Consider the following 228900-nt stretch of genomic DNA (forward strand, 5'->3'; position numbering starts at 1 on the left):
ACGCGCCTTCGATTGCGGGCGCTGCGGGTGGCTGTTAGGTGTAGCCACCATTTGGGACAGACCATGAATGCGGTGCGCCCGCGCGCCGGTTAAAGGAACGAGATGCGAAATCGACTGACGGCGTTCATCCTGACGGGAATGGTTCTGGGGGTGATCGTGGGCTTTGCCACCAATATCTGGGTGGGTGGCGACAAGGCGCTGGCCAAGGATGTGGCGGGCTATTACCATCTGCTGGCGGACATCTTCCTGCACCTGATCAAGATGATCATCGCGCCGCTGGTCTTCTCCACGCTGGTGGCGGGCATCGCGCATATGGGCGACAGCGCGGCGCTGGGCCGGATCGGCGGGCGCGCCCTCGCCTGGTTCATCATCGCCAGCCTGATCTCGCTGACGCTCGGCCTCATCTTCGTCAATTTCTTCGCGCCGGGCGAAGGGCTGAACCTGGTCCGCTCGGGCGCGGATTCGGGGGTGAATACCGAAGCGCTCAATTTCCGCGACTTCATCCTGCACGTCTTCCCCACCTCCATGGTCGGGGCAATGGCGGAAAATTCGATCCTCCAGATCGTCGTCTTCTCCCTGTTCGTGGGCATCGCGCTGACCGCCATCGGCGAAAGGGGCAAGCCCATCGTCACCGTGATCGAGGCGATGGTCGAACTGATGCTGCAAGTGACGGGCTATGTCATGCGCGTCGCGCCCTTCGCCGTCTTCGGCGCGCTGGCGTCGGTCGTGACGACCGAAGGGCTGGGCGTGCTCAAGACCTTCGGCGAGTTGGTGGGCGAATTCTATCTGTCGCTGATCGCGCTCTGGGTGCTGCTGTTCGCGGCGGGATCGATCTTCCTGGGCAGGCGGATGGTGAAGCTGATCCGCTATGTGCGCGAGCCGATATTGATCGCCTTCTCGACCGCGTCGTCGGAGGCCGCCTATCCCAAGATGCTGGAGCAACTCGACCGTTTCGGCGTGCCGCGGCGCATCTACAGCTTCGTGCTGCCCCTGGGCTACAGCTTCAATCTGGACGGGTCGATGATGTATTCGACCTTCGCCACCATCTTCATCGCCCAGGCCTATGGCATCGACCTGCCGATCGCGACGCAGATCACCATATTGCTGGTGTTGATGGTGACCAGCAAGGGCATCGCCGCCGTGCCCCGCGCATCGCTGGTGGTGGTGGCCGCGACGCTGGGCCAGTTCGACCTGCCGGTGGAGGGCGTGGCCTTCATCCTGGCGGTCGACCATTTCATGGACATGGGCCGCACCGCGACCAACGTGCTGGGCAACGCCATCGCCACATCCGTCATCACCAAATGGGAAGGCATGCTGGAGGTCGAGGAGCCGGAATATGTGCCCCATCCCAAGGCGCCCGCACATACCCCCTCCCACGGCCGCGCCGGGCTGGAACTGGCGTCGGACATGGTGGAGGAAGAGAAGCGGGGTTGAGGCGGGTGGGACGTCGTGGTGCCGTTATGCTGAACATGGGCGTGAGCCGGCATTAGATCCTCCCTGCGCGAAGCGTGGGGAGGGGACCATGCGAAGCGAATGGTGGAAGGGGAAATTCGGAGGTCGTGCCCCATTCCCCTCCACCAGCCTGCGGCTGGTCCCCCTCCCCATCTCTCGATGGGGAGGATTTGGATGGGTCGGCTTGTTACCCCCTCGCTAAACCTTCTTCACCGCCTCGCCCCAATAGACCAGGCTCCGCGCGAAGCTGGCGAAGCCGCGTTCCAGCGCCGCGCCGCTTTCTCCGTGAGGACGGGCTTCGGCATCCAGCGTGTCGCCGATCTGGCCGACGCTCAGGCGCTCCGGCATCACCGTCATGCCCATGGCATTCAGCGTCACCGTCCAGGCGGCATGGCTGTTCACCCCGGCATAACGGCCCATGGAATAGCTGGCGATGCCCGCCGGGCGGCGGTCGAATTCCTTGAGATAGTGATCGACGAGATTCTTGAGGCCCGGCTGCATGCCCCGATTATATTCGCCCGCGACGAAGACGAAGGCGTCGGCGGCGGTCAGGCGTTCGGATAGAGCCGTCATGGCGGCGGGGGCTTCGCCCGCGGGATAGTCGCTGTAGCGCAGATCCAGCATGGGCAGCCCTATGGCCTGGGCATCTATGAGTTCGGCTTTGTGGCCCAGGGCCTGGAAACCCTTGATCAGATATTCCGCCAGACGGATGCCGAGGCGGCCCCGGCGATAGGAACCGTAAAGAACGAGGATGTCGAGCGACATGGGAGACTCCCTTCAGGGGTTGAGGGGAGTGTCGCACCGGCGATCGATGGCGTCCAGCGTCTTGCGGTATGTCAGTTTATCGAACTGGCGGCGTGGGCAAATTCAAGACCCACAGGGCTGAGGGACTTGGGTGGGGAGCGGCCATTTAGCCCCTCCCCTTCAGGGGAGGGGTTGGGGTGGGGGTGTGCCTTTACAGGCATGGCTTTCCTTTGGGGCGCGCCCCCACGCCTCAGTCCCCTCCCCTGAAGGGGAGGGGAAGCATTGACGTCCGCTATTGGCCGCTCCCCAACATTCCAAATTGTCCACGCGGCCTAAAATCAGCGCAACTTCGCGATGTTCAGCCCGTCCTGCTTGGCGCGGGCCTTCACCGATTCCTCGCTGCGGGTCAGCGCCTTGGCGATCGCTTTCAGCGCCATGCCCTTCTTCGCCAGCGTGTGGAGCTTCTGCAACTCGTCCGCCGTCCAGGGCTGCTTGTGCCGCTCGAAACGATCGCCCGCCATGCCGGTCAATCCGCGAAAGGATCACGCACGAGGATGGTGTCCTCGCGCTCAGGGCTGGTGGAAACGAGCGTGACCGGGCAGCCGATCAGTTCCTCGATCCGGCGGATATATTTGATCGCCTGCGCCGGGAGTTCCGCCCAACTGCGGGCGCCCGCCGTCGTGTCCTGCCAGCCTTCGATGCTTTCATAGACCGGCTCCGCCTTCGCCTGGTCCTGCGCATGGGCGGGGAGATAGTCGAAGTGCCGGTCGCCGATCCTGTAGCCGACGCAGATCTTCAACTCGTCGAACCCGTCCAGCACGTCCAGCTTGGTGAGGGCGATGCCGGTGACGCCCGACACCGCGACCGACTGGCGCACCAGCACGGCGTCGAACCAGCCGCAGCGGCGCTTGCGGCCGGTGACGGTGCCGAATTCATGGCCCCGCTCGCCCAGCCGCTGGCCGACGTCATTCTCCTGCTCGGTCGGGAAGGGGCCGGAGCCGACGCGGGTGGTGTAGGCCTTGACGATGCCGAGCACGAAGCCCGCGCCATTGGGGCCGAGGCCGGTGCCGCTCGCCGCCGTGCCCGCCACCGTGTTGGAGGAGGTGACGAAGGGATAGGTGCCGTGGTCGATGTCGAGCAATGTGCCCTGCGCGCCCTCGAACAGGATGCGCTTGCCCTCCGCCTTCGCCTTGTTGAGCGTCAGCCAGACTGGCTTGACGAAGGGCAGGATGAAGCCGGCGATGTCGCGCAGTTCGGCCATCAGCGCGTCGCGATCGATGGGCGCTTCGTTGAACCCGGCGCGCAGCGCGTCATGATGCGCGGTCAGCCGGTCTAGCTGCGGGCCGAGGTCGTCCAGATGGGCCAGGTCGCAGACGCGGATGGCGCGGCGGCCGACCTTGTCCTCATAGGCCGGGCCGATGCCGCGGCGAGTGGTGCCGATCTTGCCCGCGCCCGAAGCGTCTTCGCGCAAGCCGTCGAGGTCGCGGTGGAAGGGCAGGATCAGCGGGCAGGTTTCCGCGATCTGGAGGTTGTCGGGCGTGATCTCCACCCCCTGCCCCTTCAGCTTCGCCACCTCGTCGCGGAAGTGCCAGGGGTCCAGCACCACGCCGTTGCCGATCACCGACAGCGTGCCGCGCACGATGCCGGAGGGGAGCAGCGAGAGCTTGTAGACCTTCTCCCCCACGACCAGCGTGTGACCGGCATTATGGCCGCCCTGGAAGCGGGCGACGACGTCGGCGCGCTCCGACAGCCAGTCGACGATCTTGCCCTTGCCCTCGTCGCCCCATTGGGCGCCGATCACGGTCACATTTGCCACAGATACAGTCCTCCGCCCGCCGCGCGGACCGGCCATGCCCTTCGACGGGACTCGGCATGCCGGTGGGATAAGCGGGCGCGTCGCCCAGTTGCGGGGGCGCGTTAGCCGGGCATGGCGGGCGCGTCAAGGCGGACGAGGCGGTCGCGGCCTTTCCCGCCGCCTGTTCCGACGCTACAGGAAAGCCATGGCGAAAGCGGATCAGATCGAAGTCGGATTGCGGATCATCATCGAGCAGCCGGTCATCGGCGTGCTGCACAGCCTTCAGGCCAAGGATGACCGGCCGCTCGATCCGAAAGCGTCCGGCACCGGCGAGCCATTGTCGTTCGACCTGCCGATCCGCATCGCGCCGGGGCCCAGATTTTTCGGCGATCAGGTCCGCCGCGAAGGGCCGGTGCGGCGCTTCATCTATATTCGGATCGGCCAGTTGGCCGGCGATCCGCCGTCGCCATGGTCGCGCCGGATGAAGATCGACATTCACGATCTGGACGAAGACCTGCTGACGCGGGCCATCGAAGGACGGGGTATCATCGAAATCGTCGTGAACGGCACGGGCAAGGACGGAACGCCCGCCTGCGCCACCGTGCCGCCGGTCTGCCGCCGCCTCAGCGAAAGTTGAGACCCGGTCAGTAAGGGCGCGGTTCCGTGCCATCCAGCCAGTGCGAGCAGCGCAGCGCCTCGCCATTTTCCTGCGGGGTCAGCGCGGCGACCGTCTGCCAGCCTTCCGCCCGCAACTGGGCGGCGCGGGCGGCGTCATGGTGCAGGGGCAGGAACAGCCGCCTGGGCGCCTCGCCGCCGAAGCCCGCGTCGATCAGCGGATCGGGATAGAGGGAGAAGCCCATGGCCGGTTCCTCCGACCCGTCGGCGCGGATGATCGCATAGCTGCCGCCCCGGCCGATCTCCCCGGTGAAGCCTTCCGCGAAGATCGAGAAGCCGAACCAGTTTTGATATTCGAAGCCGTGCCGCTCGGTCGGATCGAGCGTCAGGCTGATGTCCCAGCCGATCGGCTTGGCGATGGCGCGCAGGCCCGCGATCCGGCTGTCGATGGCGCCGCCGAGATCGGCGTTCAGCGCCTCCAGCCTTTCCATCGCCGCGTGGAAGGGGCCGGTGCCCTCGATCAGCGGCAGATAGGCGGCGGCCGCCGGGCTGATCGCGGCGAGCGCGCCCGCATCCTTGGCGTCGAGTTCAGCGCGGACGGCCTCTATCTCTTCCGGCGCGAGCGGCAGCGGCCCGGCGGCGAGCGCGTCGATCAGGTCCGGCAGGGTGAAGTCGATGGTGATGCCGGTGACGCCCGCCGCCTGCAACGCCTCTATGGCGACGTTCACGATCTCCACGGCGGCGGCGACGCTGTCGCTGCCGATGAGTTCAGCGCCGATCTGGAACCGCTCCCGCTCCGGACGGAGCTGATTGGCGCGCAGGCGGATGACGGGACCGGCATAGGACAGGCGCAGCGGGCGGGGCGCGGCGGCCAGGCGGGTGGCGGCGATGCGGCCGACCTGCGCAGTCATGTCCGGGCGCAGGGCCAGGCTGCGCTGCGACACCGGGTCGATGGCGCGGACGAGATCCTGCGCCTTCATCGATTTGAGGCGGCTGACCAGCGTGTCCTCGAACTCCGCGATGGGCGGCATGACGCGTTCATAGCCGTGGCTCGCCACGGTATCGAGCACGCGGCGCGCAAGCCAGGCGGAAGCCTCCGCCAGCGGCGGCAGACGGTCGGAAAGTCCTTCAGGCAGGAGGCCGGATGGAATCGTGGTCATGGGCTGGCCTTTAGCGGATTATGCGCGCAAGGCCAGCCCGAACCATATCAGGCCCGAACCATCAGGCGAAGCGGAGGAGCTTCACGGTCTTCACGCCTGCGAGCTTGCAGATGTCGCTGAGGACCGCTTCGTTCACCGCGCCGTCGAGCGAGAGGAGCAGCACCGCTTCCCCGCCCTGGTTGCGGCGGCCGAGGTGGAAGGTGCCGATATTGACCTGCGCCTCGCCCAGCGTCGAACCCAGGCGGCCGATGAAGCCCGGCGCGTCCTGGTTGACGATGTACAGCATGTCCCCGGCCAGATCGGCCTCCACCTTGATGCCGAACAGTTCGACCAGGCGCGGCTGGGCATTGCCGAACAGCGTGCCCGCGACCGACTTGTCGCCGCTTTCGGTCTTCACGGTCACGCGGACGAGGGTCTGATAGTCGCCCTCGCGGTCATGGCGGACCTCGCGGACATCAAGGCCCCGTTCCTTCGCCAGGAAGGGCGCATTGACCATGTTCACCGTGTCGGAATAGACGCGCATCAGGCCCGCCAGCACCGCCGCCGTGATCGGCTTCTGGTTGAGTTCGGCGGCATGGCCCTCCACCTCGACCGAAACGCTCTGGATGCGGTCGCCCTCAAGCTGGCCGACCAGGCTGCCCAGTTCCTCCGCCAGCGCCATATAGGGCTTGAGCTTCGGCGCTTCCTCGGCGGACAGCGACGGCACGTTGAGGGCATTGGTGATGCCGCCATCGAGCAGATAGTCGCTAAGCTGTTCCGCGACCTGGAGCGCGACATTGACCTGCGCTTCGTCGGTCGATGCGCCCAGATGCGGGGTGCAGATGAAGTTGGGGGTGCCGAACAGCGGCGATTCCTTCGCCGGTTCCTGCACGAACACGTCGAGCGCGGCGCCCGCCACATGGCCCGAATCCAGCGCTTCCTTGAGCGCGGCTTCGTCGATCAGGCCGCCGCGGGCGCAGTTGATGATGCGCACGCCCTTCTTCGTCTTGGCGAGATTTTCCTTGGAGAGGATGTTGCGGGTCTGGTCGGTCAGCGGCGTGTGCAGCGTGATGAAGTCCGCCTTCGCCAGCAGCGTGTCCAGATCGGCCTTCTCCACGCCCATTTCGACGGCGCGTTCCGGGGTCAGGAAGGGATCGAAGGCGACCACCTTCATCTTGAGGCCGAGCGCGCGGCTGGCGACGATGGAGCCGATATTGCCCGCGCCGATCAGGCCCAGCGTCTTGCCGGTGACTTCCACGCCCATGAAGCCGTTTTTGGGCCACAGGCCCTGCTGCGTCTGGGCGTTGGCTTCGGGCAACTGGCGGGCCAGCGCGAACATCAGCGCGATGGCATGTTCGGCGGTGGTGATCGAGTTGCCGAAGGGGGTGTTCATCACGATCACGCCCTTGGCCGAGGCCGCCGGGATGTCGACATTGTCGACGCCGATGCCGGCGCGGCCGATGACCTTCAAATTGGTGGCGTGGTCGAGAATGTCCTTCGTCACCTTGGTCGAGCTGCGGATGGCGAGGCCGTCATACTGGCCGATGATCGCCTTGAGTTCTTCCGGAGTCTTGCCGGTGATTTCGTCGACTTCGACGCCGCGTTCGCGAAAGATCGCGGCGGCGCGGGGGTCCATTTTGTCGGAAATAAGGACTTTGGGCATGGGATGAATTCCTTATGTCAGTACTCCTGCGAAGGCAGGAGCCCAGGGTTCGAGGGCGGGACTTAGCCGCCCTGGGCTCCTGCTTTCGCAGGAGCACGGCGTGGGATGAGGTTAAGCGGCAGCCTTGGTCTGGGCATAGGCCCAGTCGAGCCAAGGCCCCAGCGCTTCGATGTCGGCGGTCTCAACCGTCGCGCCGCACCAGATGCGCAGGCCCGCCGGGGCGTCGCGATAGCCCGCGACGTCATAGGCGGCGCCTTCCTTCTCCAGCAGGGCGGCGAAGCTCTTGATGAAGGCTTCGTCCGCGCCCTCGACCTTCAGGCAGACGCTGGTGGTCGAGCGGCTCGCGGGATCGGCGGCGAGATGGCCCAGCCAGTCCCGTTCCTCGACAATCTTGTTCAGCGCCGCCGCATTGGCGTTGCTGCGCGCGATCAGGCCGGAGAGGCCGCCCAGCGACTTGCCCCATTCCAGCGCGAAGATCGCGTCCTCGACCGCCAGCATGGAGGGGGTGTTGATCGTCTCGCCCTTGAACACGCCCTCGGCCAGCTTGCCCTTCGCCATCAGGCGGAAGACCTTGGGCAGCGGCCAGGCGGGGGTGTGGGTTTCCAGGCGTTCCACGGCGCGGGGGCCGAGGATCAGCACGCCATGGCCGCCTTCGCCGCCCAGCACCTTCTGCCAGGAGAAGGTGGCGACATCGATCTTGGTCCAGTCGATCTCATAGGCGAACACCGCGCTGGTGGCGTCGGCGAAGGTCAGCCCTTCGCGTGTCGAGGGAATCCAGTCGGCATTGGGCACGCGCACGCCCGACGTGGTGCCGTTCCAGGTGAACAGCACGTCATGGGCGAAGTTCACACCGTTCAGGTCGGGCAACTGGCCATAGTCGGCGCGGATGATCGTGGGGTCGAGCTTCAACTGCTTGGCGGCGTCCGTCACCCAGCCTTCGCCGAAGCTTTCCCAGGCCAGGGTCGTCACCGGGCGGGCGCCCAGCATGGTCCACATCGCCATTTCGAAGGCGCCGGTGTCGGAACCGGGGACGATGCCGATGCGATGGGTGTCGGGCAGGTTCAGCAGTTCGCGCATCAGGTCGATGCAATAGGCGAGGCGGGTCTTGCCGATCTTGGCGCGGTGCGAGCGGCCGAGGGATTCAGCGCTCAGCTTGTCGGCGCTCCAGCCCGGAGGCTTGGCGCAGGGACCGGAAGAGAAATAGGGGCGAGCCGGCTTGGTTGCGGGCTTGGCGGCAGGCGCAATGGTGGCGTCTGCGGCGGTCGTATCAGTCATGTTATGCTTCTCCTTGCAGAGAGCACGCGCGGCGTTGGGACCGCGTGGCCCGTCGGCCGCCCTAAAGTTTCCGGCCAAAGAGTCAAGCCGAATGTCTGCATGCGATGAAACGAGTCGGCCGTTAACCCTTGGGCCAGCCGGACGTGGTAAATCATGCCGTCATGATCGAGCGGGTTTGGGGGAATGCGATCCTTCGCGGCACGGGTCTTGCGGCCCTGACGGCGGCCGTGCTGGCGGGCTGCGGCGGCGACCTGGTGCCGCGCGGGCGCGTGGAGCGACCCGCCAAGCCGGTCCGGACCGCCCGCCCCGCCGCGCCGCCGCCGATGGAACTTCGCCAGTGCATGGCGAAGCTGACGTCCCAGTCGGTCCTCTTCACCCCCCTGCCCGACCAGAATTTCGGCGGCGGATGCAGCGCGACGGGCAGCGTCAAGCTGATCGACATCGGCGTGCCCGCGACCAATCTGGGCGCGATGACATGCGGCCTGGCCGCCAATTTCGCGGCCTGGGCGCGCTATGGCGTGCAGCCCGCCGCCCGGCTGATCCTGGGGGCAGAGGTCGAGCGGATCGAAACCTTCGGCACCTATAATTGCCGGCCCATCGCGGGCAGCGGCAAATTGTCCGAACATGCGCACAGCAATGCGGTCGACGTGTCCGCCTTCGTGCTGAGCGACGGGCGGCGCATCAGCATCCAGAACGACTGGAACGGCGACCGGCGGGTCCGGCAGTTTCTGGAGATCATCCACGCCAGCGCCTGCAAGCGGTTCCGCACCGTGCTCAGCCCCGATTACAACGCCGCGCATCACGACCATTTCCATTTCGACATGGGCGGCCGCGGCGGCTTTTGCCGCTGAGCGCCAACAAATACTTTGGGGGATTTTGCCGCTAGACGCCTTGGCTTTGTCACGCGGGCGTCCTACCTTTCCGGAAATGACTAGAAAAGAAATCGAAGAACGCAAATTCCGCCCCGCCAGCCAGGAAGCAGCCGACGCCCGGCTGAGGACGGAAACCCCCCAGACCAGCAGCGCCGCCTACCGACTGGCCTTCCAGGACACGGAATTCCTGCTGCGGGAGGATCTGCGGCCGGTGCGGTTCCAGTTGGAACTGCTGAAACCCCAATTGCTGATGGACGAGGCGAAGATCGAGTCCACCTTCGTCTTCTACGGTTCGGCGCGGATTCCCGAACCGGAGCAGGTGCAGGCGCGGATCGACGCCGCGACCACGCCGGAACAGAAGCGCATCGCCGAAAATCTGGGCAGGAAGGCGCGCTATTATGAGGAAGCGCGCAAGCTGGCGCGGATTTCAGCGCAATATCCGGTGAATGAGGCGGGATGCCGCCATTTCGTCGTCTGTTCGGGCGGCGGCCCATCGATCATGGAGGCGGCCAATCGCGGCGCGGCGGATGTCGGCCAGACCACCATCGGCATGAACATCGTCCTGCCGCATGAACAATCGCCCAACCGCTTCGTCACGCCGGAACTGAGCTTCCAGTTCCACTATTTCGCGCTGCGCAAGATGCATTTCCTGCTGCGCGCGCGGGCGCTGGCGGTGTTTCCGGGCGGGTTCGGCACGTTCGACGAGATGTTCGAACTGCTGACGCTGATCCAGACCGGCAAGATGAAGCCGATCCCGGTGCTGCTGTTCGGGCGGGAATTCTGGACGCGGGTGGTGGATTTCGAGGCGCTGGCGGACGAAGGCGTAATCTCTCCGTCCGACCTCAACCTGCTGACCTGGGTGGAGACCGCCGAGGATGCGTGGGAGGCGGTGCAGAGATTCTATGAGGATTCGGAAGCGCCGGGGTGCGGGTAATTTATCCTCGCCCCTTTAGCGCCAAGCTTGCCCCCCTCTTTCGCCTGACTGATCGATTTGGGTGGGGAGCGGACCTACCCCATTCCTCCCCATCGAAAGATGGGGAGGGGGACCGCGCGAAGCGTGGTGGAGGGGAATGGGGCACGACCTGCGTATTTCCCCCTCCACCACTCGCTTCGCGAGCGGTCCCCCTCCCCACGCTTCGCGTAGGGAGGAATTAACGTCGGCTATTGGCCATCCCAAGACATTCCCCTCCCGTAAACGGGAGGGGTTAGGGGTGGGCGCGACCCCGGACTTGATCCGGGGGAGCTTCTGGCTTGGCCCGTTGCAAAACAACGCGGATGTTGCGCCAGCCCACCCCCTAACCCCCTCCCGCTTGCGGGAGGGGGAACGTCCGCTTCCCACCCACGCCGTCCGCCGTCTCTCGACTTCGCTCGAAACAAGCCGAGGTCAGGTGACTTTCGCCACCACACACGGCATGTCCTGATAATGCCCTCAGAATTTCCAGACCGCCTAACCCTCATCGCCCAGGCCCGCGAGAACATCGCCCGCGGCTCCAAATCCTTCGCGCTTGCGTCCAAACTTTTCGACCGCCCAACCCGCGAACGCGCATGGCTGCTCTACGCCTGGTGCCGCAAATGCGACGACATAGCGGACGGCCAGGACCATGGCGGCACGATGCGCGGCGTCGCGGACGGCCAGGCGCGGCTTTCCACCATCCGCGTCCTCACCGATGCAGCGCTCCAGGGCGAACCCACCGGCGACCCGGCCTTCGACGGCTTCGGCCTCGTCATGCGGGAATGCGCGATTCCGGAGCGCTACGCCCATGACCTGATCGAAGGCTTCGCCCTCGACGCCCGCGAATGGCGGCCCCGCAGCGAGGCGGACATGCTGCGCTATTGCTATCATGTCGCGGGCGCGGTCGGCTGCATGATGGCGATCCTGATGGGCGTCGACCCCGGCGATGAAGCCACGCTCGACCGCGCCTGCGACCTCGGCCTCGCCTTCCAGCTCGCCAATATCGCCCGCGACATCAGCGAGGATGAGGCCGCCGGCCGCTGCTACCTGCCGGAGGAATGGCTGGTCGAAATGGACGTGCCCCCCGGCGAGCATATGAAGCCCTGGGTCCGCCCGCGCCTCGCCATCCTCGCCCGCCGCCTGGCCGACAGGGCCGCCGGCTATGAGGAAAGCGCCCGCCACGGCACCGGCGCCCTGCCGCCCCGATCCGCCTGGGCGGTGCTGGCGGCGGCGGGCATCTATGGCGGCATCGCCCGCGAAGTCGCCCGCCGGGGCGAGCACGCCTGGGACCGCCGCGTCGTCACGCCGAAGGGCGACAAGCTGGGCTGGGTTCTCCGCGCCGGCCTCCAGGTGCCGGGCCGCGCCCGCCGCTGGCCCGCCGCGCAGGCGCGTCCGGCCTCCCTGTGGACCCGCCCCCTAAGCTGACAGGCAAAAAAAGGGACCGATACTTGCGTATCGGTCCCGAGGCATGTTCGCAGGAGGAACAAGGTGAGGCGGGCGGGCCGTTGATCGGCCCGCCCTGCCAATCTCAGTAGTTGTAGGCGCGCTCGCCGTGGCTGGAGAGGTCGAGACCTTCCATTTCGGCTTCCTTGCTCGGACGCAGACCCATCGTCTTGTCGATGATGAAGTAGAGGATCGCGCTGCCGATGCCGGAGAAGAGCAGGGTGAAGACCACCGCCTTGACCTGGATCCAGACCTGGCCCGGGATGCTGTAGGCTTCCGGATGGAAAGCCGCCGGGAAGACGGTGTAGTCGAACACGCCCTGGCCGCCCAGCGAGGGAGCCGCGACGATGCCGGTGCTGATGGCGCCGACGATGCCGCCGATGCAGTGCACGCCGAACACGTCCAGGCTGTCGTCATAGCCGACCTTGCCCTTCACGAACGCCACGAAGATGTAGCAGATCGGCGAGACGATGAAGCCGAGCGCGATGGAGGTCATCGGCGCCGCGAAGCCCGCGGCCGGGGTGATCGCGACCAGCCCCGCCACCGCGCCGGTGACGGCGCCCAGCAGCGAAGCCTTGCCATGGTGGACCTGCTCGACCAGCGACCAGCTCACCGCCGCCGCGCAGGTGGCGACCATGGTGTTGATGAAGGCGACGCCGGTGACGGCATTGGCTTCCAGGTTGGACCCGGCGTTGAAGCCGAACCAGCCGACCCACAGCAGGCTGGCGCCGATCATGGTCATGGTCAGCGAGTGCGGCGGCATGGGTTCCTTGGGGAAGCCGACGCGCTTGCCGACCATGATCGCGCCCACCAGACCGGCGATACCGGCGTTGATGTGCACCACGGTGCCGCCCGCGAAGTCGAGCGCGCCCCAGCCCCAGAGCAGGCCGTAGTCGGTCGGAGCGTCAACCAGGAAGTCCGGGCCGGCCCAATACCAGACCATGTGCGCCATCGGGAAGTAGATGAAGGTCAGCCACAGCACGACGAACACGATCAGCGAAGAGAATTTCACGCGCTCCGCGAAGGCGCCGACGATCAGCGCCGGGGTGATCATGGCGAAGGTCATCTGGAAGACCACGAACACGAATTCGGGCAGATAGACGTTGTTGCTGAACGTCGCGCCATAGGTCGTGCCGTCGACCCCCATCAGGAAGGCCTTGGAAAGCCCGCCGAAGAAGTGGTTGTCGCCGCCGCTGGTGAAGGCGATCGAATAGCCCCAGCAGCACCAGACCAGGCCCGCGACGGAAACGATCATGAACACCTGCATCAGGATGCTCAGCATGTTCTTGGTGCGGACCAGGCCGCCGTAGAACAGGGCCAGGCCCGGAACCGACATCATCAGCACCAATGCGGCGGAAACCAGCATCCAGGCGACGTCGCCCTTGTTGACCATGCCGGCCATGGCGGCGGCGTCTGGCGCCTTGATCGGCGCGGCCAGCGCCGGTGCGGCTGCGAGCAGGGACAGGCCGACCGCCCCCATCACGCCGCAAAGCTTCTTGGAAAAGGACATTAATTCCCCCTTCTTACAGTGCGGTTTCGCCGGTTTCGCCGGTACGGATGCGCACCGCCTGCTCGACATCGAGAACGAAGATCTTGCCATCGCCGATGGCGCCCGAATTCGCGGCCGCCTGAACGGCCTCGATCACGCGGGGCGCGAGATCGTCGTCGCAGACCACCTCGATCTTGATCTTCGGAACCATGTTCGTCGAATATTCAGCGCCGCGATAGATTTCGGTCTGCCCCTTCTGGCGGCCAAAGCCCTTCACTTCGCTCACCGTCATGCCGGCGATGCCGAGCGAGGAAAGTGCCTCGCGGACATCGTCAAGCTTGAACGGCTTGATGATAGCCATGACAAGTTTCATGTCGCCCCCTGTTACTGGTGTGCGGCGACATACTCAGCAAAAGCCGTGCCAATTCGTAAAAGGCCGGTTAATGCGGGGTTTTCCCATGACGCGCTGAAGCGGGGCGCTGAAAAAATGGGCAGCGCCGGGGCAATGCTCAAAAATTAGGCACGGCCGCTACGGAAAGAACGACCCTCCCTCAGCCGCCACCGAGACTCCGCATGGTAACGAAGCCATCTCCCCAGCCGTCATGCTGAACTTGTTTCAGCATCCATTTCTCCGGATTGAGCCTTGGCTTGTGGGGCACGATGGATGCTGAAACAAGTTCAGCATGACGGAAGCGGATGGGGCAAGCCTCACCAACCCCCACCTTCCTCCGCCGCCTCTTCTTCTCCCGGCGCATTTGCGCGGCCCAGCGCGGCGTTGCGATGAGGAAAGCGGCCGAACCGCTCTATCACCGCATAATGCTCCCGAGCGAACGCCAGGGACTTCGCGTCGCCCGCGCCTTCGAACAGGCTGACCGACAATTTCTGATCGTCCAGCGCCTCGCTATGCTGGAAGGGCATGTAGAAGAACAGCCGCCCGGCGCCACCGATCTGGATGTCATAGCCATGGGCCACTGCCCCTCGCGCGACGTCGCGGGCCAGCGCATCGGTGGAGAAAGCCGCGGCCGATCCCCGAAACATGTTGCGCGGCAACTGGTCGAACAGCAGGACCGCCGCCAGCGCGTCGTCGGCCCGCTCCAGAAATTCCTCGGCGGGCAGATGGCGCTTTTCTTCCCACAGGGCGCGGAATCGCGCCTGGCACGTCCGGTCGAGCGCCGGATCGTGGCTCCACCATCCCTGCTCGCCGACCTGGTTGAACCAGAAATCCAGCAGGGCCGCCGCCCAGTCGGCGGTCACGGCGTCATGGCTGTCGGTCAGCATGTTCATCATGGAAATAAAGACGGAGGGCGCTTGGGGTTCCTCCGTCCATGGCGCCTGCGCCTCAGGTCGCCGTGCCGCCGACCGTAAGGCCCTCCATCAGCAGCGTCGGCTGGCCCACGCCAGCGGGCACGCTCTGCCCGCCCTTGCCGCACATGCCGATGCCTTCGTCCAGCGCCCAGTCATGGCCGATGCCGACCACCTTGGTCAGCGCCGTCGGCCCGTCGCCGATCAGCGTCGCGCCCTTGATCGGCTCGCCCAGCTTGCCGTTCTCGACCTTGTAGGCCTCAGTGCAGGAAAAGACGAACTTGCCCGACACGATGTCCACCTGCCCGCCGCCGAAGCTCTTGGCGAAAATGCCCGACTTCATCCGGCTCAGCAATTCTTCGGGATCGTCCTGCCCGCCCTTGATGAAGGTATTGGTCATGCGCGGCATCGGCGCATGGGCATAGCTTTCGCGGCGGCCGTTGCCGGTCGGCTCCACGCCCATCAGCCGGGCGTTCAGCCGGTCCTGCATATAGCCCTTGAGGATGCCGTCCTCGATCAGCACATTTTCCTTCGTCGGCGTGCCCTCGTCATCGATGGAGAGCGAGCCGCGCCGGCTCATGATCGAACCGTCGTCCACCACGGTGACGCCCGGCGCCGCGACCCGCTGGCCGACGCGCCCGGAAAAGGCGCTGGTGCCCTTGCGGTTGAAGTCGCCCTCCAGCCCATGCCCGATGGCTTCATGCACCAGCACGCCCGGCCAGCCCGGCCCCAGCAGCGCAGTCATCTCGCCCGCAGGCGCGGCCACGGAGCGCAGATTGACCCGCGCCTGCGCCAGCGCCTCGTCAATCGCCCGGTTCCATACGCCCGAGTCCATCACCTCGTCATAGAGATAGCGACCGCCGATCCCGAACACGCCCGTCTCGCGGCGGCCATTCTCCTCCAATATGACGGAGACGTTGAGCCGCACCAGCGGCCGGATGTCGGTCGCGGTGAAGCCGTCGGCGCGCACGATCTCCACCACCGACCAGCTTCCCGCCAGGCTCACCGACACCTGCGCGACGCGGGGATCGCGGGCGCGGGCGGCGGCGTCGATGGCGGCGCAGAGTGTCACCTTCTCGGCAAAGGGCACGATCTCCAGCGGATTGACGTCGGTATAGAGATGGCGGTTGGTGCGCTGCGGCGGCGGCGCGGGCTGGCCCTTCGCCGGATCGAGCAAGGTCAGCGTCTCGGCGGCGCGGCGGATCGCGGCTTCGCTGATGTCGTTTGCGTGGGCGAAGCCGGTCATCTCTCCCGACACGCCGCGCAGGCCGAAGCCCGCATCGGTCGAATAATCGGCGGTCTTCAGCCGCCCGTCATCGAAGCCGAAACTCTCGCTCGCCCGATATTGCAGGTAAAGCTCGCCATCGTCGCAGCCTTTCAGCGCCTCGGCGGTCAGGCGGCGCGCGCCGTCGGGATCGAGCAGTTCGGGCCGATAGAGCAGGCCGCGGGCATCGGTGAACTGGGGAGCAGCTTCGGTCATGCCGTCCGATATAGGAGCGGCGGGCGGCAAGCCCAACCGATTTGTTGGCGCTCGCGACAGAGGTCGAAGTGCGACGTGCTCCTGCGAAGGCAGGAGCCCAGCTCCAGCGGCGGGACTGGACTCCTGCCTTCGCAGGAGCACGTCACTTCAGGATTAAAGGCTGGCGCCCGAGGGAATATCCGGCAGGCCCGCGATTTCCGGCGTGTCCGCAACGCTGCCGGCCAGCACGAAGCGGCGGTCGCAATAGCCGCAGTCGACATAGCCATGCTCATCGATCTCAAGGAAGACGCGCGGATGGCCTAGCGCGGCGGGAATCTCCCCCGAACCGTCGCAGGAAACGCGGGGCTTGGTGACTCGGATGATTTCAGGCGGTTGGATCATGGCGTCATGGATTAGCAGCGCCGGCGTTGCGCTGCAATATCCGTGGAGAAGGGGCCTTACATCAGCAGCAGCGGCGGCTTCTTTTTCGGACAGGGCTTCTCCACGCCCAGGTCGACCGCCTTGGCCGGCGCCTCCCAATCCAGGCAATCGCGGGCCGTCGCCAGCGAAACCGGCGAAAACATCAGCAGAAAGGGCGCCACCGTCCCGGCAAGAAGAAGCGTGAGAGCCATGATGCGAGTGCCTCACAAAAGCGTTCCGTTGCCGGAACCTTACGCCATTCGCGCCGCCGCGGGAACAGATTTCTCCAGGGGCAGGACATGGTGGGCGATGACGGGCTCGAACCGCCGACATTCTCGGTGTAAACGAGACGCTCTACCAACTGAGCTAATCGCCCGATGCCTGTCCCGATGTCCAGGCGTCCGGTGGGCGCCTATCTACGGCAATCGGGCTGCCGGTCAAGCGGCGATGCGCGCAGGGTCGTCAGGCGCACAGGAAACGGCGGCTCGCGATGAACCAGCGGGTCAGCGCCTCCGCCGCGTGATCGGCCAGCGCAATGAAGACGCGGCGCCCGTCATGCGGGTCGGCCTGCCGGTCGACGAAACCCTTTTCGGTCAGCGTTCTGATCCAGCGCAGCGCGGTGGTCGGCGGCACGGCGGATGCGATGCACAGGCTGGAGACGGACACGCGCTCATGCTCCAGCCGGGCGGCCAGCAGGTCCAGCAGCATGTCCCAGGCGGGGTCCGCGAACAGGTCGGCGGGCAGGAAATCGTCGCGCAGCCGCCGCGCCCGCAGCAGGTCGCGCACCTGCGCCGACTCCAGGGTCGCGGCGTCGGCAGGCTTGTCCGCGCTGCCGATGGGTTCCAGCGCGGGCATGCCGATATAATCGCTCGGCTCGTCCGATATGCGCGGGCCGAGGTCGAAGGAGGGGGTGGCGTGGCGGGGACGCAGCGTCAGCGCCTCCAGCGTGCGGGCAAGGCGGCTCACCTCGTCGCTCAATTGCTGGAGCCTCAGTCCCTCATTGTCGCGGTTCGCTTCATGCAGCGATCGGGACGGCGTCTGCCGCGCGGCGGCCAGAAGGGCGGCCGCAAGGTCGGTATGCCCCGGCCGGCAAAGCAATTGCGTCCGCTCGCTGCGCAGGCAGGCATAGGCAAGGTCGACGGTCTCCAGGTCGGCCACCAATATCACCGGCATGTCGTTCTGCAGCGCCAATGTCTCGATCTGCACCAGCAACCGCTCGATCATCGGACCGGGCGTCGGGCAGAAGCACAGGATGATGTCGCAGCCGATCTGCACGTCCAGCCGGGTCGACGCCTGGTCCAGCGGCACCGTGCCCAGCAGGCGAAGGTCCGCCGCCCGGCTCAGCAGCGCGGCGTCGTCCAGATAGACGTCGTCCGCCAGGATCAGCAGCCCCGGCCGGTCGTCCCGCGCGCCGAAGGGCTGATCCAGGGATGCACCGAAACCGATCTCATCATGATCCGAACCCACGCCGAAATCTCCCTTCCCGTTTGCCGCAGCTTATCGCAACGCCGTCGTTACGCAGCCAGGCTATTCTCCGATATGGAGGTTTATGCAGGGCATCCCGCCCGTCGCGCCTGTTGCGAAGGGCGCTCTTGCCGACATCCCCATAACGGACACCGAAATGGAGCCTCGATCTCTGCCGAAATGGCGGGAATGGCGAGGATTCCGCTTTTCATCCGATATGGATCAGCTTTTGCGCGTCTTTTGCTCAAACCGCCGTGCGGCGGGCAAAGTCGATATAGAGGGCGCGCAGCCGCATGGCGACCGGGCCGGGCTTGCCGTCGCCGATGGCCTGGCCGTCGATCCTCACCACCGACTGGCAGAGGGTGGAGGCGCTGGCGATGAAGGCTTCCCTGGCCGCCAATGCTTCCGCGACGGCGAAGGGACGGCGGATGACGGCGATGCCGCTTTCCTCCGCCAGCGCGTTCAGCGCCGCGCCGGTGCAGCCCGCCAGCACCGCCTGGCTGTAGGGCCGGGTGACGATCCCCTCGTCCGTCACGATGAAGGCGGTGGACGACGCGCCTTCGGTGACGAAGCCGTCCTCCACCATCCACGCCTCCTGCGCGCCCGCTTCGGCGGCGGCGCGCTTGGCCATGGCCTGGGCGAGCAGGCCGACGCTCTTGATGTCGCGCCGCGCCCAGCGCAGGTCGGGCATGGTCGCGACTGCGATCCCGTTGCGCGCGGCGGGCACGTCCAGGAAAGGCTTGGCCTGCACGAACATCACCAGGGTCGGCGCGATGCCGGGCGAGGGCAGGAAATCCCGCGTCGCGTCGGCCCCCCGCGTGATCTGAAGATAGACCAGCCCCTCGGTCAGCCCGTTGCGCGCCACCAGTTCCTTCTGCGCCGCCTCGACCTCCGCGAGGGAGAGGGGCAGGGCGATGCCGATGGCCCCTGTCGACCGCTCCAGCCGGGCGAGATGGGACGCGCTGTCGACCAGCCTGCCGTCGATCACCGCCGCGACCTCATAAATGCCGTCCGCGAACAGGAAACCCCGATCCAGCACGGAGACCTGGGCTTGTTCCAGCGGGACGAAGCGGCCGTTCAGATAGGCGATGGACATGGGGCGGGAATGAAATCCTTGGGGGAGAAGAGATGCCCGATGTCGCCGCTCATCCCTGCGGCGTCAAGCATATGAACGGATTTCCGTCCCCTCCCCACCACCCGTCATGCTGAACTTGTTTCAGCATCCATTCCTCGCCACGCGACCAAGGCGCATGGAGGCACAATGGATGCTGAAACAAGTTCAGCATGACGAAGGAGAAAACAGCACCCCCCCGCTAAGCCGCCTGCCCCCGCAAGGCCTTCTGCCGCCGCCGCTGCACCGACGATCCGATCCCCATCGCCTCGCGATATTTGGCGACGGTGCGGCGGGCGATGTCCATGCCCTTGGCGCGCAGCAGGTCGACCAGCGTGTCGTCCGACAATATGGCGTCGGCCGTCTCCGCCGCGATCAGCGCCTTGATGTGGCTCTTGACCGCCTCGGCCGACACCGCGCCCTCGCCGCCCGCCGCCGCCACGCCGCTGGTGAAGAAATATTTGAGTTCATACAGCCCACGCGGGCAGGACAGATATTTGTTCGACGTCACCCGGCTTACGGTCGATTCATGCATCTGGATCGCGTCGGCCACGGCCTTCAGCGTCAGCGGCTTCAGATGCTCCACCCCCTTGCGGAAGAAATCCTCCTGCTGGCGGACGATCTCGCTCGCGACCTTGACGATGGTCTTCTGCCGCTGGTCCAGCGCCTTCACCAGCCAGTTGGCGCTCGCCAGGCAATCGGCCAGCCACGCCTTGGACGTCCTGTCCTGCGGCCCGGAGGCGAGTTCGACATAATAGGTCCGGTTGATCAGCACGCGGGGCAGGGTGGCGCTGTTGACCTCGATCGCCCAACCCTCCCGCGTCGGCCGCACGAACAGGTCGGGCGTCACCGGCGCGGCGCTCTCGGAGGAAAAGCGCAGGCCGGGCTTGGGATCGTAACCGCGCAATTCGCGGATCATGTCCGCCATATCCTCCTCGTCCACGCCGCAGATCCGGCGCAACTGCGGCAGCGCCCCCCTGGCGAGCAGGTCCAGATTGGCCAGCAGCTTCGCCATGCAGGGGTCGTAACGATCCGCCTCCTTCGCCTGCAAGGCTAGGCATTCCGACAGCGACCGCGCCCCCACCCCGGTCGGGTCGAAACCGTGGATCACGCCCAACACCTGCTCGATCCTGTAAAGCGGCACGCCCATGCCATGGGCGGTCTCCAGCAGATTGGCCTCCAGATAACCGGCCTCGTCGATCTGCCCGATCAGTTGCGCGGCGATCATCAGGTCCATGCCCGACAGCGCGCTGCGCGCCTGATCCATCAGATGTTCCTGAAGCCCCTGTTCCGGATTGGCGAAGCTGTCGAAGTCCGGCGCCTCGCCGCTGCCGCCCGACAGCATGTCCATCCCGCCGCCGGAGCCGATGGCGCCCGCCATCCGGTCGCCCGGCCCATCGTCGATGAAGGTCTCCGCGCCATAATCGACGTCCAGCGGGGAATCGGCAGCGCCCAGTCCCTGGCCGATCAACTGGTCCGCATCGCCCGTTTCGGCGCGCAGGTCATGCTGCTCCGCCGCCCGGTCCACCCCGTCGGCGGGCGGCGCGAAATCATCCGTCCCGCCCGCCTCCAGCAGCGGATTCTTTTCCAGTTCGCCCGCGACGAACGCCTCGATCTCCAGATTGGACAGCGCCAGCAGCTTGATCGCCTGCTGCAACTGCGGCGTCATCACCAGCGACTGGCTCTGCCGCAGGTCGAGACGGGGCGCGAGCGTCATCAGTCCTTCCCGCCGCCGCCGTCAGGAAAGGCCCGCCCGCCGCCCATGTCAGAGCGAGAAATTCTCGCCCAGATAGAGCCGCCGCACGTCGGCATTGGCGACCAGCTCCGTCGGGCTGCCCGCGAACAGCACCTTGCCGTCATAGATGATGCAGGCGCGGTCCACGATCTCCAGCGTCTCGCGGACATTATGGTCGGTGATGAGGACGCCGATGCCCCGCGTCTTCAACTGCTTCACCAGATCGCGAATATCCGCGATGGACAGCGGATCGATGCCCGCGAACGGCTCGTCCAGCAGCACGATCGACGGATTGGCCGCCAGGGCGCGGGCGATCTCGCACCGCCGCCGCTCGCCGCCCGACAGCGCCATGGCGGAGGAATCGCGCAGCCGGGTCAGGCCGAATTCCTCCAGCAACTGCTCCAGCCGCGCTTGCCGCGCCGCCTTGTCCGGTTCCGCCAGTTCCAGCACCGCGCCGATATTCTGCGCCACGGTCAGGCCCCGGAAGATGGAGGTTTCCTGCGGCAGATAGCCCAACCCCAATATCGACCGCCGGTACATGGGCAGGCCGGTAATGTCCTGCCCGTCCAGCACGATGCGGCCATGGTCGGGCCGCACCAGCCCCATCACCGAATAGAAACAGGTCGTCTTGCCCGCGCCGTTGGGGCCGAGCAGGCCGACCACCTCGCCCTTGCCGACGGTCAGCGACACGTCGGCCAGAACGACCCGCTTGTCATAGCTTTTGGCGATGGAGATGACGGACAGGCCTTCTCCCACTTCCTGCGGGGGAAGGGGCGATGCCGGCGCTGTCCGGTCCTGCATCATCACGTCGTCCATCACGTCATCCTTGCTGCCGAATGCTTGTCGCGGGTCCAACCCATGACCCCGCGCGGCAATTGGCAAGCTTTGTGCATGGGAACGCCGCCGGGGCAAGGGGAAAATGGTGTTTCGGACCTTTTTGGGGCCATGATCCGCGACAAGATTGGTGTTGGCGCAGGTGCTTTCAATGCACGTCCGACAGGGAACAAAGAGGGAAATGCCGGGGCGCCCAACGGCGAAGGCCTGTTCCGGTCGGAAGAAATGGTGCGGTCGAGAGGCACGAATTCGGTGTTCCAACATGTATCAAGGAAATGCCGGCACTAAACACCTAACAGGAAGCGTGCGTCACGAGAGACGGATACCGCTACTTCTTGCCTATTGCTCAGGGGAAGCGGATTCCGGCGGCCTTGATGTTGCGGCACCTGATCCACGCTTTTTCAGCGCGACCGCCTGAGCGGACACATAGCCCCGGATTTCCTCTGCCTCCGCCTCGTCGAGATGCTGCTTCCAGCCCACCATGCCGTTGCCCTCCAGCGCGCCGTCGATCACCACAGCGCGCCAGGATTGCCGGTCGGAGAGGAAAGCTGAGCGGCGCAGATCGGGAATGACGTTCGAGGATATCGCTGCCGGGCCGTGGCAGCGCGAACAGTACCTGCCGTAATTCGTTCCGCCTTGGGCGATCTGCTTGTCGGTGAATGGGTCCGCGGTTGGATTGGGCGGCGGCGGCGCGCCGGGTTCGGCGGGAAGCTTGGCCGTGCCGTTCAGGCGGAAGGCGACCATCCGGCCCGGCTGGCGTTCGCGTTCGTCGGCGTCGCCGGCCGCGGGGCTGGCGCCGTTACCAGTAGCTATCGCGACATATTGCACGCCGCGGACGCTGTAGGCGATGGGCCCCGCCTGGACGCCGTTGGGCATCTTGTAGTTCCAGACCTCCCGTCCATTATCGGCGCGGAAAGCGGTGAAGCGGCCGGTCACGGCGCCCTGGCCCTGGAACACCAATCCGCCCGCCGTCGCCAGCACGCCCGCGCGGTCCGCCGGCACGCGCCACGCCTCGGTCTGGGTCACCGGATTCCAGGCGAGCAGATGGGTCGGGCCGCCCTTGAGCTTGCTCAGCAGGCCGGTGTTGAAGGGGCCGCGCGTATAGGTCTTGAAATTGGGATCGTCACGTACCTCCGCGCTGTTTTCAAAAGCGTTGAGATAGACGAGGCCGGTCTTTGGGCTGTAGGCCATGGCATGCCAGTTATGCGCGCCGGAGCTGTTGGGCCGCAGGTGGAACGGTCCATCGGTATAGCGGGAATTGGGTGTCTCGATCGGGCGGCCGGTCACCGTGTCGATGCCCGATGCCCAAGTCACCGGGACATAGGGCTTGGCCGAGATCACCTTCCCGTTGGTGCGGTCCAGCACATAGAAAAACCCGTTCTTCGGCGCATGCATCAACACCTTGCGGATCTTGCCGTCGATGGTCAGGTTTCCCAGGATCATCGGCTGGGAGGAATTATAATCCCAGGCCTCCTGCGGATTCTCCTGATAGTGCCAGATATATTTGCCGGTGTCGGGGTCGAGCGCGATCACCGAGCAGAGGAACAGATTGTCGCCCTTGCCGGCGGTGCGGTATTTCGGATTCCAGGGCGAGCCGTTGCCGGTGCCGATGTAGAGCTGGTTCAGTTCCGGATCGTACGAGATCGCGTGCCAGGCCGTGCCGCCGCCGCCATATTTGGCATAGTCGCCGGACCAGGTCGGGCGCACCAGCTTCTCCATGATCTCGTCCGATGCGGCGTGGTCCGGCCCCTTCGCGGGATCGCCGGGCACGGTGTAGAAGCGCCACACCAACTTGCCCGTGGCCGCGTCATAGGCCGAGACATAGCCCCGCACCCCGAAATCGGCGCCGGCGTTGCCGATGATGACCTTGTCATGGATCACGCGCGGCGCGCCGGTGATCGTGAGCGCGCTCTTCGGATCGACCGTCCGGGTGCTCCAAAGCTGGGTGCCGGTGCGCGCGCTGATCGCGATCAGCCGCCCGTCGAGCGTGCCGACATAAACCTTGCCCTTGTAGACTGCGACGCCGCGATTGACCGTGTCGCAGCAGACCTTCACCCCCGTGTCGCCCGGCACCATCGGATCGAAGAACCATATCTGTCGCCCGGTGGCCGCGTCGAGCGCGTAGACCTTGCTCCACGACGTGGAGACATACATCACCCCGTCGACCACCAGCGGCTCGGATTGCTGCCCCCGGACCGTGTCGAAGTCGAAGCTCCAGGCGGGCTTCAGGTCCTTGACCGTGTTGACGTTGATCTGATCGAGCTTCGAATAATGGTCGCCGTTGAAGGTGCCGCCATTGACCAGCCAATTCGCCGGTTCGGAGGCGGCGGCGATCATCCGGGCATCGTCGACGGCGCCGGGGTGGACACCTGCCACCGTCGCGGCAAGCAGGGGCGCACCGGCGCCGGTTAAGATAATGATCCGAATTATGCGATTCATTATATTCCCCGCTTTCCTGCTTTTCGTGCAGGATAATCAAGGGGATTAGCGTGTCAATCTATAAACCTATAAGCCATAATATTGATTGTTACAGCGAGGCGGGCGTGAAGAGGAAGCTGTGATAGCCGCGGGTGAAGCGCTTGATCCGCGCCGTCCAGGGTGTTCGGGCGGCGGTGCGCCAAGCCTCGCCGGCCGGAATGTCGGATCCGGCGAGCGTGAATAGCGCCAGATAGCGCGGCGACGCGTCGGACCGATAGCGCGCGATCCCGCTCACGCCCGGCAGCGCGCCCAGGCGCGGCAGATGCTCGGTGTCGTACCAGGCGTTGAATTCCTCCTCCGCCTCGTCCGCGACTTCGAGGAAGTTGCAGAGGAGCGCCGTGGCGTTCGCAATCTCGACAAGGCCGACACGGGCGACGCGCGCGCCACTCCACCGTATCTCGCCTTCGACGGGGGGCGCGGCGATCGGATGGGGGGAGAGCAGCATGCGCGTGACTGGCGCGCCCTCGCCTCTCCCGCCGCCGACCCGCGCCCGGCCTGTCAACGCCGTCTCGCCAGCGGCGGGCGGGGGCGTCTCCGCCGCGATCAGCAGATGAATCGCCTCGGCGCTCAATCCGCCAGTGCCTGCCGCGTCAGGCGCGCGAGCGTGCGGATCGCGCGCTCCGGCGACCGGCGGAAGGGGATGCCCGCCGCCAGCATCTCCTCGGCCAGTTCGGCGGCGAGCGGGCTGCTCCCGCCCATCAGCGTATAGACCACCGGCTTGGCCGTGCCCGCGAGCGCGGGAAGGGTGGCGCGCGCGTTGCGAAGGCCGATATCCGGCGGCCCGGGCATGATCGCGATCAGCAGGCTGCCCACCGCCGGATCGTCGAGCAGCACGCTTGCGGCGCGGCCATAGACCTGCCAGTCGGTGAGGCCCGCGCCCGACAGATCGACCGGATTGCCCTCCGGGACCGCGTGGCGCGCGGCTTCGCGCAGGCCCTGCGTCGTCTCCGGCGACAGGGAAGCGAGCGGCAACGCCTCGCTCTCGCAGATATCGGCGAGGATGCCCTTGACGCCGCCATCGGTGAGCAGGACGGCCCCGCCGCGCGGCAGGTCGCCGAAGCGCAGCAGCAACTCGCCCGCGTCCCAGAATTCTTCCAGCGTTTCGGTCACGACGCAGCCCGCGTCCAGCGCTGCCGCTATGGTCGCGGCGTGGTCGCCGGTCTCGGCGCCGCTGTTGAAGGCGGCCGCCTGACGCGCGCGAGGCGAGCGGCCCGGATGCAGCAGGACGACATGCTTGCCTTTGCCACGCGCGCGGCGGATCGCGGCGAAGAAGGTCTCCGGCTTCCGGACTTGCTCGGCGAAGACGAGGATCACGTCCGTCGCCGCGTCATCGATCATGAAATCGAGGAAGTCCGCGGCGCAGAGCACCGCCTCGTTGCCCGTGCAGATCGAATAGGAGACCGGCGTGCCCAGCGCTTCCAGCGCGAGCCGCGTCTGTCCGCTGACGCCGCCGGTCTGGGTGATCAGCCCCACCGCGCGCCGTCCTTCCAGCGGCACCGGCTTATGGTTGCCGAACGACAGGGAGAGGCCGTCGGCGAAGTTGCTCAGCCCCACGGTGCCTGGCCCCAGCACCGCCACGCCGGCGCGGGCGGCGGCGTCGGCGAGGTCGCGCTGGCGCTGCTTGCCGGCCTCGCCTTCCTCCGCGAAGCCCGAGGCGTAGACGATCGCGGCGCGGATGCCGCGCGCGCCGCATTCGCTGATCGCCGCCGGAACCATGGCCGCATCCATCGTGAGGAGGGCGATGTCGATCCCCTCCGGCAGGTCGAGGATCGTCGCATGGGCGGGGTGGCCGTCGATGGACTGGGAGCGGCTGACGAAATGGAGCGCGGCCGGATCGAAGCCGAAGCGCCGCAGATTGGCGAGCACGCGCATTCCCATGATTTCCCAATGGGTCTGGGGCGTGCCGGCGTCGGGCGGCGCGAGGCCGATGATCGCGATGGAGCGGGGGCGCAGGAAGCGCGCGATGCTGTCGGCGTGATCGGACATGTCAGCGGGCGCCGCTCAACTGCCGGGCCACGCGGTCATCCGCGGTCTCCTGCCCCCGCGCGCGGGCCAGCAGGATCGCGCCCGCGCCGATCAGGGCGGCCACCGCGTAGAGGGGATAATAAGCGGACTTGTCGAGGCCAAGGCCGATCAGGACGCCGCCGGCATAAGGGCCTGCGATCGCGCCGACCCGGCCCATGCCCACCGCGAGGCCGACGCCGGTGCTGCGCGCATGGTCCGGGTAGAGCCGGTTGCTGGTGATGAGCATGCCGGTGAAGGCGGCCTCGATCGAGAACATGCTGAGCATCGCGAACAGGATGAGCGTCACCGGCGAGCTGACCCAGGCGAACCCCATCAGCCCAACAGCGCAGAGCAGCAGCGCGCCCGCCGTGGCGCGGCGCGAGCCCAGCCGCGCCGCCAGGGTGCCGATGGCGAGCACGCCAAGGATCGCGGCGAAGCTGGTCGCCATGCCGACCGCCACCGCCGCCTGTCCCTTGAAGCCGGCGAGCACCAGCACCTGCGGCTTCCAACTGGTCAGGAAATAGCTGACGAAATAGCGCATGAACGACGCCAGCCAGAGGAACAGCGTTGCCGAGCGCAGCGGTCCGGACAGGATCGCGCCGATGGCGAGCGGCGAGCGGCTCGGCCGCTCCGGCACCGGCGGCAGCGCGGCGAGCTCCGGCTGCTTCAGGCGTCGCAGGATGGCGTTGGCGCGGGCGAGGGCGTTGGCCGGCTGGCGGTTCAGCAGGAAATGCAGCGATTCCGGCAGCAGGACGAAGGCAGCGACCGCGACCGCGCCGGTGATCAGGCCGGCGACGAGATAGATGCTGCGCCAGCCATGGGCGCCGAGCAGCGCCGCGCCGATCGCCGCGCCGATCATCGCCCCGATTGCGAATCCGATATGGACGCAGGCGAGGAAGAAATTGCCGCGCGTCTCGTTGGAAAATTCGACGACGATCACGCTCAGCGACGGCACCAGCGCGCCGATCGCCAGCCCCGCCAGGAAGCGGAACAGGAGCAGTGTCTCCCAGTTGGTGCTGGCCGAGATGGCGATCATCGCCACCGCGCTGGTGGTGGCCGCCGCGAGCACGATCGGGCGCCGGCCGAAGCGGTCTGCGAGTGGCGCGATCAGGATCGCGCCGAGCATCAGCCCCGCCGCCCCGGCGCTCAGGATCAGGCCCATGGTTTGGGGCGCGAGACGCCAGTCCTTCAGGATCGCGGGCGCCGCATAGGCGGTGGCCGTGGTGTCGAGGCCATCGCAGATGTTGATCAGCACGCACAGCGCGACCACCGCGATCTGGAAGGCCGAAAGCGGCGCGTCGGCCAGGAGCGGCCTTACCTTGACGGACGAATTCGCCATGACATCCTTCTTCCTGTTTGTTCCCGCTTTCGGTCCGCCCGCAGGCATACGCGATCTGGACAGAGGCGCCGAATCTGTTTAAACCAAATGACTAGTTGAATGGAACTATCGATAATGGAATACGCATATGGCCAGTGCGCGACAAGCGGAATGTTCGGCGTGGGAACCCGGGGGCTTGGGCGATGAAGCTTTTCTGGTCGTCGCGCTCTCCGTTCGTGCGCAAGGTTGTGATGGTGGCGCATGAAACCGGCCTGCATGATCGTGTCGCGCTCATCCCGTTGCCGATCCCGAGTCCCGTTCCGTGCGTCGAGCTGCATCGGGCCAATCCGATCGCCAAGCTGCCGACGTTGATCGCCGACGATGGCACGGCGATCGCTGATTCCCCGGTGATCTGCGAATATCTCGATCATCTCGGCGGCGGAAGTCTCTTCCCCGTGCCCGGCCCCGCGCGGTGGCGGGCCTTGGGGCGTCAGGCGCTGGCCGATGGTCTGATGGACCAGTTGCTGCTGTGGCGTGCCGAGTTGCGGCGCGCGGAGGCGTGCCGCTCGGCAACTCTGCTCGCGACTTTCGCGGGCCGGCTCGATGCCTCGCTTGATCGGCTTGAGGAACAGGCGGCCGGGGGAGCCTGTGGCGCCGGCTTCGATATTGGCGATCTCACCGTGGGGGTGATGCTCGCCTATCTCGATTTCCGGTTCGCCGAGCGCGGCTGGCGCGACGGCAGACCGGCCCTCGCCAAATTCCAGGACAGCTTCGCCGCGCGCCCCTCGGCGATCGCGACCGCTTTCGCGGAGAATTAGATGACGGATTCCCGGTCGCTGTCAATCACGCCGCCGCGCAAAGCCTTGCCGGCGGGCGCGTGCGACACTCACGCCCATGTTTTCGGCCCGTTCGACCTCTTCCCGCTGCCGGAGGGACGCACCTATACGCCCCCGCTGGCGACCGCCGACATGCACGCAGCGGCGCTCGCCCGGCTGGGCTTCGACCGCGCCGTGATCATTCAGGCCTCGGCCTATGGCTCCGACAATCGCTGCACGCTGGAGGCCGTCGCCCGTGATCCCGTGGCGCGGCGCGGCGTCGGCGTCGCGGACGAGAGCTTCGACGAAGCGCGGCTTGCGGCGCTTCGGGCGGGCGGCATCCGCGGGCTGCGCTTCACCGAGATCATCGGCAAGGATAGCGGCAAGCGCCTCGCCGGCGCCAGCGGCTTCGACACGCTGCGCGCCATCGCCCCCCGGATGCGCGCCGTGGGCCTGCACGCGCAGTTGTTCGCGCCGTTCGACCTGCTGATGGATTGGATCGACGACCTGCTGGCGTTGGACGTGCCGCTGGTGCTGGATCATCTGGCGCGGGTCGGGCCGTCGGACCGGACGGTCGACGATCCCCGGTTCCAGCGCCTGCTGGCGCTGCTGCGCGAGGGGCGGGTCTGGGTGAAGCTGATGGTCTTCCGCAACAGTCGCGCGCCAGAGACCGGCTATGCAGATGTCCGGCCCTTCCACGAGGCGATGACGCACGCCAACCCGGGCCGGCTCGTCTGGGGCACCGACTGGCCGCTGCTCAACGTGGCGCCGCCGCCGGATCCAGGCGCGCTGCTCGATCTGCTCGACGCGTGGCTCGAAGGCGACGCGGTGCTGCGGCGGCGCATCCTGGTCGACAATCCGGAGCGACTCTACGGCTTTCCGGCCCAGGCCTGAAATGTTGCAGAAACAATAGGGTGGATGTGATGGCGAAGCGTAGTGGGCGGTTCCATTGGGCGCGGAAAGGGGCAGTCGCGGCAATCCTGTTCCTCGGCACGGCCGCCCTTGCGTTCCAGGGCGAGGGGCGACCTGTCGACGACGCGCGATTGCGCGCGGTGGATCGCGGATCGGGCGAGTGGCTCGTCCCCGCCGCCGGTTACAGCGAGCAGCGTTTCAGCCCGCACGCGCAGATCAATGTGGATACCGTCAAGCGGCTGGGCCTCGCCTGGTACGCCGATCTCGGCACCGACCGTGGCGTGGAGGCGACGCCGATCGTCGTCGACCGCATACTCTACAACATCACGCCTTGGAACGTGACCACCGCCTATGACGCGGTCACCGGCAGGGAGCTCTGGCGCTATGATCCCCTGGTGCCGCGCCGCTTTGGCGGCTTCGCTTGCTGCGATATCGTTTCCCGGGGCGTCGCGGCGTGGAAGGGTAAGATCTTCATCGCCACCCTCGACGGCCGGCTGATCGCGCTCGACGCCAGGACCGGCAAGCCCATGTGGAGCCAGCAGACGCTCGATCCGGGTTGGGCCTATACGATCACGGGCGCGCCCCGCGTCTATGACGGCAAGGTCATCATCGGCAACGCCGGCGCCGAGGCCGCCGCGCCCGGTTATGTCTCCGCTTATGACGCCGAGACCGGCAGGAAGCTCTGGCGCTTCAACATCGTCCCCGGCGATCCCGCCAAGGGCTACAAAAGCAAGGCCGAGGCGAGGGCCGCCAAGACCTGGAAGGGCGAATGGTGGAAGCAGGGTGGCGGCGGCACCGCATGGGACAGCTTCGCCTACGATCCTGAAGCGCGGCTGGTCTATATCGGCACCGGCAATGGCGGCCCCTGGGCGCAAGCGGTGCGTAGCCCGGGCGGCGGCGACAATCTCTTCCTGTCCTCGATCGTCGCGGTGAACGTCGATACCGGCGCCTATGTCTGGCACTATCAGGAAACGCCGGGTGACGAATGGGACTATACCGCGACCCAGTCGATCATCCTTGCGGACATGAAGTTCGGCGGGCGGAACCGCAAGGTGCTGCTGCATGCGCCGAAGAACGGCTTCTTCTACGTGCTCGACCGCCGCACCGGAAAACTGCTTTCGGCCGAACCCTATGTGCCCGGCATCACCTGGGCCAAGGGCATCGACAGGAAAACCGGCCGCCCGATCGTGAATCCGGAGGCGCGCTACGGCGAGACGCCGGTGCTGGTATCGCCGAGCGCGGGCGGCGGGCATAACTGGAACCCGATGGCCTATAGTCCGAAGACGGGCCTCGCCTATTTCCCGGTGCTCCAGAGCGCGATGACATATGCGTTCGATCCGAAGTTCAAGGTTCAGCCCGGTGAGATGCACCAGCTTGGCATCACCTCCACGGGTCATGAGGAACTGCGCAAGCGCCACGCCGCCGAGATCGCGGCGATGACGAAGGTCTGGCTCACCGCCTGGGATCCGGTGAAGCAGAAGGAAGTCTGGCGCGTGCCGTACACGCGCCGCGGCAGCGGCGGCGCGCTGGTGACAGGCGGAAACCTGGTCTTCCAGGGGACGATCGACACCCATTTCGCTGCCTATCGGGCAGACACCGGCGCGAAGCTTTGGGAGATGCCGGTCCGGCAGGTGCCGATTGCCGGCGCGATGAGCTATGTCATCGATGACGTGCAATATGTCGCTGTCAACGCCGGCTGGGGCGGCGGCCTCGCCCATGGCCCGAACAGCAACGACTCAGGGATGCGGCTGTCGACCGCCCGGCTGCTGGTGTTCCGACTGGACGGCAAGGCGACGCTGCCGCCGCTCCCGGCCGCGACCGCCGCCGCGGTCGCGCCGCCGCCGCCCGACAGCGCGCCGGCGGCGCAGGTCGATCGCGGCCGCGGACTCTACGCCACCAATTGCTCCGGCTGCCATGGCGACGAGGCGCGGGGCGGCATCAAGGATCTGCGCAAGCTGACGCCAGAGACGCGCGCGCAATTCTACGACATCGTGCTGGGCGGCATCCGCGCCGATAACGGCATGGTGAGCTTCGCCGATAAGCTTTCCCGGCCCGACGCCGAGGCGATCCATGCCTATCTCGTCCATCGCGCCAATCAGGATTGGGACGGCCATGAGGTGAAATGACATCCGGGCAGAAGAATCGGCATGCGGAGGGTTGATATAGTACATTAAACTGTACTAATGATCCAAATATGCTGACTTGGAAGGACGTTCGCCCATGACTGATTCCACACCGCTCTCGGAATTCCGCCCGGTGCGGAGCGGCCTGATGACTGGAGCGCTGGACGACCTCGCCTCGGTCGGCTTGGCCGGAAGCCGCTGCCGGGCCTGTGGAGAGACGACCCTCGGCGCCAACACGCTCTGTCCGAATTGCGGCAGCGACGATGTCTTCCCGATCGCGCTCTCCGACGAGGGCAAGGTGTGGACCTATACCGTGGTGCGCTATCGCCCGCCGGGCGATTACAAGGGCGCGGAACCGTTCCAGCCCTTCGCGATCGGGCTGGTCGAACTGCCCGAAGGGCTGCGCGTCGTGGCGCCCGTGGGCGGCGATCCGGATGCTGTGCGCATCGGCATGACGGTGCGGTTCACGGCCCGCGCGCGCGCCGATGGCGTCGTCGATTTCGTCTACAATCCTGCCGCCTAAGGAGTTCCCATGAAGGATGTGGTTATCATCGGCGCGGGCATTCATGCGTTCGGCCGTTTCGACAAGACGGCCGAGGAGATCGGCTCCCACGCGGCGCGCATGGCGCTGGCGGACGCAGGGCTGGCCTGGTCGGACATCCAGGCTTCCTATCTTTCGCGCATGTACCTGCCTGCGACATCCGGCGCGCGCATTCTGCGCAAGCTGGGTGGCACGGACATGCCGATTGTCGATATCGAGGCGGCCTGCGCCAGCGGCGGCGCGGCGCTTCGCCAGGGCGTGCTGGCGATCCGGTCCGGCGAGTGCGACGTGGTGATGGTGCTGGGCGCGGAGAAGATGCCGCGCGGCTTCATGGATCCGCGCATGATCTACGCCGACTGGCAGATCGAGATGGGGCTATCGCTGAATCCGTCTTACTGGTCGATGCGCGCGATGCGCCACATGCACGAATATGGCACCACCGACCTGCAGATCGCCAAGATCGCCTACAAGAACCACCGGAACAGCGTCCACAATCCCAACGCGATGTATCGCAAGGAATTCAGCCTGGAGGAAATCCTTGGCTCGCCGCTCGTATGCGATCCGATCCGCCGGCTGGAAATCTGCGCGCCGGACGATGGCGCCGCGGCGGTCGTGATCGCGTCCGCGGATTATGCCCGCAAAATCGGCGCGCGCGCGCCGATCACCATCGCCAGCAGCGTCCACACCATCGCGCGCTATTCGGCCGATTTCCGCTGCCCCGCCGACAGCATGAGCGCCACCGCCAATAATGAGGGTCCGACCGAGGTGACCGCCCGCAAGGCCTATGAGCAGGCCGGGCTCGGCGCGGAGGACATCGATTGCTTCGAGGTGCAGGATACCGACGCCTTTTGCGAGCTGGAGATATATGAGGAACTGCAGATTTGCCCGGTCGGCGAGGGCGGGCGCCTGATCGACGAGGGCGTCACCGAGATCACCGGCAAGCATCCGGTGAACATGAGCGGCGGCCTCATCAGCAAGGGCGAGCCGGTCGGCGCATCGCATCTCGGCCAGGTGGTGGAGATCGTTTCCCAACTGCGCGGCGAATCAGGTGCGCGGCAGGTGGAGGGCGCCAGGGTCGGCCTCGCCCATGTGCTGGGCGCGGGCGGCAATTGCGCCATCACCATCCTGCGGAAGTGACCATGGCCGAGGCGGCCTCCCCTATCCCGTTCGAGCGCAGGGGGCCGGTCGGCTGGCTTACGCTCGACCGTCCGGCCCGGCGCAACGCGATCGACGCGGCGACCCACCTTGCGTGGCGCGAGGCGCTGACGGCGGTCGAGGCGGACCGGGCTATCCGCGCACTGGTGATCACCGGCGCGGGCGGGGCGTTCTGCAGCGGTCAGGATCTGGCCGAACGTCGCGACATGCTCGCCGAGGGAGAGGTGGATCTCCAGGCCTCGCTGGTCGAGAATTACAGTCCGTTGATCCGCCGGCTGATCGCGCTGCCGATGCCGGTGATAGCCGCGGTCGGCGGCGTGGCGGCGGGGGCGGGCATGGGGCTGGTGCTTGCGGCGGATATCGTGCTCGCCGGCGCTTCGGCGCGCTTCCAGCTGCCATTCGTCAAGGTCGGTCTCGGCCCCGATTGCGGGCTGAGCTGGACATTGGCGCGGCAGGTCGGGCTCAATCGGGCACTGGCGCTGCTGCTCACCGGCGACGCCTTCGACGCGGACGAGGCGTTCGCCTGGGGACTGGTGTCCCGCGTCTGCCCGGACGAGGCGCTCGTCGCCGAGGCGGAGGCGCTGGCGGCGCGGCTGGCCAGGGGTCCGCGCGCCGCGATAGCCGCGATCAAGCGCCGCGTGCGCGAGGCGGCTGACCAGACGCTCGACGAGGCGCTCGCCGCCGAAGCGATCATGCAGGGCGAGCTGGGTCTCGATCCCGATTATCGGGAGGCGGTCACCGCCTTCACATCGAAACGCGAACCCCGGTTCCGCTGATAACCGCTCCGGAGAACGACATGGCCTTCGCCAGCGAGGTTGCCTCCTTTTCCATTCGCGAAGGCATCGGCGAGTGTGTGGTCGATGCGCCGCCGGTCAACGCGCTCGGACGCGACGTGCGACAGGCGCTGCTGGACGCCGTCGCCGAGGCGGCCGCCGATCCCGTCGTGGAGGCGCTGGTGATCCGCTGCGCCGGCCGCACCTTTTTCGCGGGCGCCGATATCCGTGAGTTCGGCAAGCCGCCGCTTCCGCCCAGCCTGCCGGAGGTGGTCGCCGCAATCGAGGAGAGCGCCAAGCCCGTTATCGCCGCGATCCACGGTACGGCGCTTGGCGGCGGGCTGGAGGTGGCGCTCGGCGCACATCGGCGGATTGCGGTTTCCTCCGCCCGATTTGGGCTGCCCGAAGTCAAGCTTGGGCTGTTGCCGGGGGCGGGTGGCACACAGCGCCTGTCGCGTCTGGTCGGCGTGGGGAAAGCGCTGGCGATGATCGTCGGCGGCGATCCGATCAGTGCCGAAGAAGCGTTGGAAGCGGGTCTGCTCGACCGCAAGGTCGCCGACGGAACGCTGATCGAGGCGGCGCGGCAGTTCGCGCGCGAGGCCGCTGGCGAAGGCGCGCCGGTCCGCACGCGGGATCTTCCAGTGGCCGATCCCGACCGCGTCGACACCGTCTTAGACGAATATGGGAACGCCAATCCTCGGCGCTTCGGCGGTCAGGACGCGCCCGCCGCTTGCGTCGAGGTGATCCGAAAGGGCCTGCACGTGCCTTTCGACGAGGCGCTGGCGCTGGAACGCGCGGCCTTCACGCGGCTGCGCGACGGCGCGCAGTCCGCCGCGCTCCGCCATGTCTTCTTCGCCGAGCGGGAGGTATCCAAGGTCGCGGGAATCGATGCCGACACGCCGCGCCTTCCGATCGATCGGGTCGGCGTGATCGGCGCGGGGACGATGGGCAGGGGCATCGCCATGGCCCTGCTCACCGCCGGTCTGCCGGTGGTGCTGGTGGAGCAGCGGCGGGAAGCGCTCGACGCCGGGCTGGCGGGGGTGCGCGACCTGATCGCGCGCGCGGTGAAGGGCGGCCGCATGGACCGGGCGTCGGCGGACGCGGCCAGCGCCCGGCTGACCGGATCGCTCTCCTACGATGATCTCGCCGAGGTCGATCTGGTGATCGAGGCCGCGTTCGAAACGATGGAGGTCAAGCAGGTGATCTTCCGCGCGCTCGGCGGCGTCGCGAAGCCGACGGCGATCCTCGCGACGAACACCTCCTATCTCGATGTTGACGCGATCGCCGCTTGCACATCCCGGCCAGAGCAGGTGCTCGGTCTGCATTTCTTCTCGCCCGCCAACATCATGAAGCTGCTGGAGATCGTTCGCGGCGCGCGGACCTCGCCGCAGGTGCTCGCGACCGCGCTTGATCTGGCCAAGCGGCTCGGCAAGATCGCGGTCGTCGCCGGCAATGCCCATGGCTTCATCGGCAACCGCATGCTGATGGCGCGCCGCCTCGCTGCCGAGGCGATGGCGCTGGAGGGGGCGAGTCCCTACGCGATCGATCGTGTGTTGGTGGCGTTTGGCATGCCGATGGGGCCGTTTCGGATCGGTGACCTTGCCGGCCTCGACCTCGGCTGGACGCCCGAGACCTCCACCGGCTCGACCATCCGCGAACGGCTGAACGAACGCGGCCGGCGCGGGCAGAAGGTTGGCGCCGGTTTCTACGATTATGACGACGAGGGCCGGGCCACGCCCTCGCCCGAAGTGGAGCGGATCATCGCCGAACTCGCCGCCGACAAAGCTATCCCGCAGCGCGACTGGAGCGATGAGGCGATACTCGCCGGCCTGCTCGATCCGATGATCGAGGAAGGCCGCCGGATCGTGGCCGAGGGCATCGCCCAGCGCGCCTCCGACGTCGATATGGTGTGGGTGCATGGCTATGGCTGGCCGCGCTGGCGTGGCGGGCCGCTCTATTACGCCGACCATCGGGGAGAGGCCGGATGACGCACGCTATATCTGTGATGCGATCCGGCCTCTCCCTGATGGCCGGCTGAACGGTGCCGGCGTCGGTCAGGGCATCGCCTTGCTGCTCAGAACGGGTCTGACGGATCGTCAGCCGAAGCGGCCTTGGAGCGCCAGCGCGACGAACTCGTCGACATAATAAAGCTGGTGCGCATGGAAGAAGTGGAGCCGCGCGCCTACCGTGGCGTGGATCGCCCGGCTGGCCGCCTCGAACGCTGGCCAGTCGGTCCACCACAATTGGGCATAGCCGTCCCAGGGCAGATCGGGCAGGCGAGGCCCCGCACGCATGTTCAGCACATAGCCGGCGAGTCCCGGCTGATTGGCCGCTTCCTTGGCGTGGACGGTCCGCCACTCCCGGAAGAACTGGTCCTCGGTCGTGCCGGGATTCCGTCCGACCAGCCCGATGCGCTTGGCGTTGCCCGGTTTGGAGTTGGGAATCCGGATGGACACTTCCCGCGTGAACAACCCCATCGGATCGCCCGCCGCAAAGTGCGGCAGGTCGTCCGCCAGCGCGCCGATCAGCTGCTCGTCCGCAGCGCCAAAGGCATGGGTGTACGCCGCCTCGTCCGCGAACCACATTTCGATGATGCCGTCATGCGGGGCGTCCGGCGATCGTTCGCGGATCACCCTGTTGAAAATGAGGCCGCGCAAACCCTTCAGTCCGAGCAGAAGCGGCGCGCGTTCCTTCTCCCAATGGGCGAGGAAGGCGTCCGGCGTCATTCCGGGCGCGCGCCGGAGGAATTCCGTGCATTTGAACAGACGGCCATCGGGCGCGGCGGCCAGGAGGCGGCCGGGCAAGGCGCCCGCCAGTCCCGTCGCCAGCGCGCCGCCGATCAGCGTCCGACGCTCCATCCCATGCCGCATGTTGTTCACGCCCACTCCTCAGCCGCCCATTTCCCGACGTTTACACTAATGACCTAATTTATTAGCTTATCAAAAGCATCCTGGCTAGATGCCCTCTGATCCTTGGGCAGCGTGGACAAATTCGAGTATCGCCCGGCTAAGTGATTTAAACGGAGAGCGGACCTCTTTAATCCTCCCCATCGGGAGATGGGGAGGGGGCCGGCCGAAGGCTGGTGGAGGGGAAGGGGCACGACCTTCCGATTTTCCCCTCCACCACCGCTTTCAGCGGCGGTCCCCCTCCCCACGCTGCGCGCAGGGAGGAATTGACGCTCGCCATTGGCCATTCGCCGATATTCCGAATTTGTCCATGCGGCTCAGGAGTGTTCCAGGGATTGGAAGCTTGTGCGGGCGAGATGTTCTTGCGCTTGGCGCCTGCGCCGCCATCCCGACTTCGATGCTCTCCGCCGCCGCTGCGGCACCCACCTATATGAGCGGCATTATATGTTCGTGACGCAAGCATGTCTTCGTGCCGCCCAGGCGCCGCAGGCTGAAGATCATGACGCTGATCTCGCGCCGCCCGGCGTGACGCGTGAGGATTTCGTGTAGCTGCGCTATGGTCCATCATGTTTTCGTCCCTCTGCCCATCTGACTGGTGGGTCGACTCGCTGGAGAATGATTGACCAGCTCATAAAGTATGATAGACTGACCTATAGAAAATAAAAACGGAAACACAGAGAGGGCTCTTAATGCGGTATCGCCTTTTGACTGCGTCGGTGTCCGCCATCGGCATCGCGTCCTTCCTCGCTGCCGCGGCGGGCGCGCAGACCGCGCCTGCGACCGCTGCAGCGCAGGATGCCGCCCCTGACAACCCGCAGGACATCAACGCGCAGGACATCGTGGTCACTGGCTCGCGCGTTGCGTTGAGCGGGTTCCAGGCCCCGTCGCCGACCGCCGTGGTCGGCTCCGAAGTGATCGATCGCCGCGCGGCCACCACGGTGATGTCCGTGCTGAACCTCAACCCGGCCTTCAAGCCGACGCGCAGCCCCGGCGCCAACGCGACCAACACCGGCAGCCCGGCCCAGGCGACGGCTGACCTGCGCTCCCTGGGCGGACAGCGCACGCTGGTGTTGGTGAATGGCAGTCGCATGGTGCCGTCATCGCCCGCCAGCAAGCTCGGCGTGCCCGTCACGGTGGACCTCAACCTGATCCCCACGCTGATGGTCGATCGGGTGGAGACGGTGACGGGCGGCGCATCCGCCCAATATGGTTCGGACGCCGTGTCCGGCGTTGTGAACGTCATCCTGAAGAAACATTTTACCGGGCTCGAGGCGCGCGCCCAGGCGGGCATATCCGAGGAAGGCGACTATGCGACGCAGCGTCTGGGTTTCATCGCGGGCACCAGCTTCGCGCAGGATCGCGGCCATGTCGTCGTGAGCGCGGACTATGAGCGCAACAGCGGCGTCGGCGACATGTACACGCGCGACTGGGGCCGCAAGGAATATCAAATCTATAGCAACTCCGCCTACAGGACGAACGGTCAGCCGGCGCTGATCCTGACGCAGGGGGTGCACAATAATCTGGGCGCGGGCGGCAGGATCACCGGCCCGGCCGGCTTCTCGCTGAACAAATATACCTTCAATTCCGATGGCAGCGTGCGACCGTTCGATTCCGGCACCCTGTCAAACGGGACGACGCAGATCGGCGGTGAAGGACAGTCGATCGCGCGCGGCACCAGTCTTGTGCCCGCGCTGCGCCGTTTCACCACTTACGCGCACGCCGAATATGAGTTCGGACCCGCCCTTACCGCCTATGTGGAGGGCGGCTATTCGCGGTCGAAGGGCATATTGAGCGGGCTGCCGCCGCGCTACACCTCCGTGACCATCAAGGACGACAATGCGTATCTGTCGCCAGCCGTGAAGGCGGCGATGGCGAAGGATGGGATCACCAGCTTCACCATGTCGCGGATCGGCTATGATTTCGGCAATGTGAAGACCGAGGCGGTGAACGCGACGCGGCACGTGGAGGTTGGAGGCAAGGGCGAGCTTGGCGGTTCCTGGCACTGGGACGCCCATTATTCCTACGGCCGGAACAATTATGACGGCTATAGCTTCAACAACACCATCAGCGCCAACGTGCCCCTGGCTGCGGACGCGGTCTTCAACAGCGCGGGCAAGATCGTCTGCCGTTCGACGCGCGACGTGAATCCCAACAATGGCTGCGTGCCGCTGAACCTGTTTGGTGCAGGTTCTCCATCCGCCGCCGCCATCAACTATGTCAACGGCACCGGCCATACGACGGTGAAGTATATCCAGCACAGCGCGGCGGCGAACCTGCGGGGCAATCTGTTCTCGACCTGGGCGGGGCCAGTCTCGGCCGCGGTCGGCATCGAATATCGGCGCGAAAGCGAGAATGTCGGCGCCGATCCGATCGCGGCGGCGAACGGCTTTTCGTCCACGGGCAACGCCGTCCCTTATCGCGGCAGCTTCGACGTCAAGGAAGCCTATGTCGAGGCGATCGTGCCGCTGGCGAAGGACAAGCCCTTCCTGCGTTCGCTGAACATCAACGGCGCGGCTCGCTTCGCCCATTACAGCACGGTGGGCGATCAGGTGACCTGGAAGGTCGGCGGCGTGTGGGAGCCGGTGGACGGCCTGCGCCTGCGCGTCACGCGGTCGCGCGACATTCGCGCGCCGGCCATCTGGGAACTCGCCAGCCCCGGCAACTTCGTGACCAACACGATCACCGTGAACGGCATAACCAAGATCATTCCGCAGAATGTTTCGGCCGGGAACCCCGACCTAAAGGCCGAGAAGGCCGATACCTTCACTGCTGGCGTGGTCGTCGAGCCGGGCGGATTCCTGCGCGGGCTGCGCGCGTCGGTCGACTATTACGACATCAATCTGAAGGGTGCGATCACCAATTTGTCCGGCCTCAACGTCGCGTCGCTCTGCACGCTCGGCCAGCAGGAATTCTGCAGCCTGTTCACGTTCGATGCAGCCGGCAATCCCACCAGTCTCACGGCGCCGGCCCTCAACGTGGGCTCGTTCCGGAACAAGGGCCTGGATATGACGCTGAGCTATGGTTTTCCGCTGGGGGAAGGCCGGGTGAGCATCGCGGCGAGCGGCACCTATGTCTTCAACGCGCTGGTCGATCCGGGCACCGGCGCCGGCGCGATCGAGCGCGTGGGCGAGATGGGCCAGGCCAATCTCGGCGCGATGCCGCGCTTCCGCGGCAACCTGGCCGTCACCTATACGCGCGGGCCGTTCTCGATCACGCCGCAGTTAAACTTCATCTCGGCAGGCAAGCAGGACAATATCTACAACACCACGCCCGCGCTGACGATCAACGACAACCATGTGCCGGCGTTCGCCTATCTCGACCTGGCCGGCTCGATCGACGCGACGCAGCAGTTCCGGTTCTTCTGGTCGATTGAGAACCTGCTGGACAAGGATCCGGCGCCGACGCCCTACGCGGTGCTGAACGTGCCGACCAACGGCATCTGGTACGACAAGGTCGGGCGGCGCTTCATGGCGGGCGTGCGCGTGCGGCTGTGAGCATACAGGCAGGAGGAACGGCGATGTCGGAGCAACCCGCGAACACGCGTCCCGGTGCCGTGATCGGGCGGCGCGAACTGCTTGCGGCGGGGGTCGCGGCACTGACCGTGCCGGCGATGGCGCGCGCGCAATATACGCGCATGCCGCCCGGCATCGCCAAGTCCCTGACCCTGCTCATCCGTAAGCCGGGCGCCACGCATGAGGAGTTCATGCGCTATTGGCTGGGAGTGCACGCGCCGATGGCGCTCAAGATTCCGGGCATGCGGGGCATGGTCTGCAACGAGGTGCTGGGCCCCAGCCGGGGGCGGAACGACATACCCGGCGGCACGCCGATCCTGATCGACGGGGTCGCGGAATCCTGGAAGCTGGAGAGCAACTCGCCCAGCAATCCCGACGCCCCGCCGGAGGCGCGCGCCTGGTATAGCGACGGGCCGTTGTTCGTCGGCGAGATCCAGGGCTATCGCGTCACCGAGAATGTGATGGTGCCGGTGAAGCGGGGCGGCAAGGGGCTGTTCTCGCTGCTCCAGCGCAAGCCGGGCACGACCCACGCGGCTTTTGTCGACCACTGGCTCCGCGTGCATGGCGCGATGGCGAGCAAGGTGCCGGAAGTCGCTGGCCTGATCCTGAACGAGGTCGTGGCGCCGGCCAGGCGGAGCGACATCCCGCCCTTCAGCCACGCGCTCGGCGAGGTGGATGGCATCGCCCAGTCCTGGCACAAGGATCAGAGCTACCGGGGCGTAACGTCGCCCGAGGCCAAGGCCTGGTACGCCGACGGCGCGGCGAGCATCGGGTTCGCGCGCGGCTATTACACCCAGGAGCATGTGGTCATCGATCCACATCCGTAATCGATAGACTAGCTCAATAACCATTTGCGGTGGCCGAGCGGCCAGGTCTCCGGGGAAGGCGACGAAATGACCGAACAGCCGATATTCGACGCGGAAATGCTGACGCGCGCGCGCGCGCTGGGCGCCGCCACACTGCATGAGGCGGCCGGACGCATCGGGGCCCTGCCGTCCGCGATCAAGCCCGTCGCGCCGGACATGCGAGTGGCCGGGCCCGCCTATACGGTGGTGGTGCCGATGCTCGACAATCTGTGGATTCACCGCGCCCTCTATCGCGCCGAGCCGGGCGACGTCCTGGTGGTCTCGACCAGCGGCGGGATCGAGGGCGGCTATTGGGGCGACATATTGAACGAGGCGGCGATGGCGCGCGGCCTGGCGGGGCTGGTGATCGACGGCGGCGTACGCGACACCGCCCGCCTCGCCGAAATGGGCTTCCCGGTCTTCTCCAACGGCATATGCATCCGAGGCACGATCAAGGGTTTCGATGTGCCGCCCCGGCTCCAGCAGCCGATCGCCATCGGGCAGGTGGTGATCGCGGCCGGCGATCTGATCGTCGGGGACCGCGACGGCGTGGTCGCCATCCCCGCCGCCGAGGCGGCCAACGCCGTCGCGCGCGGCCATGCGCGGGAACTCGACGAAGCCGCGAAGATTGCGCGCATCCGTGCCGGAGAGAGGACGCTCGACATCTACGGCTTCGACGAGAAGTGATGCGCAACGCCTCACCGTGCGGCGATTGACACGGTTCTAAAAAGTCAATAAACTGCCTTATTAGCAGATGAGTCACTCACTGCGCGAAAAAGAAAACGCATATCCGCAGGTCGCGGTAGGGATTGGAATAGCCTCGCCTCTTCAAGGATCTTGAACGGGAGCGGTTCGGTCGCGCTGAATGCGGCGCGTGGGCCCTTTTTTGCGAGCGCGTCCGAGAGTTCCTGACCGCGCCCCCGGTAAAGGGAGCTGAGGGAGGTCATGATGGCGAGAGGTGTCGAGGCTCTTCGGAGCATGCGTCCATGGCGGCTATTGAACACGTCCAGTCTGGTGCCGCTGGCGGCCACCGGGAGTTTGGCGCTGGCGACGGCCGCCCAAGCCCAGGGTGCTCCAGCCCAGGGCGCTCCGGCGCAGGCCGCGGCTCAGCCCACCGCGAGCGATATTGTCGTCACCGGCACGCGCATCTCCGGCTTCACCGCCCCGACGCCCGTCACCGCCATCAGCCAGGCGCAGTTGCAGGAGAAGGCGGTCCACACCGTCTCCGAACTGTTGCAGGATATCCCCCAACTGCGCATCAACCAGAATGTCGGCAAGTCGAGCGAGCCGGTCGGCGCGAGCACCGCCGATCTGCGCGGCCTCGGCCCGCAGCGCACGCTCGTGCTGCTCGACGGCCGCCGCCTGCCGCTGACCGATCCCGCGGGCACGATCGACACCAATGTCATCCCCACCGCACTGATCAGCAATGTCGAGATCGTCACCGGAGGCGCGTCGGCGGCCTATGGGTCGGACGCGGTGGCCGGCGTCGTCAACTTCACGCTGGAGAGGAACCTTGAGGGGTTCCGCGGCGACCTGTCCTATGCGCAGACCAAATATGACGACTTCCATCGGCCGGCGGTGTCGCTCGCCTATGGGCATGGCTTCATGGACGACCGGCTGCACGTGGAGGCCGCCTTCGACTATCTACGCAATTCGGGCCAGACCAGCCAGGCGTCGCGGCCCTGGGGTTCGCATCGCACGGCGTTGCTGACCAACCCGAACTACACGGCCACCAACGGCCAGCCGCGCCTGATCATCGCCGATAATTCCACCTTTTCGCAGATGACGCCGGGGGGCGTGCTCGGCCGTACGTCGGGGCTCGCGCTCGCCAGGCTGCTCGGTTTCCCCACCGGCACCGGCGTGCAATTCGGTCCGAACGGCCAACCTGTTCCTTTCAATTACGGCACGAATGTCGGCGGCACCTACATGACCGGCGGCGACGGCGGCAGCTTCGAGGATGGCGGCAATCTGCTGCCGATCCTGAAACGCTATACCGGCTATGGCCGGATCGATTTCGACTTGACGCAGGACATCAAGCTGTTCGGCGACTACCTCGAATCCCGCACCGAGACCCGGAGCGATCTCACCGCCAATTATGACAATGGCACGCTGACGATCAATGCGGACAACGCCTATCTCCCGGCTGCCCTGAGGTCGGCGATGGCCGCCGCCAATATGAGCAGCTTCGCCCTCGGCCGCCAGCAGCTAGAGGACGGCACGGCTTTCTTCTCCACGCGCACGACAATGCGGCGCGGCGCGATCGGCATCGAGGGCAAGTTTGGCGGCTGGAGCTGGGATGTTTCTGGCCAGATCGGCAGCACTCATTACCGGCAGGACAGCACCAACAACCGCATCCAGACGCGCTTCTTCAACGCGGTCGACGCGGTCATCAATCCCGCCACCGGCCAGCCCGTCTGCCGCGTGACGCTGCAGAATCCGGGGAGCAGCAATCCCGACATCAGCGGGTGCGTGCCGGTCAACCTGTTCGGCGCGGGGGCGATCAACCAGGCGGCGCAGGCCTATTATCTCGGGAATAGCTGGCAATCCTCCGTGCAGCGCGAGAAGGTGTTCTACCTGAACCTGAAAGGTTCGCCCTTCACGACCTGGGCCGGCGACGTCTCACTGGCGGCGGGCGCGGAATATCGCACCGAGCAGACCGTGCTCACCTCCGACCCCGACTCCGCCGCGGCGCGCTGGCGCTCGATCAACGCCCAACCCTTTTCGGGCAAGTATAACGTCAAGGAAGTCTATGGCGAGGTGGTCGTGCCGCTGGCGCGCGACATGGCCTTCGCCAAGAATCTGGAGTTGAACGGAGCGGTGCGCTACACGGATTATTCCACCAGCGGCGGCGTGGCGACGTGGAAGGTCGGTCTGAATTACGCGCCGGTCAGCGATATCCGGTTCCGCGGCACGATCTCCCGCGATATCCGCGCGCCCAATAATTATGAACTGTTCTCCCGCGGCAATCAGGTGATCAGCCAACTCGTCGACCGGCCCAGCAATGTCTCCGGACAGGTGCTGCAGGTGACGAGCGGCAATCCCGACCTGAAGCCGGAGAAGGCGGACACGCGCGCCATCGGCGCCGTGTTCCAGCCGGGCTGGCTGCCGGGCTTCCGAATGTCGGTCGATTATTATTCGATCAAGATCAAGGACGCGATCTCCACCGTGTCCGGCCAGAACATCGTCGATTTCTGCTTCAACGGCCAGACCGTCTATTGCGCCAGCGTCGTGCGGGATGCCTCGGGCAGGCTTACGCGGGTGAACGTCGTGCCGTTCAATGCGCAGTCGCAGAAGACATCGGGCATCGATTTCGAGGCGATGTACCGTTTCCCTCTCAGAACCTTCGGCGAGGGCACGATGACCTTCCGGGTGCTGGCCAATTACGTGGCCGAGCTGAAGACGATCGCCAATGGCGCGACCAATGACTATGTGGGCCTCGCGGGTGTCTCGCCGCCGCCGCTGGGCGTCCCCCAGTGGCGCTTCAACGCGGAGGCACGGTACCAGATCGGGCGCGCCAAGCTGGGCGTGACCTACAGTTTCATCGACGGCGGCAAATATGACACCCGCTTCAACGTCACCACGCTCGACATCGACAACAACAATATTCCCAGCCGCGGTTATGTCGACCTCGACGCGAGCTACAAGCTGACCGGGAATTTCGACATCTATGGGCGGATCGACAATCTGTTCAATGTCGCGCCGCCGATCGCGCCGAACGCCATCGTCCAGCCGCAGATCGCGAACTCGCCCTTCTACGATACGCGCGGCATGTTCTGGACATTGGGGGTCCGTGCGCGGTTCTGAGTTTACAGCCTAGCGCCGCCCGGACTTGTGGGCGTCGGCGATGCGCTCGAAAGCCCGGACCTGCGCGTCCGTGTCGATCAGATGATCGATCCCCAGTTCGCGGGCGCGCTGGAGGCGGTCGCGGCCGCGCTCGACTTGCGCCCTGTCCAGCACATTGCCCATCGCCCATAATATGTCCCGCCGGCACCGCGACATCCGGCCGAGTGCCTTGAAGGTGCGGGCGCAATGATAGCGCCGGCAGATCGCGGGCGCGCGCTCGTGGATCGAACAGCCGGTTTCCGTCAGATAAACGCAATGCCCGGTCGCGGGATCGCGTTTCAGCGCCGGGACGCGCTGACCCGGATAGAGATCGCTCGCGATATATTCCCAGTCGAAATCGTCCAGCACATCGCCCGCCTCGGGGCGCAGGATCACCTGCTCGTTGAAGCAGCAGAGCGTGCAGCCGTCGCACGGTATGGCGTTGGCCGCGAACCGGGGATCGGCTGGCGGCGTCGCCGTCACGCGCCCGCCGCCCTGGCGAAAGGCGCCTCGGTGGCGGGATTGACCGCCCGCCGGGTGTCCGCGCCCTCGACCGGCGCGCCGTCGATCGGCAAGGCGAAGCCGGTCCTCATCGTCCTGCTCGGATAGGCGTGCCATAGATGGCGAAGGGACCGGGATCCTGCCCAGCCAGCGCGGGATCGGTGCGATAGCGGAGCTTGCCCGCGACCGCCCAGGAGGTCTTCCCCAGCGCCACCGCCGAGGTCGTGCCGGCGCGGCCGCCGGGGAGCGGGGAGAGGGTCACCATGTCGCCCTTGACGGTCATGAGCGTGATCCCGCCCTCATCGCCCGCCTCGGCGAGCAGGAAGCGACCGGGGCCGATATGGCGCAGGCCGTCCGGACGGTCGAGCTTGCGGGGCGGGATGAGTTCGACCAGCGGACGCGCGCTCCCATCGGCGGACGCGCCGGTGCGGAACATGCGGCCGGACGTGACGCTGGTCACGTAGAGCTGGCCGTCGTTGTCGAAGGCGATGCCGTCAGCGCCCGCCAGGCGCGGATCGGCGATCCAGACATCGGCCTTGTCCCCGCGCACGCGGATGATCGAGCCGCGCAGCGTTTCTGCGACATAGGCGGTGCCGTCGGGCGCGACCGCGAAGTCGTTGCACAGCGACCGAGAGGCGCCAGGGGTGGGAATATTCCTGACCGGCGCGCCGCTCTTGAGGTCGAACAGGCGGATCGCCGCGGCGCGGTCGCGCGCCTCGGTCGGGTCGCCGCGTCGGCCGTTGGAGCAGACATAGAGCAGGCCATGCCTGTCGTCCGCGAACACGCCCAGCACCGACACGAGTCCACTGCTGTCCGGCGCGATGAAAATGGTGGCGGCTTTGTCACCGGGCCGGGCGCGCCAGATCGTCCCATTGCCCGCGCTGCCGACGATCAGCGTGCCGTCGCGCGTCGCGGTGATGCTTTCGGGGAAGACGCGCGGCTGGGGAATTGCGATTTCGGGCGGAGGCGGGGGTGGGGGCGGGGCCGCCGCCCCAAGCAGCCCCGCCGCCACCGCCAGCCCCATCCATCGCGCCCGTCGCATGCTTCGTTCCTTGTCCTCAGGCGGGGGTGAAACCCATCCGCAGATTGTCATGGCGGAAAGTCAATATCCGCGCGCTCCATGGTGTCGTCGCGGCTTCGCGCCACTGGGCGCCGGTCACCACGTCCAGGTCGCGCAGGTGATAAAAGGCCGCGTAGCTCGGCTGGCCTGTCGAAGCGCGGAAGCGCCGCGCGGCGAGTACGCCGTCCACCGCCCGGAAGCGCGGCACATGCTCGGTATCGTACCAGTCGTTGAACTCCTCCTCGTGCGCGCCGTCGATGTTCATCCAGTTCACGAGCAGGCCGCCCGCGTTCCTGGGCGCCGGCTCGTCGCCTGGCAGGATCTGGACGCCCGACCAGCGCCATGCGCCCGCCGCCCCGGCGAGGTCCGTCTTCGCTGCGCTGTCGGCCAGCAGCATGTGGCGCGGCCGCCCCGGCTCCCCCGCCCGGCTGGACATGGTCCGGCCGACCCATGGCACCGGCGCCAGCGCGCCTTCGGGAAGGGACAGGCCGTCCGCCCCCGCGTCGGGCGCACCCATCACGAAGACGAGACCGAGGCTCAAGCGAAGGCCTTGCCATAGATCCTGCGGGCATTGCCCTCGAAGATCTTGGCCTTGTCCTCGGCGGTGAGGAAGTCGATGCTCTCGATCACCGGCTTCAGATCATCAAGGTCATGGCCCCAATGGGGGTTATGGACCGATCCGGTGCCGGGCCGCTCGGTGCCGAACAGGCAATTGTCGGCCCCGACCACCTGAAAGAGCAGCTCCAGCCCTTCCCTGGAATAGAGGCAGGTGTCGAAATAGAGCTGGCGCAATTCCTGGTCGAACTCGCGGCCGCGCCGCCACGCGCCGGCCCGGAAACGCCCGATCTGATAAGGGATTGCGCCGCCGCCGTGCGAGATGACGATCTTCAGCGTCGGAAAGTCCTTGAATACGTCCGACTGCAGCAGCGACATCACGGCGATGCTGCCCTCGTTGATGAACTTCAGCGTGTAGCTTTCGCGTGGGTGGCAGCAGCCGGCCGAATGGATCAACGCAGGCACGTCCAATTCGACGAGCTTCTCATAGAGCGGGTACCAGAAGCGATCGCCCAGGCCTGGCGGGGGCAGGGCGTCGCCCTCCGTGGGATCGGGATTGAGGATGCAGCCGATGAAGCCAAGCTCCCTGACGCAGCGCTCCAGCTCCTCGACGCAGTTGGCCGGGCTCTCGGCGCGGAACTGCGGCAGGCCGGCGACGCCCTTCAGCCGGTCCGGAAACATCTCGACCTGCTGGTGGATCAGGTTGTTGCAATAGCGCGCCCAGTGCAGCGGCACGCCCGCCGGTCCCAGCGAATGCATCTGGAGATAGGGGCGCGGCGACAGGAACTGCACGTCCGTGCCCACCTGGTCCATCTTGGCGAGCAGGCCGCGCGCGGTCTTCTCCGCCACCTCCGCCGCCGGCAGCTTCGCGGCCTGGGGCGGATTGTTGCGGGCGCCCGTGAGCGTCGCCATCTTCGCATAGTCGGCGTCGGTCATCACTATATGGGCGTGGGCGTCGATGATCATGCCGCTTCCTTTGCTACCGCCAGAGCGTCGAGTTGGATGAGGACCGCGCCGCGCAGGATCGCTATCTGGGTATGGCGCGCCGGCCGGTGGGCCGGATCGGGATAATGTTCCAGCCAGGACGCGTTGATCGCCTCCCGCGCGCCGTCGTCGCGGACATGACAGGTGATCTTCACCACGTCTCCCATGTCCATGCCGGCCTCGGCCAGCACGAGCGCCAGGTTGCGGAAGCAATTGGCGGCCTGCCCGGCGACATCCTCCGGCATGACGCGCGTTTCGCTATCCCGGCCCATGATGCCGCCGGTGGCGAGGATCGGCCCGATCCGGCAGGCGAGCGGGATCGGCTGGGGATGGCCGATCGATTCGATATTGATGCTGCGTTGGCGCATGGCTTCCTCCACTCAATGCCACTCGGCGAAGCAAACGCCCGTGCCCGTGCCCGCTTCGGTGCGGTAGCAGGGCAGATATTCCGACCAGGCGAGGTCGAGATGTTCGCACGCGCCGGCCGTAGCGATCCAGTTGCGGATTTCCGAGCTGCCTGAATTGAGCTTCGCCCGATCCATGCTCGTGAGAGCGGCGACATCCTTGGCGCGGATCGCCTCGATCAGGCCGCGGTCCAACTCTTCGTCGACCACGAAATGGCTGAGGCCGCCCGAGGCGATGACGCCGACCTTGATGTCCTCCGGATAGCTTTCGACCGCCCGGCGTATCGCCTGGCCGAGCGCATAGCAACGGCGCGGCGTCGGCTGGTTGGGCGCATAATAGGTGTTGAGCGCCAGCGGCACGATCGGCAGCGGGTTGGCCTCGTCCATCAACTGACGGTGGACGAAGCCGAAGGCATGGCCCTCGCCCTCGCCGTCGCGCAGCCGGTTGGCGGTGGAGATGTCGAATTCATCATCGACCAGCCGGGCGATCATGTGGCGCGCAAGCCCGGCGTCGACCGGGAAGTCGGTCTCGCCCTCGTCCACATAATAGCCGCCGCGCGCGTTCTGCCACCATTCGAGCGGGTTGGGATTGCCCTTGTGGCGCGGGTTGTTGCGGATCGTCTCGCCATAATAGATGAGGATGCTCGGCAGATTGTCGTTGGTGTAAAGCTCGGCCTGGTCGTCGCCGATGACGATCAGCGTGTCGATGCCGGAGGCGACGATCGCCGCCCTGATCCGCTCGACCCCCCGCTTGGCGGCGCGCATGCGCTCGTCGAGCAGCGCGGGCGTGATATGGTCGCGCAGCGCCTTGTCCGCGCGTTCCAGCAGCATGGCGTAGGTCGCCGGACGCCCTTCCTTGTCGAGGAACTTGCCTGGGATGTCGCGCTCCTCGAACCGCGCCCAATCGCCGTCGCGCATGTTGAGCATGGGGGTGTGCGAGGAGCCGAGACCGTGAGTAAGCCGTGCCATCATCTATCTCCGAGGATCATGCCGTCGCCGGTGCCGGGCCATGGAACCGGCTGACGATGAAAATACAGGCGGCGGCGACCGCCGCGACCACCGCGAGCGCGGCGTAGAGCGGCAGCAGCCCGCCGCCCGCGCCAAGAACGATGCCGCCCACCAGCGGCCCCGCGACCGCCCCGAAGCGGCCGAAGCCGACCACGAAGCCCACGCCGGCCGCGCGCATCGTCGCCGGATAATAGCGCGTCGCGTTGATCATCAGGCCGCTGAACGCGCCTTGCGCGAAGAAGCTGATCACCGGCGCGATCGTCAGCATCACATAGGGATCGCCCGTGTTCAATCCGAACAGCAGGAAGGATGTCGCCGCGCCGGCGAAATAGATCGCCGTCAGCCGCGCCGCGCTGACGATCGCCGAGAAATAGCCCATCGACAGGTTGCCGAGGATCGAGAAGATGCTGGTGAACGTGCCCGCCAGCAGCGCGAGGCGCGTCGGCAGGCCTGCGTCGTCCAGCACCTTCGGCGTCCAGCTCAGATGATAGAAGCCGACGACCGAATAGCCGAGCGAGGCCACCCAGAGGAGCACGCTGCCCGCGATCATCCCCGGCCCGATCAGATCGGCGATGCGCGTCCGCGCCCGGCCCCCGCCGGTGATCGCCGGCAGCGCGTCGAGCGGCTCGACGCCCAGGCGACGGCGGACGCGGTTGACCCGCTCGAGCGCGCCGCGCGGCTGGGCGGCGAGCAGGAACTGCATCGATTCCGGCAGCCAGAGGAACACGGCGACGAGGATGACCAGATTGAACAGGCCGCCGACGATGAACAATATCTGCCAGCCATGATCGGCGACGAACCAATAGCCGATCTGGGACGCGAAGGTGACGCCGAGCGCATAGCAGAGGTGCATCACCGAAAGGAAGAAATTACCCCATTTGCGGTTCGCATATTCGATGACCAGTACGTTGAGATTGGCCATCAGCGAGCCCACGCCGATGCCGGTGAAGAAGCGCAGCGCCAAGAGTTCGTGGACGCTGCCGGCCGCCGCGCTGAGCAGCATGACCACGGCGTTCAGCGCCAGCGCCGAAAGCAGGATCGTGCGCCGCCCGAACCTGTCCGCCTGCGGCGCCACCACGAACGCGCCCACCGCCATGCCGATCGCGGTTGAGGCGAACAGCACGCCCAGCATCCGCGGGTTCACTGCCCAGGCGTGGCTGATCACCGGCGCCGCCTGGACCAGGGTGGCGAAATCGAGTCCGTCGGCGATGTTGACGATGCAGCACAGGAGGACGATTGCTATCGAGAAGGCGTTCATCGGCGCCTCGGCGATCACGCTTTCTCCTTTGGACATCTGCGACATATCCGCTCCCTCTTTTGCCTTTCAGGCTGTTACCATCAAAAAGATCATAATGATAGTCTATATGATGATATAAGGTGTATCAGAGGCCCAGTTCGGCGAGAATTTCCTTGTCATGCTCGCCGAGGAGCGGCGGCGCGCGCCGGTACGCCACCGGCGCGTTCCGGAATCGCATGGGGCTGGCCAGCATGGCGAGGCGGCCCGACACCGGATGATCGAGATGCACGAGCATCTCGCGATGCCTCACTTGCGGATCGGCCAGCACGTCGGGCACGGTGTTGATCGGCGCACAGGGCACGCCCGCCGACTCCAGCCGCGCGACCCAGCCCTTCATCGTATCCGCCGACAGGGCGGCGATCAGTTCGGGCATGAGTTGGTCGAGATTGCGGACGCGATCGCCATTGGTGAGGAAGCGTGCGTCCTCGATCAGTTCCGGCCGCCCGATCGCCTCGCAGAACTTGGCATATTGCCCGTCATTGCCGACGACGATCACGACATGGCCATCCGCGCAGGGGAAGACATCCTGCGGCTGGATGTTGGGGTGGCGGTTGCCGGCGCGCATCGGCGTCTTGCCTGAGACAAAATAATTCTGCGCCTGGTTGCAAAGCGACCCGACCGCCACGTCGAGCATGCCGATATCGATATATTCGCCTTGACCCGTCTCATCGCGGCGGGCGATGGCGGCGAGCACGGCGATCGCGGCGTACATGCCGGTCATCAGGTCGACCACCGGCACGCCCACCTTCTGCGGGCCCGCGCCGGGAAAGCCGTCCGCCTCCCCGGTGACGCTCATCAGCCCGCCCATTGCCTGGATCATGAAGTCATAGGCGGCCTGGGAGGCGCGCGGACCATCCTGGCCGAAGCCGGTGATCGAGCAATAGACAATGTCGGGCTTCACCGCCTTCAGCCCTTCATAATCCAGCCCGAATTTGGCGAGGCCGCCGGTCTTGTAATTCTCCAGCACGATGTCGGACCGGGCGGCCAACGCCTTCACCAGCGCCTGCCCCTTTGGCGTCGCGAGATCCGCGCGGATCGAGCGCTTGCCGCGGTTGCAGGCGAGGAAATAGCCGGCGTCGCCCCGGTCGCCATCAGCGCCCGGCAGGAAGGGCGGACCCCAGCCGCGCGTGTCGTCGCCGCCTTCCGGTCGCTCGACCTTGATCACGTCCGCGCCGAGATCGGCGAGGATCTGGCCGCAAAATGGACCCGCCAGGATACGGCTGAGGTCGAGCACGCGCAGATGCGAAAGGGGGCTGGCCACGAAAATCCTTCCTGTCAATCAATCCAGTGCGAGTCGGTTGGCGACCGCGCTGGGCCGCGCCTCGAAGCGGTCATGCCAGGCGGCGAGCGCGTCGCGGCCCTGGCGCCAGGCAAGAAAGGAGAAGCGCAGGTCGAGATAGGCCAGCGCCGAGCCGGCGGCGATCTGCCCGAGATCGAGCGCGTCCGGCCAGCGGCTCGCCTCCGCCTCCAGCGCGTCGAGCGCGACCCGCGCCTTGAGCGCATAGGCCGTGTGGAACGCGGCGCTCTGCTGCTCCTGGGGGCGGATGCGTTCTTGCCGCCAGAGCAGCAGCGCGTCGAGCATGCCGTCGGCCAGCGCCTGCCGGCGCAGCACCTCGAATCGCGCCCACCCCCCTGTCGGGAGAAGGACGGGCGCGGGCCGCAGGATCGTCAGATACTCGCAGATGACGGCGGAATCGTGGAGCATCGCGCCATCCTCCAGTTCGAGCATCGGAATGGTGCCGAGCGGATGGCGCTTCATATAGGCGGTGTCGGGGTTCAGCCGCTCGACGACGGTGCGCTGGCGCCGAATCCGGGCGTCGAGGCCGCATTCCGCGATCGCGATCGCCACCTTGCGGACGAAGGGTGATTTCGGACTCCAGTGCAGCAGCACGGGCCATGGCAGGCCGACCTTCGGCGCGCGCGCCGGCGCGTTTTCCGCGTCCCTCTGAGCCTCGATTCGGATCATTAAGCTATTACACTGTCCTTATGTGTGTTTGTCAAAGGCTCACGCGCCGCACCGGGAACTGCGGAACGCGCACGGTTGCTCTAATCCAATTGGCTGCTATAAACACCTAATGCTGCAAGACACAGAGAACACAGGAGGCCCCCTCGGCGCAGATGGAACGGGGATCCCCCGTTATCTGCAGCTCAGTACATTGTTCCGGCGCATGATCGCGTCCGGGGAGTGGCAGGTCGGTTCCCAAATTCCCACGGTCGAGGAACTGGCCGCCGAATATGGCGTGGCGCGCGCCACTGTCCGCCAGGCGCTCGGCATCTTGAACGGCGAAGGTCTCATCGAACGCTATCGCGCCAAGGGCACTTTCGTTACTTATCGGCCCCAGGAGCAACTCTGGTGCGAGGTCGAGACCGACTGGTCGGGACTTTTGCGCTCGCGTTCCGGCGCGACCATCGAGCTGCTCTCGGAGGAAACCGGCCACCAGCCGCCGAACATCATCCAGAGCGATGGCGAGCGCGCGCGCAGCTATCGCCGCTTCCGCCGCCGTCATTGGCGGGAGGGCAAGCCCTTCCTGCTGGCCGACACCTATCTCGACGAGGCGCTCTGCAAGCGCATCTCGCATGAAGATCTGGTGACGAAGACGGCGCTTAGCCTGGTGGCGGACATCCGCGGCCTGAAGATCGCCGGCGCCAGCCAGACGCTGACCATCGGCGCGGCCGACGTGCTGACCGCAAAGGGGCTCCAGGTGCCGCTCAACGTGCCCGTGGCTTATGTGCATCGCACGGTTATCAGCGATAGCGGCCGGCTGGTGATGGTGTCCGACGGCACCTATCGGGGCGATGTCGTCCGGTTGGACATCAAGCTCAAATAAATAGGGAAATTCCGCGAAAACGCGCGGATATACCATGGCGGCGCAAATTATTATCGACATAGGCCATAAAGATGGCCTATGAGGTTTTTACCTCGGCCGACGGACGTTGTTCGGGGCGGCTGAACAAGCAGCCATAACTGCCTACCCAGAGTGGAGAGCGTAGTGCCGCGCATTCCGTTTCCTGAATTCGCGACCATGAATCCCGCCCAGCGCGCGGTGTATGAAGCGATCGTGAGCGGCCCGCGCGGAGGGCTGGTCGGCCCGCTCCGCGCAGCGCTGCACAATCCCGAACTTGCCGACAAATGGCAGCGGTTCGGCGAATTGCTGCGCTTCCGCACCTCGCTCACCAAGCGGCATAGCGAGCTCGCCATCCTCGTGACGGCGCGTGTCTGGAACTGTTCGTTCGAGTGGTTCCAGCATGAGCCGCATGCGCTGGCGGCCGGCCTTCCCGCCGGGATCGTGAACGCGCTCCGCATGGAGCAGAGGCCGGATTTCGACGATTCGGCCGACGAGGCGATCTACGAATTCACCAACCAGCTTCAGCGCGACCACTCCGTCACCGACGCGGCGCACCGCGCCGTCCAGGCGGTCTACGGGGTGACGGGCGTAGTCGAACTGACCGCGCTGATCGGCTATTATGCGTTGGTGGCAATGACGCTCAACGCGCACGCCTTCGATTTGCCCGAGGGCGCGACCGATCCTTTCGCCGGACAGGCCGGGACTGACGCCGCCGCGATTCATCCATCCACCGAATAAACCATATGCGAGGAGGCTCATGCTTAGCGAGGAGAAGAACCGCCAGTTGACCCAGGTGGGCCCTGGCACCCCCATGGGTGAATTGCTGCGCCGCTACTGGATGCCGATCGCCGCCGAGGGCGAACTGGATAAAAAGCCGGTCAAGGCCGTGCGGCTGATGGGCGAGGATCTGGTCCTGTATCGCGACCTGGGCGGACAGCTCGGCCTCACCGATCGGCATTGCCCCCATCGCCGCGCCGACCTCTCCTATGGCTTCGTGGAGAAGTGCGGCATCCGCTGCAACTATCATGGCTGGCTGTTCGACGAGCAGGGCGCCTGCCTCGAGCAGCCCTATGAGGACACCGTCCTTGGCGGCGGCACCCGCGACAAGGTGTCGATCACGGCTTATCCGGTGCGCGCCCTCGGCGGGCTGATCTGGGCCTATCTCGGTCCGTCGCCCGCGCCCGAGCTGCCGGAATATGAGGCGTTCAACTGGCCCAACGGCTTCCGGCAGATCATCCTCTCCGACATCCCCTGCAACTGGGCCCAGTGCCAGGAGAACTCGATCGATCCCGTGCATTTCGAGTGGATGCACTCGAACTGGAGCGTCCGGCTCAAGGGCGAGGAGGGCCCCTATGCCCCCCGCCATCTCAAGATCGGCTTCGAGGAGTTCGAGCACGGCTTCCTCTACAAGCGCATCCGCGAGGACACTGACGAGGAGCATGATCTCTGGTCGGTCGGCCGCGCGATGATCTGGCCGATCGGCATCTTCCTGGGCGACCATTTCGAATGGCGCGTGCCGGTGGATGACGAGAACAGCCTGTCGGTCGCCTGGTCGTTCCAGCGCATGCCCATCGAGAGCGAGCCCTTCGTCCAGGAGCGCATCCCCTATTGGCGCGGGCCGGTGACCGACGCGGAGGGGAACTGGATCTCCAGTCATGTGATGAACCAGGATTTCATCGCCTGGGTCGGCCAGGGGCGGATCGCGGATCGTACCAAGGAGCGGCTTGGCCGCAGCGATCTCGGCATCGGCCTGATGCGCCGCCAGCTGTTCGCCGACATGGAGGCGGTGGCGCGGGGCGAGGATCCCAAGGGCATCATCCGCGATCCGGCCCTGGCGAAGAACATCCCGCTGCCGCTTGTCCACGCCGAGCGCTATCGCAGCGGCATGCCGCGCGAGAAGCTGGTCGCCCATCCGGTGCTGGGGCGCCACCTCCGGGCCTATCCCTATCAATATGGCCAGCCGACCGAGGTGCTGGAATCGATCTGGCGCGCGGCTGGGGTGACGCGGGAAGATTTTGGCATCGGAACGGACGCCGAGCCGATGGAATAGGGAAGGGGTAAGGGGGGGCTTTTCCATTGGCGGGTTCGAGGAAGGATGCGATGAAACTCCATTGGTCGCCCAGCGCGCCGTTCGTGCGGAAGGTTATGGTCAGCGCCCATGCGTTGGGGCTGGCCGACCGGATTGAGCTGGCGCGCAGCCGGGTCGGCCCGGCCCGGCTCAATGACGATCTGATGGCGGACAATCCGCTCAACAAGATACCCACGCTCATCACCGACACCGGCGAGCGGCTCTATGATTCCCGGGTGATCTGCGAGTATCTGGACGCGCTGGCGGGCGGCGGCGGGATATTCCCCTCGGAACCCGGCGCTCGCTGGCGGGCGCTGACTTGGCAGAGCCTCGCCGACGGCATGGTCGACGCGGCGATATTGCGCCGTGACGAGGAATTCCGGGGCGAGGGGCATCGCTCGCCTGCCCACCGGCTGGCCTATGCCGCGAAGATGCGGGCCGCCCTCGACCGGATGGAGGCGGACGCGCCGCTGCTCGAACATGCGGGCCTGACGATCGGCGCGATCGCGGTCGGCGTGGCGCTCTCCTATCTCGATTTCCGTCCGCCGGGCGAGAACTGGCGCGAGGGGCGTCCGGCGCTGGCGGCGTGGGAAGCGGACTTCGCCCGACAGCCGGCGATGCTCGCCGCGTCCTTCGCGGACGAAGGCGCCGGTCCCAAGAAATTCGCCCTATACACGATGGAATAGAGGCTGGCCGGCTTAGGCGGTGAAACCGTAAAGGGCGAGGGGATTATCCACAAACACCTTGCGGCGCGCCGTCTCGTCCGGCGTCCAGGCATCGAACAGATCGATGAGGCGACCGGGATCGGGCCGGTTCTCCATGTTTACCAGCGGCCAGTCCGTGCCCCAGAGCAGGCGGTCTCCGTTCGCGGCCATGAAGGCATCGTGAAAGGGCCGCGCGTCGGCATAGAGCGGCGGGTTGGCGGAATGGCGGATCACGGCGAGCTTAACCCAGATGCGGCCCTCGCGCAGCGGACCGAGCACCGCGTCGAACAGCGGATCGTCCGCCGCGACCGTCGGGGCGCCGGCCGCCGCCATATGATCGAGCACCAGCGGCAAGTCGAGCGCGAGCAGCCGCGGCATCCATTCGGCATAGGTCTCGGTCTTGGCGAACAATTGCGCGTGGATGCCATATGCGCGCATCGCCGGCGCGAGCCGTTCGAGATCGGCGAAACCGCTCGAACCCTTGGGGCGCCCGGCGTACCGTTGCGAGATGAGTTCGACGAAGCGCAGCCCCGCGACCCCGCCGGCGGCGAGCGCGGCGAGACGGTCGGCGCTCGCCTCGCCGGTCGCCACGCCGATGGCGCGCCGCCGTTCCGGATCGCGCGCGACCGCATCCATGATGCAGCGATTGTCGTCGCCATAGGCGGTCGGCTGGACGATCACCGCGCGCTGAAAGCCCAGGACGTCCAGCATCGCCTGGTGATCATCGGCGGTCGCCTCCGGCGGCGTGTAGCTTCGGACCTCCCCCAGCGGGAAGCGCGCATAGGGGCCGAAAACATGGGCATGTGCGTCGCACGCGCCTGGCGGCAATGGCCTGCGCGGCGGCGTGACGGTGGGAAGGTGGGTGGTCATCATGGCTCCTTGCTATAAAAAGCATTAGACTATTTCATTGATTGAATCCAGAGGCGGGGGACTGTTATAAGAACATGGCCCGGTTGCGCCGGGAGAGAGGAGATCCGTCCCATGATTGCACCGGCTGAGATTGTCGAACGGCTCGCGCGCGTCGATTGTTGCGCGCTGTCGGACGCGCTGGACCGCCTCCGAATCAAGGGCGCGGTCACCCATTTGCCGCAGCGCTCGGGCGCCGGGCGCATTGCCGGCATCGCGGTGACCTTCCGCGTCGCGCCGGGCGATCCGCCGCCGGGGCCAGCGCGCCACCTCGGCACGACCGCGATCGAGGCGTCGGATTCGCTGAGCATCATCGTGGTGGAGCAGAGGAGCGGCGTCGAGGCCGGCTGCTGGGGCGGCCTGTTGACCCGGGGCGCCATCAACCGCGGCGTGGTCGGCGTCGTCGCAGACGGGCCGGTGCGCGACATCGACGAGGCGCGCGAGCTTGGATTCCCGATCTTCACCAACAAGACAACCAGCTTCACGGCGCGGGGCCGCGTCGTCGATCAGGGGACGAACATCGATGTCTCGATCGGAGACCTGACGGTGTCGCCAGGTGACTATATCGTCGCCGACAATAGCGCGGTGATCGTGGTGAAGCCGGCGGATGTCGAGCGCGTGCTGGCGGCGGCGGAGGATATCGCCGCGCGCGAGGCGGCGATGATCAAGTCGATCGAGGCCGGCATCCCGATCAGCGAGGTGATGGGCGGCAATTACGAGCATATGCTGACGGAGCCGATGAAATGAACGAGACGAATGACATGGCCGTCGCCCGCGCGGCACGGCTGGACACGGCGACGCTGAGTGACGCGCTCGACCGGCTCGGCATCGTCGGACAATGCCATAAGATCAAGGGACGGGACCCGGAATTCCGCATGGCGGGGCGCGCCTTCACCCTGTTGTGCGGCCCGGCCTCGACCCCGCCCGGCACGGTCGGCGACTTCATCGACGATGTGCCGCCGGGCGCGGTGATCGTGATCGACAATGGCGGGCGCGAGGATGCGACCATCTGGGGCGACATCCTGACCGAGATCGCCCACCGGCGTGGTATCGCCGGAACCGTGATCGATGGCATCAATCGCGACGTGCATCTCTGCCGGACGCTCGGCTATCCGGTGTTCAGCAAGGATCACTGGATGCGCACCGGCAAGGATCGCGTGCAGGTCGAGCGGACGGAATGCGTCGTCAATATCGGCGGCGCGCGGGTCGCGCCGGGCGATCTGATGCGCGGCGATCCGGACGGGGTGGTGGTGATCCCGCGCGCGCATGAGGAGGCGGTGCTCGCCGCCGCCGAGGAAATCCACGCGGCCGAGGAGCATATCCGCGAGGCCTGTCGCGGCGGGATGCGACTCGACGAGGCGCGGCGCCAGTTCAAATATCACCAGCTCCAGACCCGCCAGTGAGGTACGGACGCCGGGGCCGAGCGCGATCGAGATCGCGTTGAGGGGCGCGCCAGCGCTTCGAGATGCACAAGTTCGGGCAGGCATATTGCACTCCGTTCAGAAGCAGATCTCGATCCAACCTGGTGAGGTAATCGATTCCATGGTGCTGAATGCCGCTCTTGGAATGGCGGATCGAGCATGCGGGGATCGAGAAGACTTTCGGCGACCGGGCTATTGTCAGACTGCGATTTGGAAAGGGGCGCGGATCAGGTGCCATGAGTGAGCCAGGAACTTCAGGCGGGACGGCGGAAGCACCGCTCCCGGCTTCTCCATTCGGCATACCGATTTATCGGATGGTGTGGACGGCCAGCCTGATCTCCAATTTCGGCGGTCTGATCCAGTCGGTCGGCGCCGCCTGGCTGATGACGTCGCTGACCAGCTCGCGGGAGCTGGTGGCGCTGGTCCAGTCGTCCAACACCTTGCCGATCATGCTGCTCTCGCTCTGGTCGGGCGCGCTGGCGGACAATCTCGATCGCCGGGTCGTCATGCTCTGTGCGCAGGGGTTCATGCTGGTCGTTTCGACGGCACTGGCGTTCTGCGCCTGGTCGGGCGTGCTTACGCCCTGGCTGTTGCTCGGCTTTACCTTCCTGATCGGCTGTGGCACCGCGCTCAACGCCCCGGCCTGGCAGGCCTCGGTTGGCGACATGGTGCCCAAGCCGCTGCTTCTCGGCGCGGTGACGTTCAATTCCATGGGCTTCAACATCGCCCGCAGCGCAGGCCCGGCGGTTGGCGGTGCGATCGTCGCGGCGGCCGGATCGGCGGCGGCGTTCCTCGTCAACGCGCTCAGCTATGTGGGATTGATCGCGGTGCTGGCGCGTTGGCGACCGGCCCGCGCTCCCCGGCTGCTTCCGCGCGAGCGGCTAGGTGACGCGATAGGGGCGGGGCTGCGCTATGTCGCCACGTCGCCCAATCTCCGGACCGTGCTGATACGCGCGCTGCTGTTCGGCTCGGCGGCTTCGGCTATTCCGTCGCTGATGCCGGTGGTGGCGCGTCAGTTGATAACGGGCGGGCCGCTCGTCTATGGCGCACTGCTCGGCGCCTTCGGCATGGGGGCGGTGGGGGGAGCCTTCATCAGCACCCGGCTGCGCCGTCGGGTAGCATCGGAGCGGCTCGTGCGCATCGCCTCGCTCGCGCTTGCCCTCGGCACGGCGACGACGGGCATGAGCGGGACGCTGGCGATCACCCTGCCCGCGCTGCTGTGCGCAGGCGGGGGCTGGGTGTTGGTGCTTTCCACCTTCAATGTCACGGTGCAGATGACGGCGCCGCGCTGGGTGGTGGCTCGCGGGCTCGCCCTTTACCAGATGGCGGCTTTCGGAGGCATGGCGGCGGGAAGCTGGTTCTTCGGCCTTCTCGCCGATCACCAGGGCGTGGAGATATCCTTGTTCATTGCGGCGGGATTTCAGGTCGCGGGCGTGCTGGCGGGACTGCGTTTGCCATTGCCTCGGGTCGAGGACCTCAACCATGATCCGCTCAGTAGTTGGAAGAGCCTCGGACCGAAGTGCTAGGCAGCGTGGACAAATTCAAGACTCGCCGGACTGAGTGATTTGAGTGGATAGCGAACGCCCCTCCTATTCGTCACCCCGGACTTGATCCGGGGTCCCGCTTTCTTCCGAGTGCACGCCTATCCCAAGGCAGCGGGACCCCGGATCAAGTCCGGGGTGACGGTAAATCACGTCCGGGGTGACGGAAACTGATGTCCGCCATTGGCCTTTCCCCGACATTCCGAATTTGTCCACGCCGCCTAGTGGAGCCGCACGGTGGGCCAATCGTCGTCCTGATCGAATACCGCATGGTGGAGACCAGCATCGCCGAGTTTCTCGGCTTGATGAATGAACGTGTCGGACCCAGCGCCGCGACGGCGTGCGTGGGGCTCTGTTGCCCGATGAGAGGATCTTGCGCTCGAAGCGCGCAGGGCCCTTTTCGTCATTTGAGCGTGGCGAGATAGTCGATGATAGCCTTGCGCTTGGTCGGGTCCGTCACCGGGATGACCATCTTCGTGCCGGGGACCATCTTCATCGGTCCTTGCAGCCAGCGGTCGAGGCTGGCGCGGTCCCAGCGGATGCCTGACTTCTTCAAGGCCGGGCTGAAGGCATAACCCGGCACCGCTCCCGCCTTGGAGCCGACAATTCCCCGCAATGTGGGGCCGACGCCGTTACGCCCCGCTTCGGTCGAGTGACACGAACGGCAGACGGCGAAGGCCATGGGCGGCTCAGGCGGCGCGGCGAGGGCCGGCGCGGCGACCGGCAGCAATATGGCGGCGAGAACGAATGAAGCCTTGGTCATCGGGAGGTTTCTCCTTGTCCGCGCTGGATAATGTAACCGGCGAGGCGGGGAATGCGGTCGTGATGTCGCTGCGCCGGGCGACATCCCAGGACAGGCCAGAATGTTCCGCACTGCCATGATCCGCCTAGGACAGCGTTACGAGTGCATCGAGGACCGTCGCGCCCTGCCCTGCATCGCGGACCGACAGTGGATTAATCTCAATTTCCTCGATCCGGGGATTGCCTCGAATGATGCGTCCAAGCTGGATTACCGTATCAACCACGGCCTCCAGATCTGCGGCAGGCTCACCGCGCCAACCTCGCAAGATCGAACCGCCTTTTAGTCCGTTCAGCGCGCGAAGCACGTCTTGCCGGTCGCTATCCGGACTGAGCATCGCCACGTCATGCAGGGCTTCGATCCACACACCTCCCAGACCGACCATCATCACCGGTCCCCAATCGGTATCGCGACGAACCGACACAACGAGTTCGTGGCCCTTGGGCGCCATCGCCTCAACCAGCACGCCGTCCAGCACGACATCCGGGCGGTGTTTGGCAATCGCCGCGGTCTGGGTCGCGAAAGCGGCGAGCACGCTGGCTTCGTCCGATAAGTTCAGGCTGACGCCGCCAAGATCGCTCTTGTGGGTCAGAACCGCGGACTGGGCCTTCAGGGCGACCGGGCCGTCGATCTCGGACGCGGCGAGCGCTGCGTCGGCGGCTGAAACGGCGAGGCGTCCGGTCGGGATCGGCAGGCCCGCTTCCCGCAGCAAAGCCTTTCCGCGGTGCTCGGGAAGAACCCCTGTCGTTGCGGGCAGATCGATGACTATGCCGTCATCGCGTGGCGCGAGGGGCCGCGTGCGTGCTGCCGACCATAGTCTCGCCACGGCCCGCAGGGCGCGTTCCGGGGACCGGAAAAAGGCAATTCCGGCTTCGCGCAATCTGCCGGCGATTTCAGGTGCGATCGGACTATTGTCACCAAGCAGCGTGTAGATCACCGGCTTGGCGGCTCCAGCAATCGACGGCAGGATTTCTTCGACGACTTTAAGTCCAAATTCCGGCGAGCCGGGCATCAGAACAAGGATCACCGAACCGACAGCAGGATCGGCCAGAAGCGCCGAGACCGCGTGGCCATAGATATCCAGTTGTTGCAGGCCCTGAGCGGTCACATCCAACGGGTTGGATATATGGGCGAAGGCAGGCAATATGCACGCCAGCCGCTCTCCGGTCTTGACCGACAGGTCCGGCAGGTCGAGCCCCAGATCCGCGCATATATCCGCGGCGAGGCCCTTGAATGCGCCGGATTCAGTCAGAATCGCCGGCCCTTCCTGCGGCAGATCGGGGGTCCGCAGGAGCAATTCGACGACGTCCGTCAACTCGTCCAGGCCGTTCACGAGGATGACGCCGGCGCTGGTGACCAGGGTCTGCATCACGGCATGATCGGTAGCCAGTGACCCCGTGTGGGAGGCGGCGGCTTCCTGCGCCCGGATGCTCCGGCCGGGATGGATCAGGACGATCCGCTTGCCCGCGGCGAAGGCATCCCGGGCGAGCGCGAGGAAGCGCTGAGGGTCTCGAAGCTGTTCCGCGAAGATCGCGATCACGCGCGTGACGGTGTCGTCAATGATATGCGCCACGAAGTCGTTGATCGTCAGCACGGCCTCGTTGCCGGTCGAAATCGTGTAGGACACAGGCAAGGCGCGCGCCGTACAGGACAGACGGATGTTGCCGACCATGCCGCCGCTCTGGCCCAGAATTGCGACCGCCGGATCGTTGATGACCGCAGGCTGCTGTATGCCGAAAGAGAGAGGGGTGCCATCGACGAAGCTCGTCAGGCCAATGCAGTTCGGCCCGACCAGCGCCAAGCCGCCCTCTCGCGCGATACGTGCGATCTCCTCCTGTTCACGCCGACCTTCCGGTCCCATTTCCGCAAAACCGGAGGCATAGACGACCGCGGCACCGATGCCGCGCGCGACGCACTGGGCGACGGCATCCCGCACGCCGGTGCCGGGCACGGCCAGCACGGCCAGGTCGACGCCCATGGGCAATGCAGCGATGTCGGTGACGCTGGTACGCCCCGCAATCTCGCCGCCCTGCCGGCTGACAAGGTGAATCTCACCGGAAAAGGAAAAGCGTTCGAGATTGGCCAGAACCCGCCGCCCCGTCGAGCCGGGGTTGGCCGAGGCGCCAACAATGGCAACGGACCGGGGACGCAGCAGGCGCTCCAGGTTCAGGGCGCCCGCGCTTGTGCGGCCCAGGACATCATTTGTCACGCCGATAGCCTTCCAGACCCGGCTTGTATGATTTCTCGTCAAGGAACTGTGTGATGCCCTTGTTGCGCCCGTCGGTCTTGTCGGCAACCCTGGTCTGCGCGCCCTTGGCGACGAGATAGTCTTCAGCCACGTCCCAAGTCATGTCCGCCACTTTCTTCAACGCAATCTTGGCGGCATTGAGGACAACCGGGTTTTTCGAGAGGAGCTCCAGCGCCAGGGCGCGGGTGTGATCGCGCAGGTCCGTCAGCGGCACCGCTTCAGCGACGAGACCCATTTGCGCCGCCTTTTCTCCGGTGAAGTTGCGCCCCGTCATGATGTAGAGCGCGGCATCCTGCGGCCGCAGCCGTTCCTGTATCGCTTTGGTAACGTTTCCACCCGGAATGATGCCCCAGTTGATCTCGGACAGACCAAAGACAGCCTCATTGGCGGCAATCGCGAGGTCGCATGCCACCAGCGGAGTGAAGGCCCCGCCAAAGCACCAGCCATTGACCATTGCGATCGTGGGCTTGCCGAAATGCTGCAGGGTACGCCATTGCCAAGCCTGAGCCGTCTGGCGGATGCGCCTGACCTGCGCGGGCGGCAGGCCATCGGTTTCGCGAAAATATTCCTTCAGGTCCATTCCGGCGGAAAAGGAGTCTCCCGCACCGGTCAGGACCACCACGCCGCAGCGGGGATCGAGTTCGAGCTGCTCCAGGATGGCCAGCATCTCGCTATTCAGCGTCGGACTCATCGCATTGCGCTTTTCGGGGCGATTGAGCGTCACCCAGGCGATGCCCTCATCAAACATCACGTCGACACAAGTGCGCGACAGGTCCGGTCCCTCGGTAAGATATTCGCTCATTCCCGGCCCTCCACCATCTTCATTTATCATAAAAATATAAAAGGCTAGTTATATAGTCAATAAAGAATTCCCGTGGCATGGGAAGTTTTCCTGCATCGACAGCTGCTCGACGATCCGCTGAAGGGGCTGCGGCCCGGAGCGTTTTCGTCATTGCGGCCATTCCCCGCGGCGGACATGCTATCGTCAGACCAAACCTCGCCGCCCAGAAGAGTGCGCGTGGACCCGATCATCACGAACTCCTCTCGATGACTTGCGGTACGGCCCTGGGCCAGCTACAATGGACATATATATGGGTTTTTATCCGATAAAATTGACCGCAATCCCAGCAGCTTCGCGCATGCTGACGGCTGCGGAACAAGGCTAGAAAACGCACATCTATAAACCTTGAAATACCCGACATGAGGTTCCGATGCCAGTGGAGACATGCCCGATCAGGAGGAACGAAACGCAGCCCGGCGGCCTTGCTCGTTACGGCCAACTCGTCGGAGGAGAGATCGTCACCGGAGAGCGTGATATGGAGGTGCTGTCGCCGGCCACCGAGGCCGCCTTCGCGATAGTTCCCGATGCAACTCGCGGGGAACTGGCGCGCGCGATAGCCGCCGCCGGCGCGGCGTTTCCGGCATGGCGGGCGCGTTCGTTCGATGAGCGTCGGGCATGTCTCTTGGACTTTGCCGCAGCGATACTCCGCGATCGCGACAGGATCGCGGAAGCCCTGACAAGGGAACAGGGCAAGCCGCTGTCACGAGCGCTGAGCGAAATCGGCAATGCAGTGCGTGCGATCGAGGATATTTGTACCATCGACATGAAACCCCAACTGTTGCGCGACACCCCGGCCGAAAAGATCGAACTGGTCTATCGGCCCCTGGGTGTTGTAGCCGGAATTACCGCGTGGAACGTGCCGGTCATTCTCGCCGCGCAGAAGATCGCTCAAGCGCTCTATACCGGCAATACGATGGTGCTCAAGCCATCGCCTTACACCCCGGTGGCGACGCTGCTGTTGGGTGAAGCGTCGCTCGGCATTCTTCCTCCCGGTGTCCTGAATATCGTATCGGGCGGCAACGAACTCGGCGCCTGGCTGACCTCCGATCCAGCCATAGCCAAGATCAGCTTTACCGGCTCCGGTCCCACCGGGCGACGGGTGCTCGAGGCCTCGGCCTCCAATTTTGCGCGGGTGACGCTGGAACTGGGGGGTAATGATGCCGCCATCGTCCTGCCTGACGTGGATCTCGACAAGGTCGTGCCAGCCCTTTTTGCCGCTGCATTCAACAATGCCGGGCAGATCTGCATGGCGATAAAGCGGCTGTACGTCCACGCGGATATCCACGACGAAGTGGTGCGGCGCTTCGCCCGTTTGGCTGACGAGATTCGGCTTGGCGACGGCATGCTGCCCGATAGCGAGATGGGGCCGGTTCAGAACCGCGCCCAATATGAAAAGCTCCTCGCTCTTCTGGCGGATACACGTGCCATTCCGGATGCACATATCGTCGCCGGCGGCGTGGCGCCGGAAGGCGCCGGCTACTTCATTCGGCCGACCGTGGTCACCGGACTGGTCGAAGGCTGCCGTCTGGTGGACGAGGAACCTTTCGGGCCAATCCTGCCGATCCTGCGCTTCGACGATGCCGACGATGCAGTGGAGCGCGCCAATGCGTCGCCGTTCGGTCTTAGCGGATCGGTATGGAGCGCGGATACCGCCCGCGCCGCGGCACTGGCGCGTCGCCTGGAAGTTGGCACCGCCTGGGTCAACCGCCATGGTGGCGCGGACGGCGGGATTCCCCTTGGCGGGGCCAAGGCTTCGGGAATCGGCCGCGAGCACGGCCTGCTCGGGCTGCGGAACTACATGGAACCGCAGATCGTCTCCGTCCCGCAGGTAGCGGTAGCGCCATGCTGACGTTAACATTGGTCGGCGGCATTGCCACCTTCGGCGATCTGCGTGGCCAGCTCGACGCATGAGAACTGATCCGACAGGCGCGGCTGTGCTTGGCCAAGGTGATCGACAATAGGGGTAATAAAGAGGGGTAAAAGGGTGGGCTAGAAAGTCGATTGAGCTTCGCCCCGGCTCACCTAAATCTTACAAAACCGTAGATTTAGGCTATTGCCGGATACAAATGGTGCGGTCGAGAAGACTCGAACTTCCACGGCCTTTCGGCCACAACGACCTCAACGTTGCGCGTCTACCAATTCCGCCACGACCGCACATTTTCCGGGAACCGGCGGGGCCGGTGCCTTGGTAGGAGGCGGCCCTTAGCAAAGGCTTTTTCCTCATGCAACAACCGATCTTCATTTGCGTTGTTTTGGGCGGAGAAAGTCGGGGAGCGAGTGAAGGATGGAGGAAGGGTCGCCCATGTCCGCGCGCTTCTGGTTGTTTTCATGTGCATGCGCAGGCGCTGCGCTGACCGGCGGTTTCGGCCTTGGCCTGTACGCCACGACGCCGCCCAGGTTTGGAACCGAAACCGTGCTGCCGCAGGCGGTCAGCCCCGACGGGGCCGATTACGACATGATGTCGGCCAATCTGGCCGGCCCGGCCGTCGTCCGCTGCGACGGCTGCGGTCCGACGCTGGCCGACCGGCAGATGGCGGCGGACATGGCCGGCTGGGACGGGATGAACGATCCTGTCGTGCGCGATTATGCGGCGCAGGACGATGGAATGACGCCCGACCATGCCGAACCGCCCCCGCCGGTCCGGATGCTGCCCGCCTCCATCGAAAGATTCGCCGATGGGGAGGGAGAAGGCAGTTTCCAACCCGTCAGGATCGCGCGGGCGCCAGACAGCGGAACGTCCGCCGAGGAAGCCCCGGCGGACGCCGCCATGTCCTACTGAACCGGCCCTACTGAACCGGCCGTTTATTCGGCGGCGACCACTTCCGCCGGAGCGTCGCTCAGCGGATGGGCGAGGCGGCTGACCATCTCCTTCGGGCAGACCTGCCAGAAATAACGGCGCCAGCGGTCCCAGTCGTCCAATATGGTGTTCGACCATTTGCTGTCGGTCGCCACCGCATGCTGGGCGATCAGAGACTTCAGCTCCGCTTCCCAATGGGCGCTTTCCAGCCTTTGCCAGAGGATGCTTTCCGGATTGGCGCGGGTCGGGAAGCTGCCGTCCTCGTCCAGGATGAAGGCCATGCCGCCGGTCATGCCCGCGCCGAAATTCGCGCCGGTCCGGCCGAGGATGACAGCGGTGCCGCCGGTCATATATTCGCAGCCGTTCGCGCCGCAGCCCTCGACCACCACCTGCGCGCCCGAATTGCGGACCGCGAAGCGTTCCCCGGCCTGCCCCGCCGCGAACAGCTTGCCGCTGGTCGCGCCGTAGAGGACGGTGTTGCCGATGATGGTGTTGTCCTTGCTCGACAAAGGCGAGGAGACGGTCGTGCGCACCGTGATGATGCCGCCCGACAGGCCCTTGCCGACATAGTCGTTGGCGTCGCCGAAGACCTCCAGCTTGATGCCTTTGCACAGGAACGCGCCCAGCGACTGGCCGGCCGAGCCGCGCAGGCGCACGGTCAGGTGGCCGTCGGCCAGCGTCGACATGCCGAAACGCTCCGTGACGGCGGCGGACAGGCGGGTGCCCACGGCGCGATGCGTGTTGCGCACCGTGTAGGTGAGCTGCATCTTCTCGCCCCGTTCGAACACGGCGCGGGCGTCCTTCATCATCTGCGCGTCCAGGCTGTCCGGGACCGGGTTGCGCCATTCGGTCAGGCTGAACCGACGCTGGTCGTCGGGCGCGTCCACCTTGGCGAGGATCGGGTTGAGATCGAGATCGTCCAGATGCTCCGCACCGCGATTGACCTGCTTCAAGAGTTCGGTCCGCCCGATCACCTCGTCCAGGCTGCGATAGCCGAGGCGCGCGAGGATTTCGCGAACCTCCTCCGCGATGAAGGTCATCAGGTTGATGACCTTCTCCGGCGTGCCGGTGAACTTTTCGCGCAGCCGTTCATCCTGCACGCAGACGCCGACCGGACAGGTGTTGCTGTGGCACTGGCGCACCATGATGCAGCCCATGGCGACGAGGCTCAGCGTGCCGATGCCGAATTCCTCCGCGCCCAGGATCGCCGCGATCACGATGTCGCGGCCGGTCTTGAGGCCGCCGTCGGTGCGCAGCTTCACGCGATGGCGCAGGCCGTTGAGGGTCAGCACCTGATTGGCTTCGGAAAGGCCCATTTCCCAGGGCGTGCCCGCATATTTCACCGACGTCTGCGGCGAAGCGCCGGTGCCGCCGACATGGCCCGCGACCAGGATGACGTCTGCGTGGGCCTTCGCCACGCCCGCCGCCACCGTGCCGATGCCCGCCTGGCTGACCAGCTTCACGCAGACGCGCGCGCGGGGGTTGATCATCTTGCAGTCGTAGATGAGCTGCGCGAGATCCTCGATCGAATAGATGTCATGGTGCGGCGGCGGCGAGATCAAAGTCACGCCGGGCGTCGCATGGCGCAGCTTCGCGATGAATTCCGTCACCTTGAAGCCGGGGAGCTGGCCGCCCTCGCCGGGCTTGGCGCCCTGCGCCACCTTGATCTCGATTTCCTCGGCGGAACCCAGATATTCGGCATGGACACCGAAGCGGCCAGACGCGATCTGCTTGATCACGCTGTTCGCATTGTCGCCATTCTCATAGGGCTTGAAGCGATTGGCATCCTCGCCGCCTTCGCCCGACACGGCTTTCGCGCCGATGCGGTTCATGGCGATGGCCAGCGTCTCATGCGCTTCGGGGCTGAGCGCGCCCAGCGACATGCCCGGCGTCACGAAGCGCTTGCGGATTTCCGTGGTCGCCTCGACCTCATCGATGGGCACGGCTTCGCGGGCGAAGTTGAATTCCAAGAGGTCGCGCAGATAGACCGGCGGCAGGTCGCGCACGCCGCGCGAGAATTGCAGATAGGTCGAATAGCTGTCGGTCGCGACCGAGGTCTGCAACAGGTGCATCAACTGCGCCGAATAGGCATGCGTCTCGCCGCCGTTGCGCTGGCGGTAGAAGCCGCCGACCGGCAGGCGCACGATGGCGCTGTCATAGGCGGTGTCGTGGCGCAGCTTCGCGCTGTAGTGGAGCGACTGATAGCCCTCGCCCGAAATCTTCGCGGGCATGCCGGGGAACAGGTCGTTGACCAGGGCGCGGGACAGGCCGACCGCTTCGAAATTATAGCCGCCGCGATAGCTGCTGATGACCGCGATGCCCATTTTGGACATGATCTTCAGCAGGCCTTCGTTGATGGCGATGCGATAGCGTTCGAAGCATTGGTCGAGCGACAGGTCGCCGAACAGGCCGCGGGCATGGCGGTCCGCGATGCTGGCTTCGGCCAGATAGGCGTTCACCGTGGTCGCGCCGACGCCGATCAGCACCGCGAAATAATGGGTGTCGAGCGCCTCGGCGCAGCGCACGTTGATCGAGGCGTAGCTGCGCAGCCCCTTGCGGACGAGATGGGTGTGGACAGCCGCCGCCGCCAGCACCCCGGCGATGGCGACGCGGCCGGCATTGACATGCTCGTCGGTCAGGAAGATTTCAGTGCGGCCCTCGCGCACGGCCTGCTCGGCCTCCTCGCGGATGCGGGCGATGGCGGCGCGCAACTGCTCCTGCCCGCCCTCGGCCGGGAAGGTGCAGTCGATTTCCGCGACCGCAGGACCGAAATGCCCCTTCAGCTTCGCCCATTCGGACGAGGTCAGGACCGGCGAATCCAGCACCAGCACATGGCTGTTCTGCGCGTCCTGCTCCAAGATGTTGTGGAGGTTGGAGAAGCGCGTCTTCAGGCTCATCACATAGCGTTCCCGCAGCGGATCGATCGGCGGGTTGGTGACCTGGCTGAAATTCTGGCGGAAGAAATGGCTGACCGTGCGCGGCTTGTCGGAAATAACGGCCAGCGGCGTGTCGTCGCCCATGGAGCCGACGGCTTCCTTCGCATCCTCGACCATGGGGGCGAGGATCAGTTCCATATCCTCCAGCGTCATGTTCGCGGCGACCTGACGGCGAGTCAGCTCGGCCTTGTCCCATGCGGGCAGGGCGCTGGGCTGGTCGGCCAGATCGCCCACCGTCATGAAGTCCTTGATCAGTTCCGAATAGGGGCGCTCGCCCGCAATCTGGTCCTTGATCTCATGATCGTCGTAGATCACGCCTTCGGCCAGGTCGACGGCGATCATCTGGCCCGGACCCATGCGGCCCTTCTTGACGATGGTGGTTTCGGGCACGACGACCATGCCGGTTTCCGAACCCACGATCAGCAGATTGTCGCCGGTCAGCGTGTAGCGCAGCGGGCGCAGCGCGTTGCGGTCGACGCCCGCCACGACCCAGCGGCCGTCGGTCATCGCCAGCGCGGCGGGGCCGTCCCACGGCTCCATGACGGAGGCGAGATATTCATACATGTCGACATGGGCCTGCGGCAGTTCGGCGTCGGCCGACTGATAGGCTTCGGGGACGAGCATCAGCTTCGCCGTCGGCGCGTCGCGGCCGGAGCGGCAGATCGCCTCGAACACGGCGTCGAGCGCGGCGGTGTCGGACGCGCCCGCCGGGATCACGGGCTTGATGTCCTCCGACTGCTCGCCGAAGGCAAGGCTGGCCATCTTGATCTCGTGGCTCTTCATCCAGTTCTTGTTGCCGCGGATGGTGTTGATCTCGCCATTATGCGCCAGCGTGCGGAAGGGCTGGGCCAGCCACCATTGCGGGAAGGTGTTGGTGGAATAGCGCTGGTGGAAGATCGCGACCCGGCTCTCGAACCGCTCGTCCTGCAGGTCGGGATAGAAGACCGACAGCGATTCCGCGAGGAACAGGCCCTTGTAGATGATCGAGCGGCAGGAGAGCGAGCAGATGTAGAAATCCTGGATCTGCGCGGCGATCACCTTCTTCTCGATCCGGCGGCGGATGAGGTAAAGATCCTTTTCGAATTCGGCCTGGTCGCGTTCCTCCGGCATGGGACCGGCGATCATGATCTGCTCGATTTCGGGGCGGGTGCGCTGCGCCTTCTCCCCGATGACGGAGACGTCGACGGGCACCTGGCGCCAGCCATAGATGGTGTAGCCCGCGTCGATGATCTCCGCCTCGACGATGGTGCGGCAGGTTTCCTGCGCGCTGAGATCCGTGCGCGGCAGGAAGATCATGCCGACGGCGAGGCGGTTGGGCAGCGGCTTGTGGCCGGAATCGGCGATGGCGTCGTCGAAGAAGCGCACCGGCAGGTCGACATGGATGCCCGCGCCGTCGCCGGTCTTGCCGTCGGCGTCGACCGCGCCGCGATGCCAGACGGCCTTGAGCGCGTCGATGGCGCTGGCGACGACGCGGCGGCTGGGACGGCCATCCGTGGCGGCGACCAGGCCGACGCCACAGGCATCGCCTTCAAATTCAGGGCGATACATGCCTTCGGAGGCGAGGCGGAGGCGTTCGGATTCCATATGGTCCATGTGCTTACCTTTCAGGACGCGGCGGACATTGCCGCCCTCATCCGTGCATCAATCTTGGGCTGAGCCTGCTGCATGAACAGGCCCATTTCTTTGGCGAGAACAGGGCGGAGGATCCCAGACCGGACGCTTTCTTTGCGCCCTGTAGCAGACGTCATGTAGCGGTTGATGGCTGCGGCATGCTGTGCTGGGGGCACGATCCGGCCAGTTCCGTTCTTAACAGCTTCCTGCATGGCGGCGGTGAACGCCTGCCCTGCCGGCGATGTCCAGAATATGGCGGCTTCCCGCAACTCTTCCTCAGAGAAGTTCTGGATATAATCCGCCTCAATCAGGTGCAGCATTTTTGGAATGCCGGTCGTCCTTAATTGTTGCGAAAGCTCCGCCTTGCCAGCCGCCTTGGCTCGGTTTTTCCGAGCCTCTTGGTCGGCCGTCATCGTTCTGCCAACGGAAGCACGCGTCACGCCAGCATCAAACTGCGCATCCCACTGAGCAAGCGCGTCAGCGATGGCACGCTCCGGCTGAAACGTCGCCTGCGCAATTTGCGTTGCCGAAGATTGCGCAGCAGTGGAAGCTGCGGCCAGCATGATGAGACATGCGATCACGCCGCTTGCCTTTCCCCGGCCGCTGCCTTGGCCTTCGCCTTCAGATAGCGGTGCATATGCTCCGTCACGTCGCGGCCGTCGCGGATCGCCCAGACGACCAGCGAAGCGCCGCGCACGATGTCGCCCGCCGCGAAGACGCCGTCCATGCTGGTCATCATCGTCTTGTGATCGACGCGCAGCGTGCCCCAGCGGGTGACGGACAGGTCGTCCGCGCCGAACAGCCTGGGCAGTTCCTCCGGATCGTAACCCAGCGCCTTGATGACGAGGTCCGCTTCCAGCACATGTTCCGTGCCCGGATCGGGTTCCGGGGCGCGGCGGCCCGATGCGTCGGGCTGGCCGAGGCGCATCTTCGTCACCTTGACGCCGGTGACATGTTCCGTGCCCTCGAAGGCGATGGGGGCGGAGAGCCAGACGAATTCCACGCCCTCCTCTTCGGCATTGGCGACTTCGCGCTGCGAGCCGGGCATATTGTCGCGGTCGCGGCGGTAGAGGCACTTGACCGAAGTCGCGCCCTGACGGACGGCGGTGCGGACGCAGTCCATCGCCGTGTCGCCGCCGCCGATGACGACGACCTTCTTGCCATTGGCGTGCAGCGAACCGTCCTCATGTTCCGGCACGGCGTCGCCGAAACCGGCCTTGTTGGAGGTGATGAGGAAGTCGAGCGCCTTGACCACGCCGGGCGCGCCGACGCCCGGCGCCTTGATGTCGCGGGGCTTGTAGACGCCGGTCGCGATCAGGATCGCGTCGTGGCGGCTGCGCAGTTCCTCCATGCTGGCGTCGCGGCCGACCTCGAAGCTTTCGTGGAAGACGATGCCGCCGTCCTTCAGGCGCTGGATGCGGCGCATGACCACGTCCTTCTCCAGCTTGAAGCCGGGGATGCCATAGGTCAGCAGCCCGCCCGCGCGGTCGTGTCGGTCGTAGACATGCACTTCATAGCCCGCGACGCGCAGATATTCCGCCGTGGTGAGGCCCGCCGGACCCGCGCCGATGACGCCGACCGACTGGCCCAGCGGCGCGCCGGGGACGAGCGGTTCGACCCAGCCTTCCTTCCAGGCGGTGTCGGTGATGAATTTTTCGACCGATCCGATGGTGACGGAGCCGTGGCCGGAAAATTCGATGACGCAATTGCCCTCGCACAGCCGGTCCTGCGGGCAGATGCGGCCGCAGATTTCCGGCATGGTGCTGGTCAGGTTGCTGAGTTCATAGGCTTCGCGCAGGCGGCCCTCGGCGGTGAGGCGCAGCCAGTCGGGAATATGGTTGTGCAGCGGGCAATGGGTCGAGCAATAGGGCACGCCGCATTGCGAGCAGCGCGACGCCTGTTCCTCCGCCTTGTCGAGGATGAAGCTGCGGCTGATTTCGAGGAAGTCGTCGGCGCGATCGTCGGCCGAACGCTTCTCGGGATAGGCCTGGCCCGTTCCCACGAATTTCAGCATTGGATTATCTGCCATGGTGAGTCCCTGAAATGGATTTGCAGGGGTGCCCATAGCAGAAAAACCCGCAGAGTCACGTGGATTCTGCGATTTAAGTCAGTATGATTGACCTATTCTCCGGGAAAAGCCGCCGGAATTTTGCCGGGACTGAAATAATCTTGCGCTAAAAAGGTCCGTTTCGGCCTTACCTGAGGGAAAGCCATGCCAATGCCGCGATTCCCGCGACGATTCGATACCAGGCGAAGGGCGCGAAGCCATGGCGCGACACCAGCCCCACAAACCATTTGATCACCAGCAGCGCGACGATGAAGGAGACGATGAAGCCCAGCACGATGCTGCCCCAGCCGACCGTGGCGGAGGTCAGCTTGTCGCCGTTTTTCAGCAGTTCCAGCGTGGTTGCCCCCAACATGGTCGGGATGGCGAGGAAGAAGCTGAATTCCGCCGCCGTGCGCCGCTCCACGCCCAAGGTCAGCGCGCCCATGATGGTCGCGCCCGACCGGCTGATGCCGGGGATCATGGCGAGGCACTGGATGAAGCCGATGCCGACCACCCGGACGAAGGGAATGTCCGCAATGCCGTGGAAGCGGTTTTCCTTCACCATCCGCTCGATCCCCAGGATCGCGATGCCGCCCGCGATCAGCGCCCAGGCGACCACCCTTGGCGCGCCCAGCAATTCCTCGATATAATTGTGGAGCGCCAGGCCGATCACCGCCGCCGGGATGAAGGCGACCAGCAGGTTGCGCAGGAAGCGCCAGCTCGCCGGTTCCCGGCGCAGCAGGCCCATGCCCACTGCCCAGAAGGTCCGCCAGTAGAGCACCACCACCGCCAGGATCGCGCCCAACTGGATGACGACGTTGAACATCGCCCAGGTGGATGCGTCATAGCCCAGCAATTCGCTGGCCAGGATCAGGTGGCCGGTCGAGGATACGGGCAGGAATTCGGTCAGCCCCTCGACGATGCCGAGCAGGATGACTGTCAGATAATGCAGGTCCATTTGTGGGTCCGGTCCTTATCGGCGGGCAAAGACAAGCCCTCCCCCGGACGGGAGAGGGCGGAAGGAAAACTCATTGTGCAGGCGCGAAGGGGCGAGGCAAGCCGTCGCCGCACGGCCGGTCGCGCTCCGTTGCCGGTCCAGCCTGTCAGGCTTGGACCCGCCCGGCGAAGCGGCCATGCCTGCGGTAGCGGACCAGCCATTTTTCCGCGACCGCGGGCATCGGCGTGGGCGCGACGCCAAGGTCCGCCAGACCCTTCGCGCCGGGGGCGGCGACATTGTCCCTGCCCAGCATGGCCAACTGGTCCCGCGTGATCGGCCCGCCCGGCAGCAGGGCGATCAGCGAAGCGATGGAGGCGGGAACCGGGCACAGGCTGCGTTCCCGGCCGATGGCCTTGGCGATCCAGGCGTTGAGTTCCAGCATGCTATAGGTTTGCGGCCCGCCCAGTTCATAGGTCTTGCCGCCGTGCAGGCCGGGATTTTCGGCCGCGTTGGCGATGGCCTGCGCCACGTCGGCGACATAGACGGGCTGGAATCTGGTGTTCGCGCCGATCACCGGCACCACCGGGGTGAAGCGGATGATTTCCGCGAAGCGGTTGAGGAACTGGTCCTCCGGCCCGAAGACGATCGACGGGCGGATAATGGTGGCGCTGGGGAAGGCCGCCTTGACCGCTTCCTCGCCCGCCGCCTTCGACCGGCCATAGGCGGACGGGCTTTGCGCGTCGGCCCCGATGGCGGAGATATGGACCAGCGCCCCAACGCCCGCTTCCGCCGCCGCCTTCGCGACATTGGCCGCGCCGTCATGGTGCGAACCCTGGAAATCGCTGGAAAGCACGCCGACCAGATTGATGACGATGTCGCTGCCCGCGACGGCGCGGGCGACGCTTTCGGGCTTGCGGATGTCGGCCGCGACGAACTGCGTCTGGCCGAGCGCGCCCAGCGGCTTCACGCGCAGGGCGGTCGCCAGGTCGCGCTGCGCCACGCGCACCCTCGCGCCGCGCGCCATCAGCGCCTGGGCGACGTGCCGCCCCAGAAAGCCGCCGCCGCCGAACACCGTAACCAGACTGTCCTTCATCACGCGTCCCATGCCTATCCGTTCAAAGGGAATGACTCTTGGGCTCTATCGACATTCAGCCCTGACGGCCTGCAAATGACGCTTTTCCGTGCTTCCGGTGCTCACCTACTTTGAGTAGGCTGCGCGCCGGGCCACGGAAAATCACCATTTTCGGCTCGCCATCTTCTGAATGTCGATACAGCCTAGGCGTTCCCTTGCAACAGCCGCCGCCCGCTGACAACCGCTTTACCCGATCCAGCCCCGCAAATCAGCAATCATCCACAGGCCGAGGGCCAGGAACAGCAGGGCCGCCCCGACCTGGAGCGCGCGCATCGGCACCTTCCGCGCCAGCGCGCCGCCGAACAGCACGGCAGGCACATTGGCGATCATCATGCCGAGGGTCGTGCCCGCAGTGACGGCGAGGATATTGTCGAAGCGGGCGCCCAGCATCACGGTCGCCACCTGCGTCTTGTCGCCCATCTCCACCAGGAAGAAGGCGATCAGGGTGGTCATGAACACGCCCGCCCTCGACGGCGCCTTGAGCGGTTCGTCCTCGTCGAACTTGTCGGGGATCAGCGTCCAGACCGCCATGGCGATGAAGCTGGCGGCGACGGCGTAGCGGAACCAGGGCTGGGTCAGCGCGCCCGCGACCGAATGGCCGACCAGCGCGGCGAGGAAATGGTTGGCGAGCGTCGCGGCCAATATGCCGAGGATGATCGGCACCGGCTTGCGGAAGCGGGTGGCGAGCAGCATCGCCAGCAATTGCGTCTTGTCCCCCATTTCGGCGAGCGCGACGAGGGCGGTGGAGGTGAAAAATGCTTCCATCGGGGTCTGTCCGGGCCGGGCGAAGGTGAAGACGCAATGCCACCATCCCCTCCCGCCCGGCCGGACGGAGAAGATGATGCCATTGGTCTCGCCCGATGCGGATAGGACGTCGAACCACCCCTCGCATCCCGCCCGCCATGGCCTCTCGGCCAAATATGTTGACGAACGGCCCGTTCCGTCAGGAACGGCTGGCTACTCCCCAGATGACGCAGCGGCCTTTAGGATAATCGGGCGGGCGGGGCAAGGCCTGTCGGACGTCTTGCCCCGCATCGCCATGTCAGGCTGCGGCGGCGATCCCGCCGACGCCCAGTTCGGCCAGCGCGAACTTGCGGATATGCTCGCCCAGATCCTCGCGACCCAGCGCCAGGGCAAGGTTCGCCTCGATATAGCCCGCCTTCGATCCGCAGTCGAAACGCCGCCCGTCGAAGGTCACGCCATGGAAGGGCTGGGCGCCGATCATCGACGCCATGGCGTCGGTGAGCTGGATCTCGCCGCCCGCGCCCTTTTCCTGCGTCTCCAGGATCTTCATCACTTCGGGCTGGAGGATGTAGCGGCCCGGCAGGATCAGGTTGGATGGCGCCGTGCCCGGCGCGGGCTTTTCCACCAGCCCCCTCACCTCGGTGAGAGCGCCGTCGCGCCGGCCCGGATCGATCACGCCATAGCTCGGCGTGTCGGCCATCGGCACTTCCAGCGCGCAGACCAGATTGCCGCCGACCTTGTCATAGGCCTCGACCATCTGCTTCAGGCATCCCCGGCCCGGCGCGCCCTTCATGAATTCGTCGGGCAGCAGGATGGCGAAGGGTTCGTCGCCGACAATGTCCCGCGCGCACCATATGGCATGGCCCAGGCCCAGCGGCTCCTGCTGGCGCAGGAACACCGCATTGCCCGGCAACAGCCGCGTGCCGTCCAGCGCGGACAGATCCTTGCCCCGCTCGCGCTGCGTCGCCTCGGCCTCATAGGCCATGTCGAAATAATCCTCGATCGCGCCCTTGCCGCGGCCGGTGACGAAGATCATCTGCTCGATCCCCGCCTCCCGCGCTTCGTCGACCGCATATTGGATCAGCGGACGGTCCACCACCGGCAGCAGTTCCTTGGGCACCGACTTGGTCGCCGGCAGAAAGCGCGTGCCGAGACCTGCGACAGGGAAAACGGCTTTGCGAATCGGTTTGTAGGACATGAGGCTCCTGTTTCTTGGCTCGCGCGCAGAGAGAGTTGTCCCCTGCCGCATAAAGATCAAGCGTGGAAGATCACTTAACCCGTTCAGACAGCCAGCAGGCGCTGCGCCACCCTTTCGAGGGAAGCAATTTCCGCTTCGAGTTGCTCAAGCGAGACATGCGTCTGATTGTTCCGCGCATCGCGGCATGTGAAGCCGCCGGGCGCGGGCTGCTGAAAGCCGCCGATGATGAGCGACCGGAATCGGTCGATCCTCTGCATGTCGCGCTCTATATCCGCTATTTCCATCAGCGCGCCGGCATTGCGCCGGTCGCGCATCGACACCATGGTCCGCAATTCGGTCATCAGCTTCGTCATGCCCGGACGTGTCCGGGCGCCCACGGTCCGCACATCCCCCATGGCCTCCCGCATCATCGCGACCTTCGCCTCCAGGCTCTGTTCCAGCATCGTCCAGGCGCAGACCAGGCGGCCCACCGCACATAGCAGCGCCGCATCCTCTGGCGCATAATCCGACACTGACCTTGGAATGACCTCAGCAACCACGTTCACTTCGTCCGCGCCCCGTTATCCTTCACGCTTTCCGCTCGAAGGGGAAACTGCCCGTTTTGCAGCGCGGAAGGCTAGGGGGGGCGGGCGGGACCGCCCGCAGCAGCGGCACAGGCCATCGCCAACTGTGCCCAAACAGCGACGAGCCGTTGATCCTCCTCGGCGGCCGGATCAGAAATCGATAGCGATTCCCTTGCGTTCCCAGTCGCCATAGCGAACCGGGCTCAATTCCTCGTCATGGCGGGAAGGACTGCCGATCGGGTCGGGCTGCGGCACCGGCGGGCTCTTGGAAAGATGCGCGGGCGGCTTCACATGCGCGGGGCGCCTGCCGTTGAAGGTTCCCATCGATCCATCCTTTCGATTGCGGGGGCGACATCGCCACCCCATATTCGGGCCTGGACGCTATCTGGGCCGTAGAGGAGATTTTCGCAAGTGAATGGGATGAAGACGGCGATGCTGTTGTCGGCGCTGACCGCGCTGTTCATGGCATTGGGCTATACGCTGGGCGGCAGCGGCGGCGCGGCGATCGCGTTGCTGGTCGCGGCGGGCATGAACCTGTTTACCTTCTGGAACGCCGACCGGATCGTGCTGTCGATGCACAATGCGCGGGAGGTGGATGCCCAGAGCGCGCCCGAATTCTATACCCTCGTCGCGGAGCTTGCCCGGCGCGCCGGCCTTCCCATGCCCCGCGTCTACCTGATCGACCAGCCGCATCCCAATGCCTTCGCGACCGGCCGCGACCCGGACCATGCCGCCGTCGCGGCCACCACCGGCCTGCTGTCGATGCTGAGCCGCGACGAAGTGGCGGGCGTCATGGCGCATGAGCTGGGCCATGTGCGCAATCGCGACACGCTGATCATGACGATGGTGGCGACCATTGCGGGCGCGATCTCCATGCTTGCCAATTTCGGCCTGTTCTTTCGCGGCGGCAATCAGGAAAACGGCCACGGCAATATCGCCGCGACCCTGCTGGCGGTGATCGTCGCGCCCTTCGCGGCCATGATCGTGCAGATGGCGATCAGCCGCACCCGCGAATATGGCGCCGACCGGGCCGGCGCGGAGATCAGCGGCAATCCCCGCGCCCTCGCCTCCGCCCTCGCCAAGATTTCCGGCCGGGCGGAAACGATCCCCAATCCGGTGGCGGAGCGCAATCCAGCCGCCGCGCAGCTCTACATCGTTCCGGTGCATGTGAGCGAGCTTTTCTCCACCCATCCGGCAACGGAAAAGCGCATCGCCGCGCTGGAGGAGATGGCGGGCGGCGCGCCCCTGCCGCGGCGCGCATCCGCCCTGTCCCCGGCCGCGTCCTCCGCCGCGCCCAAGGGCCGCAAATCGAGCGCGCTCGATCCGCTACGCCGGGATTAGCAGCCGTCGGCAAGGGGCAGGGCAGGCGCCTTAGGCGGACTGTCGCACCCTAGCTCACCTTCTTCAGCAACCATCCCACGGTGGAGCCGCCCGGCAGGGCTTCGCTGATGACCGCCAACTGCCTAGTGCCATGGGGACGGCCCTCGGCATCCACCCACAGGCTTTCCTCTATCGCCAGCTTCCCCGCATTGGCGCGGAATTGCCAGGTCGCGCCCGTGTCGAGGCGCAGCAGCGCGCCCATGCCGTCGGCGGTGGGCGTGGGCTCCACGCCGGGGGCAAGGTGGAAACGGAGCTGGACGGGCAGCTTCACCGGCCTGCGGCGTCGCGCCGCGGGAGTCAGCATGTCCTCGCCGCGGATTTCCTTGCCGTCGCCGCTCATCAGCAGCAGGCGGCGATGGACATAGCCCATGCGCCGCACATAGCCGTCATGGCTGAGGTCGAAACGGCTGCCGCTTTCCGTTTCCTGCCGGTTGATCTCCACCTCGGTCACGCCCTTGCCCAGCGTGCCGTCGGGCAGCAGCGCGGTGGAATTGCTGTCGTCCAGCACCAGCGTGCTGTGCGCCGCGGTGGTGCGCAGCCCCTGCGCCAGATCGCGGGGCATCCACGCGCCCTCCAGCGCGGCGCCGCCGCAATTGACGATCAGCCGTTGCTGCCCGTCGCTGATCTCTATCGCTCCGGTGGAGGCGCAACCCGCATCGGCCAGTTGGGCGACGGGCGGCGGCGCGGCGTCCACCTGCACCACCGTGCTGCCGGCGGCCAGCCGCTGATAACCCCAGCCAGTGGCCTGTCGCAGCGGGCGGGCGCGCACGCGGCTGGCGCGGACGACGGCCTCTATGGTCGCGGGATCGACGGCGCCCGCGCCCTGCCAGTTGCCCAGCCCGCCGTCGCCATGGGTCAGGCCCAGCAAAGCCGGAACCGCCCTTCCCAGGGCCTCCGTCAGGAAAGGGGGCGTCTGTTCGCGCCGCACCTCATAGACGGCGGCGACCATGGTCAGCAGCATGATCGCTTCCAACTGGTCCAGCGGCGAGCGCGAGATGATGCCGCCGTCGCCATGAAGGCCGCTGTCGAGCGCGCGCTTGAGGCCGGCTTCACCGAACAGCTTGCGCGCCGCGCCGCCGGGCAGCAGCATCGACGCCGCGACGATCCCGCCCCAGGCGACCAGGCGCGGCAGGCCGACCGGCGCCTTGTCCGCGCCGCGGTCCAGATGGCGGGCGGTGCGGGCGATGCAGTTCAGCACCAGAGAGCGATAGACGAGGTCGCTCGATGAGAGGATCAGCGGCGCATGGGCAGACCAGAACAGCAGGCGCCAGCCCGCATTGTCGGCGCGCCATGCCGGTTCGCTGGGCGTGTCGGCATGGGCGGCGAGCCATTTGCGCATCACCCCTTCGGCGATCGGCGCGGCCTGTTCGCGGGTCGCCACGGTCGCCAGGTCGCGCAGCCAGTGGAAGCCGTGCAGATAATCGGCGAAGCCCGCCGTCACGCCCGGATTGGCGAAGTCCAATTTGTCGAGGGGCAGTTTCAGGCCCCGGAACAGGAAATAGCCGGCGCGGATCGCCTGGCCCGCATGGGCGTTGCCGGGAATCTCGTCATCGGGCACGGCGAGCAGCTTGAGCGGATATTTGCCCTTCAGCCGCCGGCCGTGGATCGGCGTCTTCCAGCTCAGCAGGTAAAAGCGATTGGCGATGCGCTGCGCCAGCGAAAGCCCCTTGTCATCCGCGATGCGGATGAGCCGCTTGCCCTGTTCGATCCCGTCCTCCGGGCCGGGTCCGGCCTCCTCGGGGGCGGAATGGGGGGGAAGGCGGCGGCGGTCGCTCACCCGCCGCGCAGCGTCCGAATATTGTCGGCATAGGCGGACGCGCCGCCCCGGAAGGTCGCGGTGCCTGCCACCAGCACGTCCGCGCCCGCCTCGATGGCGAGCGGCGCGGTCGTGAAGTCGATGCCGCCGTCGACCTGCAGGCGGATGTCGCGGCCTGACTTCTCGATCATCTTGCGGATCGCCTCGATCTTGCGAAGCTGGTTGGCGATGAAGCTCTGCCCGCCAAAGCCGGGGTTGACGCTCATCACCAGGATCAGGTCGACATCGTCGATCAGGTAATCCAGCATCTTCGCCGGCGTGCCGGGATTGAGCACCACGCCCGCCTGCACGCCCAGCGACTTGATGTGCTGGATGGAGCGGTGGATATGCGGCCCGGCTTCGGGATGGACGGTCAATATGTCCGCGCCCGCCTCCGCAAAGGCGTTCAGATACTGGTCCACCGGGGAGATCATCAGGTGGACGTCGAACGGCTTTTTCGTGTGCGGGCGCAGCGCCTTCACCACGCCGGGGCCGATGGTGATGTTGGGCACGAAATGGCCGTCCATCACGTCGATATGGATCCAGTCGGCGCCGGCCTCGTCGATGGCGCGGACCTCCTCGCCCAGGCGGGCGAAATCGGCGGACAGGATGGATGGCGAGATCAGGATCGGGCTGGTCATTTGACCATCGGCCTTAGCCTTGGCCGAAGGTCAGGGCAACGCCCGATTAACGCTATCCACAGGCTTTTGGCCAGGGCTGTCGGCGGGCGGACTGGCCCTGTCCGTCAGGACAGGATGAACAGGGTGGGATCAAGGCGCGTCGACGGCCTGGAACCCTTGGGCAGGAACTGCTTGACGCCGTGCAGCGCAACCACCCGATTTCGCTGGATGACGGGCGCGGCTATCAGGCGCATGGCGCATTCGCCGCCGTCCGCCGGGCGGATGTCGACATCCACCGTGAAGCCGCGCCTGTGGCGGATCGCATAGGCGCGCAACCGCTCCATCGCGGCGCAGCTGTCGGGCGCGTAGAGCGACACGGCGAGCGGGCGGGGAACCGCCGTCCCGCGCTCCAGCCCGAAAATGTCATAGACCCCGTCCGTCCAGTTCAGGCTGTCGTCGCCCAGATCGCAATGCCACAGGCCCAGGCCGCGTTCCGCCAGCGCCCCGTCGTCGCGGGCGATCCGGTCGTCCAGCATCACCGGCGCCAGATGGTCGCGCAACGCATATAGCGGCCAGCTATGATTCAGGGGAAGGGGCTCGGTCGGGCGCAAGACAGGTCTTTCTGAATGCCGGATCGCACCATAGGGTTGCTTGGTCAAGGCTTGGTGGATCGTATCAGCCTTGCAACGAAAAAGCCATCCGTGCCGCCCTGCGCGGCAAGGATGTCGGGCAGGGTGCGGACCCAGCCTTGCGCCGCGGGCGCGATGCCGTCGGGCAGTTCGGCCGGCATGGCGGGCAGCGGGCCGAAATCCGGCCGGGCGTCCAGGAATCGGGCGACCTGATCCTCGCCCTCCGCCTGTTCGAGGGAACAGGTGGCGTAGACCAGCGTCCCGCCGGGCTTCAGCCATGCCGCGGCGCGGGCCAGCAGTTCGGCCTGGAGTTCGGCCATCTCCGCGATCTGGCGCGGGCCGATGCGGTGGAGCACGTCGGGATGGCGGCGGTAGATGCCTGTCGCGGTGCAGGGCGCGTCCAGCAGGACGGCGTCGGCCGGAGCTTCGGGTCGCCATGCGCGCAGGTCGTCCTGCACGATGGCGGCGGAAAGGCCGGTGCGGGCCAGGTTTTCGCTCAGTCGTTCGAGGCGCTTCTTCGACTGGTCGACCGCCGTCACGCGCCAGCCGGCGGCGGCAAGCTGCATCGTCTTGCCGCCGGGCGCGGCGCAGAGGTCAAGGACACAGCGCCCCTCTCCCGCACCCAGCAGGCGCGCGGGGGTGGAGGCGGCCAGATCCTGCACCCACCAGGCGCCTTCGCCGAAGCCGGGAAGGTCCGGGATGACGGCGCCTTCGGGCAGGCGGACATGGCCGGGGGCAAGGCTCCGGCCGTTGAGCGCCTCGGCCCAATGCGCGGTCCGGGCGGGATCGCGCAGGCTGACGTCGACCGGCGGACGCTGGGCATAGGCGTGCGCGGCGGCCTGCGGCATGGCGTCGCCCCATTGGGCGGCCCAGCGGCCGGCGGTCTCCGGCGGCAGGGCGGGGGGTGAAGGCAGCGTCGGATCGGCGCGGGTCAGCGTGCCGAAGACGCCATGCACCAGCTTGCGGGGGCCGCCATCGACCAGCGGCAGCGCTGTCGCGATCGCGGCGTGCGGCGCGGTGCCCAGCGCCAGCACCTGGATCAGGGCGATGCGCAGGACCATCCGCGCCTTGGCGTCGTGCGGGAGCGGCTGGCGCGTGGCGCCGTCGATCAGCGCGTCGAGATCGGGGAGGTGGCGCAGCGTCTCTGCCGCGATGGCATGGACCAGCGCCCTGTCGGCGGGAGCAAGCCCCTGCGCCGCGCCATGCAGCGCGAGTTCGAGCGGATCGCCGCGCCGAAGCACGGCGTCGAGCAGGCGCAGCGCCGCGCGACGGGCGGGGAGGCCGGGGACGTCCTGGGGGCGGGATGGGCGGGGCATGGAAAGCGCCTAGGGCAAAATGCGCGGGAAAGTAAGTTGTGTTCGGGGGCGGCCCGCGCCTTTGCAGGTCGCGGCCGGATCAACCTGCGCCCACCAGCGGCACGATGTCCACGGGGCGGCCATTGCGCCGCAACTCGACCGTGATGCTGGGTCGCCCCGGCCCGGCATTGCCCAGGGGATCGCCCTGCCGCACCACGTCCCCCACCGCGGCGTTGAGGCGCAGCAGCCCGGTGATCAGCGTCGTCCAGCCGCCGCCATGGTCGATGATGACGATCTGCCCATAGCCGCGATAAGGCCCGGCAAAGACGATGCGCCCCGCGGTCGGCGCCACCGCCAGGGCATCCGGGCGCGTGGCGATGGTCAGGCCCCGTGACCGGACGCCGCCTTCCGACACTTCGCCCATGCCCGTCACCAACTGGCCGACGACCGGCAGGCGATAGGGCGGCGGCGCGCCCAGGCTGCGCGGACGGGCCGGCGCCGGGGCGCGCGCCTGGTCGGGCCGCGCAGGGCGCGGCACGGGACCGGGCAGGGCGGCCAGCCGATCGCGCAGGTCGCCCGCCTCCTCCAGCCTGTCCATCAGGTCGACGATGTCGCGCGCCCGCTCCCCAAGGGCTAGGGCGCGGTCGCTTTCCAGATCGGCATTGGCCCTGTAATCCTGCGCCGCGAGCCGCTTTTGCGCTTCCAGCCTTTGTAGGGCGGCCTGCCGCTGCTTCAGGTCCTGCTGGCTTTGGGCGAGCGAATCCGCCGCCTGCTCGGCCGTGGCGCGCAGGGCGCGGCTGCGCTCCAGTTCCGCGCGCAGCCCGGCGGTCCGTTCCCGGATGACCGGCAGCACCTGCCCCAGCACGGCGCGCATATGGATGGCGTCGTCGATCGATCCCGGCTTGACCAGCGCCAGCGCCAGCGGCCGCTGCGCCATCATCTGCAAGGCCGCGGTCAGGCGGACGACAGGCTCCTGCCTGGCGGCCAGACGGGCGGCCTGCGCGCGCTGGAGCCGGGCGACGATGGCGATGCGGGCCTGCGCGGCCTGTATGTCCGCTTCCGCCTGCTGGATGCGGGCGGCCATGGCGGCGGCGCGGCGGCGGGCCTGGTCGGCTTCGCTGCGGGCGGCAGCGGCCTGCCGCTCCAGCCGTTCGGAACGCGACCGCGCTTCCTCCGACTGGCGGCGCGCGGTCTTCAGGGCGGCCTGTTCCTCATTGAGGCTGGTGCCGCCGGCGCCTGTCAGGATCACCGCCTGCCCATCGACGGCGGGCAGGCGCGATCCGGCCAGCGCCGCCGCGCCGGCAAGACATGCCGCGATGATCGCCGTCCGTCTCAACCCAAACCCCCCGCCGGCTTGGGACGCCGGCTATGCCTGACTAGGCGCAAACCCCGGCTCCTGTCGAGCGATGTCGGACCAGGGTGTGTGGGATTGAATTCAGGGCGCGGCGAAAATATTGGAATTCGAGAACCTCGAAAGGAGGCAGGTGACTCGTTTCGACGCAGCCTAGTTCAGTATGTGAGCACCGGAAGCGCAGAAAGCCGCTATTTGCAGCCCGCCATGGGCTGAATCCCCCACACGCCCTGGAGAAGCATGGGGGCGGACATTCACCCCTCGCGATGATAGGGGTGCCCGGCCAGGATGGAGCAAGCCCGCCACAATTGCTCGGCCAGCATGGCGCGGGCCATCATATGGGGCCATGTCATCGCGCCGAAGGCGATCAGCAGGTCGGCATTGTCCCGCTCCGCATCGTCGAAGCCGTCGGCAGCGCCGATCAGGAAGCGGCATTCGCGCTTGCCGGAATCGCGCCAGCCCTCGATGCGGCGGGCGAAGTCGATGGAGCTGAGCTGCCGGCCCTTTTCATCCAGCATGACGGTGACGGTGCCCGGCGGGGCCGGCGGCAGCTTGCCGCCCCGATCGGGCAGTTCGGTGATCCTGAACGGCATGGTCAGCCGCCTGGCATAACGGTCGACCAGTTCCGCCTCTGGCGAGCGCCCGATCTTTCCGCGCGCGATGATGTGGAGGAGCATGGTCTGCCCCCTTAGAGCATCGTGCAGAAAAGCGGGAACAGGTTTTCTGCTTGAAACGATGCGACAACGGAAACTTGGACCGCACGGCCTGCGTCCGATTTAGCGCAGCGCGCTCCAACAACTCAGGCCGCTTGTCGAAGGGCCGGTCAGGCGGTTCCCGCCACCGGCGCGTCGACGAAGCCCCACATCCGTTCCAGATTGTAGAAGCTGCGCACCTCCGGCCGGAACAGGTGGACGATCACGTCCCCGGCGTCGATCAGCACCCAATCGGCCACGGGCAGGCCCTCGACGCGGGCGGAACGCCCGGTCGCCTGCTTGATCCGCTCGGCCAGCTTCTGCGCCATCGACGCCACCTGACGGGACGAACGCCCGCTGGCGATCACCATGTGATCGGCGATGCTGCTCTTGCCTTCGAGGGGGATGGAGATGGTTTCCTGCGCCTGGTCGTCGTCAAGCGACTTCAAGACAAGGTCGTGCAGGGCGGCAACGCTGTCGGCATTATGAGCCGTGTCGTTGGCGGGATGCGGTCTGGTCAAAGATGCTCCATTCTAGACAATCAACCGGCGCGTGAGCGGGTCGCGCACGCGTGTGTGTTCATATTCGCGATGCCAGAGGGGGTCTGCCTGCCGCAGCAGGGTCGCCGATCTTGGATCAGGGCGAAAGCGCAGAAGCACAAGCGCCGGCGGTCTCCAATCCGTCCATGCTGCACTCTGGCGTGCGGGCCGGACGAAGCGCCGCAGCCAGCTCATGGCCGGTGAGCCACGGGCGGCCTCATCATAGCCGGGCCGGGCGATCACGGCAATGGGCATAATCCGGGCTATACCGCGCCAGTCCCTCCACTGGCCGAATTGGGCAAGATTGTCCGCCCCCATCAGCCAGATGAAGCGATGCCGCGGATAGCGGCGTCGCAAGGCTTTCACCGTGTCGATGGTGTATCGCGTGCGAAGCTGCGCCTCGATCGCCGTCGGCCGGATGAGGCTGCGCCGCGCGACTTTTCGGGCGCGGGCAAGGCGGGCGGGCAGGGGCGCCATGCCGGCCTTGGGCTTGAGCGGATTGCCCGGCGAGACCAGCCACCAGACTTCATCCAGCGCCAGCGCGTCGGCCGCGAACCGGGAAATGTCCCGATGCCCGTCATGGGCCGGATTGAAGGAGCCGCCAAGAAGGCCGATGCGTTTCATGATTCGCCCATGCCATCGGGCGGGGCCGGGAGCAAATGTCCTGCCGATGGATCATGATGCTTAGGTACCTATAGATAGACCAAGCGACAGATAGGCTTCCGCCTCACGCATCCATCGCGGTCGCGCCGATGACCCAGGCGGACAGGCCGGCGGTCGGCACGGCGCAGATCACCGCTTCGGCCACCGCTTCCTCGCTGGCGCCGGCGGTGCGCGCGCCCTTCATATGGACGGACGCCCATGAACTATAGTCGGCCACGAGGACGGTGACGAGCAGCAGTTCCGCATAGACAGGCCCCAGCGCCGTCCCCGACAAAGTCCCCTCGCGCATGAGATAATAGGCGTCGGCGCCCAGAGGCTTGACCTCGAACAGCTTGCCCAGCGAAGGGGGCATGGCGCCGAAATATTGAAGGAAATTGGCCTGCGCGGCGCCATCTTCCACGATCATGTCGTCGTCGGGCCAGTCGGGATCGGTGGCTTCGGGGTAGATCTCCCGGAAAAGATCATGGAAGCGCAGCGACGCCCCCTCGCCGCGCACGCTCGCGAGGATTGCAATCGCCGCTCCCGCCTCCGCCTCGGTGAGACCGGCCGCCCGCGCTTCGGCCAGTTCCCGCGTTGCGAGTTCCCGATAGCCCTTCATCGTGGCGGCGCAAGCGACGAACAATCGCTTTACCTTGGCAGGAACGGCGCCGTCGGTATCGATGATCGCGCGCCAGCGGCGAAATCCCGCGACGGTCTTCGGGGCGTCGCGGCGCAAGCGGCCAAGACTGGCGAGCGGGGGCAGAAGATCAGTCATCGTCTCTCCGTCAGTGCACAGACCGTCCGGTCGGTTGAACATGGCTATGCCGCTTCGGGATCGCGGTCAACTGCCGATAAGGAGTTGACGTCCGACCGGACGGTCGATTACACCGCGCCCTTATAGAAGGCCGCCCCAATTCGGCCGATGCGAGAGGAGCAGGCCCGGATGAGGGACTTCAAGGGCAGGACGGCAGTCATTACGGGGGCCGGCAGCGGCATTGGCGCGGCGCTTGCCCATCTGGCGGCGCGAGAGGGGATGAACCTGGTCCTCGCCGACATCAATCTGGCCGACCTTGAAGCGGTGGCTGCCTCCATCGACAGTCCGGCAATCGCGCTCCAGAGGACCGACGTGGCCGATCCGGAGGCGGTGCAGGCCCTGGCCGACCTTGCATGGTCGCGCTTCGGGGAGGTGTCCCTGCTGTGCAACAATGCTGGCGTCGTCCCCGGCGGCCGCCATCGGCTGGTCTGGGAATATGCGCTGGAGGACTGGCGCTGGGCGTTCGGCGTCAACATGGACGGCGTGGTGAACGGCATCCGCAGCTTCGTGCCCAGGATGCTGGCCGAGGGGCGGCCGGGGCATATTCTCAACACCGCGTCCGTGGCCGGCTTCGTGAGCGGCGAAGGCTCCGCCGTCTATGGCGCGTCCAAGCATGCCGTCGTCCGCATCACCGAAGCCCTCTATGCCGGCCTGCGCGAGCGGAACGCCCCGATCGGCGTCACGATGCTGTGTCCCGGCCTGGTCGCAACGCGCATTTACGAGGCCGAACGATCCCGCCCTGCCCATCTGCGGTCCAGCGACGGGCGGCCGGCCGAAGCCGCGGAGTTCCAGTCGATTTCGGATAATCTGTTCCAGAATGCCCCATCGCCTGAGGAAGTCGCCGCGCAGGCGTTCGACGGCATCCGGAATGACCAGTTCTACGTCTTTACCACGACCCGTTACGATCCGGTGATCGCGCAGCGGACGCAATCGATCCTTGCGCGGGAAAATCCGCTATTCGACAGCCTGATTTCGCTCAGCAAGGGCAAGGCTGACGCAGGGGAGGAAAGGTCGTGAGCAGGCTTCAGGGGCGGATCGCGCTCGTCACCGGCGCTGCTTCGGGCATCGGGCTCGCCACCGCCCGGCGCTTCGCGGCGGAGGGCGCGACACTCATTCTGTCCGACCGCAACGGGGATGCCCTGTCGGATGCGGCCAAGTCCCTGCCGGGCGATGGCCATGAGGTCGTGGTCATGGACGTCACCGACGAGCAGGCATGGATCGCGCTGGCCGATCGCGTGAAAACGCGGTTCGGCACGCTCGACATCCTCGTCAACAATGCCGGGTTCGGCAAGTTCGCGTCGATCGCGGACACGACATTGGCGCAATGGCGGTCGATCATCGCCGTCAATCTCGACAGTGTTTTCTTAGGCACCAAATATATGATGCCGCTGCTCGCCGCCTCCGGCCGGGGGGCGATCGTCAACATGTCCTCCATTCGGGGCATCGTGGCGGGCGCGGGCACCGGCTCCTACAGCGCGGCGAAGGGGGGCGTCCGGATGTTCACCAAGGCGACCGCTATCGAATGCGCGGCGGCCGGCAACGGCGTGCGGGCGAACTCCATTCACCCTGGTCACATCGCGACGCCGCTGACCGCGCCTGCCCATGCCGATGCGGAAATCGCCAGGAGCCTGCTGGCGGACGTCCCGCTCGGCCGGATCGGGCAGGCGGAGGAGATCGCCGACGGCATCCTTTTCCTGGCCAGCGACGAATCCCGCTACATGACGGGCGCCGAACTCGTGATCGACGGCGGGAGCACCGCGCAATGACCGAGCGAGCAACCGCCATCGCCTCAAGGGTGGAAGCCTTCGTCCGGAACCTGGTCATTCCCTATGAAAAGGACAGTCGCCTCGGCTTTCATGGCCCGGAAGACGCGCTCGTCGGGGAACTGCGCGCAAAAGCGCGCGAGGCAGGCGTGCTGACCCCGCATATCCTGCCTGACGGATCGCATCTGACGCAGCGGGAAACAGCCATCATCCTCATCAAGACGGGCCTGTCGCCGCTCGGCCCCCTCGCCTGCAACACCGCCGCGCCTGACGAAGGCAATATGTATCTGCTCGGCAAGGTCGGCAGCGCCAGGCAGAAGGCCCGGTTTCTCGATCCGCTGGTGAGGGGCGAGGCGCGCTCCGCCTTCTTCATGACAGAGCCTGCCGAAACCGGCGGCGCGGGGTCCGATCCGTCGATGATGCAGACGACCTGCCGCCTCGACGGCGACCATTGGGTCATTAACGGCCGCAAGAAGTTCATCACCGGGGCGGAAGGGGCGCGCGTGGGCATCGTCATGGCCCGGTCGGACGAGGGCGCCTGCATGTTCCTCGTCGACTTGCCCAACCCGGCGATCCGGACGGTGCGCGTGATCGACACGATCGACAGTTCGATGCCCGGCGGGCACGCGGAAGTCGACATCATCGATCTGCGCGTGCCGGCGGACCAGATGCTGGGCGCGAGCGGAGAAGGCTTTTCCTATGCGCAGATACGCCTCAGCCCTGCCCGCCTGTCCCACTGCATGCGCTGGCTCGGCCTCGCGACGCGCGCGCAGGAAATCGCCACCGACTATGCCTGCCGCCGCCACGCCTTCGGCAAGCCGCTGGTCGACCATGAAGGCGTCGGCTTCATGCTGGCGGACAACCTGATCGACCTGAAGCAGGCCGAACGGATGATCGACTGGTGCGCGGGCGTCCTCGACACGGGATCGCTCGGCACGGCGGAAAGCTCCATGGCGAAGGTCGCGGTCTCGGACGCGCTCTTCCGCGTCGCCGACCGCTGCGTCCAGGTGATGGGCGGGACGGGCGTGTCCGGCGACACCATCGTCGAGCAGGCGTTCCGGGAAATCCGCGCCTTCCGCATCTATGACGGTCCGACCGAAGTCCATAAATGGAGCCTGGCCAAGACAATCAAGCGCGACTGGAAGGCGGCGCAGGGATGAGCGCCGGACGATCAATGCCGGCCATGCGGCCGATGCTGGTTCTCCTGCCGCTCCTTGCCTCGACCGCTGGACATGCCGAGCCAGCGAGCTTCGCCGCACCAGAGGCGCCCATTTCGCAGCCCGGATATGGCGAAGACCTGCTGCCCAGGGACGAGAAGGATCGCGCCACCCTGCTCCGGACCGTCGCCTTCGATGCGACCGTCTATGGCATGGCTGCCTATCTGCACTATGAGCAACTCTATCGGCAGGTGTTCGATCGAAGTTCCAGCAACTACACGGGGTTCAACCGCTTCGCGCATGAGAGGAACCTTGCGGGGCCGGACTATGCCACGTTCAAGGTGCCCAATACGGACACGCTTTACTCCACCGCGTGGATCGACCTGAGCAAGGGGCCGGTCGAAATCGACATCCCGGCCACGCAGCTCAAATATTTCACGCTCAACATCTTCGATATTTTCGGCAATCCCAGCAACCTCAGCAATCGCACGATAGGCGTCAAGGGCGGCCGCTTCCTGCTGGTGCCGCGCAACTGGCGCGGCACCGCGCCCGCCGGGGTCATGGTCTATCCGGCCGCCACGACCCAGCTTTGGATCCTGATGCGCGCCTTCGCCCAGTCCGACGCCGAAGTCCGGACCGCGCGCGCTTTTCAGGATGCGGTCAGGATCATCGCTCCGGAAGGCGAAGGGCCGGCGGATTCTCATGGCGGCGCATCGCCACCACCACCCGCCCCTGGCGCTATCGGCTATTTCGGGGCGCTCGACCATGTGCTTCGGGCCAATGGCTGGCAGCCGGGCGAGGAGGCGCTTGTGTCGCGATTCCGACCGCTCGGCATAGGGGACGACCGCCCGTTCAACCCTGACAGGCTGACCCCGGCCACGCAAGCCGCCATCGAAAGCGGTTACGCGGAGGCGCTGGACATGCTCACACGCGCCAAGTCGCAATTGGGCGAACCCACCGGCACGGGCTGGATGAAGGTCAACAAGGGCGTCTACGGTTTCAATTATCTGCGCCGGTCCGTCATCAACATGGCTGGCCTCGGCGCGAATGTGCGGGAGGAAAATGCCTCCTACACCACGTTCGCGGACCGCAATGGATCGGCGCTGGACGGCGCGTCGTCGCGCTACATGCTCCGGCTGCAAACGCCCCCGCCCGTCAACAGCTTCTGGTCCGTCACGCTCTACGACGCAAAGACCTTCGCCCTCCATCCCAATCCGCTGCGTCGCTATCTGGTGAGCGACCGGACAAAGGGCCTGAAGGTGCGGAAGGACGGCTCCATCGAAATCCGCATCCAGCATGCCGCATCATCCGATGGAAACTGGCTTCCCGCACCGGCGGGCCCATTTTTCGTCGTGATCCGCGCCTATGGGCCAAAGCCCGACATGCTGAACGGCCAATGGCTGCCCCCGCCCATTTCGAGGGAAGGCGACGCCCGATGAATGCCCTGGTCGAAGACAATAGCGGAACCGCCGCCGTTCGCCCCGGCTATGAGCTGGATCTGGGAGCGCTGGACGCCTGGATGCGCGCCCATGTCTCCGACTATGCAGGGCCGCTCACGATCGAGCAGTTCAAGGGCGGGCAGTCCAATCCGACCTACAAGCTGCTCACGCCCGGCAAGACCTATGTCCTGCGCAAGCAACCGCCCGGCCCCTTGCTCAAGGGCGCCCATGCGCTTGACCGGGAGGCAAGGGTGCTCGCCGCCCTCTCGCGGGCAGGCTTTCCGGTCGCCGCCGTCCATGGCCTGTGCACCGATCCCGCGGTCATCGGCACGATCTTCTACGTCATGGACATGGTGGAAGGCCGCATCTTCTGGGATGCCGCGCTTCCCGGCGTGTCTCCCCCGGAAAGAGCCGCGCTGTTCGATGCGATGAACGCGACGATCGCCGATCTCCACAGCATCGATCATGTGGCCGCCGGCCTTGCGGACTATGGCCGACCGGGAAACTATTTCGAACGGCAGATAGCGCGCTGGTCCCGCCAATATCTTGAGGACGCGCAGGCGGGCCGCGATCCCTATATGGACCGGCTGGTGGAATGGCTCCCCGCCCACATCCCGCCGGGCGAGGAAACGAGCATCGTCCATGGCGATTTCCGCATCGACAATCTGATCTTCCACCCGACGCAGCCTCGCGTGCTGGCCGTGCTCGACTGGGAGCTTTCGACCCTGGGGCATCCGGGCGCGGACTTCGCCTATCATGCGATGATGTATCGCATGCCGCCGCACATCGTCGCCGGCCTCGGCGAGAGCGACCCCGCTGCGCTCGGCATAGCCGATGAAGAGGCCTATCTCGCCGCCTATTGCCGGCGCAGGGGTCTGGCGGACATGCCGGGTTACGACTTCTACGTGGCCTTCAACTTCTTTCGGCTCGCGGCCATCTTCCACGGCATCAAGGGCCGGGTCATCCGTGGCAATGCCTCCTCCGCGCAGGCGCGCGAGCGAGTTGCCGTACTGCCGGAACTCATGCGCCTGGCGTGGCGGCAGGCGGAGAAGGCCGGCGCCCGATGAACGGTCCGGCCATCACTCTCGACATTGATGACGGCATCGCATGGCTGACGCTGGCACGCCCCGAAAAGCGCAACTGCGGCCGAAGGACCTGAAAGAGTCGCCGCCTTCCTGGCGAAGCGACCACCGCGTTTCGCATAGGCGCGCATTGATGGAAGAAGCGCGCGACAAGCCGCGTGAATCTTGCACCTGCGCCGGCAGGCCCGCGCCCTTGCCATGAGACCCGGGCAGCTCAACTTTCCACTCAATCCGGATTACGGGACCGGCTCCACCATTCGTCGCGTGTCCCTGCGCGCGCGGCCCAATCGGGTCGACAGCCATCTCCTCGACAATTTCCATGAAATGCGCTGTTCCATCCTGCATGACGCCTCGATCGTGACCGCCATTGCGGGCCAAGGCATCCGCCTTCCCACCACGGCATGCCCCGGCGCGATCGCCCAGCTTCAGTCCCTGGTCGGGCTGCCGATCGGCACGCCAAGGCGCGACTTCTACACCGGGGGGATCGCGCGCCGTCATTGCACCCATCTTCTGGACCTGGCGGTCATGGCGATCGGCCATGCTCAAGGACCGTCGATGGAGATAGTCTATGAAGCGGAAGTCCCGGATGAGGTAGAATTGCCTGTCCCCATCACGATCCGGCGAAACGGCCGGCTGGTCTGTCGCTGGCTGGTCCGACAGGGTGCGATTCTCGATCCGCTGGAGCTTCGGGGAAGACCGCTGGGAGCAGGCTTCGCCGCATGGGCCAGCCGCGCCTTTGAGCAGGGTCGACTTGAAGCCGCCACCATCCTGGCGCGGACTTGGCTCATAGCCATCGGTCGGCGCTACCGCCCCTCACAAGTTGCAGGTCGACCTGCTCGCGACAACCCGGAGATGCTCGGGCGATGTTATGCATATAGCGCCGGGCAGATGGAAACCGCGGCCATGACTGGAGAGGAGGAGGTTCATTTGCACCACCCCCAGCGTGAAGCGTAGCGCTTTCACCAGCTTATGGCACAAGGATGGCAGATGGTGCCCGGGGACGGAGTCGAACCGCCGACACTGCGATTTTCAGTCGCATGCTCTACCAACTGAGCTACCCGGGCACGAGCGCCGGCGAGGACCACCGGGCGCTTGGTGAGGCGTGCCTATAGGCATCAGGCCGGGGTGCTGTCTACCCCATCATCGCCACTTTTTTTCATCTCGTCCGAAGCGGGCGCGCCGGGGACGCTATAACCCTCGCCCAGCCATTGCAGCAGGTCGCGGTCGCGGCAGGCCTTTCCGCAGAAAGGGCGGGTTTCGCGAGCCGAGGGCTGGCCACAGACGGGGCAGGAAGTGGCTTTAGGAGACATGGCCCGCCGATATGGTCAGCGCCGCGTCCGCCTTCAACCCTATGGCGCCGCCGCGGCGGCGGGCCAGGGTTTCGATCCAGCCGGTCGCCTTGTGCAGGCGGTCGATGATCGGGGGGGCGGCGGCGATCGTCGCCGGGCCGCCATTGCCGTGGCGTTCGGCGCGGCGCAGCAGGGCGAGCGCCGCCGTCTCGACCGGGTCGGCGCGGAGCAGTTCCATCAGGTTCATGCGTTCCCGGCGGCGGATGATCTGGACGAAGCCGAAGCCGTTGACCGCCGTGCGTTCGAAGGGGAGCGGCAGATATTTGTCGATCTGGGCGGAGGCGACGGCGCGCTCGTCCTTGTTGTTCATCGTCGGCAGGTCGATGCCGATCGATCCGGTGAGGCCCAGGCGGCGGATCGCCTGCGCGGCCAGCTTCGCGCCCTTGGGGCCGAGCTTCGCGGGCGGGAGCGAGCCGTCGACGTCGATCAGGATCATCGCGGGCGTGGGAAAGATGCGCAGCGCGGCTTCCTCCGTGCCGATCTCGCCGGAAATCGCCTCTTCCATCAATTCGCTCCAGCCATGGGCTTCGAACCGGTCTTCCTCATGCGCCGGACAGGGAATGACGGGCAGCCCGGTGGCGCGCAGGCGCTGGAGCAGGCTGGGGGCGGGATGCGCCTTCGAGCCGGGCTGGGCGATGCGGGCCTTGGCGAGCTTGGCGCGGCCTTCCTCCGGGATCGCCTCGCGCAGGATTTCGAGCAGGACGGTCGCGCCCTCCGCGATCTTCGGCGGGATGGGTTCGACCAGCACTTCCTCGCCGGAGATGAGGCGGGCGATGCCGCGCTTCCTGGGGATGACGGTGCGGATCAGCTTGGCCTGGACGACGGCGCCTGCGCGGGCGGCGTCGCTTGTCCGTTCGATCTGCGCTTCGACCAGCCGGCCCTTTTCGATCAGCGCGGCGCGGGCTTCGCCAATGCCTTCTTCATAGAGCCATTCGGCCATGTTCGGTCAATCCAACGGATAGCCCGCTGCCCTGAGCAGCGCGCGGGTTTCGTAGAGGGGCAGGCCCATGATCGCGCTGTGGCTGCCCTGGATGGCGCGGATGAGGCCTGCGGCGCGGCCCTGGATCGCATAGCCGCCTGCCTTGCCCTGCCATTCCTGCGACGCGAGATAGGCGTCGATTTCGGCGCGATCCAGGCGTTTGAAGGTCACGATATTGGTCGAGAGGCGGTGGCGCGCCTTGCCCTCCGCGTCGATCAGGGTGATCGCGCTCAGCACGCGGTGGCGGCGGCCGGAGAGGAGCTGGAGGCATTGGCGCGCTTCGGCCTCGCTCTCCGTCTTGGGCAGGATGCGGCGGCCCGCCGCGACCACCGTGTCGCCGGAAAGGACCAGCGCGCCGGGGTGGCGAGCCGCGACCAACGCCCCCTTTTCGGCGGCGACGCGGGCGGCGTAGGCGGCGGGAAGTTCTCCCTTCAGGGGCGTTTCGTCGAGGTCGGCCGGGTCCACCGCGTCCGGAGACGCGCCGATCTGACCCAGAAGTTCACACCGTCTGGGAGAAGCAGAAGCTAGGATGAGCCGCATGCGTGAGGCGGCTTATTTGAAGCGGTAGGTGATCCGACCCTTGGTCAGGTCGTAGGGGGTGAGTTCGACCAGCACTTCGTCGCCCACCAGCACGCGGATGCGGTTCTTGCGCATCTTGCCGGCGGTGTGGCCGAGGATCTCGTGATCATTTTCAAGCCGCACGCGGAACATGGCGTTGGGGAGAAGCTCCACAACCTGTCCGCGCATTTCAAGCAGTTCTTCTTTTGCCATAATATCCTGGGAAACCGAAAAATCGCGCCGCCATAGCGCCAAAATGCCGAAAAAGAAAGTCAGGCTGACGCGCCGAATGCATCGCCGGCTTTTTGGAGCACCGCGAAGACGCGATCCAGTTGATCCGCATCAAGGCAATAGGGCGGCATGAGATAGATGGTGTTGCCGAGCGGGCGCAGCAAGAGGCCCCTTTCTTGCGCGAAGGCGCGCAGGCGCGGGGCGAGGTCGGAGAGGTAACCGGCATCCGGCGCGATCAGGTCGATGGCGGCGATCACGCCCAGTTGGCGGGGGTTGGCGAAGGCGGGATGTTCCGCCAATCTTGCGAGTCGCTGCGCCATGCCCTGGCCGAGAGCGGCGATGCGGCCCAGCACATCCTCCTCCCGCCAGATGGCGAGGTTGGCGGCGGCGGCGGCGCAGGCGATGGCGTTCGCGGTATAGCTGCTCGAATGGTAGAAGAGGCGGGCGCGGTCGGTGGATCTGTGCGCCTCGAAGATGGGCGGGCTGGCCAGCGTCGCGGCGAGCGGAATCGCGCCGCCGGTGATGCCCTTCGCCACCGCCATGATGTCCGGGACGACGCCTGCCTGTTCGCAGGCGAAGAGCGTGCCGGTGCGGCCCCAGCCGGTCATCACCTCGTCCGCGATGAAGAGGACGTCGTGGCGGGCGCAGATCGCCGCCATCTCCCGCAGGACATGCGCCGGATAGATCAGCATCCCCCCCGCCCCCAGGATCAGCGGTTCGACGATGAAGGCGGCGGGCTTTTGCGCGCAGGCGGCCTCCAGCGCGTCGAGGGTCGCCTGCTCCTGGCCCGCATGGGGGAAGGGGATGGTGCCGACGTCGAACAGCAGGGGCGACCAGGCGGCGTTATAGACGCCGCGCTCGCCCACCGACATCGCCCCGATGGTGTCGCCATGATAGCTGTGCTGGAGGACGAGGATGCGGTGGCGCGGTTCGGACAGGCCGTCCAATGCGCGATTATGCCAATAGCCGAGCGCCATTTTCAGCGCCACCTCGACCGCCGTGGAGCCGCTGTCGGAGAAGAAGACATGGGCGAGCGGGTCTCGGTTCGCGGCGCGGGGGGCGATGTCGACCAGGCCCTGCGCCACTTCTTCGGCGGGGCCGTGGGTGTAGCCTGCGAAGATGAGCTGGTCGAGCTTGCCCGCCTGATCGGCGATGGCCGCCACGATCCGGGGATGGCAATGGCCGTGGGTCGTCACCCACCAACTGGCGATGCAGTCGATGAGCGTGCCGCCGCCTGCCAGATGCAGCAAGGCCCCCTCCGCGCGTTCGACATGGGGGATTGGCTCGTTCAAGCCGTGCTGGAAGAAAGGGTGCCAGACAGGGGAGGTCATGGCCGTTGCCTAGAGGGATTTGCCCTCTGATGGAAGGATGCGGACCTACCCTATTCCTCCCCATCGGTAGATGGGGAGGGGGACCAGCCGCAGGCTGGTGGAGGGGAATGGGGCGCGACCTCCGAATTTCCCCTCCACCACCGCCTTCGGCGGCGGTCCCCCTCCCCACGCTTCGCGTAGGGAGGAATTTTTACGCTTATTGCGCGGGGGTTGCCGGGGCAGCGCCCGCTGCTGGAGCTGCGGGGGCGGCCGAGGTCGGCGCGGCGGCCTGGATCTTCTGCTGGAGCGCCGGGTCAGCCGCTGCGGCCTGGCCGATCTGGTTGAACTTTTCCGGCGGGATGCCCGACGCCTGGAGCGCCGCCAGCATCTTGGGCTGCTTGTCGGCGGCGGCGATGCTGCTGTCCTGCTGGATCTTCGTCACCTCCACGGCCGCGGCGGCGAACTGCTTGATTTCAGCGTCGGTGAAATTGCTGGCGCCAGCGGCCGGGGCAGCGGGCGCAGCCTGGGCAGGCGCGGACTGGGCCGGAGCGGCGGCGTCCTGGGCAAGGACCGGGGCGGCGGCGGCCAGCGCGACCGATGCGATCCCGGCCTTCAGAAGGATGGTGTTAAAACCCGACAAATTTCTTCTCCTCAAACTTAACCATGGTTTGAACGCCAAGCTGTGGAAGAGGTTGTCGGGATTAAAGAGCGATCCGATAAAATGTTGCATTTAAGAGACGGTCATCCAGCAAAATGCAGTTGATCGCAGGACCAAAACGTTTCGCCGTTGCGGAAAGTCATTGCTTTGGCGGAACTAAAAAAGGGGCCGGATTCGCGCCGATCCGGCCCCTTTCGAGTCTTACCAGATCTTCACCCGGTCTTGCGGCGCAAGATAGATTTTGCCGTCCGCCTCCGGCTTGAAGGCCGAATACCATTGGTCGAAGTTCCGCACGGTGTCGGCGCGATATTGCGACGGGGAATGCGGATCGGTGACGAGTCGCTGCCGCAGATTGGGTTCGCGATAGTTGCGCCGCCACACCTGCGCCCAGCCCAGGAAGAAGCGTTCGTCGCCGGTGGTGCCGTCGATCATCGGCGCGGGCTTGCCGCCCAGCGAGGCGTGATAGGCGTCCAGCGCCACCGCGACTCCGGCCAGGTCGCCGATATTCTCGCCCAAAGTGAAGGCGCCCTTCACATGCGCGCCGGGGAAGGGTTCATAGGCGTCATATTGCTTGACCAGCCTGTCCGTCAGCGCCTTGAAATTGGCGACGTCCTGATCGCTCCACCATTGGTTGAGCTTGCCGGTCTCGTCATATTTCGCGCCCTGATCGTCGAAATGATGGCTGAGTTCATGGCCGATCACCGCGCCGATGCCGCCATAATTGACCGCCGGATCGGCATGGGGATCGAAGAAGGGCGGTTGCAGGATGGCGGCGGGGAAGACGATCTCCACCATGCCGAAATTGGCGTAGGCGTTGATCTCCATCGGGGTCATGCCCCATTCCCAGCGATAGATGGGCTTGCCGAGCTTGCCCATCTGATAGTCGAATTCGAACTGGTTGGAGCGCAGCGCGTTGCCGAACAGGTCGTCGCGCTTCATCGTCAGGCCGCTATAATCGCGCCATTTGTCGGGATAGCCGATCTTGGGCGTGAAGGCGGCCAGCTTCTTGTGGGCGCGGGCCTTGGCCGGGTCGCTCATCCAGGTCAGGCCGTCGATGCGGCGGCCCATGGCGGCGATCACATTCTTGACGAGCCGGTCCATCGCCGCCTTGGTTTCGGGCGGGAAATATTGGGCGACATAGGCCTTGCCCACTTCCTCCCCCATCGAGGATTTGAGGAAGTCCACGGCGCGTTTCCAGCGGGCTTCACGTTCGGGCGTGCCCGACAGGGTGGTGCCGTAGAAGGCGAAATTCTCGTTCGCGATGGCGTCGGGCAGGGTGTCGGCAAAGCCGTGCAGCGTGCGCAGCAGCAGCGCGTCCTTGAGCAGGCCGACCGGGGCCTTGGCGATCAGCGCGGCTTCCCCGGCGACGGCGCTGGGCTGCGACACCAGCAGATCCCTGGGCGCGAGCTTGTTGGCGGCGAAATAGGCGGCGAAGTCGAAGCCCGGCGCGGCCTTTTGCAGGTCGGCCAGCGTCATCTTGTTGTAGGTCTTGTCGGCGTCGCGGCTGTCGACCTGGGTCCAGTGGACCTTGGCCACTTCGGTTTCGAACGCCATCAGCGCGGCGGCGCGCGCCTTGGCGTCGGCTTCGCCCGCCAGCGTCAGCATCTTTTCCAGATGCGCGACATAGGCGGTGCGGATCGCCGCCATCTTGGCGTCCGGCTCCAGATAGAAATCGCGGTCGGGCAGGCCGAGGCCCGACTGGTGCAGGACGAGGATATAGGTTTCGGGGTCTTTGTCGTCCTGATTGACGTAGAAGCCGAAGGGGCCGTCAATGCCTGCGCGGGCGGCTTCGGCGGCGAGCCTGGCATAGGCGGCCTTGTCCTTCACCGCCCTGATCTTCGCGAGCCAGGGTTGGGCCGGGGTCAGGCCCTTCTTCTCCACCGTGGCGGCGTCGAGATAGCTGGCATAGGCCGCGCCGATCTTGCTGTCCGGGTCGGCCTGCGCGGCGTCGAGAATGGCCTTGGTCCGTTCGCGGGACAGGTCGTCCAGCGTGTTGAATGCGCCGTAATTGGACTTGTCGGCGGGGATCGGCGTGTTCCTGGCCCAGGCGCCGTTGGCGTAATCGTAGAAATCGTCGCCGGGCTTCACCGACTTGTCCATGCCTGCGCTGTCGAAGCCGTAGCTGCCGTATGTCGGCTTCTGATCCACTTGGGCGACGGACGCGCCCGCGGCCAGCGCAACCGCCGCTGCGCCGAGGAGGAGATATTTCATCAAAGCTTTCCCTTGCTTTATGCGATGTGGGGAATTGAGCGTCCCGAAGCGGGGATGTCCATGTCGTTGGTCGAAAAAATCGGCGGGTGTGGTTTTCCGGGAGAGGGATTCCAGTCACCCACTTCCGTTCGGGCTGAGCTTGTCGAAGGGCTCCACTTCTTTTGAAAGGAAAGTGGAGCCCTTCGACAGGCTCAGGGCGAACGGAGGTGAGGATTGGGGCCTTAAGGCAGGCGGATCGAGGTCTTGAAGGCGGTTTTCAGAGTATCCGCATCCAGCGGATCGAGATGGGGCAGGCGGCCAAGACTGGGCACTTTCCCCAGCAGCGGAACGATCCGCTCATTCTCCTCATGCGGTTCGCCGATGAAGGCGATCCCGGCGACGGGTATGGCCCGCGCCCGCAGCGCCTCCAGGCTGAGCAGGCTGTGGTTGATCGTGCCCAGCCCCGTCCGGGCGCAGAGGATGACCGGCGCGCCCCAATGAGCGAACAGATCGATCATCAGCAGCGTTTCGCTGACCGGCACCATCAGGCCGCCCGCGCCCTCCACCACCAGCGGGCCGTCGACCTGCGGCAACGCCAACCGGTCCAGCGCGATCTCCACCCCATCGATCCGCGCCGCCAGATGGGGCGAGGCGGGGGTGGTCAGGCGATAGGCTTCGGGCAGGATATGCGAGGCGGGAAGGCCGGAGAGGGAGGCCACCCGTTCCTTGTCGCCTTCGGGGTCGACGCCCGCCTGCACCGGCTTCCAATAATAAGCGCCCAGCGCCCCGGCCAGGCCTGCGGCGAACACCGTCTTGCCGATGTCCGTGTCGGTGCCGGTGACGATGAAGACGCTCATGCCGTTACCCGGCGCAGCGCTTCGCCCAGGGCGGCGATGTCGGCGCGGCCGACATTCAGGGTGAGCGAGATGCGCAGGCGGCTGGTGCCCGGCGGCACGGTCGGCGGGCGGATGCCGCGCACGTCGAACCCTGCCTCCTGCAGGGCGGCGGCGGCGGCCATGGCGCGGCGATCCTCGCCCAATATGACCGGGATGATCTGGCTGCGCGGCGCGGGCAGGCCCAGCGGGGCGCAGATCGATTCGGCGGCGTCGACCTGAAGGGTCTTCAAGCGGGCGCGCAGGTCGCTCGCCTGTTCGATCCGGTCGAGCGCGGCGGACACCGCGACCGCCATTAGCGGCGAGGGCGCGGTGGAGAAGATGAAGGCCCGCGCCCGGTTGATCAGATAATCGATCAGCAGGCGCGGCCCGCAGATCAGCGCGCCCTCCACCCCCATCGCCTTGCCGCAGGTGTGCAGCGTCACGACATTGTGCAGCCCGTCGAGGCCCGCCGACAGGCCGCGCCCGGACGGGCCGAAGACGCCGGTGCCATGCGCTTCGTCCAGGATCAGCATGGCATCGTGCCGGGCCGCCAGCGTCGCCAGGTCGCCGAGCGGGGCCATGTCGCCGTCCATGGAATAGAGCGTCTCCACCGCGATCCAGACGCGGCCCTTGCCCCCCTCCTGCCGCCAGGCCGCGATCAGGTCGGCGAAGCTCTGCACGTCATTATGGCGGGCGAAGACCGCCGCCGCCTTCGACATGCGGATGCCGTCATGGACGCTGGCGTGGATCAGTTCGTCCGCGACGATCAGGTCGCCCCGCTGCGGCAGGGTGGAGAATAGCGCGAGATTGGCGGCGAAGCCGTTCGCCATGAACAGCGCGCCCTGGGTCTTGAAGAAGTCGGCGGCCTTCGCCTCCAGCCCCTCATGCTCCGGCGCGTTGCCGCGCAGCAGGCGCGATCCGCCCGAACCCACCGGCACGCCCCGCGCCACCGCGTCCGCCACCGCCTGCGCGACGATGGGGTCGGAAGCGAGGCCGAGATAGTCGTTGGAGGCGAAATCCCGCCCGGCCCGCGGCATCAGGCGGCGCAGGCGGCCGCGCTTCTCTAGCGCCGCCAGTTGCGAGCGGAAGGGTTCGCTGGTCATGGCGCGGCGTATAGGCTGGCGGGGGCGGGCTGGGCAAGTCTGGCGGGTTGGGGGGAGAGCGGACCTATCCTGTTCCCCCCATCGGGAGATGGGGAGGGTCGAAGAGAGGCACGTGACTCTCTTCGACGCCGCTGAAAGCGGTGGTGGAGGGGAAAGGGGGCACGCCCTGCGCATTTCCCCTCCACCATGCTTCGCATGGTCCCCCTCCCCACGCTGCGCGCAGGGAGGATTAGGTTGGTTAGAAGCTGAAGCCCAGCGAAAAGGACGCCACATGGTCGTTGCTGTCGTCGGCGTCCGGCCGAAAGCCGTGCTGGTGCAGATAGCCGATCTCCGCATTCACATTCTTCGCGATCGGGGTGGTGATGGCGATCAGGTTGCGCATCCGCTCCTCGCCCTGCACCCGCTGGAAATTGGTGGTGTTCAAGTCGATGAAGCTCTCATGGCTGAGCAGCAGCGCGGTTTTGCCGCCTTCCCGGAACGGCAGCACATATTTGACATAGGGGCGCAGCCGCCAGGCGGTGCCGTCGATCCCCTCGCGCCAGCGTTCCTCCAGCCGCAGTCGGGCGCTGAGCTGGCCGGGGCCGACCTTCACGATATTGTCGAAGGTCACCTGCTGGCGCCCGCGATGCTCCATGACCGCGAAGTCCCCGCCATTATAATTGGGATCGTGGGTGTAGCCCGCCCAGACCGTCACCTTCCCGCCGATCCTGTAGCCGATCAGCGAATTCATCTCGACCTCGTACAGCCCGTCGCGATCGTCGCTGAACCGGGCGACGACCTCTTGCGAAAAGCGCCAGCGATCGCTGAGCTTCACCGTCGCGCTGGCGGTGGTCCAAAGCTGTTCGTCCTCGTTGGCATGCGCCGCGGCGGGGGCGGCCAGCAGGGCGAGCGCGGGCAGCAGCTTGTGGATCGGTCGCATGATGTCATTCTCCCTCGCCATGGTGGCGGACGGGCGCGAACTATGACCGATGCGTTACAATCATGTGACTATATCATTTCTTATTTGTGACGCGCCCCTGCCCGTCATGGTTCAGGCGGGATTATGCTCCTTCAGAAAGGCGTCGAGGCGCTGGAGGAATTCCAGCCGGTCGGCCTGGCGGGAGAAGAAATGGTCGGCCAGCGGCTGTTCGACATAGATATAGTCGCGCCCGGCGACCTTGCCCGCCGCCTTCAACTTTTCCGCCATCTCGCGCGACTGGTTCACCTGCACCCGCCGATCCTTCTTGCCGTGCATCAGCAGGATGGGGGTGGAAAATTGGGCGGCGAAATGGATGGGGGAAACGGCGGCGAAATCGGGCGCCTGCTCCTTCAGCCAATCCTTGCGCCCGCCATGATTCAGGAAACGGCTGTCATAGCGCATCATGGCCGAAAGGTCCGACACGCCGGCATAGGACACGGCGCAGCGATAGCGCGCGCCGTCGCGTTGCGCGCCGCGCATCGCCGCATAGCCGCCATAGGAGGCGCCGACGATGCAGACCCGCTTCGCGTCGGCGATCCCCTTCTTCACCGCCCAGTCAACCGCGTCGTTGAGATCGTCCTGCATGGCAAGGCCCCATTGCCCCTCGCCCTTTTCCGCGAAGGCTGTGCCGTAGCCGGAAGAACCGCGATAATTGGGTTGCAGCACCGCATAGCCGCGATGGGCTAGGAACTGGGCCCACCAGTCCCATTCCTCGCTGTCGCGGGCGAAGGGGCCGCCATGCGGCATCAGGATCAGCGGCAGATCCTTCGCATCCCTGCCCGCCGGCAGGGTCAGCACCGCGGCGATCTCCAGCCCGTCGCGCGCCTTGTAGCGGATCGTCCTGACCGGCGAGAGATGGACCTTGGGACCGAATTTGTCGCTGATCTTCGCCAACATGCTCATCGCGCCGACGGCGGTGTCGTAATAATAATAGGTGCCCGGCTGGTCCGCGCCGCCGACATGCACGATCATGCGCTGCTGGTCCCGGCTGGTGGACACGATCCGGGCAGGCCGGCCTGTCCCCACCGCCTTGTCGATGTCGGCCTGGACCTTCGCCAGCCCCTCGTCGAACCAGTGCACGCCCGGCCCGTCCGCGGTATAGCGCACGCCCGCAAGGCCGGTGCCGGCGGTATCGCGTTCGATCCGGTCGATGTCGAAGCCCGGCGCGGCAAAGACCTTTCTGCCCAGTTCCAGCCTGCTCAGGTCATATTCGTACAGGGCGTCCGTGCCCTCATGATCGTCGCTGGCGATCGCCTTGCCCGGATCGGCGGTGAACAGCAGCGGCACGACCATGGATTCGTCGCGGCGGCGGTCTGCCCGGTCGATCATGCGGAAGCTGGACCGGCCATCGGCGCGATAGAGCAGCTTCGACGTGCGCGTCGCATCGTCATAGCCCACCCCCATGCGCACCGCGCCCGTCGCATCGGCATACCAGGACATGACGTTCTGGCGCGGCTGCACCACGGTGCGCAGCTTGCCGGTGGAAACGTCCACCTCGTCCACCTGAGGCCAGAAGCCGGCGGCATTGCTGTAGATCGACGTCTGATAGGCCAGCAGGATGCGCGGGCTGCCGTCCTGGGCGACCCATATGACGTCGTCGCCATTCTGCGCCGCGACATTCTTGGCCAGCATGTTGATCTTCGACCCGTCCCGCTTGATGCTGGCGACCCGGCTGATCGACCAGGGCATGCCCTGGACATTGGCCTCGCTGCCGATGCCCGCGATCAGCCAGTCGTCATTGACCCAGCGCCACCAGTTGAGGTCATGTTCCCCCAATGGCAGGGCATGAAGCCGGTCCGGTCCATCCGCGATGGCGGCGATCAGCAGCAGCAGTTCGCCATTGCGCGCCACCCTGGCGGCCAGGCGAGTCCCGTCGGGCGAGAGTTGCGGTTCCACCATCGCCGGCAGTTCGGCAAAGGCCTCTATCGGCCATTCCTTGGACGCGGGCGCCGTTTGCGCGCTGGCGGACAGGCAAAGCTGCGCGAGCGCGATGCCCGCGACGACAGAAAACCCCCTCAATCTTTCCCCCGTAAAATAATGGCCCCGCCTTTCTATAAGGCGGAGCCATTTCCCTGTCTTTCCCTTTTTTACCGGGGTGTTACGCGCCGTGCGCCAGCGCCGCCAGCAGCAGCAGGGCGACGATGTTGGTGATCTTGATCATCGGATTCACCGCCGGTCCCGCCGTGTCCTTGTAGGGATCGCCGACCGTGTCGCCGGTCACGGCCGCCTTATGGGCTTCGCTGCCCTTGCCGCCATGATGGCCGTCCTCGATATACTTCTTCGCATTGTCCCACGCGCCGCCGCCGGAGGTCATGGACAGCGCCACGAACAGGCCGGAGACGATGACGCCCAGCAGCAGCGCGCCCAGCGCCGCGAAGCCGTTGGGCGTGCCCGCCACGGCGGAGATCGCGAAATAGACGACGATCGGCGCCAGCACGGGAAGCAGGCTGGGCACGATCATCTCCTTGATCGCGGCGCGGGTGACCAGGTCCACCGTGCGGGCGTAATTGGGCCGCGACGTGCCCTCCATGATGCCCTTGTTGGTGGCGAACTGCTCGCGCACGTCCTTGACCACGTCGCCCGCCGCCCGTCCAACGGCGGTCATGCCCATCGCGCCGAACAGATAGGGCAGCAGCGCCCCCAGCAGCAGGCCGACGATGACATAGGGGTTGGAGAGGCTGAAATCGACCGGCTCGGTCAGGCCGAGAGCCGAGTTGTAGAATTTCAGATCCTCCGTATAGGCGCCGAACAGCACCAGCGCGGCCAGGCCCGCCGATCCGATGGCATAGCCCTTCGTCACCGCCTTGGTGGTGTTGCCCACCGCGTCGAGCGCGTCGGTCTTGACCCGGACGCTGTCGTCCAGATGGGACATTTCCGCGATGCCGCCCGCATTGTCGGTGACGGGGCCATAGGCGTCCAGCGCCACGACCATGCCCGCCAGCGCCAGCATGGCGGTCGCGGCGAAGGCGATGCCGATCAGGCCCGCCAGTTGATGGGCGACGATGATGCCCGCCACGATCACCAGCGTCGGCAAAGCGGTGGCCTCCAGGCTGACGGCCAGCCCCTGGATGACGTTGGTGCCATGGCCGGTTTCCGAAGCGCGGGCGATGCTGCGCACCGGGCGGTAGTTGGTGCCGGTATAATATTCGGTGATCCAGACGATCAGGCCCGTGACCGCCAGGCCGACCATCATCGCCCAGAAGAGGGCCATGCCGGTATAGCCGCCCGCCCCGTCCAGATCGGCGCCGAAACGGGCGTCGAGGTCGCCCAGGGCGAAGCGCGTCACGGCATAGAGGGCCGGGATGGACAGGATCGCGGTGGTCCAGAAGCCCTTGTAGAGCGCGCCCATGATCGACTGGCTCGCGCCCAGCCGCACCATATAGGTGCCGATGATGGAGGTGATGATGCACACGCCGCCGACGATCAGCGGCAGCGACATCAGGCGCATCAGGAAGGCGTTGTCGACGCCCGTCACCAGCAGCGCGGTCAGCACCATGGTCGCGCCCACCGTCACCACATAGGTTTCGAACAGGTCGGCGGCCATCCCCGCGCAGTCGCCGACATTGTCGCCGACATTGTCCGCGATGACGGCGGGGTTGCGCGGGTCATCCTCCGGAATGCCCGCCTCCACCTTGCCGACCAGGTCAGCGCCGACGTCGGCCGCCTTGGTGAAGATGCCGCCGCCCAGACGGGCGAAGATGGAGATGAGGCTGGCGCCGAAAGCCAGCGCGACGAGGGAGTCGATCACGATCCGGTCGTCGGGCGCATGGCCCGCCGGTCCGGTCAGATACCAGAAGAAGACGCTGATCGCGAGCAGGGCCAGCCCCGCCACCAGCATGCCGGTGATCGCGCCCGCCCGGAAGGCGACGGTCAGTCCGCTTTGCAGCGTGCCGCGCGCGGCCTCCGCCGTGCGGACGTTCGCGCGCACGGAGATGTTCATGCCGATGAAGCCCGCCGCGCCCGACAGGATCGCCCCGATCAGGAAGCCGACCGCCGACGTCGCGCCCAGGAAGAAGAAGACCAGCGCCGCGACGACGACGCCGACCACGGCGATGGTGGCATATTGGCGGCTGAGATAGGCCTTCGCCCCCTCCTGTATCGCGCCGGCGATCTGTTGCATGGTTTCATTGCCGGCGGACGCCGCCAGCACCTGTCGACTGGTGAACAGGCCGTAGAGCACGGCCAGCAGGCCGCACCCTATGGCAATCGTGACAATCTGCATGGATGTTCCTCTCCCCCTGTCATGTCTGTCATCGGCCGCTCCGCAGGGAATGACGGGCGGGCGAAGGGCGTAGGGGCGGGCGGCCGGAACATGCGCTTCCGGCTTCGGGCACCGCGTCGATCAGCATCGTAGCTCACGCATGTCATGCGGTCCTACCGGGCTGAGAAAGGTCGGGGGGTGAAGCTACAGGGCGGACGGGCTGCGTCAACCCGTTACGATATTAAGCCAAATCAGCCATGTTCCCAGCCGAGCCGGTCCGGCAGCGGGATCGCCACGCCGTCGATCTTCAGCGTCAGCCCCCCGCCCTTGGCGAAGCGGCCGACGGGGATGGCGCGCACGGGCGGCTTGACCGCGGCGGGCAGGGCGAAGAGCAGTTCATAATCGTCCCCGGCCCGCGCCGCCGCGATCTGGACCGCGTTGCTGGCGCCCCGCGTGGCCTCCAGCGCGGGGGAGAGGGGGATATGGTCGATGGTGACCGCCAGCCCGCTTGCCTCCGCCATGCGGGCGGCGTCGATCAGCAGGCCGTCCGACACGTCCATCATCGCATGGACGTGCGGCGCGAGCAGCGCCCCTTCGGCCAGGCGCGGGCGCGGGCGGCGATAGGCGTCGACCAGCGGGCCGGATGCGCGGGGCATGGTTTGCAGCAGCTCCAGGCCGATGCCCGCATCGCCCACCGGGCCGGTCAGATAGAGCCTGTCCCCCGCCTTCGCGCCGCCGCGCAGGGGGACGGGGCCGGTCGCTTCGCCCAGCGCGGTCAGGCTGTAGCTGCGCGGCGCGCCACGCGGCATCTGCACCGTGTCGCCGCCCAGCAAAGGCATGGCGTGACGCGCCAGCGCCTCGCCCAGCCCTTCGAGGAAGGCGGCGTCCCAGGATTCATCGCCGGACAGCGCATAGTTGAGCAGGCAACCGAGCGGCTTCGCGCCCTTGGCCGCAAGGTCGGAGAGGTTCACGGCGGCGAGCTTCCAGCCGATGTCGGCGGGCGGATCGGCGGGGAGATGATGCACCCCCTCCACCATCGTGTCGCTGGTCAGGATCAGCCGGGCGCCGCCGACTTCCAGCACCGCCACATCGTCCCGCAGGCCCTGAGCGGCGGGGTCGTTCGCCAGCAGGCGGAGCAGGGTCAGGAAACGGGATTCAGCGGACATGGCGCCACCGCCCCTCTTTAGCGTTCCGTGCTCCTGCGCAGGCAGGAGCCCAGTTCAGACGGTGGGTCTGGGCTCCTGCCTGCGCAGGAGCACATTGTTCTGTCGAGGATAGAACAGCCCCTATTTCCGCACATCCTTCGCCACCGCGTCCAGCAGGCCGTTGACGAAGCCCGCCTCGCGCTTGTCGTAGAAGGCGTGGGCGACGTCGACATATTCGCTGATCGCGGTGCCGGTCGCCACATCCTTGCGGGCGAGCAGTTCATAGGTGCCTGCGCGCAAAATCTGCCGCATCGGCTTGTCGAGCCGCTCCAGGCTCCACCCCTTGGAGAGGCGCGCCACGATCAGCGCGTCGATCTCCTCGCGGCGGCGGTCCACGCCCTGCACGACATCGTCGAAGAAGCTCTCCTCCGCCTGCGCATAGGTCACGTCTTCGATGGTCGCGCCCAGGCGGTGCTGGTGGAATTCATGCAGCAGCAGGTGGAGCGGCGTGCCCTCCATCTCCAGCTGGTACAGCGCCTGGACCGCGGCGAGGCGCGCGGCGGAGCGGGATTTGGAGCGGTCGTTCATCGGGATTCCCTATAGCCGTTCGGGCGGTTTGAACGAGTCATTTCAATCTCAAGGCGACCGAAGCCGCATGGGCAGGAAGCCCCTCCGCCTCCGCCAGCGCGACGGCGGCGGGGCCGATGGCGTCGATGGCGCGCCGGTCGAGGCTGAGGAAGCTGGTGCGCTTCATGAAGTCCAGCACCGACAGGCCCGAAGAGAAGCGCGCCCGGCGGCCGGTCGGCAGCACATGGTTTGGCCCGGCGACATAATCGCCCACCGCCTCCGGCGTCATCCGGCCCAGGAAGACGGACCCGGCGTGGCGCACCTGCGCGAACAGGGCGTCGGGATCGTCCACGGCCAGTTCCAGATGCTCGGCGGCCAGGCGGTCGACCAGCGGCATGGCTTCGTCCAGGTCGCGCACGACGATGATCGCGCCGTTGGCGTTCCAGCTCGTCGTCGCCACCGCCTGCGTCGACAGCAGCGGCAGGCGCCGGTCCACCGCCGCCGCGACCGCATCGGCGAAGGCCGCGTCGTCGGTGAAGAGGATGGACTGGCTGGTCGGGTCATGTTCCGACTGGCTGAGCAGGTCGGCGGCGATCCAGTCGGGATCGTTCCTACCGTCCGCGACCACGACGATCTCCGACGGGCCCGCCACCATGTCGATGCCGACCACGCCGTAAAGCTGGCGCTTCGCCTCCGCCACCCAGGCATTGCCGGGGCCGGTGATGACGTCGACCGGCCTGATCCGGTCCGTGCCATAGGCGAGCGCGGCCACCGCCTGCGCCCCGCCGACACGCCAGATTTCCTCGATCCCCGCGATGGCGGCGGCGGCGAGCACCAGCGGATTGATCTCGCCATCGGGGGTCGGCGTGACCATGGCGATGCGCCGGACGCCCGCGACCCTGGCGGGGATCACGTTCATCAGCAGCGAACTGGGATAGGCGGCGCGGCCGCCGGGCACGTACAGCCCCGCCGCGTCCACCGCGCTCCAGCGCGCACCCAGACGCGCGCCCGCCGCGTCGACGCTGTCGCTGTCCTGCGGCTTCTGCTTTTCATGATAGGCCGCGATGCGCGCCGCCGCGAGTTCCAGCGCGCCGCGCAATTCGGTGGAGATGCTCTCCAGCGCCTTGCGGCATTGAGCAGGCTCCACCGCCCAGCCGCTGACGTCCAGGTCGTGCCGGTCGAAGCGGCTGGTATAATCGGCCAGCGCCGCGTCGCCCTCTGCGCGGACGCGCTTCAGGATCGCGGCGACGTCGCGGGATACATCCTCGTCGGCTTCGCGCCGGGCGTCGACCAGGGCGGCGAAGGCGGCGGCGAAGTCGCTGTCGGTGGTGGAAAGGCGGAAGGTCATGACATTTGTCCCCCCTCCCGCCTGCGGGAGGGGCTTATGAAGTCAAGCTGCATCCTTGCCCCCCACGGCCCTGCGGAAGGCCTCCACCAGCGGCACCAGTTCGGCCGAGCGCATCTTGTAGGCGGCGCGATTGACGATCAGCCGCGCCGACACAGCCATGATGACGTTGGTCTCCACCAGCCCGTTGGCCTTCAGCGTCGCGCCGGAGGACACAAGGTCGACGATCCGCCGCGACAGGCCCAGCGACGGCGCCAGTTCCATCGCGCCGTTCAGCTTCACGCATTCGGCCTGGATGCCCCGCGCCTCATAATATTTGCGGGTAAGGTAGGGATATTTGGTCGCGACCCGGACGTGGCTCATCGCCGCCTCATCCTCATCCGCCAAGCCTTCGGGTTCGGCGACCGACAGGCGGCAATGGCCCATGTCGAGGTCCACCGGCGCGTAGATTTCGGAATAATCGAACTCTTCCAGCACGTCCGATCCGACGATGCCGATCTGCGCCGCGCCATGCGCCACGAAGGTCGCCACGTCGAAGGCGCGCACGCGGATGATCGACACGTCCGGCCGGTTGGTGGCGAAGCGCAGGGCGCGGCTTTTCTTGTCGTGAAACTCCGCCTCCGGCTCGATACCGGCCTGGGCGAGCAGGGGCAGCGCCTCATCGAGGATGCGCCCCTTGGGAATGGCGAAGGTGAGCGGACGAGTCATGACGCGCGGGCCTTACTTGGCGGGGCGGGAAAGGGCAAGGTGGGGGCTCATGATCCGTGTTCCTGCGAAGGCAGGAACCCAGTTCAGACGGTGGGACTGGGTTCCTGCCTTCGCAGGAACACATAAGGCTTTCTACGCCGCCTCCGCCAGCGCCGCCTCGGTCGCCGCGATCCAGCCGCCGCCCAGCACCCGGTCGCCCGCATAGAGCACCGCCGCCTGCCCCGGCGCGACGCCATATTCGGGCGCGTCGAAGACCAGCCGGTCCCCCTCCAGCCGGGCGGGCACGGGTTTCGCCATGGAGCGGACCTTGGCCGTCAAGGGTCCGGCAAAATCCCCGCCCAGCCAGTTGATGTCGCTCAGCCGCGCCGCCGACACCGCCAGCGCCGCCTTCGGCCCGACGATCACGCGGCGCGCCTCCGCGTCCAGCCGCACGACGTAGAGCGGCTCGGCCTGGCCGCCGATCTCCAGACCTTTGCGCTGGCCGACGGTATAGTGGATCATCCCCTTGTGGGTGCCCATCAGGCGGCCGTCGATATGGACGATGTCGCCGCCCTCGTCCGCGTCGGGGCGCAGCTTGCGCACGATCTTCGCATAGTCGCCGTCGGGCACGAAGCAGATGTCCTGGCTGTCCGGCTTCAAGGCGACCGACAGGCCCAGTTCCGCCGCGATCTCCCGCACCTGCGGCTTGGGCAGGCCGCCCAGCGGGAAGCGCAGATAGTCCAACTGCGCCTGGGTCGTGGCGAAGAGGAAATAGCTCTGGTCCCGCGCCGAGTCGGCGGCGCGGTGCAGTTCGGCGCCCTGCGGCCCTTCCACCCGGCGAACATAATGGCCGGTGGCCAGGCAGTCGGCCCCCAGGTCGCGCGCGATCTGGAACAGGTCGGTGAACTTCACCCCCATATTGCATTTCACGCAGGGAATGGGGGTGCGCCCGGCCATATATTCGTCGGCGAAGTCGGCGATCACCGAATCCCGGAACCGGCTTTCATAATCGAAGACATAATGGGCGATGCCGATGCGATCGGCGACCGCCCGCGCATCGCGTATGTCCTGCCCGGCGCAGCAGCTTCCCGTGCGGCCCACCGCCGCGCCATGATCGTAAAGCTGGAGCGTCACGCCGATGGTTTCCGCCCCGGTGCGCGCCGCGAGCGCGGCGACGACGCTGCTGTCCACGCCGCCCGACATGGCGACGACGATGCGCCGCGCATCGGGCGGAGCCTTCAGATCGAACTGGGCAGGCTGAAAAGGGGGCTGCATGGGCGCGCATATAGTCGTCCCGATCCCCGTCCACCAGACGGATTCAACGCTTTGTCGCATCCCTCCGCCATTTCGGGGTCCAAATTTACCGGACCTTATCCTTTGCTCCGTAAACCCTCCTCCCATGGATCTGGGATTCCTTCGGACGAGCGGGCTCAAGGCCGGCTTCGTCAAGCCTTCGGGCCGGCGGCGCGTGCCGGTCTGGCCGTCCTTGCGGGCCGCTTCGGCGGCGGCGCAGGCGGCCAGCCCCACCGCGCTGGCGGTCGCGGGCGTCCTGCGGGGGCAGGAAATCGAAGGGGACTGGGTCCAGGAACTGGCCGATATCCTCGCGCCACGTTCCGGCGGCAATATCGAGGCCGTGGGGCTCGCGGGCAGCTTCAACCCGTTGATCGCGAACCTTTTAAAAGTGGGACAAGGATGATGAAGGGGGCGTTTACCGTGGCGCTTTAGGGCCTGTTCAGGGCTTGAAGCGCAAACAGGGAACACTGCTGAAATCGGCAACGCCAGTGCCGCTATTGAGGGTGATAATGATCGAAAACCAGAAAATCAGACCTGCACAGGTCGTCGGGCCGCTAGGAGAACCCCTGACTCTGGAAAGCCTGCCGCCTGTCGACACCACGCGCTGGGTCGTGCGTCGCAAGGCGGAGGTCGTGGCGGCCGTGAATGGCGGCCTGCTGACCGTGGACGAAGCCTGCGCCCGCTATTCGCTGACGCTCGAGGAATTTGCGAGCTGGCAGCGCGCCGTCGACCGTTCGGGCATGCATGGCCTGCGCGTGACGCGCATCCAATATTACAAGTCCCTCTACGAACGGCAGCAGAAATACTGATCAACCGTTTCAGCAATGAAGGGTCGCACAGGAGAGCCGCCGGACATGACGTCCGGCGGCTCTCTTCTTTGTCAAGAGCGAAAGGGAACGTAACGCCGACTTCTCCGTTGAACAGATCAGCCCACCCGAAAGGGGCTATGGTCCAAGGAGAGTAAGAAATGGGCATCATCTTGTGGCTCGTCGTCGGCGGCATCATCGGCTGGCTCGCCAGCATGGTCATGCGGACCGACGCACAGCAGGGAATCCTGCTCAACATCGTCGTCGGCATTGTCGGCGCGTTCGTCGGCGGCCTGATCTTCAGCGGCGGTTCGATCAATGACGGCCTGACGCTCTACAGCTTCCTGGTGTCGCTGGTCGGCGCCATCATATTGCTGGCGATCGTCAACCTGGTTCGGCGCGGTTCGGTTCGCTGAACAGCAGCATGGGCGAGCAAAAGGGCCGTGCCCGGTAAGGGCGCGGCCCTTTTTCATGCCTCAGCCGCGCCGGGCGAAGAAGCGGTACAGCGCCAGCACGCCGATCGACCCCAGCACCGCCGCGATGAAGCTCGCCCGCTCTCCGGGGGCATAGACGCCCAGCAGCCGCCCGACATAGCCCGCCAGCAGCGCGCCGGCGATGCCCAGCAATATGGTGAGGACGCAGCCTCCCGGATCGCGCCCGGGCATGACCAGCCGCGCGATGGCGCCCGCGAACAGGCCGACCATTATCCATCCGAGCAATTCCATCGCCGCCCTCCGCCCGCTATACCGGCCATAGCGCCATAGTCGGGCCGTTTTGGCAAGGGCCCGCATCGGCGGGGCAAGGGCTTTGCGTCCCTCCGCGCCGCCGTGACGAAGGGGGCTTGAGCCGGGTGATGTATTCATATAATACAGCAACCCGAACGGCGCCTATGGCCGAAAGATGGGTTCAGGATGAATTACGAAACTTCGTTGGTCGGCGATGCTCCGGCAAATGTCCTTGGCGAGCAGGAGGAGCGCTCCGTCTGGCGCCGCCGGCTGACGATCGGCGCCGTGGTCGCGATCGTGCTGATCGCCGTCGCCACCTGGGTCGGGATGCGCGGCAACGGCGCCGACGCGCCCGCCAATGCGGCGCAGGCGCCGGTCGTGACGGTGATCAGCCCCGGCCGGTCGACCGTGTCGAACACCGTCAGCGCCACCGGGTCGCTCGCGGCGCGGGTGGAGATGCCGGTGGGCGTGGTCGGCGAAGGCGGCGCGGTGACGCGGGTGCTGGTGCAGCCGGGCGACTGGGTGCGCGCCGGGCAGGTGCTGGCGACCGTCGAGCGTTCCGTCCAGACCGAGCAGATCCGCTCCCTCGCCGCGCAGGTGGAGGTCGCGCGCGCCGACGCCAAGCTGGCGCAGGCCCAGCTCGACCGCGCCAAGTCGCTGGTCTCGCGCGGCTTCATCAGCCAGGCCGACATCGACCAGCGCACCGCCACCCGCGACGCGGCCAATGCGCGCGTGAACGTGGCCGCCGCGCAACTGGCCGAGCAGCGCGCCCGCACCGGCCGGCTCGACATCCGCGCCCCTGCCGCCGGGCTGGTGCTGACCCGCGCCGTGGAACCCGGCCAGATCGTGAGCGCGGGCAGCGCCGTGCTGTTCCGCATGGCCAAGGGCGGGGAGATGGAGATGCTGGCCCAGGTCAGCGAGGGCGACCTGGCCGCGATCCGTCCGGGCAACAGCGCCACCGTGACCCCGGTCGGCGGCACGGCGCAATTTGCCGGACGCATCTGGCAGGTGTCGCCGGTGGTCGACAACCAGACCCGCCAGGGCATAGCCCGCATCGCTATCCCCTATGATCCCGCGATCCGTCCGGGCGGCTTCGCCTCCGCCGCGATCGTCAGCGGCAGCGGCTCCGCGCCGATGCTGCCGGAATCGGCGGTGCAGAGCGACGAGAAGGGCAATTTCGTCTATGTCGTCAACGGCCGGAACGAAGTGCAGCGGCGCGACGTCAAGATCGGCCAGGTGACCGATGCGGGCGTGTCGATCCTGAACGGCCTCAACGGCGATGAACGCATCGTGGCTTCGGCCGGCGCCTTCCTGACGCCGGGGCAGAAGGTGAAGCCGGAAGCCGGCAAGTCGAAATGAAGCCGCGGAACGCGCCCATCCGGCGCTTCCACCGGCAGGCGAGGAAGCCGTCATGAGTTTTCGCAATATCTCCGCCTGGGCCATCCGCAACCCGGTGCCGCCGATCGTGCTGTTCGTCGCGCTGCTGCTGGCCGGGCTGGTCAGCTTCAGCCGGATGGACGTCAACCAGAATCCCGACGTCAGCTTCCCCATGGCCAGCGTCGTCGTGCGCCAGCCCGGCGCCGCGCCGACCGAGCTGGAAACGCAGGTGACGCAGCGCGTCGAAGCCGCCGTGCGCGGCATCAGCGGCGTGGACGAGATCACGTCCTGGGTATCGGAAGGCCAGTCCAACACCAATGTGCAGTTCCAGATCGGAACGCCCGTCGACCGCGCCGTCAACGATGTGAAGAACGCCGTCGACCAGATCCGCAGCGACCTGCCAGAGGGAATATTGGAGCCGCAGGTCAGCCGCGTCGACATCGACGGCGGGCCGATCGCCTATTTCAGCGCCGAAGCGACCGACATGACGCTGGAGGAGCTGTCCTGGTATGTCGACAATACGGTGGCGAAGCGGCTGCTGGCCGTGCCGGGCATGGCGGCGGTCAAGCGCGGCGGCGGCGTTTCCCGCGAGATCCGCGTCATCCTGGACCCCACCAAGCTGCAATCGCACGGCATCACCGCCAGCCAGGTCAACCAGCAGCTCCAGCAGGTGAACCTAAACGCGGCGGGCGGCCGGACCGAGATCGCCGGCGCCGAACAGGCGATCCGCGTGCTCGGCAACGCCCGCGACGCCTATGCGCTGGGCCAGACCCAGATCGCCATTTCCGGCGGCCGCACCGTCAAGCTGGCCGACCTGGCCGACGTGCGCGACATGTATGCCGAACAGCGTTCGCTGTCCCTGATGAACGGGCGGCAGGTGACCAGTTTCAGCATGGAAAAGGCCAAGGGGTCGTCCGACGTCACCGTGTTCGACGAGGCGATGAAGGTTCTGGACCAGCTTCGGAAGGAAAATCCGAAGGTCCAGTACAAGCAGCTCTACACCAGCGTCGAATATACCAAGGGCCAGTATCACAGCGCCATGCAGGCGATGATCGAGGGCGCGGTGCTGGCCGTGGTCGTCGTCTTCCTGTTCCTGCGCGACTGGCGCGCGACCATGATTTCCGCGCTGGCCATTCCGCTGTCCGCGATTCCGGCCTTCTGGTTCATGGACATGATGGGCTTCACGCTGAACGGCATCTCGCTGCTGGCATTGAGCCTGGTCGCGGGCGTGCTGGTCGACGACGCCATCGTGGAGATCGAGAATATCGTGCGCCACATGCGCATGGGCAAAAGCGCCTATCAGGCCTCCATCGACGCCGCCGACGAGATCGGCCTCGCCGTGCTGGCGACCACCATGGCGATCGTCGCGGTGTTCCTGCCCGTCGCGCTGATGCCGGGCATTTCGGGCCAGTTCTTCATCCAGTTCGGCATGACCGTGGTGGTCGCCGTGCTGCTCAGCCTGGCCGTGGCGCGCCTGATCACGCCGATGATCGCGGCCTATTTCCTGAAGGCGCATGGTCAGGAAAGCCATGGCGAAGGCTGGATGATGGACGCCTATATGGCGGTGCTGCGCTGGTCGCTGGACGAGCGCAAGGCCATCGCCCATCGCGCGCGGGGCGGCATGGCCCGCTTCACCGCCTGGCTGCGCGACCATCGCATCTGGACGATGGGCATGGGCTTCCTGGCCTTCGTCGCCACGATCTTCGCCTTCGGCACGCTGCCCATGTCGTTCCAGCCGACGATCGACACCGATTTCAGCCAGGTGAAGATCGAAACCGTGCCCGGCAGCACGTTGCAGCAGACGACGGCGATCACGCGCAAGGTGGCCGACATGCTGGCCGCCGACAAGGACATGGTGGAGGCCGCCTTTGCCGACATCCAGACCACAGGGGCCGACATCTTCCTGACGCTCAAGAAGGACCGGCCGATCTCCTCCGTCCAGTGGGAGCGCAAGATCGCGCCCCAATTCCAGCAGGTGGCCGACGCCCGCGTCAATTTCCAGTCGCAGTCGGGCGGCGGCTTCGGCCGCGACATCATCATCATGTTCGGCAGCGACGATCCGGCGAAGCTGGAACAGACCGCCAACAAGCTGGTGGCGGAAATGGCCGGCATCCATGAAATCCGCGCGCCGCGGGTCGCGGGCGACATGAACCGGCCGGAAATCGTCATCAAGCCGCGCTTCGACCTGGCCGCCAGCCTGGGCGTCACCACCGCCGCGCTCAGCCAGACGATCCGCGTCGCGACAATCGGCGACATCGACCAGAACAGCGCCAAATTCTCCCTGTCCGACCGGCAGATCCCAATCCGCGTGGCGGTGGCGGAAAACAGCCGGCGCGATCTGGCGACGATCCAGAACATGCCGGTGCCCACGGTCAACGGCGGTTCCGTGCCGCTGAAGGTCGTGGCCGACATCGAATTCGGCGCCGGGCCGACGCAGATCCGCCGTTACAACCAGATCCGCCGCATCGTCGTGGGCGCGGACCTGGCGCCGGGCATCGTCACCAGCCAGGCCATGGCCAAGATCGACGCCCTGCCGACCATGAAGGCCATCGCCGCCGGCAAGATACTGGGCGTGCAGAAGCTGAACACCGGCGACAGCAAGTGGCAGGCGGAGATGATCCAGAATTTCGTCATCGCCGTCATTTCCGGCATCATGCTGGTGCTGGCGGTGCTGACGCTGCTCTACAAGCGGCTGATGCCGCCCTTCGTCAACCTGGGGTCGCTGCTGCTGGCGCCGTTGGGCGGGGCGCTGGCGCTGCACCTGACCGGCAATCCGGTGTCGATGCCGGTGCTGATCGGGCTGCTGATGCTGCTGGGCATCGTCGCCAAGAACTCCATCCTCGTCATCGACTTCGCGCTGGAGGAGATGGGCAAGGGCGTGCCGAAGCTGGAGGCGATCATCGACGCCGGGCACAAGCGCGCCCAGCCCATCGTCATGACCACCGTGGCGATGGTGGCGGGCATGGTGCCGACCGCCCTGTCGCTGGGCGGCGACGGCGCATGGCGGGCCCCGATGGGCATCACCGTGATCGGCGGCCTGATCCTGTCAACCGTGCTGACGCTGGTGATCGTGCCCGCGACCTTCAGCCTGGCGCTGGGGATAGAGGAATGGGTCGGCCCGCGCCTGGGCCGCCGCCTGCTGACCTACAAGCCGGGGGACGACCGCGCCGGAGCCGCGCAACCGGCGGAATAGGAAGGCGGACCTGTCCGATTCCTCCCCATCGAGAGATGGGGAGGATTTTGAAAGCCATCCCGCCGCACCCCACCGAAAAGAAGCGCTTGCCTGAACGAAACGGCGGCGTAACCGTTGGCTGGTCATGAAGATGCTCGCCCCGCCCCGTCCCGCCGCCAGCCCCGTCCATCCGGCGCGGCGCATGCGGATTGCGGCGACGGGCATGCTGATCGCGATGGCGGCGCTGTTCCTGGCGGCGCGGGCGACGGTCCACCTCCACCCCGCCGTCGGCTTCGTCCAGGCCTTTGCCGAGGCGGCGATGGTCGGCGGGCTGGCCGACTGGTTCGCCGTCACCGCCCTGTTCCGCCATCCGCTGGGCCTGCCCATCCCGCACACCGCGATCATCCCGCGCAACAAGGACCGGATCGGCGACACGCTCGCCCTGTTCCTGCGCGACAATTTCCTGACCCCCGCCGTGGTGGCGCGGCGGATGCAGCGGCTGGACATGGCGGCGGCGGCCGGGCGCTTCCTCGCCAGCCCCTCCGGCGGCGACGGGCGGCTGCGGGAGGGCGCGTCCCGCCTGGCCGCCGACATATTGGAGGCGCTGGACCAGGAACGGCTGGGCGGCATGGTGAAGGGCGCCATCGCGCAAAGGCTGCGCGCCATGAACCTCGCGCCGCTGATCGGCCAGGCGCTGGAGGCGGCGATGCGCGACGGCCGCCATGCGCCGGTCATGGACGGCATCATCCTGTGGGCGGACAGGACATTGGAGGCCAACGACCATCTGATCCGCCAGATGGTGCACGACCGTTCCGGCAAGATTTTGCGCTGGACCGGCCTGGACGAGAATCTGTCCAACGCGATCATTGACGGGCTGCGCAAGCTGCTGGCGGACATGGCGCAGGACCCCGGCCACAGCCTGCGCCTGAAGGCGGAGGAGGGGCTGGCGAAGCTCGCCGCCGACCTGCAATTCGACCTGGAGATGCAGGCCCGCGTGGCGCGCATCCGCGACGAGATCGTCGACAATCCGGCGATGCAGCGCTGGATCGACGGCCTGTGGGAGCAGGCGCGGAGCGGCCTGCTGCGGGCGGTGCGCGATCCCGGCAAGGCGATGGCGGGGCGGCTGGGGGAGGCGCTGCACCAGCTTGGCGCGACCCTGCAGCGGGACGCCCGGCTGCGCTTCCTCATCAACCGCTTCGCGCGCCGCGCCGCCGTGGGGGCGACCGCGGCCTATGGCGATTCCATCGTCAAGCTGGTCAGCGAAACGGTGCGCGGATGGGATGCGGGCACCGTCACCAGCCGGCTGGAACATGCGGTCGGGCGCGACCTGCAATATATCCGCGTCAACGGGACGCTGGTGGGCGGGCTGGTGGGGCTCGCCATCCATGCGGTGGATACGCTGCTTTAGGGTGTGCGGGGATTCAGCCCATGGCGGGCTGCAAATAGCGGCTTTCTGCGCTTCCGGTGCTCACGTACTGAAGTACGCTCCGCGCCGGTTCTCGAATTCCACTATTTTCGCCGCGCCCTGAACTGAATCCCCACACACCCTAGGATAAGCGGGATTGGGCCATGAGCGGACATTAATTCCTCCCTACGCGAAGCGTGGGGAGGGGGACCGCTCGCGAAGCGAGTGGTGGAGGGGAAATTCGGAGGTCGTGCCCCATTCCCCTCCACCAGCCTTCGGGTAGTGTGCGTGAAGTTCTGCAAAATCGCTTGAGGAGCGAGGCGGTCATGGCAGGCTGGTGATGTTCAACGTCACCGAGGAGACCCGCCATGACCAGGACCGAGATTAAGCCTGCTGTATCCGCTGTCAAAGAGTTGCTGGCGCAGGAGCCGGATGCGCTTCGCGAGATTGTGCGCAGCGTGATGCAGGCGATGCTGGAAGCCGAGATGGACGAGGCGCTGGGCGCGGGCAAGAGCGAGCGCAGCGATGCGCGGCTCGGCTACCGTTCGGGGCATTACCCGCGCACGCTGGTGACGCGGGTCGGCAAGCTGGAGCTGCGGGTGCCGCAGGACCGTGCCGGGCGCTTCTCGACCGAGCTGTTCGAGCGCTACCAGCGGTCGGAGCAGGCGCTGGTGGCGACGCTGGCCGAGATGTATGTCCAGGGCGTTTCGACGCGCAAGGTCAAGGCGATCACCGAAGAGCTGTGCGGCCATGCCTTCTCGGCCTCGACGATCTCGGCGATCAACAAGAAGCTCGATGGCAGCCTGGCGGCCTTTGCCCAGCGCCGCCTCGACGAGCCGTTCCCTTATCTGATCCTTGATGCCCGCTACGAGAAAGTGCGCGAAGGCGGCGTGGTTGGAAGCCAGGCGGTGCTGATCGCGATCGGCATCGACTGGGACGGCAGGCGGCAGATACTGGCCGTGGAGATGGCCAATCGCGAGAGCGCCACGTCATGGAAGGACTTCCTGCTGCGCCTGCGTGACCGGGGCCTGCATGGCACCGAGTTCGTCGTCGCCGACGATCATGCCGGCCTGCGCGCGGCGATCCGCGAGGTGCTGACCGGCGCCGCATACCAGCGCTGCTACGTGCACTTCCTGAGGAACGCGCTCGATCACTTGCCAAGGAAGGCCGACGACGACTGCCTGCAGGAACTGCGCTGGCTCTACGACCGGCGCAACCTCGCCGAGGCCCGCGCCGATCTCGCCCAGTGGCTCGCCCGATGGAGCGCCAAATATCCCAGGCTCACCGACTGGGCCGAGGAGACGATCGAGGAGACCTTCTCCTTCTACCGGCTGCCACGCAGGCATCACAAGCACATGAAAAGCACCAACATGCTCGAACGCTTCAATGAGGAAATCCGGCGGCGAACCTATGTCGTGCGGATATTCCCCAACGCCCCCAGCTGCCTGCGCCTGGTCCGCGCACTCGCCGTCGAAACCCACGAAAACTGGCTCGAAGCCAACCGCTACCTCAATATGGACGAACTGCGCGAGCAGAAGAAAACCGAACTACGCAAAGCCGCATGACCAGCACCATGACCGCCAATTTGCAGAACTTGACGCACACAACCAGCCTTCGGCCGGTCCCCCTCCCCATCTCCCGATGGGGAGGAATAGGATGGGTCAGCTTTCTACCTAAACGGCCAGCAACATCCCGCAGCACGTCTCTCCCCGCGCCTTAAATTTAATGTTGCAACATATCATAGAAATATGTTGTAACGTTACACATCAGTTTTCGAAGAGGAAGCGAACCACAGGAGGGCAGATATGCAGTGGATCAGCACGGGTGCGGCAGGCGGCGAGACCATTTCCGGTTATAGCGGCGGCAGGCGTTCCCCCATCGGCATAGGCGGCGCGGTGGCCGTGCATGCGCTGGTGTTTGGCGCCTATCTTCTGATGCCCAAGGAGGTGATCGACACCTTCCGCAGCTCTCCGTTCACGACCTATGCCGTCCCCGAAACGCCCCCGCCGCCGCCCGAAGAAGCGGCCCCGGAAACGGACAGCAAAATCCCGCCCAAGGCCCGTTCGCAACCGACCACCGTCTCCGACCCCATCGTCGACACGGTCATCAAGGGCGGCTTCACGGCGAAGGCCGACGATCATCCCACCGGAGATTCCGGCACGGGCACGATCACTCCGCCCATCATCCCGCCGCTTCCCGAACCCGTCCTGGCGGAGGCCAGCATCGATCCCCGCGCGCTGGCGGCGTTCCAGCCCGACTATCCCGGCGCGATGATCCGGCAGGGGATGGAGGGCAAGGTCGTGGTCCGCGTCACCATCGGCCCCGACGGGCGCGTCATCGACATAGAGCGGCTGTCGGCGGCCGACGAGGCCTTCTGGATCGCCACGCAGCGCCACGCCCTGCGCAAATGGCGCTTCCGTCCGGCGACTCGGGACGGCGTGCCGGTCAGTTCGACCAAGGTGCTGACCGTCCATTTCCGGCTGGCGGACGTCTGAAATCGAAGGAAAGGGGCCGGAACATGACCGCAGGCGACAGCGCTTTTGCATCCGGCCCCGCCTTCCCCTATATCGGCGGCATGGCGATCTTTCCCCGTCCGGTGTCTCCCAAGAGCGCGATGAGCGACCTGTGGAGCTATTTTCGCGAGAACCGGCCCCATAAATGGCCGCTGCTCGGCCTGTCCGTCGCGTTCACCTGGGTCATCATCTGGGCCTTCATCGTCGACGCGAACACCAACACCATGCCGACCCGCAACCAGATCTTCTATGTGCAGAGCTGGGACGCCAACCGGACCGACGCGGCGATCATCCTGCAGCAGAAGATCGACCTCGCCAAGCGCGAGGCGGCGATCCAGAAGCGGCAGAGGGAAATGCAGGGCGTGGCCGATATTTTCGGCATCGACTGGAAGAAGGACGAGGCGCGCAACACCGCCCGCCGCAAGGAAGCGCTGAAGCAGATCAACGCGCAACTCGACCAGCGTCTGGCCAAGGCCGAAGCCACGGAAAAATCCGCCCCCGCCCCCACCCAGAGCGGAGCGGCCCAGCCCTGAGCGCCCGATCCAAAACCGTCCGATCTGAACCCATATTGGCCCCCGCCGATCCCGCGCAGGACCGGCGTTACATGGCCGCCGCCATCGCCCTCTCGCAACGCGGACGCGGCCTTTCCACGCCCAACCCCAATGTCGGCTGCCTGATCGTGAAGGACGGCCATGTCGTCGGGCGCGGCTGGACGCAGAGGGGCGGCCGCCCCCATGCGGAGGCGCAGGCGCTGGACGAGGCGCTGGACCGCGCCCGCGGCGCCACCGCCTATGTGACGCTGGAGCCATGCTTCCACCTTTCCCCGCGCGGCCCGCGCTGCGCCGACCGGATGGCCCGCGCCGGGGTGCGGCGGGTGGTGATCGCCCTGCGCGATCCCGATCCGCGCACTGACGGGCAGGGCGCCGCATGGCTGCGCCAGCACGGCGTCGCCGTCGACATGGGGCTGATGGCGGGGGAAGCCGCCGCCGCGATGCGCGGTTTCGTGCTGCGCCAGACCCTAGGCCGCCCGGCGGTGACGCTGAAGCTCGGCCTGTCGCTCGACGGCCGGATCGCGCTGGCCGACGGCAGCAGCCGCTGGATCACCGGCCCCGAAGCCCGCGCCCATGCCCATATGGAGCGGGCACGGCATGACGCCATATTGGTGGGCGGCGGCACGCTGCGCGCCGACGCGCCCCGGCTGGACGTGCGGCTGCTGGGGCTGGAGGACCGCTCGCCCCGGCGCGTGCTGCTCAGCCATGGCGACGCGCCCGGCGGCTGGGAAACCATCGCCGCGCCGGAGGATATCGCCGCCCTGCCGCAGGTCGACCATCTGCTGGTGGAGGGCGGCGCGCAGGCCGCCGCCGCCTTCCTGCGCGCCGATCTGGTCGACCGGCTGCTGCTCTATCGCGCCCCGATCCTGATCGGCGCGGGGCTGGCGGGCGTGGGCGACATCGGCCTGACCGATCTGGCCGGGGCGCATGGCCGCTGGCGGCTCGACGACGAACGGCGGCTGGGCAATGATCGGCTGGAGGTTTACCTGCGCAGCCGGAACGCCTAGATCACCCCGGAAAGCATCGCCCTTCGGGACACCACAAGCAACAGGCTCTTCCCATGTTCACCGGCATCATCACCGACATCGGCACTATCCGCACCCATGAACAGCGCGGCGACCTGCGCCTGGTGATCGGCTGCGCCTATGACATGGAAACGGTCGCCATCGGCGCGTCCATCGCCTGTTCGGGCGCCTGCCTGACGGTGGTGGAAAAGGGCGCGGACTGGTTCGCGGTCGACCTGTCGGCCGAAACCGTCGCCCGCACCGCGCCGGGCCTGTGGGAATTGGGCGGCCGCCTCAATCTGGAGCGCGCATTGAAGGTCGGCGACGAACTGGGCGGCCATATCGTCACCGGCCATGTCGACGGCATCGGCACCCTGGTGTCCGCCGCGCATGAAGGCGATTCCACGCGCCTCATCATCTCCGCGCCCGCCGCACTGGCGCCCGCGCTGGCGGCCAAGGGATCGATCACGGTCGACGGCATCTCGCTGACCGTCAACACGGTCGAGGACCAGGCGGACGGCTCCGTGCATTTCGGCCTCAACATCATCCCGCATACCGCCGCCGCGACCACGCTCGACAGGCTGACGCCCGGCCGCGCCTTCAACCTGGAGATCGACGTGCTGGCGCGCTATCTGGACCGGATGCAGAGCCTTCGCGCAGCCTCAATGTGATTATCGCTTGCCATAATCACATCTTGATGTGATATGCCGCTCCACCCCGTCCTGGGGAAGGAGTCGTTAGCATGTCGTCAGCCCTTATCGATACCGTCCGTTCGCTGGTCACGGAGGGCGGCATGTCCCGATCCGGCCTGGCGCGCGCGGCGGGCCTTCACGCCAATTCGCTGCGCAGGCTGGGCGAGGCGGACTGGAACCCCACCGCCGAAACGCTCGGCAAGCTGGAAGGCTATCTCGCCCGGCGCGAGGGCGGTACCGCGCTCGCCAGCCCCGAAGAGATCATCAACGAGGCGCGCAACGGCCGCATGTTCATCCTGGTCGACGACGAGGACCGGGAAAATGAGGGCGACCTGGTCATCCCGGCGCAGATGGCGACGCCCGACGCGATCAACTTCATGGCGACCCATGGCCGCGGCCTCATCTGCCTCGCGCTCAGCAAGGAACGGGTCGACCATCTGGGCCTGGGCCTGATGAGCCGCAACAACGGCACCCGCCACGAAACGGCCTTCACCGTGTCGATAGAGGCGCGCGAGGGCGTCACCACCGGCATCAGCGCCGCCGACCGCGCCCGCACCATATCCGTCGCCATCGACGGGTCGAAGGGGCGCGACGACATCGTGACGCCGGGCCATGTCTTCCCGCTGGTGGCGAAGGACGGCGGCGTGCTGGTCCGCACCGGCCATACGGAGGCGGCGGTGGACGTCGCCCGGCTGGCCGGGCTCAACCCGTCCGGCGTCATCTGCGAGGTGATGAAGGACGACGGCACCATGGCGCGGCTGGACGACCTGATCCCCTTCGCCCAGAAGCACAGGATGAAGATCGGCACGATCCGCGACCTCATCGCCTATCGCCGCCGGCACGACCATATGGTGGAGCGCCGCGCCGAAACCGTCTTCAACAGCCAGTGGGGCGGCGACTGGAAGGCGATCAGCTTCTACAACAAGGCGACGCAGACCGAACAGCTCGTGCTGCAAAAGGGCCATGTCGTGCCCGACGAGCCCACGCTGGTCCGCATGCATCAACTGTCATTGCTGGACGACGTCTATGGTTCGACCGGGCCGCGCAACGGCCTGCTTGCCAGGTCGATGGACATCATCGCCCGCGAAGGCGCCGGGATCATCGTCGTGCTCACCGTTCCGGTGCCGAGCGATTTCGTCAGCCGCAGCCTGCGCCACCATGCCGGCCAGCCCGATACGGGCATGGACGAACTGCGCGACTATGGCGTGGGGGCGCAGATCCTGGCGGAGCTGGGCGTTCATGACATGATCCTGCTCAGCAACACCCATCACAGCCTGATCGCGCTTGACGGCTATGACCTGGCCGTGGTTGGGCAGCGGCCGATCGAGCTTTAAGGAACCCTATCCATGGCAAAATTCCTGATCGTCGAAGCGCGCTTCTACGAGCATCTCAACGACCTGCTGATCGAAGGCGCCGTCGCCGCGCTGGAGGATGAGGGGCATAAATATGAAGTGGTGACGGTTCCCGGCGCGCTGGAAATCCCCGGCGCGGTGGCGCTGGCGGCGGAAACCGGCCGCTATGACGGCTTCATCGCCATCGGCGTGGTGATCCGCGGCGAAACCTATCATTTCGAAGTGGTGTCGAACGAAAGCGCGCGCGGCCTGATGGCGCTCAGCATGGACGGCATCCCCATCGGCAACGGCATATTGACGGTGGAGAACGAGGCCCAGGCGCTGACCCGGGCGAAAAAGCAGGAAAAGGACAAGGGCGGCGAAGCGGCCAAGGCGGCCATGGCCATGCTCGCCCTGCGTGAGAAATTCGGCGCCTGACAGCAGGATCGCGAACCGGAAAGGGGCCGCCCGATGGAGCGGCCCCTTTTTCGTTCAGGCAACCTTTTCCAGCGCCGGATAATCGACATAGCCTTCCGCGCCCTGCGTATAGAGCGTCTCCTGCCGCAGGGGACTGAGCGGCGCGCCGGTCGACAGCCGTTCCGGCAGGTCGGGATTGGAAATGAAGGGTCGGCCGAAGCTGATCGCCTGCGCCAGCCCGCTGTCCAGATCGGCCTGGGCGCGCGCCGCGTCATAGTCGCTGTTGAGGACCAGCGGCCCGCGATAATGCTGGCGGATAAGCGGCGATTGGCGCGGCACGTCGCTGGCGCCGCGCGTGCCGTCTGTCCGCAATTCGCGCAGCTCCAGGAAGGCGAGGCCGATCGGGTCCAGCGCTTGCGCCACCGCAAGCGACAGGCTGGCGGGATCGCTGTCGTCGGTGCCCTGCGAATCGCCGTTCAGCGACAGGCGGACGGCCGTGCGGTCCGCGCCGATCGCGTCGGCGACGGCCTGCGTGATCTCCCGCAACAGGCGGACGCGGTTCTCCGGCGGACCGCCATAGGCGTCCTCGCGCCTGTTGACGCCGTCGCGCAGGAACTCGTCGATCAGATAGCCATTGGCGCCGTGGATCTGCACGCCGTCGAACCCCGCCTCGATGGCATTGCGGGCGGCGGTCACATAGGTTTGGACAAGGGCCGGAATCTCCTCGATGCCCAGCGCCCGCGGCTGCTCATAGGGTTTGTTGCCGTCATAGCTGTGCGCATGGCCGGGCGCGGTGACAGGGCTGGAGGATATTGGCTGTTCGCCGGTCATGCTGCTGTGCACCAGCCGTCCCATGTGCCAAAGCTGGGCGAAGATCCGTCCGCCTGCTTCATGCACCGCCGCCGTCACCAGCTTCCAACCTTCGACCTGCTCGGCGGACCACAGGCCCGCCGCATAGGGCCAGCCCAGGCCCTGCCGCGACACGCCGATGCCCTCGCTGATGATGAGGCCCGCCGAAGCGCGCTGGCGATAATAGTCCGCCATGATCGGCGTCGGCACATGGTCGCGGGTGGCGCGGGCGCGGGTGAGCGGCGCCATCAGCACGCGATTTGGGGCATGGATCGCCCCTAGCTGCACCGGCTCGAACAGATTGGCCATGAAATATTCCCTCTTCAAAGTTGCAGATTGCAACGGAACTTGCCCACGCCAGCTAAGGTGCCTGCAGGGCTGCTTCAAGCCCTGCCCCGGCCCCACGTCGCCAAGTTTTGCTTTGCCGGCAAACATCCCCGCTAATCCCGCCCGCGCTTGTATGCCCGCCCGGCCGGGCGTAATAGCGGGTCATGACCCCGACGCACCCAGACATGACGCTAGACGAAGTGCGCGCCGCGCTCGCGCCCATCCTGCCGCGCCACGCCGCCTTCGACGGGTGGCGCGGGGAAGCCGTGGCGATGGCGGCGGAACAATGCGGCATCGACGCAGACATCGCCGCGCTCGCCTTTCCGGGCGGAGCGATGGACATGATCGACGCCTGGTTCGCAAGCGTCGATTCGCGGATGCTGGACGCGCTGCCGCCGGAAAAACTGGCCGCCCTGCCGATCCGCCAGCGCATAACGGCCCTGGTCGAAACCCGCCTGACCCTGCTGGCGCGGGACCGGGAGGCGCTGCGCCGGGCGCAGGCGGTCATGGCCATGCCGCGCAACGCGGCGCGGGCCGCCAGGCTCGGCTGGCGGGCGGCGGACGTCATGTGGCGCGCCGCGGGCGACGCGGCGACGGACCTCAATCATTACAGCAAGCGGCTGACGCTGGCGGGGGTCTATGCCGCAACCCTGCTGGTTTTCGTCGATGACGAGAGCGATCACTGGGCGGAGACCCGCGCCTTCCTGGCCCGCCGGATCGAAGGCGTGATGCGGTTCGAGCGGGCCAAGGCCCGGTGGAAGGGCGTCGGCGGGGGCGAGAGGCTGAGCTTCGCGCGCTTCATCGGACGGCTGCGCTACCCCGCCATATGATCCGCCGCGCCGGTGCGCCGATTCGCGCTGGCCTTTTCCAATCGGTATTGATAGTCACTCGCAGAAGTAGATGACGAGTGCCTTACCCTTGCGCCTGACCGACCTGCCGTTGCGCCAACCCGCTTATGTGGACCTGATCGACTGGAACGCGCTGTCCGCGTCCGACGGCCAAAGGCTGCGCGAATTCGGCCTGTGCGAGGGCGCGAGCGTCGAGGCCCTGCACCATGGCGGGCTGCTGGGGCGCGGACCCATAGCCTGCAAGGTCGGCCGCATGACCATCGCCATGCGCCGCAGCCATGCCGCCGCCATCACCGTCCGCACCGGCCCTTCGGACGGCGACCTGTGACGAACCTGCCGCTGATCGCGCTGGTCGGCAATCCCAATGCCGGCAAGAGCGCCCTGTTCAACGCATTGACCGGGGCGCGGCAGAAGCTGGGCAATTATCCCGGCGTCACCGTGGAGCGCAAGGCGGGCCGCCTTTCCCTGTCGGACGGCCGGCCGATCGAGCTGGTTGACCTGCCCGGCACCTACAGCCTCAGCCCCACCAGCCCCGACGAGCAGGTGACGCGCGACGTCATATTGGGCAGGCAGGCGGGCGAGCGCCTGCCCGACGCGCTGGTCGTGGTGGTCGACGCCTCCAACCTCGACAATCATCTCCGCTTCGCGCTGGAACTGATCGCGCTGGGCCTGCCGACCGTCGTCGCGCTCAACATGGTCGACCTCGCCACCCGCGACGGGCTGGAACTGGACGCCCATATCCTGTCCCGCGAACTGGGCGTGCCGGTGATCTCCACCGTGGCGGTGCGCAAGCGCGGCCTGGATCATCTGCGCGGCGAGCTGGAAACCATGCTGGACGGCAGCGCGGGCAAGGCCCGCGCTCCAGGCGAACAGAGCGATTTCGAAGGATTGCGCCGGGAGGCGCGCCGCATCGCCCGCGCCGCCGTCGTGCGCGAAACCCCGTCCCGCCGCCTGACCGCGGCTGTCGACCGGGCGGCGCTGCATCCCGTCGCGGGGCTGGTCCTGCTGCTCGCGCTTCTCTTCATCATGTTCCAGGCGGTCTATGCCTGGTCCGAAGCGCCGATCGCCATGATCGAAGGCTTTGTCGCCAGCGCCGGCGACGCCGTGACGGCCGCGCTGCCCGATGGACTGCTGCGATCCTTCCTGGTCGACGGAGTGCTGAACGGCGTCGGCTCGGTCATCGTGTTCCTGCCGCAGATCCTGATCCTCTTCTTCTTCATCCTGATGCTGGAGGCGACCGGCTATATGGTCCGCGCCGCCTTCCTGATGGACGGGCTGATGGCGCGGGTGGGCCTGTCGGGGCGGGCCTTCATCCCGCTGCTGTCCTCCTTCGCCTGCGCGGTGCCGGGGATCATGGCGACGCGCACCATCGCGGACCCGAAGGACCGGCTGACCACCATATTGATCGCGCCGCTGATGACCTGCTCCGCCCGGCTGCCGGTCTATGCCGTGATCATCGGCGCCTTCATCCCGGCGCGCACGGTCGCGCTCGGCATCGGCCTTCAGGGGCTGGTCCTCTTTTGCCTCTATATATCCGGCATCGTCGGCGCGATGCTGGCGGCGCTGGTCCTGCGCCGCACCGTCACCAGGGGCGCGAGCGGCGGTTTCCTGATGGAGATGCCGAAATATCAGTGGCCGCGCCCGCAGGACATAGTGCTGGGCCTGTGGCAGCGGGCGGTGATCTTCCTCAAGCGCGCGGGCACGATCATCTTCACCTCGACCGTGATCCTCTGGGTGCTGCTCAGCTTCCCCAAGGCGCCGGAGGATGGCGCGGTCAGCCAGGTCAACTATTCCATCGCGGGCCGCGTCGCCAACGGCCTCAACCTGGTGCTGGCCCCGATCGGCTTCAACCGCGACATCTCGCTCGCGCTGATCCCCGCCATGGCGGCGCGCGAAGTGGCGGTATCCGCGCTCGCCACCGTCTATTCGCTCGACGCCGACGAGGATGAAGCGAGGCTGGAGCGCAGCCTGGGCGACCGGCTGAAGGACAATTGGCCGCTGCCCACGGCGCTCGCCTTCCTCGCCTGGTTCGTCTTCGCGCCGCAGTGCATCTCCACCATCGCGGTGACGCGGCGCGAGACCAACGGGTGGAAGTGGCCGCTGTTCATGATCGGCTATCTGTTCGCGCTGGCCTATGCCGCGGCCGGCCTTACCTACTGGACCGCCACCGCAGCGGGGCTATAAGGGCCAGCTAAAGCATCGGAGGAAACATGGCGGGTTCGGTCAACAAGGTCATTCTGGTCGGCAATCTGGGCGCCGACCCGGAGGTCAAGAGCTTTCAGAATGGCGGGAAGGTGTGCAACCTGCGGATCGCGACCTCCGAAAGCTGGAAGGACCGCATGTCGGGCGAGCGCAAGGAGCGCACCGAATGGCACAGCGTGGCGATCTTCTCCGAAGGGCTGGCCGGCGTGGCCGAACGCTTCCTGCGCAAGGGGTCGAAAGTCTATCTGGAGGGCCAGCTCCGCACCCGCAAATGGCAGGACCAGTCGGGCAATGACCGCTACACCACCGAAGTGGTGCTGCAGGGTCCGGGCGCGGTGCTGACCATGCTTGACGGCGCGCCGGGCGGCGGCGGCCAGGGCGGCGGTGGCCGCTCCCAGGGCGGCGGCGACTGGAGCGGCGGGTCGAGCGGCTTTGGCGGCGGCGATTATGACGATTTCGGCGGCGGCGGCTTCGGCGGCGGTTCCGGCCGCTCCTCCGGCGGCGGGCGCGGCAGCGCGGGCGGGCCGAATTTCGACAATGACCTGGACGATGAAGTGCCGTTCTGAGCGCCTGTCCCGGACGGAAGAAAAGCGCTCCCGCCGAAAGGATGGGGCGCTTTTTCCTTTTTGGTCGTCGGGGGGAACGGACCTTCCCTATTCGTCACCCCGGGCTTGACCCGGGGTCCCGCTTTCTTTCTGAGTGCCCGCTTGGAGAAGGTAGCGGAATCCCGGATCAAGCCTGTCCTGAGCTTGTCGAAGGGTCCGGGGTGACGGAAAACTGATGAGGGGTATCCGACCGGAACGCGCATCCTCGCGCCGGCGGCCCGATTTCCGGCTTGGCGGATGTTCCCTTCCACGCGAAATCGCTCTAGAGGCCTGCGGCAAGCCTGAGCGGCACCCGAACAGCAGCAGGAAGCACCTCCCATGTCAGACGTCACCATCAAGCGCGCCCTTCTTTCCGTGTCGGACAAGTCCGGCCTTATCGAGCTGGGCCAGGCGCTGGGCAGGCATGGAGTCGAACTGGTGTCGACCGGCGGCACGGCCAAGGCGCTGCGCGAGGCGGGCCTGGCCGTGAAGGACATTTCCGACCTCACCGGCTTTCCCGAAATGATGGACGGCCGCGTCAAGACGCTGCATCCCAAGGTGCATGGCGGCCTGCTCGCCGTGCGCGGCAATGCAGAGCATGTCGCCGCTATGCAGGCGCATGACATCGGCGCGATCGACCTGGTCGTCGTCAACCTCTACCCCTTTGCCGCCACGGTTGCGAAAGGGGCGGATCGCGAGGAGATCATCGAGAATATCGACATTGGCGGCCCCTCCATGGTCCGCTCCGCCGCGAAGAACCATGAAAGCGTGGCGATCGTCACCGACCCGGCCGACTATGCCCGGCTGGTCGCGGAGATGGAGGAGAAGGGCGGCGCGACCAGCTACGACTTCCGCCGCATGCTCGCGGCCAAGGCCTATGCCGCCACCGCCGCCTATGATTCGATGATCGCGAGCTGGTTCGCCTTCGCCGACCAGGGCGCGCAGTTCCCCGAAAGCCTCTCGGTCTCCAGCAGGCTGGGTTCGACCCTTCGCTATGGCGAAAACCCCCATCAGTCGGCCGCGCTCTACCTGCCGGTCGGCCCGTCCGCCAACGGCATCGCCCAGGCGCGGCAGGTCCAGGGCAAGGAACTCAGCTACAATAATTACAACGACGCCGACGCCGCGCTGGAACTGGTCAGCGAATTCCGCGACGGCCCGCCGACCGTCGTGATCGTCAAGCATGCCAATCCCTGCGGCGTCGCCACCGGCGCCACGCTGATAGAGGCCTATGAAGCCGCGCTCGCCTGCGACAGCGTTTCGGCATTCGGCGGCATCATCGCGGTCAACCGTCCGCTCGACGGCCCGACCGCCGAAGCGATCAGCGGCATCTTCACCGAAGTCGTCGCCGCCCCGGACGCGGACGAGGATGCGAAGGCGATCTTCGCGAAGAAGAAGAACCTCCGCCTGCTGTTGACCGGCGACCTGCCCGATCCGGCGCGCCCCGGCCTCCAGATCAAGAGCATTGCCGGCGGGCTGCTGGTGCAGGGTCGCGACAATGGGCGGATCACCCGCGATCAGTTGAAGGTGGTGACGAAGCGCGCGCCTACCGAGCAGGAACTGAACGATTGCCTGTTCGCCTGGACAGTCGCCAAGCACGTCAAGTCCAACGCCATCGTCTATGCCAAGGCGGGCAGCACCGCGGGCATCGGCGCGGGGCAGATGAACCGCCTGGAATCCGCCCGCATCGCCGCGTGGAAGGCGAAGGACGCCGCTGAAAAGGCGGGCTGGGCGGAGGCGCGCACACTCGGTTCGGCGGTCGCGTCGGACGCCTTCTTCCCCTTTGCCGACGGCCTGCTGGCGGCGGTCGAGGCGGGCGCGACGGCGGTGATCCAGCCCGGCGGCTCCATCCGCGACGAGGAGGTTATCGCCGCCGCCGACGAAGCCGGCCTGGCGATGGTGTTTACCGGCATGCGCCACTTCCGCCATTAGGCAGCGTGGGTAAATTCGAAAATGTGGTGAAATGGCCAGTTGCGGACATTAGTTTCCCGTCACCCCGGACTTGATCCGGGGTCCCGCTGCCTTGAGCCGGGCGCGGACTCAGAAAGAAAGCGGGACCCCGGGTCAAGCCCGGGGTGACGAAAGGGGGAATGGCGGGAATCCACCCGCATAAGCCGGTCCGGCAAGTCTTGAATTTGTCCACGCTGCCTAGGGCGATTTCCAAGCGATCGGAACCGATCCCTGATTAGGAAATCGCGGAAAACTAAGGAATCCAGAGCGGCAATCTGATTCAATTGGATCGAAACCCGTCGCGTGGAAAAGCGCGCGCGGCCTGTATGGGCTTCAACGCAGCGCGCTTCATGGCGATTGATGCGGATGCGAAGGGGCGGGCGATCCTTTCGCATCCGCAAAAATAACGGTTTTCAGCCACTTTTTGCCAAGTGGCCCTTTTCATATGGCTCCATAAAGCCTATCTAGATGCGGACCCTTCTCCCACGTCAGGCGTTGGGCAGACCCGATAAGAGTTCGACAGGAGATACAGGATGACCAGAAAGACGTTGGTGGCGCTGACCGCCGCGATTACCCTTGCCTTGCCCGCAGCGAATGCCTTTGCCGGCATCAACGATATGGACGTGGTGGTCGACGGCCGCACCGGGATGGAAACCCGCAGCATCGCCGTGTCGATGGCTGACCTGAACCTTGCCAGCACCCATGGCGTGCGCATGGCCGATTCCCGCATCACCAAGGCCGCCAAGAAGGTCTGCGGCTGGATGAGCGGATCGATCCTGCCCGCCACGCCCGACTATCGCGCCTGCTTCGGCGAAGCGCTGGACGGCGCCCGCTCGGACCTCGACACGCTGATCCAGGCCCAGCGCCAGGGCTGATCCCGCCCGCTTGAAACGAACGCAAGGCCGGCGGCTCACCATGGCCGCCGGCCTTGCCTTTCCTTGCATTGTTACCGTCCATTAACTACTCCTTAGAAGATTTCCTTCACCTAAATCGGCAAAGGATTTCATCGGGGGGCCCTGGATGCCGCAGAACGACCACAATGTGGATGTCGCCATTATCGGCGCGGGTCCGGCCGGCCTGACCGCCGCCTATCTGCTCACCAGGAAGGGCTATTCGGTCAGCGTCATCGAAAAGGATCCCGTCTATGTCGGCGGCATCAGCCGCACGGTGGAACTGAACGGCTTTCGTTTCGACATTGGCGGCCATCGTTTCTTTTCAAAGTCGCAGGAGGTCGTCGACCTCTGGAACGAGATCCTTCCGCATGACTTCATCCAGCGCCCGCGGATGAGCCGCATCTATTATGAGGGCAAATTCTACAGCTATCCGCTGCGCGCCTTCGAAGCGCTGGGCAATCTGGGGCTGTGGCGCTCGACGCTTTGCATGGCGAGCTTCGCCAAGGCCAGGCTGTTTCCCCGGCGCGACGTCCGTTCCTTCCAGGACTGGACCGTCAACGCCTTCGGCCACAAGCTGTTCTCGATCTTCTTCAAGACCTATACGGAAAAGGTCTGGGGCATGCCCTGCGACGAGATGTCGGCGGACTGGGCGGCGCAGCGCATCAAGGGCCTGTCGCTGTGGGGGGCCGTGACCGACGGTCTCAAGCGGTCGCTGGGCCTCAACAGAAAACCCAATGACGGCATGGCGACCAAGACGCTGCTGGAGAGCTTCCGCTATCCGCGCCTCGGCCCCGGCATGATGTGGGAAGCGGCCCGCGACTTCGTGATCGCGCGGGGCAACCGCGTGCTGATGGCGCACAGCCTGGACCAGTTGTCGCAGGACCAGGCGAGCGGCGGCTGGCGCATGGTGGCGCAGGGTCCGGACGGCGAAGTCGCCATCGCCGCCCGCCATGTCATCAGTTCCGCGCCGATGCGCGAACTGGCGGGGCGCATCCGTCCCCTGCCCGCGACGCTGGGCCAGGCGATGGACCTTAAATATCGCGATTTCCTGACCGTAGCGCTGATGGTGAAGGGCGAGGACGTCTTCCCCGACAACTGGATCTACATCCACGATCCCAAGGTGCAGGTCGGCCGCATCCAGAATTTTAGGAGCTGGTCGCCCGAAATGGTGCCGGACCCCGATCTGGCCTGCGTGGGCCTGGAATATTTCTGCTTCGAAGGCGACGGCCTCTGGTCGTCCAGCGACGCCGATCTGATCGAACTGGCGAAGAAGGAAATGGCCGCCCTGGGCCTGTGCGATCCCGACGATGTCGTCGGCGGCGCGGTGGTGCGGCAGGAAAAGGCCTATCCGGTCTATGACGACGGCTATGCCGACAATGTCCTGGCCATGCGCACCGAATTGCAGCGGCTCTATCCCACGCTGCACCTGGTCGGCCGCAACGGCATGCACCGCTACAACAACCAGGACCATGCGATGATGACGGCGATGCTGACCGTCCGCAATATCGAGGCGGGCGAACAACTCTACGACATATGGGCGGTCAACGAGGATGCCGAATATCATGAAGCGGGCGAGGAAGGGCAGGACGCGGCCGGCCGGCGCGCCGCGCTCGCCAGCGAAAGGCTGGTGCCCAATCGCCTGAAGGCGGCCTGACCCCCATGCCTTATTGGGTGCGGAACATGGCCGGGCCGTTCAACGCCGTCTTCGGCCGTTTCACCTTCACGCGCTATCTGCTGGCCAGCATCTGCGCGCTGTCGGCCGATTTCGCGCTGTTCATGCTGCTTCACCGGCTGGGCGCGTCGCCTGCCCTCGCGGCATTGGGCGGCTATTCGGGCGGGCTTGTCCTGCACTGGATGATCAGCACGCAGTTCGTGTTCGAGATGCGCAAGCCCCCCACCCATGGGCAGCGCATCGCCTTCATCCTGAGCGCCCTGATCGGCATGGCGATCACCATGGGGCTGGTGGGCGGGCTGAGCGGCCTGGGGCTTCCGCCCGCCATGGCCAAGCTGGCGGCCGTGCCGGTCAGCTTCCTGTCGGTCTATGCGATCCGGAAATATGGCATCTTCGCCCGCGCCTGACGGCGGCTCCCCTTCCAGGACGGCATCCCTCGCCCGCTGGCAGATTTGCGTCGCGGCGCTGCTGCTCTGGGCCTTGTGCTGCGCCGTCATGCTCTGGCTGTTCCGCAACGGGCTGACCACGCTCGAATTCCGCGATCCCGATGACGCCATGCGGCTGCAACAGGTCCGCGACTGGCTGCACGGCCAGACCTTCCGGGATGTCAGCCAGCACCGGGTGAACCCCCCGGCAGGCGGGCCGATGCACTGGTCGCGCATCGTCGACATGCCGATCGCCGCCCTGATCCTGATGCTGCAACCGCTGCTGGGGCCTGTGCGCGCCGAACTGGCGGCCTGCGCGCTGGTGTCGCTGCTGTTGCTGGGGGGATTGACGGCCACGGTCTTCCTGGCGGCGCGGCGCGCTGCCGGCGGCCTCTTCGTCCCGATGCTGGCGGTCGTGCTGCTGCTGACCACGCCGACCATCCTGGTCCAGTTCACGCCGTTCCGGATCGACCATCACGGGTGGCAAATATGGATGGCGGCCGTGGCGCTGTGCGGCGCGCTGGATGCCCGCCGCCTGAGGGGGGGCGTCACGGCCGGCCTCGCGCTGGCGGTGTGGCTTCAGATTTCCAGCGAGGCGCTGCCCTATGCGGCCCTGTTCGCCGGCGCCTTCGCGCTGCGGACCTGGTTCGACCGGCGGGAGGCGGCGCGCATCGCCGCCTATGCCGTCACGCTGGGCGGCGGCGCGCTCCTGCTCCTGCTGCTGCTGCGCGGCCCCGGCGCGGTGCTGGCCCGATATTGCGACGGGCTTTCGGCGGCCTATATCTGGCCGCTCCTGGCCTTCGCGCTGGCGATGCCGCTGGCGCTGCGCCTGATCGGCGCGACGACCGTTCGGCGGCGCTTCATGGCGACGGCGGCGGCAGGCGGCGCGGCGGCGGGCGTGTTCCTGCTGAGCGGCGGGGCCTGCCTGTCCGGCGACCCGTTCAAGGCGCTCGGCCCGGTCGCCTATCGCCTATGGTATCTCCAGGTGAAGGAAGGCCGCCCGATCTGGGAGCAGGGCCTGTTGATGGCCGGGATCATCCTGTTGCCGGCGGTCATGGGGCTGGCCAGCACGATTGTCGCAGCCTGGCGCGCCCCGGAACGGGAGGCGCGGGACCGCTGGATCGTCATCGCCCTGCTGCTGGCCGGAGCGCTGGCGGTCGCGATCCTCGTGCTGCGCGCCATGTCGGTGGCGCATGTCCTGGCGCTGCCCGGCACGGCCTGGCTGCTGCTGGCGACGTTTCAGCATATCCAGGGCTGGAGCAGGGCGGTGGCGCGCATATTGGTGACGGCGAGCGTCGCCATATTGCTCACCCCGGCGGGCCTGTGCGGCGCCTGGATATTGATCGCGAGCGGCGCGGCGGAAAAGGAGCAGCCCGAAACCGTCAATTGCCGGACGGCGGCGCTGCTGGCCCCCCTGCGGGCGCTGCCCCGATCGACCCTGTTCGCGCCGCTCGATCTGGGGCCGGACATCCTCGTGCGGACCGGGCACAGCGTGATCGGCACGGCCCATCACCGCAACGCGACGGGCATCAACGCGGTCATAGACGGTTTCACGCAGCCGCCAGACAAGGCTTTGACGACCATCATGCGCCTGAACGGCGGCAAGGGTCCGGATTACCTGCTGACCTGCAACGATATGAACGAGATCAAGCATTATCGCGCCGATTTCCCGCAAGGGCTGGCCGCGGCATTGAAGCGCGACAAGCCGCCGCGCTGGTTGCGGCCGGTCCCCAGCAAGGGGCCGCTCCGCATCTACAAGGTGATCGCTCAGCCGGCGACAAAGGCCAGCGCGACGCCGTTCATGCAGTAACGCTTGCCGGTGGGCTTCGGCCCGTCATCGAACACATGGCCCAGATGCCCGCCGCACCGCGCGCAATGCACCTCGGTCCGCGGATAGCCCAGTTCGAAATCGCGCGAGGTGCCGACGGCGCGGGGCAGCGGCGCCCAGAAGCTGGGCCAGCCCGTGCCGCTGTCGAACTTGGTCTTCGAACTGAAAAGCCGTTGCCCGCAACCGGCGCAGGCAAAGACGCCGGGGCGATGTTCCTTGTTGAGCGGACTGGTGAAGGGATGTTCGGTCGATCGCTTGCGCAGCACCTGATAGGCGAGCGGGCTGAGGCGCCGGCGCCATTCGGCATCGCTGAGCGTGAAGGGATAGGCGGCGGCCCTGCCCAGCCCGGCCTGCCAGAGGACGATCATCGTCGCGGCGCAGCCGCCCATGCCCAGGAATCGCCGCCGGTTCATGGGGCCCGCCATAGCAGGGTCAGCCTGTCGCGCTTCTGAACAACTGCTTCCACCAGCCGCCGCCCGATTTCAGCACATGGCGGCGGAACAGCAGCACGCCGATGCGGATGATGAGGCCCACCCAGAGCATCTGCCAGGCGATGGCGAGGAGATGGGGCCAGAGCGTGTCCACCTGCGCGGCGCGGGCGATCATGGCGAAGGGGGAGGAGAAGGGCAGGATCACCGCCGCGACCTCCGGCGGCGATCCCATCTTGTCGACGGCATAGGTGGCGAAGAAGAAGATCAGCATCTGCCCCATGGTCACGGGCATGTTGAGCGTCTGCACTTCCCGCACGGTCGCCGCCTGCGCGCCGATGCCCAGGAACAGGGAACCGAGCAGCGTATAGGCCATGGCGAAATAGACGACGGCCAGCATCAGGAAGAGGGGCCAGCCGATGGCGGGTTCGGGCAGGCTGACGCCCGGCGTCTTCAACGCCAGGAACACGCAGAAGGCGGTCCCGCCCCAGAAAAGGATGCCCACGAAGCTCATCGCCAGCATCGCCATCAACTTGCCCAGGAAGATCGCGTCGACCGGCACGGCGGCGGCCAGTATCTCTATGATCTTGTTTGTCTTTTCCTCGACCAGATTGGACAGGATCATGCCCGCCAGCAGGATGGTGAGGAAGAAGACGACGATCTGCGCGATCCGGCCGATCACCAGCCTGCCCTGGGTCTGCGCGCCGACGCTGGTGGCGACCTGCTGCGCCTCGACCTGGACCATGCGCAGCGACTTTTCGGCCATGGCGGCGCTGGCGAGCAGGCTGATGTCCCCTTCCAACCGCCGGATGTCCTGCGGCTGGCCCGTCATCACCGGCCGGGCGGGCGACCCCGACACGATGACCATGACATCGGCATTCGCCCTGGCCAGTTGGACGCGGGGCGCGGGTGACAGCGGCACGCGGCGCAGCGCCGGCAGCGCTTGCGGCCCCATGCGTTCCGCCAGCCGGGCGTGGGCGCGCTCCATCCGCGCCGCATCGGCCGGGGACATGGCGATGCCGACGACCGGGCGCAGGTCGGTGGTCGAAATCTTGTCGCCCAACCCGCCGAAGGCCATGCCGATGACGATGGGGAACAGCGGACCCAGCAGGAAGAAGATGAAGGTGCGGGACAGCACGACGGCGGTGAAATCCCGCCGGGCGATGACGAAGGCGGCGCGCATCAGTTCGCTCATGCCGCTTCCTCCCGCTGCTGGTCGTCCTGCATCTGCCGGGCGGCCGCCTCGCCCGCTATGGCGACGAAGGCGTCGTGCAGGCCGGGGCGCTCGATCGAGAGGCTTTCTATCCCGGCATTGCCGTCCAGCAGGGCGCGAAGCAGCGGCTCAATGCCCTCCTGCGGCAGGGGGAAATGCCAGGTTCCGTCCTCCGCCAGCGTTTCGGCGGGCAAGGCGCGGCGCCAGCCGCCGTCGCTGGCGCGGGTGCGCAGGCGCACCTGCGGGCGCAGCCGGTTGCGGGCGTCGTCCACCGTGCCTTCGAAGCGGACGCGGCCGCCCGCGACGATGGCGACGCGCTCGCACAGCCGTTCGGCATGGGCGATCACATGGGTGGAGAACAGCACCGTGACGCCGCGCCGGGCCTGGTCCCGGATCAGCACCTCCAGCTTGCCCTGGTTGAAGGCGTCCAGGCCGGAAAAGGGCTCGTCCAGCACGATCAGGCGCGGTTCGTGGACGATGGTGCCGAAAAGCTGGACTGTCTGGGCCATGCCCTTCGACAATTGGCGGATCGGCTTTTCGGCGGAGGCGCCCATGCCGTAGTCCGCCAGCATGGCGCGGGCGCGTTCCCGCCCGATCCTGAGCGGCAGGCCGCGCAGCGCGCCCATGAAGGCGACGGCCTCAAACGCCTTCATCGACGGGTAGAGGCCGCGTTCCTCCGGCAGATAGCCGACATTGCGCGCCTGGCGCAGCGGCGCGGGGTCGCCCAGCAGGCTGCGGTGCCCCTCATCGGGATCGATGATGCCCAGCAGCGTGCGCAGCATCGTCGTCTTGCCCGCGCCATTGGGGCCGAGAATGCCGTAGATCGACCCGGCGGGCACCGCGACGTCGATGCCGTCCACTGCCCGGAAATCGCCGAATGTCTTGACAAGACCACGGCCTTCGACGGCATAGGTCGGTTGAGAAGCCCCGATCATCGGCCTCTGATAGTCGCATCGCATGCCAACGCAAAACGAAACATTGGAACAGCGGCTTAAGGCCGAAGCGCGGCGGCTGGGCTTTGCCGCCTGCGCCATCGCGCCCGCCAACGCCGCGCCGCGTTCGGCCGAAAGGCTGCGGCAATGGCTGGATGCGGGCCATCATGGCGAGATGCTGTGGATGGAGGAACGCGCCGGGCAGCGCGGATCGCCGCAAGGGCTCTGGCCGGACGTGCGCAGCGTCGTGATGCTGGGGATGAGCTATGCGCCGGGGCGCGATCCGCTGGCGCTGGCGGACGCGCGCGACCGGGGCCGGATTTCGGTCTATGCGCAGGGGCGCGACTATCATGACGTGGTCAAGAAGGGGCTGAAGGCCCTCGCCCGCTGGCTGGTGGAGCAGCATCCCGGCGCGCTCAAGGTCTTCGTCGATACCGCCCCGGTGATGGAAAAGCCGCTGGCGCAGGCCGCGGGCCTCGGCTGGCAGGGGAAGCACAGCAACCTCGTCAGCCGGACGCATGGAAGCTGGCTGTTCCTGGGCGCGATCTACAGCGAGATCGCGCTGGTCCCCGACGCGCCGGAGGATGACCATTGCGGCAGTTGCACCGCCTGCCAGACGGCCTGCCCGACCGACGCCTTTCCCGCCCCCTATGTGGTCGATGCGCGGCGGTGCATCTCCTACCTCACCATAGAGCATAAGGGGCCGATTCCGGAGGAGTTGCGCGCCGGGATCGGCAATCGCGTCTATGGCTGCGACGATTGCCTGGCGGTGTGCCCGTGGAACAAGTTTGCGGATGCGGCGGCGGCGAACAGGGCCTTTGTCGGGCGGGCGGAACTGGCGGCGCCGGAACTGGGCGACCTGCTGGCGCTGGACGATGCGGGCTTTCGCGAGATTTTCGCCGGCTCCCCCATCAAGCGGATCGGGCGGAACCGGATGGTGCGCAATGCCGCCATCGCCGCGGGGAACAGCGGCGACAGGCGGTTGGTGGGCCGGTTGCAGGCGCTGGCGGCGGCCGACGATCCAGTGGTGGCGGAGGCGGCTCGCTGGGCGCTGGAGCGGTTGGGCTAGCACTTGCCGCCCAATACGCCGTGCTCCTGCCTTCGCAGGAGCACGGCATGCTTCATCCTACCATCATCACTTCGCCTGCAACGCCGCCGAGCAGCTCGCCGCGTCGACATCCGTGCCCGTGGGCGTGCGCGCATCGACATGGGTGACGAGCGGCTCCTTCCCCTGCGGCGGCAGGTAGAGATAGGCGTCCAGCACGCAGCGGCCATTGGCGAATTGCAGCTTGCGCATGGCGCTTTCGCGAATGTCGAGCCGGGGCTGGCCGAACAGGCGCATGAGCTGCTTCGCGTCCGACCCGATCAGGGGGCCTGGGCGGGTGAAGGCGCTGGCTGGAGGACCGGCGGGCGGCCGGGCGATCTGGGTCGCGGGCGGCGGCACGACGCCTCCGCAAGCGGCCAGGGTCAAGAGCGAAGCCAGGACGAGCGCCGGATGGGGACGGGTCATGGCATGTTCCTTCGGGCACCGTGCAGCATGTGGACCGCCATAGCCGCGCTCCAGATCGGCGCAAGCAGGTTGAGGCCCGGCACCAGGAAGATCAGCGCCGAAGCGAGGCCCATGAGCCACCGGCCGCCGCGCGGGATCGGCGGCAGGTCGGGATGGCGCGGCTCGACCATGTCGGCCATGTCGCGGCCGAGCAGGGCGGCGTTCAGGATCAAGAACAGGCCCAGCGTGCCGATCCCCGTCACCAGCAGCAGCAGATAGGCCGGCAGGGCGAGCAGGTTCCAGCCCAAGGTCCGCAGGACGGAGCGCAGCGCGAAACCCAGGCTGCGCCCCCAGCCGACCGGCCGGGCGCGGGCGGCCGCCGCGGTATAGCTGTCCCGCTCGACGGCGACGATGATGTCGTCGGCAAAGAGGCTCATGATCGCCATGGCGGTGGCGCGGAACAGCAGCCAGCCGACGGCGATCACGGCGATGGCGGTCGCGGTCGCCTCCGCCAGCCCGCCCCAGCCCGCGCCCGTCGCCCAGCCGAAATGCAGTCGGGCGGCGTGGATGCCGGTCCACAAGGCGGCGGCGAGGAGCGCGAAGGCGAGCAGGGTCAGCAGCAGCGTCTTGACCAGCAGCCGCAGCGCGGCGCCATGGAAGATGGAGGGAAAGGCGCGAAGGGCGGCGGCAAGGACCATGGCTCAGCTATTCCCGCCTTGGCGCGCAGCGTCAATCAGCGCCGTTGCGCGCCGCGCCCCGCATCGGTAGAGACGGCGGGATTTTCCCCCTTATTCACGAAGGATTTTGCGTGACCGCTGCTGCCCCCACGCTTGATGTTGTCGCCATCGGCAACGCCATTGTCGACGTGCTCGCCCGGAGCGACGACGCTTTCCTGGCCGAACATGCGCTGACCAAGGGCGGCATGCAGTTGATCGACGCGGAAACCGCCGAAAGCCTCTATGCCGACATGGGCGCGGGCAAGGAGATCAGCGGCGGATCGGCGGCGAACACGCTGGCGGGGCTGGCCGCGCTCGGCAAGAAATGCGGTTTCATCGGGCAGGTCAATGACGATCAGTTGGGCGCCGTCTTCGCCCATGACGTGCGCGCGCTCGGCATCCGCTACGATACGCCGGCGATGCGGGGCGACGTGCCGACGGCGCGCTGCCTGATCCTGGTGACGCCCGACGCGCAGCGGACGATGAACACCTTTTTGGGCGCGTCGCAATTCCTGCCGGAGGCCGCGCTGGACCTGGACCTTATCCGTTCCGCCTCGATCCTCTATCTGGAAGGCTATCTCTGGGATCCGGAGCAGCCGCGCGCGGCGATGCGCGCCGCGATCGACGCGGCGCGGGGCGCGGGGCGGAAGGTCGCCTTCACCCTGTCGGACAATTTCGTGATCGACCGCCATCGCTCCGACTTCCTCGACCTGATCGACCAGGGGCTGATCGACATCCTCTTCTCCAATGAAGGGGAAATCCAGTCGCTGGCCGGGGTGCATGATTTCGACGCCGCCGTGGCCGCCATCGCCCCGAAGGTGCCGGTGCTGGTCTCGACCCGCAGCGAGAAAGGCGCGATCGCCGTGGTAGAGGGCCTGCGGTACGAAGCGCATGCGGCCCCGGTGGCCGAAGTGATCGACACGACCGGGGCGGGCGACCTGTTCGCGGCGGGATTCCTGGCCGGTCATCTGGAGGGGCTGGAGGTCGACAAGTGCCTGAAACTGGGCGCGGCGGCGGCGGCCGAAGTGATCTCCCACTGGGGGGCGCGGCCGGAGGAGGACTTGAAGGCGATCCGGGCGAAGACGCTGGGATAAGATGAGAGGCCGGGCGAAGGTCCGGCCTTTTCCTTTGCGTCAGGCCGCCTTCTGCTTCCGGAACAGCGCGCGGTCGTCCGGGCCGAAGCCCCAGCGCCAGATGACGAAGCCATAGACGCCAAGGATGGTGAACACGCCGAAGACCAGTTCCACCCATTCGAAATCGGGCGGCAGCGCGACGAACGCCGCGCCGACGATGCAGGCGACGCCGGAAGCGCTGAGCAGCGGCCAGCGCCAGGCGTTGACCCTGGCGCCGAGCAGGGTGGAAAGCAGGCGCGCCTTGACCAGCGCGCTGACGCCGAGCGCGATGCTGAGCGCCAGCGCGGGCGCGGCGGCGACCGCCATGTCGCGCAGGCCCAAACGCCGCGCCGCGAAGATCAGCAGGAAGCTGAGCGCTGCCTGAAGCACGATCATCAGCAGCGAGATCATCAGATTGCGGTGCCGGGCGATATAGACCAGCGCCGATTCGCTGACCACGGCGGTCGCCGCCACGACTTCGGCCAGCAACAGGAAGGCGAGCGCGCCCGTTCCGCCGACGAAATGGGGGCCGACCAGGCCCATCACCGCCTCGCCCGGAATGCCGAGCGCGAGCGCGATGCCCGCCTGCGCCGCGATGATCCAGAAGCCGACCTGGCTCACCTGCCGGGCTATGGCGGTGAGATTGCCCTCCGAAAGATTGCGGGTGATGACCGGGCCCAGGATCGGGTCGAAGCTGGTCTTCAATTTCTGGGGCAGGGAGGCGACCTGCTGCGCCACATAATAGATGCCGACCACGGCGGGGCTGACGAACAGGCCCAGAATGGCCATGTCCAGCCGGCGCGACCCCCATTCCACGCCGTCCGCCGCCGCCAGCGGCAGGTTGCGGCGCGCCAGCCGCCACAGCCGCCCGAAATCCGGGCGCCAGCCATAGGGAATGCCGTAATGGCGGGTCATCGGAATGATCGAGGCGACCAGCGCGGCGATCATCGAGACCACATAGGAGAGGATCAGCCCGTCGCGGGTCGAATAATAAGCGAAGCCGAAGGCGCCGATGCTGATCGCCCAGGGTTCGATGATGGACCGCGCCCGCACCGTGGCGCCGATGTCGAAGCGATAGGCGCAGGCGGCCAGCGCCACGTCGGACCCCGCGACCGCGATCACGATCAGGGCGAGCAGGCGGTCGAGGCCGTTGATGCCGCTGTTGGGGAACATGGCCTGGGGGAAGGCGACCAGGAGCGCGCTGCCGATCAGGGAGGCGATCAGCGTCACCACCATGGCGTCGGTGACGACATGGCTGTGCGGCCGCTCCGTCTGGGAGAGCGCGCCCGCCAGGCCGCGCTTCAGGCCCAGCGTCGCAAGCTGCGCGACGAACTCCACCACCAGCACCGCATAGGCGAAGCGGCCCAGCGCGTCGGCGCCATACCAGCGGCCGGCGATGAACAGGAACGGCAGGCGCGCCGCCAGGCGGAGCAGGAAACCGAACACATTGGTCCGTCCACCCTTGGCGAGCGCCGCAATATCGTCCTGCTGCGCGGGAGAGGCCCCTTCAGCCGCCAAAGAATTACGATCCCCCTGTGACATCAATGCTGTCGCGTCATTTTGTGAAGCCGGACTGTAGCAACAAATGGGGACGGGGCGATGAAATTTATTCGGCGCGCAGCGGACGGGCGAGCAGCGCGTCCATCACCTGGGCCAGCGGCGCGGCGTCCTCCAGAAGGGCGCAGACCGCCTCGACCACGGGCATTTCCACCCTGGCGGCGCGGGCGGCCTCGCGCAGCACGGGCGCGGTGAAGGCGCCTTCCGCCACGGTCCGGCGGTTGGCGAGCAGGTCGCGAGCCGCCCGCCCCTCGCCCAGCCCCTTGCCGAGGGAGAAGTTGCGGCTGTCGGTCGAGGAACAGGTGAGGACGAGGTCGCCCAGCCCGGAAAGGCCCGCCAGCGTTTCGGCGCGGGCGCCCCTGGCCAGCCCGAAGCGGGTCATTTCGGCAAAGCCCCGGCTGATCAGCGAAGCGCGGGCGTTGAGGCCCAGGCCCGCGCCCTCCGCGACGCCGCAGGCGATGGCGAGGACATTCTTGACCGCGCCGCCGATCTCCGCGCCGACGACATCGTCGGACAGATAGGGGCGAAAGGCAGGCCGCGCGATCCGGGCGGCGATCTTCGCGGCGAGGTCCGCGTCGGCGCAGGCGAGCGTGATCGCGGTGGGCAGGCCCTTCGCCACCTCATGGGCGAAGGTCGGCCCGGAAAGGACGGCGATGGGCGAGCCTGGCTGCGCCTCTGCCGCCACTTCGGACATCAGCAGGCCGGTGCCCGCCTCTATGCCCTTGGAACAGAGGATAAGCGGGGGTCCCGCAGGCGCCTGCGCGACGACCTTGCGGAGATGCTGGGCCGGGCTGACGATCAGCAGCATGTCGCGGTCAGCCATGGCGGCGATGTCGCCGGTTGCTTCGATCGAGGGGCTGAGCGGAATTCGCGGCAAGTAGAGCGGGTTCTGGCGGTCGTTATTGACCGCTTCCACCACCTCCGGCTCCAGCGCCCAGAGGCGGACATGCTGGCCGCCCGCCGCGAGCGTCTGGGCCAGCGCCGTGCCCCATGCGCCTGCGCCTATAATACCGGCCTTCATGCTTTCACTCCTGCGCCGCGCGCCTTTTCCGCGCTGGGGTCGAGCGGCCAGCGCGGGCGGGCCGGGACCGTCAGATCGTCGATCAGGCCGGCCGCATGGCGTTCCGCCCCTGCCCAGGCGATCATCGCCGCATTGTCCGTGCACAGCCAGAGCGGCGGCGCGACGAAGGGCAGGTCGTGCTTCGCGGCGAGCGCCTCCAGCGCGGCGCGGATCGACTGGTTGGCGGCGACGCCTCCTGCGACGACGAGGGCGGTGATGTCCTGAACACCCGCCAGTTGCCGCTCGGTGCGGTCGATCAGGCAGTCGATGACGGCCTGCTGGAAGCTGGCGGCGATGTCCTGGGTCGAATATCGGCCGGACTGGGCGGCGCGCATGACCGCGCTTTTGAGGCCCGCGAAGGAGAAATGGGGTTCCGCCGTGCCGACCAGCGGGCGTGGCAGCGGGACGGCCTTCGGATCGCCCTTGGCCGCCGCCTTCTCGACCGCCGGTCCGCCGGGATAGCCCAGGCCGAGCAGCTTCGCCGTCTTGTCGAAGGCCTCGCCGCTGGCGTCGTCGATGGTGGTGGCCAGGCGCGCATAGTCGCCCGGCCCCCGCACATGCAGCAACTGGCAATGGCCCCCCGACACCAGCAGCAGCAGATAGGGGAATTGCAGCGTCGGATCGGCCAGGCGCGGCGAGAGGGCATGGCCTTCGAGGTGGTTGACCGCGACCAGCGGCTTGTTCGCGGCATGGGCAAGCGCCTTGCCGGTGACGAGGCCGACCATCACGCCGCCGATCAGGCCGGGACCGGCGGTGGCGGCGATCACGTCCACATCATCGAGCGTGAGGTCGGCGTCCTTGAGCGCCGCCTCTATCAGGGGCGCAAGCGCCTCGACATGGGCGCGGGCGGCGATTTCCGGGACGACGCCGCCATAGGGGCGATGCGCCTCCTCCTGCGTGGCGAGGCGGTGGGCGAGGATCCTGCCGTCCGCCGTCACCAGCGCCGCCGCGGTTTCGTCGCAGCTTGATTCCAGGCCGAGGATGATCGTCATTGCCGCTTCCATCTAATGCCCGCGACCATTAGAGCAAGCGGGATCATGCAAAAGCCTTCCCGACCGCTCCGCCTTGGTACCCGTGGCTCCCCGCTCGCGCTGGCGCAGGCGCACATGACGGTGGCTGCGCTGCGGGCGCGCCATGGCTGGGATGAAGGCGCGGTCGAGATCGTCGTGGTGCAGACCAGCGGCGACCGGATTCAGGACCGGGCGCTCGCGGACATCGGCGGCAAGGCGCTCTGGACCAAGGAGCTGGACCGCGCGCTGGCCAGCGGCGAGATCGATTTCGCCGTGCATTCGATGAAGGATGTGGAGACGATCCGCCCCGCCGAAATCCGCATCGCCGCCATGCTGCCCCGCGCCGATGTGCGCGACCGGCTGGTGGGCGCGGACGATTTCGCGGCGCTGCCCGAAAGGCCGGTGGTGGGCACCAGCTCGCCGCGCCGGGCGGCGCAGGTCAGGCGGCTTCGGCCCGACGCGCAGGTCGTCCTGTTCCGCGGCAATGTCGCGACGCGGCTCGCCAGGCTGGACAGGGGAGAGGCGCATGCGACCCTGCTGGCGGCGGCCGGGCTGGACCGGCTGGGCCAGGGCGATGTGGGCGTCGCCATCCCCGTGGACGTCATGCTTCCCGCGCCGTCCCAGGGGGCCGTGGGCATCGAGACGCTGAGCGGCGATGAAGCGATGCTGGACCTGCTGGCGGCGATCAGCGACGCCGACACCTTCGATTGCGTGATGGCGGAGCGGGCGGTGCTGGCGGGGCTGGGCGGCACCTGCCATTCGCCCATCGCGGCGTTCGCCCGGCTGGAGGATGGGCAGGTCCGCCTGCGGGCCGAGATCATCAGCCCCGACGGGCGGGAGACGGTCGGCGAAACGGCGCGGATCGAACGGGGCGATGCCGCCGCCGCCGAAGCGATGGGGCGTGGCCTGCTGGACCGAGCCAGCCCGGCGTTGCGGCTTCTGTTCGAAGCGTGAGGCCCGTCGTCATCCTGCGGCCCGAACCGGGGGCGGGCAAGACGGCGGCGCGCGCGGCGGAACGGGGGCTGGAAGCGCGGGTCTTTCCGCTGTTCGCGCCTCGGGCGCTGGAGTGGCACGCGCCCGCCCCGGAAAGGTTCGACGCCCTGTTGCTGACCAGCGCCAATGCCGCCCGGCTGGCGGGCGAAGGACTGGCCCGCTATCGAAAGCTGCCCGCCTATGCGGTCGGACGGGCGACGGCGAAGGCGCTGGAGGAAGCCGGATTCGCGGATGTCGTCGTCGGAGATGGCGACGGCACCGCCGTTGCGCGGCGGATCGCGGCGGATGGGCATGGCCATGTGCTGCACCTGGCGGGGCGGACGGTGGCGCCGATCGATGCGGGCGCGCTGCGGATCGATCGGATCGCCGTCTATGAAATGCTGCGGACCGGCGAGGAGGGATGGGCGGAGCGGCTGGAGGCCGGCAGCGTCCTTCTGGTCCACTCCCCGCGCGCCGGCGAATTGCTGGCGCGCCATGTGGGTCCGGAACGGCGGAGTTCGTTCCACCTGATCGCGATCAGCCCCGCCGCTCTGGCCGCCTGCGGCGCCGGATGGGCCAGCGCCCAGGCGCCCGACAAGCCCGATGATGAGAGGATGCTGGCCCTTGCCGTCCGATTATGCGAATGATTCGCCTCATATGGAAGAAAAGCCCTTGATGAGCGATATGGACGCCCCGGCGAGCGGCGCGACGGGGCCCCTCCCGGCGCGGCGCGGACCCTGGCTGCTGGCCCTGCTGGTCTTGCTCGCCTTTGCGGTCGGGGTCGTGCTGACCGTCCTCGCCTTGCCGCGCATCCAGCGGTGGAATGCGCCGCAACGGCCATCGGTGCTGAGCGATCCGCTGCTGAACGCCGTCGCGCCGGGCGTGCCGATGCGTCCGCTTTCCGCCGATGCCGGGCAGATGCTGGACGCGCGGGTCGTGCAACTGGAGGAACGGCTGAACCGCATCACGGTGGAGGCGCAGGCGGCGTCGGGCAATGCGGCGCGGGCGGAAGGCCTGCTGGTCGCCTTCGCGGCGCGGCGGGCGCTCGATAGCGGGGCGTCGCTCGGCTATATAGAGGGCCAGTTGCGCCTGCGTTTCGGCCAGGCGCAGCCGCGCGCGGTGGCGACGATCATCAACGCCGCGCGGGAGCCGGTGACGCTGCCCGACCTGCGCGCCGGGCTGACGGCGCTCGCCGACCAGGTCACCGTTCCCCCCGCCAATGCAAGCTGGTGGGAAGCGCTGGAGCATGAGGCGCGGGAGATCATCACCATCCACCGGGCGTCCACCCCCTCTCCCCGGCCGCAGGCGGCGCTGGACCGGGCGCTGCGCTATCTGGACGGATCGCGGGTCGGCGCGGCGCTGGCGGAGGTGGAGCAGATGCCGGGGCGCGCCGCCGCCGACCGCTGGATGCAATATGCGCGGCGCTACATGGAGGCGCGGCGGGCGCTGGACCTGATCGAGACGGCCGCGATATTGGAGCCGCGCCAGTTGCGGGCGGCCGATGGCGCTGCGGTCGCGCAGACCTCTCCGCTGGCGCCCTGATCCTGCCCCCGGCCATTGTCACAAACGGCGAACCGTTCATGCCCGCGGATAAATCTCCATGGACTTGGGAGCCTGCGTCATGAGAATGTCATTTTTCCCGCGGGAAGAAGGAAAGACATTTTCGTGCCCCCCTATGCCGACGCCATCGCCAGTTTCTGGAAGGCCCGTTTGGCCAGCGGCCCCCGCGCAGCCGAGCGGCCGCCGCTCCAGCACCTGTTGGGCAATGCGTCCTTGCCCTTCGATCTGGCGCGGACGCGGGCGCGGGCGCCTCAACTGGCGCAGGCGATCCGCGGCGATGGGCGGCGGATACTGCTGATTCCCGGCCTGCTGGCAAGCGAGCATCGGATGGAGCCTCTGCGCGCCGTGCTCAATGCGGCTGGATATGAGGCGCATGGCTGGGGCATGGGCCGGAATTTCGGACCCAGGCCAGACAGCCTGGAGCAGATCGACCGCCGGGTGGACGCCATAAGGCGGGAGACCGGAGCGCCCGTGACCCTGGTGGGATGGAGCCTGGGCGGGCTGTTCGCGCGCGAATATGCCAAATTCGCCACGCGCAAGGTCGGCGGCGTGGTGACGATGGGCACGCCCTTTTCCGGCGATCCGCGCGCCAACCATGCCTGGCGGCTCTATCAGCTCGTTTCCGGATTTCCCGTCGACCGGCCGCCCTTCACCTGCCGGCGCGAGGAAAAGCCGCCGGTGCCGACGGTCGCGCTCTGGTCGCGGCGGGACGGCGTGATCCTGCCCCGATGCGCCAAGGGACGCGCCGGGGAGCGCGACCGGGCGATCGAGGTCGACTGCACGCATATGGGCTTCGCCGCAGCACCGGAGGGTATTTTGGCGGTGGGCGAGGCGCTGGAGGCCATGCGGGGCTGAGGTGCTGGGTCTGTCGACCTATCCTATTCCTCCCCATCGGAGATGGGGAGGCGGCAGCGCTAAGCGCTGACGGGAGAGGAACGGGGCACGACCTCCAAAATTCCCCTCCACCGCTTTCAGCGGCGGTCCCCACGCTTCGCGTAGGGAGGATTCGCCTATGAGGATTTCAGCCGGCTCAGCGCTTCGTCCCTGCCGATCAATGGCAGCATCCGACCCATGTCGGGGCCGTGATCCATGCCTGTCAGAGCGCGGCGCAGGGGCAGGAACAGCGCCTTGCCCTTGCGGCCTGTCTCCGCTTTCAACGCTTCGGTGAGGGTGCGCCAGACGGCGCCGTCAAAGGCCGTTTCCGTCAGAATGTCGTGCGCCAGAGCCAGGAAATCGCGGTCTTCCTCCGCTGGAACTGGCGCATCGATCGGGCCGGTGACGATCCGCCACCAGTCGGCCGCGTCACTCACGGTTTCCAGATTGGGGCGGATGGCGTCCCACGCCGCCTCGTCCATGCCCTGGGGCAGGCGGTCCGCGACGGCGGCATAGGGCAGCAGGTGGACGATCTTCTGGTTGAGGGTCGCCAGTTCCGCCTCGTCGAAGCGCGCCGGAGCGCGGCCGAAATGGGCGAAGTCGAAGCTGTCGATCAGCGGCTGCATGTCCGCGAACGGCTCGACCGGCATCGAACTGCCGAGCCGCGCAAGCAAGGAGGCGATGGCGGCAGGCTCCAGCCCGATCTCGCGAAAATGCGCGACGCCCAGCGAACCGAGGCGCTTGGAGAGCTTGCCTTCGCTGCCCGTCAGCAGCGCCTCATGGGCGAAGGCGGGCAGGCTCGCCCCCAGCGCCGCGAACATCTGGATCTGGGTGGCGGTGTTGGACACATGGTCTTCGCCGCGCAGCACATGGGTCACGCCCATGGCGATATCGTCGATCACCGAAGGTAGCATGTAGAGCCAACTTCCGTCGGCGCGGCGGATCACCGGGTCGGACAGCAGCTTCGGATCGAAGCGCTGCTCGCCGCGGATGAGGTCGGTCCAGCCGATGGGCTGGCCATGATCGAGCTTGAAACGCCAATGGGGCTGGCGGCCTTCGGCCTTATAAGCGGCGATCTGGTCAGGGATCAGGGACAGGGCGGCGCGATCGTAGACCGGGGGCAGGCCCCGGCCCAGCAATATCTTGCGGCGCAGGTCCAGTTCCTGCGCCGTTTCATAGGCGGGGTAGACATGGCCTGAGGCCTTGAGCGCCTCGAATCTTTCCTCATACAGGGCGAAGCGGTCGGACTGCCGCTCCTCCCCGTCCCAGTGCAGGCCCAGCCAGCGGAGGTCGGCCTTGATGGCTTGCGCATATTCGGGGCGGGAGCGTTCGAGGTCGGTGTCGTCCAGCCGCAGCAGGAACCGGCCGCCGCTCTTGCGCGCCCACAGCCAGTTGTGGAGCGCGGCGCGGATATTGCCGACATGCAGGTTGCCGGTGGGCGAGGGGGCGAAGCGGGTGATGACGGTCATATCATATGCAACCCGTTCGTGCTGAGTAGGGGGCTGAGCTTGTCGAAGACCCGTATCGAAGCATCCTTCGATACGCCATTTCGACTTCGCTCAATGGCTACTCAGGACGAACGGCCTTTTTCATGGCTAGAGCGTGCGAAAGGCGTTGGTGATCGGATAGCGGCGGTCGCGGCCGAAATTGCGCATGCCCAGCTTCACGCCGGGGGGCGACTGGCGGCGCTTATATTCGGCGACGTAGAGCAGGCGCTCGATGCGGGCGACGGTGTCCTTGTCGAAGCCGCGCGCGACCAGCTGCTCGACCGACAATTCCTCCTCCACCAGGCCGTAGAGGATCGGGTCGAGCACCTCATAGGGGGGCAGGCTGTCCTCATCCTTCTGATTGTCGCGCAGCTCGGCGCTGGGCGGCTTGGTGATGACGCGGTCGGGCATGACCGGCCCCTCGGGACCGAAGGCCTCGCCCAGCGACGGCACATTTTCGTTCCGCCAGCGGCAGAGGTCGAACACCGTGGTCTTGTAGGCGTCCTTCAGCACCGAATAGCCGCCCGCCATGTCGCCATAGATGGTGGCGTAGCCGACCGACATCTCGCTCTTGTTGCCGGTGGTCAGCAGCATATGGCCATATTTGTTGGACAGGGCCATCAGCGTCACGCCCCGGATGCGGGACTGGATATTCTCTTCGGTCAGGTCGCGCTGGCGGCCGGTGAAGACGTCGGCCAGCATGGCGTCGAAGGCTTCCACCGCCGGTTCGATGGGGATGCTGTCGTAACGGACGCCCAGCAGCCGGGCGCATTCGATGGCGTCGTCCAGGCTTTCCCGACTGGTGAAGCGGGACGGCATCATCACGCACCACACCCGGTCGGCGCCCAGCGCGTCGACGGCGACGGCGGCGGACAGGGCGGAATCGATGCCGCCCGACAGGCCCAGCACCACGCCGGGAAAGCGGTTCTTGTTCACATAGTCGCGCAGGCCCAGGACCATCGCGTTGTAGATGTCGGCCGGGCGCTCATCCAGGACATGGCGCTCGCCGGGCAGGCAGACCCACTGGCCTTCCCATTTCTCCCAGTGGGTGAGGACCAGCGCCTCTTCCCAGTCGGGAAGCTGATGCGCCAGGCTGAGGTCGCCGTTCATCACGAAGGACGCGCCGTCGAACACCAGCTCGTCCTGCCCGCCGACGCGGTTCAGATAGACGAGCGGCAGGCCGGTTTCGCGGACGCGGGTTCCGGCGACGGCGTTGATGCGGCGGTCGTCCTTGTCCACCTCGAACGGGGAGCCGTTGGGGCTGATCAGGATTTCCGCGCCCTCCGCGCGCAAATGGGCGGTGACGAAGGGGAACCAGATGTCCTCGCAGATCGGCACGCCGATCTTCACGCCCCGGAAATCGATGGGCGCGGGCAGAGGGCCGGGGGCGAACAGCCGCTTTTCATCGAACGTCCCGTAATTGGGCAGTTCCCGCTTCTGCCGGATGGCGGTGACCGCGCCGTCCTCCAGCAGGGCGACGACGTTGAAGAGCACGCCCTGCGACGCGACGACCGTGCCGACCAGCATGGCGGGGCCGCCGTCCGCCGTCGCCTGGGCCAGCCGGTCCAGTTCATGGTTGGCGCGGTCGACCAGCGCGGGCTTCAGCACCAGATCCTCAGGCGGATAGCCGATCAGTTGCAGTTCGGGATAGACGATGAGGTCCGCCTCCATCGCCCGCGTGCGCCATTCCAGCATCGCGTCGGCATTGGCGGCAAGGTCGCCCACCGACTGCGTCATCTGGGCCAGGGCTATCACGAGTTTGTCGGTCATGGTCCGCGCCCCTAGAGCATTTTGCGGCAGCGCGCAAAAGCGCCTTTTCAGGAAGGGCCTCCGCCGCTAAAGGGGCCGCGTTCCGACAGCGTCATCAATATGTCACGCCATTTACTTTTAGGGGTTTGGCCATGAAGCTCATGACCGGCAATTCCAACAAGCCGCTCGCGGCCGCCATCGCCGACTATATCGAGATTCCCCTGACCGACGCGAGCGTCCGCCGCTTCGCCGACGAAGAGGTTTTCGTGGAAATTCACGAAAATGTCCGCGGCGAGGACGTGTTCGTGATCCAGTCGACCAGCTATCCGACGAACGACAATCTGATGGAATTGCTGATCATGATCGATGCGCTGAAACGCGCCTCGGCCAAGCGAATCACGGCGGTCGTCCCCTATTTTGGCTATGCCCGGCAGGACCGGAAGCCCGGCCCCCGCACGCCGATCTCGGCCAAGCTGGTCGCCAACCTGATTACCACGGCGGGCGCCAACCGCGTGCTGTCGGTGGACCTCCACGCCGGGCAGATCCAGGGCTTCTTCGACATTCCGACCGACAATCTGTTCGGCGCGCCGGTGATGTCGGCCGACATCCAGGCGCGCTTCGGCGACCGCAACCTGATGGTCGTGTCGCCCGACGTGGGCGGCGTGGTGCGCGCCCGCGCCCTCGCCAAGCGGCTGGACAACGCCCCGCTCGCCATCGTCGACAAGCGGCGGGAGCGCGCCGGCGAATCGGAAGTCATGAACATCATCGGCGACGTGAAGGGCCGCTTCTGCGTGCTGATCGACGACATCGTCGATTCGGCGGGCACGCTCTGCAATGCCGCGGGCGCGCTCAAGGCGGCTGGGGCCGAGGAAGTGGTCGCCTATGTCAGCCATGGCGTGCTGTCGGGCGGCGCGGTAGCGCGGGTCGAGGCGTCGGAACTCAAGGAACTGGTCATCACCGATTCGATTCAGGGCACCGACGCGGTGTGCGGCGCGAGCAGCATCCGTCACCTGCCGATCGCACCCCTGCTGGGCGAGGCGATCAAGCGCATCGCGGACGAAAGCTCGGTCTCCAGCCTGTTCGACTGAGATCGCCTTGAGGGACATGAAAAACGCTGCCGGCGTGATCGTCGGCAGCGTTTTTCATGTCCGTTCGACAAAGTTGCGCGGCGCGACTTTGCTCAGTTGCGCGGAAACAGCAGCAGCGGCAGGCTGCATAGCAGCGCCATGGCCAGGAAGATGCGCTGGCTGAGCGATATGCCCAGCGGCTTGTCGCGCCACAGCCAGGGGCAGGTCAGCAGGGCCAGCATGAACAGGATGTTCGCCAATGCGGGCGAGCCGTCGGACGGCATATCCTGCCACAGCGCCACCCCCCCGAACAGGGCCATGAAACTCGCAATCCAGCCGATCAGCGCCACCAGCAACTCCTTCAAGACATGCCGAAGGAGTAGGACGACCCGAAGCGGCGGAACTTTAGGCGAAATGAGCCCAGGGATCGTAAGTGCCGAAGCTCCAGACATTGCCTTCCGGGTCCAGCGCCTCATAGCCGCGTCCGGGATAGCCGTCATTGTCATGCGGCTCGCTGACCACCACGGCGCCTTCGTTCCGGGCATGGAGGCAATGGGCGTCGGCATCGGGCACGACCACATAGATGCAGGCGGTGACGCCGCCCAGTTCGCGGGGCGTGGTCCAGCTGTAGAGCGACTCCGCCTCGCCGTCGCGGGCGCTGCCCAGCATGACCATGCCTTCCCCCAGCACGAGTTGGGCATGGTGGATGATATGCGGATCCTCCGCGTCCTCGTAACTGGCCTGCACTTCGAATCCGAAGGCCTGGCAGAGAAACCGGATGGCGGCGGGCGCGTCGGCATAGCGCAGCGCGGGGATGACGGGAGAACCGGGCATCATGTCCCTCCTTCAGGGAATCGGCGAAGTCCAGCCTATCCCTTGCATGCGATCGCCGCGACATCTGTTTGTGCATTTTCCGGTCGTCGACCGTTCCGCCCGGCCACAAAATGCTCTAGGCCGACGGCATGACGACCCGCGACGACCTGGCCCTTGCCAACCGCCTTGCCGACGCCGCCCGCGCGGCGATCCGCCCCTTTTTCCGCGCGCGCTACGACATGGAATTCAAATCCGACCAGTCCCCCGTGACGGAGGCGGACCGGGCGGCGGAAGCAGCGATCCGCGCGATCCTGGAAAAGGAACGGCCGCAGGACGGCATCATCGGGGAGGAATATGGCGCGGCCCGCGAGGATGCGGAGCGAGTATGGATCCTCGATCCCATCGACGGCACGCGCAGCTTCATCGCCGGGCGGCCGATCTTCGGCACGCTGATCGCGCTGACGCAGGCGGGTTGGCCCACCATCGGGATCATCGACCAGCCCATAGCGGACGAACGCTGGGCGGGGATGATGGGGCAACCGACGACCTTCAACGGCAGGCCGGTGACGACCCGCGCCTGCCGCGCCCTGGACCAGGCGATCCTGGCCTCCACCGCGCCGCAGCTTTTCCCCGGCTGCACCGCCGAGCATTTCTCGCGCCTTGCGGGGCAGTGCCGCGACACCGTCTGGGGCGGCGACTGCTATAATTACGGACTGGTCGCGTCCGGCCATGTCGACATCGTGGTCGAGGCAGGGCTGAAGCTGCACGATCTGGCGGCGCTGGTGCCGGTGGTCGAGGGCGCGGGCGGGCGGATGTGCGACTGGGCCGGCGAACCGCTCACCCATGACAGCGACGGCCGGGTGATCGCGCTTGGCGACGCGGCGCGGCTGGACGATGTGCTGGAGGCGCTGGCCGAGGGGCATGAGGATCATTAGCCCACTAATTATTTCATGGCTGGCGGACATCGGCGGCCGCCCCGGAATATAGCGCGCTCCTGCCACGGGCGCTTTAACGGGGCGCCGTGCAGGCGTTTCCGGGAAATCCGCGAAAAATCATGGCCGTTACGGCATGGCGCGGTTATAGCCTGGGAGGCAGGAAAGCGCGCCAAAAAGACGCGCCGCTAGCGAGGAGATGCCGTTTTGAGCGCGATGGAGCGTTTTCCCAATCTGGTGACCATGTTCTTCGATCGCGCCAGGGCGATGGGCGACGCCCCTTTCCTGTGGCGCAAGGCGGCGGGGGAATGGCAATCGCTCAGCTGGACCGAGGTCGCTCTGGAGGTCGCCTCGCTGGCCAGCGCATTGCAGGCGCAGGGATTGAAGCCGGGCGATCCGGTGATGCTGGTCAGCGAGAACCGGCCGGAATTCTGCATCGCGGACCTTGCCATCATGGCGGCGGGCTGCGTCACGGTGCCGACCTACACCACCAACACCACCCGCGACCACCAGCATATCCTGACCGACAGCGGTGCCCGCGCCGTCATCGTTTCCACAGCGAAGCTGGCGCAGAACCTGATGCCCGCCGTGCTGCGGTCGCAGGCCAGCTTCGTCATCGGCATGGAGCCGTTGCGCGGCATGCAGGGCGATGTCGCCTGCCATCTGTGGAGCGACCTGATCGCCCATTATCCCACCGACATCGAGGCCTGCGCCGCCAGCCAGACGGCGAAGCGCGACGATCTGGCCTGCATCATCTACACCAGCGGCACCGGCGGCGCGCCGCGCGGGGTGATGCAGCATCACGGCGCCATCCTCTGCAATATCGAGGGGGCCGACAAGTTGCTGGAGGAGGATTTCGGGCGGGGGCAGGAGGTGTTCCTGTCCTTCCTGCCCCTGTCCCACGCCTATGAGCATAGCGGGGGCCAGTTCCTGCCGATCATGGTGGCGGGTCAGATCTATTATTCCGAAGGGCTGGAAAAGCTGGCCAGCAATATCGAGGAAGCGCGGCCGACGATCATGGTCGTCGTCCCCCGCCTGTTCGAGGTGCTGCGCGCCCGCATCATCAAGTCGATCGAGAAGCAGGGCAAATTCCCCGCCTATCTGCTGGGCCAGGCGCTGCGCATCGCGGCGAAGGAGCAACGCGGGCGGAAATCGCTGCTCGACCTGCCGATGAAGGCGCTGCTGGCGCGCACCCTCAAGCCCAAGATCGCGGCACGCTTCGGCGGGCGGATGAAGGCGCTGGTGTCGGGCGGCGCGCCGCTCAATCCCGATGTCGGCCTGTTCTTCGACGCCATGGGGCTGACGCTGCTCCAGGGCTATGGCCAGACCGAGGCGGGGCCGGTGATCAGTTGCAACCGCCCCCGCGCCGGGATCGCGATGGACACGGTGGGGCCGCCGCTGGACGGGGTGGAGGTGCGGATCGCGGACGACGGCGAAATCCTCGTCCGCGGGGAACTGGTGATGCATGGCTATTGGCGCAATGCGGCGGAAACGGAAAGGGCGCTGCAAAATGGCTGGCTGCACACCGGCGACATCGGGGAGATCGACGAAAAGGGCCGCATCCGCATCACCGACCGCAAGAAGGATCTGATCGTCAACGACAAGGGCGACAATGTCTCGCCCCAGAAGGTGGAAGGCATGCTGACGCTCCAGCCGGAGATCGGGCAGGCGATGGTCCATGGCGACCGGCGGCCGCATCTGGTGGGGCTGCTGGTGCCTGACGCCGAATGGACGCGCGAATGGGCGGCGGAGCAGGGACGCAAGGTGGAGGGCATCGAGAAGGATGCCGCCTATCAGGCTGCGCTGCGCGCCGCGGTCGACCGGGTGAATGACGATCTGTCGGTGATAGAGCGGGTGCGGCGCTTCATCCTGGCCGACGAACCCTTCACCATAGAGAATAGCGAGATGACGCCGTCGATGAAAATCCGCCGCCACGTCATCCGCGCCCGCTATCAGGATCGGCTGGACGCGCTGTACAAGGGGTGAATCCCGGCCGACCGGGTTCTGCCGTCGCAGGAACGCGGCATGACCCGCCGGCAAACCTATTTCGACGGCGCGCGATAGGGCGTGAAGTCGCCCAGCGCGCAATTTCCCGTCACCATGCCGGTCATCAGGTCGGCGCTGGTTATTTGGTCCCCGCGGCAATATTGCGATCCCCACGTCCTGATGATCAGCGTGTCGCCCCGCGACAGCCCGGAACAACTGCCGATCAGGTCGTTGCGATAGACCAGCCGCCGGCTGACCCGGTACAGCAGGACGCTGTTGCTGATGGCCGTCAGGTTGGACTGGGATTCCCGATTGACGCAGCTCGTCTTTTCGCCGGGCACCTTGCCGGCCAGGGCGCGCTCCAGTTCGCTTGTCTGCTTTTCGGTCAGCCTGGGCGGCTCATGAGTGCCCGAACATCCCGCCAGCAGCAGCGGGGCCAGACACAGGCCGGAACCCAATATCCACGGACGCATGGCACCTCTCCTCATTGGTTCCGATTCCAGGACGCCGGACCGGCGCGAAAACCGTCACGCCGCATCCTTCGCCGCCCGCCGCTCGGCCAGTTGCGCAACGTCGCTGGCGCGCATGAAGACATTGGTCGCGCGCTCCTGTCCGACGCTGGTCGGCACTGTCGCCTCCCCCCGCGAGCGCGCCGCGTCGACCTCCGCCATGCGGGCGCGCAGGGCGGCGTTGTCCGGCTCCACCGTCAGCGCGAAGCGGCCGTTCGACTGCGTATATTCATGCGCGCAATAGACGACCGTATCGTCGGGCAGGGCGGCGAACCGCCGCATATTGGCGAACATCTGCGCCGCCGTCCCCTCGAACAGCCGGCCGCAGCCCATGGCGAACAGCGTGTCCCCGACGAAGATCAGGCGGTCGTCGGCCAGATGATAGGCGACATGGCCGGCGGTATGGGCAGGCACCTCCAGCACGGCGGCCTGGTGGGCGCCGATGCGGACGCTGTCCCCCTCGCGCACCATGCGGTCCAGCGTGCCGATCTTCTCCGCCTCCGCGGCGGGGCCGGTGATGGTGCAGCCGGTCGCCGCCTTGATCGCCGCATTGCCGCCGACATGGTCGCCATGCCAGTGGGTGTTCCAGATCTGGCTTATCGTCCAATCCCTCTGCCGCGCCGCTTCCAGCACCGGCTCCGCCACGGCGGGATCGACGGCGACCGTCTCCCCGCTGGCGTCGTCATGCAGCAGCCAGACATAATTGTCGCTGAGCACGGGGATGCGGACGACCTCCAGCATGGCGCTACCAGGCTCCGACATTGGGCATCGACGCCCAGGGTTCGGCCGGTTCCAGATGCCCGTCCTGCAATAGTTCGATCGAGATGTTGTCCGGCGTCCGCACGAAGGCCATGTGCCCGTCGCGCGGCGGCCGGTTGATGGTCACGCCCGCGTCCATCAGCCGCTGGCAGGTTTCGTAGATATTTTCGACCCGATAGGCGAGATGCCCGAAATTTCGACCGCCGCCATAGACCTCCGCGGGGCTGCCGTCCTCGGCCGGCCAGTTGTAGGTCAGCTCGACCTGCGCATCCTCGTCCCCCGGCGCCGCCAGGAAGACCAGGGTGAACCGCCCCTGCGCGTTGTCAAAGCGCCTCTGCTCCTCCAGGCCGAGCAGGCGGAAGAATGCGACGGTGCGGTCGATGTCGGTCACGCGGATCATCGTGTGCAGATATTTTGGCAAGAGATCACTCCATTCGTCGCCATAAAGCAACGGTTCATCTCCGCAGCCTTAAGGCAGCATCAAGATAGGATGCGTCAAGCCCGGACGGAAGAGGGAGGCGGACATGGCCTTAACTTATCATGACAAGCTGCTCCTGGGATGCGCGGCCGTGCTGGCTCTGGGCATGGTCGGCGGCGGCTATCTGCTGGGCGACGGGCTCAAGCGGGCCAGGGCGGCGGACCGGTCCGTCACCGTGCGCGGACTGGCGGAAAAGGACGTGACCGCGGACCTCGCCACCTGGTCGATCAGCTATTCCGCCACCGGGTTCGACCTGCCCGCCGTCCGGGCGGAGATCGACAACAACACGCGGGAACTGCGCGCCTATTTCGCCAGCCTGGGCTTCAAGCCGGATGCGCTGACCGCGACCGGCGCGGGGGTCAACCAATATATCAACAATGGCGTCAACACGATCACCATCACCCAGCGCATGTTGCTGCGCACGACCGACATCGCCCGCGCCCAGCGGGCCGTGGCCCAGCAATTCGATCTGGTCCGGCGCGGCGTCACCCTGCAGGAGGGATCGGGCATGCGCTACAGCTTCACCCGGCTCAACGACGTGAAGCCCCCGATGGTCGCCGCCGCGACCAGGGACGCCCGCGCCGCCGCCGAACAGTTCGCCCGCGACAGCGGCGCCAGCGTCGGCGGCATCAAGAGCGCGACCCAGGGCTATTTCTCGATAGAAGCGCGCGACGGCGAGGCCGACGGGTCGAGCGATACGCCCTACAAGAAGGTGCGCGTCGTTACGACGGTCGACTTCTATCTCAACTGACGATCAATCCTTGTCGTCGCCGATGATCGCGCCGGCGGCGCCGCCGATCACCGCGCCCTCCACCGTGCCGAGGCCGGTCGCGGAGCCGACCACGGCGCCGCCCGCGCCGCCGATCAGTCCGCCGCGCGTCGCGCCGTGCGAACAGGCGGTCAACGCCAGCGCGCTTGCCGCCAGCAGGGCGAGCGCCGCGAATTTTCCATGACGATCCTGCATCCCCAGGCTCCTTTTTCCTCGCGTCCCGCCTGGCGGGCCAACGGAGAAGGAGGGGCCGAGGTTCCCTTCGCAAGCCGTCAGTCGGCGGGCTTCGGCGGCAAGCGGGACAGATTGTCGGCCGCCGCCCTGCCCGCGGGCGCATCCGCCGCCAGCTTCACCGCGCGTTGCCAGGCGGATCGGGCGACGTCCTCATGATCGGTGAGGATGGCGATATTGCCCTCCTCCAGCGCGACGGAGGCATCATCGGGCGAAAGCTGCACCGCCCGCGCTATATGCGCCTGCGCCAGCTTCATTTCCCCGGACCGGCGCGCCAGCGTGGCCGAAAGCAGCCAGGCCAGGGGATCTTGCGGCACCTGTTCCAGCGCGATGTCGAGCGATGCGCGCGCGCTCCCGCCGTCGTTCAGCGCCACCAGCGCCCGGGCGCGGTCCAGATGGACCTCGCCCTTCTCCATGCCGTCGGGCAGGCCCCGCGCCAGCGCCGCGTCGAAATCATCGCGCGCCTTCGCGGCATCGCCGCCGGCCAGCGCGGCATTGCCGGCCTGCGCCCACAGCCGGGCGCTCTGCGCCATTTCGCCGTTGCGCTCGGCTTCGTCCGCGCCCTGTTCGAAGGCGACGATGGCGGGCGCCCAGCGTTCGGCGCGGGCATAGGCAAAGCCCATGCAGTTGCGCGCATAGAAGCTGCCGCCCTCGATCCGCCATTGCTGCGCGAAGGCGACGCCCTTGTCCGGCGCCTCCGCCGCCTGGTCCAGGCAGGCCTGGAATTTCGCCGCATATCTGTCCGGCACCGGAATGCGGCCGTCGCTGGCCTGCGCAACGGGCGCAACGACGGCGGAGGCCTCCGCCCTTTCCTTCCTCTTGCGGTTCATCACCGCCTCGACCTCCGGATCATAGGCCTGGGGGGCGAGCAGCAGCAGCGGGAGGAGGAAGGGCATCACAGGCTGTCCAACAGGCTGGCGAGGGTCCGGATCAGCAGCGCGATGTCCGGATCGCGGGAAAGGCGATGGTCGCCATCCTTAATCAGCAGCGTCTGCACATCGGATGAACGCAGGCGCTCCGCGATCCGCAACGCCGTCCGCCACGGCACGTCGGGATCGACCTGTCCCTGCAACAGCCGCACCGGGCAATCGATCGCGATCTCCCTCTCCAGCAGCCGCAGCGACTGGCCCGATTCCCAGAAGGCCAGGGTGGTGACATAGGGATTATCGCCATAGGGGGTCGGCTCGACGATCCGCCCCTCCGTCGCCAGCAGCGCCTTGTCCGCGTCGGTAAAGCCCCATTCGGTGAAGTCCGGCGCCGCCGCGATGCCGACCAGCCCCGCCACCCGCTCAGGCCTGGCCAGCGCGATCAGCAGCGCCAGCCAGCCGCCCATGGAAGATCCGACCAGCACCACCGGCCCCTGGACCAGCGAATCGATCAGCAACAGCGCGTCGTCGCGCCAGCTTGCCAGCGTGCCATCCTCGAACCGCCCCTCGCTTGCGCCATTGCCGGCATAATCGAGCCGCAGCATCGCCCGCCCCTGGCTTTGCGCCCAGCCGTCCAGCGCGACCGCCTTGCCCCCCTCCATGTCGGACATGTAGCCGGGCAGGAAGACGATCGTAGGCCCTGCGCCGGGCCGATGCCGACAGGCCAGCCGCAACCCGTCCGGGCGAGGGTGAAAGGCGGGCGGCGCGATGTCGGGACGATCCATGCTATTCTCCAGTTCAGCGGCAGTTGCCTTGAAAAAGGGCCGTAAAAAGCTCTTGGCCGGGAAACCAGAAAAATAAAAAATAATGCGCCCGCCGCAATTGACAGCCCTACGGCCAGCGGCTAGTTGCGCGCTCCTACCCCGTGCCCAGATGGCGGAATTGGTAGACGCACCAGCTTCAGGTGCTGGCGATCGCAAGGTCGTGGAGGTTCGAGTCCTCTTCTGGGCACCATTTGTTCTTCCGCAGAAATCCGGATAGATCGAAAAAACCGCTGGAAACAGCGGTTTTTTTGCGTCTGGCGTCCGCTGGTTTCCGCCCGTGGATTTGGGAATCCGGGGTACCTGAGGGTATCTTCGTGGGTATCAGCCAACGTGGCCGCAGGAGATACCCCCATGGCACTTTCATCCCTTGCACTGAGCAAAGCAAAGCCCCGTGAAAAGCCCTACAAGCTCGCAGACGGGCACGGCCTCTACCTTCTGATTACCCCTGGAGGCGGTCGTTACTGGCGTATGAATTACCGGTTCGGCGGCAAAGCCAAGACGATGGCGATGGGGGTGTTCCCATTGATTACCCTGGCGGAAGCGCGAGAGAAACGAGATGCGGCCCGCAAGCTACTCGCGGCCGGATCGGACCCGACGGCAACACGCAAGGAAGCTGAGGCACGCGAAGCTTTCGAAGCGACCACTGGCTTTCGGACCGTCGCCGAAGAGTGGCTGGCGAAACGAGAACGCGAAGGGCTTGGGGCCGTCACCCTTGGCAAAGTGAAGTGGTTGCTTGAGTTTGCTTATCCCTCCTTGGGCAACCGAAAGATCAGCGAGATCACAAGCATGGAGCTGCTGGCAGTTCTGCGTCAGGTCGAAGGTCGCGGTCGACACGAGACTGCTAGGCGGTTGAGAAGTGTGTGCGGCAGGGTCTTTCGTTATGCGATCGCCACCGGACGGGCAGAACATGATCTATCGGCCAATCTGCGCGACGCCCTGACCACGCCCAAGGTGAAGCATCTGGCTGCAATCACCAACAGTCAGCAGGTCGGCCCACTCATGCGGGCAATCGAAACCTTTGATGGCCATGCGGTTACACGGGCAGCTCTGCGACTTGCGCCTCATGTTTTCGTCCGCCCCGGCGAGCTACGTCATGCCGAATGGGCCGAGATCGATTTCGACAAGGCGTTGTGGTGCATCCCAGCGGAAAAGATGAAAATGCGCCGCCCCCATCGCGTACCGCTATCGAGGCAGTCGCTGGCGATCTTTGCTTCCATTCGAGAGATCACCGGGACAGGTAAGTTTGTCTTTCCCGGCTTCCAGTCCTTGAAGCGTCCTATGTCCGAGAACGCTTTGAACGGAGCGCTTCGTAGACTCGGCTATTCAGGCGACGAGATGACGAGTCACGGCTTTCGAGCCATGGCGAGCACCTTGCTCAATGAAATGGGAAGATGGCATCCAGACGCTATTGAGCGCCAATTAGCACATGCTGAAGCTGACGCGGTTCGGCGCGCCTATGCCCGAGGAGAATATTGGGACGAACGTGTAGCGATGATGCAGGCATGGTCGGACTATCTCGATGACCTAGCCGGTAAGCCACCTACTTGAACCCTGGAAATGCATCATCGGATAAGGTTGGTGGTTAAAATACACCAGCGGGCACGTTGGCTTTAATTGGCGAGGCCCTCCTTGATGATTTTGTAGAGCGCTGCCTTCAGGCTGGCGTGTCTCTGGTTGCGATTGTCGGGCCGGGCTGTTCGCGATTAGAAGACTTGATTGATGAAATCGTTGTGGGCGATGGGTCCGTGACTGACCGCTTCCTTTGCACCACGTCTCATCCTGACGAAACATATGACGACGTGCTCAACATGGTCGAATGCTGGGAGATGGAACGGGACGATGCGATAGCTGAGGTTCGATTGTAGCCGCAGGTCAGCACGCTTTCATCGACCAGAAATTGCAGCTCAACGTGCCACTGTCATTTCTTAAAAGCCGACAATGTGATTAGACGTTGCGGCCGCCAGCACATCGCTACAAATTCACGATCATGAGTGACGCAGAATACGAATGGAAACCCCGCCCTCCAAATTTGCGCGAGCGAATCATCGCAGGCGTTTTCGTAGCGGTTCTTCTTGTCACCCTGGCCAGTGAGTACGCGGGATGGGGCCTGTTCGCAGACTACGAGAAGCAGGTCATGGGCCTGCTGATACTGATTGGATTGATCCTGCTGCGGTTCGCGCCATCGGTTCACCGCCGTTAGCGACCACTTGCGGTCGCTCCATATCGTCATATGTTTGCCCAATGACTGCCATTCGCTCCTTCCTACTAGAGGCGCTTCAACGTGTCGTTGACGGCGGCGATATCGAACACGAAGAACTTGACGCCGCCGTGCCGAACCCGCTGACCCTTGATCCTGTCGAGAAGGACGCTTGGCAGCAATTGAGTAATTGGGCAGACGATGCGGACATTCGGCAAAGGGACGCGAATTACGCGACGTTAAAACGTGACTGGATGCAAGATCACATAGCAGCATTAAAAGCGAACGGTAGCTAACCACAGTCACCGTATCGAAAGCCGACATTCCCCTATCCACCCAGCACCGGCATTCCCGGCACGCGAATCAGTCCCCGCAGCCGATAACCCGCTGGTTCGGTTCGGGATTGGAAAGCCGCCCAGCGGCAGGCGACCAGTTTTCGCCGTTAATGACTGGTCCGCTGGCGCCTGTAACCAGACGTTGCTCGAACGCCCGTCATCGTGCGAGAATGCGGCATGGTTCGTTCATTAAATGCAGCAGTCGCCATGGTTATAGCACCTGCTTTGCTGCTGGTTGCCGCTGCGCACACCGGCTTGTTCGCACTCGGATCGAGGCCTCTGACGTATGCCATACTTGTTCTGGCATGGCTCATTGGCATGGTGGCTATCGGGTCGGCGGGATGGTCGCGTAAAATTACCGTCGGGTTGATGGTCATCTATACGATCATCGGTATTCCTGCCTTGCCCCTCGCGGGCCTTCTTGCGGTCTGTTCCACAGGCGACTGCATCTAAGTCCGCTTAGCCCTCCCCGAAAGCTGCCCCAGCGGAAGCGACCATAGCCGGTCTTTTAACTGGCCTTGTGTCTTACTCCGAACCGGACACTGACGGAAAATACCTGTTTGTCGGCCATGCCATCGTTCTTAAGAATATTCCGCTATTGGAAGGCGACGGAGTTCGCAGGGTTATATGATGCGAGTTAAGAACGACTGCATGATGGCGCGACGTGGGGTGATTGGTCTTTTGGCGTCGGCTGCGGCGATGGCGCTGGCAGGGTGTGCGAAACGCGGACGGCTGCGGTATCGGATTACTGTTGAAGTGGATACGCCTTCTGGCCTTAGGACCGGCTCTTCGGTGATAGAGACGCGGCAACAGGGGGCTCAGCCTCTGGTCCCGCAAGAGCTTGGCTCTGGCGGTGGCGGCGGGGTTGTCGGTGAAGCGGTGGCGGTCGATCTTGGCGGCGGGCGTGTAATATTTGCACTGCTAAGCGGACCCGAAGGGCGCAGCATTTATGCCATGGTGCCGCGTGTGCTCAATTACCCTGACCTGAAACCGCCCCTCTCGCGGCAATTCAAGCTGCACGAATGGCAAGAGGCATACGACGAAGCCGAAGATGTCAAACCGTTCGCCGTGCTTCGGCGTGAGGATTATCCGATGCTGGTGAGTTTTGGTGATCTGGGCAATCCAAAGAGCGTTGGGGCGGTCAACCCCGACATGGTCGGGGTACGCCGGATTACCCTGCAAGTGACCGATGATCCTGTCACGACGGGAATTGAGAAGCGGTTGGGGTGGTTGGGAGCTTATCCTGAATCCAGATTGGATGGAGTCTATCGAGGCGATACCGGAATGCCCCTTGCGAGAAGGCTATCTAATGGCGACTTTAGAATGGAGCCTATCTAGCGAGTTTGATGATCGGGTTCCTACGATGGCAGCTTTGCTCTTTCGTGCAAAAAAAGCTGCCAGCCCGCAAACCACCCAGCCTGGTCATAGCAGCACGAAATTCAGATGGCCTCGGTCCACAACCAACCAGTTCGGTCCTGTCGCCTGCCGCTGGGCTGCTTTCCAAGCCCGAACCGGACCAGCGGGTTATGGCAACGCAGAGCGACTCGCTGGCGGTGAGCGACGATGCATGGTGGGAAGGGGACGGTCCGCTGTCGAGCATGGCATGGTGGTAAGCTGCCGACATTCGTTGTAGGCTCGACCTATGACGAAGCCATGGATTATCGCGCTCTGGGTCTTCACGGTCGCGTTGGCAGGGTGGCTGCTTGTCGATGGTCAACGCTTCGCTGCCGCCGGTGTAATGGGCACCGCGTTATTCTGGGAAGCGATCCATCGTATGTTCGGCAGCAAGGGCACCGAATAGCGCCGATGGGTGGGTAGGCGACATTCCGCTTATGCACAATTAATGCATTAAGCCGACATTCGAGTGCTGAAATTTGGGAGGGGGCAGTTGTCGTTAACTAGGTTTCGCTCATTTGGCGTCGGCGCCAAAAGCCATGTCGTCACGCGCGATAAACAGGGCACGAAGTGCCTCTTTTTGTCGCTCGTTCTAGGTGCTTGTTCGCCCCACATTCCTGCGACTTCGCCCGATCTTCCCACGGAGAATTCGGCGGTGTCTGCTATGTTGAGAAGCTGCGCATGTATGCTTGGCACAGGGCCATGCGCTGACAGAGCTGCTGGAAAGTATCAGGTCAAAAACTTAAAATGTGAGTGGAACAGAGAGCAGCGCAACAAGGTGCAATGCTCGATAACAGAACGATTTGTGGCAACCCGTTTACAAGAATATCCTGACCGGAGTTGGAAAACACATCAACAAGCGTTTCGTTATCTTGATGATCGTGGCTGGTGCGCAGACCCTTGGTAATGCGGATGCTTCGCAAGCTGCGCCGTGGCCGCTTTTAAATGCTGGCAGCGCGGCATCAAGTGTCCATTTCTGGCCGACTGCTGTCCGTCACATACCTGCGACCCATATAGCGAATGCCGCATACCCAGTCATGAGCGTCAGTGCGACTAACCGTCCGGTATGCATCCAGAACAATAATGGCCCCTTACGCCGCCTTGGAGAAAGGCCGTATGAAGGCATAATACCCGTCGCCAAGCCCCGGACGAGAAGAACAGCAAACAGAACGGCAAAAGCCAAAGGGAAAATTGATGCGCTCATGACGACCGATTATGGCTGCTCGCTGCGCGGCTCACAATGTCTGCATATGGTCGCCTGCCGCTGGGCCGCTTTCCCATCCCGAACCGGACCAGCGGGTTATCGGCGGCGCGGGGTGATTCGCAGGTCGGGAACGCCGAAGGCGGGTGGGTAGCAGACCGTCGGCTTATGAACCAAACTTCTTCGAAGCTGCCATGACTATCGTCGGCAATTTTGGGGCGCTTCAACCCTGCCAACCATTTAACCTCGCTCGTAACGCCATTTCCGAATGGCTTGGGCGCCTGCGGCAGCGATCAGTAGCGCCGCAAACAGGAGCCAGAGGACACCCCATCCATGGAATATATCAGTATCGCCTAATGCTTTCCATACAAGGGCGATCCCCGCCAGTGCCACAAACCCGAGTTGACCGTATGTCATCTTGGAGAACATCAATCGCCGGACCTCTTCGCGCGAGCGCGCTACTCCTTCCGCTGGACGACGCTGCAACTCGCGCGAAGGCGCGTTCCAAGCCCAATAATAACTGGCCAAAAAGGGCGCCAAAATAACGGCAATTCCAGCATAGGTGGCAACATGCCCAGCGGCGCTATTAACGTCAGGAACCAGCCAAACTAGAAGGCCGATTAAGATCAGCGTGGCTGGAAATATCAACCACATAGCGTAGCGTAATCGTCTATTGAACGACTTCACGAACTCATCCCGTTCAGTCCCGCTGACGCGGACCGGCGCGCCCTTCATGCTCTTACGATAGAGAAAGCTGTCGCCGTCAGGCTCGAACTGATCCGCAAACATCTGACGGACGCGCTCAAAATGAGGATTGCTGAACATTCCGTCTCGTTACCATAATCGCGCGTTCCATCAACAGGCTGCCCAAAACACCTAGCCGGCAACTTCTGGTTTCACGCCATGGCTAAATCGCGAGAACGGCAAAAAATGGTCGTCATTTATGCGGGATTGCTCCGACCGCTCGGCATATCGCTAATCCAATGAGGCGCACGCTCACCGCTCCAGCAACTATGATAGGCGCAGTCCAAATGATCCGCGCATCCCAACCCCATCCCATGTCGAACAGGTGATCCGTGACGGTTGCCAACCACATCAGGGAAACCAGTACGGGAATCACAACTGTGCTGACTTTGAAATTGCAAAACGAGCCGTCGATATTAGGTTTCGTTCTTCATCTTGGCTATTGGTATGACCGCTTCCAGTCTAAGGCAATGGAAGATTGGGTGTCTGCAACTGGTCGTTAACAGACGGGCAAGCTACAACTAACAACCGATCTCGCAAACACGAATGATGATAGGAATTGAGCAGGATTCCATCTTGTGGGCATGTCGGCCAGCCCCTGACGATGCTCTCGTCATCCAACCAATCGATGTGCTAGAGTCGCTAAGGAAGATAAGGGTTTTGCTAGATCTTACAACAATTTGGGGGTAGTTTTGCTGCGGAGTATCATTGGTCTGACCGTTGCGGCTATTGCAGCAAATACGGCGCTCGCCGCCGACAAAGTTCAATATGGCAAGCCTGCTGCTTGGGTGCTGCCAACGCCTGCACCGACTGAAGGGATTGCGCAGGTGGGGGCGGCTGCGCGTACCATTTATTCTGATACGCAGACACGCGTAGGCGACAAAGGCGACGATATTTATACTGCATGGCGCATCAGGCTGCTCACCGCCGACGCCTTGTCCATAGGCAATATCGCCGCGAGCTGGAATCCTGCAAGCGGCTCCGCAACCGTCCATCACCTGCGTATCTGGCGCGACGGCAAACCGATCGATGTACTAAAAAAAGCGCGCTTCGCTGTCGTACGGCAAGAGGTCAACCTTGAAGCCTCCATGCTGACCGGAATCCTGACGGCAAGTTTGCAAACGCCCGGACTTCAGGTCGGCGACGAACTGGAGTTTGCGGCCACCATCCACGGACAGGATCCGACCTTGGGCGACCATCATTTTGGCCTCAGCGCGTTGCCGCCACAAGGAAACCCAGGCGCTTATCGTATGCGACTGAGTTGGCCTGCGGGCCAAACGCTGCGTTGGCAGGGAACAGCCGACATGGGTGAACTCACACCAAAGGCTGAGGATAATTATAAGGCGGTCGACTATACACTGCGTGATCCCAAGTCCGCCACGCCGACCGATGGCGCACCAGCGCGCTATAATGTGCGCCGGTTGCTGGAATATTCGGATTTTACCGATTGGGCAGATGTTTCCAGGCGCATGTGGGGGCTTTTCGACGAAGCGTCGGCATTGAAGCCGGGATCGCCGCTCAGGCAGGAAATCGCAAAGATTGCCGCAGCGGATAAGAACCCGGCGGCGCGAGCCGAAGCCGCTTTAGCGCTGGTGCAGAACCATATCCGCTACGTGTATGTGGGGCTGAACGGCGGAAATTATCGCCCTGCCACTATCGACGAAAGCTGGACGCGCCGGTTTGGTGACTGCAAGGCCAAAACCGCATTGTTGCTTGCCATCCTGCGTGAACTGGACGTTCCAGCAGAGGCGGTGCTGGTCCAGACCGCGGGTGGCGATGGGCTGGACCAGCGATTGCCAAGTCCCGTGCTGTTCGACCATGTCCTGGTCCGCGCAACCATAGGGGACAAGCCTTATTGGTTGGACGGCACCAGGCTTGGCGATCAGCATCTTGCACTAATCCCACCGCCGTCCTTTCGCTGGGTGCTCCCGCTGCGCAAGGAAGGCGGCACGCTGGAGGCCGTGGCGCCCACCGCACCAAAGGAACCACAACTGATCGGCTTCGAGGAAGTCGATATGCGCGAAGGCATAGCAAAGCCCGCCAGGGTGACGCTTCGCAATATTCTGCGCGGCGACGAAATCTATGCCATGCGCACAATGTTGGCCAGTCTGTCACCTGAGGAAGCGGACCGCCAGTTGCAGAGCTATTGGCAACAGCAGGCTGACTGGGTCGATGCGGATAAGGTGGAGTGGCGTTATGCCGAAAACCAAGCCGCGTTGATCCTCACCCTGACCGGACGGGGAAAGCTCGAATGGAAGGGCAGCGATCAAGATGGCTGGTACAGCTACATGCACGGTGCGGGGCTTTACGCCCCCAACAAGCGAAAACGTCCCAAGGAACAGGATCAGTCAGCGCCCTTTGCCATTGAATTTCCCCGGTTCCGTTGCTGGGCGACGGTGTTGCGCCTGCCTAAGCCCAACGGCAACTGGCACTGGAACGTAGCGGGCAAGCGCATGAACCGTACCCTCGGTGGCGTAGCCTATTGGCGGGGCATTTCGATCAATGACAATGTCGTGCGATCAGTTCAATCCACCCGCAGCCTGACCCCAGAAATCAGCGCGGAGGATGTCAGGACCGCAAATGATCTCATTCCTGGCTTTGACAACGATATGACACGAGTGGAACAGGATTTCACCTTGAAGGCTGATGTCGGCCGGAGCGAACCCATGCTCGACAAGGGCGATCAGATTGACTGGGCCGCTTCCAACACACCGTGCCAGGGGCCGGGCAAATGAAATCGCGTTGAAGCAAGCCCTGAGTCTGAGGTTAATCCGCAACCTTTTCGATGCCCATCACCATTCGCAACTTCTGCCGCACGGGTTTACCCGACGCATCATTTTGTACGGGGAAATGCCGGTTCAACACCTGGGTGGCGCATATTTCAGGAGGACCAGGCTCCACATCGTTTAATGTCGCGATACAATCAGATGTCGTTCCATCGGGATTCACATAGAAAGTCACCTTCATCATGTGAGGAATAGACGGAAGTCGCGCGGGTGCGTTTGTATCGGGTAGGCGCCAGGTTATCCTACCATTATATATATCCGAAACGGACCTGCCTCTGGCATCTTTCGGGATTGTAAAGCGGGCACGAACCATGAGCTTGTCACAGGTCGCGTTGTCGAGACTGGCGGACCCGCTACTTGTGGTGATGATGCAGCGCTGTGGCACTCCTGCGCTGTTGATCTCCAGCCGGAATACGGTGGTGCCTTCGATTTCGGCGCGCGCGGCATCCATGGGATAATCGGCATCTGTGAACCATGTGCCCGGACTCGTTAGTGGGGTCGCCCTATGTTTGGGCTCGGCAGGGGCGGGCACGGCGGCGACCGATATAAGCGACAGAACCGATAAGGAAATGCGAGCGTTTTTCATCCGCCTGTCGTGCAACAACATTCTCAGATTTTCCAGCTATCAATTGCAGCTCGAAAATATCGTCTCATTTCTCGGTAGAGCAGACCGGCCGTTTCTGGCATCGCAAATTTTAGAGTTGAGCGGCGACAAATGGCGCATTGCCGCCCGGCAGCTTTCCAGATCAACCTTCCTTGAGCCGGGCCACCAGTTTCCTGATCCCCTCTACCGGCACGAGCGTGGCACTTCCCAGCTTGAGCGTCCTGATCTCGCCCTCTGCGATGAGCTCATAGAGTTTGCTGCGCCTGATCCCGAGCATGCGGCATGCGTCGGGAATGCGCACGGTGATCGGTTCGATCCGGTCCTGCTGCGGCAGATCGGTATCCTTCAGCGGTCGATGCTCACGGCTCATTGCAAACTCCTCAGCTTTCGGGTGATGGGATCGTCAGTGGCTGGCGCTGCCTTGCCCGCGAACCGGTCGGCAATCTCGTTGATCAGCTCGGCGAACATCTTTGCCCCTGCGGCCTGCGCGGCGGCGTTAACCGGGGTCATGGCCCCGGTGGTGAGCTGATGCCGGACCATGCGGGCCAGCACTTCCCAGACCAGCGCCTGGTTGCGCCGCAGCCAGTCGGTGTTGCGCTCGATCCTGGTGAGGCGGATGCCGAGGGCCTCGTCGGACTTCGGCGCCTGCCGCCGGTTGAACCAAGCATCGAGCGCCTCGACCAATATCTCAGACCGCGCCCGCCCCGAACTTGCCGCGAGATGCTCAAGCCGCCTGCTCATCTCCTCGGGCAGGAACAGTTGATGCCGGGTCTTGGTGCTCTTCATCGGGCGTTGGCCTGTTGGAATGTCCGGTGGCAGCGGACCAGCCCAGCGCAAGGGGGGACACAGAAGCGATCCGCTGCCATGGACGAGTATCGCTGTCCGGCTTCTGCTTGGGTATGGTGCAGATCGGCCCAGATCGGCCCAGTTCGGCCTCACATGCTGCCGATGCTGGGACCGCTGCGTCCCCGGCCTATGGTCCAGCCGATCGGCCGGTCCTCGCGCATCAGCCCGGAAAGCTGCTTGCCCACATGCCGCTCCAGTTCGTCGCGCCAAGGAACCAGCGTGAACTCAAAGCTGCGCTGGATGAGCGCGAACCGGCCGGAGGTCATGGTCACCTTGCGCGTGAGCGTCCCCTCCACCCGTTCGCCCGGCACGGGCTCGGCAAAGATCAGGCCCAACTCTTTCGACAGTTGCCCTGCCACGGCCCGTACCTCACGTTCCCGAAGAATGCGCAGCAGATTGCGGCGGTAGATCACATCATTGCCCTCCCGCTCAGCCAGTTGCTGCTCGACCAGCCATTGCTGCCGCAGCGCCAGCGCCTTGCGCACCTCCTGACCATAGCCATTGCTGGCGATGGGCGCTTTGTCAGGGGCGGTCAGTTCCCGATCCAGCCAGGTGGCGGCATGGATGTTTGTTTGATCGAGGATTGGTCCTGCCGACAGCATCTCGACCTTCACCGGCTCGGCCCTGAGCTTCCTCTGCTCATAGGCCCGCACGGTATCGAGATGATCGGGACCGATCTTCCATGTGCCGTCCGCTTCGCGTTCCGGCTTGCCGGTCGCCTTGCGGATGGCTTCCAGCCGCCGGACATGGGTTTCGACGAAAGCCTCGTTGGCATCGCGATCATGGTTGAGGTGAATGCCAAGGCTGTAGCGTCCTGCATGGGCCTGGGCGATCTGGATGACGGTGCGATCAACGGCGCGGGGTTCGGCCTGCCTCGGCGTCAGGCTCACCATGCCGCCGACCGGCGTGGGCTCGGCGCTGGTGCCGATATCGACATAATGGCTGTGCCCGTCGATGCCGTCGACGATGAGATAGCGGCGCTCATGGTCGTCATCGGCAGCGCCCCGCTTCACTACCTTGCCGATGACCGCTCCTGTCATCTGTGCGGCTACACCGTCGACGCCATGGACGACATAGCGATCGGCATCGATCCGGGGGGCTTCCTTCTCCCTCGTCATCTCCCGGTGCATGAGGCGGATGATGTCGCCGCGCATGCCCATATCGGTCAGCGTCTTTTCCATCTGCGGAGCAAGCGACCAGGAGAGCGGTCCTGCCGGTTCCGCCAGCTCCATCCGCTCCAGCACCCGCGCACGGGCGACAAGGAGTTGTTGCTGGCCGGGATCGAAGGCTGGACCTTCCTCCATCCGGCACAGGTCGATGACATGATCTTTCGCCTGGGCCAGCATCATCCGGTCGAGCCGGGTGAGGCGTTCGGCATCGACCTCGCGTTCGAGCTGCTGGCGGACCTCTATCTCGCTCTGCGGTCCCAGCGCCAGGGTCATGATTTCCGATGCCCGGTAGCGGATGGCATGGGCGATATAGTCGCCTGCTATGTTGAGGGTCTTGCCGTCCTCGGTTACTCCCCGGATCAGGATATGGCTGTGGGGGTGCCCCGTATCGAAATGATCGACCGCAACCCAGTCCAGGGTCGTGCCCAGATCCTCTTCCATCTTCGCCATCAGGTCGCGGGTAAAATCGCGCAGATGATCGAAGGCGGGACCATCCTCGGGCGCGACGATCAGCCGGAACTGGTGGCGGTCGTCCAGACCGCGCTCGGCAAAGGCACGAGCATCGGCCTCATCGGCGAAGGTCGAGTAGAAGCGCCCGCGATCCCCTTCTCGGCTGACGCCATCGCGTTCGAGATAGCGCAAATGCGTACCCACCGCGCCAGCCTTGCCGGTGAGCTTCACCACCCGCGCCTTCACCGTCACGCGACGGGGACGCACCCGCATGCCGCTGCCCCGGTCGAAGGACCAGCCCGAGCCACGCGGCACAGCGGCTGCGATCCGGGCGCCACGGCCGCGTGCATTGAAGCGGCCGGTGCGGGGACGAGCACCGCCACCAGCATCGCCCAGCCGGCGCGGATTGCCGCCGCGCCGCGCCACCTGCTTCATGATCTCCGAGCGCAACCTCGTGCCACGCGGCGAACGGGCGCTGTCGCGCCGCGAACGTCCGACGCGGGGCTCGAAGCTATCGTCATCCTGTGCCATCATCGAGCATATGGCGAGTAAGGCCCCACCGCCTCAAGTATCTCGCGCAAAAGCCACGCTTTCCTGCGGCTTTGCGAGCCAACGGTGCCGGTTCGACCTCCCGAAGGAGACAGGCCGTCTCCAGCAAAAAGGATGTGCAGACAAGGGTTTGGCCGGGCCTATGCGACAAAGCGTGCCGGCCTTTATCTTGCACGCATCTCCTTACCCGGCACCTCTTCCTAATGTTCACTATATGTTCTATTCTCGGGCCCATTCCGATTCTCAGGGGAAGGGCCAGACATGGGCGTGCAGATCGAGGCAATGGATGGCGGGAAGCTCAAGCTGACCGGCGATGTCGAGACCGTTCTCACCCTGCCCGCCAGCGCCGTGACGGATGGCTTTTCCTTCGCCTTTTCCGACGGAACATTGCTCAGGGGCCATCATGATATTGGCAGCGGCCGCTGCCATTTTGAATTAGGCGCGCAAGGTGCGGCGAGCGTCAGGATCATGCGCGAAGGGCGGCATGACAGTGCGCGGATCGACGGACAAATCGAATGGATGACGCTTGCCTGCGGCAGCAGGACGCTCTGCCCGATCCATGCGAAGCCGCACGATGACGGACGGCAGTTGGTGCTGGATATGGACGCCAGGCAAGCAGCCTGACGCGCTGCGCTCAGGCGGCCTTGGCCAGGGTCTCGATGCGGCTTTCGCAGGCCTCACGGACGAGGTTTTGCAGCAGCGCAACGCGCTGCGCGATCCAGTCCAGTTCCTCTTCGGTGATGCGGTAGGCGCGTGAATATCTGGCCTTGATGTAAGCGTCGCGCAGCAGGGAGTAACAGCGCTTCTCGAAGCGGGTTTCGCGGGGCCAGACGGTTTTGAGCGAGGGCTCCAGTTCCTCGGCCAGATCGCGCAGCCGGTTCAGATTATGGCTCTTGGGGCTGTACAAGGTGCGGACGAGAAAGAGGCAGTGGTAGAGCCGTTCAACGGATTGATGATAGTTGAACGCAGCAAGGTTCAGATGGCCTTTCCCGCGATGGAATCCAGCTCCCTCGATGAATTCCTGAGCTGTCCCAAACCAATCCTCGTAATACTCCCGCGTCTCCCGCAAGGCCTGCTCCGGCGATAGCGGCTGCGGCTCGACAAACGAATGCCCCGGTTCCTCGAACAGGGTGATGCCGTCGCGCAATATGTCCATGAAGAAGTAGCGCCCAAGCCGCAGCTTGTCGTTCACATCGTCGAGGCTGTGATAGATCAGGCTGACGGGCGTCCGCAGCACCGTGCCCGCCGAAAGATCGGCCAGCAGCTTCGCCTCGGTCTTCTCCCAGAATTCCGCCATGTCGGTCAGATCGTCATGACTGACGACGATCAGCAGATCGTAATCGGAGAAGTAGCGGCCCACCGGGTCCTCGACCCAGTCGCCCCGCGCATAGCTGCCGAACAGGATGATCTTGAGCAACTTACCGTTGCGAAAGCGCGGCTGGGTGCGCTGCGCGGTGGCGCGGGCAAAGCCCTCACGCACAGTCTCGACCACATGCGCGAGTTCGCGCTGCTTGCCCTCGGGCAGATGATCGAGACTGGTCTTCATGGCCCTAGTCCTACCCTGCTATCGCCCATCCGCCAACCTCGCTGCCAGCAGCGGGTTGGCGGAGGCAAATCGTCATTTGCCTCGCCGTCTGTACCACCATCGTCGCGGCGGCTGCGCTGCGCCATGGCGCAGATGATAGCCGATATGGGCGATGGCGCGGGCCATCTGCCGCTCGACGGCCCTGACGGAAAGGCCGGTAATTCTGGCAACATCCTCATAGCGCATGGCATCGAGCCGGACGGCGAGGAATATCTCGCGGCGCAGGCGCGGCATCGTCAACAAAGCTGCCTCCAGACGCTCCAGCCGTTCAAGATCGGGGGTGTCGGTCATGACAGGTCTCCCATGAAGACAGGACCGGCGGCCTGAAAGACCGCCGGTCGGGACAGGTCATGCAGCCTGCGACATGGGCGCGGGATCGACCTGCGGTTCGTCCGTCGTGTCGGACGACAAGGCCATGGCTTCCATGGCGCTGGCGGTGCGGCTGACGCTGGCAACGCCACCCCGATTGGTGTAACCGCTCGCCGGGAAGCGCAGCCAGCGCGGCACCCAGCCCTCGACCTTGGCGCGTCCGTTGCTGCCTTTGAGGCAATCGCGGATGATCTGCTTCTTGGTCTTGCCGGTCTCCTTGGCGTTGGCTTCGGCAATGTCCTTGCCCGCCACCTCGGCCAGCATGGCGTCAATGACCTCGCGGTCGCGCAGACCGTCGAACAGGGTGTCGTCAGCCTGCCAGACCTGCGCCATGTCGATACCAAGCTGCATGCCCAGCGCATCGACAAGATCACACCGGGCATCCAATGTCTCGCCCATCACCACCGACAGGATGGACATGACGGTAGCATCGTCCAGCGTGCAGAGTCTGGCGTAGAGGCTGGTCAGCCCATCGCTGCCACCCGTGATGGTCGGGGTATCGGCATCGAAGTCGAGCAACGCCAACAGCCTGCGCCGTTCGGCATCGAACCGTGCTTCGGATGCGCTGTTCTCGACGCTCTCGGCAATCGCATCGGCAGCGCGCTGCGGCTCGGCTCTGATCGTCCAGAGCGGCGATCCCGCGATCATGTGCGCCACCGCCACCCGCAGGCACAGGCCGGGGTGGCCGATCATTGCTGCCCGGACGGCGGCATGGCGGTGCAGGTCGATATAATCCTGCTGGCTGCTCGTCACTTCGGGCCGGGAAGGTTTGTCGCTGGCCTCACCGCTCTCCCCCTGCCTCTCCAGCTTGCGGGCTTCCTTCGATGTGAGATAACCCTCATGGAAGGCGACATCGCCGCGATGGCTGGTGACGACATAGACCTTGCCGCCCTTGCGCTTGGGACAACGCTCATATTCCCAGCCATGGAAGGGTTCGCCCTGCGACAGCAGCACGACATCGCGCCATCCTGCATTGCGATATTGCTCGACCCGTTCCTCTATCGCTGCCTGTTGTGCGGTCCAGAAGGCCGAGACATCGGCAAAGTAGCGATCCTCCCCGAACAGGTCGGCCACGATCCCCCCCTCATAGCTGTCCACATCGAACAGGGCCGCCTTGACCGGGATCGATACCCCGCCGAACAGCCACGCCTTCAAAGCCGATCCCGTCGGCACATAGGCGCTCTCGTCATCGAGCAGGGCCAGCCAGTCGCGCTGTTGGGATTTGGAAGCGAGGGTCAGATGCCGCACGGTCACGACATCGATCTTCGCGGCCCGGTAGAGATTGCGGATGCGGGGCAGGAGATTGCCCAGGGCCAGCGTTCGTTTGACCTGCAACGCGGTGAGCCCGAAGGTCAGCGATAGCTCTTCCATGGTCCGTCCCTCGCGCATCAACCGCGTGAAGGTCTCGCACTGGGTCATCTCGTCGGGATCGAGCCGGGCGATATTCTCGATCAGCGAGGCTTCCAGCGCCGCCGCGTCATCCCCTGCTTCGATCACCGCACAGGGCAGCGCCTCGGCTTCGCCGCTTTCCTGCATCACGGCCAAGGCCGCTTGATAGCGCCGCTTGCCTGCCACGATCTCATAGCTGTCCGGACTGCCATTCGCCCGCACGATCAGCGGCACCAGCACGCCCCGCGCCCTGACGGACGGCAGGATATTGGACAGGTCCGCCTTGCCCTTGCCGCGCATGTTGACGGCAGCGACAGACAACTTTGCGATGTCGATATGCTTGAGTTCCATGATCCTTCACTCCTTCAAACCGCAGCAACCGGCGCCGGAATGGCGGGTGGGCGGCAGGAGTGGACCGGCAGGCCCGCCGGCAGAGCCGGGATGCATCCGCAGGACCGGAACGAAGAGGAGGACTCCGGTGAAGCCGGAGTTGCGGCCCGGCGCGGCGGGCCTAAAGGGTAGTGACGCCCACCCGCCAGATCGACGCCGCCAAGGCCAACGCCGTCGCGCCGCAGGCGTGGCGACCATCGGGACGGTGCGCAGCAGCGGCACCCGCGTTATCTGATCGTCACCCGAATGGGACGAGACGCCCGGCGCGGGTGGCTCGGTGGAGCGAAGCGGAATAGAGCAGGGTCGCGCCACCAGCGCGAAACGCTGATTATGTCAGCAAATGGGACTTTGCGCTCGGTCCGGTTCGAAGCGCCGAAAGAAGAAGCCGGACATTCGGATCGCATCTAAGTGATGGCGACATCCGCCGACATTCCAACCATTCCCAACTTCGAAAAGACATCCCGAAACCCGCCATACGTTTATCAGTGCTCATATCGGGCAGATCGGCCGACTATAGCTCAAGCATGAACCGCTTCGCGGAAGGCGTAATCTGCAATAGTGTCCCGTCTACCAAAGCCCCTTGTCGCCGATGACATCCAGAACCGGCGCGGCTAGGCTCGCTGCAGACAATCATTGGCGGTGGGCATGGTTGAAGCGATTCTGACTTCTCTACTAACGAACACACTCTGGACCATCTACGGCAACGAGGTGGAGAAAGTCAGCGACAAGGTAATTGCCAGGGCTGCCCGCGCACTACGTGGCGATCCCAGCCTGCCGAATTCGCACGATCTTCAGGCCGTTCTGGTGCGCTGCTGGACGCGTGCCCTCGGGCATTTCTGCCGGTCCTATGATACCAAAACCGGGGCTTTCGCAGAGCGCCTTTATCTGAACGATATTGTGAAGTTGTGTGACGACCTCGCCAAGGCCGGCCTCCAGGCCGACCTCGGCGATTTCGATCAGGCCCGATTGCGAATTGCGCTCTCGGACCCTTCGATGCGGTTGGATCGCACCAACACGATCGACCTGATTGCATTTCTGGAAACTCACCTCGGATCTATGCCTGACGGCATACGGTCCGCGCTGCTGGACGGCATACCACCCGATTGTCCCGGATGGAGTTCCTGCTTCTCGCTGTTCGTCACCGAGGAGATGAAATCCTCTCCGAAGGTTTTCCAGATCTTCGTGACGGAGCGGTTGGCGACCATCGAGGCGTTAGCCGAGGCCAGCGCACAGACGACCGACCGAATCGAGACGAGCCTGGGAGACTTGGCGCGGACCTCAACCGAGACAGGTCATGACATCCGTTGGATCGTCGACCGGCTCAAGCAGCTTCCGTCCCTTGACGACACCGACTTGACCGAGATCGCAGCCTTCTTTGGAATCTTCGATGCGGACGGCGCTGCTGCGGCCCGCAAGGCAATCATGGTCAAGGCGCGCGAGCTAGGCGTGCTCAAGGATCGTGTGGTCGAGTACGAAGCCGCCGAACGCGAATTGACCAGGATCGCCTTCGTCGACCATCTCACGGGCGCGCCGAACCGATCGCATTTCTACCGAGAGCTCGGCGATCGTTCGCGTCGCACCGATAACGCAGCATTTGTTAGGCATCTCGCATTCCTCGATATCGACGGCTTTCACCAGATCAACAATGCATGGGGGCACGACGCGGGTGACCATGTTCTGAGCGAAATTGCTCGTCGCCTTCAGGATCTGGCGCTCGCAAGCGAGGCCATTTTTTGCCGATATGGTGGCGACGAATTTCTTTTGGGGTTCGAAGCGCAAGAGGTGGAGACGGAACGGCTCCAGAACCTTGCTGAGGCAGCCCGAAAGGCAGTCAGTGCCCCTATATCCTATTTGGCGCAAACCTTGCGGGTAACCGCCAGTGTCGGCCTGTCGGCAGATGATGCCGATGTCGTAATCGAGAGGAGCATCAAATCGGCGGATTTGGCGCTATATCGGGCGAAGGAGAGCGGACGCGACCGCGCGGTGCTGTTCGAGCAGCGTTTCCACGAGGATGTGGAAGAACGGCGTGCGCTGGAGGTTGCGCTCCGCACAGCGATTGAAAATGAGGAACTACGCCTGCGTTACGCGCCGGTGGTCGATCTCGCGACAGAAAATATAGTCGGGTTCGAAGCGCTCGTCCGCTGGCACAATCCCGATCGCGGGTGGATATCGCCCGTGACTTTCGTACCCGTTGCCGAGGAATGCGGACTGATACGTCTGATCGGCGATTGGGTGTTGCGGACCGCTTGCGCTGACGCCACACAATGGCTGCGACCCATTCCGGTCGCGGTGAATATTTCTCCTCTCCAATGGGACGAAAGTCTGATCGGCAATTTGCAATCCGTATTGGCCGAAACACGGCTGTCGCCCGAGCGGCTTGAGCTTGAGGTGACGGAATCTATTTTCCTAATAGACACTGCGGAATGCTTCGCGCTTGCGAAGCAGATTGATGCTCTTGGGATCGGTTTAGTGCTGGACGATTTCGGGACAGGATTTTCGTCGCTCAGCTGCCTGGGTCGTACGCCCTTTAAGTCGATCAAGATCGACCAGAGCTTCATCCGATCCGCAGTCGGCGGAGATGCCGGGTCATCCGCCATCATCCATGGTACCGTCACGATGGCACGTGCGCTGGAAATAGAGATAACGGCAGAGGGGATTGAGACAGAGGCCGACCTTTTGCTTGCCAAGGAACTAGGCTGCACGCGTGCGCAAGGCTTTTATTTTGCGAAACCAATGGATGCTGAAGCTGTGCGACAAGCGATTTCTTAGGTGAGCACATTGAAATTTATACCTGCAGACCATCGCAAATTCTCTAGCAACGGCAGCTTGGAGGCGGTCGTCAATCTTGGATGAACGGTGTAAGATTGGTCGCGAGTTGCCGTTTTCGATCTTGGGGAGGTTGGTGGCGACCCCCGCCGACATGTCGGACATTCAGACCGGCAGAAGAGCTTCCTGATAGCGGCCATTCGTTAATCCGAACCGCGATGGCGTGAACTGGGACCTAGCCGACTGACCGGTTTCGGAAAACTCCGACGCGAAAGCGGACGTCCAGCGCTCGGCTCTTGTTTCTGGCTCCGTCCCACTCATGCAAGTTTGGACCGTTACTCAAAGTGGACGAGGTCAAATCCCGGCATCCACAAAATAAACTGATAGTTCGAATCCCGACCGACCTGCCATACACCGCCGTCAGCAGCCGTTTCATACTCATAGTCTGCACCTACTACCCCGTCGTAGCAGGTTCGACGGTGAAAGAGCGGGATCGGAATTGGCTGACTTGTGGCAGCTTGCCGAGTTGTCGCGCTATCGCCTTGTCAACCGTGATGGTCCTTCGATGACGAGGTCCATGCCGTCCTCGAACGTACCCATGGCGTTGCTCAGGCTGCCTGGATAGCGATCAGCAAGAAATCCACGCATCAGCGATTGCCGGTGAGCTGCTGACATCTTCTCCGAAACCACGATGTCGATGTTTGCTCCGCGACCGGCCGTCAGCAACCCCTCAAACTCGGCGATCGAACAAACACAGTAAGGATGGCGTTTGAGCAACGCCCGATCCAACCCGCGCTTCTCGAACTCCGTGTCCACCAATTCGTCGAGATGCTTGTAGAAAAACGGGCCGAAGCAAAACCACTCGTGGAACGTGACGACAATCGGATGAACGGGGCGACCATCAGGCTTCCAGTGGGGATATCCGCCCGCGAGGGCTTCGCTAAGCGTGGCGTAAAGCTGCCCCACATTTCCAGCCAGGCGGCCGATCGCGGCAACGAACGGCGGCTCGGGCGAGATTTCGGTCTGCGAAGCGATGTCGAGACGGCCCAGCTTGCACTCGACAAACAGCGAGGCGCTGTTGTCGCTGACGATCCAGTCCACGCTGCGGCGTTCCGGTTTCCCCCAGCATGTCTCTTCGCGCAGGTTGAATACATCAACCCCGATCCGCTCCACCACCTTGCCGACATAGTGCTCAAAGGCTTTGCCGATGGCGCTTCCGAAACGGCGATCCGCGCGGATGAGATCAAAATAGAGACCATCGGTCAGCCTTTGGAGCAGGATCGGCGGAGCCGGGCACATCAGGGAGCGAGGATTGCCGGCATGTACCAACGGGAAAGCGCGAAGGGGATTGAAGCTGTAGGCCCAGTTCACATCATAGCTTTGGCGCTCAACTGTCGCTGTCCGCAAATCATCGGATGAGCGAGAAATCCTGTCCGAGAGCGCCAATACGGGCGCGCGTATCGACTGCTCGGCAGCGGGCAGGAACTCGAACGCGAGTGTCGGACGTTGAAGCATCTCTTCGGCGAATAAAAGGATGAGCTGGAAAAGTTCGCCAGTCGACATCCCGAACTCTGCCTCTACCATCGGCCCGACCAACGGGTGAGCGTAGAGCATGTGATAGCGTGCGAGCACGCCGTTGGTCAGCGGCGACTGCCAAGGAAATTGCTGGAACGCTATCCGCGACAGTTGGAGGATTATGTCGTCGGAGCGGGAGCCGTGCAGGCCCCATGATTTGTCATCGAGCCGATGGATCATGCCCATGGCCTTGAACGCCGCATCTGCTGTGTTCAGGGGTTTCCCACCGCGTGATTGCCCATTGAGGATCACTTCTCGCGCAAGCAATTCCACGAGATGGCCATGGAGGCCAGCTTTCAGATTCGATTGGCCCAGTCTGAGCGGATTGTTCTTCAACTGCTCTGGTAACGGCTGGTCGAACTGCAAGTGCCGTGTGTAGAAGTAGGTCGCACCGAGACCGCTCCAAAGATTGAAGCCTCGCAGAAAATTCCGGAGGGGCTTGTAGTGAGCGTACACGAACTAAGCCGCCCCACGGGCCACCGCCATCATGGCCGATGATCCGCTTCCCCTTGAGGCACAGCACCCGTTGGTGGTCGCTGTCCCAACATAAGACGGTCTATTTTCGTCCTTACGCATCGGCCGGCGGCCAGCGCAGTTTCCCGCGGCCGACGCGCAAGGCTTCCACGAGCCTTGTGTTGCCCGGCAACCGGCCCGAGAACAGGCTGGGCTTGGGATCGACAGCCGGCTTCTTGAACGCGGCAACGCGCCGATAGTCGGGCGTCGCCAGCCAAGTCCGCCCATCACCTTCGTCGGTGAAGATCCGATAAAGGCCGGCGGGCGGGGCCGCCGCAAAGTCGAGCAGGCGCTTGTAGTGTTCGACCGACCACTTCTGGATGCCGCCGCTGAGAGCTTCGGTGCGGAAGCGCGCCCACAACGCGGCAGTGTCGGGTGTAGGCCAGTCACCGGCATCCGTGTAGGCCGTGATCTCGTCGGATTCGAGCCATGCCCGCATCTCCGCGGGCGTGACGAAGACTGGCTTGGCATCGTCGATCGCCGCCATCGCCGCGCGCCGTGACGGAAGGCCCGCGCGGATCAGCATCGCCATCATGAATTGCGGGACACCGGTTTCGACCGCAGCGGCGCCGCCCCCCGCCACCGTTTCTGGCGACCAGCCGAGGGACATGCGGCGGGTGCGGACGGCTTCGAGAGCCCATACCAGGCGATAGGTGAAAGCCTCTTCAACCGCTCGCATGTTATGCGGTCCGATTTTCGCAACCTCCTCGCCGGATACCCAAGCGCGTAGGATGGTTTTCCAGTTCGCCGGCAGCGCATTTGCCTTGTCCGGAATGAACGGCCGCATGAACAGCAGCCTTTCGCCGAGGCCGCAGAGCGCATCGACAAGTTCGTCGATGTCGCCGCTCAGCGCTGCCTCGTCTGCCCGGTCGAGGAGTTCGGCCAGCTCGTCGGCCATGGCGTCGATGGTGAGACCAGCCTCAAGGCCGACGCCCATGGCGAAATGTCCGCGTCGCGCCTGCGCCGTAGTGGTTTTCCAAATGAGGTCAGCGCGGGCTTCAAACACCTTCCTGTGCAGAGGGGCGATGTCCTCATCCTCGCGGGCGATCTGGCGAGCCCACAGCGATCCCTTGAGCGCTTCGTCCAGGAGCTTCGGAAGATCCGCGCGATCGGCATCAAGCGCTTCGATCAGGCCGAACACGGTCGCATCGAGGCGCTCGACGATTTGCGATAGCGGCTCCTCGTCGATGGACTCTTCCTCGTCATCGCCGCCGTCTTCATCGTCACCGCCATCGTCGTCGTCATCGTAGTCCACGGCGGCCGCCAGACGCGCGGCGACCGCGGCTTCCTCCTCGGGAGATCTCCACGCTTCGCGGGCGTTGGCGAGATATTCCCAAGCGTCGTCGCGATCGAGGACACCTTCACGCGAAAGGCGCTCAAGAATCTCGGCAACAATCTGGATGAGGCCACTTTTCAACGTGCGGGCCTTGGCGGAGGCGACCAGCTTTCTCCATTCCTTCTTTCGCCAGTCGATGTTGTCGAACATGACGTGGACGATGAGTCCCTCGACGTCAACGAAGGCGCGCCCAGCGCGGCCCGCAACATTCGCGAACTCCTCGCCTTTGATCTTCTCAGCGGCGCGATACAACGCGGGCACCAAGAGCACGGCGGCGTTGAGATTGAGGCCCTGCGAGAGCGTCGGCGAGGCGACGATGACCTTCAGTACGCCCTCGGACAGAAGTGTTTCCAGCTCGCGCAAAAACGGGCTCGGCAGACGGCCATGATGGATGGCGACGCCCTGCTTCAAGCAGGCGACGGCGGGATGGTCCTCGCCCAGCCACTCCTTGCCAACCTCCAACGCGCGGGCGATCGACGCTTCGTCCTCCAGCAGGGAGTCCAGATAACCGCGCTTGCAGAGGTCCACGACCTGTTTGCCGTAGCTCTCGACCCAGTTCGCCTGCGTGGAGAAGATCAGGGTCCGCTTGCCCTGGCGTGCGAATTCCCAGGCTGCGAACAAGGCGAGATGTGAGTTCTTACGCGGATAGGGCTTCTTCTCCCTCCCGAGCGCCGGTTTCTCCAGGACGAATTTGTCGAGGAACGGACCATCGTCGTCGAGGTCCAGACGGAGCAATGCGTCCTTACCCCGCCAAGTGAGCGCGCCGAACCGCTGTCGCGTCGGGCGCCAGTCGGAACGCACCGGCTCACCCGGTTCGTCGGAGCGAATCCAGGCGGTGAGATCGTCCAGCTCGTCGCCGCTCGGCAGGATGGCGGACAGACATACGATCCGGCGGTCCCCCGCGTCGGCCCGCCGAAGCAGGCGCTGCACGAGTGTCTCATAGCGGATTTCACGCTCGCTCGGGCCAATCATGTGACCCTCGTCGAGGACGATCATACCGACATCGTCGATCAGCGTCGGGTCGCTTCTCAGCGCGAAGTCGAGTTTCTCGGGCGTCGCGATGATGATCTCGCGGGTGCGCAAGGCGTCTTCATCACCAGCAGAAAGGCCGCTGGCGCCGTAAAGCGATGATACGCTGAAGCCGAGGGGTGCGAAGGTTTTCCTGAACGACCGCTCGGTCTGGGCCGACAAGGCACGCAATGGCGTGACGATCAGCACCCTGCGCGCCGACGACAGAGTCATCAGCGCGGCGATCTCGGCCACCCGCGTCTTGCCTGCGCTGGTCGGCAGTGCGACCACCAGATCGTCGGTAACGTCCGTGGAGCGCTGGGCCGCTTCGCGCTGCGACGGCCATAGCTCCACCTCGGAAGTCTTTCGGGCGTAAAGCGACGAAATGAACAGCCGGCGCAGGTCCGGGTATTTTTCCTCCGTTCCCTCCGGCGGCTCAGTGGGGAGGTTCTGGTGCAGCGAGTGCTGCCATAGGTCGTCGATCAGGTGGCGACAGAGGTTGGATATCCACCACAGCGGCACATTCTCGGCATTGTCCGCGAGGCTGACGGCAGTGCTGAGCAGGGTCCGCGCGCTCTCGATCGGCTCGGGCTCACCCGTCTCGAGCGCGAAGTCAAAATGCGCCAGCGCTCGGCAGATCGTCGTATTGAGGATGGTCGACAGTACCTCGTCGACGTCGGGCTCTTCGCCCGTTAGCGCCGCAGCGATCTGCACGTCGCCATGAGCGTCGTCGTCCAACCAATCGCGGACGAAGCCGCGCAACTGGCCGAGATCGCGTAGTATCAAATGCCGAACCGCCGTTTCTCCCGGCGAGGCATTGAGGTCGTCTGCCGTCTCGTTGAAGAGCGAATAGGCGACGGCCGAGAAGCCGGCCAAATGATAGGCCGCGGCGCCGATGGTGCGGCGGAAGCCCCGATCAGGCGCCTCCGGATCACCATTGCGCACGAGCGCTTCGAAAGCATTGGCGGCGCGCTCGAAAGCCTTGCTGGTCAAATCCGAAGCGCCGGCCTGAGCACGCAGGGCCATAGCAGCCCGAAGCAAAGCGAAACCGTGCTCGGCAAGATCAGTTTCGATCGTCACGCCGAGGGGCGGCGCATTCGGCGGCAGCACGCCGTCCTCGCGCATCAACGACCATGCCGCACCGCGATAGAGCAGTCGCCCAAGGATGCCGTCGGCGGTCGCGGTGGCCAGGAACGCGGTCAGTTCATCAATCGTCTCCAAGGTCTTCCGCCTCCTGGTACATGGCCGCGATGAAGTCCTGGTGATCTTCGACGTGGATGTTCACGACGTAGTGGTCCCGGTTGGTCCCAGTGGCGTCGAGGTCCTCCTTCAGCGACGCATGTGGGCCGTTGCCCGACACCGTGAAAAGCATATGGTCGATGCGATCGGCGCGAAGGGACTTCAGGCCCACCTCGTCACGGAGGCTGCGGCCAAGCTCGTTGTCGCCCGGATCGTTGCTCTCCAGCAGACGGTTGGCCACGAACAACAGGGAGTCGGGCGTGCAGCGGCCGTTGTCGCGATTGAGCACCTTGCGGGCGCTCGTGACCGTGGCCTTGCCCAGCACCTTGTTGCTCTTGGCTTCGCCTTTCAGGAGCCAGAGCTTTTCACCGGCCACATCGTATCCGGCACCAATGAAGTCGTCGCCTCGCATGGCCATGTTGCGGCCGTCCTTGTAGCGGAGGCGGCGCACGGGAACTCGCAGGCCAATCTCTTCCTCGACCAGCTCCGTGGCAAGAATCTCGCCGAGATCGCCGGACCGGCCTTTGGCGGTTTGCGGCATCGCCTCACTGAGAATCTCCGCAGCCACCTTGTAGCCAAGCCGATCCACATCCTCGGCGATGCGTTCGAGCCGGTCGTAGTGCGAGCGGATAGTCTCGGCCAGGCCGTCACGAATCTCGTCGCGGCCGCCGTCCTTCTCGACATAGGTCCAGTAGCGCTTGCGCTTGTCCTTTGCTTTGGTGGACTCGCACCACCGCTCGTACAGCCCCATGCTTCCCCCGATCCATCACCCCTGATTTTGTTGGCGCTCGCTCCGCTCCTCGCCGAGCTGCCACAGCACGTCGATAGCCTGGAGGTATGCAACCACCAGTTCCTCCCGATCGCTGATTAGGCCGGCGGGCTCGGTCAACTGATCCCGGTTCGCCGGATCTCGATGGAATGTGCCGAACTCGACGGTCCAGGGATCGTTTTCGATGGCGTGACCGGCGATGTCGCGCACCGTATCAAACCAGTCTGACCGCTCTTTCGTCGGATCAATGCCGTGGGACAGCAGCACGGTCAGCATGCCCTTGCGCTCGCCGATGAATACCACCGGCCAAAGCAGACCCGTCATGTGCAAGTGCTCGATCATTGGGATTATTCGAGCGTCGTGATCCTCATCCCAGATGACGGCAAAGTGGTGAAATCGACCGCTGTCCCGAAAGTCGCCGTCGATGTCGCGCCACTGGATGCTGCGAAAAACCGAGTGGTGCGTGCCGCGACCAAGTTGGCCAACAGCCTCCGCCTGATCGTACAGGCACGAGAAGAGTTGCGAATATACGGGTGGCGTCATGTTCTTGCTCCTGGTCAAGGATCATCGCAGCTTCCGCCGCTGCGCCCCGGCTTTCGACCTGGGCGCAGATCCAAGCTCTACCCGAAATTGGTTCCATAGGGAAGGAGCCACGGCCTATGGTGCCTAGCTTTCTATTCGCGTTTTTCTCAGGCCGTTGACCGCGACCCAAGTTCCGGCCGGCTATCGTAGCGCGACAGCGTAGGTATAGTGCTCATCATCGGGCGTGGCCCGCCATACCGTCGCTGACCGCGTCCGCCGTCTTTTCCTGCTCTAGGGGCGCAATAGCTACGCCAGCATGGTGCGCACTATCTGACGCTCGTTCAGGCGGATGAACAGTTTGGCTGCGCCTCAAGTCTAGGCGCTGAGATGCCACGATAGCGTGTCTGGCTGCCGGCCTCATCGCGAGATAAGGACAAAGAAAGATCCAACCGCAGGGATTCGAATTTGACATACATTGACCGCCTGATCGCGAACGGAACGAATTTTCGTGTCGATCGCAAGGAGTCCTCGGCGAGCTTTCGACCGGCCGGGGACAGCGAGGCCGATGTCGATGCCTTCCAGTCGGTCGTGCGCGATCTGCGCGCGAATGAGGGCGACGGCTATAAGATCCATCTGGCGCATCCGATGAGCGATCGCGGTCACGGCCTTATCGATCTGGTTTTGGTGACGCTCACGCAAGACTGATGGCCGCCCACAAGAGTCACCACTATGTGCCGCAATTCTATATGCGGCTGTTCTCCGGTACCGCGGCCGAACGCGTGGGCGTGTTCATCATCGCCAAGGAGCGATTCATCCCCAAAGCGCCGATCAAGGGGCAAGCCTGCAAGGATTATTTCTACGGAACCGACGGGCACGCCGAGGAGACCTTCGGCGCGATCGAGAATGCCACGGCTCCCATTCTCAAATCTATCGTCGGCGGTGCGCTCCCAGCGCCAGGGAGCCCCGACTATCACGCCCTGATGCTCTACCTTGCCGTGCAGCATTCCCGCACGCTTGAGGCCGAGGCCCAGCTCGCGGAGGGCTCTGAGCACACCATGCGGGCGATGTTGCGCACGAAGTTTGAGCTGGAAGGGAATGAGGAGATGCTCGACTGGCTCGAACTCGTCCGCATCAAGCGCAACAATGCGATTGGCGAAGCAGTCATGACGGGCACGATCGGCGCGATGCTTTTGACCGATCTGGCGCTTCTGCTGGTCCAGAATGACAGCGATTTGCCCTTTATCGCCTCGGATGCACCCGTGGTAGTTCACAACCGGCTATTTGAGGCGACGCGTTCGGTCGGGACCGCCGGCTATGCCAATTTGGGCCTTCAGATCTTCCTCCCGCTCGGACCCCGTCTTCTTCTCCAGTGCTATGATCCAGCGGCCTACGCTGCGGTCGATGCTGCGGCCGGTGTCGTTCGGTTCGACGATCGCGCGACCGCGCGTCTCCTGAACGATCTTCAGTGGGAGGCAGCAGGAAAGGTGATACTGACCAGCCCAACCATGGACCAAGCCGAACTCCACAGCGCTGCCACGCGCTGGCGATTGCAACGGGGCGGTCCGCGGATGATTCACCGTCAGGAGATCGTATCGCGGACTGACACGGAAGTTCGCGTGCGCCAGGGCGTCGGCCCCAAGCCCTCGGACATTGCCCTCGATCTGCCCTTCCTTGCTCAGACCATGCCGTTTCCTCCGCCGCTCGGCCCGTATGAGGTCGCGCCGTCGCGTGACTTGGATCGCGACGCGATGGTCCGGGAGGCATGGGAGGATATGATGGATCTGGCCGACCGGATGCATCCTCCGCCACCGCGATGAGCGATCAGCCCTGGCCTTGGATCCAAGCCCGGAAGGCTTCGCGCAGTTCGGCCTCGATCCGCACAAGCTCGGCATCATAGACGCGGACGCCAGTGGGTTGCTGGGCAATTTCTTGGGCGAGCACCACCATCTGCCAAGCCGCATAGTCGTGGAAGGGATTCAGCCCGACGACATTGCCAAGGAGCAGATCGCTCGGATCAGGCGCTGTCAGGATCTGTGCGAACTTGCCGATCGCCGTGTTCAACTGCCAGTCCGATACGAACAGGATGAGGGCACACAAGGCCAGCAGCGCCGGCGGTGCGCCGTTCCAGCGATATTCGTCGGGTTTCGACCGGCGGAAATCGAGCCCGGAATTACGTCCGATGAAGGTCGCGAACTGGATGGTCAGATCATAGCTCGCCTTGAGCGCCGCTGGGTCAAACACCTCCTGACTCGCATAGCGGGCCACCAAATCCTTGGTACGCGCTTTGGTGTCCCTGAGACGTCTGCCGGATATGTAATCGAAAATTGGCCAGAACTGCTCGGTAAATGCGTGACGTGCTGCCTGCTTCCAGTCAAAATTAGGAAGTTGCGCCTGTAGAGGATGGAAGACCCATCGCTGCCATGAGGGATGCCGTAGGAGCGCGGAGAGCCAGTCGACGGCCGTCTGGTCAATCCCGATGGTGAAGCGGTTCGCCGCCTTCAGGTCGAAGAACCATTGCCGCATTCCACGGATTGCTGTCTGGTCGAAGATTCCCTGTTCGATCCCCTTACAGACGAGCTGGCCGATGAGCCGGGTTTCGATGGTCTTGGCACTCCCGAAGTCGACGAGACTTTCGGGCTGCCGCTCCTGACCATCGGCCCCGTGAAACTCGCAAAAGGGGTGGTGGGCATCCATGGCATCGTCGCCGACGAAGCGGAAATGCGCCTGTCGGGTGCCGCCGCGCGCACCGGCAGGCTTCGTTGCCCGCACAATCTGAGCGCCACCCACGCCGCAGGACGAGCAGCGCACGTCGCTCCGGATCCAGACGCGCTGCGCGTCCGAGAGCTGATCCTCGCTCGCGTCCGGCGCGTCCTGCAGGACCAGGCGAGCGAGCTGGCCAACATCAAGTTCGCGTCTGAAGTGGTTCGAAAAGGCGGTGGTAGGCATCGGGAATGACTATCGACTTTGGTGCGTCATTTGAACGCAAGAATTAGCCGTACTTCGTTCTCGCGGCCAGAGGACAGGAAAGGATCGAACTTAGGCGCCATCTTCGTCCTCCACCGGTTGCAAGGCATCTCCGCCCATCACCAGGCTAGACCAATCCGGAAAGGCGCCACGCGCGAGGATCGCATTAAAGATGCGTGTGACGAGCGCATCGGCAGCATCGAGGTCTATGGTCGATCGTGACGACAAAAAGCCGGAATGCACCGCTTGTGACCGGGCTCCATAGAGCGATTTCATTTCGGTGAAGATCGTCGCCCGGTCGGTCGGCGTCTGGCCGAGGAGCCATGCCGAGCGGCTGCCGATCTTATGGGCAATTTCGGTATTATTGTGGCTGTGATCGTGCATCAGCGCGATTTCCGCCGCCATGCCGAGGTCGAGCGCGCGATCCACCGGGTTGATCGCCAGACGCGAACGCCCCAAACGGTCTATCGCGCGCGCCATGCTGGCGCCGCCCCGGAAGGTTGCGAGATAGCCATAGGCCCGTTTGACTGCCGCACCCTCGACCGGGAATGCGACCAACGGCATCGCGGCGAACGGGCGGCCGGCCTGATTGCCGTCTCCGGCAACAAACAGGCTCGCGCGATCGGGCTGCAGCAACGAAAATGGCAGCTCGACCGGACCGATGCTGGCGAGGAGGCACGCCAGGCGCACTCGCTGGCGCACCTGATCTCGGGCCGGCGACGCTGGTGTCGTTACACTCTTGCCGGTCGGGGCGGCGGTGCGGAGTTCGAACGCGGGCTCGACCCGGTATCGATGGCGCAGCACGCTCGTCCCTGACGGCACGGGCAACATTTGGAATGGGATGCGGTGGATCAGGCCTTCGAAAGTGTCTTCCGGCTCGGCATCCAGAGTCACGCCGTCGCCCAGGTGGACGGTGGTGTCCAGTTGCACGCCGAGGATAGCGCTCAATTCGGAATAATGCCCGACATTGCCGGCGATTTCTTCGCCAAAGGCAGCAAGAATCGCCGCTGGTTCGAGCTTCTCGACCAAACGATCAATCGCCCAATCGCCGAACCGGCCATGCGCTATCGTTCCGCCGCCATCGCCAGTGAAAATCCAGCTGTCGCTATAGGCGTCGAACGGCGAGACTTGTCGAAGGGCGTCGCCAAGAGGGCGACATTTGTCGTCGCGCCACAAAGCATAGTGCTTCCCACGACGAATTTCGGCCAGTTCTCGCGCGGCTTCGTCGAGCAGTTCTATCGCTTGAGTGTGCGTCAAATCCCCTCCCGTCATAAATATGCGGTGTTTGACGAACACCGCTGCCAGCCCGTAGGCAAAGATCATCAAATCTTGCCCCGGGTGCGAACATGGTCGAACACGCGTAGTTAAACGAGCGGAATCGGTCGGCACAAGGGCTCATGCCGGCACTTGTCGGCAACGCCTGAGAAGCGGGAGGCTAGCATCACGCACAAGGCGCTCACCTGTTCGGGGTTCCCGAGCTCATTCGCTCATCTAAGTTCGGTCAAGACGATCGGGGCGAGCCGCCTCAGCCTCGCCCGTTCATTGATCGCACTCGGCCCCAGCCACCATGCGCATCATCTGAGCGGGCCATTCTGGTGGTCGCTGCGCGGGGTCGCGACCATCTATAGCCTTTTGTCATCGAACCTGAAACCGACGCTTGGGTTCGCCCATCAGACGGCCTCGCAGCGCAAGGCTGACGCGTTTCTGCTGGGCGAGGCCCTTACCCATTGGTTCGCGCAGACCCATCTTGGCGCGCATATGGTCGTGCCCCTTGAGGCCCACACGGGCTTCGTTGTCCCGCACTCGACCACCGCGCCCTATCCCAAGCCAATGCCCAAATATTTCCGGCACGGCGTTAAACCCGGCGCGAAGTCTGAGCCCGATTTTCTCGCCTTCGCAGGCCCGGGCCAAATACACGTCATCGAGAGCAAAGGCCGGGCTGGTTTCGGCCATTTTGGCGTGGCCGACCATGTGATAAACGCTGCGCGCAACAAGGCATTGCGTCAGGTATGCCGAATTGCGTCGGTCAATGGCATCCCCCCAATGACCCGCACCGCGTGCGTGTTCGCCTTCGATCAATCGGGCCTGACTGGGCAGATCACCGATCCGCCCGCAAACCGCCCGTATCATTATCGTGCGGAATGGCCGGACCTCGTTCGCCAAGCCTATGCGAGCGTGCTCGATCCGCTGTTCGAATCGTCGGCCCGTGACATCGGCGGCAACTATGTCGGCATAGAGTTTATGCCGGGCTGGAAGTTCGGCATCGACCGTCACGTCTACAAGCTCGTGCGCAGCGTTGAAGATGCTGCGACCATGGGACGACTGCTTACGTTCCTGTCCAATTTCACGTCCGAGACCGATGGCGTGAGGATCGCCGAGGAATACAGCGCCGGATCGGACGGCCTCCTGTTGATAGGAGGCCCCGATTTCTCGACGAAGGGTATGCGGGGTGCGCTGGCGTAGGCTCGCGGTCGCCAGCGCGCGCCCGTCTGCATCTCACGACGGCACTAAAGTAGCGACACAGCCGAGATATAGTGCTCATCATCATCGGGCGTGGCCCGCCATTTCGTCATACGCCGCCGCTTGCCCTCGGGTGGTACATCCGGGCCGCCGTCGCTACGCTAAGGGGCTGAACGGCGGCTTATGGTCGGGTGTTACCGAAACTCGCCGACGCGTCAGGCGCCGTGCATCATGAGACGTGTTACCTATTCCCCGCTTGCACGCTTCTCAGCCCCCGCTCCAACAATAGCTGACAGGCCTCGATTCACGGAAGCACGGCGGTCGCACGATCAACCCAGCGCTCCATGAACCCGACCTGTCGTTTGATCGCAGCGTCTGCGTGCGTTTGTAGCAGCGATGATCGAGTTTCGCCTCAACCCGGACGTACGGGAGTCTGCCAGCAATGATCAGCAAGAATGTGATCGCCAGTCTCTTTGTCGGAGTCTGTTGCGCTACTCCGGCTCCGGCGCAGGCTTCTAACACCTACAACGCCAACTTCGTGTTCCAGCAGACGCTTCCAGTCATCACCAAGGGTCGGTTCCCGTGAGACACGAGCGACGCACTGGCGAGATCACCGAGGTGATCCGCGGGTTGCTAGTCCTCGGGTGGGTAGAGCCCGGCTGCAATGACGGCATCGTTCAGTGCCTTGGCGTGACCGCCCTCCCAGATCGGAATCATTTCCCGCCAACCCTGTTTGTCGATGGAGTTCGCGCGCGGGATTTCCGAGAAGCCAGCGCTGATCTGCTCGAGCCACGCCCTATCGACGTCGGCAAAACGATTGACGCCGTAGATGACGAGCTTGTCCATCAATCCGTCGCATCCGGGCGGTAATTGGCCATCGCCCTCGCGTCGAATCAGCCAAGCCAGCAAATCCGAGGCTTGGATGGCGACCTCGTCCTTGTCGTCGGCAAAGCGAACACTGCCGCTGATCTGACCGCCCCATGATCCGCTTGAGGTCGCGATCATGTCGTTGAGCATAGGCAGTGTCTTCTTATCGAGCCCGGAATGTTGATCGAAGATGAAGTCGCACGGCTCGCTAACGCTAAGCGCCTCATGCATCCGCGCGACCCCGAATACGATCGCGTAGAACAGCAGGAAATAGGGCGTTCGCATAGGGAAGGGCGCGGCTGGCTCGATCAATTCGCGATAGTCAGTCGTGCTGACCGAGGCGTGAAAACCCCAGGGTGCATGACGGGCGACGATGTCGGCGAGCGCATGGACTTTGCGGTTTCGTTCTTTCTCGGAAAACCCCTTGAACTGGTCGCGCCGGTTCTGCGCCTCGGCCATCTTAAAATAGCCGATTGCGGGCGGCTCGGCGAGCGCACGTCGCCAATCCACTTCGAACGCCGCCCATGTCGCCTCACTTTGAATCAGTGCAGCAAGCACCAGCCGTCGGTCGCCAGTATTGGAAACAGAATCGTCGATATAAGCTCTCAGCATTGGGCTGTTTTAGCGCAGCGGTGCGGCGAGCGTTACCCAGGCCATCCTCGTTCGAGCGCAGGGCGGCTTACCAAGGATGCTGCCGTCATGGCAGCATCCTTGGTTTGCTCGTCAAAACCTGCCTGTCGGCAACCGGTCAGTTTTGAAGGGCGAAGTTCGAATTGCTGCCCTTCCGGACCTGGCGATGGAAAATTGGCGCCTGAGCGGCAAGGAAGGGTCGAAAGCGGTGATGACGCTCAAGGTAACTGAGAGTCCGCTTCTCCTTTCCCGCCTTCCATAAGCGGACAGTTCGGATCGTCGAACAAAGCCACCATTGCCGGTGCAGTTGAGCACGCTTCCGGTATGTCCACTATCAGGCATCCGGAAACCTCCTGTTAACGGTAAGGATCAGTCGGCCTTGACATGCTGGCATTATCGTTAGATATTTCTGTCATGACAGAAATATCTAACGAGTCACAAGGTCTTCCTCCCGCAGTGGAACAGTTCGTGCTGCGCTGGGGCGATATGGGCGGCCAGTGGGGCGTGAACCGGTCGGTAGCGCAGATTCATGCGCTGCTTTTCCTGTCCGACCGGCCGCTGACGGCGGAGGATATTGCCGACAAGCTGGGAATGGCTCGCTCCAACGTGTCGAATAGCCTGCGCGAACTGCTGGCCTGGAAGCTGGCCTGGCGCGTCCCCGTGCTGGGCGATCGGCGCGATCATTATGAGGCGGAAACCGATCTGTGGCAGATGGCGACGAAGGTCGCCCAAGGGCGCAAGGAGCGGGAAATCGACCCCATGGTCGCCGCGATCCGCGCCGCCATGGCACATGCCGACGATCCCCGGATCAGCCCGGCCGTCCGCCAGCGTCTTCATTCGATGCACGATTTCATGAACACGGTGGAAGGCTGGTATCAACAGATGCTGAATGTCCCCCCTGCCCAGATTATGACCCTAATCCGCATGGGATCGAAGGTTGTGGGCTTGCTCAAATTCGTCAGCGGAAAGGGTGGAAAGAAGGAGATCGAATAGGCTTTCCTTTTTGCCCAGATATTTCTCTCAATACAGAAATAACCGAATATATTGGAGGAACGGAAGATGGCTAGACCAGCGCTCCTTAGGACAGACGATAGCGTCTTTCGCCATTCATGCCCTGACCAGATATCCGACATGCGCTTTCGGGCATTGCTGGGCGCGGAGGCATGGGACAGGCTGCCGCGGGCGGTACGGAGCCGCTTCGCCAAGCGCCTGCTGCCCGGCCGTTCGGTCGGCTATGCGGGGCAGGTCATGACCTGCCGCATGCGGCCACTGGGCTGGCTGCTGGCGCAGGCGTGCCGCCTTATCGGATCGCCGCTGCCGCTTGGCCGGGACAGCGGCATGGCTGCGGTCGTCACGGTGACGGAGGATGGCGCCAGCGGCGGGCAGGTCTGGACCCGCATGTACGCCCGCCCGCGCGGCTTTCCCCAGGTGATCCACAGCGCCAAGCGGTTCGCTGGCCCCACCGGGCTGGAGGAATATTTGGGCGCGGGCTTCGGCATCGCCCTGACCGTAGAGGCGAGTGCAACTGGCATCCGCTTCCGCAGCCATCATTATTTCCTCTGCATCGGCGCCCTGCGGCTGCGCCTGCCGCGCTGGATCGCCCCTGGCGCACTCAGCATCGATCATGAGGACATGGGGGAGGGCTCGTTCGCCTTCACCCTCTCTCTCCGCCATCCCCTGCTTGGCGAGCTCATTCGCCAGGTCGGCCATTTTCACGATCAGCCCGCCTCGCAACAGGAGGTCCAGCCATGACGACCACTCTCTGGCTTTTCATCGCCCTACAAATGACGATGGGCGCATTCGACACTTTCTATCATCATGAAGGGACCGAGCGGCTCGCCTGGCGACCGGGCCAGAGCGTGGAACTGCGCCTCCACGGCATCCGCAACCTCGCCTATATGCTGGCCTTCGCCTGCTTGGGCTGGACCATCCCAAAGGGCGGTTGGGCAATTGCGCTGATCCTGCTGCTGGCGGGCGAACTGTTCATCACCCTGTGGGATTTCGTCGAGGAGGACCGCACCCGTCACCTCCCCGCGACGGAACGGATCACTCATACTTTGCTGACGCTCAATTACGGTGTCATCCTCGCCATGCTGATCCCCCGGTTGTTGGACTGGGCCGGGGAGCCAAGCGCGATCATGCCCGTTCACTATGGCATGATGAGTTGGTTCTGTGCCATTGCCGCTTTCGGCGTATTTGTGTCCGGCCTGCGTGACCTGGCGGCGGCGCGCCGTTGCCCGCGGCTGGTTCCGGCAGATCCCGCCCCGCTCGCCGCGGCCCTCGGGCATAGCAAAACTGTGCTGGTGACGGGTGGCACAGGCTTTGTCGGCAGTCGATTGGTGGAGGCGCTGGCCAGCGCCGGCCATGACGTGACCGTGCTGGCCCGCGACCGGGCCAGGGCCGCGCCCCTGCTTCAGGCCGGCCCGGTCCGCATCATCACCAGCCTTGACGCGATCTCGCCTGATACGCGCATCGACGCCATCGTCAATCTAGCGGGCGAGCCGATTTCCAACAGCCCGTGGACCCGCGCCAAGCGCCAGCGCATCGTTCGCTCGCGGATGGGCATGACGCAGAATGTCTTGCGCTTGATACAGCGGCTCCATCATCGCCCGGAGGTACTGGTGAGTGGATCGGCGATCGGTATCTACGGCCTGCGCGGCGACGAAAAACTTGACGAAAGCGATGAAGGTAAGCCCTGCTTCTCCCGCCATGTGTGTCTGAACTGGGAACGGGCCGCGCGCCGCGCTGAAGGACTTGGCGTTCGCACCGTCTATCTGCGCACGGGTTTGGTGCTGGACGCCAGCGGCGGGATGCTGGCGCGGATGCTGGCGCCTTTCGAATATGGGCTGGGAGGGCGCTTCGGCGACGGCCGGCACTGGATGAGTTGGATTCATCGCGACGACCTTGTCCGCCTGATCGTCCATTGCCTTGCCCGCCCGGAAATCAACGGCCCGGTCAACGGCACGGCACCGGTACCAGTCACCAACCGCACCTTCACCGCTGCGCTGGGCCGCGCTCTGCATCGACCCGCGATGCTGCCGGTGCCAGCTTGGCCGCTGCGCCGCCTGTTGAGTGGCTTTGCGGAGGAGTTGCTGCTGAACGGTCAGCGGGTCTTGCCTGCCGTCGCAACCCGAAGCGGTTTCAGCTTCCGCTATCCGAATCTGGACGTGGCGCTGGCCGCCATCACCGGCGGGGACAAGATGATCCTGACGGACGTGCCCGTCCGCCCGCTTGCTCTCAAGGAAGGCTGATGACCATGGCCAACGCTCTATTTCTGCCGCCGACAGAATATCTGCGGCATATGCTGGTCCGGCGGATACAGAATGTCTTCAATGACCGGGATCGTGGCGAAAGGCCGGTTGTGCGTTCCGACAACGCCCTCTATCCGCGCCAGTCTGTGATCTGGCGCGTGCATGGCGATGTGACGACGATGATGATAGGCGGCGTAACCGCCTTGCTGCTCCAGATGTTGCACCCAGCAGCACTGGCCGGCGTCTGGGACCATAGCGGCTTTCGCGGCGACATGCTGGGCCGGTTGCGGCGCACCGCCCGCTTCATCGCCGTCACCACCTTTGGCGATCGGGCCGAAGCGGAAGCGGCCATCGATCGGGTGCGTCAGGTGCATGAACGCGTGAAGGGCGTCCTTCCCGATGGCACGCCCTATGCCGCCACAGATCCACGTCTGCTCGCCTGGGTCCATGTCTGCGAAGCGATGGGTTTTCTCGACGCCTGGATCGCCTTTGCCGAACCGGGCATGAGCCGTGCGAATCAGGACCGCTATTTTAAACAGGCGGCGCAGATCGCCCGCGCACTGGGCGCTGATCCGGTGCCCGAAAGCCGCGCGGAGGCTGAAGCGCTGATGACATCGTTCCTGCCGGAGTTGAAGGCCGATACCCGCACCCGCGCCGTCGCCCGCATGATCCTGTCGCAACCGGCGCCATCCACGGCGATGAGGCCTGCCCAGTCCATGCTGATGCAGGCGTCGGTCGATATATTGCCGCCTTGGGCAAAACAGTTGCATGGCTTCCCGGCACGGCCGCTGGCGTCACCCTTAGTTCGGGCAAGTGCCTTCATCATTGCCCACACACTACGTTGGGCCTTCAACCGCAGTTGATGCCTCTACTTGCGGTTTTGGGAACGGGCGGTTGGCGCGGACACCCCTTCCTGGCGCTTTCCCCTTGGCCGGTCGCGATGCAGGGCGTCCGTCATGAGAGTTGGAAGTTTTCCTGCATCCTTTGCCGAGACTGGCCTTTGGAATCGGCTGGAATTGCGCGCCGGACGGTCAGAACCTGAGAAACAAAATTGCCCTCCGAGTGGCGAGGAAGGGTCACAGGCTTCCCCGGGGGACCACGCATAGACGAGGGCATCACCAAAAAAAATATGGTTGCGATCAGGTGCAGACTGCGGCGGAATATGGTAGGCGCGAATAGATCGAAAAAAGTTGTCAAAGAGGCGGTTTTGGGCATCGAACCTCTCCGTCATTCACTGCTGCGGGTACAAATGAGGGTATTTAGTCGAACTCGTTTTGAGGACTAAGATTTTAAAACAATTGCATAAAATCTGATTTCGAGTCCTCTTCTGGCACCATTTTCTTCCAATCCATTATGTTGGTTGGAAATCCCTGAAAATAACGGCTTTCGCCAGTCGGGTGCTACAAGCAGTCGTCCATTCAGTTCGATTCATGCAGCTCCCTGGAGACCGATCGGCATTCAAAAACCGGCGAGGGCCAGGGCCGAACCCAGGCCGCACGCCAGCACAAGCGCTCGCTTGAGCAGCTTGGCAATCTGTCCGGGCGCCGCAAAGAACCATGCGCCGACCAGTATGGCGGCAAGACCTCCCCAGAAGATCGCGACCAGCGGCAGGTCGTTGCCCAGCGTCTTGCGCAGGACAAATGCCAGGGCAAGGATCAGCGGCGCGCCCCAGACCACGGCATCCCACGCGGCGCGGATGCGCGGCGCCCCGATGCCACGCCGCTCGCGCTTGCCCAGCCAGATATAGGTGCCCGTCGCGCAGATGGCCGTGAGCGCCATGCCAAGGATGAAATAGGCCATCTTGACCGGCAGGCCGCCGAAATTGCCGAAATGCAGATTATAGTTGGAGGCGGCCATCTGCCGGCCTGCGGGACCGTCGGAGATGCCGGCTCTGCCGATGACGCGACCGGCCGCGTCGAAATTATAATATTCGCCGAACACCAGCCTGCGTTCGAAGGTGCCGACGATCTGAACATGCTGCCCGGCGGTCAGAGGGTCGTGCAGCGTCACATAGGTGAGGCGTCGGCCGGGATAATGTGCGGCCATATAGTCGAGCGCCGCCGCGATATTGGGCGCTGGCGCCGCCTTGGTATCGGGCTTGCCCTCGGGGCCGAAGATGGACGCATAGACTGCCTCCATATCGCCCTTGTAGCCCGTTGCGCCAATGCCATAGGCGGTGAGGTCTGCCGTGCCGATGAGCGCGCCGGTGAGCGAGATGGCGAGGATGAAGGGCAGCGTCCAGACGCTCATCCGGTTGTGCCAGTCGGCAAGGCCAAGGCCCCCCTTGTCGCGGGCGCGCAGGCGGAAAGCGTCGCGGAAGATGCGGGGATGGGCGATCACGCCGGAGAGCGAGAGCGTCAGCATCATGACGCCCAGAATGCCGACCAGGATGAAGCCGAACAGGCCCGGAATGTTGAGCATATAGTGGAGCTGGGCGAGGAAGTCGGACCAGGCGATCTCCTCCTTGCCCGCGATCTTGCCGGTCCTGTCGATATGCACGGCCTGCGTGTCGGTGGTGATGACCGTGCGCGGCAGCCCTTCCACGGGAAGGTGGACATAGAGATGGGTGGCAAGCGGCTTGCCTTTCTCGCGAGCGAGCACCGCCTCGATGCCGCGTTGCACCGCCTGCGGATCGATCGACGCCATTTCCGGCGCCCTGGGCTGCTCAATGCGCTGAAACTCCTGGTAGAAGACAGCGAGCGTGCCGGAGAGGCTGACGATATAGAGCAGCGCGCCGGCGAGCAGGCCGATGGCGGCATGCGCCGAAAGAGCGCGCTTCACTGTCGAGCTTTCAGGGGCGATGGTCGTCATGCGGACAATCCAAATATCAGAGCCAGCGCCCCCGGCACGGCCAAGATGCCGAGCGTCGCCCATTGGCGGATGCGGCGCTCCTCTATCAGGAGCGCATAGGCGAGGATCGACCAGGCAAGCGGCGTCACGAAGAAGCCCGTCACGACGGAATTGGCCTCGGCCGCGCCGGTCAGCGCCATGAGGCCATAGGCGGCGATGCCAAGCCCTGTCGAGACGATCATCGCCAAGATGACGACGATCAGGAAGGTCATCAGCCGCCGCCGGAGATGGAGCGGCTCGCCGCGTTCGGGCAGCATGCCGACACGCCTGTTCGAGGCCTTGGCACTGCCGGCGGCGGGCGACGTGATGGCGGCATGGCTGAGGATCAGCAGCGCCGCGCTCATGCCGACAAGCGACGCGACCGAGACGCCCCAGGCGCCCGCTCCCCACCAGCCGGTGACGACGCCGAGCAGGAACAAGCCCCAGCCCGCGGCATTCCACAGGCTGGAGCGCCGGTGCAGGGACCATGCATGGCGCAGCGCGGCACTCCCGCATGCCGCGCTGACGCCTGCGAGGATCAGAAGCGTGTCAGCCATCAGAAGCGATAGGTCGCGCCGACCGTGAAGTTCCGCGGGGCGCCATAGCGATATTGGCTATAGAAGCCGACTTGGCTGAAATAGGTCTTGTCGAGCAGGTTCTCGACATTGGCCTGGATTTCGACCTGGTCGGTGATGTTGTAGCGCGCCATCACGCTCACCAGCGTATAGGCGCCCTGCGTGAACCGGAAGGGCGCAAGCGTGACCGGGTTGGCGCCGGTCGAATAAGCCACGCCGCGATAGTTGACGCCGCCGCCAAGCGTCAGGTCGCGGCCGAGCACCGGAAAGCTGTAGGTGGTGAAGACCTTGAGCAATTTGCGCGGCTGGTCCGTGTTCGCCGGAGCGCCATTGCTGTAGTCCGCCCAGAACCGGCTATAGCTTGCGTTGACGTTCCAGCCGGGCAGCAGCTGGCCGGTCGCTTCAAGTTCGACGCCCTTGCTGGTGATGCCCTCGGCCGCGACATAGGTCTGCTGCGGCAGGCCGCCGCCGGGCGGCGTGACCATGATATCGGGCTGGCCGACATTGTCTTGCTTGATCTGGAACAGCGCGATGGAAGTCTGGAACTTGTCGCCGAAGAAGCTGCTCTTCACGCCGATCTCGAAGGCATTGCCGTTCAGCGGGTCGAGTTGCCGCAGGTTGCGGTCGAGCAGGTTCTGCGGCTGGAAGATCCTGGTATAGCTTGCATAGAGGCGGTGGTTCGGCGCCACGTCCAGCAAGGCGCCGACATAGGGAATGAACACATCGTCATTGCCATAGTCGCTGGGACCGCTCCAGGCGAAGCCGGTCTGATGCCAGCTCGCCAGACGGCCGCCGACGACGGCCTTGAACGGATCGGCGATATTCAGGCGGACCGCGGCATAATAGCCGGTCTGTTTGATGCGCTCCTGCTCGTTGCGGACGGGCGTGGTGCCCCAGACCGGCTCTGGGAAGGGCACGCCGACCTCACCCACGAGCGGAACATTGTTCGCCCAGTCGTTCAATCCTGCGCCCCAGGCCGGGTTGTTCCGAGTGTAGGGCGCCACAAAATTGTCGGTATGGCGATTGAGGATGCTGTGCAGCGCCCCCAGCACGACTTCATGATCGCGGCCGAACAGCGAGACCTCGCCCTTGAGCTGCCCGTCGAAGCTCTCCTGGACGCTTTCGCCGGTCGACTTGTAGGGATTGGAGGAATCGATCGTCCCCGTCGCCTTGTTCACATTGCCGTAGAGATACAGAAGTTGCGTGTCGCCGCTATTCTTCAGGCGATTGTAATTGACGGTCAGGCTCCAGCGCTCCCCGAACGCCTGGCGCACGGTCGCAAAGATATTCTGGTTGGTCGTGTTCCAATAGGTCCAGTCCGCCGCCGTGGTCTGCGAGCGGGGCAGAAATGTCGTCGTGCCGTCGCTGTAGAAGGTCGGCAGAGCGCCCCAGGTCGCGCCGCTCGGCTTAGTGTCCTGATGGGAGATGCCCACACGGACAAGCGTGGAATCGGTCACATCGGCTTCGACGACGCCGTAGAGCACCCACTTCTTCCTGTCCTGGATGTCGATATAGCTCTTCCCCCGCTCGTAGCGGCCGACGACGCGGGCGCGGACGCGGCCGTCCGGGGTGAGCGCGCCGCCCAGGTCGGCCGATAGGCGCCAGCTGTCCCAACTGCCGACGCCCGCATTGAGATAGCCCTTGAAGTCCGCGAAATCGGCATGCTTGCGGACGAGGTTGACCGACGCGGACGGATCGCCCGCGCCCGAGAGGAAGCCGGTCGCGCCGCGCACGATCTCGACCCGCTCGTAGATCGACACGTCGGCGCTCGTCTCGCCATTGGCGCCGGCCAGCGTCCAGGCCGCCGGCACGCCGTCGATCTGCGTATTGCGGATTTCGAAGCCGCGCGCATAGAAGCTGTTGCGCACGTCATCGACTTCGTTGACCGCCACGCCGACCCCGTTCTGGATCACGTCCTTCACGGTGATCAGGTTCTGGTCGAGGATGCGCTGGGCGGTCATGACGCTGACCGACTGCGGCGTCTCTCGCAGGGCGAGGCCAAGGCCGGTCGCCGTATCGATGCTATGATCGAGCGTGTAGGTGCCCGTGACGACGATGGCGCCCTGGTCATCGCTGCCCGGCGCAGCCTCCTGGGCCTGCGCGGCTGCGCAAAAGCTCATGGCGACGCTGCCCAGCAGCAACGACTTGATCGACTTCAACGGAATACCCTTTCGTCTGTTTGTCTCTTTCGGAGGGCTGCCGCGTGATGATCCTGTCAGCACATGCGCAGGCGACCGAGTTCGAACGATCGGCTCTCTAAAATAAACGCGAATAACTCGCAATAGCATTTTACGGTTGGATGCGGCGTCTGTTGAACCCGCAGCCTGCCGCCGCGCTTCTCCGCTCGACGATGAACCCATCCAGTTCATCTGCGTTACTGATGAGCAACAATCCTCCCGGAGTTACGGGACCACTTGCCAGCGAGGAGCCTGTTTGATGAAGCGCTACGCCTATGGCTGGATTACAGCCCTGTTCTTCCTGGTTTCGATCGCCGCGCACTGGATTTTCGGTTGGTACGCGTTCGTCGAAGAGGCTCGAGAGCACGGGCAGCTAGTCGAGGTAGGCAGCTATCTGGTCGAGATGGGCCGCGACACATTCGAGAACTGGCAGTCGGAATTCCTCCAACTGATCTGGCAGGTCGTTGGCCTGGCCTATTTCCTGTATGTTGGATCGCCGGCCTCAAAGGAAAATGACGATCGTCTGGAGGCGAAGGTCGATGAGCTGATGAAGCTCGTCGGCGGCGAAAAGGCCGAGGCCATGATCGCCGCCATCGACGAACGCTATCTCCGGACCCATGGCCATGCCCAACCGCATGCACATGATGTCGGGCACGAGTGAATTGCGCTTTCGCCTTGACGAGAAATGACGGAACGAGATTTCAGGCCCTCAAGCGACCAAAATTCCGGGCGGGCATGGACCTCAAGCGCTACGGACAGGGCAGATTTTCGAGTGGACATGTCTCTCGCGAAGCACGAGGATTTAGATTCGGACGATCAGTGTTCCGGCATTGCGCCCGTTGAAGATGTCGACGAACGCGTTGGGTATGCGCTCGAACCCGTCGCGCATATCATAACGATTGCGCAGCCGTCCTTCAGCTTCCCATTGTCGTATCGATGCGATCGCGGACGCATAGTCGTCGGCATAGTCCCCGACGACAAAGCCCTGCATCCGAATCCGCCCATAGACCAGCTTCATCATATCCCTGGGTCCGGCGGCCGGTTCATTTGAATCATAGGCGGCCAATTGTCCGCAAAGCACGATGCGGCCATGGGGCGCCATCCGGTCGACCGCAGCCTGCAGCACGTCGCCGCCCACATTGTCGAAGAAGATGTTTATGCCGTCGGGACTGGCATGCTTCAAGGCCGATGGGAGGTCTGCCGAGCGGTAGTCGATGGCGACCTCCGCCCCGACGTCCTCCTTCAGCCAACGGCATTTTTCCGGGCCGCCCGCCACCGCAATGACCCGGCAGCCAGCGATGCGGGCCATCTGGCACGCCATCGCGCCGACCGATCCGGCCGCGCCGGATACGAGCACGGTCATGCCGGGCTTTGGCTCCCCCACCGCGAAGAGGCCGAAATAGGCGGTCAGGCTGTTGGGCGAATAAAGCGTCATCGCGTCGACCGGATCCATCCAAGCCTCTATTGGCGTGACGGGGACGGCAGCCTCGTCCGGACGCAGGACGGCAAAGTCCTGCCAGGGCGCGACCGCCGTCAACCATTGCCCCTCCGCAAAGCGCGGGTGGCGCGACGCCAGCACTTCGACCGCAGCCATGCCCCGGATCGGATCGCCGATGCCGATCGCGCCGCGATAGCTGCGTTCGGGCGGGTTCAGCCAGTTGCGGATCGTCGGCGCGCAGGAGATGATCCGCGTGCGGACGAGAATGTCGCCTTCCTGCAGGGCGGGCATGTCGAATGCCTGCTCCCGATAGGCGAAGTCACTGGCCCGCACCGTGCCTTCGGGCCTTTGCGCAAGCACCCAGGAGCGATTGAGGGTCACGACCCGTCGCCGAACCGCCGCCCCGCCTCCGCCAGCCGCACGAGCAGCGGCGCGGGGCGGAAGGTTTCGCCATGCACCGCCTCAAGCCGGCGCATCTCCGCGACGATCCGATCCAGCCCCACCTGATCGGCCCAGAAAAGCGGTCCACCGCGATAGACCGGCCAGTTATAGCCCAGCACGGCGGCTATATCGATGTCGGAGGCGCGCAGCGCGATGCCTTCCTCCAGGATCTTCGCGCCCTCATTGACGACCGGATAGAGCAGCCGCGCAAGCAGCGCCTCGTCGCCCGACGTGGGAGCATGCGCGACGCCGCGGGCTGCCGCCACCTCCTTTATCAGGCTGCCTGTCACGTCCGAAGGACGCGAGCGCCGCTTCTCGTCATAATCATAATAGCCCGCGCCGCGCTTCTGGCCCAGCCGACCGGCGGCGACCAGATCGCCCATCACGGTCCGTTCCGTCGCGTTCCGGCCGATGACGTCCAGCCCGACCAGATCCATCATCTGGAAATGGCCCATGGCAAAGCCATAATCGACGAGTACGCGGTCGATCTCCGCAATCGGCGTGCCTTCCAGCATCATCGCTTCGGCCTGGGCGCCGCGCGGAGCCAGCAGACGGTTGGCGATGAAGCCGTCGCACACCCCGCTCAGCACCGCCACCTTGCCGATCCGCTTGGCAAGCCGCATCGCCGTCGCGACCACGGGCTTGGACGTTGCCGCGCCTCGCACCACCTCCAGCAAGCGCATGACATTGGCGGGCGAGAAGAAGTGGAGACCCACGACCCATTCGGGCCGGCTGGTCGCCGCAGCGATGCGATTGAGGTCGAGGAAGGAGGTGTTGGACGCCAGGATGGCTCCCAGCTTGGCGATCCGGTCGAGCCTGGCGAAGATGTCCGTCTTGACGTCCATGCTCTCATAGACGGCTTCGATGATGAGATCGGCGTCAGCAAGCGCGGCGAGGTCGAGGCTGGGCGAGATCAGGCCCATGCGCTGCTCCACCTGCGCCGCCGTCATGCGCCCCTTGGCGGCCGTCGTCTCATAGTTGCGGCGGATGGTGGCGATGCCGCGATCCAGCGCTTCCTGAGTGGTTTCAACCAGCGTGATGGGGATGCCGGCGTTCAGGAAGTTCATCGTGATGCCGCCGCCCATCGTGCCGGCGCCGATCACGCCCACCGATCGGATGTCGATCGCGGATATGTCGGGCCCGATGTCGGGAACGCGGGCCGCCTCGCGCTCTGCAAAGAAGACATGGCGCTGGGCAGCGGACTCCGGGCTGGCGACCAGCCGCTCGAACAGGGCGGTTTCCTTTGCCAGCCCTTCGTCGAACGGAAGCGTCACCGCCGCCTCGACGGCCCCGATGATGGCGGCGGGCGCGACGAACCCCTTGAAGCGGCGCGCGTTCGCAGCGGCGAAGGCGGTGAACAGTTCCGGGCGATTCCGATCGCCCTCGATTGCATCGGCCCGGTCGCGTATCCGCGGCTTCGCGCCGCCGTCCGCCACGACACGGCGTGCGAAGGCCAGCGCTTCTTCCGCCAAGGCCGCATCGTCGACTACGGCGTCGACCAGCCCCAGCGAAAGAGCTTCGGCAGCCTTGATCTGCCGCCCGGACGTGATGATGTCGAGCGCCGCCTCCGCGCCGACGATCCGGGGTACGCGCTGGGTGCCGCCGGCGCCGGGAAGCAGGCCGAGATGCACCTCCGGCAAGCCGACCTTCGCGCTCCGCGCCGCCACCCGATAGTGGCAGGCGAGCGCCAGTTCGAACCCGCCGCCGAGCGCCGTGCCATGAATGGCAGCTATGACGGGCTTGGGCGCACCGTCCAGCATGGCGCACAGGTCGGGCAGGGAAGGGGGTTGCCAAGGCTGGCCGAATTCGGTGATGTCCGCGCCGGCGATGAAGGTCCGGCCGGCGCAGAGCAACAGGATGGCACCGACCTCTTCGTCGCCGAACGCCTGCTCGAGTTCGGCCTGCAATCCCTGGCGGAGGGACGCCGAGAGCGCGTTCACCGGCGGATTGTCGAGCGTGATCAGGGCGACGCCGTCGACGACGACGCTGGTTGCGGTCTGCTTCATGTCATGCGTCCTGTCTGGTGGGCGGCTCCGCGCGCCTGCGGGCGACCTCCTCCACGGCGATGGCGGCCATCGCCTTCTTGTCGAGCTTGCCGGTGGCGGTGACGGCCATCGCCTCGACCAGCACCAGATGTTCGGGCCATTTCTTGCGGGACAAACCCTGCTGCGAGAGATGGTCGAGCAGGGCGGGCAGGTCGATGCTCCCGTCATCCGTGCGCAGCCGGCAGACGGCGCAGGCCTGTTCGCCCAGCTTGCGTTCGGGCACCGCGACCACCGCAACTTCCGCGACGGCGGGATGGCGCAGCAGCGCCGCCTCCACCTCGGCCGGGTCGATGTTGAAGCCGCCGCGAATGATCTGGTCCTTGATGCGGCCGACCACCCGGACGAAGCCGTCCTGATCGCGGACGATCTCGTCCCCGGTCAGGTAGAAGCCGTCGGGCGTCATGCGCTCCTGCCCCGCGCCCATGCCCTGCGCATAGCCCAGGAAGAGGGAGGGGCCGCGCACGCCCGCCTGACCCCGGCTGCCGCGCGGCAGGGGACGCAAATCGGCGTCGAACGCCTCCTCCTGCGTGCCGGGAAAGGGGATGCCGTCGAAAAGCTGACGGCGTTCCAGCGAATGGGACGGATGGGTGGAGGCATGGCCCATGCATTCGGACATGCCGAACATGCGCAACGCCTTGAGGCCGAGCAGCCGGTCGGCGTCCTCGATCAGTTCCGGCGTCATCGCGCTGCCGCCCACCGCCATGGCGCGGAGCGGCAGGCGGCCGGTCCATTCGCCAAGCCGGGCGGCCTCCACCATCGTGAACAGATGCGTCGGCACCGCGATCGCCCAGCCGCAGCCATAGCGTTCGGCCCGTCGCAGCGCCTCGGCGGGCACCCATGGATCGACCAGCACAAGCGGATGGCCCAGGGACAACGCGAAATGCGCGGTGAAGGTGAAGCCGGGCGCGCTGTCGAGCGGGACGATGCCCAGGATCGCGTCGTCCGGTTGCAGGCCTGCAATGGCGGCGCAGGCGCGGGTCGCGTAATTCAGGGCTTCCGGGCCGTGCATCACCCCCTTGGGGACGCCGGTGCTGCCGGAGGTGAAGCCGATGAGCGCGGTGTCGCGATCGCGGGGGTCGCTCGATCGTCCGCCGACAGCAGCGAAAATATCGGGCAGGGCGCTGCCGGCTCCGCTCACCTTGACGACATGGCCGAGCGAGGATTCGAGCAAGGCAAGGTCGCCCGCTCCGAGCTTTGGCGATACGGGGCAGAAGATCGCCTGCAGCGACGATATGGCGAGCGCCGTGGCGATTGTCGCGGGGCTTTTGTGGGCGGTGACGAGGACGCGGTCGCCCGGCTCTACGCCTGCCCCTTTCAGCAAGGCCGCGATTTCAATCGCCTGCTCCCGCAATTCCCCCCGGCTCCACAGTCGGTCGTCGCAATCCGCCAGGGCAAGCGCGTCCGGCTCTGCGTCGGCACGGCGTGCGAATTGCGGCCAGAGCCGCTCGGCATCCCATTCGAACGACGGATGGCTTTGCTCCTCAGGCAAGGGATTGGCCTCCGTCGACCAGGAAGGTCTGGCCCGTGATGAAGCTGCCCGCGTCCGACGCCAGCAGGGCGAGCGTGCCCGCCACCTCCTCCGGGCGGCCGAAGCGGCGCATCAATATGCCCGCCCGCGTCCTTTCCTGGATGGCGGGATCGAGCGTCTCGGTCATCCCGGTCTCGATCGATCCGGGCGCGATGGCGTTGACGCGGATATTGTGCCCGGCCCATTGGGCGGCGAGATCGCTCGTCAGGTGGACGATCGCCGCCTTGCTGGTCGTGTAGGGAACGACCTGCCCCGCGTCCGGCTGATAGGACAGGAAGGCGCCCACCGAAGCGATGTTGACGATGGCGCCGCCGCCCGCCGCGATCATGTGGCGCGCGGCGTGGCGGCAGGCGAGGAAGGTGCCGGTCACATTGACGTCCATCACCTTCTGCCAGCCCTTGAGCGGGATGTCCTGCGGCAGTCCCCACCAGGACGCGCCTGCATTGTTGATGAGGATGTCGAGCCCGCCCAGCCGGTCGACCGTTCCCGCGACCGCCGCCTCCACCGATGCCTCGTCAGCGATGTTGCAGGAAAGGCCGATGGCCGGAACCCGGAACCGCTCGGCTATGCCGGCCGCCAGATCGGCGCAGTCGGCCTCCGTGCGGGAGGCGAGGGCGACGGCGCAGCCCAGGTCCGCCAGCGTCGCGGCCATCGCTTCGGCCAGCGCGCCGCGTCCGCCGGTTATGAGCGCGCGCTTGCCGTCCAGACGGAATTGCGCGGCGGTGAAACCGGGGTTCCAGTCAGCCATGATCGTCTCCGGCAAGCAGATCGACTTCATCGGTGATGAGGATGATGCGCCGACCGCCCATGCCCTTCGTCTGGGCGGTCGCCGCCTTCCATTCGGGCGAGGCGAAGGCGGCGTCGAGCGCCGCCTGGTCGGCGAAGGTCAGCACGGCATGCCCGTCCCAGCCCGGCGCTTCGGGATTGTCGTAATCCTTCGTCACCGCGCCGTGCCGATAGGCTATCAGCCCCGGCAGCACCCTGGCGGCGTCGGCATGCGGCCCTCGCCACCAGTTGGTGAACTGCTCCTGCGTCCAGTCCCGCGGCCGGCTGGCCAGGACGACCATGCTGACCGCCATGGCTTACTTGCCCGTCCAGACCGGCTGGCGCTTTTCGAGGAACGCCGCGACGCCTTCCTTCGCATCGGCGGAGTGATGGACCACGTTGCAGGTCATCGTCTCCAGCGTGATGAGCGAGTTGGTGTCGGCGTCCATGCCGCGATTGACCGCCATCTTGGTCATCCACATGCAGAAGGGGCTCTTGTCGATCAGCGGTGCGCAGAAATCCTGGATCAACTGCTCCAACTGGTCGCTGGGCGCCGAGGCGTTGCACAAGCCCCATTCGACGCATTCCTTGCCGGACAAGAGCTTGCCGGTCAGCATCAGCTCCTTCGACTTGCGCATGCCGATGTAGCGCGGCAGGCGATAGATCGGGCCGGCGCCGCCGAACAGCGCGCGGCGGATGTGGAAGTCGCCGATCTTGGCGTCGTCGGCGGCGATGCCGAAGTCGCAGGAGATGAAAAGCTCGAACCCGCCGGCAACCGCATAGCCCTCGACGCAGGCGATGGTCGGCTTCTTCATGTTGTAGATCTTGTCATAGGTGCGCGCCGAGTCGATCGCGAGCTGAAGCGAGGTGCTGGTTTCGTGCAGCACCGGACCCACAAGCTGCCCAAGATCCGCGCCGGCGCAGAAGGTGTGGCCGCGACCGCGGAACACGACGGCCAGCACCGAATCGTCCTCGGCCGCCTTGTCCACCGCCACCTCAAGGTCGCGCAGAAGCTGGGGGCTGACGCAATTCTTCACATGGGGACGGTTGAGCCAGATCGTGCAGATGCCGTTATCGGCCACTTCATATTGGATGACGTCCTTTTCCGGTTCCATGTAACTCTCTCCTTGGCAAAGATGTGAAAAGATCGGTCGTTTTCAGCGGGCGATGCCGCCTTCTTCGGGCGGGGCAAGCATGCCGCCCACCGCCATCCAGGCGGCGATCCCCGCCGACGGAATGGCGCACAGCACTGCTTCGGCAATTTCCTCGTCGCTCGCGCCTGCATTGCGCGCGCCGCGCACATGGGTCGCGGCCATGGGACTGTATCCGGCCGCCAATATGGCGAGCAGGAGCAGTTCGCCATATTTGGCGGACAGCGGGTTGGCGTCGATGCTGCCCCGCCGCATGAGATAATAGGCGTCCGCCGCTTCGGGCGCCAGGCGCATCAACGCGCCGAGCGGCGCCGGGATGCTTCCCGCCCAATAGGCCCGGAAATTGGCCTCCGCCTCTCCCTCCGCCGCCTTGGGCAGGGGTTGCGGGACCGGCGCCTGGGCGTCGCCGAAACTCTCCTCGATGATCTGCGCGAAATCGAGCGCCGCAGCCTCGCCGCGGAGGCTGGACAGCACGATGAGGCCAGCGGTCGCCTCCTTCGATGTCAGGCCAAGCGATACGCCGCGTTCCAGTTCCCGGCGCGCCAGGGACAAATGGCGGCGATCGACGGCAGCCACCGCTGCGAACAGCGCTTTCAGACGAGCCGGCACCGCGCCGTCCGACTCGATCACCGATCGGAAAATGTCATATCCTGCAAGCGTGTACGGCGCATAGCCCCGCAACAGGGCGACTTCCATGAGTGGGCTGTTCGTCATCGCTTGCTCTCCTGCGACCCAGATGATCGACCGACTGGTCGGGCGTCAACCAAAAATTTCTTCCCTGACCAGTTTGACAGCCGACCAGTCGGTCGACTACTTATCGCTCGACCGATCGGTCGGGTGAGTATTAGAACATGAGCAGGCCGGCTCGAATCCGGCGGCATATCTGGAGCGGATGCGTGGATTTCGAACAGTCGGCCAAATCCAGGGAATGGATGGAGCGCGTAAGGGCGTTCATGGAGGAGCATATCGTTCCTGCCGTTCCGGTCTATCACCAACAGTCCGCCGCGATCGACCGCTGGACCGAGATCCCGCCCGTGTTCGATGAACTCAAGGACAAGGCGCGGCAGGCGGGGCTGTGGAACATCTTCATGCCGCCATCTGAGCATGACGACGAATTTTTCACCAGCGTCGGCCTTACCAACGTCGAATATGCGCCGATCGCCGAGCTGATGGGCCGGATTTCCTTCGCCAGCGAGGTGTTCAACTGCATGGCGCCCGACACCGGCAATTTCGAGGTGCTGCATCGCTATGGCACGGCCGAGCAGAAGCAGCGCTTCATGGTGCCGCTGCGCGACGGGAAGACCCGGTCCGCCTTCCTGATGACCGAACCGGCCGTCGCCTCCTCCGATGCGCGGAACATCCAGACCGACATTCGCCGCGACGGCGGCGACTATGTCATCAACGGCCGGAAATGGTGGTCGTCGGGCGCGGGCCATCCGCGCTGCGACTTCTTCATCGTCATGGGCAAGACCGATCCGGACGCCGCGCCCTACCGGCAGCAGTCGATGATCCTGGTGCCGCGCGACACGCCGGGCGTGACGCTCGTGCGCCATCTGCCCGTCTTCGGTTACGATCATGCGCCGCACGGGCATTTCGAGGTGGCGCTGGAGAATGTCCGCGTGCCGGCGGAGAATATGCTGCTCGGCGAAGGCTGCGGCTTCGAAATCGCGCAGGGGCGGCTGGGGCCGGGGCGCATCCACCACACGATGCGCAACATCGCGACCATGGAGGTCGCGCTGGAGAAGATGTGCCGCCGCCTCCTTTCGCGACGGGCCTTCGGCAAGGCGATCGCCGAACATTCGGTCTGGGAGGAGCGGATCGCCCGCGCCCGTTGCGAGATCGAGATGGCGCGCCTGCTGTGCCTGAAGGCCGCCCACATGATGGACACGGTCGGCAACAAGGCCGCGCGCGCCGAAATCGCGATGATCAAGATCGCCGCGCCGAAAATGGCGCAGCAAATCGTCGACGACGCCATCCAGGCGCATGGCGGCGGCGGCGTCAGCGACGATTTCGGCCTGGCGGAGCTCTGGGCGAACACCCGCATCGTGCGGCTGACCGATGGACCCGACGAGGTCCATGAACGCCAGCTTGCCCGGATGGAACTGGCCAAATATGCGGAAGGGGCGGCATCGTGAGCGCTGCGCAGCCCGCCGCGACGATCGGCTCGACCGTCGATGTCGCCGCCAACAGCGCCTTCGACGAGACCCGTCTTGCCGCTTATCTGGCGGGCCGGATCGCCGATTTTTCCGGACCGATGCGCGTCCAGCGGTTCGAGGGCGGTCAGTCCAACCCGACCTTCCTCCTGTCGACGCAGGACCAAAGCTACGTCCTGCGGCGCAAGCCCGCGGGCATATTGCTGAAGTCCGCCCATGCGGTGGATCGCGAATATCGCATCACCATGGCCCTGCACGAAGCCGGCCTGCCGGTCGCCGAGCCGCTGCTGCTTTGCGAGGACGAGGATGTCATCGGCAGCATCTTCTACGTGATGCGCTACGTTCCGGGGCGCAGCTTCTGGGATCCGCGCATGCCGGGCCTCGACCGGGCTGAACGCGCCGCCATCTACGATTCCGCCAATGAAACGCTTGCCCGCCTGCATCTGGTCGATTTCACGGCGCTCGGCCTGGCCGACTATGGCAAGCCGGGCAATTATTTCGCGCGGCAGATTTCGCGCTGGTCGCGGCAATATGAAGCCTCGCGCACCCGCGACATTCCCGAAATGGACCGGCTTGTCGCCTGGTTGCCGGATGCGGTGCCCGCCACGGAGGAGCGCACCACGATCATTCATGGCGATTATTCCTTCCACAACCTGCTGGTCCACCCAACCGAACCGCGTGTTTCCGCCGTCATAGACTGGGAATTGTCGACCCTGGGCGATCCGCTCGGCGACCTCACCTATCATATGATGGAGTGGTTCAGGCCGGAGGGCGTGGATGTGCGCGGAACCCTGCGCGGCGCCGATCTTGCCGCGCTCGGCATTCCCACGGCCGAAGATTATGCCCGGCGCTATTGCGAGCGGACCGGCCTTCGCTGCGATCCGACGCACCCCTTCTACCGCGCCTTCAACCTGTTCCGGGTGGCCGCCATTTTGCAGGGCATAGCCGGCCGGGCGCGCGACGGCGTGCAGACCGCAAGCAATGCCGGCGACATCGTCACGCGGATCGAACCGCTCGCCAAGGCCGCCTGGCTGGCGGCGCAGGAGGCTGGCGCGCGCTGATCTGCTCACAGGATGGAAGAGATTTCTGGGCGAAAGACAAAATGGCCCTAATCAGAGGGAGAGAGATGATGACAAGGTTCAAGATTGGCCGAGTAGCGCTCCTTTCGGGATGCGCGTTTGCCGGGATCATCGTGCCGGCCCATGCGCAAACGGCGGCGACGGCAACGGCCGAAGCGCAGTCGGCGGAGGATGCCGGCGCGCCTTCCGCGCAAGACATCATCGTCACCGGAACGCGCGTCGTGCGCGACGGCTATAACCAGCCGACGCCCGTCACCGTCGCGCCCACCACGGAACTGGAGAAGGCGACCCCCACCAACCTTGCCGACGCGATCAACAAGTTGCCGCAATTCGCCAACTCCGTCAGCCCGCAATCCAACAGCCAGTTGCAGGGCAATAGCGGCGAGCATGGCAATCTGCTCAACCTGCGCGGCGTCGGCCCGACGCGGGCGCTGATCCTGCTCGACGGCATCCGCGTGCCGCCCACGACATTCCGCGGCGCGGTGGACGTCAACACGATCCCGCAACTGCTGATCCAGCGGGTCGACGTCGTGACCGGCGGCGCATCCGCCGTCTACGGCTCCGACGCCGTCAGCGGCGCGGTGAACTTCGTCCTCGACAAGAAGTTCACCGGGGTGAAGGGCGTCGCGCAGCGCGGCGTGTCCACCCGCGGCGACCTTGGCAACTACCGCATCGGCATTGCGGGGGGCATGAGCTTTGCAGGCGATCGCGGCCATGTCCTCGCCTCGGTCGAGCGCTTTCACAGCGATGGCATCAAGCGCAGCGCGCGCATCTACGGTGACGACGCCTATGCGGCCGTGGGTTCGGTCCCCGGATCGACCGCCGCGCCAGGCCGCGAGGCAAATCCGTTCATCTTCCTGCCGAACCTGCGCTTCACGACGAACGACTATAATAACGGCATCATCACGGCGAGCACGGTGCCCGCGCTCGTCAACACTATCTTCCTGCCCGGCGGCGCGGTGCGTCCGATACAGCGCGGCACGCCGACCGGCACGCCGGGCACCAATGTGGGCGGCGACGGCCTCTACATTCCCGGCTTCAACCAGTTGATCGCGCCGCTGACGACGACCCAGGGCTTTGGCCGGCTGGCCTACGACCTGACCGATGGGCTGACGGCGCATGTCCAGGGCAGCTACTCGCGCAGCGTCACCAGCTATGACACGCAGGCCCAGTCCGTGCTGGGTTTCCGCTTCTTCAGCGGCAACGCCTTCCTGGACCCGGCGGTCCAGGCGCAAATGGGGCCGAATGACAACTTCACCGTCTTCCGCTTCATCGCCGAGCAGGGACCGATCCCGACGCGGGAGGCGACCAACGCCTATCTCATCAACGGCGGCCTTGAGTGGAACCTGGGCGGATGGAACATCACTGCCGACTATACCCATGGCAAGTCCGTCACCAAATTCGCCCAGACGCAGGTCGAGATTCCGAAGCTGGCAGCGGCGCTGGACGCGGTTCGCGGACCTAACGGTTCGATCGTCTGCCGCGTCACGCTGACCAACCCCGGCCTCTATCCGGGGTGCACGCCGCTCAATGTCTTCGGCGCGGGAACGCCCTCCGCCGCCGATCTGCAAACCGTGCTCGGCGTATCCCGCTACCGCGCCATGAACTCGACCGACGACTTCGTCCTGTCGGCGCGCGGGGACGTTTTCGAGCTTCCGGCAGGCCCGGTCACGGTCGCCATTGGCGGGCAATATCGCAAGCAGAAGCTGGACCTGACGTCCAATTCCGATCCCGCCGTGCCCATCGACTTCACCGGGTTGCGGGGCATTCCGGCCAATCGCATGACCCGCTTCAACAACACCAATGTCGGCTCGGCCTTCGGCAAGCTGAACGTGAAGGAGGTGTTTGCCGAAGCGCAGGTTCCGATATTCAAGGGCCAGCCCCTTGCCGAGGAACTGAGCCTCAACGGCGCTTTCCGCCTCACCGACTACAGCACCAGCGGAAGCGTCAAGACCTGGAAGGTCGGCGCGGTCTACAAGCCGATTGAGGACGTGATGTTCCGCGTCACGCGCTCGCGCGATATTCGCGCGCCCTCGCTGTTCGAACTGTTCGCGGGCGTTCAGACCGCGCCGGTGAACTTCAACGACCCTCACACGGGCCAGCCGGGTTCGATCCGTCAATTCAGCGGCGGCAATCCCAACCTCGATCCCGAAACCGGCGACACGTTCGCCGCGGGCGTGGTCCTCAGCCCCAGTTTCCTGCCCGGCTTCGACGTTTCGGTCGATTATTACGACCTCAAGATCAAGGGCGCCATCGCCACGCAGGGGCTGAACGATGTCGTCAACGAGTGCGAAACGTCGAACGGCACGTCGCCGACATGCGCTCTTATCGAAAGGCCGCTGCCGTTCAGCGATCGCTCACCCGCCAACTATCCGATTTCGGTGAGCCTCATCACGCAGAACATCAGTTTCCTGCGCACCAGCGGCCTCGACATCGCCATGTCGTACCGGACCAAGCTGGGCGATGGCGAACTCGCGCTGCGCGCCTTCGCCAACTATCTGGATCGCTACAAGTCTCAGACCAATTCCATCGCGCCGGTGATCGATTATGCCGGCCATGGCGTCAACAGCCAGACGGGCTATGCCTATCCCAAGTTCAGGGGCACGCTCAGCGCCAATTACACCAATGGCGGCCTGACGCTGTTCGTGCAGGAATCGATGATCGGCAAGGTGACCATCGGCAACCTCAAGAACGATCCGACGTCCTTTTATGCTGTCCCGGCGATCAAGCCGGTCTTCTATACCGACGCCACGGCATCCTATAAGTTCGACGTGCGCGGGGAGCCGGAGCTGTTCGTGACAGCCACCAACCTGTTCGACCGCAAGCCGCCGCTGGTGGCCGCGGCCGCCGCGCCGGGCCTTCTCTATCCGACGCTGTTCACGCTCTACAACGTCGCAGGGCGCACGCTCACGGCGGGGGTTCGTTTCAAATTCTGAGGGATTGCCAAGCGGACCACCGGCGAGGGAAGTTCGATAATTCGGGGAGGCCCGCCCAAAGCGGGCCTCCCTTCAATCAAAGAGCCTTTAAAGAGGTAGTCGCATGAACAGCCCTCCCATCGGACTTACCGCCCCGCCGACGACCTCCGCCGCCGGGTTGCGCCGGACGATGCTGGTCATGCTGGGGCTGGTGTCGATGTTCAACTATATCGATCGCACGGTCCTGTCGGTGCTTCAGGAACCGATCAAGCGCGAGCTGGGGCTGAGCGACGGTCAGCTCGGACTGCTCACCGGCCTTGCCTTCGCGCTGTTCTACGCGACGCTGTCCCTTCCGATCGCGCGGCTGGCGGACCGCTTCAATCGCCGCAACATCATCGCCGCCTCGCTTGCCACCTGGAGCGGCATGACGGCGCTTTCGGGCCTGGCGACCGGCTTCGGCTCCCTTGTCGCGTTCCGTATCGGCGTCGCGCTGGGGGAAGCCGGTTCCGTGCCCGCTTCCCATTCCATCATCGCCGATTACTACCCGCCCGAAAGGCGGGTCACGGCGCTTGCCCTGTGGGGACTGGCGCTCCCGGCCGGGATCATGCTCGGCTATGCGTCGGGCGGCTGGATCGCCGCCGCGCTGGGGTGGCGTCTCGCTTTCGGGGTGATCGGCGTCGCAGGGCTGGCCCTGGCGCCGCTCGTCCTGCTGCTCGTGCGGGAACCTGCGCGGACGGGGTCCGGCCTTTCTGCGAGAACGGAAAAAGCGCCGCCCCTCGGCGAAGCCATGCGCTTCCTGTGGCGGCTGCGGACCTATCGCTACATGCTGATCGGCACGACCCTTCATGCCTTCGCCCAATATGCGATGATGAGCTGGTCCGCGCCCTTCTACATGCGCGTCCACCACATGCCGCTTGCCGACGTCGCCTCCTGGCTGGCGCTGATGAACGGGCTGGGCGGCGGCATCGGCATCTATCTGGGCGGCCGCCTGTCGGACGCGGCGGGATCGCGCAATGCGGCGGGCCGCGTCTGGGTGAGCGCCGCCGCGATGCTCCTGATGGTCCCCGCCGCGCTGGTCCAGTTCCTGATCCCTTCGCTGACGGCGTCGCTGGCGTTCGGCTTCCTGGCGACCATGCTGATGTTCTTCTATTACGGCCCGATCATAGGCGTCCCGCAGTCCGTCGTCCCGCCGCGCATCCGGGCATTGACGTCGGCCGTGACCCTGCTGGTCTTCAACCTGTTCGGGCTGGGCCTGGGGCCGGCGGTGACGGGGTTCCTCAGCGATCATCTGGCGGCGGCGGACGGGATGCAGGACACATCGCTGCGTTACGCGCTGTCGGCCGTGGTGCTGTTCTCGCTCGCGGGCGCCGGCAGCATCGCCTGGGCATCCCGCTTCTACGCGGGAGATCTCAAACGGCAGTGAGCCTCACCCCACCGTCCGGCCATTGTCGATGACGATCTCCGCGCCGTTCAACCGGGCCGACTCATCCGACACCAGGAACAGGACCAGGTCGGCGACATGCTCCGGCTGTCCTTCGTGCTTGCGGGCGGCTTCGCGCAATTCGGGCGCGGCGAAGCGATAGGCTTCGCGCACCATCTGCGTATCGTGCGAGCCGGGGAGAACCACATTGGCGCGAACGGGATAGCCCTGCTGCTGGCAATGCACGATCAGGCTGCGCGTCATGGAGAGCACGGCGCCCTTCGCCGCGCTATAGGCGAACACGGCCGGATTGCCCCGGATCGCGGCCACCGACGCGATGTTGACGATCGATCCCGCGCCGCTGGCCGCCAGCGCCGGCAGGCAGGTCTTGCATCCCAGGAACGTCCCTTCCGCCGAAACGGCCATCACGCGGCGGAATGCCTCCAGCGACGACTGCTCGACCGTTTCAAAGGCGGCAATGCCCGCATTGTTGACCAGCCCATCGAGCCGGCCATAGGCCTGCATGATTTTCGTCAACGCGGCCTGCCATTGCGCTTCGCAGGTCACGTCCAGGCGGAGCGCCATCGCTGCCGGAAGCATGTCGACGACCCGCTGCGCTTCCTCCTCGTCGACGTCGGCGACGATCACCCGCGCGCCCTCGCGCGCCAGCGCCTCGGCATCGGCCTTGCCCAGCCCGTGCGCCGCACCGGTGATAAGAACGACCTTCCCTTCAACCCTGCCTTTTGTCGCCATCGCTGATCCCTTAGGCTGCCAGGGCGGCACGAGCCGCTATTCCCCCGCCATGGAGGCGCGACAGCAGCAGCACGCGGCGCAGCCCACGCCCGACCGCGAGTTCATCGGTCACGCCCATGCCGCCATGCAACTGCACCGCCTCCTCCGCGAGTTTCAAGGCAGCGTCGCCAATATAGGCCCTCGCCGCCGTCACGGCCCGGAACCGCGCTTCCTCCTCGGCCAGGGCCGCCTTCAAAAGCAAGGATCGGGACTGCTCCAACCAAGTGTACATCCGGGCGCAGCGATGCTGGACGACCTGAAAGCTCGCGATCGGCTTGCCGAACTGGTGGCGCTGCCTGACATAATCGACGGTCAGGTCGAGCAAGGTCGCCATCGCGCCCACTAACTCGGCGACGATCGACAGGCCGGCCAGGGCTTGAGCCTCTGCCCACATGCCCGCCGGAACGGTGAGCGGCTGGGCCTGCACCGCATCGAATCGCACATGGGCCGCCATGCTGCCGTCGACCAGGCGAACCGGCGTCCTGCGGACTCCGCTGTCCTGCCCGTCGACGAGCATAAGCGCGCCTGCCTCGGTCTCCACGACAAAGGCGTCGGCATCCATGCCGTCCCGGACAATGGCCGCCGTTCCGCGGAGCCTACCGTCCACAAGCGCGCCACCCGTTGCGAATGCGAGCAGGGCGTTTCCCTGCATCAGCCTGTCGCCCCATTCTTCGGCGGCGGCACTGCCAGCGATGGCCCGGCCGCACAGCAGGATGGCCTCGGCCAGCGGGGTGATCGCAAGGGCGCGCCCCATCTCTTCGGAGACGATCATCACCTCCGCCGCGCCGCCGCCCAGGCCGCCTGCCTGCTCCGGCGTCAGCAGGGCGAAAAGGCCGAGTTCCCCCAATGCGCGCCAGTCGTCGGGAGACATCGGCCCTTTCGCCATGGTCGTCGCGTCATACCGGTCCGCCAGGAAGCGGCGGACCATGTCGCGGACCATCGCCTGCTCATCGCTGAGCGCGAGGTTCATGGCTCAGAGCACCTCGATGATCGAGGCGTTGGCGATGCCGCCGCCCTCGCACATGGTCTGGAGACCGTAGCGCTGGCCCCGCGCCTTCAGCGCATGGATGAGCGTCGCCATCAGCTTCGTGCCGGTCGCGCCGAGCGGATGGCCGAGCGCAATCGCGCCTCCGTTGACGTTCAGCCTCTCCGGGTCGGCATCAAGCGCCTTCATCCATGCCATGGGGATCGATGCGAAGGCTTCGTTCACTTCGAACAGGTCGATGTCCTTCATCGTCATGCCGGCGCGGTCGAGAACCCGCCGCGTCGCCGGGATCGGCTCCTCCAGCATGATGACCGGGTCGCCCGCCGTCACCGCCAGGTTGACGATGCGGGCGATGGGTTTCAGTCCATGCGCCCTGACGGCGGCTTCGGACGCGACGAGCACGCCGCTCGCGCCGTCGCAGATCTGGCTCGCGGTCGCCGCGGACAGCGTGCCCCCCTCGCTCAGCAGCTTGACCGAACCGATCGACTCCATCGACGCATCGGCGCGGACGCCTTCGTCGCGGTCGTGGATCGCCTGCTCCCCTTCCGCCGTGACGACGGGCACCGGAACGATCTCGGCGTCGAACGCGCCTGCATTCATGGCCGCCGCCGCTTTCCGGTGGCTGGCGAGCGCGAACCTGTCATGGTCGTCGCGGGTGAAGCCATATTTGTCGGCGATCATCTGCGCGCCGTGGAACTGGCTGAACATCTCCACGCCATAGCGCTTCTGGATCGCCTCGGAGAAGGGGTTGGCGCCGATGCCGCCCGCCTTGGCCAGCGTGATGGGGGAACCCATCGGCACGCGCGTCATGCTTTCGACGCCCCCTGCGATCACGATGTCCTGAAGGCCCGACATGACCGCCTGCGCCGCGAAATGCACGGCCTGCTGGGACGAGCCGCACTGCCGGTCGATCGTCACCGCCGGCACGCTGTCGGGCAGGCTGGAGGCGAGCACGATGTTGCGGCCGAAGGCGAAGGTCTGCTCGCCCACCTGGCTGACGCAACCGATGATCACATCGTCGATCGCGGCCGGATCGACGCCCGCATCGGCGACCAGCGCGTCCAGCACAAGGGCGCCAAGATCGGCGGGGTGCCAGCCGGCAAGGCGGCCGTTGCGGCGGCCGCCGGCGGTGCGGCGGGCGGAAACGATATAGGCTTCAGGCATGATGCATCCTTCTTGTGTCTAGAGGCCGAGCGCGGCCTTCGCGATGAGTGTGAGCTGGATTTCGCTGGTGCCGCCGAAGATCGACCAGGCGCGGGCGTTGAGGTAGCGGGCGGCCGCGACCTGCGCCTCAGGCGAACCGATGGGTGTGGGCATGGCGTCGCCGTAAAAGGGACGCTCGACCGGCAGTTGAAGGCCGGCGAGGCCGAAGGCGTCGACCGCCAGCGCCTCCACGCCCTGCCGGATCTCGGACGCCAGCAGCTTGGTGGTCAGGCTGCGCGGGTCGGGCGCGGCGCCATGCTCGATCTCGATCAGCGTCCGCAGTTCGGTCATCTCCAGCGCTTCCGCCTCCAGTTGAAGCCGGACGGCGCGATCCGCCAGTTCGCCGGTCAGCGGCCCTGTCGATGTCCGCAACCGGGCAAGATCGGCCAGGATCGCCGGCGCGAAGCTGGACCCGCCCCGCTCATTCTCCAGCAGGAACTTGGCGATCGACCAGCCTTGCCCCTCTTCGCCGACACGGTCCGAAACCGGCACCCGCACCTCGTCGAGGAAGACCTCGTTCAACTCGTGATCGCCCGACGCGCTGAGGATCGGCTTCACCGTCACGCCGGGCAGCGCCATGTCGATCAGCAGGAAACTGATGCCCTGTTGCGGCTTCACATGCGGATCGGTGCGGACCAGGGCGAACAGCCGGTTCGCATGGTGCGCCTGCGTCGTCCAGATCTTGTGGCCCGACACGACATAATGATCGCCGTCGCGCACGGCGCGGGTCCGCAGGCTTGCAAGGTCGGAGCCGGAGCCGGGCTCCGAAAAACCCTGCGCCCAAATATGCTCGGCCGTGCGCAGGCGCGGGAGATAATGGTCCTTCTGCGCCGGGGTGCCATAGGTGTAGAGCACCGGCCCCACCAGCTTCAGGCCCATGCCGGGCAGGATCGGAGCGCCCGCCTCCGCGCATTCCTTCTCGAAGATCCAGCGCTGGACCGGCGTCCATCCCGGCCCGCCTGCATGGTCCGGCCAGTGATAGACCAGCCATCCCTTCGCTTCCAATATCGCCTGCCATTCGCGTGCGATATCGGGCTCTGCGAAGACGCCGGACGTCAGCGCGGCCCCGCGCCGCAGTTCAGGCGAGAGCGATGCGGCGAGGAAAGCGCGCACCTCCTCGCGGAAGGCGCGCTGCTCTGGTGTAAGCGCCAGGTCCATGGCCTCAGCGCTCCACGATGGCGACAGCGGACACGCCCGGCGCGCCATAGACATGGCTGTAGCCCAGGCGCAGCTTGCCCGGAGCCTGTCGCGCGCCCGCCTGCCCGATCAATTGCACATAATTTTCATACACCTGGCGAAGCCCCGACGCGCCGATCGGCTCACCGCAGGCGAGGCACCCGCCATCGGTGTTGACCGGCAGGCTGCCGTCGATCCGCGTGCGGCCCTCGGCGATCCATGCGGCCTGCTCGCCATCGGCGCAGAACCCGTTTTCGGCCATGTGCATGATCTCGGCCCCCGCCTCCGTGTCCTGAAGTTGCGCGATGTCGATGTCTTCGGGGCCGACGCCTGCCATGTCATAGGCTGCCTGAGACGCGACGCTGGTGGGCGAGCCGCCGCGCTCCAGATCAAGCGCTGGCGAAAAGACCTCGAACGATCCCGGCGGCCGGGTGCGAACCGCGGCCGCACGCAACCGCACCGCGGGCAGGCCGAGTTCGCGGGCTTTTCTGCCGCTCGCCAGCAACAGCGCTACCGCGCCCTCCCCCGGCGAGCAGAACATGAATTTGGTGAGCGGGTCGCTGACCATCTGCGAATGGAGGATGGTGTCGATGTCCACCGCTTCGCGCCGCCAGGCATGATCGGCGAGGACGCCGTTGGCGAACGCCTTTTCGGCGACCGCGCCCAGCATGCGCGGGGTGATGCCATGGAGGCTCATATAACGCTGGATCTTCATGGCGAAGAACTGGGTGGTCAGCATCAGCCCCGTCTCGCCATACCAGTCCGGCAACCCCCAGTCCGCCGGCAGGGGCGAGAAGGAGCCTCGCGGGTGCTTGTCGAAACCTACAGCGAGGCCAAGATCGAACTCGCCGGACTTGATCGTGCTGTAGGCGCCGAACATCGCCGACCCTCCGGTCGCGCACCCGTTGGCGACGTTGATGAAGGGGATGCCGGTCAGCCCCAGTTCCGACACCATCGTGTCCGCATTCCCGGCGGCATCCGATCCGCCGAACGCGAACTGGATATCGCGCCATGCCAGCCCTGCGCGTTCGAGCGCCTGGCGGACGGCGAAGACGCCCTGCTGCAGGCCCGAAAGGCCGGGCGTGCGGCCGAAGGGATGGATGCCCGCGCCGACGATGAAGACGTCCTCGCTCATATCCCGGCGCTCCCGTCCGGTGCGAAGCCGAAGCTGGTGCGCACTGTGCCGTCCGCCAGCGGGAAGGGCAGCGGCACGACGCGCATCGCCATGCCGATTGCCAGATCATCGAACGCTACGTCGACCAGGCGGCCTTCGACGATCAGCGCCCCATCCAGTTCGACATAGCCCACAGCGTAAGGCTCGAACGCTTCCGGGCCGGCATAGGGCGGCGACTTGGGGCGGAAGCGCTGGACAGTCCACGACCAGAGCCGGCCCGTGCGCGGCAGCAGGACGCGGTCATAGCGCGTGTCGTCTTCCGGCCGCGCCGGAAAGCACAGGCGATGGGTTGCCCGCTCTCTGGAGGCAAGCAGCGCAATGCCGTCCGCATCGGGGCAGATGAGGTCGTCGGCTATCGGAACGGGCAGGGTGTCGGGCATCGCTTATCTCCTTCCGAAGACATAACGCCCGACCGTTCGGTCGGCTTCTGACCAATGCGACAGGGGCTAGTTTATCATGCCCAGGAAGCCGAGCTGCGCCGCCTTGAACATCGTCTGGTCGCGGTTCACGGCATCCAGCTTCACGGACGCCGATCGGATATGGAATCGCACCGTGGTGCGTTGCAGGCCCAGGATGATGCCTATTTCCTCGTTCGTCTTCCCGGCAGCCGCCCAGCGCAGGCATTCCACCTCGCGCTTGGTCAGGGATATGCTCCCCAGACCGGGCCGCGCCCGCGCCGTCACCTTGACATAGCTTTGCACGAAGGCCCGCGCCAGCACGGCCAGAGCGTCCGCGGCGCAGGCATAGGCGTCCGACAGGTCATTGGCCTCCGGCTCGGGCGAGAGGAAGCTCGCCGCGCCGATCTGCCCGAAGGGCAGGTGGATCGGAACCACGATCGCGGCCGCCGTCATGGCCCGGATGCGGAAATCGTGCAGGTCGATCACGTCGAGCAGCGGGTTGGGCAGGCGGGTGAAAAAGCCATGGGCGTTGCACCAGAACGGTTCGGCCTCCACCCGGCAAGCGTGAACGATGGGCGAGGAAAGGGCAAGCTGAGGCACCTCCCACCAGCGCGGCTCCTCGCCCCGAAAACCGAATATCTCGCTGGCGAGCACAGCGCCATTTCCGTCACGCATCGGTTCGCGGGAGGCCACATTATGCGTGACCGCCGTGCGCAGCCCGCAAAGGTCCATCACCGCATCGCGCAGCCGCTCCGCCGCCGGCCCTATGCCCCCCGGTTCCGAAAAGCGGACCGCATCGATCAAGGCAGCGGACGGCATCGCGCAGGAACGGCCGGCAGCGGACATGATCAGCGGTCCTTCAGGCTCAGCCCCTCGAAAAAGGGCTTGCAGATCGCGTCGGCGACGTCCTCCGGCGATCTGCGCTTGGCCAGGGGAGGATACCATTTATAGGCCCAGTTGCACATGCCGAGGAAGCCCAAGGTGGTGAGCCCCGGGTCGCACTGGCGGAAATGGCCGTTCGCGATCCCCTGCTCGATGATGCCGCGCACCCGCTGCAGATAGGCGTTGCGCTGCGCCCGGATATGGTCGCGCATCTTGCCTTCCAGATCCTCATAATGGTCCATGAACGCCCGGACATAACCCGGATGCTCCGCAATCTGCCGCAGGATGTCGATGCAAGCGGCGCGCAGGCGGCCCAGCGGATCGTCCGATCCTCCTTCCTCGTCGAGCCCGGCCAGCAGCGCGCTCATATGCGCGTCGTGCATCGCGAAGAGGATGGCGTTCTTGCTGGGGAAATAATGGTAGAGCGTCGGCTTGCCGAGGCCCACCTCATCCGCCAGCATCTGCATCGACGCCTTGTGATATCCCACCCGGTCGAACAGCGTTGCGCAATGCCTCAATATCTCGTTGCGCTTCTCGTCATGCGCTTCGGTCGTCTGCCGTTTCTTTGCTGCTTCTCGCGCCATTGCCGGCTCTGTTCCCTGTTCTGCGTTCCTACCTCTCACAAAGGTAAGTCGACCGTCTGGTCGGTTCCTCCTAGGGATAGGGCTGGATGACGAGAATGCAAGCGCGAGGGAGCGGACAATGCAAGTTGAGGGCAAGACAGCGCTGGTCACGGGGGCGAGTTCGGGTTTGGGCCGGCATTTCGCTCGCCTGCTGGCGCGGGAAGGGGCGACGGTCGTGGCGGCGGCGCGCCGAGTCGACGCGCTTTCGGCGCTCTCCGATGAGATCGGGCGGCAGGGCGGCACATGCATTCCCGTCGCCATGGATGTGACCGATCCGGACGCGGTGGCGGCAGCCTTCGGGCAAATCGAGCGCGACCTTGCAGCGCCGCTCTCCATCCTCGTCAACAATGCAGGCGTAGCCCACACGCGCGCGGCGCTCGATCTCAGCGCGTCCGAGTGGTCGCAGGTGCTCCAGCCCAATCTGACCGGCGCCTTCCTCGTGGCCCAGCAGGCGGCGCGCATGATGCGGGGCCAAGGGGGAACGATCGTCAACGTCGCCTCGATCCTGGGGGAACGCGTGTCCAAGGGGTTGGCCGCCTATGCCGCCAGCAAGGCCGGCCTCATCCAATTGACGAAGGCGCTCGCGCTGGAATGGGCGGCGTTCGACATAAGGGTCAACGCGCTGGCGCCCGGCTATATCGAGACGGACCTTAACCGTGACTTCTTCGCGTCCGACGCAGGTCAGCGGCTCATCTCGCGCATCCCGCAGAAGCGACTCGGCCAGATGCAGGATCTGGACGGGCCGCTCCTGCTGCTATGTTCCGATCAGTCGCGCTACATGACGGGCGCGGTCATCGCGGTGGATGGCGGGCACCTCGTCAGCGGTCTTTGAGGGCGGACGACCCCGTGCTCCTGCGAAGGCAGGAGCCAGCCCCCATGCCCGATCCCGACATCCCGCTCCACCCCGAAACAGTTAGTCGGCTAACATCATGCGCGGGTAGCTATTCCGCCGCATCCGGCAGCGCATCCGGCAAAGCCCGCACCGCCTCAGCCGAAGACGGTTCGCGGACCAGCGCCTCCACCGGCTCCAACTCCTCCAGTTCCTTGCCGCCCGTCTCGATGTTGAGGTCGCGCAGCTTGCGGCCCGTCACCAAAACGCGGCCCTCGAAGCTGCCGACGAAACTGTTGTAATCCGCCACGGCCCCGTTCAGCCGATTGCCCAGCTTCTTGAGCGACCCCGCCGCCCCCGCCAGTCGTTCGTACAGTTCCTTGCCCAGCATGCCGATTCGCTTGGCCTCGTCCGCCATCTTCTCCTGCCGCCACACCGCCGCGACGGTCCTGGCGATGGCGATCAGATTTGTCGGCGTCGCCAGCAGCACCCGCTTTGCGAAGGCATGGTCCCAAAGCTGCGGATCATGCTCCAGCGCGGCGGACAGGAAATGTTCGCCGGGCACGAACATGATCACATAATCGGGCGCATCGTCGAACTGTTCGGCATAGCTTTTCCGCCCCAGCGTCTCGACATGCGCCCGCATGGCGGCGGCGTGGGCGGACAGCAGCCGCTTCCGCTCCTCGTCCC

The 228900-nt window shown here is 65.6% G+C and carries 209 protein-coding genes, 4 tRNA genes, 1 pseudogene and 1 riboswitch (1 of these 215 only partly in view); of the genes and pseudogenes, 88 read left to right on the plus strand and 126 right to left on the minus strand.

Annotation, left to right across the window (positions count from 1 at the left end; translation table 11 throughout):
* The first annotated feature begins 102 nt into the window (after positions 1-102).
* On the plus strand, positions 103-1434 hold the full coding sequence (locus Sj15T_RS14680; RefSeq protein WP_007683112.1) for a dicarboxylate/amino acid:cation symporter: 1332 nt from the start codon (positions 103-105) through the stop codon (positions 1432-1434).
* A gap of 216 nt (positions 1435-1650) precedes the next feature.
* Here the strand turns inward: Sj15T_RS14680 and Sj15T_RS14685 are convergent, their stop codons facing one another.
* The 3 genes from Sj15T_RS14685 to Sj15T_RS14695 form a co-directional block, all read right to left on the minus strand.
* On the minus strand, positions 1651-2217 hold the full coding sequence (locus Sj15T_RS14685) for an NADPH-dependent FMN reductase (RefSeq protein WP_013038824.1): 567 nt from the start codon (positions 2215-2217) through the stop codon (positions 1651-1653).
* A 317-nt stretch (positions 2218-2534) separates the two neighbouring features.
* Entirely contained in the window at positions 2535-2717 is a 183-nt protein-coding gene (locus tag Sj15T_RS14690) for a hypothetical protein (protein WP_007685461.1), read from the minus strand.
* Positions 2718-2722: 5 nt separating this feature from the next.
* On the minus strand, positions 2723-4012 hold the full coding sequence (locus tag Sj15T_RS14695; protein WP_007685463.1) for an adenylosuccinate synthase: 1290 nt from the start codon (positions 4010-4012) through the stop codon (positions 2723-2725).
* A 184-nt stretch (positions 4013-4196) separates the two neighbouring features.
* Between Sj15T_RS14695 and Sj15T_RS14700 the strand changes: the two genes are divergently transcribed.
* On the plus strand, positions 4197-4628 hold the full coding sequence (locus Sj15T_RS14700) for a DUF5990 family protein (RefSeq protein WP_013038825.1): 432 nt from the start codon (positions 4197-4199) through the stop codon (positions 4626-4628).
* Positions 4629-4635: 7 nt separating this feature from the next.
* Here the strand turns inward: Sj15T_RS14700 and Sj15T_RS14705 are convergent, their stop codons facing one another.
* From Sj15T_RS14705 to Sj15T_RS14715, 3 genes are all read right to left on the minus strand, one after another.
* The gene (locus Sj15T_RS14705; protein WP_013038826.1) at positions 4636-5766 is read right to left on the minus strand and encodes an ATP phosphoribosyltransferase regulatory subunit; all 1131 of its coding nucleotides are present in this window, start codon (positions 5764-5766) and stop codon (positions 4636-4638) included.
* Between the two features lie 61 nt (positions 5767-5827).
* Complete coding sequence (serA, locus tag Sj15T_RS14710) at positions 5828-7408, minus strand: phosphoglycerate dehydrogenase (protein WP_007685466.1); 1581 nt, start codon at positions 7406-7408, stop codon at positions 5828-5830.
* Between the two features lie 111 nt (positions 7409-7519).
* Complete coding sequence (locus tag Sj15T_RS14715) at positions 7520-8683, minus strand: phosphoserine transaminase (RefSeq protein ID WP_013038827.1); 1164 nt, start codon at positions 8681-8683, stop codon at positions 7520-7522.
* Positions 8684-8844: 161 nt separating this feature from the next.
* Between Sj15T_RS14715 and Sj15T_RS14720 the strand changes: the two genes are divergently transcribed.
* The 3 genes from Sj15T_RS14720 to Sj15T_RS14730 all read left to right on the plus strand — a co-directional run bounded on the left by Sj15T_RS14720 (position 8845) and on the right by Sj15T_RS14730 (position 11932).
* Positions 8845-9534 carry an extensin family protein gene (locus tag Sj15T_RS14720; protein ID WP_013038828.1) on the plus strand — a complete coding sequence of 230 codons (690 nt, stop codon included), beginning with the start codon at positions 8845-8847 and terminating at the stop codon, positions 9532-9534.
* A gap of 76 nt (positions 9535-9610) precedes the next feature.
* Positions 9611-10489, plus strand: coding sequence for an LOG family protein (locus tag Sj15T_RS14725; RefSeq protein WP_007685472.1), 879 nt, complete (start codon positions 9611-9613; stop codon positions 10487-10489).
* 489 nt (positions 10490-10978) lie between these two features.
* Positions 10979-11932, plus strand: a complete 954-nt coding sequence (locus Sj15T_RS14730) for a phytoene/squalene synthase family protein (protein WP_013038830.1) — start codon at positions 10979-10981, stop codon at positions 11930-11932.
* Positions 11933-12035: 103 nt separating this feature from the next.
* Here the strand turns inward: Sj15T_RS14730 and Sj15T_RS14735 are convergent, their stop codons facing one another.
* The 15 genes from Sj15T_RS14735 to Sj15T_RS14805 form a co-directional block, all read right to left on the minus strand.
* Complete coding sequence (locus tag Sj15T_RS14735) at positions 12036-13460, minus strand: ammonium transporter (protein WP_013038831.1); 1425 nt, start codon at positions 13458-13460, stop codon at positions 12036-12038.
* 13 nt (positions 13461-13473) lie between these two features.
* Entirely contained in the window at positions 13474-13812 is a 339-nt protein-coding gene (locus Sj15T_RS14740) for a P-II family nitrogen regulator (protein ID WP_007686860.1), read from the minus strand.
* A 335-nt stretch (positions 13813-14147) separates the two neighbouring features.
* The gene (locus Sj15T_RS14745; protein WP_041386189.1) at positions 14148-14723 is read right to left on the minus strand and encodes a DUF924 family protein; all 576 of its coding nucleotides are present in this window, start codon (positions 14721-14723) and stop codon (positions 14148-14150) included.
* A gap of 55 nt (positions 14724-14778) precedes the next feature.
* The gene (gene tldD / locus Sj15T_RS14750; protein WP_013038833.1) at positions 14779-16221 is read right to left on the minus strand and encodes a metalloprotease TldD; all 1443 of its coding nucleotides are present in this window, start codon (positions 16219-16221) and stop codon (positions 14779-14781) included.
* A 153-nt stretch (positions 16222-16374) separates the two neighbouring features.
* On the minus strand, positions 16375-16602 hold the full coding sequence (locus Sj15T_RS14755) for a zinc-finger domain-containing protein (protein ID WP_013038834.1): 228 nt from the start codon (positions 16600-16602) through the stop codon (positions 16375-16377).
* A 56-nt stretch (positions 16603-16658) separates the two neighbouring features.
* The gene (locus Sj15T_RS14760) at positions 16659-16832 is read right to left on the minus strand and encodes a hypothetical protein (protein ID WP_007686852.1); all 174 of its coding nucleotides are present in this window, start codon (positions 16830-16832) and stop codon (positions 16659-16661) included.
* A gap of 88 nt (positions 16833-16920) precedes the next feature.
* Positions 16921-16996: transfer RNA gene (locus Sj15T_RS14765), tRNA-Val, on the minus strand.
* 86 nt (positions 16997-17082) lie between these two features.
* The gene (locus Sj15T_RS14770) at positions 17083-18087 is read right to left on the minus strand and encodes a MarR family transcriptional regulator (protein ID WP_013038835.1); all 1005 of its coding nucleotides are present in this window, start codon (positions 18085-18087) and stop codon (positions 17083-17085) included.
* Positions 18088-18328: 241 nt separating this feature from the next.
* Positions 18329-19180, minus strand: coding sequence for a D-amino-acid transaminase (locus Sj15T_RS14775; RefSeq protein WP_013038836.1), 852 nt, complete (start codon positions 19178-19180; stop codon positions 18329-18331).
* Positions 19181-19397: 217 nt separating this feature from the next.
* Positions 19398-20912, minus strand: coding sequence for an RNA polymerase factor sigma-54 (rpoN, locus tag Sj15T_RS14780; RefSeq protein ID WP_013038837.1), 1515 nt, complete (start codon positions 20910-20912; stop codon positions 19398-19400).
* A 48-nt stretch (positions 20913-20960) separates the two neighbouring features.
* Positions 20961-21746 carry an LPS export ABC transporter ATP-binding protein gene (gene lptB, locus Sj15T_RS14785; RefSeq protein WP_007686845.1) on the minus strand — a complete coding sequence of 262 codons (786 nt, stop codon included), beginning with the start codon at positions 21744-21746 and terminating at the stop codon, positions 20961-20963.
* 357 nt (positions 21747-22103) lie between these two features.
* Positions 22104-24203, minus strand: coding sequence for a PQQ-dependent dehydrogenase, methanol/ethanol family (locus Sj15T_RS14790; RefSeq protein ID WP_013038840.1), 2100 nt, complete (start codon positions 24201-24203; stop codon positions 22104-22106).
* 88 nt (positions 24204-24291) lie between these two features.
* Positions 24292-24813, minus strand: a complete 522-nt coding sequence (locus Sj15T_RS14795; protein ID WP_013038841.1) for a DUF4286 family protein — start codon at positions 24811-24813, stop codon at positions 24292-24294.
* Positions 24810-26228 carry a CoA-binding protein gene (locus Sj15T_RS14800; protein WP_013038842.1) on the minus strand — a complete coding sequence of 473 codons (1419 nt, stop codon included), beginning with the start codon at positions 26226-26228 and terminating at the stop codon, positions 24810-24812. Before Sj15T_RS14800 ends, Sj15T_RS14795 begins: the two co-directional genes overlap by 4 nt.
* Before the next feature lies 1 nt (position 26229).
* Positions 26230-27585, minus strand: a complete 1356-nt coding sequence (locus tag Sj15T_RS14805; RefSeq protein WP_013038843.1) for an MFS transporter — start codon at positions 27583-27585, stop codon at positions 26230-26232.
* Positions 27586-27767: 182 nt separating this feature from the next.
* On the opposite strand from Sj15T_RS14805, the gene Sj15T_RS14810 reads away from it, so the two are divergent.
* The 7 genes from Sj15T_RS14810 to Sj15T_RS14840 all read left to right on the plus strand — a co-directional run bounded on the left by Sj15T_RS14810 (position 27768) and on the right by Sj15T_RS14840 (position 35871).
* Complete coding sequence (locus tag Sj15T_RS14810; RefSeq protein ID WP_013038844.1) at positions 27768-28382, plus strand: glutathione S-transferase N-terminal domain-containing protein; 615 nt, start codon at positions 27768-27770, stop codon at positions 28380-28382.
* Positions 28383-29273 (plus strand): amidohydrolase family protein, encoded by an 891-nt coding sequence (locus Sj15T_RS14815; protein WP_013038845.1) that lies wholly within the window; start codon positions 28383-28385, stop codon positions 29271-29273.
* 29 nt (positions 29274-29302) lie between these two features.
* Positions 29303-31417 (plus strand): PQQ-dependent dehydrogenase, methanol/ethanol family, encoded by a 2115-nt coding sequence (locus tag Sj15T_RS14820; protein WP_013038846.1) that lies wholly within the window; start codon positions 29303-29305, stop codon positions 31415-31417.
* Positions 31418-31511: 94 nt separating this feature from the next.
* Positions 31512-31937 carry an OB-fold domain-containing protein gene (locus Sj15T_RS14825; protein WP_013038847.1) on the plus strand — a complete coding sequence of 142 codons (426 nt, stop codon included), beginning with the start codon at positions 31512-31514 and terminating at the stop codon, positions 31935-31937.
* Positions 31938-31946: 9 nt separating this feature from the next.
* On the plus strand, positions 31947-33092 hold the full coding sequence (locus tag Sj15T_RS14830; RefSeq protein WP_013038848.1) for a thiolase family protein: 1146 nt from the start codon (positions 31947-31949) through the stop codon (positions 33090-33092).
* Positions 33065-33886 carry an enoyl-CoA hydratase-related protein gene (locus Sj15T_RS14835; protein WP_253720674.1) on the plus strand — a complete coding sequence of 274 codons (822 nt, stop codon included), beginning with the start codon at positions 33065-33067 and terminating at the stop codon, positions 33884-33886. Before Sj15T_RS14830 ends, Sj15T_RS14835 begins: the two co-directional genes overlap by 28 nt.
* Before the next feature lie 20 nt (positions 33887-33906).
* Positions 33907-35871, plus strand: a complete 1965-nt coding sequence (locus Sj15T_RS14840) for a 3-hydroxyacyl-CoA dehydrogenase NAD-binding domain-containing protein (RefSeq protein ID WP_013038850.1) — start codon at positions 33907-33909, stop codon at positions 35869-35871.
* 108 nt (positions 35872-35979) lie between these two features.
* Here Sj15T_RS14840 and Sj15T_RS14845 read toward each other — a convergent pair whose 3' ends face one another.
* Positions 35980-36753 (minus strand): EthD family reductase, encoded by a 774-nt coding sequence (locus tag Sj15T_RS14845; RefSeq protein WP_253720706.1) that lies wholly within the window; start codon positions 36751-36753, stop codon positions 35980-35982.
* 725 nt (positions 36754-37478) lie between these two features.
* Here Sj15T_RS14845 and Sj15T_RS14850 point away from each other — a divergent pair.
* The 4 genes from Sj15T_RS14850 to Sj15T_RS14865 all read left to right on the plus strand — a co-directional run bounded on the left by Sj15T_RS14850 (position 37479) and on the right by Sj15T_RS14865 (position 44950).
* The gene (locus Sj15T_RS14850) at positions 37479-40283 is read left to right on the plus strand and encodes a TonB-dependent receptor (protein ID WP_013038853.1); all 2805 of its coding nucleotides are present in this window, start codon (positions 37479-37481) and stop codon (positions 40281-40283) included.
* Positions 40284-40306: 23 nt separating this feature from the next.
* Entirely contained in the window at positions 40307-41128 is an 822-nt protein-coding gene (locus tag Sj15T_RS14855) for an EthD domain-containing protein (protein ID WP_013038854.1), read from the plus strand.
* Between the two features lie 66 nt (positions 41129-41194).
* Positions 41195-41833, plus strand: a complete 639-nt coding sequence (locus Sj15T_RS14860; protein WP_013038855.1) for a 4-carboxy-4-hydroxy-2-oxoadipate aldolase/oxaloacetate decarboxylase — start codon at positions 41195-41197, stop codon at positions 41831-41833.
* A gap of 309 nt (positions 41834-42142) precedes the next feature.
* Positions 42143-44950, plus strand: coding sequence for a TonB-dependent receptor (locus Sj15T_RS14865; protein WP_148225518.1), 2808 nt, complete (start codon positions 42143-42145; stop codon positions 44948-44950).
* Positions 44951-44959: 9 nt separating this feature from the next.
* Here the strand turns inward: Sj15T_RS14865 and Sj15T_RS14870 are convergent, their stop codons facing one another.
* The 9 genes from Sj15T_RS14870 to Sj15T_RS14910 form a co-directional block, all read right to left on the minus strand.
* A complete protein-coding gene (locus Sj15T_RS14870; protein WP_013038857.1) occupies positions 44960-45451 on the minus strand; it encodes a YkgJ family cysteine cluster protein in 492 nt (163 codons plus the stop codon).
* A 106-nt stretch (positions 45452-45557) separates the two neighbouring features.
* Positions 45558-46511, minus strand: coding sequence for an SMP-30/gluconolactonase/LRE family protein (locus Sj15T_RS14875; RefSeq protein ID WP_013038858.1), 954 nt, complete (start codon positions 46509-46511; stop codon positions 45558-45560).
* Positions 46512-46527: 16 nt separating this feature from the next.
* Positions 46528-47070 (minus strand): DUF4286 family protein, encoded by a 543-nt coding sequence (locus tag Sj15T_RS14880; protein ID WP_013038859.1) that lies wholly within the window; start codon positions 47068-47070, stop codon positions 46528-46530.
* On the minus strand, positions 47067-48050 hold the full coding sequence (locus Sj15T_RS14885; protein WP_013038860.1) for an amidohydrolase family protein: 984 nt from the start codon (positions 48048-48050) through the stop codon (positions 47067-47069). The genes Sj15T_RS14880 and Sj15T_RS14885 overlap by 4 nt, the downstream gene beginning before the upstream one ends.
* Positions 48047-48436 (minus strand): RidA family protein, encoded by a 390-nt coding sequence (locus Sj15T_RS14890; protein ID WP_041386192.1) that lies wholly within the window; start codon positions 48434-48436, stop codon positions 48047-48049. Before Sj15T_RS14890 ends, Sj15T_RS14885 begins: the two co-directional genes overlap by 4 nt.
* A 12-nt stretch (positions 48437-48448) precedes the next feature.
* Positions 48449-49441 (minus strand): extradiol ring-cleavage dioxygenase, encoded by a 993-nt coding sequence (locus Sj15T_RS14895; protein WP_253720675.1) that lies wholly within the window; start codon positions 49439-49441, stop codon positions 48449-48451.
* Positions 49442-49457: 16 nt separating this feature from the next.
* Positions 49458-50783 (minus strand): MFS transporter, encoded by a 1326-nt coding sequence (locus Sj15T_RS14900; RefSeq protein ID WP_013038863.1) that lies wholly within the window; start codon positions 50781-50783, stop codon positions 49458-49460.
* A gap of 79 nt (positions 50784-50862) precedes the next feature.
* Positions 50863-52038: a CaiB/BaiF CoA-transferase family protein gene (locus Sj15T_RS14905; protein ID WP_013038864.1), complete on the minus strand. Its 1176-nt coding sequence runs from the start codon at positions 52036-52038 to the stop codon at positions 50863-50865.
* 18 nt (positions 52039-52056) lie between these two features.
* The gene (locus tag Sj15T_RS14910) at positions 52057-52743 is read right to left on the minus strand and encodes a glutathione S-transferase family protein (RefSeq protein WP_013038865.1); all 687 of its coding nucleotides are present in this window, start codon (positions 52741-52743) and stop codon (positions 52057-52059) included.
* A 109-nt stretch (positions 52744-52852) separates the two neighbouring features.
* On the opposite strand from Sj15T_RS14910, the gene Sj15T_RS14915 reads away from it, so the two are divergent.
* From Sj15T_RS14915 to Sj15T_RS14930, 4 genes are all read left to right on the plus strand, one after another.
* Positions 52853-53605 carry a GntR family transcriptional regulator gene (locus Sj15T_RS14915; RefSeq protein WP_257787143.1) on the plus strand — a complete coding sequence of 251 codons (753 nt, stop codon included), beginning with the start codon at positions 52853-52855 and terminating at the stop codon, positions 53603-53605.
* A gap of 231 nt (positions 53606-53836) precedes the next feature.
* On the plus strand, positions 53837-54361 hold the full coding sequence (locus Sj15T_RS14920) for a carboxymuconolactone decarboxylase family protein (protein WP_235182174.1): 525 nt from the start codon (positions 53837-53839) through the stop codon (positions 54359-54361).
* Positions 54362-54380: 19 nt separating this feature from the next.
* Positions 54381-55673, plus strand: coding sequence for an aromatic ring-hydroxylating dioxygenase subunit alpha (locus Sj15T_RS14925; RefSeq protein ID WP_013038867.1), 1293 nt, complete (start codon positions 54381-54383; stop codon positions 55671-55673).
* Between the two features lie 50 nt (positions 55674-55723).
* A complete protein-coding gene (locus Sj15T_RS14930) occupies positions 55724-56377 on the plus strand; it encodes a glutathione S-transferase N-terminal domain-containing protein (RefSeq protein WP_013038868.1) in 654 nt (217 codons plus the stop codon).
* A 12-nt stretch (positions 56378-56389) separates the two neighbouring features.
* On the opposite strand, the gene Sj15T_RS14935 is transcribed toward Sj15T_RS14930, so the two are convergent.
* The gene (locus Sj15T_RS14935; protein ID WP_338756131.1) at positions 56390-57265 is read right to left on the minus strand and encodes an amidohydrolase family protein; all 876 of its coding nucleotides are present in this window, start codon (positions 57263-57265) and stop codon (positions 56390-56392) included.
* 111 nt (positions 57266-57376) lie between these two features.
* On the opposite strand from Sj15T_RS14935, the gene Sj15T_RS14940 reads away from it, so the two are divergent.
* The 3 genes and pseudogenes from Sj15T_RS14940 to Sj15T_RS14950 all read left to right on the plus strand — a co-directional run.
* Entirely contained in the window at positions 57377-58048 is a 672-nt protein-coding gene (locus Sj15T_RS14940) for a dimethylmenaquinone methyltransferase (RefSeq protein ID WP_013038870.1), read from the plus strand.
* Positions 58045-58704: an RraA family protein gene (locus Sj15T_RS14945; protein WP_013038871.1), complete on the plus strand. Its 660-nt coding sequence runs from the start codon at positions 58045-58047 to the stop codon at positions 58702-58704. The genes Sj15T_RS14940 and Sj15T_RS14945 overlap by 4 nt, the downstream gene beginning before the upstream one ends.
* Before the next feature lie 254 nt (positions 58705-58958).
* Positions 58959-60227 (plus strand): annotated as a pseudogene (locus tag Sj15T_RS14950) (MFS transporter); the annotation flags it as partial.
* A 439-nt stretch (positions 60228-60666) separates the two neighbouring features.
* On the opposite strand, the gene Sj15T_RS14955 reads toward Sj15T_RS14950, so the two are convergent.
* The 3 genes from Sj15T_RS14955 to Sj15T_RS14965 all read right to left on the minus strand — a co-directional run bounded on the left by Sj15T_RS14955 (position 60667) and on the right by Sj15T_RS14965 (position 64112).
* Entirely contained in the window at positions 60667-61026 is a 360-nt protein-coding gene (locus tag Sj15T_RS14955; protein WP_013038873.1) for a c-type cytochrome, read from the minus strand.
* Between the two features lie 124 nt (positions 61027-61150).
* The gene (locus Sj15T_RS14960) at positions 61151-63271 is read right to left on the minus strand and encodes an acetate--CoA ligase family protein (RefSeq protein WP_013038874.1); all 2121 of its coding nucleotides are present in this window, start codon (positions 63269-63271) and stop codon (positions 61151-61153) included.
* Positions 63261-64112 carry a p-hydroxycinnamoyl CoA hydratase/lyase gene (locus Sj15T_RS14965; RefSeq protein ID WP_013038875.1) on the minus strand — a complete coding sequence of 284 codons (852 nt, stop codon included), beginning with the start codon at positions 64110-64112 and terminating at the stop codon, positions 63261-63263. The genes Sj15T_RS14960 and Sj15T_RS14965 overlap by 11 nt, the downstream gene beginning before the upstream one ends.
* A 409-nt stretch (positions 64113-64521) precedes the next feature.
* On the opposite strand from Sj15T_RS14965, the gene Sj15T_RS14970 reads away from it, so the two are divergent.
* The gene (locus Sj15T_RS14970) at positions 64522-66000 is read left to right on the plus strand and encodes an aldehyde dehydrogenase family protein (RefSeq protein WP_013038876.1); all 1479 of its coding nucleotides are present in this window, start codon (positions 64522-64524) and stop codon (positions 65998-66000) included.
* Between the two features lie 218 nt (positions 66001-66218).
* Here the strand turns inward: Sj15T_RS14970 and Sj15T_RS14975 are convergent.
* Positions 66219-66305, minus strand: a tRNA-Leu gene (locus Sj15T_RS14975).
* Between the two features lie 148 nt (positions 66306-66453).
* Between Sj15T_RS14975 and Sj15T_RS14980 the strand changes: the two genes are divergently transcribed.
* A complete protein-coding gene (locus tag Sj15T_RS14980) occupies positions 66454-66930 on the plus strand; it encodes a hypothetical protein (RefSeq protein ID WP_041386195.1) in 477 nt (158 codons plus the stop codon).
* A gap of 23 nt (positions 66931-66953) precedes the next feature.
* On the opposite strand, the gene gltB is transcribed toward Sj15T_RS14980, so the two are convergent.
* The 9 genes from gltB to Sj15T_RS15025 all read right to left on the minus strand — a co-directional run bounded on the left by gltB (position 66954) and on the right by Sj15T_RS15025 (position 78440).
* Positions 66954-71477: a glutamate synthase large subunit gene (gene gltB / locus Sj15T_RS14985; RefSeq protein ID WP_013038878.1), complete on the minus strand. Its 4524-nt coding sequence runs from the start codon at positions 71475-71477 to the stop codon at positions 66954-66956.
* Between the two features lie 11 nt (positions 71478-71488).
* On the minus strand, positions 71489-72076 hold the full coding sequence (locus Sj15T_RS14990; protein ID WP_013038879.1) for a DUF2059 domain-containing protein: 588 nt from the start codon (positions 72074-72076) through the stop codon (positions 71489-71491).
* On the minus strand, positions 72073-73524 hold the full coding sequence (locus Sj15T_RS14995; RefSeq protein WP_013038880.1) for an NAD(P)-dependent oxidoreductase: 1452 nt from the start codon (positions 73522-73524) through the stop codon (positions 72073-72075). The genes Sj15T_RS14990 and Sj15T_RS14995 overlap by 4 nt, the downstream gene beginning before the upstream one ends.
* A 166-nt stretch (positions 73525-73690) precedes the next feature.
* Positions 73691-74500 (minus strand): undecaprenyl-diphosphate phosphatase, encoded by an 810-nt coding sequence (locus tag Sj15T_RS15000; protein WP_013038881.1) that lies wholly within the window; start codon positions 74498-74500, stop codon positions 73691-73693.
* Between the two features lie 145 nt (positions 74501-74645).
* Positions 74646-75584 carry a complex I NDUFA9 subunit family protein gene (locus Sj15T_RS15005; protein ID WP_013038882.1) on the minus strand — a complete coding sequence of 313 codons (939 nt, stop codon included), beginning with the start codon at positions 75582-75584 and terminating at the stop codon, positions 74646-74648.
* Positions 75585-75797: 213 nt separating this feature from the next.
* Positions 75798-76376 (minus strand): TMEM165/GDT1 family protein, encoded by a 579-nt coding sequence (locus Sj15T_RS15010; protein ID WP_041385623.1) that lies wholly within the window; start codon positions 76374-76376, stop codon positions 75798-75800.
* A gap of 94 nt (positions 76377-76470) precedes the next feature.
* A riboswitch (yybP-ykoY riboswitch) is annotated at positions 76471-76591 on the minus strand.
* 62 nt (positions 76592-76653) lie between these two features.
* Positions 76654-77553 (minus strand): UTP--glucose-1-phosphate uridylyltransferase, encoded by a 900-nt coding sequence (locus tag Sj15T_RS15015; protein ID WP_013038884.1) that lies wholly within the window; start codon positions 77551-77553, stop codon positions 76654-76656.
* An 83-nt stretch (positions 77554-77636) separates the two neighbouring features.
* Complete coding sequence (locus Sj15T_RS15020) at positions 77637-78065, minus strand: hypothetical protein (RefSeq protein WP_013038885.1); 429 nt, start codon at positions 78063-78065, stop codon at positions 77637-77639.
* Positions 78066-78266: 201 nt separating this feature from the next.
* Positions 78267-78440: a DUF1674 domain-containing protein gene (locus Sj15T_RS15025; protein ID WP_013038886.1), complete on the minus strand. Its 174-nt coding sequence runs from the start codon at positions 78438-78440 to the stop codon at positions 78267-78269.
* Between the two features lie 87 nt (positions 78441-78527).
* On the opposite strand from Sj15T_RS15025, the gene htpX reads away from it, so the two are divergent.
* Positions 78528-79457 carry a zinc metalloprotease HtpX gene (gene htpX, locus Sj15T_RS15030; protein WP_013038887.1) on the plus strand — a complete coding sequence of 310 codons (930 nt, stop codon included), beginning with the start codon at positions 78528-78530 and terminating at the stop codon, positions 79455-79457.
* A 49-nt stretch (positions 79458-79506) separates the two neighbouring features.
* Here the strand turns inward: htpX and Sj15T_RS15035 are convergent, their stop codons facing one another.
* The 9 genes from Sj15T_RS15035 to Sj15T_RS15075 all read right to left on the minus strand — a co-directional run bounded on the left by Sj15T_RS15035 (position 79507) and on the right by Sj15T_RS15075 (position 87834).
* Positions 79507-81273, minus strand: a complete 1767-nt coding sequence (locus tag Sj15T_RS15035; RefSeq protein ID WP_013038888.1) for a heparinase II/III family protein — start codon at positions 81271-81273, stop codon at positions 79507-79509.
* Positions 81270-81932, minus strand: a complete 663-nt coding sequence (gene rpe, locus Sj15T_RS15040) for a ribulose-phosphate 3-epimerase (protein ID WP_007686706.1) — start codon at positions 81930-81932, stop codon at positions 81270-81272. Before rpe ends, Sj15T_RS15035 begins: the two co-directional genes overlap by 4 nt.
* A gap of 104 nt (positions 81933-82036) precedes the next feature.
* The gene (locus Sj15T_RS15045; RefSeq protein ID WP_013038889.1) at positions 82037-82522 is read right to left on the minus strand and encodes a hypothetical protein; all 486 of its coding nucleotides are present in this window, start codon (positions 82520-82522) and stop codon (positions 82037-82039) included.
* A gap of 44 nt (positions 82523-82566) precedes the next feature.
* Positions 82567-83856, minus strand: coding sequence for an RsmB/NOP family class I SAM-dependent RNA methyltransferase (locus Sj15T_RS15050; protein ID WP_013038890.1), 1290 nt, complete (start codon positions 83854-83856; stop codon positions 82567-82569).
* 79 nt (positions 83857-83935) lie between these two features.
* Positions 83936-85171, minus strand: coding sequence for a peptidoglycan DD-metalloendopeptidase family protein (locus Sj15T_RS15055; RefSeq protein WP_013038891.1), 1236 nt, complete (start codon positions 85169-85171; stop codon positions 83936-83938).
* Between the two features lie 269 nt (positions 85172-85440).
* Positions 85441-85863, minus strand: coding sequence for a 23S rRNA (pseudouridine(1915)-N(3))-methyltransferase RlmH (locus Sj15T_RS15060; protein ID WP_007686702.1), 423 nt, complete (start codon positions 85861-85863; stop codon positions 85441-85443).
* A 146-nt stretch (positions 85864-86009) separates the two neighbouring features.
* Complete coding sequence (gene rsfS / locus Sj15T_RS15065; RefSeq protein ID WP_007686701.1) at positions 86010-86399, minus strand: ribosome silencing factor; 390 nt, start codon at positions 86397-86399, stop codon at positions 86010-86012.
* A 12-nt stretch (positions 86400-86411) separates the two neighbouring features.
* Entirely contained in the window at positions 86412-87044 is a 633-nt protein-coding gene (locus Sj15T_RS15070) for a nicotinate-nucleotide adenylyltransferase (protein ID WP_269076461.1), read from the minus strand.
* Positions 87045-87144: 100 nt separating this feature from the next.
* The gene (locus Sj15T_RS15075) at positions 87145-87834 is read right to left on the minus strand and encodes a carboxymuconolactone decarboxylase family protein (RefSeq protein WP_013038893.1); all 690 of its coding nucleotides are present in this window, start codon (positions 87832-87834) and stop codon (positions 87145-87147) included.
* Between the two features lie 168 nt (positions 87835-88002).
* Between Sj15T_RS15075 and Sj15T_RS15080 the strand changes: the two genes are divergently transcribed.
* From Sj15T_RS15080 to Sj15T_RS15105, 6 genes are all read left to right on the plus strand, one after another.
* Positions 88003-88890: an SDR family NAD(P)-dependent oxidoreductase gene (locus Sj15T_RS15080; RefSeq protein WP_041385627.1), complete on the plus strand. Its 888-nt coding sequence runs from the start codon at positions 88003-88005 to the stop codon at positions 88888-88890.
* Entirely contained in the window at positions 88887-89639 is a 753-nt protein-coding gene (locus Sj15T_RS15085; protein ID WP_013038895.1) for a glucose 1-dehydrogenase, read from the plus strand. Before Sj15T_RS15080 ends, Sj15T_RS15085 begins: the two co-directional genes overlap by 4 nt.
* Positions 89636-90796 carry an acyl-CoA dehydrogenase family protein gene (locus Sj15T_RS15090; RefSeq protein ID WP_013038896.1) on the plus strand — a complete coding sequence of 387 codons (1161 nt, stop codon included), beginning with the start codon at positions 89636-89638 and terminating at the stop codon, positions 90794-90796. Before Sj15T_RS15085 ends, Sj15T_RS15090 begins: the two co-directional genes overlap by 4 nt.
* Positions 90793-92232, plus strand: a complete 1440-nt coding sequence (locus tag Sj15T_RS15095; RefSeq protein ID WP_013038897.1) for a DUF1254 domain-containing protein — start codon at positions 90793-90795, stop codon at positions 92230-92232. Before Sj15T_RS15090 ends, Sj15T_RS15095 begins: the two co-directional genes overlap by 4 nt.
* Entirely contained in the window at positions 92229-93299 is a 1071-nt protein-coding gene (locus Sj15T_RS15100) for a phosphotransferase (RefSeq protein WP_013038898.1), read from the plus strand. The genes Sj15T_RS15095 and Sj15T_RS15100 overlap by 4 nt, the downstream gene beginning before the upstream one ends.
* 180 nt (positions 93300-93479) lie before the next feature.
* Positions 93480-94268 carry a DUF2889 domain-containing protein gene (locus Sj15T_RS15105; RefSeq protein WP_013038899.1) on the plus strand — a complete coding sequence of 263 codons (789 nt, stop codon included), beginning with the start codon at positions 93480-93482 and terminating at the stop codon, positions 94266-94268.
* A 34-nt stretch (positions 94269-94302) separates the two neighbouring features.
* On the opposite strand, the gene Sj15T_RS15110 is transcribed toward Sj15T_RS15105, so the two are convergent.
* From Sj15T_RS15110 to mnmA, 18 genes are all read right to left on the minus strand, one after another.
* Positions 94303-94378: transfer RNA gene (locus Sj15T_RS15110), tRNA-Phe, on the minus strand.
* A gap of 51 nt (positions 94379-94429) precedes the next feature.
* A complete protein-coding gene (gene yacG / locus Sj15T_RS15115; protein ID WP_081440620.1) occupies positions 94430-94624 on the minus strand; it encodes a DNA gyrase inhibitor YacG in 195 nt (64 codons plus the stop codon).
* Positions 94614-95603 carry a ribonuclease gene (locus tag Sj15T_RS15120; RefSeq protein ID WP_013038900.1) on the minus strand — a complete coding sequence of 330 codons (990 nt, stop codon included), beginning with the start codon at positions 95601-95603 and terminating at the stop codon, positions 94614-94616. Before Sj15T_RS15120 ends, yacG begins: the two co-directional genes overlap by 11 nt.
* A 6-nt stretch (positions 95604-95609) precedes the next feature.
* Complete coding sequence (locus Sj15T_RS15125; RefSeq protein ID WP_025160668.1) at positions 95610-96182, minus strand: nucleoside triphosphate pyrophosphatase; 573 nt, start codon at positions 96180-96182, stop codon at positions 95610-95612.
* A gap of 12 nt (positions 96183-96194) precedes the next feature.
* Positions 96195-96413: a translation initiation factor IF-1 gene (gene infA / locus Sj15T_RS15130; protein WP_003049127.1), complete on the minus strand. Its 219-nt coding sequence runs from the start codon at positions 96411-96413 to the stop codon at positions 96195-96197.
* Between the two features lie 59 nt (positions 96414-96472).
* The gene (locus Sj15T_RS15135; protein WP_013038903.1) at positions 96473-97762 is read right to left on the minus strand and encodes an adenosylmethionine--8-amino-7-oxononanoate transaminase; all 1290 of its coding nucleotides are present in this window, start codon (positions 97760-97762) and stop codon (positions 96473-96475) included.
* A 196-nt stretch (positions 97763-97958) separates the two neighbouring features.
* Positions 97959-98381: a DUF4168 domain-containing protein gene (locus tag Sj15T_RS15140; RefSeq protein WP_013038904.1), complete on the minus strand. Its 423-nt coding sequence runs from the start codon at positions 98379-98381 to the stop codon at positions 97959-97961.
* A 219-nt stretch (positions 98382-98600) separates the two neighbouring features.
* Positions 98601-100610 carry a M13-type metalloendopeptidase gene (locus Sj15T_RS15145; protein ID WP_013038905.1) on the minus strand — a complete coding sequence of 670 codons (2010 nt, stop codon included), beginning with the start codon at positions 100608-100610 and terminating at the stop codon, positions 98601-98603.
* 221 nt (positions 100611-100831) lie between these two features.
* On the minus strand, positions 100832-101446 hold the full coding sequence (gene bioD / locus Sj15T_RS15150) for a dethiobiotin synthase (protein WP_013038907.1): 615 nt from the start codon (positions 101444-101446) through the stop codon (positions 100832-100834).
* Positions 101443-102567, minus strand: coding sequence for an 8-amino-7-oxononanoate synthase (locus Sj15T_RS15155; RefSeq protein WP_013038908.1), 1125 nt, complete (start codon positions 102565-102567; stop codon positions 101443-101445). The genes bioD and Sj15T_RS15155 overlap by 4 nt, the downstream gene beginning before the upstream one ends.
* A 238-nt stretch (positions 102568-102805) precedes the next feature.
* On the minus strand, positions 102806-103486 hold the full coding sequence (locus Sj15T_RS15160) for a DUF2490 domain-containing protein (protein ID WP_013038909.1): 681 nt from the start codon (positions 103484-103486) through the stop codon (positions 102806-102808).
* 111 nt (positions 103487-103597) lie between these two features.
* The gene (locus Sj15T_RS15165; protein WP_013038910.1) at positions 103598-105544 is read right to left on the minus strand and encodes an alpha/beta fold hydrolase; all 1947 of its coding nucleotides are present in this window, start codon (positions 105542-105544) and stop codon (positions 103598-103600) included.
* A 79-nt stretch (positions 105545-105623) separates the two neighbouring features.
* The gene (locus Sj15T_RS15170) at positions 105624-107747 is read right to left on the minus strand and encodes a sodium-translocating pyrophosphatase (RefSeq protein ID WP_007687277.1); all 2124 of its coding nucleotides are present in this window, start codon (positions 107745-107747) and stop codon (positions 105624-105626) included.
* A gap of 230 nt (positions 107748-107977) precedes the next feature.
* The gene (gene thiL / locus Sj15T_RS15175) at positions 107978-108892 is read right to left on the minus strand and encodes a thiamine-phosphate kinase (RefSeq protein WP_013038911.1); all 915 of its coding nucleotides are present in this window, start codon (positions 108890-108892) and stop codon (positions 107978-107980) included.
* Positions 108893-109012: 120 nt separating this feature from the next.
* Positions 109013-109459, minus strand: coding sequence for a transcription antitermination factor NusB (gene nusB / locus Sj15T_RS15180; RefSeq protein WP_007687279.1), 447 nt, complete (start codon positions 109457-109459; stop codon positions 109013-109015).
* Between the two features lie 37 nt (positions 109460-109496).
* Positions 109497-110786, minus strand: coding sequence for a histidinol dehydrogenase (gene hisD, locus Sj15T_RS15185; protein ID WP_013038912.1), 1290 nt, complete (start codon positions 110784-110786; stop codon positions 109497-109499).
* A 42-nt stretch (positions 110787-110828) separates the two neighbouring features.
* A complete protein-coding gene (gene hisG, locus Sj15T_RS15190; RefSeq protein ID WP_013038913.1) occupies positions 110829-111491 on the minus strand; it encodes an ATP phosphoribosyltransferase in 663 nt (220 codons plus the stop codon).
* 132 nt (positions 111492-111623) lie between these two features.
* On the minus strand, positions 111624-112745 hold the full coding sequence (gene mnmA / locus Sj15T_RS15195) for a tRNA 2-thiouridine(34) synthase MnmA (protein ID WP_013038914.1): 1122 nt from the start codon (positions 112743-112745) through the stop codon (positions 111624-111626).
* 124 nt (positions 112746-112869) lie between these two features.
* Between mnmA and Sj15T_RS15200 the strand changes: the two genes are divergently transcribed.
* The 3 genes from Sj15T_RS15200 to Sj15T_RS15210 all read left to right on the plus strand — a co-directional run bounded on the left by Sj15T_RS15200 (position 112870) and on the right by Sj15T_RS15210 (position 113985).
* Complete coding sequence (locus Sj15T_RS15200; RefSeq protein WP_007687283.1) at positions 112870-113166, plus strand: hypothetical protein; 297 nt, start codon at positions 112870-112872, stop codon at positions 113164-113166.
* 106 nt (positions 113167-113272) lie between these two features.
* Positions 113273-113572, plus strand: coding sequence for a DUF1153 domain-containing protein (locus Sj15T_RS15205; protein ID WP_007687284.1), 300 nt, complete (start codon positions 113273-113275; stop codon positions 113570-113572).
* A 158-nt stretch (positions 113573-113730) separates the two neighbouring features.
* Complete coding sequence (locus tag Sj15T_RS15210) at positions 113731-113985, plus strand: GlsB/YeaQ/YmgE family stress response membrane protein (RefSeq protein ID WP_007687288.1); 255 nt, start codon at positions 113731-113733, stop codon at positions 113983-113985.
* Positions 113986-114045: 60 nt separating this feature from the next.
* Here the strand turns inward: Sj15T_RS15210 and Sj15T_RS15215 are convergent, their stop codons facing one another.
* Entirely contained in the window at positions 114046-114294 is a 249-nt protein-coding gene (locus tag Sj15T_RS15215) for a GlsB/YeaQ/YmgE family stress response membrane protein (RefSeq protein ID WP_007687290.1), read from the minus strand.
* Positions 114295-114480: 186 nt separating this feature from the next.
* Between Sj15T_RS15215 and Sj15T_RS15220 the strand changes: the two genes are divergently transcribed.
* The 10 genes from Sj15T_RS15220 to ribH all read left to right on the plus strand — a co-directional run bounded on the left by Sj15T_RS15220 (position 114481) and on the right by ribH (position 126777).
* Complete coding sequence (locus Sj15T_RS15220) at positions 114481-115653, plus strand: efflux RND transporter periplasmic adaptor subunit (protein ID WP_013038916.1); 1173 nt, start codon at positions 114481-114483, stop codon at positions 115651-115653.
* 52 nt (positions 115654-115705) lie between these two features.
* Complete coding sequence (locus Sj15T_RS15225; RefSeq protein WP_013038917.1) at positions 115706-118864, plus strand: efflux RND transporter permease subunit; 3159 nt, start codon at positions 115706-115708, stop codon at positions 118862-118864.
* A gap of 124 nt (positions 118865-118988) precedes the next feature.
* Complete coding sequence (locus Sj15T_RS15230; protein WP_013038918.1) at positions 118989-120251, plus strand: DUF445 domain-containing protein; 1263 nt, start codon at positions 118989-118991, stop codon at positions 120249-120251.
* A 365-nt stretch (positions 120252-120616) separates the two neighbouring features.
* Entirely contained in the window at positions 120617-121813 is a 1197-nt protein-coding gene (locus Sj15T_RS15235) for an IS256 family transposase (RefSeq protein WP_007684572.1), read from the plus strand.
* Positions 121814-122053: 240 nt separating this feature from the next.
* Complete coding sequence (locus Sj15T_RS15240) at positions 122054-122743, plus strand: energy transducer TonB (protein WP_013038919.1); 690 nt, start codon at positions 122054-122056, stop codon at positions 122741-122743.
* Between the two features lie 23 nt (positions 122744-122766).
* Positions 122767-123294, plus strand: coding sequence for a hypothetical protein (locus Sj15T_RS15245; protein WP_013038920.1), 528 nt, complete (start codon positions 122767-122769; stop codon positions 123292-123294).
* Between the two features lie 32 nt (positions 123295-123326).
* Positions 123327-124319, plus strand: coding sequence for a bifunctional diaminohydroxyphosphoribosylaminopyrimidine deaminase/5-amino-6-(5-phosphoribosylamino)uracil reductase RibD (gene ribD / locus Sj15T_RS15250; protein ID WP_269076462.1), 993 nt, complete (start codon positions 123327-123329; stop codon positions 124317-124319).
* Between the two features lie 53 nt (positions 124320-124372).
* The gene (locus Sj15T_RS15255; protein WP_013038922.1) at positions 124373-124987 is read left to right on the plus strand and encodes a riboflavin synthase; all 615 of its coding nucleotides are present in this window, start codon (positions 124373-124375) and stop codon (positions 124985-124987) included.
* Positions 124988-125058: 71 nt separating this feature from the next.
* On the plus strand, positions 125059-126342 hold the full coding sequence (gene ribB / locus Sj15T_RS15260; RefSeq protein WP_007686996.1) for a 3,4-dihydroxy-2-butanone-4-phosphate synthase: 1284 nt from the start codon (positions 125059-125061) through the stop codon (positions 126340-126342).
* Between the two features lie 12 nt (positions 126343-126354).
* Complete coding sequence (ribH, locus tag Sj15T_RS15265; RefSeq protein ID WP_007686994.1) at positions 126355-126777, plus strand: 6,7-dimethyl-8-ribityllumazine synthase; 423 nt, start codon at positions 126355-126357, stop codon at positions 126775-126777.
* Between the two features lie 54 nt (positions 126778-126831).
* Here ribH and Sj15T_RS15270 read toward each other — a convergent pair whose 3' ends face one another.
* Positions 126832-127914, minus strand: a complete 1083-nt coding sequence (locus tag Sj15T_RS15270) for an alkene reductase (protein WP_013038923.1) — start codon at positions 127912-127914, stop codon at positions 126832-126834.
* A gap of 182 nt (positions 127915-128096) precedes the next feature.
* Between Sj15T_RS15270 and Sj15T_RS15275 the strand changes: the two genes are divergently transcribed.
* From Sj15T_RS15275 to Sj15T_RS15315, 9 genes are all read left to right on the plus strand, one after another.
* Positions 128097-128762, plus strand: a complete 666-nt coding sequence (locus Sj15T_RS15275; RefSeq protein WP_037511844.1) for a COQ9 family protein — start codon at positions 128097-128099, stop codon at positions 128760-128762.
* An 88-nt stretch (positions 128763-128850) separates the two neighbouring features.
* Positions 128851-129108 carry a FeoA family protein gene (locus Sj15T_RS15280; RefSeq protein ID WP_007686988.1) on the plus strand — a complete coding sequence of 86 codons (258 nt, stop codon included), beginning with the start codon at positions 128851-128853 and terminating at the stop codon, positions 129106-129108.
* Positions 129105-130964 carry a ferrous iron transporter B gene (locus tag Sj15T_RS15285; protein WP_013038925.1) on the plus strand — a complete coding sequence of 620 codons (1860 nt, stop codon included), beginning with the start codon at positions 129105-129107 and terminating at the stop codon, positions 130962-130964. The genes Sj15T_RS15280 and Sj15T_RS15285 overlap by 4 nt, the downstream gene beginning before the upstream one ends.
* A 26-nt stretch (positions 130965-130990) precedes the next feature.
* Positions 130991-131548 carry a single-stranded DNA-binding protein gene (gene ssb / locus Sj15T_RS15290; RefSeq protein WP_007686985.1) on the plus strand — a complete coding sequence of 186 codons (558 nt, stop codon included), beginning with the start codon at positions 130991-130993 and terminating at the stop codon, positions 131546-131548.
* Between the two features lie 357 nt (positions 131549-131905).
* Positions 131906-133495, plus strand: coding sequence for a bifunctional phosphoribosylaminoimidazolecarboxamide formyltransferase/IMP cyclohydrolase (purH, locus tag Sj15T_RS15295; RefSeq protein ID WP_013038926.1), 1590 nt, complete (start codon positions 131906-131908; stop codon positions 133493-133495).
* Positions 133496-134046: 551 nt separating this feature from the next.
* A complete protein-coding gene (locus Sj15T_RS15300; protein WP_013038928.1) occupies positions 134047-134388 on the plus strand; it encodes a UrcA family protein in 342 nt (113 codons plus the stop codon).
* 145 nt (positions 134389-134533) lie between these two features.
* Positions 134534-136060, plus strand: coding sequence for an NAD(P)/FAD-dependent oxidoreductase (locus Sj15T_RS15305; RefSeq protein ID WP_013038929.1), 1527 nt, complete (start codon positions 134534-134536; stop codon positions 136058-136060).
* 5 nt (positions 136061-136065) lie between these two features.
* A complete protein-coding gene (locus Sj15T_RS15310; protein ID WP_007686977.1) occupies positions 136066-136485 on the plus strand; it encodes a GtrA family protein in 420 nt (139 codons plus the stop codon).
* Positions 136463-138313, plus strand: coding sequence for a hypothetical protein (locus Sj15T_RS15315; protein ID WP_013038930.1), 1851 nt, complete (start codon positions 136463-136465; stop codon positions 138311-138313). The genes Sj15T_RS15310 and Sj15T_RS15315 overlap by 23 nt, the downstream gene beginning before the upstream one ends.
* On the opposite strand, the gene msrB is transcribed toward Sj15T_RS15315, so the two are convergent.
* The 3 genes from msrB to Sj15T_RS15330 are packed head-to-tail and all read right to left on the minus strand — an operon-like array spanning position 138271 to position 140907.
* On the minus strand, positions 138271-138744 hold the full coding sequence (gene msrB, locus Sj15T_RS15320) for a peptide-methionine (R)-S-oxide reductase MsrB (protein ID WP_041386198.1): 474 nt from the start codon (positions 138742-138744) through the stop codon (positions 138271-138273). The two genes, Sj15T_RS15315 and msrB, sit on opposite strands and share 43 nt — an antisense overlap.
* A 19-nt stretch (positions 138745-138763) precedes the next feature.
* Entirely contained in the window at positions 138764-139954 is a 1191-nt protein-coding gene (locus Sj15T_RS15325) for an ABC transporter permease (protein ID WP_007686971.1), read from the minus strand.
* The gene (locus Sj15T_RS15330; protein ID WP_007686970.1) at positions 139951-140907 is read right to left on the minus strand and encodes an ATP-binding cassette domain-containing protein; all 957 of its coding nucleotides are present in this window, start codon (positions 140905-140907) and stop codon (positions 139951-139953) included. The genes Sj15T_RS15325 and Sj15T_RS15330 overlap by 4 nt, the downstream gene beginning before the upstream one ends.
* A gap of 22 nt (positions 140908-140929) precedes the next feature.
* Between Sj15T_RS15330 and queG the strand changes: the two genes are divergently transcribed.
* Positions 140930-141973, plus strand: coding sequence for a tRNA epoxyqueuosine(34) reductase QueG (gene queG, locus Sj15T_RS15335; RefSeq protein WP_193377924.1), 1044 nt, complete (start codon positions 140930-140932; stop codon positions 141971-141973).
* A gap of 66 nt (positions 141974-142039) precedes the next feature.
* On the opposite strand, the gene Sj15T_RS15340 is transcribed toward queG, so the two are convergent.
* The gene (locus Sj15T_RS15340) at positions 142040-142414 is read right to left on the minus strand and encodes a hypothetical protein (RefSeq protein WP_007686966.1); all 375 of its coding nucleotides are present in this window, start codon (positions 142412-142414) and stop codon (positions 142040-142042) included.
* Positions 142411-143091 carry an EI24 domain-containing protein gene (locus Sj15T_RS15345; RefSeq protein ID WP_013038933.1) on the minus strand — a complete coding sequence of 227 codons (681 nt, stop codon included), beginning with the start codon at positions 143089-143091 and terminating at the stop codon, positions 142411-142413. Before Sj15T_RS15345 ends, Sj15T_RS15340 begins: the two co-directional genes overlap by 4 nt.
* 110 nt (positions 143092-143201) lie before the next feature.
* On the opposite strand from Sj15T_RS15345, the gene Sj15T_RS15350 reads away from it, so the two are divergent.
* Positions 143202-144203 carry an adenosine kinase gene (locus Sj15T_RS15350; protein WP_013038934.1) on the plus strand — a complete coding sequence of 334 codons (1002 nt, stop codon included), beginning with the start codon at positions 143202-143204 and terminating at the stop codon, positions 144201-144203.
* Between the two features lie 39 nt (positions 144204-144242).
* Here the strand turns inward: Sj15T_RS15350 and Sj15T_RS15355 are convergent, their stop codons facing one another.
* From Sj15T_RS15355 to tsaD, 3 genes are all read right to left on the minus strand, one after another.
* Positions 144243-145739 (minus strand): lipopolysaccharide biosynthesis protein, encoded by a 1497-nt coding sequence (locus Sj15T_RS15355; protein WP_013038935.1) that lies wholly within the window; start codon positions 145737-145739, stop codon positions 144243-144245.
* Between the two features lie 88 nt (positions 145740-145827).
* Positions 145828-146799, minus strand: coding sequence for an NAD(P)H-dependent glycerol-3-phosphate dehydrogenase (locus Sj15T_RS15360; protein ID WP_013038936.1), 972 nt, complete (start codon positions 146797-146799; stop codon positions 145828-145830).
* On the minus strand, positions 146796-147830 hold the full coding sequence (tsaD, locus tag Sj15T_RS15365; protein WP_013038937.1) for a tRNA (adenosine(37)-N6)-threonylcarbamoyltransferase complex transferase subunit TsaD: 1035 nt from the start codon (positions 147828-147830) through the stop codon (positions 146796-146798). The genes Sj15T_RS15360 and tsaD overlap by 4 nt, the downstream gene beginning before the upstream one ends.
* Positions 147831-147875: 45 nt before the next feature.
* Here tsaD and hemC point away from each other — a divergent pair, with 45 nt between their 5' ends.
* The 4 genes from hemC to Sj15T_RS15385 all read left to right on the plus strand — a co-directional run bounded on the left by hemC (position 147876) and on the right by Sj15T_RS15385 (position 151235).
* The gene (gene hemC / locus Sj15T_RS15370; RefSeq protein WP_013038938.1) at positions 147876-148802 is read left to right on the plus strand and encodes a hydroxymethylbilane synthase; all 927 of its coding nucleotides are present in this window, start codon (positions 147876-147878) and stop codon (positions 148800-148802) included.
* Complete coding sequence (locus Sj15T_RS15375; RefSeq protein ID WP_007686951.1) at positions 148799-149467, plus strand: uroporphyrinogen-III synthase; 669 nt, start codon at positions 148799-148801, stop codon at positions 149465-149467. The genes hemC and Sj15T_RS15375 overlap by 4 nt, the downstream gene beginning before the upstream one ends.
* 10 nt (positions 149468-149477) lie before the next feature.
* A complete protein-coding gene (locus Sj15T_RS15380; protein WP_013038939.1) occupies positions 149478-150362 on the plus strand; it encodes a hypothetical protein in 885 nt (294 codons plus the stop codon).
* Between the two features lie 123 nt (positions 150363-150485).
* Complete coding sequence (locus Sj15T_RS15385; RefSeq protein WP_013038940.1) at positions 150486-151235, plus strand: alpha/beta fold hydrolase; 750 nt, start codon at positions 150486-150488, stop codon at positions 151233-151235.
* 155 nt (positions 151236-151390) lie between these two features.
* Here Sj15T_RS15385 and gltX read toward each other — a convergent pair whose 3' ends face one another.
* Both gltX and Sj15T_RS15395 read right to left on the minus strand, forming a co-directional pair.
* The gene (gltX, locus tag Sj15T_RS15390) at positions 151391-152722 is read right to left on the minus strand and encodes a glutamate--tRNA ligase (protein WP_013038941.1); all 1332 of its coding nucleotides are present in this window, start codon (positions 152720-152722) and stop codon (positions 151391-151393) included.
* Between the two features lie 126 nt (positions 152723-152848).
* Positions 152849-154510, minus strand: a complete 1662-nt coding sequence (locus tag Sj15T_RS15395) for an NAD+ synthase (protein WP_013038942.1) — start codon at positions 154508-154510, stop codon at positions 152849-152851.
* 131 nt (positions 154511-154641) lie between these two features.
* Here Sj15T_RS15395 and Sj15T_RS15400 point away from each other — a divergent pair, with 131 nt between their 5' ends.
* On the plus strand, positions 154642-155577 hold the full coding sequence (locus Sj15T_RS15400) for a ribose-phosphate pyrophosphokinase (protein WP_013038943.1): 936 nt from the start codon (positions 154642-154644) through the stop codon (positions 155575-155577).
* Between the two features lie 92 nt (positions 155578-155669).
* Here Sj15T_RS15400 and Sj15T_RS15405 read toward each other — a convergent pair whose 3' ends face one another.
* Together Sj15T_RS15405 and Sj15T_RS15410 are read right to left on the minus strand one after the other, a co-directional pair.
* On the minus strand, positions 155670-155906 hold the full coding sequence (locus tag Sj15T_RS15405) for a hypothetical protein (RefSeq protein WP_013038944.1): 237 nt from the start codon (positions 155904-155906) through the stop codon (positions 155670-155672).
* Positions 155907-155961: 55 nt separating this feature from the next.
* Positions 155962-156390, minus strand: coding sequence for a VOC family protein (locus tag Sj15T_RS15410; RefSeq protein ID WP_041386201.1), 429 nt, complete (start codon positions 156388-156390; stop codon positions 155962-155964).
* A gap of 128 nt (positions 156391-156518) precedes the next feature.
* On the opposite strand from Sj15T_RS15410, the gene hisN reads away from it, so the two are divergent.
* Together hisN and Sj15T_RS15420 are read left to right on the plus strand one after the other, a co-directional pair.
* A complete protein-coding gene (gene hisN, locus Sj15T_RS15415) occupies positions 156519-157304 on the plus strand; it encodes a histidinol-phosphatase (protein WP_013038946.1) in 786 nt (261 codons plus the stop codon).
* A 213-nt stretch (positions 157305-157517) separates the two neighbouring features.
* Positions 157518-159287: an AMP-dependent synthetase/ligase gene (locus Sj15T_RS15420; RefSeq protein ID WP_020818696.1), complete on the plus strand. Its 1770-nt coding sequence runs from the start codon at positions 157518-157520 to the stop codon at positions 159285-159287.
* A 56-nt stretch (positions 159288-159343) separates the two neighbouring features.
* Here Sj15T_RS15420 and Sj15T_RS15425 read toward each other — a convergent pair whose 3' ends face one another.
* The 3 genes from Sj15T_RS15425 to Sj15T_RS15435 are packed head-to-tail and all read right to left on the minus strand — an operon-like array spanning position 159344 to position 160976.
* Entirely contained in the window at positions 159344-159760 is a 417-nt protein-coding gene (locus Sj15T_RS15425) for a hypothetical protein (protein WP_013038948.1), read from the minus strand.
* Positions 159761-159814: 54 nt separating this feature from the next.
* Positions 159815-160537, minus strand: coding sequence for a hydroxyacylglutathione hydrolase (gene gloB / locus Sj15T_RS15430; protein WP_007686930.1), 723 nt, complete (start codon positions 160535-160537; stop codon positions 159815-159817).
* A 4-nt stretch (positions 160538-160541) separates the two neighbouring features.
* Positions 160542-160976, minus strand: coding sequence for a VOC family protein (locus Sj15T_RS15435; RefSeq protein WP_025160459.1), 435 nt, complete (start codon positions 160974-160976; stop codon positions 160542-160544).
* A 103-nt stretch (positions 160977-161079) separates the two neighbouring features.
* Between Sj15T_RS15435 and Sj15T_RS15440 the strand changes: the two genes are divergently transcribed.
* A complete protein-coding gene (locus Sj15T_RS15440; RefSeq protein WP_007686926.1) occupies positions 161080-161784 on the plus strand; it encodes an SIMPL domain-containing protein in 705 nt (234 codons plus the stop codon).
* A gap of 3 nt (positions 161785-161787) precedes the next feature.
* Here the strand turns inward: Sj15T_RS15440 and Sj15T_RS15445 are convergent, their stop codons facing one another.
* From Sj15T_RS15445 to Sj15T_RS15455, 3 genes are all read right to left on the minus strand, one after another.
* Positions 161788-161997: a glycine zipper domain-containing protein gene (locus Sj15T_RS15445; protein ID WP_007686923.1), complete on the minus strand. Its 210-nt coding sequence runs from the start codon at positions 161995-161997 to the stop codon at positions 161788-161790.
* A gap of 77 nt (positions 161998-162074) precedes the next feature.
* A complete protein-coding gene (locus Sj15T_RS15450; RefSeq protein ID WP_013038950.1) occupies positions 162075-162929 on the minus strand; it encodes a hypothetical protein in 855 nt (284 codons plus the stop codon).
* A complete protein-coding gene (locus Sj15T_RS15455; RefSeq protein WP_013038951.1) occupies positions 162929-163684 on the minus strand; it encodes an alpha/beta hydrolase in 756 nt (251 codons plus the stop codon). Before Sj15T_RS15455 ends, Sj15T_RS15450 begins: the two co-directional genes overlap by 1 nt.
* 142 nt (positions 163685-163826) lie before the next feature.
* Between Sj15T_RS15455 and Sj15T_RS15460 the strand changes: the two genes are divergently transcribed.
* From Sj15T_RS15460 to Sj15T_RS15490, 7 genes are all read left to right on the plus strand, one after another.
* Positions 163827-163913: transfer RNA gene (locus tag Sj15T_RS15460), tRNA-Leu, on the plus strand.
* Between the two features lie 161 nt (positions 163914-164074).
* On the plus strand, positions 164075-165271 hold the full coding sequence (locus tag Sj15T_RS15465; protein ID WP_013038952.1) for an integrase arm-type DNA-binding domain-containing protein: 1197 nt from the start codon (positions 164075-164077) through the stop codon (positions 165269-165271).
* A gap of 439 nt (positions 165272-165710) precedes the next feature.
* The gene (locus tag Sj15T_RS15470) at positions 165711-165923 is read left to right on the plus strand and encodes a hypothetical protein (RefSeq protein WP_025771247.1); all 213 of its coding nucleotides are present in this window, start codon (positions 165711-165713) and stop codon (positions 165921-165923) included.
* A gap of 41 nt (positions 165924-165964) precedes the next feature.
* Positions 165965-166216, plus strand: a complete 252-nt coding sequence (locus tag Sj15T_RS15475) for a hypothetical protein (protein ID WP_129965618.1) — start codon at positions 165965-165967, stop codon at positions 166214-166216.
* 216 nt (positions 166217-166432) lie between these two features.
* Positions 166433-166708: a hypothetical protein gene (locus Sj15T_RS15480; RefSeq protein WP_013038956.1), complete on the plus strand. Its 276-nt coding sequence runs from the start codon at positions 166433-166435 to the stop codon at positions 166706-166708.
* Positions 166709-166882: 174 nt separating this feature from the next.
* Positions 166883-167593: a hypothetical protein gene (locus Sj15T_RS15485; RefSeq protein WP_007682923.1), complete on the plus strand. Its 711-nt coding sequence runs from the start codon at positions 166883-166885 to the stop codon at positions 167591-167593.
* Between the two features lie 304 nt (positions 167594-167897).
* Positions 167898-168056: a hypothetical protein gene (locus Sj15T_RS15490; protein ID WP_007682921.1), complete on the plus strand. Its 159-nt coding sequence runs from the start codon at positions 167898-167900 to the stop codon at positions 168054-168056.
* 1035 nt (positions 168057-169091) lie between these two features.
* On the opposite strand, the gene Sj15T_RS15495 is transcribed toward Sj15T_RS15490, so the two are convergent.
* Positions 169092-169676: a hypothetical protein gene (locus Sj15T_RS15495; RefSeq protein ID WP_013038960.1), complete on the minus strand. Its 585-nt coding sequence runs from the start codon at positions 169674-169676 to the stop codon at positions 169092-169094.
* Between the two features lie 611 nt (positions 169677-170287).
* Here Sj15T_RS15495 and Sj15T_RS15500 point away from each other — a divergent pair.
* The gene (locus tag Sj15T_RS15500; RefSeq protein WP_013038963.1) at positions 170288-172330 is read left to right on the plus strand and encodes a DUF3857 domain-containing protein; all 2043 of its coding nucleotides are present in this window, start codon (positions 170288-170290) and stop codon (positions 172328-172330) included.
* Positions 172331-172361: 31 nt separating this feature from the next.
* Here Sj15T_RS15500 and Sj15T_RS15505 read toward each other — a convergent pair whose 3' ends face one another.
* From Sj15T_RS15505 to rlxS, 4 genes are all read right to left on the minus strand, one after another.
* The gene (locus Sj15T_RS15505; protein WP_013038964.1) at positions 172362-172988 is read right to left on the minus strand and encodes an energy transducer TonB; all 627 of its coding nucleotides are present in this window, start codon (positions 172986-172988) and stop codon (positions 172362-172364) included.
* Between the two features lie 139 nt (positions 172989-173127).
* Positions 173128-173355 (minus strand): helix-turn-helix domain-containing protein, encoded by a 228-nt coding sequence (locus tag Sj15T_RS15510; protein WP_013038965.1) that lies wholly within the window; start codon positions 173353-173355, stop codon positions 173128-173130.
* The gene (locus Sj15T_RS15515) at positions 173352-173771 is read right to left on the minus strand and encodes a hypothetical protein (protein WP_013038966.1); all 420 of its coding nucleotides are present in this window, start codon (positions 173769-173771) and stop codon (positions 173352-173354) included. Before Sj15T_RS15515 ends, Sj15T_RS15510 begins: the two co-directional genes overlap by 4 nt.
* A gap of 149 nt (positions 173772-173920) precedes the next feature.
* On the minus strand, positions 173921-175984 hold the full coding sequence (gene rlxS, locus Sj15T_RS15520; protein WP_013038967.1) for a relaxase/mobilization nuclease RlxS: 2064 nt from the start codon (positions 175982-175984) through the stop codon (positions 173921-173923).
* Between the two features lie 276 nt (positions 175985-176260).
* On the opposite strand from rlxS, the gene Sj15T_RS15525 reads away from it, so the two are divergent.
* A complete protein-coding gene (locus tag Sj15T_RS15525; RefSeq protein ID WP_013038968.1) occupies positions 176261-176623 on the plus strand; it encodes a hypothetical protein in 363 nt (120 codons plus the stop codon).
* A 10-nt stretch (positions 176624-176633) separates the two neighbouring features.
* On the opposite strand, the gene Sj15T_RS15530 is transcribed toward Sj15T_RS15525, so the two are convergent.
* From Sj15T_RS15530 to Sj15T_RS15540, 3 genes are all read right to left on the minus strand, one after another.
* The gene (locus Sj15T_RS15530; RefSeq protein ID WP_013038969.1) at positions 176634-177545 is read right to left on the minus strand and encodes a HEPN domain-containing protein; all 912 of its coding nucleotides are present in this window, start codon (positions 177543-177545) and stop codon (positions 176634-176636) included.
* Between the two features lie 72 nt (positions 177546-177617).
* Positions 177618-177875, minus strand: coding sequence for a sigma-70 region 4 domain-containing protein (locus Sj15T_RS15535; protein WP_013038970.1), 258 nt, complete (start codon positions 177873-177875; stop codon positions 177618-177620).
* A 57-nt stretch (positions 177876-177932) separates the two neighbouring features.
* Positions 177933-179693, minus strand: a complete 1761-nt coding sequence (locus Sj15T_RS15540) for a ParB N-terminal domain-containing protein (protein ID WP_013038971.1) — start codon at positions 179691-179693, stop codon at positions 177933-177935.
* 684 nt (positions 179694-180377) lie between these two features.
* On the opposite strand from Sj15T_RS15540, the gene Sj15T_RS15545 reads away from it, so the two are divergent.
* On the plus strand, positions 180378-182501 hold the full coding sequence (locus Sj15T_RS15545; protein WP_049775018.1) for a bifunctional diguanylate cyclase/phosphodiesterase: 2124 nt from the start codon (positions 180378-180380) through the stop codon (positions 182499-182501).
* 531 nt (positions 182502-183032) lie between these two features.
* Here the strand turns inward: Sj15T_RS15545 and Sj15T_RS15550 are convergent.
* From Sj15T_RS15550 to Sj15T_RS15565, 4 genes are all read right to left on the minus strand, one after another.
* Positions 183033-184529 carry a hypothetical protein gene (locus Sj15T_RS15550; RefSeq protein ID WP_041385644.1) on the minus strand — a complete coding sequence of 499 codons (1497 nt, stop codon included), beginning with the start codon at positions 184527-184529 and terminating at the stop codon, positions 183033-183035.
* A 112-nt stretch (positions 184530-184641) separates the two neighbouring features.
* Positions 184642-188151 carry a DEAD/DEAH box helicase gene (locus Sj15T_RS15555; protein WP_013038977.1) on the minus strand — a complete coding sequence of 1170 codons (3510 nt, stop codon included), beginning with the start codon at positions 188149-188151 and terminating at the stop codon, positions 184642-184644.
* Positions 188138-188920, minus strand: coding sequence for a DUF1837 domain-containing protein (locus tag Sj15T_RS15560; RefSeq protein ID WP_013038978.1), 783 nt, complete (start codon positions 188918-188920; stop codon positions 188138-188140). Before Sj15T_RS15560 ends, Sj15T_RS15555 begins: the two co-directional genes overlap by 14 nt.
* 15 nt (positions 188921-188935) lie before the next feature.
* Positions 188936-189481, minus strand: coding sequence for a hypothetical protein (locus Sj15T_RS15565; RefSeq protein WP_013038979.1), 546 nt, complete (start codon positions 189479-189481; stop codon positions 188936-188938).
* 444 nt (positions 189482-189925) lie between these two features.
* Between Sj15T_RS15565 and Sj15T_RS15570 the strand changes: the two genes are divergently transcribed.
* Positions 189926-190165, plus strand: a complete 240-nt coding sequence (locus tag Sj15T_RS15570) for a hypothetical protein (protein ID WP_013038980.1) — start codon at positions 189926-189928, stop codon at positions 190163-190165.
* Positions 190165-191277 (plus strand): DUF4238 domain-containing protein, encoded by a 1113-nt coding sequence (locus tag Sj15T_RS15575; protein WP_013038981.1) that lies wholly within the window; start codon positions 190165-190167, stop codon positions 191275-191277. Before Sj15T_RS15570 ends, Sj15T_RS15575 begins: the two co-directional genes overlap by 1 nt.
* Positions 191278-191281: 4 nt before the next feature.
* On the opposite strand, the gene Sj15T_RS15580 is transcribed toward Sj15T_RS15575, so the two are convergent.
* Entirely contained in the window at positions 191282-192406 is a 1125-nt protein-coding gene (locus Sj15T_RS15580) for a hypothetical protein (protein WP_041385646.1), read from the minus strand.
* Positions 192407-192496: 90 nt separating this feature from the next.
* Positions 192497-193747: a HEPN domain-containing protein gene (locus Sj15T_RS15585; RefSeq protein ID WP_013038984.1), complete on the minus strand. Its 1251-nt coding sequence runs from the start codon at positions 193745-193747 to the stop codon at positions 192497-192499.
* An 84-nt stretch (positions 193748-193831) separates the two neighbouring features.
* Here Sj15T_RS15585 and Sj15T_RS15590 point away from each other — a divergent pair, with 84 nt between their 5' ends.
* Together Sj15T_RS15590 and Sj15T_RS15595 are read left to right on the plus strand one after the other, a co-directional pair.
* Positions 193832-194887: a hypothetical protein gene (locus Sj15T_RS15590; RefSeq protein WP_148225524.1), complete on the plus strand. Its 1056-nt coding sequence runs from the start codon at positions 193832-193834 to the stop codon at positions 194885-194887.
* A 439-nt stretch (positions 194888-195326) separates the two neighbouring features.
* Positions 195327-195470, plus strand: a complete 144-nt coding sequence (locus tag Sj15T_RS15595) for a hypothetical protein (RefSeq protein ID WP_013038986.1) — start codon at positions 195327-195329, stop codon at positions 195468-195470.
* 47 nt (positions 195471-195517) lie between these two features.
* Here Sj15T_RS15595 and Sj15T_RS15600 read toward each other — a convergent pair whose 3' ends face one another.
* Positions 195518-196363, minus strand: a complete 846-nt coding sequence (locus Sj15T_RS15600; RefSeq protein WP_013038987.1) for a DUF3800 domain-containing protein — start codon at positions 196361-196363, stop codon at positions 195518-195520.
* Positions 196364-196765: 402 nt separating this feature from the next.
* On the opposite strand from Sj15T_RS15600, the gene Sj15T_RS15605 reads away from it, so the two are divergent.
* The 4 genes from Sj15T_RS15605 (at position 196766) to Sj15T_RS15620 (ending at position 200495) form a co-directional block, all read left to right on the plus strand.
* Positions 196766-197374, plus strand: coding sequence for a MarR family transcriptional regulator (locus Sj15T_RS15605; protein WP_253720676.1), 609 nt, complete (start codon positions 196766-196768; stop codon positions 197372-197374).
* A gap of 138 nt (positions 197375-197512) precedes the next feature.
* Positions 197513-198133, plus strand: coding sequence for a DUF4166 domain-containing protein (locus Sj15T_RS15610; RefSeq protein WP_013038990.1), 621 nt, complete (start codon positions 197513-197515; stop codon positions 198131-198133).
* Positions 198130-199632 carry a TIGR01777 family oxidoreductase gene (locus Sj15T_RS15615; RefSeq protein ID WP_013038991.1) on the plus strand — a complete coding sequence of 501 codons (1503 nt, stop codon included), beginning with the start codon at positions 198130-198132 and terminating at the stop codon, positions 199630-199632. The genes Sj15T_RS15610 and Sj15T_RS15615 overlap by 4 nt, the downstream gene beginning before the upstream one ends.
* Positions 199632-200495 (plus strand): oxygenase MpaB family protein, encoded by an 864-nt coding sequence (locus tag Sj15T_RS15620; RefSeq protein ID WP_013038992.1) that lies wholly within the window; start codon positions 199632-199634, stop codon positions 200493-200495. The genes Sj15T_RS15615 and Sj15T_RS15620 overlap by 1 nt, the downstream gene beginning before the upstream one ends.
* A gap of 595 nt (positions 200496-201090) precedes the next feature.
* On the opposite strand, the gene Sj15T_RS15625 is transcribed toward Sj15T_RS15620, so the two are convergent.
* From Sj15T_RS15625 to Sj15T_RS15635, 3 genes are read right to left on the minus strand one after another with little or no spacing between them, the layout of a single operon-like run.
* The gene (locus Sj15T_RS15625; protein WP_013038994.1) at positions 201091-202443 is read right to left on the minus strand and encodes a PepSY-associated TM helix domain-containing protein; all 1353 of its coding nucleotides are present in this window, start codon (positions 202441-202443) and stop codon (positions 201091-201093) included.
* Entirely contained in the window at positions 202440-203018 is a 579-nt protein-coding gene (locus tag Sj15T_RS15630) for a hypothetical protein (RefSeq protein ID WP_013038995.1), read from the minus strand. The genes Sj15T_RS15625 and Sj15T_RS15630 overlap by 4 nt, the downstream gene beginning before the upstream one ends.
* On the minus strand, positions 203018-205195 hold the full coding sequence (locus Sj15T_RS15635; RefSeq protein WP_013038996.1) for a TonB-dependent siderophore receptor: 2178 nt from the start codon (positions 205193-205195) through the stop codon (positions 203018-203020). Before Sj15T_RS15635 ends, Sj15T_RS15630 begins: the two co-directional genes overlap by 1 nt.
* A gap of 277 nt (positions 205196-205472) precedes the next feature.
* Between Sj15T_RS15635 and Sj15T_RS15640 the strand changes: the two genes are divergently transcribed.
* Complete coding sequence (locus Sj15T_RS15640; protein ID WP_013038997.1) at positions 205473-205874, plus strand: DUF6766 family protein; 402 nt, start codon at positions 205473-205475, stop codon at positions 205872-205874.
* Positions 205875-206015: 141 nt separating this feature from the next.
* Here Sj15T_RS15640 and Sj15T_RS15645 read toward each other — a convergent pair whose 3' ends face one another.
* The 7 genes from Sj15T_RS15645 to Sj15T_RS15675 are packed head-to-tail and all read right to left on the minus strand — an operon-like array spanning position 206016 to position 213295.
* Positions 206016-207032 (minus strand): NADP-dependent oxidoreductase, encoded by a 1017-nt coding sequence (locus tag Sj15T_RS15645; RefSeq protein WP_013038998.1) that lies wholly within the window; start codon positions 207030-207032, stop codon positions 206016-206018.
* Entirely contained in the window at positions 207029-209098 is a 2070-nt protein-coding gene (locus Sj15T_RS15650; RefSeq protein WP_013038999.1) for a 3-hydroxyacyl-CoA dehydrogenase NAD-binding domain-containing protein, read from the minus strand. Before Sj15T_RS15650 ends, Sj15T_RS15645 begins: the two co-directional genes overlap by 4 nt.
* A gap of 1 nt (position 209099) precedes the next feature.
* Positions 209100-210626 (minus strand): class I adenylate-forming enzyme family protein, encoded by a 1527-nt coding sequence (locus Sj15T_RS15655; RefSeq protein ID WP_013039000.1) that lies wholly within the window; start codon positions 210624-210626, stop codon positions 209100-209102.
* Positions 210619-211413: an SDR family oxidoreductase gene (locus tag Sj15T_RS15660; RefSeq protein ID WP_013039001.1), complete on the minus strand. Its 795-nt coding sequence runs from the start codon at positions 211411-211413 to the stop codon at positions 210619-210621. The genes Sj15T_RS15655 and Sj15T_RS15660 overlap by 8 nt, the downstream gene beginning before the upstream one ends.
* On the minus strand, positions 211406-211744 hold the full coding sequence (locus tag Sj15T_RS15665; protein ID WP_013039002.1) for an EthD family reductase: 339 nt from the start codon (positions 211742-211744) through the stop codon (positions 211406-211408). The genes Sj15T_RS15660 and Sj15T_RS15665 overlap by 8 nt, the downstream gene beginning before the upstream one ends.
* A 3-nt stretch (positions 211745-211747) precedes the next feature.
* Entirely contained in the window at positions 211748-212545 is a 798-nt protein-coding gene (locus tag Sj15T_RS15670; protein ID WP_013039003.1) for an enoyl-CoA hydratase/isomerase family protein, read from the minus strand.
* A 42-nt stretch (positions 212546-212587) separates the two neighbouring features.
* Positions 212588-213295 (minus strand): carboxymuconolactone decarboxylase family protein, encoded by a 708-nt coding sequence (locus Sj15T_RS15675; protein WP_013039004.1) that lies wholly within the window; start codon positions 213293-213295, stop codon positions 212588-212590.
* A 182-nt stretch (positions 213296-213477) separates the two neighbouring features.
* On the opposite strand from Sj15T_RS15675, the gene Sj15T_RS15680 reads away from it, so the two are divergent.
* The 4 genes from Sj15T_RS15680 to Sj15T_RS15695 all read left to right on the plus strand — a co-directional run bounded on the left by Sj15T_RS15680 (position 213478) and on the right by Sj15T_RS15695 (position 220151).
* On the plus strand, positions 213478-214716 hold the full coding sequence (locus Sj15T_RS15680) for an acyl-CoA dehydrogenase family protein (protein ID WP_007682881.1): 1239 nt from the start codon (positions 213478-213480) through the stop codon (positions 214714-214716).
* Positions 214713-215795: a phosphotransferase family protein gene (locus Sj15T_RS15685; protein ID WP_013039006.1), complete on the plus strand. Its 1083-nt coding sequence runs from the start codon at positions 214713-214715 to the stop codon at positions 215793-215795. Before Sj15T_RS15680 ends, Sj15T_RS15685 begins: the two co-directional genes overlap by 4 nt.
* Positions 215796-215863: 68 nt before the next feature.
* Positions 215864-218749: a TonB-dependent receptor gene (locus Sj15T_RS15690; protein ID WP_253720677.1), complete on the plus strand. Its 2886-nt coding sequence runs from the start codon at positions 215864-215866 to the stop codon at positions 218747-218749.
* Positions 218750-218852: 103 nt separating this feature from the next.
* Positions 218853-220151 carry an MFS transporter gene (locus Sj15T_RS15695; protein WP_013039008.1) on the plus strand — a complete coding sequence of 433 codons (1299 nt, stop codon included), beginning with the start codon at positions 218853-218855 and terminating at the stop codon, positions 220149-220151.
* A 3-nt stretch (positions 220152-220154) separates the two neighbouring features.
* Here Sj15T_RS15695 and Sj15T_RS15700 read toward each other — a convergent pair whose 3' ends face one another.
* From Sj15T_RS15700 to Sj15T_RS15735, 8 genes are all read right to left on the minus strand, one after another.
* The gene (locus Sj15T_RS15700) at positions 220155-220901 is read right to left on the minus strand and encodes an SDR family oxidoreductase (protein ID WP_013039009.1); all 747 of its coding nucleotides are present in this window, start codon (positions 220899-220901) and stop codon (positions 220155-220157) included.
* 10 nt (positions 220902-220911) lie between these two features.
* A complete protein-coding gene (locus tag Sj15T_RS15705; RefSeq protein ID WP_013039010.1) occupies positions 220912-221910 on the minus strand; it encodes an acyl-CoA dehydrogenase family protein in 999 nt (332 codons plus the stop codon).
* Positions 221911-221913: 3 nt separating this feature from the next.
* Positions 221914-223089: an acetyl-CoA C-acetyltransferase gene (locus tag Sj15T_RS15710; RefSeq protein WP_013039011.1), complete on the minus strand. Its 1176-nt coding sequence runs from the start codon at positions 223087-223089 to the stop codon at positions 221914-221916.
* Positions 223090-223107: 18 nt separating this feature from the next.
* Positions 223108-224286 (minus strand): acyl-CoA dehydrogenase family protein, encoded by a 1179-nt coding sequence (locus tag Sj15T_RS15715; RefSeq protein ID WP_013039012.1) that lies wholly within the window; start codon positions 224284-224286, stop codon positions 223108-223110.
* A 4-nt stretch (positions 224287-224290) separates the two neighbouring features.
* Complete coding sequence (locus Sj15T_RS15720; protein WP_007682890.1) at positions 224291-225439, minus strand: thiolase family protein; 1149 nt, start codon at positions 225437-225439, stop codon at positions 224291-224293.
* Positions 225436-225858 (minus strand): OB-fold domain-containing protein, encoded by a 423-nt coding sequence (locus Sj15T_RS15725; RefSeq protein WP_013039013.1) that lies wholly within the window; start codon positions 225856-225858, stop codon positions 225436-225438. The genes Sj15T_RS15720 and Sj15T_RS15725 overlap by 4 nt, the downstream gene beginning before the upstream one ends.
* Positions 225859-225924: 66 nt before the next feature.
* Positions 225925-226722, minus strand: coding sequence for a LuxR C-terminal-related transcriptional regulator (locus Sj15T_RS15730; protein ID WP_013039014.1), 798 nt, complete (start codon positions 226720-226722; stop codon positions 225925-225927).
* Positions 226723-226724: 2 nt separating this feature from the next.
* Positions 226725-227342, minus strand: coding sequence for a TetR/AcrR family transcriptional regulator (locus tag Sj15T_RS15735; protein WP_013039015.1), 618 nt, complete (start codon positions 227340-227342; stop codon positions 226725-226727).
* Positions 227343-227460: 118 nt separating this feature from the next.
* Between Sj15T_RS15735 and Sj15T_RS15740 the strand changes: the two genes are divergently transcribed.
* A complete protein-coding gene (locus tag Sj15T_RS15740) occupies positions 227461-228213 on the plus strand; it encodes a glucose 1-dehydrogenase (RefSeq protein ID WP_013039016.1) in 753 nt (250 codons plus the stop codon).
* A gap of 109 nt (positions 228214-228322) precedes the next feature.
* On the opposite strand, the gene rmuC is transcribed toward Sj15T_RS15740, so the two are convergent.
* Positions 228323-228900: the 3' portion of a DNA recombination protein RmuC gene (gene rmuC, locus Sj15T_RS15745; protein WP_007686697.1), read on the minus strand. The gene runs 856 nt beyond the window's last position; 578 of the gene's 1434 nt are visible here — the last part of the coding sequence; its start codon lies beyond the right edge, outside the window; it ends in the stop codon at positions 228323-228325.

It is taken from the genome of Sphingobium sp. TA15 (assembly GCF_037101235.1).
Classification (GTDB): Bacteria; Pseudomonadota; Alphaproteobacteria; order Sphingomonadales; family Sphingomonadaceae; genus Sphingobium; species Sphingobium indicum.

Bases quoted from the DNA above. Each gene is read 5' to 3' on its own strand.
- Sj15T_RS15720 (WP_007682890.1), bottom strand. From the start codon at position 225,439: ATGAGCGAGGACGTCTTCATCGTCGGCGCGGGCATCCATCCCTTCGGC.
- ssb (WP_007686985.1), top strand. From the start codon at position 130,991: ATGGCGGGTTCGGTCAACAAGGTCATTCTGGTCGGCAATCTGGGCGCC.
- mnmA (WP_013038914.1), bottom strand. From the start codon at position 112,745: ATGCAGCCCCCTTTTCAGCCTGCCCAGTTCGATCTGAAGGCTCCGCCC.
- Sj15T_RS15640 (WP_013038997.1), top strand. From the start codon at position 205,473: ATGAAGCGCTACGCCTATGGCTGGATTACAGCCCTGTTCTTCCTGGTT.
- Sj15T_RS15220 (WP_013038916.1), top strand. From the start codon at position 114,481: ATGAATTACGAAACTTCGTTGGTCGGCGATGCTCCGGCAAATGTCCTT.
- Sj15T_RS14940 (WP_013038870.1), top strand. From the start codon at position 57,377: ATGATTGCACCGGCTGAGATTGTCGAACGGCTCGCGCGCGTCGATTGT.
- Sj15T_RS14755 (WP_013038834.1), bottom strand. From the start codon at position 16,602: ATGATCCAACCGCCTGAAATCATCCGAGTCACCAAGCCCCGCGTTTCC.
- Sj15T_RS15695 (WP_013039008.1), top strand. From the start codon at position 218,853: ATGAACAGCCCTCCCATCGGACTTACCGCCCCGCCGACGACCTCCGCC.
- Sj15T_RS15330 (WP_007686970.1), bottom strand. From the start codon at position 140,907: ATGATCGGGGCTTCTCAACCGACCTATGCCGTCGAAGGCCGTGGTCTT.
- Sj15T_RS15565 (WP_013038979.1), bottom strand. From the start codon at position 189,481: ATGACGCCACCCGTATATTCGCAACTCTTCTCGTGCCTGTACGATCAG.
- Sj15T_RS15380 (WP_013038939.1), top strand. From the start codon at position 149,478: ATGGAAGAAAAGCCCTTGATGAGCGATATGGACGCCCCGGCGAGCGGC.
- Sj15T_RS14730 (WP_013038830.1), top strand. From the start codon at position 10,979: ATGCCCTCAGAATTTCCAGACCGCCTAACCCTCATCGCCCAGGCCCGC.
- Sj15T_RS15735 (WP_013039015.1), bottom strand. From the start codon at position 227,342: ATGGCGCGAGAAGCAGCAAAGAAACGGCAGACGACCGAAGCGCATGAC.
- Sj15T_RS14855 (WP_013038854.1), top strand. From the start codon at position 40,307: ATGTCGGAGCAACCCGCGAACACGCGTCCCGGTGCCGTGATCGGGCGG.
- msrB (WP_041386198.1), bottom strand. From the start codon at position 138,744: ATGAACCGGCGGCGATTCCTGGGCATGGGCGGCTGCGCCGCGACGATG.
- Sj15T_RS15440 (WP_007686926.1), top strand. From the start codon at position 161,080: ATGGCCTTAACTTATCATGACAAGCTGCTCCTGGGATGCGCGGCCGTG.
- lptB (WP_007686845.1), bottom strand. From the start codon at position 21,746: ATGGACGACGTGATGATGCAGGACCGGACAGCGCCGGCATCGCCCCTT.
- Sj15T_RS15710 (WP_013039011.1), bottom strand. From the start codon at position 223,089: ATGCCTGAAGCCTATATCGTTTCCGCCCGCCGCACCGCCGGCGGCCGC.
- Sj15T_RS15360 (WP_013038936.1), bottom strand. From the start codon at position 146,799: ATGAAGGCCGGTATTATAGGCGCAGGCGCATGGGGCACGGCGCTGGCC.
- nusB (WP_007687279.1), bottom strand. From the start codon at position 109,459: ATGAACGACCGCTCCAAATCCCGCTCCGCCGCGCGCCTCGCCGCGGTC.
- Sj15T_RS15240 (WP_013038919.1), top strand. From the start codon at position 122,054: ATGCAGTGGATCAGCACGGGTGCGGCAGGCGGCGAGACCATTTCCGGT.
- Sj15T_RS14805 (WP_013038843.1), bottom strand. From the start codon at position 27,585: ATGGCGAATTCGTCCGTCAAGGTAAGGCCGCTCCTGGCCGACGCGCCG.
- Sj15T_RS15305 (WP_013038929.1), top strand. From the start codon at position 134,534: ATGCCGCAGAACGACCACAATGTGGATGTCGCCATTATCGGCGCGGGT.
- Sj15T_RS15215 (WP_007687290.1), bottom strand. From the start codon at position 114,294: ATGGAATTGCTCGGATGGATAATGGTCGGCCTGTTCGCGGGCGCCATC.
- Sj15T_RS14830 (WP_013038848.1), top strand. From the start codon at position 31,947: ATGAAGGATGTGGTTATCATCGGCGCGGGCATTCATGCGTTCGGCCGT.
- serA (WP_007685466.1), bottom strand. From the start codon at position 7,408: ATGCCCAAAGTCCTTATTTCCGACAAAATGGACCCCCGCGCCGCCGCG.
- Sj15T_RS15705 (WP_013039010.1), bottom strand. From the start codon at position 221,910: ATGAACCTCGCGCTCAGCGATGAGCAGGCGATGGTCCGCGACATGGTC.
- Sj15T_RS14980 (WP_041386195.1), top strand. From the start codon at position 66,454: ATGTCCGCGCGCTTCTGGTTGTTTTCATGTGCATGCGCAGGCGCTGCG.
- Sj15T_RS14890 (WP_041386192.1), bottom strand. From the start codon at position 48,436: ATGCGCCAACGCAGCATCAATATCGAATCGATCGGCCATCCCCAGCCG.
- Sj15T_RS14825 (WP_013038847.1), top strand. From the start codon at position 31,512: ATGACTGATTCCACACCGCTCTCGGAATTCCGCCCGGTGCGGAGCGGC.
- Sj15T_RS14705 (WP_013038826.1), bottom strand. From the start codon at position 5,766: ATGACCACGATTCCATCCGGCCTCCTGCCTGAAGGACTTTCCGACCGT.
- Sj15T_RS14685 (WP_013038824.1), bottom strand. From the start codon at position 2,217: ATGTCGCTCGACATCCTCGTTCTTTACGGTTCCTATCGCCGGGGCCGC.
- Sj15T_RS15575 (WP_013038981.1), top strand. From the start codon at position 190,165: ATGGCCGCCCACAAGAGTCACCACTATGTGCCGCAATTCTATATGCGG.
- Sj15T_RS15660 (WP_013039001.1), bottom strand. From the start codon at position 211,413: ATGGCTGACTGGAACCCCGGTTTCACCGCCGCGCAATTCCGTCTGGAC.
- Sj15T_RS15395 (WP_013038942.1), bottom strand. From the start codon at position 154,510: ATGACCGACAAACTCGTGATAGCCCTGGCCCAGATGACGCAGTCGGTG.
- Sj15T_RS15420 (WP_020818696.1), top strand. From the start codon at position 157,518: ATGGAGCGTTTTCCCAATCTGGTGACCATGTTCTTCGATCGCGCCAGG.
- Sj15T_RS14900 (WP_013038863.1), bottom strand. From the start codon at position 50,783: ATGTCGCAGATGTCCAAAGGAGAAAGCGTGATCGCCGAGGCGCCGATG.
- Sj15T_RS15025 (WP_013038886.1), bottom strand. From the start codon at position 78,440: ATGGGAACCTTCAACGGCAGGCGCCCCGCGCATGTGAAGCCGCCCGCG.
- Sj15T_RS15135 (WP_013038903.1), bottom strand. From the start codon at position 97,762: ATGACCTCCCCTGTCTGGCACCCTTTCTTCCAGCACGGCTTGAACGAG.
- Sj15T_RS14700 (WP_013038825.1), top strand. From the start codon at position 4,197: ATGGCGAAAGCGGATCAGATCGAAGTCGGATTGCGGATCATCATCGAG.
- Sj15T_RS15475 (WP_129965618.1), top strand. From the start codon at position 165,965: ATGACTGCCATTCGCTCCTTCCTACTAGAGGCGCTTCAACGTGTCGTT.
- Sj15T_RS15715 (WP_013039012.1), bottom strand. From the start codon at position 224,286: ATGGACCTGGCGCTTACACCAGAGCAGCGCGCCTTCCGCGAGGAGGTG.
- Sj15T_RS15605 (WP_253720676.1), top strand. From the start codon at position 196,766: ATGCTGGCATTATCGTTAGATATTTCTGTCATGACAGAAATATCTAAC.
- Sj15T_RS15525 (WP_013038968.1), top strand. From the start codon at position 176,261: ATGGGCGTGCAGATCGAGGCAATGGATGGCGGGAAGCTCAAGCTGACC.
- hemC (WP_013038938.1), top strand. From the start codon at position 147,876: ATGCAAAAGCCTTCCCGACCGCTCCGCCTTGGTACCCGTGGCTCCCCG.
- Sj15T_RS14760 (WP_007686852.1), bottom strand. From the start codon at position 16,832: ATGGCTCTCACGCTTCTTCTTGCCGGGACGGTGGCGCCCTTTCTGCTG.
- Sj15T_RS15155 (WP_013038908.1), bottom strand. From the start codon at position 102,567: ATGACCAGCGAACCCTTCCGCTCGCAACTGGCGGCGCTAGAGAAGCGC.
- Sj15T_RS15560 (WP_013038978.1), bottom strand. From the start codon at position 188,920: ATGGGGCTGTACGAGCGGTGGTGCGAGTCCACCAAAGCAAAGGACAAG.
- Sj15T_RS15230 (WP_013038918.1), top strand. From the start codon at position 118,989: ATGAAGATGCTCGCCCCGCCCCGTCCCGCCGCCAGCCCCGTCCATCCG.
- Sj15T_RS14970 (WP_013038876.1), top strand. From the start codon at position 64,522: ATGCCAGTGGAGACATGCCCGATCAGGAGGAACGAAACGCAGCCCGGC.
- Sj15T_RS15580 (WP_041385646.1), bottom strand. From the start codon at position 192,406: ATGCCTACCACCGCCTTTTCGAACCACTTCAGACGCGAACTTGATGTT.
- Sj15T_RS15090 (WP_013038896.1), top strand. From the start codon at position 89,636: ATGACCGAGCGAGCAACCGCCATCGCCTCAAGGGTGGAAGCCTTCGTC.
- Sj15T_RS14930 (WP_013038868.1), top strand. From the start codon at position 55,724: ATGAAACTCCATTGGTCGCCCAGCGCGCCGTTCGTGCGGAAGGTTATG.
- Sj15T_RS15585 (WP_013038984.1), bottom strand. From the start codon at position 193,747: ATGATCTTTGCCTACGGGCTGGCAGCGGTGTTCGTCAAACACCGCATA.
- Sj15T_RS15480 (WP_013038956.1), top strand. From the start codon at position 166,433: ATGGTTCGTTCATTAAATGCAGCAGTCGCCATGGTTATAGCACCTGCT.
- Sj15T_RS15690 (WP_253720677.1), top strand. From the start codon at position 215,864: ATGACAAGGTTCAAGATTGGCCGAGTAGCGCTCCTTTCGGGATGCGCG.
- Sj15T_RS15505 (WP_013038964.1), bottom strand. From the start codon at position 172,988: ATGTTGTTGCACGACAGGCGGATGAAAAACGCTCGCATTTCCTTATCG.
- Sj15T_RS15120 (WP_013038900.1), bottom strand. From the start codon at position 95,603: ATGGCCGAATGGCTCTATGAAGAAGGCATTGGCGAAGCCCGCGCCGCG.
- Sj15T_RS15725 (WP_013039013.1), bottom strand. From the start codon at position 225,858: ATGCCCGACACCCTGCCCGTTCCGATAGCCGACGACCTCATCTGCCCC.
- Sj15T_RS14910 (WP_013038865.1), bottom strand. From the start codon at position 52,743: ATGATCCGAATCGAGGCTCAGAGGGACGCGGAAAACGCGCCGGCGCGC.
- Sj15T_RS15670 (WP_013039003.1), bottom strand. From the start codon at position 212,545: ATGGAACCGGAAAAGGACGTCATCCAATATGAAGTGGCCGATAACGGC.
- Sj15T_RS14860 (WP_013038855.1), top strand. From the start codon at position 41,195: ATGACCGAACAGCCGATATTCGACGCGGAAATGCTGACGCGCGCGCGC.
- Sj15T_RS15080 (WP_041385627.1), top strand. From the start codon at position 88,003: ATGAGGGACTTCAAGGGCAGGACGGCAGTCATTACGGGGGCCGGCAGC.
- Sj15T_RS15545 (WP_049775018.1), top strand. From the start codon at position 180,378: ATGGTTGAAGCGATTCTGACTTCTCTACTAACGAACACACTCTGGACC.
- Sj15T_RS15510 (WP_013038965.1), bottom strand. From the start codon at position 173,355: ATGAGCCGTGAGCATCGACCGCTGAAGGATACCGATCTGCCGCAGCAG.
- rpoN (WP_013038837.1), bottom strand. From the start codon at position 20,912: ATGACGCTCGCGCCCCGTCTCGACCTGCGGCAGAGCCAGTCGCTGGTG.
- Sj15T_RS15610 (WP_013038990.1), top strand. From the start codon at position 197,513: ATGCGCTTTCGGGCATTGCTGGGCGCGGAGGCATGGGACAGGCTGCCG.
- Sj15T_RS14945 (WP_013038871.1), top strand. From the start codon at position 58,045: ATGAACGAGACGAATGACATGGCCGTCGCCCGCGCGGCACGGCTGGAC.
- Sj15T_RS15595 (WP_013038986.1), top strand. From the start codon at position 195,327: ATGATCAGCAAGAATGTGATCGCCAGTCTCTTTGTCGGAGTCTGTTGC.
- Sj15T_RS14680 (WP_007683112.1), top strand. From the start codon at position 103: ATGCGAAATCGACTGACGGCGTTCATCCTGACGGGAATGGTTCTGGGG.
- ribB (WP_007686996.1), top strand. From the start codon at position 125,059: ATGTCGTCAGCCCTTATCGATACCGTCCGTTCGCTGGTCACGGAGGGC.
- Sj15T_RS15310 (WP_007686977.1), top strand. From the start codon at position 136,066: ATGCCTTATTGGGTGCGGAACATGGCCGGGCCGTTCAACGCCGTCTTC.
- Sj15T_RS15015 (WP_013038884.1), bottom strand. From the start codon at position 77,553: ATGTCCTACAAACCGATTCGCAAAGCCGTTTTCCCTGTCGCAGGTCTC.
- Sj15T_RS14715 (WP_013038827.1), bottom strand. From the start codon at position 8,683: ATGACTGATACGACCGCCGCAGACGCCACCATTGCGCCTGCCGCCAAG.
- Sj15T_RS15275 (WP_037511844.1), top strand. From the start codon at position 128,097: ATGACCCCGACGCACCCAGACATGACGCTAGACGAAGTGCGCGCCGCG.
- Sj15T_RS15675 (WP_013039004.1), bottom strand. From the start codon at position 213,295: ATGACGAACAGCCCACTCATGGAAGTCGCCCTGTTGCGGGGCTATGCG.
- Sj15T_RS15425 (WP_013038948.1), bottom strand. From the start codon at position 159,760: ATGCGTCCGTGGATATTGGGTTCCGGCCTGTGTCTGGCCCCGCTGCTG.
- gloB (WP_007686930.1), bottom strand. From the start codon at position 160,537: ATGCTGGAGGTCGTCCGCATCCCCGTGCTCAGCGACAATTATGTCTGG.
- hisN (WP_013038946.1), top strand. From the start codon at position 156,519: ATGACGACCCGCGACGACCTGGCCCTTGCCAACCGCCTTGCCGACGCC.
- Sj15T_RS15325 (WP_007686971.1), bottom strand. From the start codon at position 139,954: ATGAGCGAACTGATGCGCGCCGCCTTCGTCATCGCCCGGCGGGATTTC.
- Sj15T_RS14800 (WP_013038842.1), bottom strand. From the start codon at position 26,228: ATGTCCGATCACGCCGACAGCATCGCGCGCTTCCTGCGCCCCCGCTCC.
- Sj15T_RS14965 (WP_013038875.1), bottom strand. From the start codon at position 64,112: ATGAGCGAATATCTTACCGAGGGACCGGACCTGTCGCGCACTTGTGTC.
- Sj15T_RS15630 (WP_013038995.1), bottom strand. From the start codon at position 203,018: ATGGCTGACACGCTTCTGATCCTCGCAGGCGTCAGCGCGGCATGCGGG.
- thiL (WP_013038911.1), bottom strand. From the start codon at position 108,892: ATGTCCGCTGAATCCCGTTTCCTGACCCTGCTCCGCCTGCTGGCGAAC.
- Sj15T_RS15490 (WP_007682921.1), top strand. From the start codon at position 167,898: ATGACGAAGCCATGGATTATCGCGCTCTGGGTCTTCACGGTCGCGTTG.
- Sj15T_RS14690 (WP_007685461.1), bottom strand. From the start codon at position 2,717: ATGGCGGGCGATCGTTTCGAGCGGCACAAGCAGCCCTGGACGGCGGAC.
- Sj15T_RS14740 (WP_007686860.1), bottom strand. From the start codon at position 13,812: ATGAAACTTGTCATGGCTATCATCAAGCCGTTCAAGCTTGACGATGTC.
- Sj15T_RS15615 (WP_013038991.1), top strand. From the start codon at position 198,130: ATGACGACCACTCTCTGGCTTTTCATCGCCCTACAAATGACGATGGGC.
- Sj15T_RS15000 (WP_013038881.1), bottom strand. From the start codon at position 74,500: ATGGACCTGCATTATCTGACAGTCATCCTGCTCGGCATCGTCGAGGGG.
- Sj15T_RS14885 (WP_013038860.1), bottom strand. From the start codon at position 48,050: ATGATCATCGACGCCCACGCCCATATAGTGATGACCGACGCCGACTAT.
- Sj15T_RS14720 (WP_013038828.1), top strand. From the start codon at position 8,845: ATGATCGAGCGGGTTTGGGGGAATGCGATCCTTCGCGGCACGGGTCTT.
- Sj15T_RS15535 (WP_013038970.1), bottom strand. From the start codon at position 177,875: ATGACCGACACCCCCGATCTTGAACGGCTGGAGCGTCTGGAGGCAGCT.
- Sj15T_RS15455 (WP_013038951.1), bottom strand. From the start codon at position 163,684: ATGGATCGTCCCGACATCGCGCCGCCCGCCTTTCACCCTCGCCCGGAC.
- Sj15T_RS14820 (WP_013038846.1), top strand. From the start codon at position 29,303: ATGGCGAAGCGTAGTGGGCGGTTCCATTGGGCGCGGAAAGGGGCAGTC.
- yacG (WP_081440620.1), bottom strand. From the start codon at position 94,624: ATGTCTCCTAAAGCCACTTCCTGCCCCGTCTGTGGCCAGCCCTCGGCT.
- Sj15T_RS14840 (WP_013038850.1), top strand. From the start codon at position 33,907: ATGGCCTTCGCCAGCGAGGTTGCCTCCTTTTCCATTCGCGAAGGCATC.
- purH (WP_013038926.1), top strand. From the start codon at position 131,906: ATGTCAGACGTCACCATCAAGCGCGCCCTTCTTTCCGTGTCGGACAAG.
- infA (WP_003049127.1), bottom strand. From the start codon at position 96,413: ATGGCAAAAGAAGAACTGCTTGAAATGCGCGGACAGGTTGTGGAGCTT.
- Sj15T_RS15495 (WP_013038960.1), bottom strand. From the start codon at position 169,676: ATGTTCAGCAATCCTCATTTTGAGCGCGTCCGTCAGATGTTTGCGGAT.
- Sj15T_RS14775 (WP_013038836.1), bottom strand. From the start codon at position 19,180: ATGTCCATCGCCTATCTGAACGGCCGCTTCGTCCCGCTGGAACAAGCC.
- Sj15T_RS14845 (WP_253720706.1), bottom strand. From the start codon at position 36,753: ATGCGGCATGGGATGGAGCGTCGGACGCTGATCGGCGGCGCGCTGGCG.
- Sj15T_RS15010 (WP_041385623.1), bottom strand. From the start codon at position 76,376: ATGGAAGCATTTTTCACCTCCACCGCCCTCGTCGCGCTCGCCGAAATG.
- Sj15T_RS14735 (WP_013038831.1), bottom strand. From the start codon at position 13,460: ATGTCCTTTTCCAAGAAGCTTTGCGGCGTGATGGGGGCGGTCGGCCTG.
- Sj15T_RS15245 (WP_013038920.1), top strand. From the start codon at position 122,767: ATGACCGCAGGCGACAGCGCTTTTGCATCCGGCCCCGCCTTCCCCTAT.
- Sj15T_RS14895 (WP_253720675.1), bottom strand. From the start codon at position 49,441: ATGGCACGGCTTACTCACGGTCTCGGCTCCTCGCACACCCCCATGCTC.
- Sj15T_RS15650 (WP_013038999.1), bottom strand. From the start codon at position 209,098: ATGAAGCAGACCGCAACCAGCGTCGTCGTCGACGGCGTCGCCCTGATC.
- Sj15T_RS15300 (WP_013038928.1), top strand. From the start codon at position 134,047: ATGACCAGAAAGACGTTGGTGGCGCTGACCGCCGCGATTACCCTTGCC.
- rpe (WP_007686706.1), bottom strand. From the start codon at position 81,932: ATGACCAGCCCGATCCTGATCTCGCCATCCATCCTGTCCGCCGATTTC.
- Sj15T_RS15060 (WP_007686702.1), bottom strand. From the start codon at position 85,863: ATGCTCCTCCACATCATCGCGCGCGGAAAGATCGGGCGCTCGCCAGAG.
- queG (WP_193377924.1), top strand. From the start codon at position 140,930: ATGCCAACGCAAAACGAAACATTGGAACAGCGGCTTAAGGCCGAAGCG.
- Sj15T_RS15620 (WP_013038992.1), top strand. From the start codon at position 199,632: ATGACCATGGCCAACGCTCTATTTCTGCCGCCGACAGAATATCTGCGG.
- Sj15T_RS15730 (WP_013039014.1), bottom strand. From the start codon at position 226,722: ATGTCCGCTGCCGGCCGTTCCTGCGCGATGCCGTCCGCTGCCTTGATC.
- Sj15T_RS15540 (WP_013038971.1), bottom strand. From the start codon at position 179,693: ATGGAACTCAAGCATATCGACATCGCAAAGTTGTCTGTCGCTGCCGTC.
- Sj15T_RS15145 (WP_013038905.1), bottom strand. From the start codon at position 100,610: ATGAAATATCTCCTCCTCGGCGCAGCGGCGGTTGCGCTGGCCGCGGGC.
- Sj15T_RS15450 (WP_013038950.1), bottom strand. From the start codon at position 162,929: ATGCCCTTCCTCCTCCCGCTGCTGCTGCTCGCCCCCCAGGCCTATGAT.
- Sj15T_RS15255 (WP_013038922.1), top strand. From the start codon at position 124,373: ATGTTCACCGGCATCATCACCGACATCGGCACTATCCGCACCCATGAA.
- Sj15T_RS15625 (WP_013038994.1), bottom strand. From the start codon at position 202,443: ATGACGACCATCGCCCCTGAAAGCTCGACAGTGAAGCGCGCTCTTTCG.
- Sj15T_RS15210 (WP_007687288.1), top strand. From the start codon at position 113,731: ATGGGCATCATCTTGTGGCTCGTCGTCGGCGGCATCATCGGCTGGCTC.
- Sj15T_RS15665 (WP_013039002.1), bottom strand. From the start codon at position 211,744: ATGGCGGTCAGCATGGTCGTCCTGGCCAGCCGGCCGCGGGACTGGACG.
- Sj15T_RS15485 (WP_007682923.1), top strand. From the start codon at position 166,883: ATGATGCGAGTTAAGAACGACTGCATGATGGCGCGACGTGGGGTGATT.
- Sj15T_RS14850 (WP_013038853.1), top strand. From the start codon at position 37,479: ATGCGGTATCGCCTTTTGACTGCGTCGGTGTCCGCCATCGGCATCGCG.
- gltX (WP_013038941.1), bottom strand. From the start codon at position 152,722: ATGACCGTCATCACCCGCTTCGCCCCCTCGCCCACCGGCAACCTGCAT.
- Sj15T_RS15095 (WP_013038897.1), top strand. From the start codon at position 90,793: ATGAGCGCCGGACGATCAATGCCGGCCATGCGGCCGATGCTGGTTCTC.
- Sj15T_RS15465 (WP_013038952.1), top strand. From the start codon at position 164,075: ATGGCACTTTCATCCCTTGCACTGAGCAAAGCAAAGCCCCGTGAAAAG.
- hisD (WP_013038912.1), bottom strand. From the start codon at position 110,786: ATGACCTTCCGCCTTTCCACCACCGACAGCGACTTCGCCGCCGCCTTC.
- Sj15T_RS15740 (WP_013039016.1), top strand. From the start codon at position 227,461: ATGCAAGTTGAGGGCAAGACAGCGCTGGTCACGGGGGCGAGTTCGGGT.
- Sj15T_RS15100 (WP_013038898.1), top strand. From the start codon at position 92,229: ATGAATGCCCTGGTCGAAGACAATAGCGGAACCGCCGCCGTTCGCCCC.
- bioD (WP_013038907.1), bottom strand. From the start codon at position 101,446: ATGAGCGTCTTCATCGTCACCGGCACCGACACGGACATCGGCAAGACG.
- Sj15T_RS15700 (WP_013039009.1), bottom strand. From the start codon at position 220,901: ATGGCGACAAAAGGCAGGGTTGAAGGGAAGGTCGTTCTTATCACCGGT.
- Sj15T_RS14810 (WP_013038844.1), top strand. From the start codon at position 27,768: ATGAAGCTTTTCTGGTCGTCGCGCTCTCCGTTCGTGCGCAAGGTTGTG.
- Sj15T_RS14955 (WP_013038873.1), bottom strand. From the start codon at position 61,026: ATGACCAAGGCTTCATTCGTTCTCGCCGCCATATTGCTGCCGGTCGCC.
- Sj15T_RS15470 (WP_025771247.1), top strand. From the start codon at position 165,711: ATGAGTGACGCAGAATACGAATGGAAACCCCGCCCTCCAAATTTGCGC.
- Sj15T_RS14725 (WP_007685472.1), top strand. From the start codon at position 9,611: ATGACTAGAAAAGAAATCGAAGAACGCAAATTCCGCCCCGCCAGCCAG.
- Sj15T_RS15345 (WP_013038933.1), bottom strand. From the start codon at position 143,091: ATGGTCCTTGCCGCCGCCCTTCGCGCCTTTCCCTCCATCTTCCATGGC.
- Sj15T_RS15400 (WP_013038943.1), top strand. From the start codon at position 154,642: ATGAAGCTCATGACCGGCAATTCCAACAAGCCGCTCGCGGCCGCCATC.
- Sj15T_RS15200 (WP_007687283.1), top strand. From the start codon at position 112,870: ATGGATCTGGGATTCCTTCGGACGAGCGGGCTCAAGGCCGGCTTCGTC.
- Sj15T_RS15050 (WP_013038890.1), bottom strand. From the start codon at position 83,856: ATGCCCCGCCCATCCCGCCCCCAGGACGTCCCCGGCCTCCCCGCCCGT.
- tldD (WP_013038833.1), bottom strand. From the start codon at position 16,221: ATGACCGAAGCTGCTCCCCAGTTCACCGATGCCCGCGGCCTGCTCTAT.
- rlxS (WP_013038967.1), bottom strand. From the start codon at position 175,984: ATGATGGCACAGGATGACGATAGCTTCGAGCCCCGCGTCGGACGTTCG.
- Sj15T_RS15530 (WP_013038969.1), bottom strand. From the start codon at position 177,545: ATGAAGACCAGTCTCGATCATCTGCCCGAGGGCAAGCAGCGCGAACTC.
- Sj15T_RS15125 (WP_025160668.1), bottom strand. From the start codon at position 96,182: ATGCGGCTCATCCTAGCTTCTGCTTCTCCCAGACGGTGTGAACTTCTG.
- Sj15T_RS15075 (WP_013038893.1), bottom strand. From the start codon at position 87,834: ATGACTGATCTTCTGCCCCCGCTCGCCAGTCTTGGCCGCTTGCGCCGC.
- gltB (WP_013038878.1), bottom strand. From the start codon at position 71,477: ATGGACCATATGGAATCCGAACGCCTCCGCCTCGCCTCCGAAGGCATG.
- Sj15T_RS14915 (WP_257787143.1), top strand. From the start codon at position 52,853: ATGCTGCAAGACACAGAGAACACAGGAGGCCCCCTCGGCGCAGATGGA.
- Sj15T_RS15225 (WP_013038917.1), top strand. From the start codon at position 115,706: ATGAGTTTTCGCAATATCTCCGCCTGGGCCATCCGCAACCCGGTGCCG.
- Sj15T_RS14925 (WP_013038867.1), top strand. From the start codon at position 54,381: ATGCTTAGCGAGGAGAAGAACCGCCAGTTGACCCAGGTGGGCCCTGGC.
- Sj15T_RS14745 (WP_041386189.1), bottom strand. From the start codon at position 14,723: ATGAACATGCTGACCGACAGCCATGACGCCGTGACCGCCGACTGGGCG.
- Sj15T_RS15170 (WP_007687277.1), bottom strand. From the start codon at position 107,747: ATGCAGATTGTCACGATTGCCATAGGGTGCGGCCTGCTGGCCGTGCTC.
- Sj15T_RS14935 (WP_338756131.1), bottom strand. From the start codon at position 57,265: ATGACCACCCACCTTCCCACCGTCACGCCGCCGCGCAGGCCATTGCCG.
- Sj15T_RS15445 (WP_007686923.1), bottom strand. From the start codon at position 161,997: ATGCAGGATCGTCATGGAAAATTCGCGGCGCTCGCCCTGCTGGCGGCA.
- Sj15T_RS14790 (WP_013038840.1), bottom strand. From the start codon at position 24,203: ATGAATCGCATAATTCGGATCATTATCTTAACCGGCGCCGGTGCGCCC.
- Sj15T_RS14815 (WP_013038845.1), top strand. From the start codon at position 28,383: ATGACGGATTCCCGGTCGCTGTCAATCACGCCGCCGCGCAAAGCCTTG.
- Sj15T_RS15270 (WP_013038923.1), bottom strand. From the start codon at position 127,914: ATGGCCAATCTGTTCGAGCCGGTGCAGCTAGGGGCGATCCATGCCCCA.
- Sj15T_RS15410 (WP_041386201.1), bottom strand. From the start codon at position 156,390: ATGCCCGGTTCTCCCGTCATCCCCGCGCTGCGCTATGCCGACGCGCCC.
- Sj15T_RS15515 (WP_013038966.1), bottom strand. From the start codon at position 173,771: ATGAAGAGCACCAAGACCCGGCATCAACTGTTCCTGCCCGAGGAGATG.
- hisG (WP_013038913.1), bottom strand. From the start codon at position 111,491: ATGACTCGTCCGCTCACCTTCGCCATTCCCAAGGGGCGCATCCTCGAT.
- Sj15T_RS15600 (WP_013038987.1), bottom strand. From the start codon at position 196,363: ATGCTGAGAGCTTATATCGACGATTCTGTTTCCAATACTGGCGACCGA.
- Sj15T_RS15340 (WP_007686966.1), bottom strand. From the start codon at position 142,414: ATGACCCGTCCCCATCCGGCGCTCGTCCTGGCTTCGCTCTTGACCCTG.
- tsaD (WP_013038937.1), bottom strand. From the start codon at position 147,830: ATGACGATCATCCTCGGCCTGGAATCAAGCTGCGACGAAACCGCGGCG.
- Sj15T_RS15160 (WP_013038909.1), bottom strand. From the start codon at position 103,486: ATGCGACCGATCCACAAGCTGCTGCCCGCGCTCGCCCTGCTGGCCGCC.
- Sj15T_RS15315 (WP_013038930.1), top strand. From the start codon at position 136,463: ATGGCATCTTCGCCCGCGCCTGACGGCGGCTCCCCTTCCAGGACGGCA.
- Sj15T_RS15235 (WP_007684572.1), top strand. From the start codon at position 120,617: ATGACCAGGACCGAGATTAAGCCTGCTGTATCCGCTGTCAAAGAGTTG.
- Sj15T_RS15005 (WP_013038882.1), bottom strand. From the start codon at position 75,584: ATGGGACGCGTGATGAAGGACAGTCTGGTTACGGTGTTCGGCGGCGGC.
- Sj15T_RS15205 (WP_007687284.1), top strand. From the start codon at position 113,273: ATGATCGAAAACCAGAAAATCAGACCTGCACAGGTCGTCGGGCCGCTA.
- Sj15T_RS14875 (WP_013038858.1), bottom strand. From the start codon at position 46,511: ATGCGACGGGCGCGATGGATGGGGCTGGCGGTGGCGGCGGGGCTGCTT.
- ribH (WP_007686994.1), top strand. From the start codon at position 126,355: ATGGCAAAATTCCTGATCGTCGAAGCGCGCTTCTACGAGCATCTCAAC.
- Sj15T_RS14995 (WP_013038880.1), bottom strand. From the start codon at position 73,524: ATGGCAGATAATCCAATGCTGAAATTCGTGGGAACGGGCCAGGCCTAT.